The organism is Ollibium composti (assembly GCF_004801285.1).
GTDB classification, from domain to species: domain Bacteria; phylum Pseudomonadota; class Alphaproteobacteria; order Rhizobiales; family Rhizobiaceae; genus Mesorhizobium; species Mesorhizobium composti.
Genome location: NZ_SSNY01000001.1, coordinates 227,689 through 451,385, shown reverse-complemented (window position 1 = coordinate 451,385; position 223,697 = coordinate 227,689). Strand labels below are relative to the sequence as shown.

Genomic DNA, 223,697 nt, shown 5'->3' with positions numbered 1-223,697 from the left:
ATCGCGTGGTCTTCCATGCGCCCATGCCCGCAAGGCAGGCCTTCACGCTGGCAAGGCTGGTGGTCGTGCCGTCCCGCGCCGAGGCCATGCCCTACATCGTGCTCGAGACGTTGGCTGCCGGCACACCGATGATCGCCACCGCCGTCGGCGGCATTCCGGAGATATTCGGCGTCGACTCCCCTGCCCTGGTGAAACCCGATCCAGCCGAACTGGCGCACAAGATGACCTTCGCCCTCTCCGACCCAGCTGCCTATCGGGCGCTGATGCCCGGCATCGCCATGCTCAAAGCGCGCTTTGGCGCCGACGTCATGGCCAGCACCATCGAGCAGGCCTATTTCACCGCCCTCGCCAAGTAAGTCGTTTCCAAAGCGACCGGTCCCTTCAAGGGATTCTTAGCTCTCTTTTGCTACGCAGACGGGAGACTTGCGGGCAGTATCCATGAACGAGATCGATCCCGCGCGCCGCTTCACGGCCACCGCGGTGCGCAAACTGGAGGCTTCGGCCACCAAGGAAACACCGGCCGGCATCAACGAGGTGGCACGCCAGGTCGCCTCGCAGTACCGGCGCGACACGATGTCTCCCGTCATGGTGAGCGGCGTCGTGCGGCTGATCGAACTGGCGCTGATGTTCGCCTCCGGCCTCGCAGCCTATTTCTGGTATGTCGGCGTCTTCGAATACCTGCCGTGGCAGTATCCGCTGGCGATCGCCAGCATCTCGCTGCTCGCTGTCATCCTGCTTGACGTCGCCGATTGCTACCAGATCGCGGCGCTGATGCGGCCGTTCAACCATGTCGGCCGGATCGTGCTGTGCTGGTCGGCGGCCTTCGCGCTGATGGCCGTCGCCGCCTTCTTCATGAAGATGTCGCAGGATTATTCCCGCGTCCTCTTCGCCATCTGGTTCGCCACCGGTCTCGCCCTGCTGCTGGTCTTCAGACTCGTTCTCTCGCGGCTGATCCGGCGCTGGGCACGCGACGGGCGCATGGAGCGCCGCGCCGTCATCGTCGGCGGCGGCAAGGCGGCCGAAACGCTGATTCGCTCCGTCGAGAAGCAGCCCTACAACGATATTCGCATCTGCGGCATCTTCGACGACCGCGACGATAGCCGCTCGCCGCCCATTGTCGCCGGCTATCCCAAGCTCGGCACCATCTCCGAGCTCATCGCCTTCGCCCGCATCGCCCGCATCGACATGCTGATCGTGTCGCTGCCGATCACCGCCGAAACGCGCGTGCTGCAACTGTTGAAGAAGCTGTGGGTGCTGCCGGTCGACATCCGCCTGTCGGCGCATTCGAACGCGCTGCAGTTCCGGCCGCGCTCCTATTCCTACATCGGCGCCGTGCCGATGCTGGATATCTTCGACAAGCCGATCAACGGCTGGGATTCGGTCGCCAAGCGCGCCTTCGACATCGTCTTCTCGATCATCGGCATCGTGCTGTTCTCGCCGGTAATGCTGGCGACCGCCATCGCCATCAAGCTCGACTCCAAGGGGCCGGTGCTGTTCAAGCAGAAGCGCCACGGCTTCAACAATGAAGTCGTCGAAGTCTACAAGTTCCGTTCGATGTATGCCGAACAGTCGGATCCGACCGCCAGGAAGACCGTGACCAAGAACGATCCGCGCGTCACCCGCGTCGGCCGCTTCATCCGCAAGACCTCCATCGACGAACTGCCGCAGTTCTTCAATTCGCTGTTCGGTTCCCTCTCCCTCGTCGGTCCCCGCCCGCACGCGGTCGCCGCCCAGTCGCACAATCTGCTCTACAACGAAGTGGTCGACGGCTACTTCGCCCGTCACAAGGTGAAACCCGGCGTCACCGGCTGGGCGCAGATCAACGGCTGGCGCGGCGAGATGGACACCAACGAGAAGATCCGCATGCGCACCGAATACGACCTGTTCTATATCGAGAACTGGTCGATGCTGTTCGACCTCAAGATCCTGCTGCTCACGCCGGTCAGGCTGCTCAATACGGAAAACGCCTATTGAGAGCCCTCGCCCATGACCTGCCCCCTGCAGCGGTCAACGCCAAGCTCATCGCGCTGATCGCCTCGGGCGCGGTCTTTCTTGGCGTCTTTTTGTCCGGCTTCGTCATCGACGAGCCGGCCCCGTACGACCTCTATATGACCGGGCTCATCGCCGTGTGGGCACTGTTCGGCCTGCGGATTTCGCGCGCGGCCATGCCGCTCCTGACGCTGCTCGTAGTCATGAACATCGGCGGCCTGATCGCCATGACGCAGATGAGCGACCTGATGGAGACGCCGCTCTATCTGTCCGTGTCGTTGTTTTTGGCCTTCACCTCGGTCTTCTTCGCTGCCGTCACCGAGGCGCGCCCCGACGTCTACAGGCTGATCTTCATCGCCTATGTGGCCTCGGCCGTGCTGACCTCGCTGGCCGGCATCGCCGGTTATTTCAATCTCGTGCCCGGCGGCGAGATCTTCACCAAATACGGCCGCGCCGCCGGCGTCTTCCAGGACCCTAACGTCTTCGGCCCGTTCTTGGCCCTGCCCGGCATCTACCTGCTCTATCTGCTTTTGACCGGTCCGGTGTCGCGCATGCCGCTGCTGGCGGTGCCGCTGCTGATCGTCGTCGGCGGCATCTTCCTGTCCTTCTCACGCGGCGCATGGGGCCTGTTCGCCGTCGCCGCCGTCCTGCTCACAGGCATTCTGTTCCTGCAAAGCCGTAGCGGCCTGTTCCGGTTGCGCGTCGTCGTCATGACGATCCTGGCCATCGCCCTGCTCGTTGTCGGCATACTGGTGCTGCTGCAGATTCCGGGCGTCTCCGACATGCTGTCCAATCGTGCGCAGCTCGCCCAGGACTACGATTCAGCTCGTCTCGGCCGCTTCGACCGCTATGCTATCGGCTTCCAGCTGGCGCTGGAGAAGCCGCTCGGCATCGGCCCGCTCGTCTTCGGCAAGATCTACGGCGAGGACACGCACGACATCTGGCTGAAGATGCTGATGGACTATGGCTGGCTCGGCTTCGTCTGCTACCTGGTGTTGACGCTATGGACCGTCGCGGCGGGTTTTCGCCTGTTGCTTCGCGACCGCCCCTGGCAGCCCTACGTGCTGTGCGCCTATGTCGTCTATATCGGCCATATCGGGCTCGGCACCTTCATCGATACAGACCACTGGCGCCATCTCTACATGCTGTTCGGATTGATCTGGGGCGGCATCGCGCTCGAATACCGATATCAGCGGCAATTCCAGACAAGAGCAGTCGGCCATACCGACCCCGCAGGGCCATCGCGCCATTGCGATGATCCCGCTCTGCCGAGCGTAGTGCGGCCGTAGCCGCCACTGGTTCCTACTGTGGAAACCCGTTGGCGCGCACGACGCTCCAGATTTCCCTGTTCACCCTGGCGACGTCCTCGATGCATTCGGAAATCCTGCCGACTTCCGCATCGTCCATGGCCTCGACCTTCCCGTATTTTATCGTGTCCTTGCCATCGAAAATGCGCATGAGATGGGTGTGGGAGATGTCTCCCTTGTCGTCGAACGAATAGATGCAGTGATTGTATTTGTTGCGCAGGCTTGATTTCTGGTTGAGCTTTTCAAGCAGCGACAGGATGTCCTTCCGGCATTTTTCGGGGGTCTTCGCCATCTTCGCCAGCCGCTCGACGAGATCGATCCTGGCGCGCGTGGTGTTGAGCGTCAGGAATACGACGACCGCCGTTTCCTTGTCCACTTTCGCGAGGCCAGCGATCAGGTGGATGAGCAGGCTCTCGGTGTTGGTCCAGGTGTAGTTCAGACGTCCGATCAGAAGCAGGATCTCGTCAAAGCGCTGCATCGTCGCCTCTATCCGTAGACTTCGCCCTAAAGTGGCGAATTCATCGCCCACATTCAATCGCGCCGGCCTACCTCGGCCGACTGATCCGGCCGATCCGAGCCTCCGCCTTTCGGCGTAGCGGATTGGCCCATGAGCCATCTATCAAGCCCGTTTTGCGCAGCCATGTGGCCGATGACCCTAGGCCGATGCGCTGCCGTCTAGCCCCATCGGGCAGCTAGGCCCCGCCCTTCCCCCGCGCCACACTGCCACCATCTCGAAAATCCGGGATGCGGCATAATCCTGATTTCGACGACTTCACCCGGCGCGTGCAGTTGCTGGCCGGGAAAGGTGTCACCGGATGGCGGATGAAGCCGCCTTCATGCCAGGGGCATGGCGGTCGGATCATGTCCGCCCGTTCGTATTGAGTATCGCGGTGCTCCTGCTTCGCAACCGCCGGCGTGGTCAAGGCCCTCTGTGAGATGAATGGGGCATGCCAAACCGGCCTCCAACATGAGGTAGCGACATGTCTCCGAGAAATTCGACTTACAACACGAGCCTATTCCCGCTCGATCCGAGCCAGGATCAAAGCCAGGACCAGGATCAAGGCCAGGGACAAGGCCAGGCCGAGGCGCAGCTTCAGGCCGAGTTGCAGGGCCAGGGACAAGGGCAAGGCCAGGGTCAATACCAGTCGAGCGAGTCCAGCAACGAGAACGGCAATGGTAATGGCAACGGCAATCTCAACCTGAACGGCAACGGGAACGTCAGCCTGAACGGCAATCTGAACGCCAATCTCAACAGGGCGATCAACGAGAGCACCAACACCAATACGAGTACCAACACGAACCACAACACCAACACCAGCGACACCCATGTCAATGTCGATGTCGGCCTCGACCTCTCCGGCTATGCGCCGAGCAATCGCGACGTCACCGACGTCAAGCTCGACAACGGCTCGCGCATCGACCAGATGCTGGTCAATCACGACGGCCAGATCTTCTACAATCCGGGTGACGGCGCTTCGTTCAACGACTTCCTGAACGGCTCGCTCAACGGCGAAGGCAACGACACCGCCGTTTCGCTGGCCCAGATCAACAACCTGAGCGACAACGATTCGATCGACAGCGTATCGCTGTCGAACGACGGCGGCTTCTGGCAGAACGGCAATGCTACTGGCGGTGCCGCGAGCTCCGGAACCGGTATCGATGCCGGCGGCAAGGGCGGAAGCGGTGGCGGAGCCGGTACGGCCAATGGCGGCGGCGGCGGTGACGGCCATAACTTCGGTGGCATCGGCATCGGCGGCTCGGCGATCGGCGCGGGCCAGGGCGGCAGCACGACCGGCGGCAATGGCGCGGCTGGTGGCGCCGGAACGGGCCTCGGCGTCGGTCTCGGCCTCGGTGTCGGTCTCGGCCAGGGCGGTGCGCAGGGCGCTGACGGCGGCAACGCCAATGGCGGCGACGGCAACGGAAACGGCGGCGCAGGCTCCGGCTCCGGTGCATCGACGGCGACCGGCGGTGACAGCGGCAATGCAAATTCCGGCGATGGCGGCGACGCAGCCGGCCTCGGCCTCGGTGCCAGCGGCAGCGGTGACGGCGGTGGCGCAGGCAGTGGCGACGGTGGTGCCGGTACGGGCACAGGCACAGGCGCCGGCAGCGGCACAGGCGGCAATGGCGGTGACGCCGATGGTGGCGGCGGCAACGCGCTCGGCGTCGGCCTCGGCCTGATTGGCGTCGGCGTCGGCGTTGCCGGGGATGCCGCGCAGGCGACCGGCGGCAACGGCGGCAACGGTGCCGGTTCGGGCGCCGGAAGCGGCACGGGCACCGGCGGTGACAGCGGCAACGCTTCGGGCGGCGACAGCGGCGATGCGGCTGGTCTAGGCCTCGGCCTTGGCCAGGGCGGCGACAGCGGCAATGCCAACACCGGCGACGGCGGCGAGGCTCACTCGTTCGGCCTTGGTGCCGGCTTCGGCGGTGACGGCCCGCTCGGCGGTGCCGGCGGCACGGGCGGCGACGGTGGCGATGCGCTCGGCCTCGGCCTCGGCGCCGGAACCGGCACGGGTGCCGGCACAGGCGCTGGCGTCGGCGGCGACGGCGGCTTCGGCGGTTTCGCCTTCGGCGGCGACACGATCGTGGTTCCCGTGGCCGGCGACGGCACCGGCGGCGCTGCGACCGGCGGCAATGGCGGCTTCGGCGGCATGGGCGGCATCGTGACCAATGGTGACGGCGGCGCAGGCGGCGACGGCGGCACGTGGGGATCCAACAACGGCCACGACAGCTACGTCAACGGCCTGTCGCAAGCCCACGCGGATGCAACCATCGATACCAGCGCCTTCAACCAGAGCATCGTGATGGGCGCCAACATGATGGAAAACCTGCTCAGCCAGACGGTTGTCGGAGGAAACTACGACCAGATGGTCGACGGCGACCACACCGGCTGATCGTGGCTTGTGAACGGACGGCTGCGCGGGCAACCCGCGCAGCCGTCATTCCGCTCTTTCGGCGGAAGACGGCGAAGCCTCTACACCGAAGAAGGAGGATAGTTCCGTGCATCTGGATCGGATCAGCGAGGCCATCGCTCATTTCATCGGGTTGTTCCAGATAGCCACAGAACAGGCGCGAATGCGCGACGATTACCTGGAGTTCAAGGCGCTGCAAGCGACGTCCGAGCCGACGCAAGCCGACGACCACGCCCAATTGTCCTTCCAATCCCCCTACGATTTCGACGATCCGGATCCCGGTATCCACTATGTTCCGGCAGGCCCGACGATCGAAACGATGACTGTACCGGGCGGCGTGGCCTTCACCCCGATGGAGATTCCGGTTGTTCCGGCGGCAAACCCGGCACTCTACGTGCCGTCGGAGTCCTATCCGGACTTTATCTCCCGGCATTTTACTTTCGCGCATTCGAGCGGGTCGATCCAACTCCAGCCGCCCGGTTCGGTCGCCACGCATGTGGTGCAGATCAACACGCTTTCGGACAATGACTTCGTCAATGTCGGCGCCGGCAACGTCACCTTCCACGCCATCGGCACGCCCAACCTCGACCTCGACGCCCTGTATCAGGATGCTTTGCAGTTCCTTCCCATTCCACCCGCCTCTTTCAGTTCAGCGGAAGACATCGGTTCCTTCGTCAACGACGCAGCGGCTTCGCTGAAAGCGTTCGTCGCCGGTGTAGAGGCTGCCGGACAAGGCACGCCGGACGGCGGCGCCGAAATGTCCGTTCTGACGGTTGACGGCGGCGTTTCCGTGCAGACGCACGTCTCCGCCTTCGATGCGCCGATGGCAGACGCGATCTACGTTGGCGGCCGCATTGCAGCAGAAGCGCCGAAGCTGGACGACGTGCTTCCGGCAGCGTCGCCGCTCGTCAAGGATCCTGTGCAGGTTCCTTCCATCACCGATCCCGCCGGCGGCAACCATTTGATCGACGGCAGCGGTTCCACCGCCGCCGGCATCGTCATCCACGGAACGGGCAATCTTGCCGGCGAGACGTCGGTCAGTCTCAACACCGGAAGCAATGCCTTGGTCAATTCCGCGGCCATAATCAACGACACGCTCGAAGGTGGCGTCTTTGCCGTGGCAGGCGACCACTACGCGTTGAACGCCATCGTCCAGATCAACGCCTGGAGCGATTCCGACTCGATCGGCGGCAACCTGAGCGGCTGGAGCACGCAACAACAACCCGACACGGCCGCCTTCAACATCGCGCAGATGCTGAACATCGACACCAGCGAGAACGCCGGATCGGGCAATTCCGGACAACCGAGTTTCCCCAAGGCCTGGGCGGTCACGGAGATCAACGGCGACTTCATCAGCCTGAACTGGACCCATCAGGTCAATTTCCTGCTCGACAACGACACCGCCGTCGTTTCCTCCACCTCCGGGGTGACGACGACGGTCGGCACCGGCGCAAACCAGCAGACCAACGCGCTCTCGATCGCCGATCTCGGCAAATATTACGATCTCGTCCTGATCGGCGGCAGCTATTACGACGCGAACATCATCACGCAGACCAACGTGCTTCTCGACAACGACGTCGTGGGCGCACTGGCCAACTTCCAGACTCAGGGCCAGGGCTCGGTGTCGAACGGCGACAATCTGCTGTGGAACAATGCCAAGATCACATCCATAGGCAGCAGCGCGAACGCTGCATTGCCGATCGGCTTTGCGAAGACGCTGGACGATTTCGCCCACGGCAACCATACGCTATCCAGCGATGTGCTGAACGACGAAGCATTCCAGGGTCTTGGCGGCCTCAAGGTGCTCTACATCTCGGGCAGCGTCTACGATCTGCAATACATCTCCCAGACCAATGTGCTCGGCGACTCCGATGACGTCGCATTGGCGCTGAACGCCGCCCATGCGAACACCGACGCCAACTGGTCGATCGTGACCGGCTCCAATGCGCTGATCAATTCGGCGCAGATCGTCGATGTCGATCCGGCAGCCAAGACCTATGTCGGCGGTGATCACTACTCGGACGAGTTGCTGGTCCAGACCGACATCATCAGCACCGACCATCTCTTGCAAACGCAGAACGCCGATCATCTGGTCAACGAGGCCGTGGCGTTCCTCAGCGACGACATGACCGGCCCGGCTCACGAGAACCCTGCCTCGCAGCTCCAGGCCCCTCTCGACGTCCACCCTGCGCACAGCGACGTCATGCAATCGGTAATTTCCTGAAATCGGGATCTCGAAACGGCGATGAACGAGCGCGTGAACGGCTTGTCTGAAACTGCGGTGAAATTGGACCGTGCCGATCTCGACGGCATGGACAGGGCGCCGCCCCAGTTGGACAGGCTCGAGCAGGAATTCCAGACGTTCATGCGGGAAGTGGATGAGGCTGCCGCGCAATTGCGCCTGAAGGCGAAGCCGATCTGGTTCGGTCCGGTCAAGGCCGATATCGATGCCGAATCCGCTCTCGCCAAGGGCCGGCAAGGCGAGGGCCCGCCGCAACAGGAGGCCGCTGCAAAGATCATCCAACCCGAACGCCCGGAGCCGCCGCAGGAGAACGGGAAGTTTGCCGCGGGCAGCCTCAAGTCCATGGATGCCGACACCGGGCCGGTCAGGGCGCAACCACCCGGCGCGCCAAAAATGCGCGAGGCCGAAAAGGCGGAAGGCGGCTCGAGCGACGTGTTCCATCGCCGTCTCGGCCCGATCAATCTCGCCGACAATTTGCAGGCGGGAATACGCGCCGTCCGCCGCAACCTGCTTGTGGTGATGGGTTTCACCCTGGCCACCAACGTGCTGGTTCTGGCCATCCCCGTCTATCTCTTCCAGATATCCGATCGCGTGCTGACGAGCCGCTCGACCGACACGCTGGTGATGCTGACGATCCTGATCGCCGGCGCCGTCATCCTCAACGCGGTGCTCGACGCCATCCGCCGCTTTATCCTGATGCGCACGGCCGTCGAGGTCGCGGCCCAGCTCGGCGCGCCGATCCTGGGTGCCGCGGCACGCGCTTCGCTGCACAGCAACGGCCGCGAATACCAGACGTTGGGCGACCTGCAGCAGTTGCGCTCGTTCCTGGTGTCGGGAACGCTGCTGTCGTTTCTCGACGCACCGCTGACACCGCTCTTCATGCTGGCCGTATTTCTGGTCCATCCCGACCTCGGCTACATCGCCGTCGTCGCGGCACTGCTTCTGCTGGTGATCGCCTTCATCAACCAGAAGATGACGGCGAGCGCCTTCCACGAGGCCGGCAACTTCCAGAGCCGGGCCAACCTGCATCTCGATTCCATGTCGCGCAATTCGCAGATCATCAACGCGCTGGCGATGATTCCGGAAGCTGTGAAGATCTGGGGGCAGGACACGGCAGGATCATTGAAGGCGCAGGTTCTCGCGCAGGACCGGAACGTCATTTCGGCTTCGGTTTCCAAGGCGGTGCGCATGCTGGCGCAGGTCGCCATGCTGGGCTGGGGCGCCTACCTCTCCCTCGAGGGCCAGTTGACGGGCGGCATGGTCATCGCCGCCTCCATCATCGCCGGCCGCGCGCTCGCCCCCGTCGAAGGCGCCATCGAAGGCTGGCACCAGTTCATCCATACCCGCTCCGCCTACGAACGCATCTCGGTCCTGCTCAAATCGTCCCCGCTGAATTTCGAGCGGCTGAAATTGCCGCGACCGCAAGGGCGGCTCGACGTGGAGCGGCTGCTTTTCGTGCCGCAGGGAACCAAGCGGGTGGTGCTCAACGGCGTGTCCTTCACGCTCGCAGCGGGTGAATCGCTTGCCGTCATCGGCGATTCCGGCGCCGGCAAGACGACGCTCGGAAAAATGCTCGTCGGCTCGCTGCTGCCGACGTCCGGCAACGTCCGGCTCGACCTGATGGACCTGCGCAACTGGGACCAAAGGCAGTTCGGCGAGAACATCGGCTACCTGCCGCAGGATGTGCAGCTCTTTCCCGGCACCATCAAGGCCAATATCGGCCGCATGCGCGACGACGCCAGCGATGAGGACATCTACAAGGCCGCCAGGCTGGCCGATGTCCACGAACTGATCTCGACCTTCGCGCAGGGCTATGAAACGATGGTGGCGGCCGACGGCTCGCCGCTCTCCGGTGGCCAGAAGCAGCGCATCGCCCTGGCGCGCGCCTTCTTCGGCAATCCGCGCCTGGTGGTCCTGGACGAACCGAACTCCAATCTCGACGGCTCCGGCGACGCCGCACTCCTCAGGGCGCTTTCGCACGCCAAGCGGGAGAAGATCACCGTCATCACCATCACCCAGCGCCCGTCGCTGCTCAACTGCGTGGACAAGATCCTGCTCCTTTCGAACGGCACCGTGGCGATGTTCGGGGTTCGCGAAGAGGTCCTCAAGGCGCTCGCTCCGCTGAACGCCACCAACGGGCGCCCAGCGGTCGCCAGCCAGACCCCGCAGGTGGCATGATGACCACGAGTGTCGCACACGTTCACGATATCGAATGGTACGGCCAGGTTCCGCGCTCGATCCACAAGCATGCGCTGGTCGGACTGGTGCTGGTCCTGCTGGCGTTCGGTGGGTTCGGCACATGGGCGTCGACGGCGCCGCTCGCGGCCGCCGTCATTTCCGCCGGCAGCTTCGTCGCGACCGGCGAGAACAAGGTGGTCCAGCACCTGGAAGGCGGGATCATCCAGGAAATCCTGGTCAGCGAGGGCGACCACGTCACCGCCGGCCAGCCCTTGATCCGGCTCGACGGAATCGCAGCACAAGTGAAGCAGCGGCAGCTTTTCCTGCGTCAGGCGCGGCTGGAGGCGAATGTCGCGCGGCTCGAATCGCAGGTCGCCAACAAGCCCGACATCGCCTTTCCCCATATCATCGCCGACAACAAGAACGACGACGACATCGCCTCGATCATCGATGGCCAGGTCGCCAGCTTCCGATCCGCGCAAAGCCGCATGGAAAGCGAGATCGGCCTGCTCAAGCAGAACATCGAATCGTTGAAATTCCGCGCCGAAGGCTTCCAGAAGCAGAGCGCGTCGATGGCCGAACAGCTTGTCTTCCTGAAAGAGGAATATTCGGGCAAGCTGAAGCTCCTCCAGCAAGGCCTCATTCGCAAGCCGGAGATCAACGCCATCCAGCGCGCGATGGCCGACGCCGAAGGCCAGATCGGACGACTGGATGCCGAGGTCTCCGAGACGGACGCCCAGATCGAGAAATACCGCCAGCAGATCAACCAGACCGTCACCGAACTGAACCAGAAGGCGCTCGACGAGTTGCAGAGCAGCCAGGGTGATCTCGACGCCGTGCGCGAGGAAGCCCGCCAGGCGAAGAACGTCATGCGGCGCTCGACGATAAACGCGCCCGTCTCCGGCACCGTCGTGCGGATGTACTACCACACCTCCGGCGGCGTCATCGAAAGCGGCAAGAAGATCCTCGAGATCCTGCCCGCCAACGTCCCGCTCATCATCGAGACACAGGTCCAGCGCAAGGATATCGATGCCGTGAAACCCGGCCAGAAAGCGACGATCCGGCTGGTCGCGCTCAACCGGCGCACCACGCCGGTGCTCTACGGCGACGTCTACTATGTCTCCGCCGACGCCCTGTCGGACGCCGCCATCCCCGGCACGGAAGTCTACCTCGCCCGTGTCCGGCTGCCCGCGAGCGAGCTTGCCCGGATCCCCGGTTTCACCGCGACGCCCGGCATGCCGGTCGAGGTGATGATAGAGACGGCAGAGCGCACCTTCCTCGACTATCTGACCAAGCCGATCCGCGAGAGCATGTCGCGGGCATTCACGGAACGCTAGAGCATTTCCAGCAAAAGCATGAATGATTGCGCGCTCGGAAATCCAACCAGATCAAAGAGATAGAACGGCTCTAACGATTCCGTTCAAACAAGAACCGCTCTGGAGGAATCGATCGCCGGTTCGGCGAAGGGCAATTCGGCATTGTTTGGCGGAGGGAGTGTCCGCCATACTGCCGTGCCAGACTATCCCATAGCGCTTCATATAGTCGTTTAATTGCAGTGTTTTAGCGGATCACCCGTATCGACATGTGTCATCCTGTTTCATAGAATAGCAGTCACCAGTTAGGGTGATTGTTGGGGTGAATATGGCTCTCGCATTGAACAAGTTGAGCGCGCGAGGCGTGACCGCGATCACAAAGCCCGGTCGGCACGGTGACGGCGGCGGTCTTTATCTCGTGGTGGACAAGAGCGGCGCAAAGCGCTGGGTCTTCCTGTACCGGCGCAATGGCTCGCTTCGCGAGATGGGCCTGGGCGGCCTGAAGTCCGTCACGCTTGCCCGTGCGCGTGAGCTTGCCGGCGAGGCAAGGGTGAGCCTTCAGGCAGGCGTCGATCCGATCGCCGCCAAAAACAACGCGCCCGTTTCCGTTCCAAAATTCGGCGATGCTGCCGACGATTTTATCGAGGCAATGAAACCGCAGTTCAGGAACGCAAAGCACATTGCGCAATGGGAAATGACCCTGCGCGAATATGCAGCCCCGTTGCGGCCGAAGCGTGTCGACCAGATCACGACGGCGGACGTGCTGGAAGTGCTGAAACCGTATTGGCTCACAAAGCCCGAAACTGCCTCGCGTCTGCGCGGACGCATCGAACGGGTTTTGGACGCTGCCAAGGCACAAGGACATCGTTCGGGCGAGAACCCCGCCCTATGGCGCGGGCATCTGGACAAGCTATTGCCGAAACGCCGGAAGCTCTCACGCGGCCATCATGCCGCCATGCCTTATGAAGACGTTCCCGCGTTCATTGCCGCTCTCCGGCAGCGTGAGGCGATGGCGGCAAGGGCGCTGGAGTTCACGATCCTGACGGCAGCGCGTTCCGGGGAGACATTTGGCGCGATCTGGAAGGAATTCGATCTGGAGGCTGCGCTTTGGGTCGTTCCCGCGGAAAGGATGAAAGCCGGCCGGGAGCACCGCGTTCCACTGACGCCCCGTGCCGTCGAGATCCTGACGGAGCTTGCCGAACTCGGTGCAGGCCCTGACGCTTACGTCTTTCCAGGCCAGAAGGAAGGGCGGCCCTTGTCTGTCATGGCGATGGAAATGATCCTGCGGCGGATGAAAGTCGACGCCACCGTTCACGGCTTCCGATCGTCCTTCCGCGATTGGGCGGGGGAAGAGACTGTCTTTTCTCGTGAGGTTGCGGAGGCAGCGCTGGCGCATGTCGTGGGGGATGAGACAGAGCGGGCCTATCGGCGCGGCGACGCGCTGGAGAAGCGGCGGAAGCTCATGGCCGCTTGGGCCAGCTACTGCGAGCCGAAGAAGCCCGGCAACGTGCTGGAGATGAAGCAGGCAAGGCGGGCGTCCTGACGGAGTGGGTGATCGCAGGCAAATATGCTTGCCCGATTAGCCGACTTCCGCCACTCTACAGACTGGGGGGCTTTGATGCACAGAGAGCGTTTTGCCGCTATCGTCCGGCGCGGAACAGAGCTTGCCGTGCTGACGGTATCTTTGTCGCTGACGGCGGGGGTTCCCGAAATCAGGGCACAACAATTGAACTTCAGCCCCCTCTGCGGAATTTTTACCATACCGGCAGAACTTTCGCCCTTTCTGAAAAGGCCTATCCAGAACTTTCACGCGATAGGCGCCGGTTCGAAAGCCCTCGCTGATTTCGACGACGACGAAACAGAGCAGATCAAAGCGCTCTACAAGCTTTTCTCCATATGCTGGTGGTATCGCGTCCCAAACCCGTCTCGCGAGTGCGCTGACGCAGAACATGATGCCGCTGGAAAAGCTCAACAAGCAGCCTGGATGGCGCAAAGCGTGGCGGCGTGCGTCCAGCGGGGGGATTTGAGGGACGACTGCGATGCCGAAACGCAAGAACTAGAGAGTGCCCAACGTGACTATTCGTCAGCGACCCGCCGTTTTCGCCAGGAATGTCACTAACGGAATTACTGCGCGATTTCGCGCTCGAAGAATTCCTGCCACGATCCCGAACCCTGCGGCGGTCGCGTGATCCGCTCGCCGGCGTCGTTGATCTGCGAAACGCCTTCGTTCAGCCATTCGAGCGCGGCTTGAACGTCTGCGTTCTCCGAAATCGCGCCGTTCGCCAGCCCGAGCGCCTGCGGCGAAAGCGCGGTCAGTCTCGCCTGCCCCCGCGCCGTCATCTGATGGCGCCGCGTGTTTGTCGCCCATCGGCGGAAGCCCGGACGGGTGATGATTTCCGCCAGGCCTCGCGCAACGATCGCACCGCGAACCGCGCTGCCGGGCGATGACAGAATGTTGGTGATCGCAGCGCCAGCGGCAAGGCCACCGATTGCCGAAGTCGTTGCATCGCGTTCCTGACGGCGCGCGGTGATAAGGGCAAGATCGCGCAACGCCTGCCGGTTCTCGGGCGAAACGAGCGCGTTGATCCGATCGGCTTGCTGGCGGCTCTCGCTGTCACGCCCCGCGCCGAGAACTTCGGCGATGCCCTGGCTGTCGGCTGGATTGGCTTCACCGGTCACAAGCCGCCGGACAGCGGACATATCGCCACCGCCCCGCCAGATCGCGTTCTCGATGATGTCGGCAACGACGCCTTTCTCAACCCGCGCCTTCATCGGCGCCGGCAGCTTGGACATGACCTGCTGCGCTTCCTGCGGCAAGGCCCGGTGATATAGCCATGGGATAAGCTCTTCGGGCTGCAACTTCGCCGCTGCCCCGTCTTCGCCCCGCAGAAACGGCGCGATGGCGCTGTTGCGGTATTCGCGGGCGATCTGGTCATCGGCCACGGCGGCGGCGCGAAGCTGGTTCATGATGTTGGGCGTGCCGTTCTGCGACAATGCCGATGCATCGAGGTATTTCGAGCGATTGGATATGTCGACGGCAAGGTTTCGAAGTTGCTGTGCATCGGCCACTCCGAATAGCCCGCTGATTGCTTCATCATCGAGACGGTTCAGCTTGCTTACCAGGCCGTCGACATTGACGACCTTGCGGCCGTTGCGGGTCTGATCGCGCCCGGCGTCGAGGATCTGCTCGATGGCGTTGCGCCGCGTGGCCGCCCATTCCGGGCTGTTCGCGCCCATCAGGTCGCGCGTTTCTCGCACCACGCCGGGTTGGCCCCGGCCGGAAAGCAGACGATCGACGAGCTTATTATCCTCGATGTAGCCCGGCTGGATCGGCTCGCGGTAGGTCTCGGCGATGCCCTTGCGGCTGAAGCGATGGACATTCTGCGCATAGAAGCGGTTCGCGTCGGAAAGCGCCCGGCGAAGCTCCGGCGTGCCGGCACGCGCCACACTGTCGTCGATCGAGCGCGAGATCGCGGACTGAAGCTGCGACAGATAGCGCTCGGGAACGCCGGGCATCAGCGACTTGTCGTCTATAGCATCCTGGACAAGCCCTCTCATCTGCCGAGCCTGATCGAGACTGATGTTCGGCGCGATGTCGTCAACGCCAAGCAGGAAACGGGAAAGACCCTGCGGCGTGAAACGGTCGCTCGGCGCGCCGTCCGCAGTCGGCGGCAACGCCTCGCGGATACGGGCGACCTGTTCGCGAACCGGGCCGACATCGACAATTGCATCCCGGCCGCCTGGGGCCGCTCGGGCGATGTCATACAGGCGTTTCGCTTCGTCCTTAAACTCCTGCCGCGCACGCTCCAATCCGGCGCGGGTCTGGCGGCCGGCGCCTTCCGCCGACATTTGCGGTCCCTGCCGAGCCGTCAAATCGGTCTGGTTTCGGCCGATCATGTCGTCGGCGCGTTCCAACGCCTGCTCGCGGTCGATCGTCAGGTTCTTGCGCTGCGCCGAAAGCTCGCCGACAGTCTCGCGGCTGACCTGGTTCGGGTCGACGTCGCCCGCGATGTTCTGTTGAAACCGGGCAACCGCCTGATCGCCGCGCTCGCGGTATTGGCGCATCTTCTCGGCAGATCCCGGAAGCTTTTCAAGCAGCCCTTCAGCGCGAGACGTAAAGCCGCCGGCCCCGCCTTCGGACGCGAGCGGAGAGATGTCGTAACCCTGCCCATGCAGCCGCTCGGCGGCCTGCCGATACTCGGTTGCCACCGGATCGGACGCGCTCTTGGCAAACGGCGCTCGCGCCTTGTTGATCACGGCATTCCCAAAGCGGCCGGCCCCGCCGGTGATCGCCCCGATCAAGGCATCGGTTCCAGCTTCGCCCGCAGCGCGCGGAAGAACGTCGCTCATGACGCTCGGCTCGGCCTCCCGGTTCTCGGGGAACAAGCGCCCGACTGTTTCACCGACAAGCTGCGCGCCGCCGGCGGACAGCGCCGCCGATGCGGGAATACCCGCAGCGGGGCCAAACGCATACGCGGGAACGGAAGCGCTCCCGCCCATAATCGCCCCGATCAGGTCGGGCACGCCGCCCGCAATGCCAGCGACGTCGCCCATATCGACGCCGGGCGGATTGAAGAGGTTTTCCGATCCGTCCGAGTTGCGCACGACACGACGATCGGTCGGATTGCCGAAGCGGTCGGCAAGTACGTACCAACCTTCGTTCTCGGGGCCGTACGTGTTCGTCAGGTACTGGTCGCGGGCCTTGTCGGTGTTCAGGAACGACGAATAGAGACGCTGGCCGATCGGCGCGCCGCCTGCCTGAATGCCGGATGTATCGCCCAATTCGGCCTGTTCTCTAGAGCCGGACAGTCCGTGCAGAATGCTGCCCATGAACTTCGAGCCGCCGAATGGGGCTTCGCTCGTCGGCAGTCCGATCGCTCCCATCAGATCGGACATGGCATCGACCGGAGCGCCAAGCACGCCGGCCGACACGTCGAGGGCGCGCTGCCCGAATGTCGATGGCGCGGCCGGCGTGATGTCGGGGCCGCCCGGAATGCCCGTGCTATCGCGGCGATCTTCCGGCGGCTGCGAGGCTGACAATGCAGTGCCCGCATCAGGGAACGCGGCCCACGGATCGTCAGCCGGCTTCGCGGCCGGAGCGTCGGGGAAAGCTGCCCACGGGTCCATTATGGCCTCACTTTCAGTCGTCCGTCCGGTGTGCGGAACTGCGTGCCGGACGGCAGCGCGTTCGCCTCTTCCGGCGTCCGTACGGTCGGAATATCGCCCGCCGGGGCGCCTATGCCGGTTTCCGGATTGGCGACGCCGGGGATCAGGCTGTCGCCGGCCTGGGGCGCATGGCGTAGGACATTCTTCGCATAGACTTCAGCGACCTGCGGGGAGATTGTCCCTTCGTCGACCAGACGGCCAAGCATCGCGCCGTCGAGCGGCGGCAGCGTGCCGCCGGAACGCACTGTGCTGGCATAGGCTTTGCGATAGGCCGACAGCGCAACGAGCGACGCCAGCTTGGCCCGTGCTCCCGGCAGGCTCTCGCCGAGCCCGCCGCTGATCATGACATCGTTGGCGGCGCGGCGATCGCCGTCTGACAGACGCTCGTCGCCAACCAGCGACTTCGCAAGGCCCAAGGTGGTCGCCTTCAACTGCGCCCGCGTGGCAGAGACGTCAGGACGTGCCAGCGACGGGAATGCCTGCGCGCCGTAGTCGGTCAAGAGTTCGTTGATGTTACCCGCAGCGCCGAGATCGTCGGGCCGCAGCGTGTCGAACAGGGATGTAAGCTCATTGACCGCGCGCCCGGCTTCCGTTTCCTGGCGCTGAAGATCAGTCACACGCGGCGTCGTCAGTCCTGCGGCGTTCCCAGTCGAAAGCTTGATGCCGCCCTGGCCATCGGTCTCGAATGACATGCCGCCGCCCGTGCTCTCCTTGCGAACGACATTCGGCACCGGCTGATGAGTGTCGACGTCGAAGATGCGGCCATCCGATCCGACGTAGCCAACAAAGCGCTTCTCTTCGCCATTCGGCCCAACGGCGAGATAGTTGTCGACGCGCTCGGCGCTGGCCGCTTCATAAGGCTGCGCACCTTGCCGCACGGCGGCGCCGGGCGACATGAATGCAGGCTGGTGAGTGTTCGGATCGATCGCCTTCACCGGCGTCTTGTCGCCCGCTATGGCGTCCAGCAGATCTTGATCGGTCAACTGACCGCTGTCGATAAGGCGCTGGTTCTGGCCCGCCTTCCATTCGGTTTCCGAAAGCGGCTTCGGCGCACCGGCGACGGCGGGAGCGGCCGGCAGTTGAAGCGCGTCCATGAACTCGGGCGTGACCTCCGGGCGAACCTGGCCGGGGTCCAGCGGCTTGAATAGATCGGTGATCGCGGAACGCTGATTGTCGAGCCGGTTCGTGGCAAGAGCGCGCGCATTGTCGGCGGCGTTGTTCGCTCGCAACGTTGCCGCCTGCGTGTCGAAACCGTAGCGCTTCGTGGCGTCGTCCTTGTCGACCGCGTAATAGCCTTGGCTCGGCGTCCAGAGGCCCGCCCCGGTGCCCATACGGTCGAAGCGCTGCTGGTCGAAGTTCGGGTCCGTCGCGTAGTCGAAGACCTGACCGCGCCGGTTCGTGTCCGCCTGTTTGGCGCTTGCGGTGGCCCAGCCGGCGGCCTCTGCACCGGAGGGCGGCGCGAACCATTTTGTGAGATTGGCGGCGGCCTGCGCAAACGCCGGATTGTTGTAGAAGGTCATGTCGCTACCTCAATGAACGGTCGCCGGGTCGGTCGAATAGGGCGCGGCGATGACGGGGTTTCGGGACAGTGCATCCGCCAAATCGGCCTGACCGCCGGCGGCGATCATGTCGCGCAGAAAGAGCGCGCGGATTTCGGCCTCCAGGATGGCCGCGAAAGCCATTAGGCCACGGAGGCGCTCGGCATCCACATTTCCCATTGCGGCTGAAGCACAGCCGAGGGCCACAAAAACATATTCCGGCGCCAGCCGGCCCGCCGCGACTTCGGCAATACGCGGGGCCGCTGCGAACAGAAGCCGGGAAACCTCGCCCGCAAGCTGCGGATCAAGGGGCTGGCCCGACGCCAGCGAATTGAACAGCGAGCGCAGCCCCAACGCCCCGTCCAACAGCGGCTTTTCGCCTTCTGCGGCGGCGCGCAGATAATCGGCGGCCTGCGCGAGATGCTGATCGTGGGCTACGGCGGTCATCCGAACAACTCGCCTTCTGTAGCCTTCGCTGGCGCCAGTATCTTCTCGACGGTGGCGCGCTCGCGCGCCAGACGTCTTTCCTCGATCATTTCCTCGCGCCCGAGAATGCGCGCGCGATAAATCAAAATTCGAACCCGCGAAACGTCGTCGAGGTGTTTGTCGGTGTCCAATGTGCCGGCGTGCAGGTCTTCTACGACCGATGCGGCGGCGAGCATTCCGCTCTGAAGATGTTCGGCGGTGATGCGGCCGCTCATGCGCATGATGGCGGCGCCCAGGCCGTAGAACAAGGCCGCCAGCAGTCGCCGGCGATCATCTTCATGGAGCGGTTCCCATTCGGGGTCGGTGACGACCTGATGCCGGGCCAGCCCCAACAGATACCCCAGCCCGGTCTCCAGGGCAAAAGACAGGCACTCTTCTTCGCCCTCTCCGAGACGACGGAGTTCCGAGATTGCCATCTCTACGTTGATGCCGTGATCGTCCACTATATCCGCTCCGACTTTCCCTTTGTCGAAGTTTGGTGCGCGTTGGCCGACTGATCTACTCCTCCGATTGCGGAGGAATAGTGCGAAGAGTTCGGACGGATCGGTGCGAGGCATGGCGCTGCTGGATCACGAACCGGGGTCGCGGAACAGGTGTCGGCGATGATGCGGTTCGGTTGACGTTGCCCCGTGGGGCGGCTTGTGCGACGCGCTCGCCTCGTCGCGGTTTGACCAGCCCGAAAATTATACCCGAGAACGGCCGTTGAAGCCAGCGCGAAAAGTCCGGCGACGGGTGGTATGGAAAGACCAAAAGTTCCAGTGAGCGGCATTTTTCTTCGGCCGTCGACCCACCCCGGCGAGACTGCGTTTTGACTACCCGCCAGGGGTCGGGGCGGGGCGGCGATGTGGCGAGCGAGCGGGCGAAGCCGCACAACGGCTGGTCTGGATAGCGTACACCTTTCGCGCACCACCAAAGCGGCGCGGCAATCGCGGTCTGTTATACCATGTTGACCATATTAAACAGACTGATATCATGCAGACCACCTTTAACAGACCGAAAGGAGTTTCTGTCATGTTCGTTCGTGCTTATCTTCGCGCTTCCACCAAGGAACAGGACGCCAGCCGGGCGCGTGCTGACCTGGAAGCTTTTGCCCACGATCGCGGCCTGGTTATCGCGGCCACCTATCTGGAAAACGAAAGCGGCGCTTCGCTGAACCGCACGGAATTGTTCAAACTGCTGGCGGATTGCAAGCCGGGCGACGTTCTGCTGGTCGAGCAGGTCGACCGACTAAGCCGCCTTAACGGCGCTGATTGGGAACGGTTAAAGCGTGAAATAGCCGCCCGCGACGTTCGCGTCGTCGCGCTCGACCTGCCCACGTCCTATGCTTTGTTGAATGCCGGCGGCGACGAGTTCACGGCCCGCATGGCGCAAGCGCTCAACAGCATGATGCTGGACATGCTCGCGGCGTTCGCGAGGAAGGATTACACCGATCGCCGCCGGCGCCAGGCGCAAGGCATCGCCAAGGCGAAAGCGGACGGGAGATATCGGGGCCGCCCGGAAGACAGCAAACGGATCGAGCAAATCGGCCGGCTGCTGGCGGAAGGGAAATCGTGGAATGTGGTTATGCGCCTCACTGGCGCCAGCCGGGCGACGGTCGCCAAGGCGGCAAGGCGGCTCAAGGAAGCGGCGTAAGCCGGCCGCCGGGGCAGTTGACCGCAGCAAAGCAAAACCGCCCCGGCGAGGCCTGGGGCGGTTTATCGCGGTGTCGATCGATCAATGCTGCGTCAGCTTCGCGTTGTAGTCCTTGCAAAGCGCCCGCAGCCGTAGCGCCATTTCAAGCGACATAATCCCGTCGATCATGACGCGGTGCGCGTCGCGCGGCGTGGTAGCCATAATCGGATCATCCCAATCGAGAATTTCGAGCTTTCCTCCCGAAGCCTCGACTTCGGTCTGCATCCGCACCGCCAGTTCGGGTGCGACGAGGCCGTCAACCAGATCACGGCCGCGCTTGATAGCGTCGAAGCGGAATTCGGGATAGGGACTGTCGAACCCGAGGATAGTGATAATGGCTTCCGGCTGGTTGAGCGTCCTACCTGTGACAAAATCGATGACCATTTGCATGTACTCCCGTTGGCTTCAATTGCGACAATCCAAACGTAGTACAATTCGCAGTTAAGTCAATGTTTTTCTTTTGTAATTCTTGTCACTACTTCAAGAATACAAAGGTGACAGAAAGTACAGATAAATCAATCGAACGCTGTATCTTCGCTTTGTCCCAAGTCACGCAGCATTTGCTGCCGATCGCGCTCTAGTTGGGCGGTTAGCGCCTTCAGCTCGGCGGCCGTCATTTCGCTCATCTCTTTGGTCTGCTCTCCCGTCTGCGGGGTAAAGGCGCCGTTCGCCCGCATGATCGAGTTAATGGCCGATGCTCGTGCGGCTGCGGGCGCGTCCTCGTCCTCGCAGAGATTAATCGCCGCCCTCACGGATGCCTCAAATCCTCGCGTCTGCAACAGGTGAATGGCGCGCGCCCGCGCGGCGTCGATTTCTGTCTGGCGGCTCATCCGAACACCCCTTCCGCTAGCCCGTTCTCGATTGACCACAACAGCGCCTCACGTTCAATCCGGCGCCGTTCGGCTTCAAGGGCCGCAAGCTCCGGCGATAGCGGGCGAGCGTCGGCGCGTTCCGAGATGGCGCGGAGATCGGCGGCCGCTTTGAGATTGGCGCGGCGGCGCGCCCGTTCGGCGGCCGGGCCAGGCTGATGGCTTTTCACCCATGCGTCGTAGCGTCGGCGTTCCTCTGGCGACATCGCCGCCAACCGCTGCGCGCGCCGGCGCTTGTCACGCTCGATCTGGGCGAACTTGCGCGCAAGCCTCGCTTCCCACTGTGCGGCGTCTTTAGGCGGCAGGCGGTGCTTGCCCCAATTCGCGCCCTTACCTGTACAGCCACCATGATAACGGCATTTGCCGTTCGACATGGCAAGGTTCCGACACGGCTCGCCGTCGCGTTTGCGCTTCGCCCCACATTTCGGCATCGCCGCGCGCCGCGCGTTCCATCTGCGAATGGCCGCGCGGCTGATTTCCCGCCACTGTGCGGACCGTTGCCATGAGTTCGGTTGGCCCTTCCTCACCGCATATTCTCCCCAAGCGCCGTTAAGGTATCGCGGATTGAGCGCGTGGAACCGACCGCCCCGACAAGGAACATTTTTTGTGCTCGCCGGCGCTGGGAGGCGGCCGTCCTAGCAGTCCTAGTGCCATTTTCAACTAGGACGGACATAAACTGTTGAAATAATAGGCTAATTTTCCATCGTCCTAGTAGTCCTAGTGAAACGGGCCAATTTACTATACGGGACTTCCCTACGGAGAGTGGGAAAAGACATTCTGTCTCCCCTACGGAGAATGGGGAAAGACATTCTGTCGCTCTGGAAATCATATCTCTCTACCTTTTTATGCACTAGGACTACTGGGACTACTAGGACTACTAGGACTACCCTTGTAATTACTGGATTTTTTCCGACCGTCTACGTCCTAGCGGTCCCAGCAACGAAGGAAATCAATCGCTCCAAGGGACATCTTGCCCTATCCACTTACTAAAGCTGGCTCGACAGACATCTAAACTTGGTATGGCGTAGACCCACGGACGCGGCCCCGAATTACTCGGCCTGACCCTTTCGAGAAGTGGAATGATTTCGCGCAGCAGTTTGCCGAAGTATTCCTGCGAGATTTCGCGCGCGTAACGGTCGCGTGCCGTCGCGTGCCGGTATGCCTCGTAGAACTGTTTCGTCGCGATCTGTTCCGGCCATTCGCCCGACGTATCGACGGCACCCTCCCGTAAGCAGGCGTGAAGCCATTTCGGCATAGACGGCAACGAATTCAGCTTCTGGTCGAGTAGGGCCGCAGTCTCTGGCGCCAAGCGGATATTGACACCGCCAAGGTCGAACTCCTGAAGGTAGGCAAGCAACGCCCCAGCGCCGCCGTGTGCGAGTTCGTCTGCGATCGCGGCGAAGTAGACATGATCCTGTTTATGCCCGTCGCCGACGTCGAACACCGCCCAGCGTCTCTCATCGTTTCCAGCCGGCACGACGAGAGCCTCGTTGGACGTGATGAGCACACGAGCGCAGTCGCGAACCGGAAAGGCGTCTACGCCCTTGGGCTCGACCATCCGCACGTCGCTAGTGACCAAGTTCTTCAGGGGGCCGTCAATTTTTGGGTCTCCGGCGTAGAATGCTTCCTCGACCTGGATGAGCAGGGCTTGCTTCAGGTGCGCGTTGAAGTTCCCCACCAACTGCTTGGGCTGCGTGATCTGGACGTAGTTCCGGCGATACATCATCGCGCCAACGTACTCGCCGACGATGGTCTTTCCGACACCGCGGCCGCCGCGCAGCACCACCGCCACGCCGGGCTTCTCGCTTGGCTGCTGCACCATCTGTGCCAGCCATCCCACGAGCCAATTGAAATTGTGCTCGTCGCCGCGACAGACGTTTTCCCGCAGATGATCGAGAAACCGATCGCAACTCGATCGCGGGTCGGGCTCGACAGCGAAACCCCGCCATAGGTTGTAACTATCGGGGCGTGCGCCTCCCGGCTCGAACACCACTGCGGAATACTGCCGCCGCTTCGGGGAGTTGAGCCAGATGTCGAAAACGGGAACTTGTTTGTCGTCGATCATCACGCGATCGGGCGCGTGCCAATTGCGGCGATCAGGAACCTGGGCGAACTCCACGTCGGTCTGGCCGTCTCGATCCAGGTCTTCGATCAATATACGGGTTTTCCCGCCAATGACCACGACGGCTTCGCTGGCGTTCAGACGCTCTATGGCGACTTCAACCGGGTCCGGTTCCGGCAGCAAATAGCGCGGGTCTTTGAGATCCTCGACTTCAAGCCAGCCATCTTCGAGCATCTGGCTAACATACGCTGCTCGATCTCGCCCGTTGCAATGCGCATGCCGGCAATGAATGACGAAGCCCCCAGTCGCGCCCTCGCCGGCGTTGGCGACGAACGTCGCGCTGTCCATACCCGGTTCCGAATGCTCGCCCTCGAACGGACAAAGGACATGGTGGCGCGCGTCTGAAACCTTGTTTGCGAATACATCCGGCCGGCGCGCGCGTAGAGCGTCGACAATCAAAAAGCGCCGTCCGAACTCCCGCAGCCACGCCGTGAGGTCGAAAACTTCGCCGGTACTCGCGTCTACGTGCTCGACCTTTTTAGAACGTGTCCGGCGCGACGGGAGTGCGGTCTTTCCTGCTCCAGAAGAGGATCGCGGGGCCACAAGTGAAAAAGCGTCACAGGGCGCACCATGCAGAACACGGGACACGGGAAGCACGTTGGCCGGATGCCGGGGCATATAGAAAAGACGACTGGCGTCGGTGCAGCTTTCGTCAAACGGGATGCCCAAGGCATCGGCAACCGCTTCGTAGGCTTCCGCCCATGCCCTCACCGCTTCGACCGGGGAGGCGTAATCAGCAGCGCGCCAGGGCTTCGCCAGGCGAAGCGCAACGCGGAACTTCGGGCAGGGCGGGTGCCGTATGAAGACGTAGCCGTCAACCTCGCGGTCCACTTTCGCCCCGTCGCAAACGCTAGGGACGTACCCCTTTTGTGCGAGAAGTTCGGCGGCTGATGGCGCAGCGCTCTGTTCCAGATACTTCCGCCAGTGCACATCCTTGACTTTCGTCTCGGTGGTCAGGTGCGAGTGAGTGGACGCGATCGCGGCAGTCCAGCCCTTCCCCTCTATGGCGTTCACCAGCGTGGCAAGGTCGTTGCCCTGATCGTAGTCCAGCACCAGGACGTGGATTTCCTTGGCCTCCAGCTTTAAGCGGCGCGTCCCGTTCAAGATGGCGGGCACAATGCAAGGCCCGGCCTTCTGGCCCACCTGGTGCCTTGTCATCACTCGACAGAATTCCGCCCACGTCATCCGCTCGGCGGGAGGAAACTCCGTATCTTCCTGGCTGCTTCCGAACGTGACGGCTATTTCTACGTCGCCGCCGGCTGGCGCATCGGGCAGGACATCGAAAAACTGCAAATTGGAGACTAGCCAATTGGCGACCGTGCCGACGGCGCCCGCTTTACCCTCGACAACCGCTTTAATCTCCGAATGCCCTGCGCCGATCGCCCACAATATACTAGCCTCGGCGGCATCGTCAGACAGTCCAGAAGCGATCAGTGCCGTCTTTGCCTGACGTATGATTTTCTGCGCGTCCTGAACCGCCGAGGCGTCTAGCGGTTCGTCGGCGTTCTTCGGTCTGGGGAGCGTGATCACCGTTGCCGCGGCGTCAGTCATCTGCAACTGCGCGAGCGCTACCGGCGTGGGCGGCTCCGGCGCTTTGGTGATGGCCTTCGCGGCCTCCCACGCCAATTCTCGCTTTTCAATGGTGGTGCTCTGCTGTATGTTCATTCTAGATGCTTTCAATTGACGCCACTCGCCCTTGCCGGGGCGGTGGCGTTGTTATTTTCGATCATGCGTTATCGATCACAAGCCGGAGGCGTGGGCGGCGCCGACGGGCCGCGCGTGCCCGAAGCAGGATTGCCAGGCATTCGGCGTCGATCAGGATCGCGCCGCTGCTGCGATCACTGTCGAGCTTCCCGCATTGGGCCAGACTTCTGATGTAGCCAGCGCTCCAGCTGGAGCGTCTGACCGCCTCCTGGACGGCGATCAATTCGATGGACGGTGTTGTGCTGACAGCGCGCATTGGTCGTCTCCCTGTTGTCGCGAACGATCAGGTTCAACCAGCTGCGTTCGCAGTTTTAGTCCTGCTACGGGCGACACCAGGAGTTAATGCGTCCATGTCCTTCAACACCCAGGCACGCAGTCCAATGGCGGCGTCGATCGCCCGCGCAAGGTCAGCGCCCAGCAAACCGGCAAAACGCTTCCCGGCTCTCGCCTGGATGTAAAGGCGTTCAAATGATCGGGTCGGCCGGGCTATAAGGTTCTCGTACAGAGCGGGCGCCATATGCTCGTCTTCGTAACCGCGAAGAGTGGCCACCCTTCTGCCGACGATGATCCAGTCATAGAAGCCGCAGTCCCAAGCGTGCGGCAGCCCTTTCGCCCGTACGCGCTTCGTTTCACGCTGGTCTCGGGCCATCATCGTTTCGACGTCGTCAAAGATCCCATGGCTTTCGCAGGCATCGCGCACGTTCTTGATGGTCATCTTGCCACCGGCGTCGGCCCTCGAAAGGCCATCGGCCAGGTATTCTGCCGTCTGCGCATAGATGGCATTCTTGGAAGCAGTTGGGTTCCGCGCCTTGAACTCCGCGGCCACAAACGCGATGATTGCACGGCTCTGTCGCAGCGGCAGGTGCGCCGGCACTTCCCGACGCCTGTTACCCTTTCCGGGGCGCGGCTTCGCCATTTCGTCGAGCTGGTCGGCGAAATAGCGGGCTGTACGCCAGCTTTGGAATGCCGCGAATTCAACGCCGGTGAAGTAGTCGATAACGTCGGGATCGGCCGATCCTAGCCGGGCCTCCACACTGGCGCGCATCTGCGCTTTTAGCGCGGCCAGAAAGTCGGGGTCGTCGGAACTGGGCGACTTGTCGGCGTCGACCTCGCACCAGATCAGGACGCACTCGTCCAGGAACGCTTGGCGGCTCTTTGGGTGCGGGCGGAAGTAACTACCGCCGCTTCTCCGTGCGCCGGCCATCACTGCCATTCCTCAATCGTTTCGAGATAGGCAAGCAGGGAAGGTGTTCTTACGACAGATTTGCCGCCGACACGGGCGAAGGTCAGTTTGCCGCCGGCCTGAAGGCGGTAAAGGCTGGACCTGCTGATGCCGAGGAGATCAGCGGCAACGCGCAGGGGCAAAACCGGTTTTTGAGGCCATGGAATTTGAGATGCGGACTTCGCCGCCGTCAGATTTGCGTTCGTCATCGAGACGCCCTCTTTTTCAGAAGCGGGCGTAGCGGCCCGCTAGCGGTGGAAATTCGCCATTGCGGTTCGTCCTGTTCTGCTGGTTCTGCCGGTTCTACAAATCTTCAATGCAACGGTTTGCGCAATCTGGATCAATTTAGGACGGCTGGCAAGAACTAAAATTCCAGCCAAGTGTCTGAAATGTATGACATTTTGCCCCGTTGTTCGTGCTAAGTCGCTGGCCTGATTGCGGTTATTGACCTCCGCCGGGAACCTAAAAATTCTTCTTCCCAGCCTGGAGAATGTGCCGCCGGCGCTCGACGCAGATGCGCGCCGGCCGTTTCCCGCTAACGGCAGTCATAAGTTAGGGTGATTGTTGGGGCGGTGCCCCGATCAAGCCAAAATATTCAATGATTTCAACAGTAGGTGGCGGAGGGAGTGGGATTCGAACCCACGGAGACATTGCTGCCTCGCCGGTTTTCAAGACCGGTGCCTTAAACCGCTCGGCCATCCCTCCATGGTGATTTTTCAATCACCTCGGTATCCGCGACCGGACGAAATGGACCGCCCGGCGCCGGTTGACGCCGGAAATTCTCACAGCCGGGTCGCGGCCCATTGCTGTAGGCAGCGGCAGCGGCCGCGTCAACCGTCGCCGTCGCCCTCTGCGCTGCTCTGGAGCAAATGCAGATTGTCGGGATTCATCGCCGGATCGATGGCCGGAGCTGGCGAGCGCCGCCGCACCGTCCTTTTCGGTGAAGGCGCCGGTATGCAGGCCGACACAGGCGAAGAGCCGGAAAGGCTCAAGGAAAGTCAAATGGAAAGCGAAGGTTGGGCATCAAAGCGTTGATCGGTATGGGGTTTGCCACCACAATCACGAAGTCCGTTGTTTCGCCGACATGGCGACAATAGACGCTTTCCAGGCCGGCAGGATTGATCTCCGGCTCGAAATCTGGTGATTCTCCGTTCCATGAAAACGATCTGCGTCGCAGCGCTTGTCGGCCTCATGACTGTCGGTCCGGCAAGCGCGATGAGCAACACCTTGCGCACCGGCCTTCTAAAGCTCGATCCCGAAACCAGGCTCGAGCAGCGTTGCGACGCCGAAGTGCTCGACCGCATCACCCACGACGACCCGCAGTTCGAAGCCGACCGGGTGGTGGCCTACGCCTTCGCCACGCCTGAAATGCACAAGGATTCGATCCGCAGTCCCGGAGCCGCCTTCCGCAGCAAGGGCGAGTGGTACAGGCTGAAGTTTAAGTGCCGGACCGCGCCGGACCACATGACCGTGCTCGATTTCCGCTACCGCGTCGGCGAGCCGATTCCCAAGGACGAGTGGTCGAAATACAATCTCTACGATTGAGGCAACCGCCCGACCGCCGTCCTTATCGCAACGCTGGCTCTCGTGCCGTCGCGCTCAGGCTGCCGCCTGGACGATCTCGTTGTAGGCGTCGAGATCGACATAGAAGACGCGCGTGATCTCGCGGATCAGTTCGTCGTCGTCCAGACCGCGCGATTTCAGGATGTTGACGGCGGTCATGATGTCGAAGCGCTCCGTCAGCCTTTGCTTCTGGTAGTCCTCGAGAAAACGCTCCATCGGTGCCCTCCCCTGCGTCGAACCAACGCGGCTCTCGAAGGATGCTAGGAACGGGCGCTTGCGTGGAGCTTGCCGCCGCCGCTTCCTTCTCGATCTGCCCCAAACCGAACTCGGAAAAAGCGGCCGACTCACCATGACCAAGGAAAGAATAACGCAACCGGACCGGTTATGCAGGAGGCGCCGGCGGGCGAATCCTCTTGCGAAACCCTGCTTTTCAGTCCTCGATGGCGGGCGTGCCGGCTGGCGAGCCGGAAGACAGAGGAAGGCCATGCTCCGATACGGTCCCGCAACCTTGAAAGCCGCCTGCCGATTGGCTGGGACCGGCGGCGCAGCCATCCTTTTGCTGTTAGCGCAACAAGGCGGCGTCCGGGCAGGCATCGCCGACGGCACGCTACCGGACGGTTCCTACCATTGCGAGGCCTACCTGCTCGGCCTGTTCCTCGACCTTGGCACCATAACCATCAAGGGCAGGGTCTATAGCGGGCCGACCTATAGCGGCAGGGCCGCGCAGGGCTATAACTACCAGATCGACCGCAACGGAGAACTGGCCTGGCTGGGGCCGCTCGGCGGCTTCACCTCCGGCGGCAACAGCGTCTCGCTGACACAGGTGACGGCCGACGGAGACAAGGACGCCTCCTTCGATATCGTCATGCGACAGCCCGACGGCGCCTTTACCGCGGCGACCTGCACGATCCGGCCGGCCGCCGGCTGAAGCTTTTTGCCACGGAGGTTGCCGCGGACGCCGGATGCCGGCTCATGTCCGCTGCTTGCCGTTCTTCACCCGCACGCGCCGGAACACCGCCACGATCTCCTCACGGCTGCATTCGACGGCGCCCAGCCTGACGGCCCGGTCGCGCTCGAAGCCGGTGATGTCGTAGTGCGGCGCCGACGTCTTGGGCGGCCCCTGATAGGACGAGCTTTTGATCCCGAGCTGTGCGGCGAAGCGATGCAACTCATCCATGTCGTCGGCCAGCAGATGGCACCAGCGGCGGCCGGCATGATTCCAGATCGCGGCATCGACATAGACCGCCATGGCGGCTGGCGGGGCTACTGGTTGCAGGTCTTCTGCGGCGCCGGATCGAACAGCGAAAGGTTGACCAGCTTGCCCGCCATGGAAAAGTCGCCGTAGTCCATCACCATGTCGCGGGTGATGCCGTTCTCGTGCAGCTTGAAGGATATGCGGTATTCCGGCGTTTCCTCGCCGCTGTCCTTCTTGCTTTCATCGAAATAGGCGATGTCGACGGGCCAGACCTTGTCCTTGGAAAGTTTGGCCAGAACCGGAAGCTCCGGATCGTCCTTGGCGGCAGCGGCCGGCTTGCCGACCACGACGGTTGTGGTCATCACCTTGTCGGCGTCGTCCGAGCCGTCGAACAGGCTGGTCTGGTAGAAGTTCTCGCCCTTCTCCGCCTTGCCGATCATCTCGACCAGTTGCTGCGTGGGAAATTGCGTCGCCGCCAGGTCGAGGCTGGTTTTCTGCGGCTTTTCGAGCTGGACCTTGAGGCCGTTCGGCTCCTTGGTGGCCGTTCCCTTGACCTCCTTGTCGAGCGCCTGGTCGACGAAGGATTTGGTCAGGAACGAGAAGGTCTTGCCCTTCGCATCCTCGAAGGTCGTCGTCTGCTGGTCCGTCATCCGGGACGTGTCGGTCGTCGCGATCTCGGTCACCATGCGGAACTTGACGGTGTAGCCTTCGCAGGGCGAACCGTTGAATTCGTAGACCATGCGCCCGGTGATCCCGGTGATGCCGGAGCGGTCGGAAGCCTTGTCAAGCGAAAGATCGTAGACGGCGCGATGCGGCTGCAGCGGCACGACCGCCCAGGCCGACGCCGTCGGCGCGACGGCAAAGGCAACGGCGGAGAGAAAGGCAAGGCGCGGTGCGCGCATGGAGAACTCCGGTCTTGCGACTGATGGCAGCCGCCGAGGAAAGGTGGTCCAGCTTAAAAAAAGTCGTGGCGGAAGCGAGGCAAAAATAGCAATTTCAGCCCAGCCGACGCAGGCGTCATCAAGCAATAGGGAATTCACATGGGCGAAACAATCGAAAAGCGGCTGAGCGATCTGGGCATCGTCCTCCCCGCAGCAGCGGCCCCGGCCGCCAACTATGTACCGTTCGTGCGCAGCGGCAACCTTTTGTTTCCGTCCGGGCAACTGCCCATCAAGGACGGCAAGCTCGCCGTGACCGGCCTGCTCGGCCGCGACGTCGATACCGCCGGCGGGCAGGAAGCGGCGCGGCTGTGCGCCATCAATGTGCTGGCGCAGGCGAAGGCCGCGCTCGGCGACCTCGAAAAGATCCGCCGGCTGGTCAAGATCAACATCTATGTCGCCTCGACGCCGAACTTCACCGAACAGCACCTCGTCGGCAACGGCGCCTCGGACCTGTTCGCCAATGTGCTCGGCGAGCGTGGCAAGCATGCGCGCGTCGCCGTCGGCATGGCGGCCCTGCCCCTGAACGCCGCAGTCGAGGTCGAAGCCGTCCTCGAGGTCGAGTAGACAAGATGGACGACCTTTCCTGGCTGACCGCCAAGCCGGTGGCGCATCGCGGCTATCACGACCTCAACGACAGGCGCTGGGAAAACACGCTGTCAGCCTTCGCCGCCGCCGCCGAACGCGGCTACGCCATCGAATGCGACGTGCATCTGTCGGCTGACAACGTGCCGGTGGTCATCCACGACGACGATCTAAAGCGCCTGACCGGCGCCGACGGCTTCGTCTGGCAGCGCACGGTGGCCGAACTCGCCACCCTGCGCGTTGGCGGCACCGCCGACCACGTGCCGACGCTGGCAGAGGTTCTGGCGCTGGTGGCGGGGCGCGTGCCGCTGGTAGTCGAACTGAAAGGGACGCCCGGTCACGACACCGGGCTGGTGGCGAGCGTCGGGGCGCTGCTCAAGACCTACAAGGGCAAGGTTGCCATCATGTCGTTCGATCATTGGCTGATCCGCGACTTTGCCAGGGATGCGCCCGGCATTCCCGGCGGGCTGACCGCCTACGGCCGCGAAAACAAGCTGATCGAGGCGCATTTCTCCATGCTGGCGCACGATCTCGCCTTCACCTCCTATGCCGCAGGCGACCTGCCGAACCCGTTCGTGACGTTCGTGCGCGACAGGCTGAAGATGCCGGTCATCACCTGGACCATCCGCGACCAGCCGGCGATCGACATCACCTTCCGCTATGCCGACCAGATGACGTTCGAGGGCTTCGAGCCGGAGACGATGCGGCTGGCCTGATGAACGCCTCGTCTCTTGCATGGCTGCGCGGCAGGCTTAAGTAAGGCGCATGGATCAGGGCGAGGAGTCTGCGGAAGCGGGTGCGACGGGCTATGCCGTGCGTGCTGCCGCCGGCATAGGCGCCTTCACCCGCAACGAGTGGGACAATCTCGGCGGCACGACGAGAACGTCGGCGGCCGGCTACAACCCGTTCCTTTCCTTTGACTTTCTGAGTGCGTTGGAGGAGTCCGGCTGCGCCGTGCAGCGCACCGGCTGGCAAGCGCACCATCTTCGCCTGGAGAGCGGCGACGGCGGGCTGCTTGGCGCCCTGCCCTGCTACGCCAAGTCGCACAGCCAGGGTGAGTATGTCTTCGACCACGGCTGGGCCGATGCCTTCGAGCGGGCCGGCGGCAGCTACTATCCCAAGCTGCAATGCTCTGTGCCGTTCACCCCCGTCACCGGCCCGCGCCTGCTGGTCACCCGCGGTGAGGACGAGGCTTCGGTCAAGGCCGGGCTGGCGGCGGCGTTGAAGGCGGTGACGGACCGGCTCGGCGTCTCCTCCGCCCACATCACTTTCCTGCCGCAAGCCGACATGCCGGCGCTGGAACAGGCAGGCTTCCTGCATCGCACCGACAAGCAGTTCCACTTCTTCAACGAGGGTTTTACCAGCTACGACGATTTTCTCGCCACGCTCGCTTCCCGCAAGCGCAAGGCACTGAAGAAGGAGCGGCGCGAGGCGCTTGCGGGCGGCATCGCCATCGAGCGGCTGACCGGCAAGGCCATCACCGAGCGCGCCTGGGACGATTTCTTCGCCTTCTACATGGACACAGGGGGCCGCAAGTGGGGCCGCCCTTACCTCAACCGAAAATTCTTCTCACTGATCGGCGAGCGCATGGCCGACGACATCCTTCTGGTGATGGCCAAGCGCGACGGCCGCTACATCGCCGGCGCCATCAACTTCATCGGCTCGGATGCGCTCTACGGCCGCAACTGGGGCTGCATCGAGGATCATCCCTTCCTGCATTTCGAGGTCTGCTACCATCAGGCCATCGACTTCGCCATCGAGCGTGGGCTCAAGGTGGTCGAGGCGGGCGCTCAAGGAGAACACAAGCTGGCGCGCGGCTATCGCCCGGTGACCATGCATTCGGCGCATTACATCGCCCATCCCGGCCTGCGCCGCGCCGTCGCCGACTATCTCAGGCGCGAGCGTTCCGAAGTGGCCGCCATGAGCGACTATCTCGACGAGCACACGCCGTTCCGAAAGGGCGAGGCGCCCGGCATCGCCTGATGCGTCAGTGCACGACAGTCTTGGAGAACAGGTTGATGACCACGACGCCCGCCATGATCAGCCCCATGCCGACAAGCGCCGGCAGGTCGAGCTGCTGGCGGAACCACACCCAGCCGATGGCCGTAATCATGATGATGCCGGCGCCGCACCACAGCGCGTAGACGATGCCGACAGGCATCGTGCGCAGCGGCAGCGACAGGAAATAGAACGCGAGCCCGTAGCCAGCCACGGTCACCAACGATGGCGCAAGGCGCGTGAACCCCTGCGTTTCCTTCAGCGCCGTGGTCGCCAGCACCTCGAAGAAAATGGCGACCAGCAGATAAAGATAATTCCACGCCATTCGGCCTTGCCCCTCAGGTCCTGCGCACAGACGGTTTGATGCCGCGTGCCGGACGGCTATAACTCACCCATAGGACAGCGGAGCCGCAACGGCGAGAGGCAGAGAATGGCTTACGACGATACCAATATCTTCGCGAAGATCCTGCGCGGCGAGCTTCCCTCGCATCGCGTCTACGAGGACGAGGCGACGATCGCCTTCATGGACGTGATGCCGCAGGGCATCGGCCATACGCTGGTGGTGCCGAAAGCACCGTCACGCAACCTGCTCGACGCCGATCCGGCGATCTTCGGACCGCTGTTCGCGACAGTCCAGAAACTGGCCAGGGCGGTGAAGACCGCCTTCGACGCGGACGGCGTCGTCGTCATGCAGTTCAACGAAGCGGCTTCGGGCCAATCGGTCTATCACCTGCACGTCCATGTTATCCCCCGCTTCGAAGGCGTCCCGTTGAAGCCGCACACCGGCGCCATGGAAAAGCCGGAGGTGCTGGCCGCGAATGCGGAGAAGATCAGGGCCGCGTTGGCCGGGTAGCGTCCGGCGACCCGGCAACAAAAAAGCCCCGTTGCCGGGGCTTTTTCTTTGGTCGGCCTGCCTCAGTTTTTACGCGGCAGTTGCGGCACGAGGCTGCGCTTGCCGCCGTCCTTGCCCTTCGGCTCCGGCTTCTTGGCGACAGCCTTCGTGGCCGGAGCCTTCTTCGCGGAAGCCTTGCGCGCGGTCTTCGGTCGGTCGGCCGGCTCTTCCTTCTTCGGCTTCACCGGCGTCTCGTCGGCCAGCGATTCGAGCTTCAGGCCGGTCTCACCGGTTTCCTTCTTCTCGACGCCGATGCGCACCGTGCCGCCCTTCTTCAGCTTGCCGAACAGCACCTCGTCGGCCAGCGGCTTCTTGATGTGCTCCTGGATGACGCGGCCGAGCGGACGCGCGCCCATGCGCTCGTCGTAGCCCTTGTCGGCCAGCCAGGCGATCGCCTCCGGCGCCAGCTCGAAGGTCACGCCACGGTCGGCGAGCTGCGCCTCGAGCTGCATGACGAACTTCTGAACGACCTGATGCACCACCGGAACCGGCAGCGATCCGAACGGGATGATGGCGTCGAGACGGTTGCGGAACTCCGGCGTGAACAGCCGGTTGATCGCCTCGACATCGTCGCCTTCACGCTTGGTCGAGCCGAAGCCGATGGCCGCGCGCTGGGCGTCGGACGCGCCCGCATTGGTGGTCATGATGAGGATCACGTTGCGGAAATCGATCGACTTGCCGTTGTGGTCGGTCAGCTTGCCGTGGTCCATGACCTGCAACAGGATGTTGAACAGGTCCGGATGCGCCTTCTCCACCTCGTCGAGCAGCAGCACGCAATGCGGATGCTGGTCGACGCCGTCGGTCAACAGGCCGCCCTGGTCGAAGCCGACATAACCGGGAGGCGCGCCGATCAGCCGCGAGACGGTGTGGCGTTCCATGTATTCCGACATGTCAAAGCGCAACAGCTCGACGCCGAGCGAGGCGGCCAACTGCTTGGCGACCTCGGTCTTGCCGACGCCGGTCGGGCCGGAGAACAGGTAGCAGCCGATCGGCTTTTCCGGTTCGCGCAGGCCCGCCCGCGCCAGCTTGATCGCCGACGTCAGCGCGGTGATCGCCGTATCCTGGCCATAGACGACGCGCTTCAGCTCGACGTCGAGACCGGCCAGAACCTTCTCGTCATCGGCCGACACGGTCTTCGGCGGAATGCGGGCGATGGTGGCGATGGTCGCCTCGATCTCCTTGATGCCGATGGTCTTCTTGCGCTTCGGCTCGGGCAACAGCATCTGAGAGGCGCCGGTCTCGTCGATCACGTCGATCGCCTTGTCCGGCAGCTTGCGGTCGCTGATGTAGCGGGCCGACAGCTCCACCGCACCCTTGATGGCGTCGTTGGTGTACTTGACCTTGTGGAACTCCTCGAAATAGGGCTTCAGCCCCTTCATGATCTCGATGGCGTCCTCGACCGACGGCTCATTGACGTCGATCTTTTGGAAACGGCGCACGAGAGCGCGGTCCTTCTCGAAGAACTGCCGGAACTCCTTGTAGGTGGTCGAGCCGATGCAGCGGATGGCGCCCGAAGACAGGGCCGGCTTCAACAGGTTGGAGGCATCCATGGCGCCGCCGGAGGTGGCCCCTGCCCCGATCACCGTATGGATCTCGTCGATGAACAGGACGGCGCCCGGATAGTCCTCCAGTTCCTTGACGACCTGCTTCAGCCGCTCCTCGAAATCGCCGCGATAGCGCGTGCCAGCGAGCAGCGTGCCCATGTCGAGCGCGAAGATGGTGGCGTCCTGAAGCACTTCGGGAACGTCGCCCTCGACGATGCGCTTGGCCAGCCCCTCGGCGATGGCCGTCTTGCCGACGCCGGGATCGCCGACATAGAGCGGATTGTTCTTGGAGCGCCGGCACAGCACCTGGATGGTGCGGTTGATCTCCGGCCCGCGCCCGATCAGCGGGTCGATCTTGCCGGACCGCGCCTTCTGGTTGAGGTTGACGCAGTAGGCCGTCAGCGCGTCCTGCTGCTTCTTCTTGCCGCCGTCCTCTGACTGTTCGGCACCGGTTGCGCCGCCCTGCTCGTCTTCCGCGCCGCGGGGTGTGCGGTTGTCGGACGAGCCGGGCCGCTTGGCGATGCCGTGCGAGATGTAGTTGACCGCGTCGTAGCGGGTCATCTGCTGCTCTTGCAGGAAATAGGCGGCGTGGCTCTCGCGTTCGGCGAAGATGGCGACAAGCACGTTGGCGCCCGACACTTCCTCGCGGCCGGAAGACTGGACGTGGATCACGGCGCGCTGGATGACGCGCTGGAAGCCGGCGGTCGGCTTGGAATCCTCGTCATAGCCGGTGACGAGATTGTCCAGTTCGGTATCGATATAGGTCAGCACGGTCTGCTTCAGGTCGTCGAGATCGACGTTGCAGGCGCGCATGACGGCGGCCGCCTCGGTGTCGTCGATCAGCGCCAGCAGCAGGTGCTCCAGCGTTGCGTATTCATGGTGCCGTTCGTTGGCGAGCGTCAGCGCCTGGTGCAGCGCCTTCTCCAGCCCTTGCGAAAATGCAGGCATCAAATCCTCACTTCTTTTCCATCACGCATTGCAGCGGATGCTGGTTCTGTCGGGCGAAATCCATGACCTGGGACACCTTCGTCTCGGCCACTTCGTAGGTATAAACCCCGCACTCGCCCACTCCATGATTGTGGACATGGAGCATGATGCGCGTGGCAGCTTCGCGGTCCTTCTGGAAAAAACGTTCCAGCACGTGAACCACGAACTCCATCGGAGTGTAGTCGTCGTTGAGGATAAGAACCCGGTAGAGGCTGGGCTTCTTCGTCTTGGTCTTGGTGCGCGTGATGACGGCTGTTCCGCGCCCGGTACCATTACCGTCGCCGCCGTTTTGCATGCGCGATGCACTGCCCGTGACTGCCTGACCGATGCTCACGTCACCTGTTCCGATCGAATCCCCATGCGAACCCGACAACATGTAGGTGTTCGATGCTGGATTTTAAGCCCTTCTGTTTGGCTGACAATATGGCGGGTATGCCAATCCGCGTCGATTTTCGCGATCGTGATTTAAGCGGCTGCATAAACGCGAAAACCCGGCCGCGTTGCCGCCGGCCGGGTCTTCGGGCGGGCCGAAAAGGCCCGCGATCACACAGGATACTGCTTACTTCGCCTTGGCGACGAGCGACTCGAAGGGCTTGTAGGCATCGCGGGCGAGGTCGGCGTAAAGCTCGCCGAACCTGGTCGCCTCGGCGACGAAGGACTCGTAGGACTGCTTGACGTAGTCGGTCTGGATCTCGATGGCGTTCTCGAACGACTTGGCCGAGAGCAGCTTCTCGACAAAGGTCGAACCGTTCTCGAAGCTCTTCTTGGTGTAGTCGGACGCCTCGACGGCGAGCGCCTGCGCACCCTTGGAGAAGGAAGCCAGGCTGGTCAGGCCGGTGTCGGCGAATTCCTTGCCGAATTTGCTGAAGTCTTCGTAATTCTGGGTCATGTCCGTTCCTTTCGAGGTCCAGGAGACCTGTCTTGTGCAATGCCAGAAAAAATATGTTGCATTGCACAAAAAGTCAAGATGCGATCCGAAAACCCGTGGCTGCGCCGTCAATCGCTAAGATTCACATAAAGATTGGCTCGAACCCGGCAAAAATGGTGAACGCGTCGGTTACCATAAACGGATTGGTAACGTCGCCCGCGCTAGCCTGCGGCGAAAGGGAGGCAGGACCTTTGCCGCCTCCAGGGCAACGAAAATCCAAAGGAAGTAACAGTGAGTCAGGCGTTGTCGGGTATCGTTTCGAGGTCAAAGCTTTCCTTCAAGGCGTTCGTCGTCCTGGCGCTTGCGGTTACGGTCGTCGTTGCCGACGCGAGTGCCTCCATGGCTGCGAAATCCGCGGCGATCGTGGTCGACGCCAGGACCGGCAAGACACTCTACTCGAAAGATGCCAACGCCCGCCGCTATCCGGCTTCGCTGACCAAGATGATGACGCTCTACCTCACCTTCGAGGCCTTGGCGAAGGGGCGCATCAGCAAGGACACGCCGGTCGTCTTTTCGGCGAATGCTGCGGCCGAACCCCCGACCAAGCTCGGTGTCCGCAAGGGCGGCGCGGTCACCGTCGAGACGGCGATCCTGTCCATGGTGACCAAGTCGGCCAACGATTCCTCGACGGCGCTGGGCGAGATGCTCGGCGGCTCGGAGCAGAATTTTGCCCGCATGATGACGGCGAAGGCCCGCAAGCTCGGCATGAACGGCACGGTGTTCCGCAACGCCAACGGCCTGCCCGATCCGGGCCAGTTCACCACCGCGCGCGACATGGCGGTCCTCGGCATCGCGCTGCGCGAGCATTTCCCGCAGTATTACGGCTATTTCTCGCAGCGCTCGTTCCGATACGGCAAGCGCGTCATCAACGGGCATAATCGCCTGCTCGGCCGCATCAAGGGCGTGGACGGCATCAAGACCGGCTACACCCGCGCCTCCGGCTACAACCTGGTCAGTTCCGTCGCAATCGACGGGCGTCGCCTGGTCGCCGTCGTCATGGGCGGCAAGAGCGGCCGTTCACGCGACGATCAGATGGCAAGCCTGATCCACACCTACCTGCCGAAGGCCAGCAAGCGCGGCGGTGGCGAACTGATCGCAAGGAACGACTCGGCCGAACCGATGGCGGTGGCCGAGGCGACCGGGGAAGAGACAATCGAGGCTCCGGCCAAGCCGATGGTGGCTGCCCTCCTGCCCAAGCGCCATGCGCCGACGCCCGATCCCAAGCCGGTCGCCGCGACCGAGGCCGTGAATGCCGTGGCCGAAACCACGGTCACCGCGCCGGAAGCCAAGACCGCCACGATGACCGCTTACGCCGAGGCAACCCAGGTCGATCCACTGGCGACGTCCTCCGTCGCCGCCGGCAGCTGGGTCGTGCAGGTCGCGTCCGCTCCCACGCAGGACGGTGCGAAGGCTTTCCTCGACAAGGCGACGAAGCAGGCGCCACGCGCGCTGGCGGATGCCTCCGGCTTCACCGTCGCTTTCGAGAAGGGCGGCGTGACCTATTACCGTGCGCGCTTCGGCGGCTTCGGCTCCAAGAACGCCGCCCGCAACGCCTGTGGCGCGCTGAAGAAGAAAAACATCGACTGCTATGCCGTGCAGCAATAGCCGGCGGTCGATGCCGTCTCCAGGAACTGTATCTGCGTCGAAGGAGAATTAGCCGTGATCGGAGAGAAGAACGTCCTTGGCTTCGTCGATGCGCGCCGCCAGGAAAGACGAACGTTCGACGTCGGGGTTCAGGCGCTGCATCAGGCGGCGGTGCGCCTTGCGGATATCCGCCGCGGCGGCTCCCGCCTGAAGACCAAGGACCTTGTAGGCCTCCTCCTTAGTCATGGTGCGCGTACGTGGCGCAACGCCCAGCCCTTCGCCGTCGTCCGCATGCGCGTCGTGGCGCCAGACGGGAAACCGGCCGTCAAGATACGTCTCTAGAAGGCGTACGCTGTCGGGGTCCGGGGCCAGTTCGCGATAGACCACGCGCAACTCCTCCAGCCCCATCGATCCCAGCGTCTTGCCTTCCGCGCTGCCGGCCAGAACCAGCCCTTCCAGCGCTCCGGTATCGTGATCGAGTTCCATTTCGAGTGCCGCCGTACGCACCATGGAACGGCGGCTGGAAAGCGGCGTCGCGCGGCGGCGGTGTCGCGACAGGGTCCACCAGGCAAGCGCGGCCAGAAGAGCGGGTGCAGCGAGCGCGACACGCCCGCTGAATGCGGTCGCCGCGCCGGCCAAGGCAAGGATCGCAGGTCCCACAGCCCTGAAACTGTCCGCCAGTCGTTGCGGATCGGCCCGCAAAAACAGCGCGAGCCCACCCAGGAGCACGCCAAGCAGGGCGACGATTGCCATCAACAGGGTCATTTCTCTCCCGTTGTCCTCCAACGACCGACAAGGATAGAACCACTTCACCGGCGTCGGCAATGCGGACGACCGACGCAGGGTCCTGCTATCGCTGTCGACCGGCTCTCAGCGCGGTCGCTCCGATATCTAGTCCACAATCTTGACCGGGAAAGGGCACCTCCGAGGCCGGTAAAGGCGCTCAGAGCAGGCCGAGTTCTGCCAGTTCATGCCTGAGCTTCGGAGGCATGGCGACCAGCCCCGCCTTGCCCTGGCCGAGATCGCGCGGCGCGTCGGCCGGCTTCAGGTAACGCCAACCCTGGAAAGCGCGACGCGGTTGCCATTCGGTGCGTACCACTTCTGGGTCGAGCATGAGACGGCAGCGACCGATGCCCTGCGCATCGGTGAACGGCCTGATTTCGGTGATGCGCTGGCGGCACTGCACCGAACCCTTGATTACCCAGTAGAGCGAACCGCCGTCGACGATCTCGGCACCGCGCGTCGGCACCATGCGCGTGGTGTGCCAGTGCTCGACCGGCTCGCCCGCCCTGCGCCGCTCGTCGAGCTTGAGGGCGATCCATTCCTCGAGGTCCTCGACGCTGTCGCTGCCGACGCACAATTTCAGGAGATTGAGTGCCATACCCGGAATTTAGCGGCTGGCCTGCCCGCATTCAACGATGCCGAAAGTTTTGCACAGGCGCAGAGCATCAAGATGCTTCGGCTGCCGCCTCTATCGCCTCTGTCACCCACTCGTTCAAACTTTTATTCTCCGACGCGGCGGCAACGACCGCCGCTTCATGCATCTTTGGAGGTAGCCGAATGTTGAACCGTCCTGAGAACTCTCGAAATGGAGCAAGACCCTTTTCCTTGCACATTTCGAGGAAAACGTTCAGCGAGGTCTTACCCTCCTGATAAAGACGATCCACATCACGAGCATAGAAATCCGCGCCGCCGGTCAACCCGACGAATTCCCCACGCAACATGCCGATTTCGGGGTCGAACGAAACGATAGCCTTGTGCCCGTCGATTTCGATGATGTTTTTCATGGTTGTATTCCGTGATTTTCCAGCCATTTCCGGATGCTGGCAACAGCACCTTTGTCCGTATTGGGACTGGGATGAGGACGATGGAAAACACGAACCTCGCCGAACAAAAAGACACCTACACGCGAGCCTTCCCGCTCACTGATTTCCGCACCGAGCGCGACGAAGAGCGCTTCGATATCCGACCATCGGACCGTACCGCTGACCGGCCGGTGGAAAATCTGCTCTAGCGTGGCTTCATGCTTTCGCTTCATATGCTATGGTACCGATATTTGGCACCAAACGCAACGAACATCAACACTCCACGACATTGACCGCCAGACCCCCCAGACTGGTTTCCTTGTACTTCTCGCTCATGTCCATGCCGGTCTGGCGCATGGTTTCCACCGCCGCGTCGAGCGGCACGAAATGCTTGCCGTCGCCCTTGATGGCGAGCGAGGCGGCGGTGACGGCTTTCACGGCGCCGAGCGCGTTACGCTCGATGCAGGGCACCTGGACAAGGCCGCCGACCGGATCGCAGGTCATGCCGAGATGATGCTCCAGCGCGATTTCGGCGGCGTTCTCCACCTGCTCGGGCATGCCGCCCATGACCGCGCACAGACCGGCCGCCGCCATGGCCGAGGCCGAGCCGACCTCGCCCTGGCAGCCGACCTCGGCACCGGAAATGGAAGCGTTGGTCTTGATGATGCCGCCGATAGCGGCGGCCGTCAGCAGGAAGTCGCGGATCGACGCCTGATCGGCCTCCGGGTGGAAGTGCAGCCAGTAGCGCAGCACCGCCGGCACGACGCCGGCCGCGCCGTTGGTCGGCGCCGTGACGACGCGACCGCCGGCGGCATTCTCCTCGTTGACGGCCATGGCGTAGATCGACAGCCAGTCGTTGGCGAGCAGCGGATTGGGCCGGTTCTGCTGCCATTGCTCCTGCAAGCGGTCGTGAAGCTGGCGGGCGCGGCGACGCACCTTCAGACCGCCCGGCATGATGCCTTCCTGCGACAGGCCGCGGTCGATGCAGCCCGTCATTGCGGTCCAGATGGCGTCCAGCCCCGCGTCCAGTTCCTCACGTGTCTGCTGCGTCTCCTCGTTGACGCGCTTCATGTCGGCGATAGACAGGCCGCTTTTTGCTGCCATGGCCAGCATGTCGGCGGCGGTCCTGAAAGGATAGGGAACCTTCTTGCCTTCCGTCGTCACCGAGCCGCGCGCCTTCATGCGCTGTAGTTCTTCTTCCGAAACGACGAAGCCGCCACCGATGGAATAATAGATGCGCTTGAGCAGCAGCCGTCCGCCCGCGTCGTAGGCGTAGAAAGTCATGCCGTTGGCGTGACCGGTCAGCGGCGTCTTCTTGTCCAGAACGAGATCGGTCCTCGGATCGAAGCGGTAGGACGGGTGCCCCGGCGGCGAGATCCGCTTCTCGGCGGTGATCCGCGCCACGATGGCTTCCGTCCGGTCGGGATCGACCGTCTGCGGCGTCTCGCCGGCTAGGCCGAGCACGACGGCGCGGTCGGAACCGTGCCCGATGCCCGTATAGGCCAGCGAACCGTGCAGACTGGCGCCGAGCCGATCCACCACAGCGCCGGCCGGGCGCGGCCAGTCGTTGCCGGCCACTTCATCGAGAAAGCGCCGCGCCGCCGTCATCGGCCCCATCGTGTGCGAACTCGACGGGCCTATGCCGATCTTGAACAGGTCGAAAACCGAGAGGAACACGCTGGCAAATCTCCCTGCCGAAATCCTGTCTTCATACAGGAGATATGGCGATCTTTCTGACGTTTTTCATGCCCCGCGAGCAGCGCCGACCGACCTTGCCTGCTCAGCGCGCGACATGCCCGTCGCCGCGCTATCGATCAGGCCCGGGAAACGGTGCATCGATCTTGCCGGTCAGCCAATAAGCAACGAGGCCGATCCATTCGCGGACAGCGATGGTGGTGGTCTGAACGGAATCGATCGGGTTGTCGGCAAACAGCGAAACGCCCTCCTTGCCGGAGGTGCGGTAGTCGACCGGCCATGGCACCGTCGGAAAGCCCGCCTTGTCGAACAGCGCCTTGGAGCGCGGCATATGGAAGGCGGATGTGACGAGCAGCCATGTCTCGCCGGGCTTCGGCGTCACCAGCGCCTTGGTGAAGACGGCATTCTCGTAGGTGTTGCGTGACTGGCTTTCCAGGACAAGGCGTTCGGGCGCGACGCCCAGCGCCGTCAAAAGGCGCGGTGCGCTCACCCCGTCGCCCTCGCCTTCCAGCACCAGCGTACCGACGCCACCGGTCACCACGACCTTGGCATCCGGATAGCGCCGCGCCAGGATCGCCGTTTCGACGAAGCGGTCGCCGCTGGAGTTCAGCTCGTAGCCGCCGCGGGCAAGATTGATCGCACCTTCGAAGCCGCCGCCCAGCACGACGATGCCGGCGACACGTTCGGGTGGAACCGCAGGCCGGGGATAACGATCCTCCAGCGGCCCGATGAGCAGCGCGCCCAGCGATGTCCAGGTAGAAAAAGCGAGGATCAGGAATGCGACGACCGGCCCGGCAATGCCCAACCGGCGCCATCCGAACACCGCCGCGATACCTCCGGCCAAGAGCAGGAAGATCGCCAGATTGAGCGGCTGCGCGAAGAACCAGAAGACTTTCGACAGGAGGAAGAACATCGAATCCGTGCGTCCTTCGAGGCTCGCTTCGCTCGCACCTCAGGATGAGGGCCGTATGGTGCGGACCTCTGCGAATGGCGTTTGTGTACAACCTCCCTCATCCTGAGGTGCGAGCGAAGCGAGCCTCGAAGGACGCATTACCACCACTTCTGCGGTTGGAACCGACCCGCCGCCTGTTCGATGACATGAGCGGTCTGGAACAGCGTCTCCTCATCGAACGGACGGCCGATCAGCTGCAAGCCGAGCGGCAGGCCGCTGGCATCCAGCCCCGCCGGCACCGCGATGCCAGGCAGGCCGGCCATGTTCACCGTCACCGTGAAGATGTCGTTCAGGTACATCTTCACCGGGTCGGCGTTCATGTCCTGATCGGCGATGCCGAAGGCGGCCGAGGGCGTCGCCGGAGTCAGGATGACGTCGACACCAGCGTGGAAGGCATCCTCGAAGTCCTTCTTGATCAGCGTGCGCACCTTCTGCGCCTGCAGGTAGTAGGCGTCGTAGTAGCCGGCCGACAGCACGTAGGTGCCGATCATGATGCGCCGCTTGACCTCGCGGCCGAAACCGGCGGCGCGGGTGTTCTCGTACATCTCCACGATATCCTTGCCCGGCACGCGCAGGCCATAGCGCACGCCGTCGTAGCGGGCGAGGTTCGAGGAGGCTTCCGCTGGCGCCACGATATAGTAGGCCGGCAGGGCATATTTCGTATGCGGCAGCGAGATATCGACGATCTCGGCACCGGCCTCCTTCAGCCAGGCGATACCCTTCTGCCACAGTGCCTCGATCTCCTCAGGCATGCCGTCCATGCGGTATTCCTTCGGGATGCCGACCTTCATGCCCTTGATCGGGCGACCGATCGCCGCCTCGTAGTCGGGAATCGGGCGGTCGACCGAGGTGGTGTCCTTGGCGTCGACCGAAGCCATCGACTTCAACAGGATCGCGGCGTCGCGGACGTCGCGGGCGATGGGGCCTGCCTGGTCGAGCGACGAGGCGAAGGCGACCGTACCCCAGCGCGAGCAGCGCCCGTAGGTCGGCTTGATGCCGACGGTGCCGGTGAACGCTGCCGGCTGTCGGATCGAGCCGCCCGTATCGGTTGCCGTCGCGCCGGCGCACAGGAAGCCGGAAACGGCGGCCGCCGAGCCGCCGGAGGAGCCGCCCGGCACGAGCTGTTTGTTGGAGCCGTTCGCCCGCCACGGATTGACGACCGGGCCGTAATAGGACGTCTCGTTGGACGAGCCCATGGCGAACTCGTCCATGTTGAGCTTGCCCAGCATGACGGCGCCGTCCGCCCACAGATTGGCCGTCACGGTCGATTCATAACGCGGCTTGAAGCCGTCGAGGATATGGCTGGCCGCCTGTGTGTGCACGCCTTCGGTGGCGAACAGGTCCTTGATGCCGAGCGGAATGCCTTCCAGCGCGCCCGCTTCGCCTTTCGTGAGTTTCGCGTCGGAGGTCTTGGCCATGGCGCGTGCCTTGTCGTGGGTCACGGCGACATAAGCGTTGAGCGAGGGATTGGCCGCATCGATGGCCGCCAGATATGCGTCGGTCAGCTCGGTGGCCGTAAACTCCTTGTCGCGCAGCTTGGTCCGCGCTTCGGCAATCGTCAGTCTCGTCAGGTCGGTCATCAGGAAAGCTTCTTTTCGTAAAACCGGGAAAAACCGGAATCGGGATAATCGAGCACGGCGCCGCAGCGGGTGAAGCCGCCGCGCTCATAGACGCGCCAGGCCGGCTCGAAGCCTTCCGCTTCGCCCGTCTCCAGCACCAGCCGCGACATGGCCTTTTCACGCGCCAGCGTCTCGATGTGCTGGAGGATGCGCGCGCCGATACGCTTGCCGCGCACCTCCGGCAGCGTGAACATGCGCTTGACCTCGCCCACCCCGGCACCGTGGTTCTTCAACGCTCCCATGCCGACGGGATGCCCATCGGCCTCGCGGGCGACGAACAGGGTCACAGTCGGCTCCGCCATCTGCTCGACCGTCAGCTGGAACTGGAATTCGCGCGGCGTGAGCGGCATCATGGTGGCATTGAGCGCCGCGACCATGGTCCGCACGTCGTCCTGCAACGGGGTTTCGATGGCGATTTCGGCCGCCATGGTCGCTATTCAACCACCTTGGGCACGAGGAAGAAGCCCTCTTCGGTCGCCGGCGCGTTGGCGACGATGTCGGCCGCCTTGTTGCCGTCGGTGACGACGTCCTGGCGCTTCTTCATCGCCATCGGCGTCACCGAGGTCATCGGCTCGACGCCCAACACATTCACTTCGTTCAGCTGCTCGACGAAGCCGAGGATGGCGTTCAGTTCCCCGGTCATGCGCTGGGCATCGTCCTCGCTCACCGCAATGCGGGCAAGGCGTGCGACGCGTTTCACCGTCTGGACATCGACTGACATGGCTGTGGTCCGGATATGGAAAGAAAACCTGCCCGGGCTATAGCGGCGGCGCGCCCGCCGCGCAACCGGGCGCGCGCTTCGGCCGGTTCTCGCCCGGCCCTTACCGGCGGTTCGTCAGACCGTGATCGTCTCGCCGATTTTGGGCAGCGCCACCTTGACGCCCGAGCCTTCCATTCCGGCGACGAACTTGTCGGCGTTCTGGTCGATGATCGGGAAGGTGCCGAAATGGCAGGGCACCACCGTTTCGAACTTGAAGAAGCGCCGGCAGGCAAGTGCGGCCACCGCGCCGCCCATGGTGAAGCGGTCGCCGACAGGCACGATGCCGACCGTCGGCTCGTGCAGTTCATGGATGAGAGCCATGTCGGAGAAGATGTCGGTGTCGCCCATGTGGTAGAGCGTCTCGCCGTCGCTGAAATGCAGCACAAGCCCGCCCGGATTGCCGAGATAGGTGTTGCCGCCACCGCCGGATTGCGTCGAGGACGAATGCAGCGCCTGCACGAACGTCGTGGTGAAGCCGCCGCAATCGACCGTGCCGCCGATGTTGCCGGGGTTGATCTTCTTGTCGCTGACGCCCTTGCCGACGAGGAACATGCAGATCTCGAAATTAGCCACCAGCACGGCGCCGGACTTCTTCAGCACCTCGACTGCGCCGCTGATATGGTCGTCATGGCCATGGGTCAAAAGGACGTGCGTGACGCCTTCGGCCGGTCCTTCCCAGCCGCCCTGCCAGGACGGGTTGCCGATAAGATACGGATCGATGAGGATATTGGCTCCGCCCGCCTCGATGCGGAAGGCGGAATGGCCGTACCAGGTAAGCTTCATGGACGTCTCCTCGATTTCTGTCGCCTTGAAGGATAGAACGCCGGCAGGCCAAGTCAAAGGAAAGCCCCGCCCATGACCGTCATCGCCGTCGAGGACATCGCGGGGAGCCTCGCTCCCGGCAAGACGCTTGCCGGGCTGGACCTCGGCGACAAGACGATCGGCATTGCCGTTTCCGACGCGCGCCTTTCCTTCGCCCATCCGCGCCCAGTGATCCTCCGGAAGAAATTCACGCTAGACGTGACGGCGCTCCTGGCTCAGCTGGAGAAAGACGACGTCGGCGCCGTGGTGATCGGCCTGCCCGTCAACATGGACGGCTCGGAAGGGCCGCGCGCGCAGAAATCGCGCGCCTTTGTGCGCAACATGGCGCCGCTCAGCCCCCTGCCCTTCGCCTTCTGGGACGAGCGGTTGTCGACGGTCGCGGCCGAGCGAACGCTGATCGAGATGGATTTTTCCCGCAGCAAGCGCGCCGGCAAGATCGATTCGGCCGCCGCCGCCTTTATTCTGCAGGGAGTTCTGGACCGGCTTCGTGCGCTGAACGGCCCGCCCAGCGGGCATGCGCGGCCCTGATCCAGCCGGCTATGACGCGCCGGCGGCGGAAGGCCAGGATCGCCAGCACGATCAGCGAATCGAACACGCAGGCCCTGGCGACCATGCCCGGAATGAGCGCCGGATCGACGCCCAGAATCTCGCCATAGATCTGGAAAACGAGATCGTGCAACTGCCGGCTGAACATGATGTAGCCGAAACTGAGATCGTTGAGCGACAGGAAATACCAGCCCCAGAACAGGCCGAGCGGCAAGGCCCAGAGCAAAAACAGCGCGCGCATCAGGAGTGTGCTCCAGAATCGGGTCGACCGGAGATGCGGGACAGAAGGGACGCGTGGGCCGCCCCCCTTGCCATCGCGTGAATGGTCGTTCGGCTTGCTGGAACCGGTACGGCCTTCGGCTGGGGAGCGGTCAGGCGTTCTCCCACGACAGCTAGATAGGACGCCGCAAGTGCCGCCAGATGCGCCGCCGAAGGCAGGAAAAGGCCCTCTATGCCCCGCGCGGTGCCGCAGACCAGCACCAGCAGCGATACGCCACCGGCGGCAACGAAGCCGATCTTGAAGATGGTTTCGGTGCTTCCTGCATCCTTGCCCAGGAAGGTTTCGATCAGGGCCCAGCAGAACACCGCCGCGACCACGAGGAAAGCCGCCGCCAGCGGCGCCGCCATCAGCATGCCGTCCAGATTGAGGCTCTGCGGATCGGCATGCGTCGCACCGAACGATGCCAGCGCATTTTCCAGCGCGCCGGCGCCGGTCGTGCAGACAAAGGCCAGCAGGGCAAACAACGCTGCCCAGTGCAAGGCCAGAAAGGAACTTAGAAGGTGGCGCATGACGGTCCCGCTCGGTGACCGTAAACTGATCCTCGGAGCCGCCGACGGCAACGGAAACCATTTGTTAAGGTTAACGGCCATCCACAGGCGGAACGCCTGCCCTCCCGGACTCGGTGCGCAACGCGGTCAGCTTGCCGGATAGAGCGTGTCGAGGATCATGCGCGCATCGTGGCGCGCGTCGATCATGCCGTATGTGGTGCGCCACTGGCCGGCCAGCCGCGTTTCGACGAAGGCGTCGGCGATCCGCCCTGCCCCCAGCCGGCGCAGCTCCGCCGCGGCCGCGGCCAGCGCGAGCTGTTCCGTCAAAAGCCGCGCCGACCCCTCGTCGGTCGCCGCCACCTGCATGGCCGCCTTCAACACACCGATGGTGCCGCGTCCGCTGGCGCCGAGATCGCGATCGATACCGGCCAGCACGTCCTCGAACAGCGCGGGCGCACGCGACAGGACGCGCAGCACGTCAAGCGCCATGACGTTGCCCGACCCTTCCCAGATGGCGTTGACCGGCGCCTCGCGATAGTAGCGCGCCAGCGGCGCCTCCTCGACGTAGCCGTTGCCGCCCAGGCACTCCATGGCCTCATAGAGCAGCGCCGGCGCGATCTTGCACACCCAGTATTTGACCACCGGCGTCATGGCCCGGGCGAAGGCCGCCTCGCCGCGGTCGCCGGCGGCGTCGTCGAAGGAACGCGCCAACCGGAACGAAAGCGCAGTGGCGGCGGCGACGTCCAGCGCCATGTCGGCCAGCACGCGCTGCATCAGCGGCTGGTCGACAAGATTGGAACCGAAGACCTTGCGCTGGCGCGTGTGGTTGACCGCCTCGGCGAGCCCCGCCCGCATGATGGCGGCGGAAGCCACCGCGCAGTCGAGCCGCGTCAAGGTCACCATGTCCATGATCGTCTTCAGGCCGGCGCCCGGTTCACCGACCATCTCGCCGATGGCACCGTCGAACTCGACCTCCGACGAGGCGTTGGAGCGGTTGCCGAGCTTGTCCTTCAGGCGCTGGAAGCGGAAGCCGTTGCCCGAACCGTCGCCGAGGATGCGCGGCACCAGGAAGCACGAAAGGCCTTCCGCCGCCTGTGCCAACACCAGGAAGGCGTCCGACATCGGCGCCGACATGAACCATTTGTGGCCGCTGATGCGGTAGAAGCCACTGGAGCCGGCACGCTCGGCCTTCGTTGTATTGATGCGGACGTCGGTGCCGCCCTGCTTTTCGGTCATGCCCATGCCGAGCGTCAGCCCGGCCTTCTCGACCGGTGGCTTCTGGCTCTGGTCGTATTTGCGCGTCGTCACGCGCGGCGCCCATTCGCGGAAAATCTTGGGGTTGGCCATCAGCGCTGCCAGCGAGGCGCTGGTCATGGTGATGGGGCACAGATGCCCCGTCTCCAGCTGTGCCGTCAGGTAGAAGCGCGCCGCGCGCACCTGGTGACGGCGGCCGATCTCGGCCTCGCCGTTCTCCCACACGGAGGAATGCAGGCCGATCGCCACCGAGCGCCGCAACAGCGCGTGATAGGCCGGGTGGTATTCGACCAGGTCGATGCGGCGGCCCTGCCGGTCGTGCGTGCGCAGCACCGGCGTATCGGTGTTGGCGAGCCGCGCCAAGTCCTGCGCCTCCTGTGTCAGCACGAAGCGGCCGAGCCCGTCGAGATCCTTGCGCACCGGCTCGGAAAAACGCTCGGCAAGCTGGATCAGCAGCGGATCGCTGCGCCAGGCATTGCCGCCGGTCAACGGCTGGGACTGGTTCGATACCTCGTCTGTCACGCCTCATCCTTTACCTGGCTGCAAGATATATACGAATCCGCCGCCGTCGCGGGGTTATAGCGGAGGGTGGCCGCGGGCGCGATGAAAATACCGGTGGAAAGCCGCTCTATCCAAAGCGCGTGCTTGCAGCGCCCTGCCCCGCGCAATATAGCAGCGCCTTGAGATGACCGACGCTTCGCCTCTGCCGCTCTTTCCGCACCGCCATCTGCTTGGCATCGCGCCGCTTTCCCCCGCCGATATAGAACTTTTGCTGGAACGCGCCGATCGCGCGGTGGCGATCTCGCGCCAGCCGGAGAAGAAGACGACGACGCTGCGCGGGCGAACGCAGATCAACCTGTTCTACGAAGCCTCGACGCGCACGCAGTCGTCCTTCGAGCTCGCCGGCAAGCGCCTCGGCGCCGACGTCATGAACATGTCGGTGGCGAGTTCCTCGGTGAAGAAGGGCGAGACGCTGGTCGATACGGCCATGACGCTGAACGCCATGCGGCCGGATATCCTCATCATCCGCCACCAGTCGGCCGGCGCCGCCGCCCTCCTGGCGCAAAAGGTCGGCTGCTCGGTCGTCAATGCCGGCGACGGCACGCACGAACATCCGACGCAGGCCTTGCTCGATGCGCTCACCATCCGCCGCGCCAAGGGGCCGCTGTCGAAGCTGATCGTGGCGATCTGCGGCGACATCCTGCATTCGCGCGTGGCGCGCTCCAACATCATCCTGTTGAATGCGCTTGGCGCGCAGGTGCGCGTGGTGGCGCCTTCCACGCTGCTGCCGTCCGGTATCGAGAAGATGGGCGTCATCGTCCATCGCAGCATGGCCGACGGCCTGAAGGACGCGGATGTGGTGATGATGCTGCGCCTGCAGCGCGAACGCATGGAAGGCGCCTTCGTGCCTTCGGTGCGCGAATATTTCCGCTATTTTGGCCTCGACGCCGAGAAACTGAAGGCGGCCAAGCCCGACGCGCTGGTGATGCATCCCGGCCCGATGAACCGTGGCGTCGAGATCGCCTCCGAGATCGCTGACGGTCCGCAGAGCGTCATCCAGGAGCAGGTCGAGATGGGGGTGGCCGTGCGCATGGCTGTCATGGAAGCCCTGCTCGATCCGCGCCGCAACGAGGGACGGCCGGCATGAGCTTCACCGTCTTCCAGAACGCCCGCGTCGTCGATCCCTCGCGTGGCATCGACGAGGTCGGCACCGTCGTCGTCGACGGGGAAAAAATCGCGGCGGCGGGCAAGGCGGCACTCAACCAGGGTGCGCCGGAAGGCGCCACGGTGATCGATTGCGCCGGCAAGGCGATCCTGCCGGGCTTGGTGGACACGCGCGTCTTCATCGGCGAGCCGGGCGCCGAGCACCGCGAGACGATCGCTTCGGCGAGCATCGCGGCCGCTGCCGGCGGCGTCACCTCCCTCGTCATGATGCCGGACACCGATCCGGTGATCGACGACGTGGCGCTGGTCGAGTTCGTGCTGCGCACCGCGCGCGACACAGCCGCCGTCAACGTCTTTCCGGCCGCTGCCATCACCCGCCGCCTGGCCGGCCGCGAAATGACCGAGTTCGGCCTGCTGCGCGAGGCAGGCGCCGTGGCCTTCACCGACGGCCGCCACACCATCGCCAATTCGCTGGTGATGCGCCGGGCGCTGACCTATGCACGCGACTTCGGCGCCGTCATTGCCCACGAGACGCAGGACGCCGACCTCGGCGGCGCCGGTGTCATGAACGAAGGGCTCTATGCGAGCTGGCTCGGCCTGCCCGGCATCCCGCGCGAGGCCGAGACCATCCCGCTGGAGCGCGACTTTGCGCTGGCGCGGCTGACGCGCGGCGCCTACCACGCCGCCAAGATATCCACGGAAGCGGCGGCCGATGCCGTGCGCCGCGCCAAGAACGACGGGGCCAGCGTGACGGCCGGCGTCGCCATCCACAATCTGGCGCTCAACGAGAACGACGTCGGCGAATACCGCACCTTCTTCCGGCTGATGCCACCGCTGCGCGCCGAGGAGGATCGGTTGGCGATGATCGAAGCCTTGCGCGACGGCACGGTGGACGTGGTCGTCTCCTCGCACGATCCGCAGGACGTCGACACCAAGCGCCTGCCCTTCGCCGACGCCGCCGCCGGTGCGATCGGGCTGGAGACGCTGCTTTCGGTGGCGCTGCGACTCTATCACAACGGCGACCTGCCGCTTCTGCGGCTGGTCGAGACGCTGTCGACGGCGCCGGCAAAACTGTTCGGCCTTCCGGGTGGCCGGCTCGCGCCCGGTGCGCCAGCCGATCTGGTCGTCGTCGATCTCGACGAGCCGTGGATCGTCAGCGAGTCCGCAATCCGCTCGCGCTCGAAAAACACCTGTTTCGAAGGGGCGCGGCTGCAGGGCAAGGTCTTGCAAACACTGGTTGCGGGTCGCACAGTGTTTGCAGCCTGACCGCGGCCAAGCGCGGCCGGCAACGGGGGAGAAATGACGCTGTTTCCTGTTCTCGTGCTGATCGTCGGCTATCTGTGCGGCTCCGTTCCCTTCGGCCTGCTGCTCACGCGCGCCGCCGGGCTGGGCGACGTGCGCTCCATCGGCTCGGGCAATATCGGCGCCACCAATGTGCTGAGGACCGGCAACAAGGGGCTTGCCGCCGCCACCCTCGTCCTCGATGCGCTCAAGGGCACACTGCCCGCTGCGGTCGCCCTGCGCTACGGGCCGGAAGCCGGGGCGATTGCCGGCTTCGGCGCCTTCATCGGCCATCTCTTCCCCGTATGGCTCGGCTTCAAGGGCGGCAAGGGCGTCGCCACCTATCTCGGCGTTCTGATCGGCCTCGCCTGGAAGATCGCGCTGGTGTTCGCGGTCGTGTGGCTCATCATGGCGGCGATCTTCCGCTATTCCTCGCTCGCAGCCCTCGCCGCCTGCGTCATCGTGCCGGTGGCGCTCTACCTGACGGGCCAGGGCACGTTCGCGATCGCCTTCCTCGTCATGAGCGCGCTGGTCTTCTGGCGCCACCGGGCCAACATCGAGCGCCTGATGGCCGGCACCGAAGGCAGGATCGGGGCCAAGGGGTGAGCGAGTCCGTTTCCGGTCCGCGCCTCAGCGACCGGCAGCGGCTTGCCTGGCTTCGCCTGATCCGCACGCCCAATGTCGGGCCGATGACGTTCCGCCAGCTCGTCAACCGCTACGGATCGGCGGAAAGCGCTCTCGCCATGCTGCCCGAACTGACGCTGAACGGCGGCGCGACGCGGGCCGTGCGCATCCCCTCGCCCGACGAGGCCGAAGCCGAGATGGAAGCGGCGCGCCGCCTCGGCGCCCGCTTCGTCGCCGTCGGCGAGCCCGGCTATCCGGCGCTATTGAGGAACATGGACCATCCGCCGCCGCTGCTGGCGATCAAGGGCGATGAAGGCGTCTTCAGCCTGCCCGCCGTCGCCATCGTCGGCGCCCGCAACGCCTCGCTCGCCGGCATCAAGATGGCGCGCATGCTGGCGGCGGAACTCGGCGCGGCGGGCTACGCCATCGTCTCCGGCCTGGCGCGCGGCATAGACACCGCCGCCCATCAGGCAAGCCTGCCGACCGGCACCGTGGCGGCGCTGGCCGGCGGGCTGGACCGGCCCTACCCGCCGGAAAACGCCGCATTGTGCGAGGCGATCGGCGACCAAGGCGGCGCCATCGTGTCAGAAATGCCGTTCGGCTGGCAGCCGCGCGCGCAGGATTTTCCACGCCGCAACCGCATCATTGCCGGCATGGCGCTCGGCCTCGTGGTCGTCGAGGCGGCGAATCGCTCGGGGTCCCTCATCAGCGCGCGGCTCGCCGGCGAACAGGGACGGCTGGTCTTTTCCGTGCCCGGTTCGCCGCTCGATCCGCGCGCGGCCGGTACCAACGGCCTTTTGAAAGACGGCGCCATTCTCGTCACCGAAACCGCCGACGTCCTTGCCGCGCTGGCGCCGCTTGCCGGAGCGCCGACGCCATCACCCGATTCGCTGGCCGAGCCGGAAGACTTCTCGAGCATTCCACCGCCCGGCGATGACGACCGCACCCGCGTGGTCGAGGCGCTGGGGCCGACGCCCGTCGCCGTCGACGAGATCATCCGCCACACCGGCCTGCACGCGGCGCAGGTCCTTACCATTCTCCTGGAACTCGACCTCGCCGGACGGCTGGAGCGCCATGCAGGTGGCAGCGTTTCGCTGGTGTAGATGCGGCGGACGCTGTCGCCGAAAGGTTCGCAATGAGCGAGGCGAACAGATTTCCATCACGACCAAAGATGATTTGCGATCCGCCACCTCGTGAGAACGCTCAGTAGCGCCGAAGCCAACCCTATTCCTTTTCTCGATTTCGTCCGATTGGGCCTTGCGCCGGAAGCGTCGAGAATATAGGGCTTCACGCGGTTCGGAGTGTAGCGCAGCCCGGTAGCGCACTTGACTGGGGGTCAAGGGGTCGTGGGTTCGAATCCCGCCACTCCGACCATTCTTTTCTCGCCCATCCGGGCAACCCCATCCTCACTATGATGGATATCGAAAGAGGCGGCCTGCAATGCCGCCTCCCCCGTTTGAGCATTCGCCAGCGCCCATTCAGCCTAGCGGCAATCGCTTCTCTAGTTCTGCTTGTGCATCGGCTTGTGGTGCTGGCCGTGCTTGCCGTGCCGGTCATGCTTCTTGCCGTGATGGCCGGCGCGCAGTTCCTTGCGGTCAAGCTTGCCGTCGTCGTTGCGATCGAGCGCGGCAAACTCCTTTTCCTTCTGCTTCTGGATCTCGTCCAGCGTCACCTTGCCGTCGCCATTGACGTCCAGCCGGCGTTCCGCGCGGTTGGCCATCCGCTCGACCATGCGCTTCATGACCATGTTCTCGATTTCGTCGCGCGACAGCGTGCCGTCGCCGTTCGCGTCGGCGGCCTTCAGTTCGTCCATCTTCGAGAACTGGGCGAGATCGACCGGACCACGCTTGAAGACCTTGGCGTCTTTCGACGTTTCGGCCTTTTCCTGCACAACGTCGGACTGGTCTTCGCCCTGTGCGTATGTATATCCGACAGAACTGATTGCAGTCAGGATGATAACAGATGCTGCGAGACGCTTCATTACTTCAACTCCACTTGTTTCCTCGTTCACGTCATGGGAGGACGCACACGCAATTTCGAAAAAACCGCATGAACCGGGGATGAATGCCGGGATTAAAGCTTTGTAATGTTAGAGATTTCGGAAATACGGCACGGCTGAGGAACTCGCCGGGGACGATCTCTGCGATCGACGCTGCACCGTTCAATCCCGACGCCGGCTGAGAACGACGGTCGCTAACAATCCTAGAACCACAAGCCCGACGGCGGCGGCGGTCGCCGGATGGTCGCGGGCGGTGGATTCGAGCGCATAGGCGCGGCGGCGCAGACCGGGCAGCCGCTCGCCGATCATGTCCTTGAAGTCGGAAAGATAATCCATCGCGGCATCCCTGCCGTCGTCGTAATAGGCGCCGCCCCGCTTGGCGACGTCCCGCTTCAGCGCGGAAAGTTCGCGCGAAAGGGCCGCGACCTGCCTTTCCAGATCGAGGTCGGTCAAATTGGAAAGCGAAGCCATGAGCATGTCCTTGTTACGAGAGGACATGAAACGCCACGCCATGGGGAAGGTTCCTGCCGCCCGGCGGATGTGGCGGCATCTTGAATCGACGGATACTGCGAAGAGCCGTCAGCGAACCTGATCGAGCAGGCGCTTGCACTCGAGCAGGTCGAAGAGTGCCTCCTGCAGCAGCGCGCGGTTGTCGCGCGACAGCCGCCCGCTGTCGGGCGCCACCGGCCCTTCTTCCTCAGCCTTGCCGAGGCCGAAGAAACGCCGGCTGGGCTTGACCTTGGGCTGGCCCACCAGCATCTCGTCGTCGCTGCCGCGCGGCTGCGCGGCCGGCGTCAGCGGCACGGCATCGGCCTGCTTGCGCTGCGCGATCGCCTCGACCGCCGCCATGTCGCCGTTGCCGATGGCGACGAGGAACTGGTTGCCGTTCTCGCGCAGCAGCTTCTGCACGCCCTTGATGGTGTAGCCCTGGTCGTAGAGCATATGGCGGATGCCCTTGATGAGATCGACATCCTGCGGGCGGTAGTAGCGGCGCCCGCCACCACGCTTCATCGGCTTGATCTGCGAAAAGCGCGTTTCCCAGAAGCGCAGGACATGCTGCGGCAGGTCGAGGTCCTCTGCGACCTCGCTGATGGTACGGAAGGCGTCGGGGCTCTTGTCCATGGGATGAATCCTCGGGCTGGACGTAGATACGGCATCATAGCGCCGAATCGAGCCTTATTTCAGCGGTTTGTTGACCGATATTCAAGCCTGGCGTCAAACGCCGGCCGACTTGTCAACCGCCATCTGCCGTTGCGCGGATGGCTACTTGCCGCCCTTGGCCTTGTTCTGGTGCGCCTTGAGGATGCGATTCTTCAAGACGTTCGACGCCTTGAAGGTCATCACCCGGCGCGGCAGGATCGGCACTTCCTCGCCGGTCTTGGGATTGCGGCCGATGCGCTCGTTCTTGGAGCGGACGTGAAACGTTGCGAAGGACGAAAGCTTGACCGTTTCGCCGCGCACGATGGCCGTGCAGATCTCGTCCAGCACCGCTTCGACCAATTCGGCGGATTCCGTGCGCGACAGGCCGACCTTACGATAGACGGCTTCGGCAAGGTCAGCACGCGTAAGTGTCTTTCCCCCCATGCGACCGTCCCATCAGCTTAAATCGACAAATATACAAGGCGCGGCGGAGCGTAAGTAATTGAACCGCCTAGGTCAAGGACCGAACCGTTCGGTTCTCTCCTACCAGCGAATCAGCACCGCGCCCCAGGTGAAACCACCGCCCATCGCCTCCAGCAACACCAGGTCGCCGCGCTTGATGCGACCGTCCGCCACCGCGATCGACAGTGCCAGCGGCACCGACGCCGCCGATGTATTACCGTGCAGATCGACGGTGACCACCACCTTCTCCTCGGCTATCCCGAGCTTCTTGGCGGAAGCGTCAATAATCCGTTTATTCGCCTGGTGCGGCACGAACCAGGCGAGATCGTCGGCGGTGATGCCGGCCTGGTCGAACGTCGCCTCGATCACGTCAGTGATCATGCCGACCGCGTGCTTGAACACCTCGCGGCCTTCCATCCTCAAATGCCCGACCGTGCCGGTGGTGGACGGGCCGCCGTCGACATAGAGCTTTTCGCGATGCGTGCCGTCGGAACGCAGGCTGGCGGCCAGCACGCCATGGTCAGCGATTGTGCCCTCGCCCTCGCCCGCTTCCAGCACCAGCGCGCCGGCGCCGTCGCCGAACAGGACGCAGGTCGAGCGATCGGTCCAGTCGAGCAGGCGCGAGAACGTCTCCGAGCCGATCACCAGCACGCGTTTGGCCAGGCCGCCGCGGATATAGAGGTCGGCCGTCGTCATGGCGTAGACGAAGCCGGAGCAGACCGCCTGCATGTCGAAGGCAAAGCCATGGCGCATGCCGAGTCGCTGCTGGATTTCCACCGCCGTCGCCGGGAATGTGTTGTTCGGCGTCGAGGTGGCGAGCACGATCAGGTCGATGTCGTCGGGCGTGAGCCCGGCATTCTTCAGCGCCTCGCGCGCCGCCGCCTCCCCGAGCGACGCCGTCGTCTCGTCCTCGGCGGCGATGTGGCGCTGGCGGATGCCGGTGCGCTGGACGATCCACTCGTCGGAGGTTTCGACCATGCCTTCGAAGTCGGCGTTCTTCATGATGCGGCGGGGCAGCGCGGCACCGGTGCCGCGCACGATGGATCTTATCAAGGTCTTGTCCTACCTGTCCTCGCCGTCGTCGGCGACGGCGGGCTTTCTCGTTAGCTGAGATTGCGGGTTGCGGGCATGAAACAGATCGAGATCCGCCTCGATGCGATCGAAAAGCCGGTTGCGCGCCATGTCGTAGGCAAGTTCCACCGCCGCCGCAAACCCTTCCGAATCGGCCCCGCCATGGCTTTTGACCACGATGCCGTTGAGGCCGAGGAAAACGCCGCCGTTGGCGCGGCTGACGTCCATCTTCTCGCGCAGCGTGTTGAAGGCGCTTCTGGCGAACAGGTAGCCGATGCGCGCCATCAGCGTGCGCCCCATGGCGGCACGCAGGTAGCCGGCGATCTGGCGGGCCGTGCCCTCGGCGGTCTTCAGCGCGATATTGCCGGAAAACCCTTCCGTCACCACCACGTCGACCGTTCCCTTGCCGATGTCGTCGCCCTCGACGAAGCCGTGATAGGTCATCGAGGCCATGTCGGCCTCACGCAGCATGCGTCCGGCCTCCTTGACCTCCTCCTGGCCCTTGATCTCCTCCACGCCGACATTGAGCAGGCCGACCGTCGGGCGCTCGATGCCGAAAACGGAACGCGCCATGCCGGTGCCCAGGATGGCGAAATCGATGAGTTGCTGGGCGTCTGCCCCGATGGTGGCGCCGACGTCCAGCACCACGCTCTCGCCGCGCAGCGTCGGCCAGATGGCGGCGATCGCCGGACGGTCGATGCTGGCCATGGTGCGCAGGCAGAATTTCGACATAGCCATCAGCGCGCCGGTGTTGCCGGCCGACACGCAGGCATCCGCCGTTTCCGCCTTCACCGCCTCGATGGCCTTCCACATCGAGGACTTCCAGCGGCCGTGCCGCAGCGCCTGGCTCGGCTTGTCGTCCATCTTGACCGCGACGTCGCAATGAAAGAACTCGGATTTCTCCTGCAGCGCGGGGAATTTGGCGAGCTCGGGGCGAACCGCCTCTTCCCGCCCGTAGACGATGAAGCGGATGTCTGGGCGACGGACCGCGACCTGCGCAAGCGCAGGCACGACCACGCCCGGCCCGTGGTCGCCGCCCATGGCATCGATGGAAATCCTGATCAAGCTGCGGTCATCTCACGGTTGGCTTCGGGCGGCGCTCGCGTCGGCGAAAATAGCGTTTTTGCGCCGCCGCACAACGAATTTTCGAGTGCCTTGCCGACTTTCAGGATTTTCCCAGCAAGGATTTGAGCTTGCGCTGGAATTCGCTCTCGGCGGCCTCCTCGCCACCGTTGTCCAAGACGGCACCCGGCTTGTGCGGATAGGGGTCGATCGCCAGGCCGAAGAACTGCTCGGCCAGCGCACCGACATCGATCGAGTCGCCATCGAACGTCTCGGGAGCGTCCGGCCCCTCGGCGTCCAAGAGGATTTCGCCGCCACCCTCGAAGCCCAATCGGCCGAGCTTCAAGTCGCGCGGCAGGAACAGGCCCTCGACCGGCTCGTCGATATGGGCCTGGACGGGATCGAGGCTCACCACGCAGGCCTGCGTGATATCGGCTTCGACCTTGCCGGCGACCTTCACCCCGTGACGCTTCCATGGGCTTACCAGAAGGTCCGCCCGGTAGTTCTCGACCGACAACAGGCCATGTTCGCTTGCGAGCGCCTCGCGCTGCGCCGCATCCGCTTCGATCGTCACCGGCAGGCCGCTGTGCGGCAGCCGCGCCACATGGGCCAGGAACGACACCGGGCTTTTCGGCTCCTCATGCTGCATCGCCACCTCCTTGGCTCGCTGCCGGAAACGCCATCCGTCCGGCACAGATATCGGCGACCGGCTGCGCCGCCAGTTCCTTCTCCACACGGAATGCGTAGGCGGCGAGATCGGTTGCCTGCGCCCACTCCGCCGTATCCGGCCGCACGTTGCGGGCAAGGGCGGCGGCGAGTGCCCCGGCATCGGCCTGGTCGAGCGCATCGGAATAGGCGGCGGTGCGCCCGTAGAACATCTTGGCGAGCCGCTTCATGCGCTTGGGCACGCCCGGATCGCTGATGCCCAGTTCCCTCAGCGAATGCTCGACGTCGGTGAAGAACTCGTCGATCAGCACCTGCGCCACTTCGCGCGCCGGACCGCCCTCGCCGCGCAGCCGGTGCTGGAACAACAGCATGACGAGCGACAGCATCTCGAATCGGCCGAGCGGCGTGTCCGGCACCTGCCAGTCGGAATAAAACGTCTCCTGCCGCGCCGCCGCCACGATTTGACCGTAGAGCGCGTCGGTGATGGCGCGGTTGGCTCGGCGTTCGCGGCCGAACAGGCGCTGGAACATGGAGAGCGGTCCCCCGGTGACCTGTTTGTTGGGCTGGCGTTGTTGCATCGGTGGCTAAGCTGGTTTACCGGTTTTGCCGTCTCGTGCAAGCCAGAGCCGACGATCGACTTCGGACGCGGGCTCTAGAGAGACGGAATGGAGTTGTTGTTGCGCGCGCTGAATTTCAAGTCGAGGTTTTCGTCCGCCCCGGCCGGCATCGCTTCGATGCTCGTCATCGTCTCGGCGCTGTCGGCCTGCAATTCGTCCAAGATGTTCGGTGACGTCACCCCCGGCGAGACGCTGAACCAGGGCTACATCATGGACCAGCAGGCGATCGACTCCGTGCCTGTCGGCTCCAGCCGCGAGCAGGTGCTTCTGGCGCTCGGCTCGCCCTCGACCACCGCCACCTTCGACAACGAGGTGTTCTATTACATCTCACAGACCCGCAGGCGCGCGGTCGCCTTCGCCAACCCGTCGCTTGTCGACCAGAAGGTGCTGGCCGTCTATTTTGGCAAGGATGGCCGCGTCACCCAGATCGCCAATTACGGCCTGAAGGATGGCAAGATCTTCGACTTCGTTTCGCGCACCACGCCGACAGGCGGCAAGGACCAGAGCTTCCTGGCGCAGATCATCAAGGGCGCCGGCAAGCTCACGCCCGGCGCCGCCGGCAGCATGATCGGCGGCGGCTGACCGCTCTTCCCTTCGCAAACCGGGCATCCAAAAGCAAAACCCGCGGACTTCGATGAAGTCCGCGGGTTTTTCATTGGTCCGCGCGGCCATCGACCGCGCGGGATTTATCGAACTCAGCCGTGCGCCAGCACTGCCAAGAGAAGCAGGGCGACGATGTTGGTGATCTTGATGGCCGGGTTGACGGCCGGACCGGCGGTGTCCTTGTAGGGATCGCCGACGGTATCGCCGGTCACCGAAGCCTTGTGGGCGTCGGAACCCTTCAGGTGCTTGACGCCGTCCTTGTCGGTGAAGCCGTCCTCGAACGACTTCTTGGCGTTGTCCCAGGCGCCGCCGCCGGAGGTCATCGAGATGGCCACGAACAGGCCATTGACGATGACGCCGAGCAGCGAGGCGCCGAGCGCGGCGAAGGCCGAAGCCTTGGAGCCCGAGATCAGAAGCACGCCGAAGTAGACGACCAGCGGCGCAAGCACCGGCAGCAGCGAGGGGATGATCATCTCCTTGATCGCCGCCCGGGTCAGCAGGTCGACCGCCTTGGCGTAGTCAGGCTTGGCGGTGCCCTTCATGATGCCGGGGTTCTCGCGGAACTGGCGCCGTACTTCCTCCACGATGGAGCCCGCCGCACGGCCAACGGCCGTCATGGCGATGCCGCCGAACAGGTACGGGATCAGGCCGCCGAAGATCAGGCCGGCGACGACGTACGGGTTCGACAGGTCGAAGGAGACGGTGCCCATGCCCTGGAAGTAGGGATACTTGTCGCCGTTGGCGGCGAAGAATTCCAGGTCGTTGGAATAGGCCGCGAACAGCACCAGCGCGCCGAGGCCGGCCGAGCCGATGGCATAGCCCTTGGTCACCGCCTTGGTGGTGTTGCCGACCGCGTCGAGCGCGTCGGTGGAGTGACGCACTTCGCTGGGCAGGCCCGCCATCTCGGCGATGCCGCCGGCGTTGTCCGTCACCGGGCCGAAGGCGTCGAGCGCCACGATCATGCCGGCGAGGCCGAGCATGGTCGTCACCGCGATCGCCGTGCCGAACAGGCCGCCGAGCTGGTAGGTGGCGATGATGCCGCCGACGATGACGATGGCCGGCAGCGCCGTCGATTCCAGCGAGACCGCAAGGCCCTGGATGACGTTGGTGCCGTGGCCGGTCACCGATGCCTGGGCGATGGAGTTCACCGGGCGCTTGTCGGTGCCGGTGTAGTATTCGGTGATGACGACAATCAACCCGGTCACCAGGAGACCGATCAGGCCGCAGATGAACAGGTTGGTGCCGGTCACGGCCATGCCGTTGGCGGTGCCAACCTCGTTCCAGCCGACCGTCATCGACGTGGCAGCGCCGAGGCCGACGACCGACAGGATGCCGGTGACGATCAGGCCCTTGTAGAGCGCGCCCATGATCGAGCCGTTGGAGCCGAGCTTGACGAAGAAGGTGCCGATGATCGAGGTGATGATGCAGGCGCCGCAGATGGCGAGCGGATAGACCATCACCTGTTGGAGGTTGGCTGCACCGGCGAAGAAGATCGCCGCCAGAACCATGGTGGCGACGACCGTCACCGCATAGGTCTCGAAGAGGTCGGCGGCCATGCCGGCGCAGTCGCCGACATTGTCGCCGACATTGTCGGCGATGGTCGCCGGGTTGCGCGGATCGTCCTCGGGGATGCCGGCTTCCACCTTGCCCACGAGGTCGCCGCCGACGTCCGCACCCTTGGTGAAGATGCCGCCTCCGAGACGCGCGAAGATCGAGATCAGGGAAGCGCCGAAGCCGAGCGCGACCAGCGCGTCGACGACCTCACGCTCGCCCGGCTGATGGCCGAGCGGCCCGGTCAGCACCAGATAGTATACGGAGACGCCGAGCAGGGCGAGGCCCGCCACCAGCAGGCCGGTGATGGCGCCCGACTTGAAGGCGATGTCGAGGCCGGCCGACAGGCTGTTCGAGGCCGCCTGCGCGGTGCGAACGTTGGCGCGGACCGAAACGTGCATGCCGATGAAGCCGGCGGCACCCGACAGCACCGCGCCGATCAGGAAGCCGATCGCGGCCGTGCCGGACAGGAGCCACCAGGCCAGCAGGAAGACGACGACGCCGACGATGGCGATGGTGGTGTACTGACGAGTGAGATAGGCCTGCGCGCCTTCGCGGATCGCAGCCGAGATTTCCTGCATGCGTGCATTGCCCTGATCCGACGCGAGTACGGACTGCGTCGCCCAGATGGCGTAGAGAATTGAAAGCACGCCGCAGAGAATGACGACATAAAGCATGGTCATTTGCGGATTTTCCCCGATGATGCCGGCGGCGGACGCCCCGACGTTGAAATCGGGGCCGGATCCGCGAGCGAGCGGAAACCCGGCCCTCCGCAGGAGGCTTAGCGAAACAGGTTCGCGAACGTCAAGATATTGTTCGGTTTTTGCCCCGTTTTCGCCCGAAAGTTCAAGTCGCCGCCAAGATCGCGGCTCGAAGCAATGTTTATATCGATTGAAAGATCGGTGAGGCCGATCCGCCGGGCGGCATTGCTATTCGCGTCAGCCGGGCAGGCGTCGGCTCAAGAGTCGTTGCACGAACAGAAGTGCAAGGCAAAGCCCCGTCACCGGCAGGACGATGGTGGCCAGCATTTCCCATCCCCAGGCGTTGTAGACCGCGCCGGACATCAGCGAGGCGAAGGCGACGGAGGAAAACAGCACGAAGTCGTGGAAACCCTGCGCCTTGCCCTTCTCTTCGGGGTGGTAGCAGGCAGCCACGATCGCGGTCGAGCCGATGAAGGCGAAGTTCCAGCCGAGACCGAGCAGGATCAATGCCGTCCAGAACTGCCACAGTTCGATCCCCGACAGCGCCACCAGCGAACAGGCGATCAAAAGGGCGAAGCCACAGGTCACGATGGTGATCGCGCCGAACCGGTGAATGAGCCGGCCGGTGAAGAAGCTCGGCGCGAACATCGCCATCACATGCCAGGAGATGCCGAGCGTCGCATCGTCCGAGGAAAAGCCGCAGCCGACCATGGCGAGCGGAGCACCGGTCATGACGAAGGTCATCATCGAATAGGAGCCGACGGCGCACAGCAACGCCACGGCGTAGCGCGGCTGGGAGATGATCTCGAGCAGCGGCCGGCCCGTATCGGCCTGCGTCCGCTGGGTTTCGACGGCTTTGCGGGTCGGCAGGAAAAAAAGGATGGCAGCACCGATCGCCGACAGTCCGATGATCGCCACGAAAGAGCCGGCGAACGGCACGGGCGCCAGCAGCTCATGCGTGAAGATGACGGTCTGCGGTCCCAGCACCGCCGTCACGATGCCGCCGGCAAGCACCAGCGAAATGGCGCGCGCCTTGAATTCCGGCGGCGCGTTATCGGCGGCGGCGAAGCGGAACTGCTGCACGAAGGCGTTGCCCATGCCAACGACGGCAAGACCGAAGGCGAACAGCCAGAAACTGGACTGGAAAAGCGCTATCGCCGCCACCAACCCGCCGAGCGCGGCGACGCCGGAACCGGTGACGAAGCCGTCGCGGTGGCCAAGCTTGCGGATGATCGCCGCCGCCGGCAAGGCGCCGACCGCAAGGCCGACGCTGTAGCCGGTCAGCGGCGCCGTCGCCAGCGACTTGTCGGCGCCAAGCATGAAATGACCGGCAAGCGCGCCCAGCGCGAAGCAGATCGGCCCCGCCGAACCCAGCACAGCCTGCGCTGCCGAAAGGATGATGGCTGTGCGGCGCGCTTCCGCGGCGACGTCGCTCGCAGTCGTAGCAGTCATGCGTCCTTGCCCCGCCCCTCGCCGCGCACCCGGCGCGCCACGCGGTCGAGCACGGCGTTCACCAGCTTCGGCTCGTCCTCTTCGTAGAATGCCTTGGCGATGTCGACATATTCGGAAACGATGACGGCCACCGGCACGTCCTCGCGCTTCATCAACTCGTAGACGCCGGCGCGCAGGATGGCGCGCAGCGTCGAATCCAGCCTGGACAGCGGCCAGTCTTCGGTCAGCGCCTGGCGGATGATCGGATCGACCGTCTTCTGGTTTTCCACCACGCCGGCAAGGATGGCGCGGAACCACTGGGCGTCGGCCTCGCGGTAGAGCGCGCCGTCCACTTCCTTGCCCAGCCGGAACGCCTCGTATTCCGCGGTGATCTCCAGCAGTCCGCTGCCGGCGACATCCATCTGGTAAAGCGCCTGCACGGCCGCGAGCCGCGCGGCGCCGCGCTTGTTGGCCGGGCGAAACGGTTGGCCCGGTGCCGCAGGTCCACTCACGACGAGGCTCCCAGGCGTTCCTTGAGCGCGATCATGGTGAGTGCCGCGCGCGCGGCGAAACCGCCCTTGTCGCCCTCGCTGCGGCGGGCACGCACCCAGGCCTGCTCGTCGTTCTCGGTGGTGAGGATGCCGTTGCCGATACAGAGTGCTTCCTGCACCGCAAGGTCCATGAGCGCGCGTGAGGATTCGTTGGCGACGATGTCGAAATGATAGGTGTCGCCGCGAACAACGGTGCCAAGCGCCACGAAGCCGTCATAGGCCGTGCCGCCCTCGGCCGCGCCATCCAGAGCAAAGGAAATGACGGCCGGTATCTCCAGCGAGCCGGGAACGGTGACGACATCATATGTCGCCCCGGCCTCTTCCAGCGCCTTGGTGGCGCCGTCGAGCAGCGCGTCGGCGAGGTCGTCGTGGAAACGCGCCTCGATGACGAGCAGATGCGCCTTGCGTTTCGGACGGATGAACGCCTTGCCGTGTTCAGATATGCCAGCCATGAAGCTCTCCGAAGGAAGCGCGTCACTTAGGCCGAAGCGCACCATACCGCAAGCGCCGCGAAGCAGGCGGGACGGAGAAATTCGGCCGCTGGCCTCAAAGCCCTTCTCTCGCCGCCTCGGCCAGACGCGCGGCGTAGCGCGCCATCGTGTCGACTTCGAGATTGACTCGGTCGCCCGCCTTGCGTTCGCCCCAGGTCGTCACCGACAGCGAGTGGTGGATCAAAAGCACGTCGAAGCGCGTGCCGGAAACCTTGTTGACGGTCAGCGAGGTGCCGTCCAGCGCCACCGACCCCTTCGGCGCGATGAATTTCGCGAGTTCGCGCGGCGCTTCCAGCGTGAAGCGGACCGCATCGCCCTCGTCCTCGCGCGCCACGATCTCGGCCATGCCGTCGACATGGCCGGAAACGATATGGCCACCCAGTTCGTCGCCGATCTTCAACGCCCGCTCGAGGTTGATACGCGTTCCCACCTTCCAGTCCGAGGCGGTAGTCAACCGCAGCGCCTCCTCCCAGGCCTCGACCTCGAACCAGCGTGCATTGGACCCGCCCTCGGGCAGCGCCGTCACCGTCAGGCACACGCCGCCGCACGAGATCGATGCGCCGATGTCGATGGAAGCGGGATCGTAGGCCGTGTCGATGCGCAGGCCCACGCCCTCCTTGAGCGGCTTGACGCCTGCGACCGTGCCGATGTCGGTGACGATACCCGTGAACATCACATACCCCTTATCCACTCGCCGTAGAGGTCGTCGCCGAAGCGCATGTCCCGCACCCGCCGGAAGCCCGTCGGGATATGGTCCTCATCCAGCGGGGCGGCAATACCGCCCTCGCCCACCTCGACCGCACCGCGAAACAGCACGATGCGGTCGACCAGGTCGTCGGCGAGAAACGCCTTCGCGACTTCCGCGCCGCCTTCCACCAGCACGCTCGCCATGCCGAGCGCGGCAAGGTCTTCCATCAGTTCGGGCAGCGCGACGCGACTGTCCACGGTTTCCGTGCCGATGAAGCGCACGCCAAGGCGCTCCAATGCGGCCTTTCGCTGCGGATCGGCATGCTCGCAGGCGGCCACATAAACCGGCACGCGGTCAATGCCGGCCACCAGCTTCGACGCCTCGGGGAGTCGGGCATGCCGGTCGAGCACCACGCGGATCGGCGAACGGCTTTCCAGTCCCGGCAGCCGTACCGTCAATGCCGGGTCGTCTTCAAGCACGGTGCCGATGCCGACCAGGATCGCATCGGCCTCGGCGCGCATCAGATGCACCTCGCGTCGTGCGCTCTCGCCGGTGATCGACACCTGTCCGGCGCCGCGCCGGCCGATCTTACCGTCGACCGAAAGCGCAAGTTTCAGGATCACTTCCGGCCGCTTCCTCAACGAACGGCTCATATAGCCGACCATTTGCTCGGCCGCCTCGCGTGCCAGCACGCCCTCCGTCACCTCGACGCCGGCGGCGCGCAGGATCGCATAGCCCTTGCCCGAGACGCGCGGATCGGGGTCGCTGGCGGCGCCGACGACGCGCGCCACGCCGGCATTGACCAGCGCGTTGGCGCAAGGCGGCGTGCGACCGTGATGGGCGCAGGGCTCCAGCGTGACATAGGCGGTAGCGCCGCGTGCCAGCTCGACGGCTTCCGCCAGGGCTTCCGTCTCTGCATGGGGGCGGCCGCCGACGGCGGTGACGCCCGTGCCGACGATGAAAGGCCCTGCCCCGTCGTCGCGCACGATCACCGTCCCGACCGAGGGATTGGTCGCCGTCCGCCCGGCGTTGCGGCGCGACAGCCTGAGTGCCGCCGCCATGAAGCGGCGATCGATCGCATCCTGTCCTGCTGCGGCCTTGCCGGCCATTATTCCGCCGCTTCCTCGTCGCCCTTCAACTCGCCGAGCAATTCGTGGAAATCCTTGGCCTCGCGGAAATTGCGGTAGACCGAAGCGAAGCGCACATAGGCGACGTCGTCCAGCGACTTCAGCGCCTCCATGACCAGCCGGCCGATCTCCGCCGACGGGATTTCCGTCTCGCCGGAGCTTTCGAGCTGCCGCACGATGCCGGTGACGGCGCGGTCGATACGGTCTGGCTCGACGTTGCGCTTGCGCAGCGCGATCTCGACCGAACGCAACAGCTTGTCGCGGTCGAACGGCACCTTGCGGCCCGACTTCTTGACGACGACGAGATCGCGCAATTGCACGCGCTCGAAAGTGGTGAAGCGACCGCCGCAATCGGGACAGACGCGCCGCCTGCGGATCGCCGCGCCGTCTTCGGCGGGGCGCGAATCCTTCACCTGCGTGTCTTCGGACTGGCAATAGGGGCAACGCATGGGAACAACGCTCTCGAATCTGGTGAAGGACAGGCTTAGAGCCTTTTGCCGTTGCGGCAAAGGGCGGCCCGTCCTCCTACAGATAGCGAGCGGCCCGCGCCACCGCCAGAGGCCTCGCCCTCACCCCAGATATGGGTACAGCGGGAAGCGGTCGGTCAGCGCCGTCACCTTGGCTTTAACCGCCGCTTCCACGGCGGCGTTGCCTTCGTCGGAATTGGCCACCTTCAGCCCGTCCAGCACCTCGGCGATCAGCTTGCCGATCTCGCGGAACTCGGCCTGGCCGAAGCCGCGCGTCGTGCCGGCCGGCGTGCCGAGCCGCACGCCAGAGGTGACGAACGGCTTTTCCGGATCGAACGGGATGCCGTTCTTGTTGCAGGTGATGTTGGCGCGCCCGAGGGCCGCTTCCGCCCGCTTGCCGGTGGCGTTCTTCGGGCGAAGGTCGACCAGCATCAGGTGGTTGTCGGTGCCGCCGGAGACGATGTCGAGGCCGGTCTCCTGCAACGAGGAGGCCAGGGCCTTGGAATTGGCGACGATGTTGGCCGCGTAGGTCTTGAAGCTCGGCTTCAGCGCCTCGCCGAAGGCCACCGCCTTGGCGGCGATGACGTGCATCAGCGGTCCGCCCTGCAGGCCGGGGAACACCGCCGAGTTGATCTTCTTGGCGATGTCCTCGTCATTGGTCAGAACCATGCCGCCGCGCGGCCCGCGCAGGCTCTTATGCGTGGTGGTGGTGACGACATGCGCATAGGGCAGCGGCGACGGGTGCTGGCCGCCGGCGACGAGGCCGGCGATGTGCGCCATGTCGACCATCAGATAGGCGCCGATGGAATCGGCGATCTCGCGGAAGCGCTTCCAGTCCCAGATGCGCGAATAGGCGGTGCCGCCGGCCAGGATCAGCTTCGGCTTGTGCTCTTGGGCCTGTCTCTCGATCTCGTCCATGTCGAGCAGGTGATCGTCCCGCCGCACGCCATAGGAGACGACCTTGAACCACTTGCCGCTCATGTTGACCGGCGAGCCGTGCGTCAGGTGACCGCCGGAATTGAGGTCGAGGCCCATGAAGGTGTCGCCAGGCTGCAGCAGCGCCAGGAACACGGCCTGGTTCATCTGGCTGCCGGAGTTCGGCTGCACGTTGGCGAAATTGCAGTCGAACAGCTTCTTGGCGCGCTCGATGGCCAGCGTCTCGGCCACGTCGACGAACTGGCAGCCGCCGTAGTAGCGCTTGCCGGGATAACCCTCGGCATATTTGTTGGTCATGATCGAGCCCTGCGCCTCCAGCACGGCGCGGGAAACGATGTTTTCCGAGGCGATCAGCTCGATTTCGTGACGCTGGCGGCCGAGTTCGTCGCGGATGGCGCCGAAGATTTCGGGATCGGCCTCCGCGAGCGGCGTTTCAAAAAAGGACTCGAGATGATTCGAGGCGGCCGGTGCTGTTGCCATGGCTGGAACCCTTGCTGTCGGAGGAACTGCGCGCCCTTAACACAGTTGTCCGCGCCTCGCCATGTGGACCACGAATTTTGCTGGCCGGTTTGCGCCAATACGTCGTCGCGCAAAGAAAAAGGCCGCCCGAAGGCAGCCTTCTCAAAGAAAAACGCTGAAGTGCTTACAGCGAAGACGTGATCTGCAACTCGTCGACGCCGTCGCGGCCGTAGATGTCGTCACGGAACTGCACCACACCCGGCCCGGTCGACCAGGCGGAAATGTAGGTGAAGTAGACCGGCACCGGATTGGTGACCTTAACCGGGGTGCTCTCGCCGGTCTTGATCGCCGCCTCGAAGTGCTGGCGGTCCCAGCCGGGCGTGTCGCGCAGGATCCAGGTCACCAGGTCGCGCACGTTCTGGACGCGCACGCAGCCCGAGGAATCGAAACGCATCAGCTTGCCGAACAGGCTCTGCTGCGGCGTGTCGTGCATGTAGACGCCGTCGGGGCTGGGGAAATTGATCTTCACCGAGGCCATGGCGTTGTTGGCGCCGGGATCCTGACGGAAACGGTACTTCACCGCATCCTCGGTCGACCAGTCGACCGTCATCGGATCGACCTCGCTGCCGTCCGGCGCCAGAAGGCGGATATGGCTGTCCTTGAGGTAGTTCGGATCCTTCCGCATCAGCGGAATGATGTCCTTGCGCACGATCGAGACCGGCGCGTTCCAGTACGGATTGACGATGATCTCGTTGATCTTGGAATTCACGATCGGCGTCTGGCGGTCGACCTTGCCGACGATGGCCGCATGGCGCAGCACGACGCGGCCGTTCTCCACGGCTTCGACCTGCTGGGCCGGAATGTTGACCATGACGTAGCGTTCGCCGAGGAAGCCGCCCATGGAGCGCAGCCGCACCAGATTCGTCTCAAGCTGACCGAGACGCACCTGCGCCGAGACGTTCATCGCCGAATAGGTGTACTTGCCGGTCACGCCGTCGTCCGGCAGGCCATGGCGGATCTGGAAGCGCTTGAGCGCCGAATCGACATAGGAATCGAAAGCGTCCGACAGGCCGGCATTCTGCGGCAGGTCGCCTGAGACCATCAGCCGCCTGCGCAGCGGCACCACGTCGGGGTCGACGACGCCGAGCTTGAGCTTCTTGGTCGCCGGAACCGGCTGCCAGCCTCCCTGCGCGGTGATGCCGCGATAGAGTTCGATGGCCTGCTCGGTAAAGGAGATCGTCTGCGGGCTGAAAATAGGCAGCGTCGAGGCGACCTTGCCGTTGTCGCTGACGCGGGCGTCGAACGTGTCGTCCCAGCTACCCGTGGATTTCAGGATGTCGCCGATCACGTCCTGCGCCCTGGCACCGCCCGAAAACGCGGCGGCGGCGAGCGCAGTGGCTCCGGAAAGGAAAAAACGGCGACTGGTCATCATGGGCGGTCCAGACTTTTCTCGGCTGTTCGGCACTGGGCGGCTTGCGCCGCCGGGCATCGTGCGGATCGCCCGCATACTAGGGTGGGCACTGTTAACAATGTGCCAACCACGAAGGCATCTCGCCTCCTCCGCTATCACTGCGAATATGGCGGCAGCGTGGCGCGTTCGCAAATCAACTGTCCGCGCCGATCGGCAATAAGCGTGAGGCGTGGTTTTTCGGCAACCGTCGCCATCCGCTCGAACCGCAAAGAAAAGGGGCCGCAGCGTTGCGGCTGCGGCCTGACTGGAGGTCACCTTTTCCGGCGGCGCTTCTTTGCGGCGCCACCTGCGTCTCGTTCACATCCGGTAGGCGATGGTATCGTTCCAGAACCGGTCGAGGCGCTGCAAGGCACGGTTCATCTGCGCGAACTCGTCCTGGTTGATACCGCCGACCTGCTCGATCGAACCGACGTGACGCTCGTAGAGGCCGGCGACCACTTCGGCCACCTCCTGACCCGTCTCCGTCAGGCTGATGCGGACGGAACGGCGGTCGATGCGCGAACGCTGGTGGTTGATGAAACCGAGGTCGACCAGCTTCTTGAGGTTGTACGAGACGTTCGAGCCGAGATAGTAGCCTCTGCTGCGCAGCTCGCCGGCGGTCAGTTCGGCATTACCGATGTTGAACAGCAGCAGCGCCTGGATGGCGTTGATGTCAGAACGGCCCTGGCGGTCGAATTCGTCCTTGATGACGTCCAGCAGGCGGCGGTGCAGACGCTCGACCAGCTGAAGCGATTCCATGTACAGCGAACGGATCGCCTCGCGGCGATCGTCGGATCCGGTAGCGGGCTTGGCAGCCTGGCGCGAATTGATCATTGTCTTTGCCTCTCGTTTGTCGCCCGGTGATTTCTTGTTTTTCTCACCTTGGTCGCGACCCTATCGAATACCCATAAAATTCGACTTAAACGCCAAGGCTAACAAGAGCTTACCGGTAAGAGGTTTGCAGACAGGCTTAACGAAATCCCATGCGGGGACGGACAATTAACCTCAATATTTACTGAACGTCCGGAAGGGAATCTGCCTGATGCGGACGATTGGGCCGGGCCTATTGCAACGCCTGCCGCTTCCGCCAGTGGAGGACGATCCGGAAGGCGATATAGAGGAGCGCCACCACGGCATGTGCGGCGACGATCGGCAGTCGCTCGCCGAAGAGCGGGGAGAACCCGCCATACATCGCCGTTTCCGTCGCCGCGCAGATGAACCAGATGACCGGCCCCCAGGACGCCAGCATCCACAGGCCGGCCGCGGCGATGGGAAACAGCACCGCCAGCGTCACCGCCGCCACCTGCCAATGGATCGGCATCAGGTCGAAACGCCACAGCGGCCCCGGATAGAAGCCGACCAGCCGCACCCAATAGAGCACGCCGAACAGCAGGCAATAGACGGCGACGATGCGCTGGAACCAGGAAAAGGCGACTTCCACGCCGGAAGGGCCGAGCACGCGCCGTGAGGTGGCGACGTCGCTCAAAACGTCAGTTCCCGCTTGCCGAGCGGCGCGAAATAGGCGTCGATGTCCGCCGTGGAGACGTCCTCGATCCGCGACGGCTGCCATTTCGGCTGCCGATCCTTGTCGACGATGGCGGCCCGGATGCCTTCGTAAAAATCATGACCGGCGAGCATGCGTACCAGGATGCGGAACTCCATGCGCATGCAGTCCGCCATCGACAGGCCGCGGCCGGCCTCGATCTCGCGCCATGCGACCAGCAGGCTGGTCGGCGAGCGTCCTTCGATCGTCGACAGCGTCCTGGCCGCGAAAGGATCGGCTGCGACCTCGGCCTTCAGGCCCTCAATGATTTCCGGCAGCGACGGCCGCGCGAAATGGCGGCCGATGGCCTCCAGCACCGCCGCCTCCGTTTCACGGGCGGGCGATACCGTCAGTCCCTCCAGCGCGGCATCGGCATCACCGCTGTCGCACAAGCGCTCGGCAAAACGCTCCTGGTCGGCCGCATTGATGGCATGGGTGGCGAGACCGCACCCCAGCACGTCGCCCCAGCCGATCCGGTTGCCGGTCAAGGCGAGGTAGCGGCCGAAATGTCCGCCGAGCTTGGGCAGCAGATGGCTGGCACCGACATCGGGAAAGAAGCCGATGCCGACTTCCGGCATGGCAAACTGGGCGTTTTCGGTCACGACGCGGTGCGAGCCGTGAAAGGAAACGCCGACGCCGCCGCCCATGACGATGCCGTCGATCAGCGCCACATAGGGCTTCCGGTAGCGCTCGATATGGGCGTTCAGCCGGTATTCGTCGGCGAAAAACGCGGCCGGCGGCTCCTCGCCGGCTCGGTGCGCCGCGTAGACCTGCATGATGTCGCCACCGGAGCAGAAGGCCCTGCCCTCGCCCCGGATCAGCACGGCAGCGATCGTCGGATCGTCTTCCCAGGCTGCCAGTGCCTTCGCCAACGCCCGCACCATGCCATGGCTCAGGGCGTTGAGCGCCTTCGGCCGCGTCAGCGTGACGACACCTGCCCGCCCCTTCCGCTCGAAACGGATTTCGTCACCACCGCCAAAATCCATCGACAGATTCTCTCTCCTTGCCCCGGCCTGAAAGTGCTAAGGGGCCAGTCCGCCGACGTCAATTGTCCGGCTACCCCGCGCGCCGAACGCTGGCACAACCATGCCGCATTGGTCTGGCCGCCGGCATCGTGATAAAAGCCCGCCTCGTCTGGAGAACCGGCCATGAACAAATTCAGCGCGGCGAAGGCCGCCGGCACCCGCACCGTCGACGAAATCACCGGCTCGCGCCGCCTCAGGCGCATGCGCAAGGCTGGCTGGTCGCGTCGCCTCGTGCAGGAGAACCGGCTGACGGTGGACGACCTGATCTGGCCGATCTTCGTCGTCGAGGGCACGAACGTGCGCCAGCCGATCGAGGCCATGCCGGGCGTCTTCCGCCTTTCGGTCGATCTGGCGGCGGAGGAAGCCGAGCGTGCGGCAAGGCTCGGCATTCCCGCCATCGCCACCTTCCCGAATGTCGAGCGGTCGCTGCGCGACCAGACCGGCTCGGCCATCCTCGATCCTGACAACCTTATCAACCGCGCTACCCGCGCCATCAAGGCGGCCGCGCCGGACATCGGCGTCATCACCGACGCGGCCCTCGATCCCTTCACCAGCCACGGCCATGACGGCATCGTGCGCGACGGCGTCATCGTCAACGACGAGACCGTCGGGCAGGTGACGGCGGCCGCCGTGCTTCAGGCCGCCGCCGGTGCCGACATCATCGCGCCCTCCGACATGATGGACGGCCGCATCGGCGCCATCCGCGACGCGCTCGACGCCAACGGCTTCCAGGACGTGGCGATCATGTCCTATGCGACCAAGTTCCACTCGGCCTTCTACGGTCCCTACCGCGAGGCGATCGGCACTGCCGGCCTGCTGCAGGGCGACAAGAAGACCTATTACCTCGACCACGCCAATTCCGATGAGGCGGTGCGCGAGGCCGAGCAGGATCTGGCCGAGGGCGCCGACATGATCATGGTCAAGCCCGGCCTGCCCTATCTCGACATCATCCGCCGGCTGAAGGACGAGTTCGCCATGCCGACCTTCGCCTACCAAGTGTCGGGCGAATATGCGATGATCGAGGCGGCCGCCGCCAACGGCTGGATCGATGGCGAGCGCGCCATGCTGGAATCGCTCCTCGCCTTCAAGCGCGCCGGTTGCGACGGCATCCTCACCTACTTCGCGCCGAGAGTGGCTGAACTGCTCAAGGGCTGAGCGACATCGGCCATGGCGCAATCGGAAACGACGGGGCAATCCGCCTACAACGTCCACTGGCGGCGCAATCTCGTCGTTTGCCTGCTGGGGTCCTTCACCACCATCGTGGCGATGACGCTGCTGTTGCCATTCCTGCCGCTTTATGTGGAGGAACTGGGAGCAACGGGCCACGCCGCCATCGTCCAGTGGTCGGGCATCGCCTACGGCGCCACCTTCCTTGCCGCCGCGCTCGTCGCGCCGCTGTGGGGCAAGCTCGGCGACCGCTACGGCCGCAAGCTGATTCTGGTGCGCGCCTCGCTCGGCATGGCTATCTGCATGTCGCTGACCGGCATGGTGCAGAGCGTGTGGCAACTCGTGCTCTTGCGCCTGCTGATCGGCTTTGCCGGCGGCTATTCCTCCGGCTCGACCATCCTCGTCGCCATGCAGACGCCGAAGGACCGCTCCGGCTGGGCGCTGGGCACGCTGTCCGCCGGCATCATGGCCGGCAACCTCGTCGGCCCGCTGGTCGGCGGCGCGCTGCCGCCGTTGATCGGCATCCGCGCCACCTTCCTGCTCGCCGGCGGCGTCATCTTCCTCGCCTTCCTCGCCACCAGTTTTCTCATCAAGGAGGACGCGCACCCGGCGGCCACCAAGGCGCCGGGCGGCAAGGCGAAAAGCGGCTGGTCGCAGATACCCGACAAGCGGCCCGTCACGGCCATGCTGGCGACGGGCATGCTTCTGATGTTCGCCACCATGTCCATCGAGCCGATCATCACGGTCTATGTCGGCCAATTCGTCGAGGACCAGAGCCACGTCACCCTGGTGTCGGGCGTCGTCATGTCGGCCGCCGCACTCGGCGCCATCCTGTCGGCGTCATACCTCGGCAGGCTGGCAGACCGGATCGGCCACTGGACGGTGATCGCCGGCGCGCTGGCGGCGGCCGCGTTGCTGCTCATCCCGCAGGCTTTCGTGACAGCCGGCTGGCAGTTGGTGGCGCTGCGCTTCCTGATGGGACTGGCGCTCGGTGGCCTGCTGCCCAGCGTCACCAGCGTCATCCGCCACAACGTGCCGGACGGCGTCGGCGGCAACGTGCTCGGCCTGTCGGTTTCGGCGCAATATGTCGGCCAGGTCGCCGGCCCGCTGCTCGGCGGCTTCGTCGGCGGCCATTTCGGCATGCGGGCGGTCTTCCTGATGACGGCGGTGCTGATGGCGGCCGGCGCCGTCTACAACTGGCTGGCAAGGGCGTCGCAAGAGAGGCGATCGACACCCGATCGATAGCGAGCGATGGCGATCAGGGACGGTTTGAAGAGCTGGGCGCGGTCGGTCAAACGCGACGTCCATGCGATCTATCTCGCCGCCAGGGATCCGCGAACGCCGTGGTATGCAAAGGCACTGGCGCTTTTCGTAGCCGGCTACGCGCTGTCGCCCATCGACCTTATCCCCGATTTCATACCCGTCCTGGGCTATCTCGACGACGCGATCATCGTGCCGCTGGGGGTTCTGCTCGTCATCAGAATGATCCCGCCGGACGTCATGGCGGAGAAACGGGTCGAGGCCGCCGTAGCCCTCGACCGTCCGGTAAGCCGGACTGCCGCGACCGTTATCGTCGCGCTTTGGATCGCAGCCGTCGCCTTGGCGGCTTGGGGCGGCTATCGCTACCCTTCAGCGCGCTGATTGATACTCCAGGGTCGCTCGCCTGTTCTGCTTCCACTGTCATTTCAATCACGTTTATGAGTCCGCCAACCTCGGATTTGTGTTCGGACTTGAACGGAACGGTTGGCGCGGAGGCGTGTTTTCCATCGGATTCAACGATGGAGCATAAGATGAAAGCCATCCTCGCCGCACTTTTCCTCGCCACCGCCGCCGTACCGGTAACGATGGCGCCTGCCACGGCTGCCAGCGTGACATTTTCCACGAATGGCGGCGATGACGTCGTCATCCGGCGTGATCACCGCCGCCATCACGATCGCGATTCCTGGCGCTACAGCGACCACCGGCGTGACTGGCGCAGGCACCACCGACGCGATTGCCGCACCAAGGTGGTCAAGTCCTGGCATCATCATCGTCGGGTGATCCGCGAAATCACCATCTGCGACTGACAGGCGGGGCCACCGTGGGCGACATCGTGGCCCATGGCGGCCGATCCTGAAATCCCGCATGGTTGAGGCCGCGTTTCACCACGAAGCAAGGCCCTTCATGTCCGACTCGAACCCACCTGGAGCACGGCCCCTCGTTTTTGCCGCCGGTCTCGCCGGCGCGGCCGGCGTCGCCCTGTCGGCAGCCGAGGCCCATACCGGCGGCGCCTTCACCGGCACCGCCGCGACGATGCTGCTCATCCATGCCCCGGCGCTGCTTGCGATCGGGCTCGTCGGCCGCAACGCCCTCCTGTTGCTGGCCGGGCTGGTGCTGGTCGCCGGACTGGTGCTGTTCTGCGGCGATCTCCTGGCACGCGACTTCCTCGGCCACCGCCTGCTTCCGTTCGCCGCCCCAACCGGCGGCACGCTGCTCATCATCGGCTGGCTCGTTGCCGCCGGCTCGTCATTCGTGAGGCCTCGCTCCTGATCCGAAACGCAAGTCTGGCAGACGCAACCGCGCATAGGCTAAGCTGCCGCCGCGACTGGTGAACATCCGCGAGGAGGAACGATGGCACGGCAGGCAGCGGCGACGACCCGTCCGATCCGGCTCGCCGATGTTGCGCGCGCCGCGGGCGTCTCGCACGGAACCGCCTCCAACGTCTTCGGCCGTCCCGAGATCGTGCGCAAGGAGGTACGGGAACGCGTCCACGCGGCCGCCGAGAAGCTCGGCTACGCCGGTCCGGACCCGAAGGGCCGGCTGCTGCGCGCCGGCAAGGTCAACGCCATCGGCGTCGCCACCGCACAGCCGCTGTCCTACTTCTTCGAAGACCCCTTCGCCCGCGTCGTCATGTCCGGCATCAGCCAGGCCTGCGACGCCACCGGCGCCGGCATCTCGCTGGTCTCGGCGGCCAACCAGGAACATCTCGCCTGGAACATCCAGAGCGCGCTGGTCGACGGCTTCATCGTCTTTTGCGTCGAGGGCGGCTCGCGCCTCGTCGAGCTGACGCGCGAGCGCAAGCTGCCTTTCGTGGCGCTCGACTTCGCCTTCGAGGACCAGACCGTAGCGGCCATAGGCGTCGACGACCGTGCCGGCGCGCGACTGGCCGCCCGCCACCTGACAGGGCTCGGCCACCGCCGCTTTGCCGTGCTTTCCCTGCCGTTTGCCGACGACGCAGCGACCGGGCCGGCCTCGCAGGAGAGACGGCGGCGCTCGATCTATGCGGGCACGCGCGACCGCCTGCTGGGCTATTTCGACGTCGTCGCCGAACACGGCATCGATACCGGTTCTGTACCCGTCTACGAGACGCTGAACGACGAGCGCACGGTCCGCGCCGGGCTCAATCACCTCTTTGCGCAACCGGAGCCACCGACCGCGCTGCTCGCCATGTCGGACCGCATCGCGCTCGCCGCGCTGGACTGGCTGCGCGAGCGCCGCCTTTCCGTTCCAAGCCGAATCTCCGTGGTCGGCTTCGACGGCGTGCCGGAGGGCGCGATTTCCATCCCGCCGCTGACCACCGTCGTGCAGCCGATGGCCGAAATGGGCCGCCGTGCCGCCCGCGCCATCCTAGAGCACGACGGCTCGCTGCCGCGCGAGACGATGCCCCTAGAGCTGGTCGTGCGCGGCTCGACCGGCTCCGTCTGATCGTCTGATATCCGGAAACGCTTGAACGGCGCCGCCTGCCGCCCCATGTTTGTGCCGTCACCGCACCACATGCGGCCGAACGGAAAGGAAAGCGGACCACCATGAACGCACGCGTTCTCGACGGTGAGATCATCACGTCCCGGCTGGACGATGCACGGGCCTATGACGGCGTGCGCACGCGGCGCGTAGTGGCCTGCCTGATCGACTATCTGATCGTCGGCCTGCTGACGATCCCGTTCGCCATCCTCGTGCTCATTCTGGGACTGCTGACGCTCGGCCTCGGCTGGATGCTTTTTACCGTTCTGGTTCCCGCCGTCGCCATCCTCTACATCTGGAACACGCTCGGCGGGAAAGACCAGGCCACGGTCGGCATGAAGATGATGGATATCCGCCTCGACCGTCTCGACGGCGCGCCCATCGACGGCATGACGGCGGTGGTGCATTCGGTGCTGTTCTGGGCCGGCAACGTCGTGCTGACGCCGCTGATCCTGCTAGTGACGCTGTTCAGCGACCGCAAGCGCACCCTGCACGATCTGCTGCTCGGCACAGTGGTAAGCCGCGCCGACCGCTGATCCCGCTGGGGTTTCCCGCGATTTTGCCGGTATTCCCCGCTGCAAAAGGCGGGGTCTACACAATATTGTTGAATTTTCCGCCGCTCGCGCCAAAGGTATGACGATTCGTGAGGCCGGCTTGCAGACTCGATGACGCAGCACCCGACACAATCGCCGCAGTTCTTCCTGACAGCGCCCTCGCCCTGCCCCTATCTCGACGGCCAGTTCGAGCGGAAGGTCTTCACTCATCTCGTCGGCGACAAGGCGCCGGAGATGAACGACCTGCTGACGCAAGGCGGCTTCCGCCGCTCGCAGAACATCGCCTACCGTCCCGCCTGCGAAACCTGCCGCGCCTGCGTGTCGGTACGCATCCTGGCCGGCGAGTTCACGCCCAGCCGCAACATGCGCCGCGTCCTCCACGCCAATTCAGACCTGATCGGCGTCATGCACGACGCCGAACCGTCGACGGAGCAATATTCACTGTTCCGCTCCTATCTCGATGCCCGCCACCGCAAGGGCGGCATGTCGGACATGACAGTCCTCGACTACGCCATGATGGTCGAGGACACACACGTGAACACCAAGATTATCGAGTACCGCCGCCGCGGCCCCGATACCTTCATCACCGGCCGCGGCCATGGCGAACTGATCGCGGTGGCGCTGTCGGACCAGATGGCAGACGGCCTTTCGATGGTCTATTCCTATTTCGACCCCGAACTGGCCGACCGCTCCCTCGGCACCTTCATGATCCTCGACCACATCAACCGCGCCAAGGCCATGGGGCTGCCGCACGTCTATCTCGGCTACTGGGTCAACGGCTCGCGCAAGATGAACTACAAGATGCGCTTCATGCCGCAGGAGCATCTCGGTCCCAAAGGCTGGGAACGCTTCGAAGGTTGATCCCCGCCTCTGGCTGACAGAGTTTCAAGCCGTGGCCGCTTTGTTCGGCGTCCCGCTCCTGTAGAAGACGACCTTCCTCCAGCAGCGGGCGGCCCTTCTTGACGACCACTCACGACCATCACGCCAAGGGCCTGCTCATCACCGCCATCGGCGGCATGACGCTGACCGTCGACATTCCGCTGATCCGGCTGGCCGACGGCGAACCGTGGTCGATCCTGATGACCCGCACCGGCATGACCCTGCTGGCCGCGCTGGTCATCTGGGCGGTGTGGCGCCTGTTCTCGCCGAAAGCCCCGCAGCTCATTCCCGGCCGCGCCGGCCTCGTCGTGGCGGCCCTCTACGGCCTCGGCTCGATCACCTTCATCACCGCCGTCTTCAACACCTCGACGGCGAACCTGGTCTTCATCCTCGCTTTCAATCCGATGTTCTCGGCCCTGCTGTCCTGGCTGTTCCTGGGCGAGCGGCCGCGGCCGGCCACCTTCGTCGCCATGGCCGCGATGATTGTCGGCGTCGCCATCATCGTCGGCGACTCGATGGGGTCCGGCCATTTGTTCGGCAACGTTCTGGCGCTGAGCTCGGCGCTGTGCATCGCCGGCGCCATCACCATTTCGCGCGCCAGCGGCAAGGACATGGGCTTCACGTCGCTGATCGGTGTCGTCCTGCCCTTCCTTGTCGCCGCCTTCATGGTCGGCAAGACCGGCTATCAGGTGGCAGAGCCGTGGTGGATCGTCTTCAACGGCGCGGTCATCATGCCGATCTCGTTCTTCTGCCTCGCCGCCGGCCCGCGCTATATCTCAGGCGCGGAAGTTTCCATGTTCTACCTTCTGGAAACGGTGCTGGCGCCCGTCTGGGTGTGGATGATCTTTTCCGAGGTGCCGAGCCGCAACAGCTTGATCGGCGGCACCATCCTGATCGTCGCCCTGATCGCGCATTCGCTATGGCAATTGCATGAAGGGCGACGGCGACGGACAGCGCTCGCCGCCCGTCACCCGGCCTGAGACTTCCGCTCCGCGACGAGCTCGACCGGTGCGGGCTCCTCGTCCTGCGCGATCGCCGGCGGTGCCGTATCCGTCACCTCGCGCAGCCATTCGCGCCATATCGCCACCAGCAGCGCCATCAACACGGGGCCGATGAAGAGCCCGAGGAAGCCCATCGTCTTCACCCCGCCGATAAGGCCGAAGAAGGTCGGCAGGAACGGCAGCTTGATCGGCCCGCCGACCAGCTTGGGGCGGATCGTCTTGTCGACGATGAACAGCTCCACCGCCCCCCACAGGAACAGCGCCAGCCCGGCGAAGGGCGAGCCGCTGGCCGCCAGGTAGATGGAGACCAGCGTGAACGACAGCGGCGCCCCGCCCGGTATCAGCGCCATCACGCCGGTCAGCACTCCCAGCGTCACCGGCGACGGCACGCCCGCCAGCCAGTAGGCGATGCCCAGCACCACCCCCTCGCCGATGGCGATGATGGTCATGCCGGTGACGGTCGACGAGATGGTCGCCGGCACCACGCGCGAAATGCGTTCCCAGCGCATCGGCAGGATGCGCTCGCCCAGCTTGTCGATCTGCGCGGCGAAGCTTTCGCCGTCGCGATAGACGAAGAACAGCGCGATCAGCATGAACAGGATGGTCAGCAGCAGCGAAAACGCGCTGCCGCCGGCGGCCAGCACCGTCTGGTAGATGGAGCGGATGTTGGCGCCGCTGACGATCTGGATCAGTTCGCCGATCCCGCCGCGATGGCCGAACTGTGCCTGCCACTGCTGGTTAAGCCATTCGCCGACCACCGGCAGGCTGGCGATCCAGTGCGGCGTCGGCGCGCCGGAGCGGTTCGCCTCGATTGCCCAGATGCCCCATTCGCGCATCTCATGCACGGCGTACTTGCCTGCAAACGAAATCGGGATGACCAGGAAGGCGAGGATGGACAGGATGGCGATGGTGGCCGCCCAGGTGCGGTTGCCGCCGACCGCGGTGAGCAACCGCCGGTAGAGCGGCCAGCTCGCAAAGGCGATGACCAGCGCCGCCAGCACCGGAAACAGGAAGCCGTGGAAGAAATAGACGCCTGCGGCCACGATCAGCAGCAATAGCCACCGCGCAGCCGACAGCGGCGGCACGACGGCGGCTCTCAGCGGCGCCGATACGCCGAACAGACGCGGCTGCCGTTCGACCTTGCGGATTTCCCGTTCCTGCAAATGCGTTCCCCGATTGGCCGGCTTACGAAGCAACAGCTTTTGTCACAACATAGTGCAGCAATCGTGACCACAATCCAAATACGTTATGGGTCTTGCCCGCAGACCGCAGAGATAGCGGCAAACCGGTGTTGCGTCAGCCTTCGCCCGGCTGGCCAGTGGGGCGCAGAATGCCGATCAGCGTCGCCCGTACCAGCGTTTCCAGCTTCTCCAGCGGCACGCCGCGCGCCGGCAGGTCGTTCAGCGCCATGCCGTTTATGATGGCCAGCAGCGTCGGCACCACAACGTCGAGCTCGACGGCGGGGTCGATCTCGCCGCGATCCATAGCTTCGCCGAGATAGGCGCGGAACATGGCCTGCACCTGCTCGACATGGCACCGGCATGTCGATTCGACGGCGTTGTTGCGGGCGGCCTCCGCGCAGATCTCGGCAAACAGCGGCGCGGCGCGGCTCTCGTGCATGTGGCGGATATGGGTCATCGCGCCGAGCACCATGCCCTCGATGACGTCCGCCTTGGCCGTCACCGCCTTGAACAGCGTCGCATCCTCGCGCCGATCCGCCTCGCAGATCGCCGCGATGATCGCCTCCTTGGAAGCGAAATAGCGATAGAGCGCGCCTGGGCTCATGCCGGCCTCAGTGCAGATGTCGTGCATCGACGCGCCCTGGAAGCCGGCGCGAACGAAACAGGCCTTGGCCGCTTCGAGGATGCGTTGAACCTGGCGCTCGCGCCGTTCAGGGCGTGTGCACGGCAACATGGCAGCAGCCTCGCCGTCGATCGCCTTTTGCAGGTTGCCAAGCAGGGTTTCCATTGCTATCCATTCGCGCGAATGATCGTTCGCTCTTTACGCGAATGATTATTCTCGTGCAAGATGACGCGACGGAATCAGAGAAGACACGATGGAGAGGCGCCGCTTGGGCTGGGGTAAAGCGGCGTGTCGACGCGACCATCAAGGTGGTAAGCGATGAACGGACCTGCAAGCATCCCCAACGATCATACTGACACCTGCCGCCGCCCGGGCGAGCCGCCGTACATGACCTTCATCGAGGCGATGCGGCCGCTGACGGGCAAGTGGAAGATCGAAATCCTGTGGGTGCTGGCGCAGCGCACCCGCCGCTTCGGCGAGCTGCGGCGCGCGCTGCCCGGCATCACCCAGCACATGCTGTCGCTCAGGTTGCGCGAACTGGAGGCCGACGGGCTGGTGACGCGCACCGTCTATCCGGAGAATGTGTTGAGGGTGGAATACGAGATCAGCGAAGCCGTGCATGGCCTGAAGCCGGTCTTCCGCGCCGTCATCGGCTGGTCGCAGGAATACGGCCCCCTCGCCCGCAGGCTCCGGCAGGAAAACGACGCCGGCCCGGAGAGTGGCGACGACCTCGCCGCCTGAAGCTGTCAGTCGGCCGGGCTGTAACCGGCGATATGGCCGAAGGCGTAGCCCCGGGCGCGCAGGCCGGCAATCAGCGCCGTCAGGTTGACGACGCCGTCGAATTTGTCCTGAAACATCTGGTCGTGCATGAGCAGGATCAGCTTGTCCTTTTCCAGCATATGGCCGTAGGCGAACAGGCGCGCGATCTCGTCCACCAGCCGTTCGGCCTTCTGCACCGGCTTGCCGGTGCCATCGTGAAACCACTCGAAATCCCAGCCGTAGACGTCGAAGTCCGACGCCGCGACGAACTCGAAGTCGACCTGCTCGCTGGCCGCCTGCACTTCACCGACGCTGAGGTCGTTGCGCGAGACGTAGCGCAGCCGGAACACGTCGCGCCCCGGCAGGCGCGCCGGCACCGGCTTCACCGTCAGGCCGAGCACAGCATTGGCCTTCAGCATATCGGCCACCACGCCTTCGGTATCGGCATAGAAGGCCTTGTAGCGGTTGTTGGCATGCGAAAAAGAGTGGTTGCCGATCGTCACCAGCGGCATCGCCTTAGCTCTTGCCAGCAGCGCCTTGCGCTCGGACGACGCCAGCACATGCTGACCGACCATGAACAGCGTCGCCGGAACCTGCTCCTGCTCCAGCACGGAAAGCACATTTGACGTGCCGTCGAGCGGCCCGTCGTCGAAAGTGAGATAGACCGTGCGCTGCGCGGCCTGCGCCGGCGCGGCAATCATGAAAACCACAAGCAAGACCGTCAGCGCCGCGCCTGCCGCAATCGGTAAGCGCGGGGCCGGCCTTGCCGTCATCCGAACCGGCCCGTCTTCGGGAAGCCCTTCGGCACCATGCGGCCGGCCGAGGCGCGCACGCCGATCCATTCGGCAAGCTCCGCCTGGCTGCGGGTGAAGGTGCGGTCGGCCGAATCCTGCCACGACAGGCCGTCGGCCATGGCGAAGGTCTTCAGGTCGAGCATGCCGCCGTCCTTGTACTTCTGCAGCCGCACGCCTTTGCCGCGCGTCATTTCCGGCACTTCGGCAAGCGGGAACACCAGCATCTTGCGGTTCTCGCCGACGATTGCGGCATGGTCGCCCGCCACCGGCACGCAGCGCTTGGCTTCGTCCGGCGCCTTGACGTTCATCACCTGCCTGCCCTTGCGGGTATTGGCCACCACCTCGGTTTCTGGCACGACGAAGCCGTTGCCCTGATGCGAAACGAGCAGCAGCTTGCGGCCGGCATCGTGCACGAAGGCGGTGACGATGTCCTGATCGTTCTCCATGTCGACGATGATGCGGATCGGCTCGCCATGGCCGCGCCCGCCGGGCAGCCGGTCGGCGCCGATGGTGTAGAACTTGCCGCCGGTGGTGAAGATCAAAATCTTGTCGGTGGTCTGCGCCGGGAAAGCGAATTTCAGCGAATCGCCTTCCTTGAAGGTGAATTGCGAATGGTCGGACAGATGGCCCTTCATCGCCCGCAGCCAGCCCTTTTCGGAGACGATGACCGTCACCGGCTCCTTCTCGATCATCGCATTATGGATCTCCGACAGGTCATGCTCCGGCGCTTCCGCGAAAGTCGTACGGCGCTTGCCGATCTCGGTCTCCGGTCCGAACCGCTCGCGCAGTTCGCCGATCTGCCACTTGATCGTCTTCCACTGCATCGCCTCGGAGGCAAGCAGAGCCTCGATCTGCTTCTTTTCTTCCGTGAGCCCGTCGAACTCCTTGCGGATCTCGAACTCTTCCAGCTTGCGCAGGGCGCGCAGGCGCATGTTGAGGATCGCTTCGGCCTGGGTGTCGGTCAGGTCCCAGCGCTTCATCATGACGGGCTTGGGCTCGTCCTCCTCGCGGATGATGCGGATCACCTCGTCGATGTTGAGATAGGCGATCAGATAGCCGGCGAGGATTTCCAGCCGGCGCTCGATCTCGCCCAGCCGGTGCTTGGAGCGGCGGATCAGCACCTCGCGGCGATGGTCGAGCCATTCCTGCAAGGCGCTCTTCAGGGAGAGCACGTTCGGCACCTTGCCGCGCGACAGCACGTTCATGTTGAGCGGGAAGCGGCTTTCCAGTTCCGTCAGCTTGAACAGCGATTCCATCAGAAGGCCGGGATCGACCGTGCGGCTCTTCGGCACCAGCACGACGCGGATGTCCTCCGCGCTTTCGTCGCGGATGTCTTCCAGGAGAGGCAGCTTGCGCGCGATGAGCAGTTCGGCCGCCTTCTCGATCAGCCGCGACTTCTGCACGCCATAGGGGATTTCGGTGACGACGATGACCCAGGTGCCCCGGCCCTGGTCTTCCTGATGCCATTTCGCCCTGACGCGAAAACCGCCGCGGCCGGTCTCGTAGGCGTCGAGGATCGACTTGCGGTCGTCGACGATGATGCCGCCGGTCGGGAAATCCGGCCCCTGCACGAACTGCACGAGGTCGGCGACCGAAGCGGCCGGATTGTCGATCAGCAGAAGCGCGGCATCCAGCAATTCGGCCGCATTATGCGGCGGGATCGAGGTCGCCATGCCAACCGCGATGCCGGACGAGCCGTTGGCAAGCAGGTTCGGGAAGGCGCCGGGCAGGACCGACGGCTCCTCGTCCTCCTCGTTATAGGTCGGGCGGAAATCGACCGCGTCCTCGGTGATGCCGGCAAGCAGCTCGGTCGCCACCTCGGTCATGCGCGCCTCGGTGTAGCGCATGGCGGCGGCGTTATCGCCGTCGATGTTGCCGAAATTGCCCTGCCCGTCGACCAGCGGGTAGCGCATGGAGAAATCCTGCGCCAGACGCACCAGCGCGTCGTAGATCGACTGGTCGCCGTGCGGATGGAACTTGCCCATCACCTCGCCGACGATGCGCGCGCACTTGGCGAAGCCCTGGTCGGGGTTGAGGCGCAGAAGGCGCATGGCGTGCATGATGCGCCGATGCACCGGCTTCATGCCGTCGCGAACGTCCGGCAGGGCGCGGTGCATGATGGTCGACAGCGCATAGGCGAGATAGCGCTCCTCGAGCGCCTTCTTCAGGTCGACCGGTTCGATATTGTCGTCGTCGCCGCCCCCCGGCGGTACAAGGCTCTTTCCCATGGCTTCGGACTAACCGAGCCGGTGATTCGCGGCAAGGGTCGATGGTGGCGCAGAGGCGTCAAGCACAATCGGGAATGGCAGCGACTCCCACTCCGTCGCGCGAAGCGCGCCAGAGTGGGGGTGATTTGCTTCGAGCCTATCGCCTACGCCGCCGCCAGCAAACTCGCATTGCCACCAGCAGCGGTCGTGTCCACGCAGACCGCCCGCTCGTGCACATAGGCCGCCGGATAATAAACCTCACCGACCAGCGGCACGATCGGCCCGTCGCGTTCGGCGATAACCTGCCGCACGACACGCATCGCCTCCGCCGTTCCCGAAAACGCCACCACGTCGACCTTGAGCGCCCGCGCCTCGACCGGATCGGGGCGGCCGTCGATGGCCGCCAGCGGCAGGCCTTTGCCGGTCAGCGCCGAAAGTGCTGCCGGCGCTCCTGGCGCGACCGCCAGCACGGCATTGCCGGCGGCGAGCGCCTGGATGGTCTGGGCAAGGAGCGTGTCGGCATCCGGCCCGAGCACCAGCACCCGGCCGCGCGGCGCCAGCGAAAGCGTGTTCGCCTCACCGGTCGGTCCCGGCAGGTCGATCTGGCCGTATTCCAGGCTGGATGCGGCGGCGATGGCCGCGGCGCCCTTGCCGCGCAGGTGCTTGCGCAGGATGGCGATGCGGTCGGCGCGCGTCGACCAGCCGCCGAGCGCCGGATCGGGCAGGTTGTCGGCAAGCTCGCTCGCCGTCACCTTGCGGCCCTCGGCCACGTGCGTGCCGGCTTCCGCACCTTTGCGGAAACGGCGCAGGTAGTGCGGCCCGCCCGCCTTCGGCCCGGTGCCCGACAACCCCTCGCCGCCGAAGGGCTGCGAACCGACCACAGCGCCGATCTGGTTGCGGTTGACGTAGATGTTGCCGGCGTGGATGCCGTCGACGAAATGCTGCACCCGGCCCTCGATGCGCGTATGCAGGCCGAAGGTCAGGCCGTAGCCCTTGCGGTTGATTGCCGAAATCACGCGATCGATGTTCTCGGCCTCGAAAGTGGCGACGTGCAGCACCGGGCCGAACACCTCGCGTTCCATCTCTTCGATGCCCTTCACCCGGAACACCGAGGGCGCGACGAAGCGGCCCTCGCCCGGCACATCGAGCTTTGCCAGCGTCCGTCCCTCTCCGTCCATCGCCTCGACATAGGCGCCGATGGCGGCCCTAGCCTCGTCGTCGATGACCGGCCCGACATCGGTGGCGACCTGCCACGGATCGCCGACCTTCAGCGCCGCAAGCGCGCCTTTCAGCATCTCCAGCACCTTCTTTTCCACATCCTTCTGCACATAGAGCACGCGCAGCGCCGAGCAGCGCTGGCCGGCGCTCTGGAAAGCCGAGGCCAGCACGTCGCGCACCGCCTGTTCGGGGAGCGCGGTGGAATCGACGATCATGGCGTTCAGCCCGCCCGTCTCGGCGATCAGCATGGCGTCGGGTGCGGCTGTCTTGGCCAGTTGCTTCTCGATCAGCTTGGCGACCTCAGTCGAACCGGTGAAGCAGACGCCGGCGATACGCGGATCGGCCGTCAGCGGCGCGCCGACGCTGGGCCCGTCGCCCGGCAGAAGCTGGATAACGTCTTGCGGCACGCCCGCCTCGCGCAGCAGTTCGACGGCGCGGAAGGCGATCAGCGGCGTCTGCTCCGCCGGCTTGGCGATCACCGCATTGCCGGTGACGAGCGCGGCGGCGATCTGCCCGGTGAAGATGGCGAGCGGGAAATTCCACGGCGAGATGCACACGATAGCGCCGCGCGCCTCGGTGCCCGTCTCAGCCTCCGCCGCCTGCTGCGCATAATAGCGCAGGAAATCCACCGCCTCGCGCACTTCCGCCACGCCGTCGGCCAACACCTTGCCGGCCTCGCGGGTGCATAGCGCGAAGAACTCCACCGCGTGTTTTTCATAGAGATCGGCGGCGCGGCGCAGGATCGCGGCGCGCTCGGCGACCGACGTCTTCGCCCAGCCCGGCTGCGCCTCGACAGCGAGAGCGACTGCCTTGGCCGCCTGCTCCGCCGTCGCCTCGGTGACCATACCCACCACCTCCGACGGCTTGGCAGGGTTGTTGACCGGCCGCGCCTTGCCCTTGCCGGCGGCACGGGTGAGCGGCTTTGCATGCCAGTGGTCGGCGCCGGCGAACTTTTCGCGTTCCTTCTCGATCGCCGCCAGCGTCACCGGGTCGGTGATGTCGAAGCCTTTGGCGTTGCTGCGGTTGCCGCCGAAGATGGCCGCCGGCGTCGGGATATTGGGATTAGCCGCAGGCCCCTGCGCTTCGACCACCGAGAGCGGATCGCGCGCGATGTCCTCGGGCGCCACATCCTCGTCGGTGATCTGATGGACGAAGGAGGAATTGGCGCCGTTTTCCAACAGGCGCCGCACCAGATAGGCCAGAAGATCCGAATGCGCGCCCACCGGCGCATAGATCCGGCAGCGCGTGCCCTCGGCCTTGCGCACCGTCTCGTGCAGGGATTCGCCCATGCCGTGCAGGCGCTGGAACTCGAAACTGTCGCGGTCCGTCGCCATCGACAGGATGGCGGCGACGGTGTGCGCGTTGTGGGTGGCGAACTGCGGATAGATGCGGTCCGTCATGGAGAGCAATTTGCGCGCGCAGGCGAGATAGGACACGTCCGTGTTGGGCTTGCGGGTGAACACCGGGTAGCCCGGCAGGCCGAGCACCTGCGCCCGCTTGATCTCGGTGTCCCAATAGGCGCCCTTGACGAGGCGCACCATGATGCGCCGGTCCAGCTTTTTGGCCAGCGCGTGCAGCCAGTCGATGGCGTAGAAGGCACGCGGGCCATAGGCCTGCACGACGACGCCGAAGCCATCCCAGTCGGCCAGCCGGGGATCGGCCAGCACGCGCTCGATGACGTCGAGCGACAGGTCGAGCCGGTCGGCCTCCTCCGCGTCGACGTTGAGGCCCATGCGGGCGTGCCGCGCCTGCAGGGCGAGCGACAGGAGCCGCTCCGCCATCATCGGCAGCATCGTCTCCCTGTGCAGGATCTCATAGCGCGGATGCAACGCCGAAAGCTTGACCGAAATGCCGTGGTTCAGGCGGATATCGGGGCCGTTCGAGCCGGCGTCGAGCGAGGAGATCGCGTCGGAATAGGCCTTCAGGTAGCGCAGCGCGTCCGCTTCGGTGCGGGCCGCCTCGCCCAGCATGTCGAAGGAATAGAGATAGCCCTTGCGCGTCATGCCGCTGCCGCGCTTCATCGCTTCGGCGATGGTGCGGCCGAGCACGAACTGCTCGCCCATCTCGCGCATCGCCGCCGCCACCGCCTTGCGGATGACCGGCTCGCCAAGCCGGCGCACCATGCCGCGCAGCGTCCGTTCGATCGAGCCTTCGCCCTCCTCCAGCACCCGCCCGGTCAGCATCAGCGCCCAGGTCGAGGCATTAACGAAGATGGAGCTGGATTCGCCCGAATGCGCCGACCAGTCGTGCGGCGCGATCTTGTCGGCGATCAGGTCGTCCATCGTCTCGGCGTCCGGCACGCGCAGCAGCGCCTCGGCCAGGCACATCAGCGCCACGCCCTCCTTGGTGGAGAGTCCGTAGGCCGAGAGGAACACCTCCATAAGTCGCGGATCGGTCGAACCGCGCACCGCGCGCACCAGATCGGCCGCGCGCTTCGAGATCGCCGCACGATCCTCCTGCGTCAATCCTGTCGCCGCCGCCAGCCGTTGCACGGCCTCGTCCTCGTTCGGCAGATAGGTGGCGCGGATCTGTTGGCGGATCGTGTCGAGCGCGGGCATGGCGGTCCTGTCGAAATGCGCGTTGATAGGTGCGCGCGAGGCTAGCACAGCCCTTGGCAACAAACCGATCCAAAGAAATCGACAGGAAAGGCCAATCAGTCTAATACAGAACGGAAAAGTAATCGATTTGGATCGCATTCAGGATCATGGAAGACCATCTGGATCGCATAGACCGCAATATCCTTGTCGTGCTCGCGCGCAGCGGCCGGCTGTCCATGGCCGAGCTCGCCGAACGCGTCGGCCTGTCGAAGACGCCGGTGCAGGCGCGCGTGAAGCGGCTGGAGAAGGACGGTTTCATCCGCGGCTATGCGGCCATCGTCGACCGCGAGAAGATGGGCGAAGGCCATGTCGCCTTCGTGCAGGTGAAGCTCTCGGACACGCGCTCGGCCGCGCTCGACGCCTTCAACCGCGCCGTGACGGGCGTTCCGGAAATCGAGCAGTGCCACATGATGGCGGCCAGCTTCGACTATCTCCTGAAAGTGCGCACGCGCGACATTGCCGCCTACCGCCGCGTGCTGGGCGAACGCATCTCCGCCCTGCCGCATGTGGCGCAGACCTCGACCTTCGTGGCGATGGAGACGGTCAAGGACCGGTAGAGCCTCACAACACGAAGTTGAAGACGACCGAATCCGAGCCCTGCGCGGCCGATACGGTCAACCGAAGCTGCCACCAGCCGCGCATCGAGAATTTCACACCGTCGATGCGGTAGCGTCCCTGCCCGAGATAATCCGCCACTTGCGGACTGGTCGGCAAAAGGTTGCTGTTGCGCGGCATGCCGCCTGAAATATCGACGGCTGCATACTCGACCGGCGCGCCCGCCTTCGTCGTCAGCGTCAGTTGCCAGCTTTGCAGTTCGCCGACCCGCACGGCACCGCTTTGCGGCCTGATGGCGACGACGAACAGGCCGTTCGCGGTCGCCCTGGTGCGCGACAGGTCCGGCCCCTGCCCGCTGCCGTGCAGGTAAGCGACAAGCACGACGCCCGTCAGCACAACCGCCAGCCCGAGCACGGCAAGGCCATATCGCCAGATCGAGTTCAAACCGTCTCCCGTTCATGCTGTACGCACGCAACCGTAGCAGGCCGCATCTCACGGCGCGGGGCGACAGTCAAACGCGTTCCGAAGCATGGCGTTGCCGTGACAAAAAGGCTACAGGGTCCGCAATCACGCAGGAGGAATCGATGGCAACAGACAGCGCCCGGCCCGGCATCGTCACGATCGGCGAATGCATGATCGAACTGTCGGGCCAGGGCGACGGCTGGAAGATGGGCTTTGCCGGCGACACCCTCAACACGCTGTGGGCGCTGCATGCGCTTTGTCCGGACCGTTCGGCCACCTATGTCTCCGCTTTCGGCGACGACCCGTTCTCGCGCGACCAGATCGCCTTCTTCGGCCGGCACGGCATCGGCATCGGCGCCAGTCCCGTCATCGCCGGCGCGCGGCCGGGCCTCTACGCCATCACGCTGACCGGCGCCGAGCGCGCCTTCACCTACTGGCGTGCCGACGCCGCAGCCAAGCAGCTCGCCTCCGATCCTACCGCGCTGGCGAAGAATCTTGAAAATCAATCGCTTGTCTACTTTTCCGGAATCACTTTGGCAATCCTGGAGGGAGCCGCGCGCGATGGCTTGCTCGCCGCCGTCGCAGCCGCCAGATCGGCTGGCAGCCTGATCGCCTTCGATCCCAACTACCGGCCGCGCCTGTGGCAGAGCAAAGACGAGGCGCAGGCCGCGATCGCCCGCGCGCTGGAACTGACCGACATCGCCCTGCCGACCTTTCCGGACGAACAGGCGCTCTATGGCGACGCCACTCCCGAAACGACGGCGAGGAGGATTGGCGAGCAGGTCAAGGAAGTGGTGGTCAAGAACGGCGAGCAGCCGGCGCTGGTCCATGCCGGCGGGCAGGCGCAGTCCGTCGCCGCAATCCATGTCGCCGAACCCGTCGACACCACCGGCGCCGGCGATTCCTTCAATGGCGGTTACCTTGCGGCTCGCCTTGCGGGGCATACGCCGGGCGAAGCGGCACGCCGCGCCCACAAGGTCGCCGCTGCCGTGGTCCAGGTGCGCGGCGCGCTTGCTCCATTCGAGGTGCTTCGGGAGGCGTTCAGGGCTTGAATTCCGTCAATCCATCCGGAAGCGGTATTCGGTGACGTGATGGTAGGTGTCGCCCGGCAGCAGCGTCGCTTGCGGAAAATACGGGCGGTTCGGCGCATCGGGCCACACCTGCGGCTCCAGGCACAGGCCCGAGAAAGCCTCGTAGCGCAGGCCGCCGAGGCCGGGCCGGCCGGGCGTGACGTGCTGGCCGGTATAGAACTGCAGGCCCGGCTCCGTCGTCCACACTTCCATCTCCACGCCCGAAGTGGCGCCCTGCACCCATGCCGCCTGTTTCAGCGGCCCACGTGCCGATGCAAGGCAAAGGTTGACGTCGTATGGAAGCGGCTGGCCGCCGGCCTCGGCCTGCAGCGAGCGGGCCTGGCGGAAATCGAAGGGCGTGCCTTCCACCGGCTCCACCGCGCCGGTCGGGATCATGTCCGCGTCGACCGGCAGGTAGGCCGATCCCTGCAGCATCAGGCGATGTCCGAGGATATCGCCGGCACCGCCGTCGTCGAGATTGAAATAGGAGTGCTGCGTCAGGTTGCAGACGGTCGGCTGGTCGGTCGTCGCGGTCAGTTCCACCGACAGCGTTCCGGGAATCTTCAGCCGATAGGTGCAGGTCGCTTCCAGCGCGCCGGGAAAGCCCATTGTGCCGTCCGGATCGTGCAACGTGAACGTGACGAAATCGCGCCCATGCAGCGAAACCGACCACGGCCGACGGGAAAATCCGTCGATGCCCCCATGCAGCAGGTGCTTGCCGAGGAAATTTCGGTCGGTCTGGTAGCGGCTGCCGAACAGGGTGAAGCGTCCGTCGCGGATGCGGTTGGCGTAGCGGCCGACGACGGCGCCAAAGAAGGCGGTGTCGTTCTCGTAGTCGTCGAGGCGCTCGTAGCCGAGCACCAGCGGCGCGTCGTGCCCGGCCAGCCTCAGGTCCTGGATGACGGCGCCCCAGCCGATGATGCTGGCGGTCAACCCGCCGCCGCGAATGGTAAAGCGGGGGATATCCTCCCCCGCTCGCGTCTTGCCGAAAATCTCGCCGTCCTTCATCAGGGTCGGGACCTGTCGTTGGGCCGAAATACTATCCGGACGGCGGGCAGGATCAAAGACCCAGGCCGCCGATGCAGACGTATTTCGTGTCGAGATAGTCGTCGAGGCCCTGATGGCCGCCCTCGCGACCGAGTCCAGACTCCTTCACGCCGCCGAACGGCGCCTCCGGCGTGGTGATGATGCCCTCGTTGACGCCGACCATGCCGTATTTCAGCCCTTCCATCACACGGAAGGCGCGGCCGAGATCGCCGGTGTAGAAATAGCAGGCCAGCCCGAATTCGGTGTCGTTGGCGAGCGCCACCGCCTCTTCCTCGGTCTCGAACTTGAACACCGGGGCGAGCGGCCCGAAGATCTCTTCCTTCATGAACATCATGTTCGGCGTCGCGCCCGAAATCACCGTCGGCTCGAAGAACGAACCGCCCAGCGCGTGGCGTTTGCCGCCCGACACCACCTTGCCGCCCTTGGCCTTGGCGTCCGCGATGAATTCCTCGACCTTCTCGACCGCCTTGATGTCGATCAGCGGGCCCTGCTGCACACCGTCGTCGAGACCCGAGCCGACCTTCAGCCCCTTCGAGGCCTCGGCAAGCTTCTCGACGAACTTGTCGTGGATGCCGGCCTGCACGAAGAAGCGGTTGGTGCACACGCAGGTCTGGCCCGAATTGCGATACTTGGCGGCGATGGCGCCCTGCACGGCGCGGTCTAGATCGGCGTCGTCGAACACCAGAAACGGCGCATTGCCGCCGAGTTCCATCGACACCTTCTTCACCGTCGAAGCCGACTTCTGGATCAGCATCTTGCCGACTTCCGTCGAGCCGGTGAAGGTGATCTTCTTGACCAGCGGGTTGGCGCAAATCTCGTCGCCGATCTCGCCGGCCGAACCGGTGACGATGTTGACGACACCCTTCGGAATGCCGACCTCCTCGCACAGCGCGCCCCAGGCAAGGCCGGAATACGGCGTCTGCGAGGCCGGCTTGACCACCGCCGTGCAGCCGGCTGCCAGCGCCGGGCCGATCTTGCGCGACAGCATGGAGGACGGGAAGTTCCACGGCGTGATGGCGGCGATGACGCCGACCGGCTCGCGCGTTACCAGAACGCGGCGGTCGGCCCACGGCGACGGCACCACGTCGCCATAGGCGCGGCGTGCTTCCTCGGCGAACCACAGCACGTAGGCGGCCGACGAGCCGACCTCGCCCTTCGATTCGGTGAGCGACTTGCCCTGCTCGAGGGTCAGCAGCTCCGCCAGCGCGTCCTGGTTGTCCATGATGGCATCGTGCAGCTTGCGCAAAAGCTTCGAGCGCTCCAGCGCGGACGTCTTGCGGAACGACAGGAACGCCTGCTGTGCCGCCTCGATGGCGCGCCGGGTCTCGGCCTTGCCCGATTTCGGCACGGTGCCGATCTTCAGGCCGGTCGCCGGATTGGTAACGTCGATGGTCTGGCCGGAATCGGCCTGCACCCATTCGCCGTTGATCAGGTTCGCCTGTTTCATGAACTGGCTGGTCTTCTGGAGCATGATCTTGCCTCCGCTGGGGGCGCGCCGAGGGCGCGGGGCTGGAAATTCATCGCTGCACGCGCGCCCGGCCGACGGCCTGCGCACTGGACCACCGCTCTTACTCCACGGCAGGGGCCGCAATCAATCGATATAGGGCGGCCCAAGCAGTGGGCCAAGGCAGGCTACAAGCAGAAAATAGCTTTTGTCAGACAAATAGGAAGTTGACGATAGCGAGCCAGAACGAGGTCGTGACCACGGCCAGAGCCGTCGTCAGCGTCATCTGGTTGGAGGCCAGCGCCTGACCGGTGCCGAACTGCGAAGCGATCAGGTAGGAATTGACGCCGGCTGGCAGCGCTGCGGCCAGCACCGCGACCTACGCCGTCAGCGGCGGCAGGCCGAACAGCCATGCCGTCGCCAACGCTGTGGCCGGCATCAGGAACAGCTTCAGAACCGACAGCGCCATCGCCGGACGGATCGTGCCCGATATGCCGAAGCGGCACAGGCCGAGCCCCATGGCGAACAGCGCCACCGGCCCCGCGACACCGGCCAGGGCCTCGACGAGCCGATCGGCGAGCACCGGCAGAGGCAGGCCGGCCGTACGCCATATCCAACCGGCAAGGATGCCGATTACCAGCGGATTGGAGAAGACGCGGCGCGCGAACACGCGCAGGACCCGCGAAAAGTGAACGCGGCCGTCGCTTTTCGGACCGAAAAGCTCGAACAGCACGACCGAGGCCAGGATCATCGTCGGCAGATGCACCGACACCAGCAGCGACAGCACCTCGAAGCCCGGCGTGCCGAACACGCCGAGAACGAAGGGAATGCCGAGCAGAACGAGATTGGAGAAGGCCGAGGACACGCCGCCGACGACGCCGACACGCGCATCCCGCCCGAAGACCCGCGTCACGAGCATATGGCCGACGACCCAGGTAACCGCCGCGGCGGAAAAATAAGCGCCCCAGAAGGCCCAGGGCGCCGCACCGTGGAAATCGGCCTTGAGCATGGTGCGGAACAGAAGCAGCGGCATCGCCACGTTGACGGCGAATTCCGCCACCCCCTCACCCGTCTCGGCCTTCAGGTATCCGGTGCGGCCGGAAAGATAGCCGAGCGCGACGAGGCCGAAGACGAACAGGACGGTAGCGGTAAGCGGGGACATGCCGGCTCCGGTTTGCGGGGCGCCCCCTGATAGGCGAGAGCCGGAAGCCGCGCAACAAGGACCGGCCTGTCGCCCGCCCGCATTTCAGCCATGCTGCCGGCAGCGGCATCGTTTCGATACAAAGCTCGGCCAAGAGCCGGTGCCATCAAAGGACGGCTTGCGGCAAATGCCCAATTTTCCTCACGGTTGGCTGACAGCGTCGCTAAGGGTTGATGGGTCGAACGGCAGGCGGGATCGGCACATGAAGGGCGGCATCGCCACGTTCTGGCGACACACGGGTGCACCGGCGAGGATCGGCCTGCTGGCGGCCTTGCTGTGCTGCTTCCTGGCGACTTTCGCCAGCGCCGAGGAAAAAAGCCTGAAGGGCGTCGCGCTCATCATCGGCGAATCGAAATACCAGCATGTCCCTGCCCTGCCCAACCCGGCCAACGACGCCCGTGACGTCGCCAAAATGCTCACCGATCTCGGTTTCGACGCCCGCAGCGTCAGCGACCGCGATGCATCCAAGCTGAAACGCGACCTCGAGCGTTTCATCGAGGACGCCGAGGACGCGGACGTCGCTTTCCTCTACTATTCCGGCCATGGGATCGAAGCCAGCGGCGAGAATTACCTCGTGCCGGTCGATGCCGATGTCGGCTCGCTCACCAATGCCGACGAGGCGCTGGTGCCGATTTCGGCCGTTCTGGACGAGCTGAAATCGACGGTTCCGGTGACAATCCTGCTGCTCGACGCCTGCCGCACCAATCCGTTTCCGCCGGATGCCAAGCTGCGCCGCAAGCCGACCGCCTCGGCCTCGCCGCTCAGCGCCGGCGGGCTGGAACCGGTGCGCGGCGCCAGGGCGCTCGCCTCCGCTCCCGATGCCGCCGACAATCTCGGCACGGTCATCGGCTTCGCCGCCGAGCCCGGCCAGCCGGCACTTGACGGAGCGGCAGGAGAAAACAGTCCCTATGCGGCGGCGATCCTGAGGCATCTGTCGGCCATGCAGGGCACGGAATTCGGCTCGGTCATGCGCATGGTGACCGAGGAGGTCTATCTCGACACCAAGGCCAGGCAGCGGCCATGGACCAACGAAAGCCTGCGCCGGCAGCTCTATTTCGGCGCCTCGGTGACTGAGCCGACCGGCGACGACGGTCTCATCACCGGCGAGCGCCGGCAACTGCTGCTCACCATCGCCGACCTGCCGGACCCGAAGCGCGCCCAGATCGAACTCGCCTCGGCCAAGGACGGCGTGCCCCTCGACGCGCTCTACGGCGTCCTCAGGGCCATGGGCACGGACAGGATTCCGGAAGATCCGGGCGAACTCGAAAAGGTCCTCGCCCAGCAGGCCGAACGCCTGAAGAAGATGTTCGCCGAGCGTGACGCGCTGCGCACCGACGATCCCGAGATCAAGCGACTGGTCGCCTCGGCCGACTCCGCCGTCCAGCAGGGCGCCATCGTTGCGGCCCGCACCTTCCTGGATCAGGCCGTCGCCCGCGTCGAGGAAAACAGCAGTGTCGTCGACGACGCCGAGGAGATGATCAGGCAGAAGCGCATTGCCGACGCGGCGATATACGCCAAGCGCGCCGACGCCTCCGCGCTCGTCTTCGACTACAAGGCCGCCGCCGGCGACTACGGCAAGGCCTTCGACCTTGTCGAGAAATGGGACGAGAAGCTGCGCTGGAACTACAAGAACCAGCAGGCGGAAGCGCTCAACGCCTACGGCACCGCCACCGGCGACGCCGAAGCCATGCAGCAGGCCATCGACGCCTACAAGGCGATCCTGAACTTCATTCCCAACGGCGAGGAGAATCGCGACTGGGCGATCACCCGCAACAACATGGCCGTCGTCATCGAGACGGTGGGCGAGCACGACAAGGACACCGCCCGCCTCAAGCAGGCCGCCGAGATTTTTCGCGCCTCCCTCGCCGTCTTCGAGCGCGAGAAGGACGACATCAACTGGGCGGCGTCGCAAAACAACATCGGCAACGTGCTGATGAAGGTCGGCGAGCGTGACAGCGACCCGGGTCAACTCCGGCAGGCGATCGACGCCTTCCATGCGGCGCTGGAGAAGCGGCCGCGCGACAAGGTGCCGCTCGACTGGGCATCGACCCAGAACAATCTCGGCATCGCCCTCTTCGGCCTTTCCGAGCGCGAGGCCACCCCCGAGCGCCTGAAGGAGGCGGAGGCCGCCTATCGGCAGGCGCTCGAGGTCTACACGCGCGAAAAAGAGCCCGTGCAGTGGGCGCTGGTGCAGAACAACCTCGGCAACACGCTGAACGCGCTCGGCGTCCAGGCCAACGACCCGGCCAGGTTCAAGGAAGCCGCGGACGTCTTCCGGGCCGCGCTCGAAGTCCGCACGCGCGAAACCTTCCCGCTGTCCTGGGCCGCCACGCAACTCAACCTCGGCAACGCGCTCTATCATTCCACCCGCTTCGACACCGATACCGGCACGCTGGAGGATGTGGTCACCGCCTATGACGCGGCGCTGACCGTCTACACCCGCGAAAAATTCCCGATGGAATGGGCCTCGGTGCGCAACAATTCCGGCTCCATTCACCAGGCGCTCGGCCAGCGCACCCGCGACACCGCCGAGTTCGAGAAGTCGGCGGCGGCCTTCCGCGACGCGGCGAGCGTCTATACGCGGCAGGATTTCCCGCTCGACTGGGCCATGACCAGCTACAATCTCGGCAACACGCTGCAACTGCTCGGCAATCTCAGCGAACAGCCGGCGCATCTCGAAGAGGCGATCGCCGCCTATCGCGATGCACTGGGCGAATACAAGCGCGAGACGGCGCCAAGACCCTGGGCGCTGGCGCAGTCGGGCCTCGGCGCGACCCTTCAGCAACTCGCCATGGCCAAGGGCGACATGCATACGCTGCATGATTCGATCGCGGCTCGTCGTTCCTCGCTGGAAGTACTGACGAAGGAGAGCGCGCCGACCGACTGGGCCTCGACCCAGAACGGCATCGGCATGAGCCTCATCAACCTCTCAAGCCTGGAACGAACGCCGAAATATCTCGATGAGGCCGAGGCAGCGTTCAAGGCATCGCTGGAGGTCTATACGCGAGAGACGGCCCCCATCCAGTGGGCCTTCGGCCTCAGCAACCTCGGTGACGTTTACTGGAACAAGGCCAGCTTCGGCGGCGGCGGCAAGCCGAGCTACCGGAAGGCGCTCGAGCTGTTCGACCAGGCCAGGCAGGGCTTTGCCGATTCCGGCTACACGCTGCCGATCCAGTTGATGGACAACAAGATCGAGCTGGTGAAGAAGCAACTGGCTCAGAAATAGCGGCGGCGGCGGCGGCAGGCGCCTTGCTTTCGCGCCTGCCTTGCCCTCCCTATATCCGTTCGGCCATGCCGGCTGAAGGGATTCTCATGCTGCGTATCGTCCTGATGTTGTTGCTGCTCGCGGCACCCGCGACCGCCTGTGCCACGGAAGCCGGCTGGGCTCTGCTGCGCGAAGGTGGCCGGGTGGTGCTGGTGCGCCACGCCTATGCCAACGGCAGCAGCGACCCGGCCAATGTCGATCCCGAAAACTGCGCCACCCAGCGCAACCTGTCGGAACGCGGCAAGCAGCAGGCGCGCAAGATCGGCTCGCTGTTCGCCGCCCGCGCAGCACCCGTCGAGACGGTGCTGACGAGCCGCTATTGCCGCTGCGGCGACACGGCGCGCATAGCCTTCGAGGTCGAGCCCGAACCGTTCGCCGCGCTCGATCCGCCAAGCGCGGACCCGCAGGAGAAGGCCGAACAGATGGCTGCCATTGCCGCGAAAGTACGCTCCTACACCGGCTCCGACACGATGGTCATGGTCACCCATCTGGAAGATATCCAGGCGCTCACCGGCGTGTCGCCGCGCGAGGGCGAGGCCGTCATCGTCACCCCCGACGGCGAGAACCTGCGCGTCCTCGGCCGCATCGTCTTTTAAGCAACGGTCGCCAGCCGGTTCGGCTGTCCCGACATTTCGGCCTTTTCCTGCCTCGAAAAACCGATTAGACAGCGCCCAACCGCACAAGTACGCATCAATCGAGGGAAAAACCTTGGCCACCACGTTCGAAAAAGTCGCCAAGATCATCGCCGACACCAGCGAGATCGACATCGACACCATCACGCCCGAGAGCCACACCATCGACGACCTGGGCATCGACAGCCTCGACTTCCTCGATATCGTCTTCGCCATCGACAAGGAATTCGGCATCAAGGTGCCGCTCGAGAAGTGGACGCAGGAAGTCAACGACGGCAAGGCTTCCACCGACGAATATTTCGTCATGAAGAACCTGTGCGCCAAGATCGACGGACTGGTCGCCGCCAAGAACGCCTGACTTCGCTCCCTTGACGCACGGCGCCGGCTAACCCACAAGACCGTCATGAGCCTTAACGACGTCGTCATCACCGGTATCGGCCTTGTTTCCTGCCTGGGCGAAGGCCCGGATGCGCATTGGCGCGCGCTGTCGGCGCCGGGCGCCGCGCCGGTGCTGGATGCGGAGCGCTTTGCGCCCTACACCGTCCACCCGCTGCCCGAGATCGACTGGAACCTGCAGATCGCCAAGCGCGGCGACCAGCGGCAGATGGAGACCTGGCAGCGGCTCGGCACCTATGCGGCCGGCCTCGCGCTGGACGATGCCGGCATCAAGGGCGACGAGGCTCTATGCGCCACCATGGACATGGTGGTGGCCGCCGGCGGCGGCGAGCGCGACGTCGCCGTGGATTCGGCCATCCTCGAAGCCTCGACGGGCCGGCCGGACTTCGACGTCCTGCTCAACGAGAAACTGACGACCGAGCTGCGCCCCACCCTGTTCCTCGCCCAGTTGTCCAATCTCCTGGCCGGCAACATCTCCATCGTCCATAAGGTCACCGGCTCCTCGCGCACCTTCATGGGTGAGGAAGGCGCCGGCGTCGCGGCAGTCGACATCGCGGCCGCCCGTATCCGCTCCGGCCAGTCCACGCACATGCTGGTCGGCGGTGCTTTCCAGACCGAGCACCCCGACATGCTGCTCGGCTACGAACTGGCAGGCTACCTGCATCGCGGCCCGTGGAAGCCGGTCTGGCAGCGCCAGGGCGCGGAAGGCGGCGGCGTCGTCTCCGGCTCCGGCGGCGCCTTCCTAGTGCTGGAGAGCCGCGAACATGCCGAAAAACGCGGCCACAAGGCCTACGCCGAACTCGGCCCGGTGGTTTCTGGCCGCGCGCGCCGCACACGCGGCGAACTTGCGTCTGCCATCGATACCCTGTTCGAGGCGGCGAAACTGCCCGACGGCAAATTGCTGACGCTTTCGGCCGCTTCCGGCGGCCATGCCGCCACCAGGGCCGAGAAAGCCGCGCTCGACGCACGGCCTGACCTCGCGGCGCGTGCTTTCGGCACGCTGACCGGCCACATGAAGGAAGCGCAGTTTCCCTTCGCCGTGGCGCTGGCGGCACTCGCCGTTTCCAACGGCGCGCCCTATCCGCCGTTCGATCCCGCCAACGAGACGGCAATGGACGAAAAACCGCGCGAGGCTCTGGCAACGGCGATCGGCTATCACCAATTCGAGGGCATGGCGCTCGTCCGCGCTGCCTGAACAGGAACGGAACAATGGCGAAGCTGAAGGATCATCTGGGCAGGCCGGTGGTCGCCGTCACCGGCATCGGTGTCGTCACCTCGCTGGGCATCGGCAAGGCCGACAACTGGGCAGCGCTGACCGCCGGCAAGTCCGGCATCCATCCCATCACCCGCTTTCCGGTCGACCAGCTGAACACCCGCATTTCCGGCATGGTGGATTTCCTGCCCTCCAGCACCAAGGGTGCCTCCGCCCTCACCTACGAGCTGGCCGAGACGGCCGGTCGCGAGGCGCTGGATGAATCCGGGCTGGACGCGGAGAATTTCGGCGGGCCGCTGTTCCTCGCCTCGCCGCCGGTCGAACTCGACTGGCACGACCGCCTCGCCCTCTACAAGAGCGGCGACAACCTCGACGCCGCCGAGCGCGTGCTGGAAGCGGCCCGCACGCTGAACTCCTGCGATATGTTCGACAGCGCGCAGTTCGGCTTCATCGCCGACCGGCTAGCCGACACCTTCGGCGCCACCGGCCTGCCGATCACGCTTTCGACCGCTTGCGCTTCCGGCGCCACCGCCATCCAGCTCGGTGTGGAAGCCATCCGTCGCGGCGAATGCGACCGCGCGCTCGCCATCGGTGCCGACGGCTCGGCCACCGCCGAGGCGCTGATCCGCTTCTCGCTGCTGTCGGCGCTCTCGACCAGCAACGACGCGCCGGAAAAAGCCTCGAAACCGTTCTCCAAGGATCGCGACGGTTTTGTGCTGGCCGAAGGCTCGGCTGCCCTCGTCCTCGAATCGCTGGAAGCAGCCCTTGCGCGCGGCGCCACGGTGCTGGGCATCCTGCGCGGCTGCGGCGAGAAGGCCGACGACTTCCACCGCACCCGCTCCAAGCCGGACGCTTCGCCCGCCATCGCCGCGGTCAAGGCCGCCCTTGCCGACGCCGGGCTCGGCGAAGACGAGATCGACTACATAAATGCGCACGGCACCTCGACGCCGGAAAACGACAAGATGGAGCACCTGTCGCTGTCCACCGTGTTCGGCGAGCGCATCGGCCGCATTCCCGTCTCGTCCAACAAGTCGATGATCGGCCACACCCTGTCGGCCGCCGGCGCCATCGAGGCCGCCTTCTCGCTGATGACCATGCGCGAGGGCGTCATTCCGCCGACCATCAACTACGACAATGCCGATCCGGCGATCCCGCTCGACGTCGTGCCGAACGTCAAGCGCGAGGCCAAGGTCGGCACGGTCCTGTCCAACTCCTTCGGCTTCGGCGGCCAGAACACCTGCCTTGTCATGGCGCGGGAACCGGTCTAAGCGACGCCTGCGATTGTTATGATTTGAGTGCGTCCTTCGAGGCTCGCTCCGCTCGCACCTCAGGATGAGGGAGGTTGGTGCCTCCGTTCCTGAGAAGAGGCGACACAAACGGTCCTCATCCTGAGGTGCGAGCGGAGCGAGCCTCGAAGGACGCACCATTCAATTCGACCCGACGAGATCCCATGCGCGCATTGCAACTCATCGAAGACCGCCGGCTCGAAACGGTGGACCTGCCCCCGCCTCCCGCGCCCGGCCAGGGCGAGGTGACGCTGCGCATCAAGGCCGTGGCGCTCAACCACATCGATGTCTGGGGCTGGCGCGGCATGGCCTTCGCCAAGCGCAAGCTGCCGCTGGTGGTGGGCGCCGAAGCCTCCGGCGAGGTCGAGACGGTCGGCCCCGGCGTGTCGAACCTGCTGCCCGGCCAGCTCGTCTCCATCTACGGCGCACGCACCTGCGGGCTTTGCCGCGCCTGCCGCGAAGGCCGCGACAATCTGTGCGAGCACGTCTCGGGCGTGCACGGCTTCCACCTCGACGGCTTCGCGCAGGAAAAGATCAACCTGCCGGCGCGCCTCCTGGTGCCGGCTCCGCCCGGCGTCGACGCCATAGGGGCTGCCGTCGCGCCCGTCACCTTCGGCACGGTCGAGCACATGCTGTTCGACAACGCCAAGCTGGAGCCCGGCGAGACGATCCTCGTCCATGCCGGCGGCTCGGGCATCGGCTCTGCCGCCATCCAGCTGGCGAAGAAGATGGGCTGCACCGTCATCACCACCGTCGGCTCCGACGCCAAGATCGAGAAGGCCAAGGTGCTGGGCGCCGACCACGTCATCAACTACCGCGAGGACCGCTTCGAGGGCGTCGTGCGCAAGCTGACGAAGAAGAAGGGCGTCGACGTGGTGTTCGAGCATGTCGGCAAGGACACGTGGGCCGGTTCCATGTTCAGCCTCAAGCGCGGCGGCCGGCTGGTCACCTGCGGCTCCACCTCGGGCGTTTCGACGGACGTGAACTTGATGATGCTTTTCCAGCAGCAGTTGAAGCTGCTCGGCTCCTTCGGCTGCCGCATGGAGAACATGGCGAACTCCATGCAGAAGATGGCAGCCGGGTTGGTCCATCCCGTGATCGACACCGAAGTCGGCTTCGACGGCATCGACACGGCGCTCAAGCGCATGGAAGGCCGCGACGTGTTCGGCAAGATCATCCTGCGGATCGATTGAGGCGCCGGGCTTGGCGATCCGCAAAACCAGCGGTCTGCGCTTCAGCCTGGCGCTCAAGCTGCGCAAGCTGAACTACTGGCTGATCGCCCGCGTGGCGATGGCGGCGATGGCGGTGTTGCGTCTCCTGCCGATGGACAGCGCCCTGAACTTCATCGACCGCGCCGCGCGCCGCGTCGGCCCGTTGGTCGGCCGCAACCGCGTCGCGCTCGACAATCTGCGCAAGGCCTACCCGGACAAGGGCGAAGACGACATCCGCGCCATCGCCTCGGACATGTGGGGCAACATGGCCCGGCTTGCCGCCGAATACATCTTCCTCGACAGGATCTTCGACTTCGATCCGGCCAATCCTGGCCACGGCCGCATCGAGGTGCCGCCCGACAGCGTCGCCCGCTTCGAGCGCATCGCCGGTGAAGATCGGCCGCATATCCTGTTCACCGCCCATCTCGGCAATTTCGAGCTGCTGCCGGTGGCTGCGGCCGCCTTCGGCATGAAGGTGACGGCGCTGTTCCGGCCGCCGAACAATCCCTACCTCGCCGACTACATCCTTTCCACGCGCCGCTCCAACATGGGCGACCTGCAAGCCTCCTCCACCGGCGCTTCCTTCGCGCTGGCTTCAGTGCTGGAAAGCGGCGGCAATGTCGGCGTGCTGGTCGACCAGAAGTTCACGCGCGGCGTCGAGACGACGTTCTTCGGCCGCACCTGCCAGAGCAACCCGGTGCTCGGCATGCTCGCCCGCCAGTTCGATTGCGACGTCTATCCGGCCCGCTGCATCCGCCTGCCCGGCAACCGCTACCGGCTGGAGATCGAGGAGCCGCTGGTGCTGCCGCGCGACCGCAAGGGCGCGGTCGATGTCGCCGCTGTCACGCAGATCCTTGCCGACGTGACGGAGCGCTGGGTGCGCGAGGACCCCGGCCAGTGGATGTGGTTCCACAAGCGTTGGCGCATCACCGGCCCGAGCCGCACCATGCGCAAGGCCGTCTGACCGGAGCATTTCCAGCAAAAGTGTGAAGCGGTTTTGCGTTCGGAAATGCGGCTGAACATTGAGTTCAGCCGCCGTAGTAGTTCATCACCGCATGGCGCGCTTCAGCGAAGAACAGCCAGCGCTCGGCCAGAATACCGATGACATGGCTCGCCAGCGCCAGGCCGGCGACGAGCGCTGCACCGGGACCAGCCTGCGCGCCCGCCGCCAGCAACAGCGCAAACAGCACGAACGGCACCACGCCGCCGAGCGCCATGGCGATGATCCACAGCTTCGCCGCGTGCTTGCGCGCGATGCGAAAACCCATCTCGCGCGTCAGGTAGTTTTCCGTCATGTGCGGCCGCTCGAACAGCCGCACATGGCCAATGGCGCCGAGGCCGGTGGCGCTTTCCGGCGTGGAGAGCGGTGCCGTCGCCTGGAGGTGCTGCCGCCATGCCCGTTTCACCACCCACGCGCCAACAAGCGCCACAATAGCGACGAGCGGCAGCCATAGCGCATTCCCACCGCCGCAGAAGGCGAAGAAACTCGCCGCGACGGCACCCCCGCCCAGCGAAAACAGCAGGTAGCAAGCCGGCGTCAGCCTTGTGTGCCACGCATCGACCGATTTCAGCGAGGCATAGATCATCGCCGTGCAGAACACAGTGCAAAGGCTGAGCACCGCACCGACCAGCCCCGGCACCACGGCCTGCCGCCCCTCGATCACGCAGGCCCATGCCGTCATAAGCAGCGGCACGAAGGTGACGACAGCCATCACCCCTTCTCGCGACAGCCAACTCGACCGCCATTGCGAAAAGGCCCGCCAGGCACGTTGTGGATTGCCGAGATGCAGCGTCGAGGACAACAACCCGCCACCGATCGCTGCCAGTGCCGCAATCCATGCGATCTTGGTGGCGACGGCCGCCGGATCGAGCAGGCCGAGGCCGAGCATAACCGCCAGCCCGTAGCCGAGGCCGGACAGCGTGGTGAAGGCGATGATGGAAAGGGCCGGATGCATGGGTCAGATTCGATCCAGCATCCGGTCCAGCCAGGCGAACAGGCCGGTTGCGCCGTCTGTATCCTCGCGCGGCATGGCATTGGCGCTGGCCGCAAGCGGCTTTCTGGCGCGCGGCGGCAGGTATTTGTTGACCGGCCGCGTACCCTGCTCCGGCATCAGGTCGATGCCGCCGCGCTCGGCCACCATGACCGAGACGGCAGATTGCGGATCGGCAAGATCGCCGAAATGGCGGGCGTTTGCCGGGCAGGTGCGCACGCAGGCCGGCTGGCGGTCAGCTTCCTCGAAGGTCTCATTGTAGATGCGGTCGATGCAGAGCGTGCATTTCTTCATCACACCGGCGGCCAGATCCATCTCGCGCGCGCCGTAGGGACAGGCCCAGGCGCACAGGCCGCAGCCGATGCACATGTCCTCGTCGACCAGCACAATGCCGTCGTCCGCGCGCTTGTAGGAAGCGCCGGTCGGGCAGACGGTGACGCAGGGCGCATCCTCGCAATGCAGGCAGGATTTCGGGAAATGCACGATGCGCGCCTCGCCCGCCTCGCCGACCACCTCGCCGCCGTCCGGCACCACCTCGAAGGAATGCACGCGATTGAGCCAGGCACCGGACGCCTCCGCACCATAGGGATCCTGATCCGACAGCGCGGAGCCGTAGCCGCCGGTATTCCATTCCTTGCAGTTGACCACGCAGGCATGGCAGCCGACGCACACGTCCAGGTCGATGACGAGGCCAAGCTTCTTCGGCGTGGGAAGGGATGGAAGGGAAGTCATGGCGCGGCCTGCCTTTGATGGCGTATACCCCCACCCCTAACCCCTTCCCTCAAGGGGGAGGGGGACTTGGATTTCGGCAACTCTGCCGGTGGGGCGAGCCGGGATGTGGCGTGCGGCAGCTTCCCCTCCCCCTTGAGGGGAGGGGTTAGGGGTGGGGGTACAACGCCTACGCCCCTCATCTCGCCCACTCCTGCCCGTAGCGCAGTTCCATCGGGTGCGGCTCCGGTTCCGGCTGCACGAGGGGCGAAAATTGCGGCTCGCTGACCGCCTCGCCCGCCCCGGCCTTTTCGATCCGCACCCTGAGGTCGTACCACGCCGCCTGCCCGGTCACCGGATCGGAGTTCGACCAGCGCATGCCGTCTTCGCGTGGCGGCAGAAGCTCGGCGATCAGGTGATTCATCAGGAAGCCTTTTTTCGCTTCCGGCGCGTCCTTGTCGAGCGCCCACGCGCCTGCCCGCTTGCCGACGGCGTTCCACGTCCACAGCGTCGAGGTATTGACCGCTTCCATGCGCGCCACCTCGACCTTGATGCGGCCGTGGTGCGAGATCACCCACGCCCAGTCGCCATCCTTCAGACCGAGTTCGTCGCAGATCGGCCCCGGCACATAGAGCGGATTCTTCGTGTGGATTTGCCTGAGCCAGGCATTCATCGAACCCCACGAATGGTACATCGCCATCGGCCGCTGGGTGATGGCGTGATGGGGATAGTCCGAACGATCCACCAGCGCCTCGCCAAACGGCCGATACCAGTCGGGCAGCGGATCGAATGCTTCCAGGATACGCTGCCGATGCGTATCGGGCGCCACCGGATCGCGCAGTCCTTGCGCCGACAGGCGGAATTTCTGTAGCACTTCCTGATAGAGCTGGAACGTCACCGGCTGCGGCATATCGAAGAACCCCATGCGCACGGCGAAGTCCTGGTAGGCCTGGTTGGCATGCTTGAAGAACTGCGCCTCCAGCGGGATATGCGCAGAAAAGAAGGAGCCGTTGTCGATATAGCGCTGCAATTGCTCGGCATTGGCCGCGCCCCGCCCTGCCCGGTCGCCTTGCGAGCCGCGGAAACCGGCCAGCGGCCCGATGCCCGGCCTACGCTCATGGCGAACGAGGTAGTCGGCGTAGTCCTTGTAGAGCGGCTCGCCCATGCCGTCGGCAAAGCCCGGCAGCTTGAGCCGTCCGCCGAGGTCGATGAGCACGCTCTGGAAGGCGCGCACGTCGCGGTCCGGCTCCAGAACCGGCCAGCGGATGGCGTCCTGAACCGCGTCCGGCTCAGTGATCGGCCGGTCGAGCAGCGAAATGCAGTCGTAGCGCTCCAGATAGGTCGTGTCCGGCAGCACGAGATCGGCATAGGCGACCATCTCGGAGGCATAGGCGTCCGAGTAGATGATCTTCGGGATGCGGTATTCGCCGGTGGCCGGGTCCTTGTCCTCCAGCATTTTGATCGTGCCGGCGGTGTTCATGGACGAATTCCACGCCATGTTGGCCATGTACATGAACAGCACGTCGATGGGGTACGGATCGCCGGCATGGGCGTTGGCGATCACCATGTGCATCATGCCGTGAGCGGCGATCGGCGCATCCCACGAGAACGCCTTGTCGATGCGTGCCGGTTGCCCGGCTTCGCCCACCAACAGGTCCTCCGGCCCGCGCGGGAAGCCGAGATGGGGCCCGGCCAGCGGCTTGTCGGAACCGAAATGCTCGGCGCGGCCATGCGGCGTCGGGTGCGCCGTCAGCGGCTTCGGATAGGGCGGTTCGAAACGGAAACCGCCGGGGCAGTCGATGGCGCCGATCAGCACCTGCAGCATGTGCAGCGCGCGCGTCGTCTGGAAACCGTTGGAATGGGCCGACAGGCCGCGCATGGCATGGAAGGAGACGGGCCGCCCGACATAGCCTTGGTGGCGCTGACCGTTCACGTCTGTCCAAGGCTGGTCGACGAAAATTTCTTCCTCGAAGGCGACGCGGGCGATCTCTGCGGCCAGCCCCCGGATCGTCTCCGCCGCCACGCCGCTCTCGACGGCGACAGCCTCAGGCGCATATTTCGGGTCGAGATATTTTTCGGCCAGCAACTGAAAGGACGGCACGGCGAAGCGCCCGTCCGGCAGCTCGAACCGACCCGAAAGTGCTGCCCGAGCGCCCCTGGTTCCGGTCGGCACGGCGCGTTCCGTCACCGTTTCCCACACCAGTGGCCTGCCCTCGCCATCGCGGGCGAACAGGCCGTGCTCGGGCGTGCCCGGCGCGTCAATCACCAGCCACGGCGCATTGGAGTAGCGCACCAGGTAGTCGACGTCGATTTTCCGTGCCTTCAGAAGTTCATGCACCACCGACAGGATCAGCAGTCCGTCCGTGCCCGGTCGAATGCCGATCCAGTTGTCGGCCACCGCCGAATAGCCGGTGCGGATCGGATTGACCGAGACGAAGCGCGCGCCGCGCTGCTTCAGTTTGGAAATGCCGATCTTGATGGGGTTGGAATCGTGGTCTTCGGCCACGCCGAACATGACGAACAGCTTTGTCCGGTCCCAGTCGGGCGCACCGAATTCCCAGAAGGCGCCGCCGATGGTCATGATGCCGGCGGCCGCCATGTTGACCGAGCAGAAGCCGCCATGCGCGGCATAGTTCGGCGTGCCGTATTGCTGCGCCCAGAATCCGGTCAGCGACTGCGACTGGTCGCGCCCGGTGAAGAAGGCAAGCTTCTTCGGGTCGCGGTGGCGCACTTCGCCAAGCCATTCGGTGGCGATGCCGAGCGCCTCATCCCACGAGATTTCCTGAAATTCGCCCGACCCGCGCGGCCCGACCCGCTTCAGCGGCGCCCGCAGCCTCGCCGGCGCGTAATGCTGCATGATGCCGGCCGAGCCCTTGGCGCACAGCACGCCCTTGTTGACCGGATGGTCGCGGTTGCCCTCGATGTAGCGGATCTTGCCGTCCTTGATGTGGACATTGATGCCGCATCGGCAGGCGCACATGTAGCATGTGGTCTTGCACACCTCGTCGCCGACCGGTTCGGATAGCGCAACGCGCTCGCGTGGACTCAAAGCTCGACCTCCCTTGTCGGGAGTCCTAGCGGGGCGTGAGCGGAAAGGAAATGCGCCTATGCGGCGTCACGCGGCGATTTTCTTCTCCGCGTGAGCCGTACGGCGAAACAGCCGTTCTGTACAAAAAGGCGTCGAGACAAACTTGCGCAGTCAGTTCGTCACGACGATGCGCGTGTTGCCCATGCCGGCCTGCTTCACCAGCGCATAGAAGGTCGCCGCATTCGCCGTATGCAGGCGCACGCAGCCATGCGAGGCCGGCCGGCCGAGCGACTTCACCGCGCCGGTGCCGTGGATGGCGTAGCCGCCGTGGTAGAAGACCGAATACGGCATCGGCGACATCTCGTATTTGCGCGAATACCACATGCGATGCAGCCGCTGCGGCCGATAGGTGCCGCGCGGCGTGACGTAGCCCCTGCGCGCCGTGGAAACCTTCCAGCGGTAGAGGACGTGGCCGTTCTGGCTCACCGTCATGGTCTGCGTACCAACATTAACCTTGGCGACGAGGCTCGCCGCTTTTGCCCCGACCGAGCCGCACAAAAGTATCGCCGCGGCAGCGGCGGCTGCAAGAACAGTCATCCTCATTGGTCCAAACCCCTGTTGTTGCCCGTTATTGCCCCTTGCCTTGTCATTCTCACGGTATTTTTCACCTTTTTGAAGACAGGTGAGCGATCGTAGCGCAGACTTCTTGCCCAATTGGCCAACCCGGAAGAGAAAATTTGAACTTTTTCTCTCCTTAGTTGCAGCGATACCACGCCGGTCGCGCCCTGGCGCAATTCACCACGTCCACGACCCCCTTGCCTTACCACGCCAATGGCTGCTCAATCCGGCGATGCATGACCAGCTCCTGAACGCCATAGACGCCCGCACCGACGATCTCGTCGCGCTCACCGCCGACCTGATCCGCTTCCCGACCGTCAATCCGCCGGGTGAGGCCTATCGACCTTGCGCGGAGTATGTCGGCGAACGGTTGAAGAAACGCGGCTTCGGTATCGAATACGTGCGCGGCGAAGGAAGCCCCGGCGACACCGACCGCTATCCGCGCATCAACGTCGTCGCCCGTTTCGATGGGCGCTCGCCCGGTCCGTGCGTGCACTTCAACTCGCATATCGACGTGGTCGAGGCCGGTGAAGGCTGGAGCCTCGATCCCTTCGCCGGCATCGTCAAAGACGGGCGGGTCTACGGCCGCGGCGCCTGCGACATGAAAGGCGGGCTGGCCGCCTCCATCGTCGCCGTCGAGGCCTTCATGGCGACTTATCCGGACTTTCCGGGCTCCATCGAAATTTCCGGCACGGTGGACGAGGAATCCGGCGGCTTCGGCGGCGTCGCCCATCTGGCGAAGCTCGGCTATTTCTCGAAGCCGAAGGTCGATCACGTCATCATCCCCGAACCGCTCAACAAGGAGCGTATCTGCCTCGGCCATCGCGGCGTCTGGTGGGCGGAGATCGAGACCAAGGGCGAGATCGCGCACGGCTCCATGCCCTTCCTCGGCGACAACGCCGTGCGCCACATGGGCGCCGTGCTGGCGGCCTTCGAGGAAGAACTGTTTCCCGCGCTGGACCGCAAACAGACGAAGATGCCGGTGGTGCCGGAAGGCGCGCGGCGCTCGACCATGAACATCAACTCCATCCATGGCGGCCAGACCGAGGACTTCCGTCCCGGCCTGCCCTCTCCCAACGTTCCCGACTGGTGCCGGCTCACCATCGACCGCCGCTTCCTGCTGGAAGAAAAGATCGGCGACGTGAAATCCGAAGTGACCTCCATCCTCGACCGGCTGAAACGCGAGCGGCCGAAGTTCGACTACCAGATCCGCGACCTGATGGAGGTGCAGCCGACGATGACCGAGCGCGACGCGCCGGTGGTCAAGGCCGTGGCGCAAGGCATCATGGAAATCTTCGACCGCGAGCCGGATTACGTCATCTCGCCCGGCACCTACGACCAGAAGCACGTCGCCCGCATCGGCCATCTCTACGACTGTATCGCCTACGGCCCCGGCATCCTCGATCTCGCCCACCGGCCGGACGAATGGGTCGGCATCGAGGACATGGTGCAATCCGCCAAGGTCATGGCTGTCGGCCTCGACGTGCTTCTGCGTGGCGGGCGCGGCGGCTGAGTGCGGAGGTTGCACCGCAACATTGCAGTTTACTCCCGCACAAATTCACGCTTCTATCCGCGCCGGTTCGGGATTTTGGGAGTAGACCGATGACATTGTGGAAATCCGTTCTCGCCGCCGCCGTATTGGCGCTCGCCTCTGGAAGCGCGGCGCTGGCCGCACGCACCGATCTCGTCCTCGGCATCCCGCTTGAACCACCGCATCTCGATCCGACCGCCGGTGCCGCCGCGGCAATCGACGAAGTGCTCTACGCCAATGTCTTCGAAGGGCTGACCCGCATCGGCCCGAATGGCGAGGTGCTGCCGGACCTCGCCGAAAGCTGGACCATTTCCGACGACGGAAAGGTCTATACCTTCAAGCTGCACACTGGCGTGAAATTCCACGACGGCACCGATTTCGATGCCAATGATGTGAAATTCTCGCTCGACCGCGCTCGCGCACCGGACTCGGTCAATGCACAGAAGGGCCTGTTCGCGGCCATCGACAGCGTCGATGTGGTCGATCCCGCCACCGTCAAGGTGACGCTGAAGAACCCGCAGGGCTCCTTCCTCTACAATTTGGGCTGGGGCGATGCGGTGATCGTCGCGCCCGAATCGGCGGACACCAACAAGGAAAAGCCGATCGGCACCGGCCCCTTCAAGTTCCAGAACTGGGCGAAGGGCTCCTCGATCACGCTGGTGAAGTCGGACAACTATTGGGGGCAGCCCGCCTACCTCGACAAGGCGGAGTTCCGCATCGTGCCGGACGCGGCCGCCGCTGTGCCGGCCCTGCTTTCCGGCGACGTCCAGGCCTTCCCCTTCTTCCAACCGGACGGCGTGGCGCAGATCGAGGGCGACCCGCGCTTCAAGGTGGTGGTCGGCTCGACCGAGGGCGAGACGCTCCTGTCCATCAACAACAAGAAGCCGCCCTTCGACCAGCTCAAGGTGAGGCAGGCGATTTCCTACGCGCTCGACCGCAAGGCGATCATCGACGGCGCCTCGAACGGGCTCGGCGTGCCGATCGGCTCGCACCAGTCGCCCGCCAGCAAGGCCTATATCGACCTGACCGGCGAATATCCGCACGATGTCGCCAAGGCCAAGGAACTGTTGAAGGAAGCCGGGCTGGAAAATGGCTTCAAGGCTACGCTGAAGCTGCCGCCGCCGTCCTATGCTCGCCTCGGCGGCGAGATCATCGCTTCCGAACTGCGCGAAGTCGGCATCGACCTCGAGATCATTCCGGTCGAATGGGCGCAGTGGCTGGATCAGGTCTTCACCAAGAAGGACTACGACCTCACCATCGTCTCGCACACCGAACCGAACGACATCGCCATCTATTCGCGCCCGGACTACTACTTCAACTATCAGAACCCCAAGTTCAACGAGGTCATCAAGGAACTGGACGTCACTTCGGACGAGGCCAAGCGCATCGAGCTGCTGAAGCAGGCGCAGAAGATCCTCGCCGACGACGCCGTGGTCGGCTTCCTGTTCGAACTGCCCAAGGTCGGCGTCTGGGACGCCAAGCTCTCCGGCCTGTGGGAAAACGCGCCGATCCAGGCCAACGACATCACCAAGGTGAAGTGGAACGATTGATGAGTGCTTTCTTCTCCTCGTTTACGGGGAGAAGATGCCGGCAGGCAGATGAGGGGCGGCGCCAGATCTTGCAAAACACAGCTCTGCCCCTCATCCGGCCCTTCGGGCCACCTTCTCCCCGTGAACGGGGCGAAGGAAAGGTGCGACGTCCATGACCGCCTATCTCCTCAAGCGCCTCGTCATCGCGGCCATCACGCTGGTGCTGGCCTCTATGGTGGTGTTCGCCGTTCTGGAGATCGTGCCCGGAGATCCGGCGCGGCTGATGCTGGGCATGAACGCCAGCGCCGAGCAGGTCGAGCTGCTGCGCAGCCAACTCGGCCTCAACGACCCGCTCGCCCTGCGCTACCTGCACTGGGCCGGCGGCCTGCTGCATCTGGATTTCGGCCGTTCCTACACCTATTCCGTGCCGGTGCTCGACCTCGTGCGCGAGCGCGGCGTCGTCTCCCTGCCGCTGGCGCTGATCGCGCTGGCGCTTTCCACCGTCATCGCCATTCCGGTCGGCCTCTATTCCGCCAGCCGCCGCGGCCACGCCGGTGACGCCGTCGCCATGGGCGCGGCCCAGGTCGGCGTCGCGGTGCCGAACTTCTGGTTCGCGCTGCTCTTGATCTACTGCTTCGCCGTCTGGCTGCGGTGGGTGCCGGCCGGCGGCTTCGCCGGCTGGGGCGCCGGCATCTGGCCGGCGCTGAAATCGCTGATCCTCCCCGCGATCGCACTCGCTCTGCCGCAGGCCGCCATCCTCGCCCGCGTCACCCGGCAGGCACTGCTCGAAGTGTTGTCGGAAGACTATATCCGCACCGCTCGTGCCAAGGGCATGCCCTACCGCGCCGTGCTGTGGCGGCACGCGCTGCGCAACGCCCTGATCCCGGTGCTGACCATCATGGGCCTGCAATTCGCCTTCCTGCTCGCCGGCACCGTCATCATCGAGAACGTCTTCTACCTGCCGGGGCTCGGCCGGCTGGTCATCCAGGCGATCGCCCAGCGCGACCTGATCGTGGTGGAAAGCGTCGTCATGCTTTTGGTCGCCGCCGTCATCGCCATCAACCTCATCGTCGATCTCTCCTATGCCGTCGTCGATCCGCGCCTCAGGAGCCGCGAATGACGCTGCATACGGACGTGCCCGAGGAACGGCTGACCGACCTGATCGGCAAGGCGCTCGCCAACCGCTCCTTCTTCGTCGGTCTCCTCATCGCGCTCGCCGTGGCGGGCGCGGCCCTGCTGTCCTTCGTCTGGACGCCCTACGATGTCGCCAGGCTGGTCATATCCGACAAGCAGCAGGCGCCGTCATGGGCGCACTGGTTCGGCACCGACCATTTCGGCCGCGATATCCTGTCGATGATCATGCTCGGCGCCCGCAATTCCATCGCGGTCGCCCTGGTTGCGGTCGGCATCGGCATGGGCATCGGCGTGCCGCTCGGCTGCCTGGCGGCGGCGCGCGGCGGCCTTCTCGACGAGGCGCTGATGCGGCTGAACGACCTCGTCTTCGCCTTCCCCGCGCTGTTGTCGGCGATCATGATCACCGCCATCTTCGGACCGGGCGCCGTCAACGCCATCATCGCCATCGGCATCTTCAACGTGCCGGTGTTCGCGCGCGTCGCCCGCGCCGGCGCGCTCTCCATCTGGCCGCGCGAGTTCATCCTCGCCGCCCGCGCCGCCGGCAAAGGCCAGACGGCGATCACGCTGGAGCACATCCTGCCCAACATCGCCACGCTCCTGATGGTACAGGGCACCATTCAGTTCGCGCTCGGTATCCTCGCCGAAGCCGGCCTCTCCTACATCGGCCTAGGCGCCCAGCCGCCGATGCCGAGCTGGGGCCGCATGCTGTTCGAGGCGCAGACACGCATGGCTGTCGCGCCATGGATGGCGATCTTCCCCGGCATGGCCATCGTCGTTACGGTGCTTGGCCTCAACCTGCTCGGCGACGGCATCGCCGACATCATCGATCCCAAGGCGCGGCGGCAGCGATGACGGCAAGCCTGCTCGACATCCGCGACCTGTCGCTGAACATCGGCGATCATCCGATCCTGAAAGGCGTGGACCTGTCGATCGCGCCCGGCGAAGTGATGGGTCTGGTCGGCGAGTCCGGCTCCGGCAAGTCGATGACGGCGCTCACCGTTATGCGCCTGCTGCCCTTCGCGGCACAGGCCTCGGGCAATGTGCGTTTCGACGGCATCGACCTCATCGCCGCCACCGAGGACCAGATGTGCGCCTTGCGCGGCGACGACATCGGTATGGTTTTCCAGGAGCCAATGACCGCTCTCAACCCGGTGAAAACCATCGGCGAGCAGGTCGCCGAGGGCATTCGCGTGCACACGGGCGCCGCCCGCGCCGAGGCCGAGGAGCGCGCGCGAAAAATGCTTGATCGCGTCGGCCTGCCGGCGGAAAAATTCCCGCTGTCGCGCTATCCGCACGAACTGTCCGGCGGCCAGCGCCAGCGCGTCGTCATCGCGATTGCCTGCGCGTTGAAGCCGAAGCTGCTGATCGCCGACGAGCCGACCACGGCGCTCGACGTGGTGCTGCAAAAGCAGATCCTGGAGCTGCTGAAGGACCTCGTGCGGGAAAACCGCATGGGCCTGCTGCTCATCTCGCACGACCTCGCTGTTGTCACCGAGATGGCCGACCGCATCACCATCCTGCGCCACGGCGAGGTGATGGAGGAAGGCGAGACGGCGCGTGTGCTGTCGGAACAGGTTCATCCCTACACGCGGCAGCTGGCGCAGGCCTCGATGCACGTGCCGAAGCGCGGCGTCTTACCCTCCCCCTTGTGGGGAGGGTCGGCGAACGATCGGAGCGCAGCGGAGATCGTGAGACGGGGTGAGGGTGGAGGCGACATCCACCCTTCCTCAAAAACCGAACCTTCTTCACCACCCCCACCCCGTCTCGATCACTTTGCTTCGCAAAGCGCCCTCGCCGACCCTCCCCACAAGGGGGAAGGTAAGGACGGCCCCCTCCTCGCCGTCAAATCCGTCTCCCGCCTCTATCCCGGCAGACGGCTTTCGCTTTTCCGCCGCGATACACCGGTCCATGCCGTCGACGACGTCTCCCTGTCCATCGCGCCCGGCCGCTCGGTCGCGCTGGTCGGCCGTTCCGGCTGCGGCAAGTCAACGCTGGCGCGCATGATCCTGGCCCTCGACAGGCCGACCTCCGGCGAAATCCGCTTTCGTGGCGAGACGGTCACCGGCAAGGGCGAAGCGGAACTGAAAGCCGCGCGGCGCGACATGCAGGTGGTGTTCCAGGACCCCTACGGCTCCTTCGATCCGCGCCAGAAGGTCGAGCGGCTGGTGACCGAGCCGCTGCATCTCATGGAGAAGAAGCCCTCGCGCGCCGAGCGCCGCGAAATGGCGACCCATGCGCTGACCGAGGTTGGTCTGTCCGCCTCCGACCTCGACAAATATCCGCACGAATTCTCCGGCGGCCAGCGCCAGCGCCTGTCCATCGCCCGCGCCATCATCACGCGGCCGAAGCTGGTGGTAGCGGACGAACCCGTCTCGGCGCTCGACGTGTCGATCCGCGCCCAGATCCTCGACCTGTTCGCCGACCTGAACGGCCGGCTGGGCGTCGCCTATCTGTTCATCACCCATGACCTCACCGTCGCCCGCGCCATCACGGACGACGTGCTTGTCATGCACGAAGGCCGGATTGTCGAGCGCGGCGCGACGAAGGAGGTGCTCGACCGTCCGCAATCGCAAGCCGCGCGAGCGCTCGTCGAAGCCGCGCCCGATCTTCACCGGGCGATTGCAAGGAAGATGCAGGAACAGGGGTAGTGCGTCCTTCGAGGCTCGCTGCGCTCGCACCTCAGGATGAGGACCGTTTGCGCAAACCTGAAGGACACGTCATCGAAGAAACAGTCAGTTTCAGCGATGCGCATCCACCGTTTCAGATAGAGACCGGAAGGCGCCCGACGGCCCTCATCCTGAGGTGCGAGCGCAGCGAGCCTCGAAGGACGCACCCAGGTCCGCGTACGGTGGGCGCCGTTCAGATATTACCCCCTACTCCCGCACCAGATCGACCGGGCTGATGCCGAGCAGGTCGAGCGTGCGACGCAAGAGCCGCACCTCGTTCTCGGCAAGGTGCTCGTCGGCCTTGGCGATCTCGGCCATGTGCCAGGCCAGCAGCCGACGCCGTTCCACGTCGAGGTCGCGGAACATGGCGATCGCCTGCGAGCCGTTTGTCTCGTAGCCGAAATCGTTGAGATACTCGATGACGCCGTCGATGCTGGTCTCAGCGATACCGAAGGACTCGCGGCAGATGCGGCGGAATGCCTGCATCTCGCTTTCGGCAACCTCGCCGTCGGCAAGGATCATGCGAAACAAGAGCAGCAGTTCGGCCGACAGCACCGGATCGTCGGCCACCTTGCGCACGCCGGGGTCGCCGTCGAACAGGGCAAGGAACTGATCCAGCAGGGCAACCACCATCGGCCTTTCCCTCCTTGGTGCAGCTTACGTTAGCGCGGAATCGGCCTTGCGCAAACGGTTCGGCTATGATCGAACGGCCCAACCCATCCCTCCGGCTTTCGCCGTCTCCATGTTCGATCTCGCAACCCAGACCCTCGCCATGCTCGCCGTCGCCGCCTTCGCGGCCGGCTTTGTCGATTCCATCGCCGGCGGCGGCGGCCTGATTACCGTTCCGGCGCTGCTCCTGGCCGGCCTGTCGCCGGTCGACTCGCTTGGCACGAACAAGCTGCAAGGCCTGTTCGGTTCCGGTTCGGCCACGCTCGCCTATGCCGCCAAGGGCCAGGTTGATCCGAGAAAGCAGCTTCCCTCGGCACTGATGGCCTTCGCCGGCAGCGCCTGCGGCGCGCTGGCCGCGACCGTTGTGCCCGCATACATCCTGAGCGCCGCGCTGCCTGTCGTGCTGGTGGCGATCGCGCTCTATTTCGCGCTGAAGCCCAACATGAACGACGTCGACCGCGCCGAGCGCGTCACCCCTTTCCTGTTCGGCCTCACGCTGGTGCCGCTGGTCGGCTTCTACGACGGCCTGTTCGGCCCGGGCGCCGGTTCCTTCTACATGCTCGCCTTCGTCGCGCTTGCCGGCTACGGCGTGCTCAAGGCGACGGCGCACACAAAACTGCTCAACTTCGCCTCCAACCTCGGCGGCTTCGCCGTGTTCGCCGCCGTCGGCGTCATTCACTGGAAGATCGGCCTGATGATGGGCGCCTGCCAGTTCCTCGGCGCCCGCGTCGGCGCCCTTCTGGCGGTGCGCATCGGCGCCCGCCTCATCAAGCCGCTGCTGGTTCTGGTGTGCCTGGCGCTGGCCGCCAAGCTGCTGTCCGACCCGACGAACCCGCTGCGGATGATGCTGGGTTTCTGAAGCCTACCTCGCCAGCGAAAACAGCGCCTCGCAATCGAGATGCCGCTCCAGTTCCTCGGCGATCTCGTCCAGGGCGGCTTCCACGGCAGCGCGATGATCGCTGCCGGCGCCGCTGACGCCGAGGCCGGCAAGAAAACGGGCGCGAAACGCATCGGCCCCGAACAACCCGTGCAGATAGGTGCCGAACACCTTGCCGTCGGCGGAAACGGCACCGTCGGCGACCCCGTCGACGATCGCGGCCGGCCGCGCGCAATCCGGGCCGGTGGTGCGGCCCATATGGATTTCGTAACCCGACAACGGAGTTTGGAAGATCGTCGAATGCGCCGTGACGTTGCGCACCGTCTTTTCCGGTTCCATCACGGTCTCGACATCGAGCAGGCCAAGCCCCTTGGCCTCGCGCACCCTGCCTTCGATGCCATCCGGATCGCGCACGGTCCTGCCCAGCATCTGGAAGCCGCCGCAGATGCCGACGACGGCGCCACCGCGCGCGCGGTGGGCTTCAAGGTCGCGCTCCCAACCGTATTCGCGGAACGCCAGCAGGTCGCCGATTGTCGATTTCGAGCCGGGGATGACGACCAGCCCGGCATCGGCCGGCAGCGGCTTGCCGGGTGGCACGAACACCACCTCGACCGCCGGTTCGGCCTTCAGCGGGTCGAGGTCGTCGAAATTGGCGATGCGCGGCAGCATCGGCACGGCAACCTTCAGCGCCCGGCGTTCGCCATCGGCAAGCCGCTCCAGCGTCACCGAATCCTCGGCGGGCAGGCGCGCCGCCGCCTTCAGCCACGGCACGACACCGAAGGAGCGCCAGCCGGTGAAGCGAGTGATGGCGGTAAGACCGTCGTCGAACAGCGAAACGTCGCCGCGGAACTTGTTGACGATATAACCGGCGATCATCGCACGGTCCTCGTCGGGCAAGATCGCATGCGTGCCGACGATGGAGGCGATCACGCCGCCGCGGTCGATGTCACCGACCAGAACCACCGGCACGTCGACGCGCGTGGCGAAGCCCATATTGGCGATGTCGTTGGCGCGCAGGTTGATCTCGGCCGGCGAGCCGGCGCCCTCGACGACGACGAGGTCCGCCCCCTCCCCGATCTTGGTCCAGGAATCCATCACGGCGGCCATGAGCTTCGCCTTGAGCGCCTGATAGTCGCGGGCGCGTGCCTCGCCGAACACCTTGCCCTGTACGATGACCTGTGAACCGATATCGGTCTGCGGCTTGAGCAGGACCGGGTTCATGTGCACAGAGGCCGGCACGCCGCAGGCCAGCGCCTGCAGCCACTGGCCACGGCCGATCTCGCCGCCGCCCGCTTCGCCCGGCAAATCGGCGACGGCGGCGTTGTTCGACATGTTCTGTGGCTTGAACGGCCTAACCTTCAGCCCGCGCCGGAGCGCCGCGCGGCACAGCCCCGCCACCACCACCGTCTTGCCGACATCCGAGCCTGTACCTTGCAGCATGATCGCGCGCGCCATGGCTAACGTCCCAGTTCATCGAAAATTGTCGGCACGTTGCATCTCGCGCATGAATTCACGCACAGCCGCTGCGCATAAAGCGTAGGTTGCGCGACCGCATCATTGGTCTAGATTGACCCCAGCGCATAGCCGAAAACGGCTGGCCAAGCTAGGCGTGCGCAGGCCGGGAGGATGCCATGGACAGCGCCGTTCAAGCCGCAGGCAGTCAATTCGAACTCAACGAGGACCAGCGCGCCATTCAGGAAATGGCCGAGGCCTTCGCCGCCGAGCGCGTCGCGCCCAACGCTCTGGAATGGGACCGCGAAAGGCACTTTCCCGCCGATGTGATCCGCGAAACCGGCCCGCTCGGGCTGGGCGGTATTTATATACGCGACGATGTCGGCGGCTCGGCGTTGGGGCGGCTCGATGCCGTATTGATCTTCGAGGCACTGTCGCGCGCCTGCCCGGCCTTCTCCTCCTTCATCTCGATCCACAACATGGCGGCCTCGATGATCGACCGCTTCGGCTCGGACGAACAGCGCCAGCGCATCCTGCCGAAGCTCACCTCGATGGAGTGGCTGGCAAGCTACTGCCTGACCGAGCCGGGCTCGGGCTCGGATGCAGCAGCGCTGAAGACCAAGGCAGAGCGCAGCGGCGGCAACGGCTCGGACTATGTGCTGAACGGCGCCAAGCAGTTCATTTCCGGCGCCGGCGATTCGGACGTCTACGTCGTCATGGCGCGCACCGGCGCAGAGGGCCCGAAAGGCATCTCGACCTTCGTTGTGCCGAAGGATGCGCCCGGCCTCTCCTTCGGCGCCAACGAGAAGAAGATGGGCTGGCACATGCAGTCCACCCGGCAGGTGATCTTCGAGGATTGCAAGGTGCCGGCCGAGAACCTGCTTTCCAGTGAAGGCGCCGGCTTCGGCATCGCCATGGCAGGCCTCGACGGCGGCCGCCTCAACATCGCCGCCTGCTCGCTCGGTGGCGCACAGTCGGCGCTCGACAAGGCACTGGCCTACGCGTCCGAGCGCAAGGCCTTCGGCAAGACGATCGACCAATTCCAGGCGCTGCAATTCAAGCTAGCCGACATGGAGACGGAACTGCAGGCCTCGCGGATCTTCCTCTATGCCGCCGCCTCGAAGCTGGACGCCAAGGCGCACGACGCTTCAAAGTGGTCGGCCATGGCCAAACGCTTCGTCACCGACACCGGTTTCCGCATCGCCAACGACGCCCTGCAGCTGTTCGGCGGCTACGGCTACCTGCACGACTACGGCGTCGAGAAGCTGGTGCGCGACCTGCGCGTCCATCAGATCCTCGAAGGCACCAACGAGATCATGCGGGTGATCGTCGCGAGGCATATGATTGGAAGGCAGTAGGACAATAGGGCAGTAAGGCGATAGGTAAACAAACCAGCTCCTACTGCCCTAATGCCTTATCGCCTTACTGCCCTCTAGTCCGGCACAGCAGAAGGAAATTCGAATCATGGCCACCCCAACCATCGCCTTCATCGGTCTCGGCAACATGGGCAACCCGATGGCTGCCAACCTCGTCAAGGCGGGCCATGCCGTGCTCGGCTTCGATCTCGTGCCGGAGAACCTGACGATGGCGAAGGATCACGGCGTCACCGTCATGGCGAATGCGGCCGCCGCCGTGAAGGATGCCGATGTCGTCATCACCATGCTGCCCGCCGGCAAGCATGTGCTTGCGGTCTACGACGACATCGCGCCGAAGGCCAAGGCAGGCAGCCTGTTCATCGATTCCTCCACCATCGACGTCGAATCGGCGCGCAAGGCGCACGCCATCGCCCAGAAGAACGGCCATGCCTCCGTCGATGCGCCTGTCTCCGGCGGCACCGGCGGCGCTTCGGCCGGCACCCTGACCTTCATGGCCGGCGGCGCCGAGGATGCCTTCGCCCGCGCCGAACCGGTACTCAAACCGATGGCCGGGCGCATCGTCCATTGCGGCGGCGACGGCGCCGGCCAGGCCGCCAAGATCTGCAACAACATGCTGCTCGGCATTTCCATGATCGGCGTGGCGGAAGCCTTCGTGCTGGCCGAAAAGCTCGGCCTCTCGCATCAGGCGCTGTTCGACGTCGCTTCCACCTCGTCGGGCCAGTGCTGGTCGCTCACCACCTACTGCCCGGTTCCCGGCCCCGTGCCGGCCTCCCCCGCCAACAAGGACTACAAGCCGGGCTTTGCCGCAGCCCTCATGCTGAAGGACCTGAAACTGTCGCAGGAAGCTGCCCAGGCGTCCGGCGCCGTGACGCCGCTGGGCGCCGAGGCCGCGCAGCTCTATGCGCTTTTCAACGCGCAGGGAGGCGCCGGCACCGATTTCTCCGGCATCATCAATTTCCTGCGCGGTGACGCCGCGTAAACCTCGAAGCTCATTCCGCTTTTTCTAAAATTCGCGGCGATAAAAGTTACAAATTTAGGTTTGCTTAAGCTCTCGCTAACCACGCGGTAACGATGTGCCTGTAGAACGGATTGCGAGGCGGACATCACGCACCGCCCGCGCTCCGGATCAGGTCTCGCGTACCGGAGCCGATGCCTTCGCAGCGTTTGTAAGCGTCGGCCATGCGTATCTGGCAAAGCCGCGTTCCTCGGGAGCGCGGTTTTTGCGTTCAGCCCGACGCTTTCGCCGACAGGCGCCTGTAGTTCGCCCGTACGCGCCGGCCTGCCGGGCGCAACGCCGCATCGACCGAACGCTGGAGCGCGACGCCGTTCCAGATCGACGGCACCTGTCCAGATAGCAGCTCCGGCCAGAAAGAGGCCACCGACACGGCCATCGAAATCTGCGCGGCGACAAGGCCTTCCGTTGCCGCTGCCGCCTTCTCCGCCACGGCGCGGAACGATTCGCGCGGCCAGTGATCGGGGTGGCTTGCCTCGCCCATCAGGGCCGGCAGCCTGAGCCAGACCACCATCGGCGCCAGCAGGAGATCGCCGCCGGCAAGGCCGACGCCGAAGCCCGTCCGTTTCTGCATGTTCGTCCCCGCCCCTCGATGCCCACCCGTCAATGAATGTGTGAAAGGCGCCACCGGGCGGATCGTTCCGTCCGGTGGCGCGGATCGTTCAGCGCCGCAGATCGGCTTCCGCGAGGTCAAGCGCCTTGCGGATGCGCCGGCAGGCCATGTCGATGGTGTCGCGCGTCCAGATCAGCGGCGGCGACAGGATCATCGTGTCGCCGGTGGCGCGCATCATCATGCCGTTGTCGATGGCGTGGTCGCGCACGACGACGGCCGCACTTCCCGACGGGCTGAAACGCTCCTTCGTCGCCTTGTCCTTGACGATCTCGATGGCTCCCATCAGGCCGAAGGAGCGCACTTCGCCGACCAGCGGATGATCGGCGATGCGTTCCCCAAGCGCCTGCGCGAAATAGGGACCGGTATCGTTCTTCACCCGCTCCACCAGCCCTTCGCGCGCGATGATGTCGATGTTGGCAAGCGCCACCGCGCAGGCCACCGGGTGGCCCGAATAGGTGTAGCCGTGGGCGAACTCGCCGCCTTTCTCGACCAGCGTGGAGGCGATGCGGTCGCCGACAAGCAGCGCCGACAGCGGCTGATAGCCGGAGGTCAGCGCCTTGGCGGTGGTGATCGTGTCCGGCCTGACGCCGAACGACTGCGCCGCGAACCACTCGCCGGTGCGGCCATAGCCGGTGATGACTTCGTCCAGCATCAAAAGCACGTCGTATTTGCGGCAGATGCGCTCGACCTCCGGCCAGTAGCTCATCGGCGGGATCTTGACGCCGCCGGCTCCCATGATCGGCTCGCCGATGAAGGCGGCCACCTTGTCGGCCCCCGCCTCCAGGATGGCGTCCTCGACGGCCTTCGCCGCGCGCAGGCCGAAATCGTGGTCGCTCTCGCCGGGCAGCGCAAGCTCGTAGGCGTAGGGCATCATCACATGCACGATGTTCGGCACCGCACCGCCGAGCTGCTTGTGCATGGCCTCCATGCCGCCGAGCGACGTGCCGGCGACGGTCGAGCCGTGATAGGCGTTCTTGCGCGAAATGATGCAGTTCTTCTCCGGCTTGCCTTCGAGCGCCCAGTAATGACGCACCAGCCTCACCGCCGTGTCGTTGGCCTCCGAGCCGGACGAGCCGTAGAAGACCTGGCTGATGCCTTCCGGTGCGATCTCGACCAGCTTCTGCGAAAGCAGCACCGGCGTCGGCGTCGAGCATTTGAAGAAGGAATTGTAGTAGGGCAGCTCCTTCATCTGCTTGTAGGCGGCGTCCGCCAGTTCGTCGCGGCCATAGCCGACCGCCACGCACCACAGGCCGGCCATGCCGTCGAGCAACTCGTTGCCTTCCGAATCGTAGATGTAAGGCCCGTCTGCGCGAGTGATGATGCGCGAGCCGGCCTCGCGCAGTTCCTTGTGGTCGGTGAAGGGATGCAGGTGATGCGAGGCGTCGATCTGCTGAAGCTGCTTCAGCGAATAGTTCTGGTAGCTCATGATTGGCTCCTTCCTGTTGAATCGATCCGGCGGCGTGCCGGCATGGATGTCAGGAAAGCGCGGGCGGCGAATAGCCGATGCGCGCGCACAGCCTGAGCAGCTCGGCATGGCGCGTGCGCCGCGAGCAGGTGAGCAGCGTGATACCGGCGATGATCCCCTTCATTCGCATGGCGAAATCATGCCTTACCGCCCTTGCGGCGGCAAGAGGGACGAAGTGGACGCACCGCGCCACGGCAATGTCGTTTCCCTTGCCCAATGGGTCGCCACCTCCGCAATCGCGTCCTCGGCGGAGGTCCATTATCGCCGCCGCAATCGCCTATCGTGAGCCATCGTCATGACCGCAGCCCTGCCCGCCACCGAACCGACCGCACACGCCGAACGCGCCCGCCGCGGCGGCCGGGCGGGCAAGCGCGCCGGCGGCGCGGCCGCTTTCGACCAGCCGGTGTTCCGGCAGCTTCGGAACCCGCTGAAGCCGACGCCCTTCATCTCCGAGGATGAACTGGAGCACATCCATCTGGCGTCGCTCAGGGTGCTGAAGGAGATCGGCGTCGACGTGCTGCACGAGGAGGCGCGCCGCATCATGAAGGCGCACGGCGCCGATGTGCGCGACGGCACCGAACGGGTGCGCTTCGACGCCGACATGATCCTGGAGCTGATCGCCCACGCGCCGTCCGAATTCACGCTTCATGCCCGCAATCCCGCGCACAACGTGCAACTCGGTGGCGACAACATCATATTCTCGCAGATGGCGTCGGCGCCGAACTGCTCCGACACCGATCGCGGCCGCCGCGCCGGCAACCAGGCGGACTTCCGCAATCTGGTCAGGCTCGGCCAGATGCACAACATCCTGCACGTCACCGGCGGCTATCCCGTAGAGCCGGTCGATATCCACCCGGCGGTCCGGCATCTGGAATGCCTGCGCGATTTCGTGCTTCTGACCGACAAGGCCTTCCATGCCTATTCGCTCGGCCGCGAGCGCAACCTGGACGGCATCGAGATCGCCCGCATCGGCCGTGGCGTGCCGATGGAGCAGTTCGTCCGGGAGCCGTCGCTGCTCACCATCATCAACACCAACTCGCCCTTGAAGCTCGATATCCCGATGATGGAAGGCATCATCCAGATGGCCTCGCACGGCCAGGTGGTGATCGTCACGCCCTTCACGCTGGCCGGCGCCATGGCGCCGGTGACGGTGGCCGGCGCGCTGGTGCAGCAGAACGCCGAGGCGTTGGCCGGCATCGCCTTCGCCCAGATGGTGAAACAAGGCGCGCCGGTCGGCTATGGCGGCTTCACCTCCAATGTCGACATGAAATCCGGCGCCCCGGCCTTCGGCACGCCCGAATACATGAAGGCGCAGCTCGTCGGCGGGCAACTGGCGCGGCGCTACAAAATCCCCTACCGCACCTCCAACGTCTGCGCCGCCAATTCGGTCGATGCGCAGGCGGCCTATGAAAGCGTCTTTTCGCTGTGGGGCTGCATGCAGGGGGGCGGCAACTTCATCAAGCATGCCGCCGGCTGGCTGGAAGGCGGCCTCACCTGTTCCTACGAGAAGACCATCCTCGATATCGACCTGTTGCAGATGGTGGCCGAGTTCCTCACGCCGCTCGATCTGTCCGAGGCGGCGCTGGCGGTCGACGCCATCCGCGACGTCGGCCCCGGCGGCCACTTCTTCGGCACGCAGCACACGCAGGACCGCTACAAGACCGCCTTCTACCAGCCCGTCATCTCCGACTGGCGCAACTACGAGACATGGGCCGAGCACGGCGCGCCGACGGCCGTCGAGAAAGCCAACCGCATCTGGAAGGACCGGCTGGCGAGCTACGAAGAGCCCTACATCGACCCCGCCACCCGCGACGAACTGAACGCCTTCGTCGAGCGCCGCATCGCCGAAGGCGGCGCGCCGACGGATTTTTGAGGGGTTTGGCTTTGACCAACAAAGCCCCCCCTCCGTCACGGGCTGACGCCCGCGACACCTCCCCCCCGCTTCGCGAGGTGGAGGATAAGCCGGCAGCAACACCTAGCGCCCATCCTCTCCCCTCACGAAGTGGGGGAGAGGTGGCATACCCGAAGGGTATGACGGAGAGGGGGAACGACCTACCGAAATCGCGCACGCGCAGAAAGGCCGGCACGACGGAAAGAGCCCGTGCCCTCAGATGGCTCGACAACAGCGCCGAAGGGGCTCTCTGGAAAGAATTGAAGGGGCGCCGACTCTGCGGCCATCATTTCACCCGTCAATTCCCGATCGGTCCCTACTTCGTCGATTTCTGCTGCCGAAAGAAAAAGCTAATCGTCGAAATCGACGGCTCCCAGCACGCCGACAGTTCTTATGACCGCCGCCGCGACGACTCCATTCGCTCACATGGTTATTCCATCCTGCGCTTCTGGAACCATGATGTCCTGAAGCACCGGACATCCGTCTGCGAAACGATCCTGGCCGCGCTTGATGGGCGACTCGCCGAAAACGTCGGGGCGAACGACATCCGCTTTGCCCTCGCGAAGCCTGTCGACAGCCCCGAGTTAGAGCACATGACTTTTAATCATGTGGCCGAGCACCAACCCAATTTCGACTCAAATCCTGAAAACATGAGACCAACCACATGAAATCCCACGCAAAAGCGGTTGTCATCGGCGGCGGTGTCGTCGGCTGTTCGGTGCTTTATCACCTTGCCCGCGCCGGCTGGACCGACGTCATGCTGATCGAACGGTCGGAACTGACTTCCGGCTCGTCCTGGCACGCGGCCGGCGGCTTCCACACGCTGAACGGCGACCCCAACGTCGCCAAGCTGCAGGCCTATACCGTCCAGCTCTACAAGGAACTGGAAGAGCTTTCCGGCCAGTCCTGCTCGCTGCACCTGACTGGCGGCGTCATGCTGGCCGACAGCCCGGAGCGCATGGATTTCCTGCGCCTCGCCCACGCCAAGGGCCGCTATCTCGGCATGGACACCGAACTCATCACGCCGTCGGAAGCCAAGGCAATGTTCCCGCTGATGGACGAAAAGCATTTCGTCGGCGCCATGTGGGACCCGGTGGAAGGCCATCTCGATCCGTCCGGAACCACGCATGCCTACGCCAAGGCGGCGCGCAAGCTGGGCGCCGAGATCGTGCTGCGCAACCGCGTGGTCGAGCTGACGCAGGAGCCGGACGGCACTTGGAACGTCGTCACCGAGCAGGGCACGGTGAAAGCCGAGCATGTGGTGAACTGCGGCGGCCTGTGGGCACGCGAGGTCGGCCGCATGGTCGGCGTCGAACTGCCGCTGCTGGCCATGGAGCATATGTACCTGCTCACCGAGCCGATGCCGGAAGTGGAAGCCTTCAACAAGGAAACCGGCCGCGAGATGGTCGGCGTGCTCGACTTCAAAGGCGAGATCTACACCCGCCAGGAGCGCAACGGCGTGCTGCTCGGCACCTACGAGAAGGCGTGCAAGCCGTGGTCGCCGGTCAACACGCCGTGGGATTTCGGCCACGAACTCTTGATCCCCGACCTCGACCGCATCGCGCCTTCGCTGGAAGTCGGCTTCCGCCACTTTCCCGGCATCGCCAATGCCGGCATCAAGCAGGTCATCAACGGCCCCTTCACCTTCGCGCCGGACGGCAACCCGCTGGTCGGGCCGGTGCAGGGCCTGACCAATTTCTGGTGCGCCTGCGCCGTCATGGCCGGTTTTTCGCAGGGCGGCGGCGTGGGGTTAGCACTCTCCAACTGGATGGTGAACGGCGATCCGGGCTTCGACGTCTGGGGTATGGACGTCGCCCGCTGGGGCGAATGGGCGGGCCTGCGCTACACCAACGCCAAGGTGCGCGAAAACTATTCGCGCCGCTTCTCCATCCGCTTCCCCAACGAGGAACTGCCGGCCGCCCGCCCGGCGCAGACGACGCCGCTCTACGACACGATGGTGGCGCAGAATGCGGTGATGGGCGACAGTTGGGGGCTCGAAACGCCGCTGTGGTTCGCGCCGAAGGGCTCGGAGCCGAAGGACATTGTCTCCTTCCACCGTTCCAACGACTTTGGCCCGATCGGCGAGGAAGTGCGCGCCGTGCGGACAAGCGTCGGCGTCACCGAGATCGCCAACTTCGCCAAGTACGAATTCAGCGGACCGGGTGCGGAAGCCTTCCTCAACCGCATCCTCACCAACCGCATGCCGAAGAAGGGCCGCATCGTGCTGTCGCCGATGCTCAACGAATTCGGCAAGCTGATCGGCGACTTCACCATCGCGCATGCGGGCCCAAGGGGTGGAGAAGACCGATTCATGGTCTGGGGCTCCTCGGCCGCCGCGAAGTACCACATGCGCTGGTTCGAAAAGCACCTGCCGAAGGACGGATCGGTGCGCATCCATCGCTTCGACCAGACGCTGGTCGGCCTTTCCATCGCTGGGCCCAAAAGCCAGGAGCTCCTGCAGAAGCTTGTAGACGTGGACGTATCGTCCAAGGCCTTCCGCTTCATGGACTTCCGCGAGATGGCGGTCGGCGGCGCGCCCTGCATGGTCAACCGCATCACCTATACCGGCGATCTCGGCTACGAGATCTGGATGCAGCCGGCCTACCAGCGCCTCGTCTACAAGGCGATCAAGGAGGCGGGAAAAGAACTCGGCCTCGTCGATTTCGGCATGCGCGCGCTGCTGTCCATGCGGCTGGAGAAGAATTTCCCGACATGGTTCCGCGAGCTTCGGCCGATCTACGGGCCGTTCGAGGGCGGCATGGAGCGCTTCATCAAGATGGAGAAGAACGACTTCATCGGCCGCGACGCCGCCGCGAAGGAACTGGAAGCAGGCCCGAAGCTGAAGCGCGTCTCCTTCGTCGTCGATGCGCTAGACGCCGACGTGATGGGCGACGAGCCGATCTGGGCGAAGGTCTGGACCGACTACGGCACGGTGGACAAGCCGCACGGTTACGGCGCCCCGCGCTTCGACGCCAAGGGCAAGGAAGTACGCGTCTCGGCGGCGGACGAAGGCGCCTCCTCCATCCGCGGCATCGTCGACGGCGACTGGCGCGTCGTCGGCTGGGTGACGTCTGGCGGCTACGCCCACCACGTCGAAAAATCCATGGCGCAAGGCTACGTGCCGGCCGCCCTTGCCGACAAGGAAGACGCCGGCCTGTTCGAGATCGAGATCCTCGGCAAGCGCCGCCCCGCCCGCATCAATATCGAACCGCTGTTCGATCCGAGCGGCGAGAAGATGCGCGGTTAGGAGGCAACAAGCATACCGGCTTCGGTTGCCGCCTCGAGCAAGGCGTCAACCGTTTCCCGCGGCAGGCCTTGCGCGCATATGTAAGGCAGGCCCTTGCGCCTGCCGGTCCAGCCGACGACGGCAAGCTCCTTCACTGCCGGCTCGAAGCGCTGCGCCATCGCCCAGCTACGGCAGTCGATGGCCGCGACATCGGCTCTGCCCTTGGCGACGGCGACGATCGATGCGCGATGACCGCCACTGACGATGCGCTCCGAAAAGATGCCGATGCCCTCGCCCATCGCTTCCAGATCGCTGGTCAGGGCCAGGATGCCAGACATGGAATCGGTGCCGTTGAACGCAAAGCGTTTGCCGCGCAGGAGATCGACGGGAATGGGAGGACCAGCCCGGTCGCCGCTACCCCCGCCCCTAACCCCTCCCCGCAAGGGGGAGGGAGAACTGCCGCTTGCCAAGTGCCCCTCCCCCTTGCGGGGAGGGGTTAGGGGTGGGGGTGAACCGACGCCGACATCTCCATCGGCAGCACCCCGCCGCATCACCACGGCACTCGAATAAAACTCCCCCTGTCCGCCTTCGAAATCCGAGTAGTCCGGCTGGCCGATCACCTGCACATGGTCTGCCAACCCCAGCCCCATAGGCCCCCAGCAGGTCTGTGCGAACAGCAGCGCCGGATCGCGCCACAGCGCGGCAGGCTCCAAGCTGCCATCCGGCATGTTGGTCCGCGTCAACGCATCCGGCGCATCCACGCCGCGCCGGCGCAGGGCGTCCCGCAGCCGCACCCATTGGGCATCCGTCTCGGTACGGACTTCCGGCCAGTCGTACATCGGCAAGGCGGCAATGAATCGGCTCATCGCATCATCTGCCGGGAGCGCGAGCCCGAATGCAAGCCGGCAACCAGCTCACTCTTTCGGCGGCTCGGCTGGCACGGGAGCGGTGCCGGCGCCGGTGACGGAGCGCGCTCGCACCCGCGGCTTGAACGCCCGGCCATGTTCCGGCTGACGCCGCAGAACGGGATGCACCACCGGTTCCTTCGCCTTGAAGGCATAGGCTTTCAACAGGGCGAAATAGTTCGCGTAGGCATAGCCGTTGTTGGCCTTCAGCCATGCCTCGCGGTCGTCGCGGAACAGCTTCGGCAGGCTGTACCATGCCACGGTCGGCTTCTTGTGATGAACGAAATGCAGGTTGTTGTTGAGGAACAGCAGCGACAGCGGCGAGCGCTCGACGATGATGGTGCGCCCCTCCGGATGCTCCGACCACTGATGCTCGGCGAAGGTGCGGATGGCGATCAGCGATTGGCCGAACCACATCGGCACCAGCACGTAGAGCCACAGCGGCATGCCGAAGCCGTAGGCGACGAGCGGCAGCACTATTGCCAGGCCAATGCCGTGCAGCAGCCAGGCCTTGCGGATCGCCTTGTCGCCGGCCGCGGCCTGGCGGAAGTCGTCGATGAAAAAGCCGATCATCGATAGCCAAGGCCCGAGGAAAAAGCGCCCTGCCATGGTGTTGTTGACCTTGAGCAGCGTCTGCATCCAGCCCGGCAGGGCTTCGTGCATCCACAGCGCCTTGTAGTAGCTTTCGGGGTCGTCCAGCGGATCGGTCAGCCGTTCGTCGGCGTGATGGCGCAGATGCAGCGTCTTGAAGCGACGGTAGGGCCACACAAGCCCGATGGGCAGGCAGACGAAAGCCTCGTTGACCAGCGCGTTGCGCGTCGGATGGCCGTGCAGCACCTCATGCGTCAACGACGATTGCAACGCGACGGTGAAGGTCAGCAGGACCAGCGCGAGCACCGGATAGGACGGCCAAAGCAGCAGGCCGGCCGCCAGCCAGGCACCGTAGCAGACGGCGGCCAGCAGGACGGTCGGCCATTCGACCGCCGCCGCCCTTCCAGTCCTGCCTCGTCTGCGTGCCATGCCTTCACCGCTTGCCGGAACCATGATTCGACTCCTGACAGTATTGTGTCAGCAGACACGGAGTAGCCGCAACGCGACAATGCGCACAAACTGTTGCGATTGCGCCGCTTGAGCATCAGATGTTACACTTAGTAAACAAATGGAAGGATTCATTTACCCGCAGCCAGGGAATACGCCCTGCACTGGGCAAATTTTTCCTCTAGCAGTGAGTCCGGCCCGATGGACAAGCGCGATCTCTCCACCCTTTTCCGCGAGCGCCTTAAGCTGCTCCTGACACGATCCGACCTGAACCGGTCGGCCTTTGCCGCCACCGTCGGCATTGACCGTTCGGCGCTGTCGCAACTCCTGTCGGGCGCCTCCACCCGTCTGCCCCGCGCCGAAACGTTGCTTGCCATCGCCGCCGAGTTCAAGGTGTCGCTCGACTGGCTGCTCGGCCTGTCGCACGACGAAGGCGTCACCGGCGAGATCCGCGAAAGCCTGGAGATCGAGGAGGCCTCGGGCGGCTTCGACCGGACCCTGCTGGCGAAGTGGCACGCCGAGGCCGTCGGCACCAAGATCCGCTACGTGCCGGCCGGCATCCCCGACCTTTTGCGCACGGAAGCGCTGGTTGACTACGAGGCCGGCATCACCAACCGCAACCGCGAGGCGCAGGCCGACGAGACGCAGTACCGCATCGACTACAGCCGCCGGCCGGAAACGGACATGGAGGTGTGCATGCCGCGCCACACGCTGGAGATCTTCGCGCGCGGGCTCGGCATCTGGAACGGTTTCCCGCCGCAAGAGCGGCGTGCCCAGCTCCTGCACATGGCAGCACTCCTGGACGATCTCTACCCGACCTTCCGCCTGTTCCTCTATGACGGCCGCATGCGCTATTCGATCCCCTACACCATATTCGGGCCGTATCGCGCGGCTATCTATGTCGGTGATATGTATCTGGTGTTGAACGCTCCGGCCCCGATCCGCACGCTGACCGGCCATTTCGACCAGCTCATCCGCGCTGCGGAGATCAACGCCCACGAGGCCGCCGCCTTCACCCAAAGCCTTGCCGACGAGACATTCACCGGCGTCGGCTGAGCATCGCTTTCGCGCAGCAAGGGAGACTTGCCATGCAGGAGACCGAACGAACCGTCATCCCCCCGCAGTCCGGCCACGCATTCCGTCTCGCCAAAGGCCAGCAGTTGCGCATCACCGACCCGAAGGGCGCGCAGGTGGCCGACCTGTGGGCGTTCTCCACCGACGGCAATCTCGACTGGCTGAGCGCATCGCAGACGCGCGACATCATCGAGCGGCTGTTCCCGACCGTCGGAGAGAGTTTTTACGGCATGTCCGGCGAAAAGCTACTCACCCTGGTCGAGGACGCCTCGCCCGGCCCGCACGACATGCTCTTTCCGGCCTGCAATCCAGCACTCTACCGGCGCGCCGGCTTCGAGGACCACCCCAGCTGCGCCGCCAACCTGCACAAGGCGCTGACCGAGGCAGGCGTCTCGTTCCCCTTCACGCCCGACCCGGTCGACTTCTTCCAGAATTCGCTGCCCGCAGCGGACGGCACGCTGGTCGTCGCCGCATCCATCAACCCGCCCGGCGCCTATGTCCGGTTGCGGGCGGAGCGCGACCTGCTGGTCATCGTCACCGCCTGCAGCGTCGACCATCACCCGACGAACGGCGACGCCTGCACGGAGATCGAGGTGGAGGTGCTTGCCGCGGAAGACTGAGCGGCGACGAGCATTTCCGAAAGGGATACCGTTGACCACATATAAAGAATTCTTTATATCCTTATTCAACTCCCCGATCCGGAAAGCACTCGCATGACGAACCCCATCGACGCCCTCATCGCAGAGAAAGGCGTGCTTCTGGCCGACGGCGCCACGGGCACCAACCTGTTCGCCATGGGGCTGGCCGCCGGCGAAGCGCCGGAACTACTGAACGAGACGGCGCCCGAAACCATCGTCAAGCTGCACCAGGGCTTCGTCGATGCCGGCGCCGACATCATCCTTACCAATTCCTTCGGCGGCACCCGCCACCGCCTGAAGCTGCACCACGCACAGGGGCGCGTGTTCGAGCTGAACAAGCGCGCCGCCGAGATCGCCCGCTCGGTCGCCGACAAGGCCGGCCGCAAGGTCATCGTCGCCGGCTCGGTCGGGCCGACCGGCGAACTCTTGGTCCCGCTCGGCGCCATGACCTACGAGGACGCGGTGGACGCCTTCGCCGAGCAGATCGAGGGGCTGAAGGCCGGCGGCGCCGAAGTCGCCTGGATCGAGACCATGTCGGCGCCCGACGAAATCCGCGCCGCCGCCGAAGCCGCCATTCGCGTCGGCCTGCCCTACACCTATACCGGCTCCTTCGACACCGCCGGCCGCACCATGATGGGCCTGCTGCCGAAGGACATCCATGCCGTCGCCGACGGCCTGGCGCAAGCGCCGCTCGGCGTCGGAGCCAATTGCGGCGTCGGCGCCTCCGATATCCTGGCCTCCCTGCTTGACATGACGGCGGCGAAGCCGGAGGCGACGGTCATTGTCAAGGGCAACTGCGGCATCCCCGAATTCCGCGGCTCGGAAATCCACTATTCCGGCACGCCCGAGCTGATGTCCGACTATGTGCGGCTGGCGGTGGACGCCGGCGCCAAGATCGTCGGCGGCTGCTGCGGCACTTCGTTCGCCCATCTGGCCGCCATGCGCAAGGCGCTCGACGCGCACGCCAAGGAACAGCGCCCGACGCTGGAGACCATTGTCGAGCGCATCGGCCCCCTGCGCAACAAGGCGGCCAGCGAGAACGGCGGCAATGACGGCGAAGGCCGTCGCGAGCGGCGGCGCCAACGGGCCTGACGGGCAGGCTCAGCCAGCCTTTTCTACCTTGCTGGAAAACGCTCAGAGATCTTCTGAAAAGCCGTCAGGCCGAGTCGGAAACGGTGGCTGGCGAGCACCGGAGCGGAGCGTACATCAGGTACGTGAGCACCGGAGCGCACTCAGACGCCGTTTTCGATTCGGCCTCACGGAATTTTCAAAAGATCATTCAGGACGCGGTGGTAGAACTCTTCCTGCTCCTCCAGCCAGGCATAGGCCTGCGGCCAGCTTCCCGGATCGGTCACCGGCAGCGGCAGGTTCATGAGATAGCAGCAGCCCACATAGCCGCTCAGGCTGGCGCCGAGCGCTTCGCCGAGTTGCGGTTCATGGCCGGACAGGCGATTGAGCGTCGTGCGATAGCGCTCGCCGCGCTGCCCCCTGACGAACAGGCCGACGCTGCGGTTCGTCAGGTAGAGCGAAATCACGAGGTCGTCCGACACCCGTCGCCAGCGCGAATAGAGGCTGCCGCGCTCGATCGGGACCGGGCGGCGGTGGGCGATGTAGCCGTCCCAGAAGGACTTGATCTCCGGCGAAGAGATCGAGCGCAGCCCGCGTCGCGCGATGTCCCATTCGTCCAGACCGCCGTTCGGCATGCCTTGCCCTTTGTCGTCCCATTAATCGGCGAGACCAGTTTCGCCGCGCCGACTGTATCTGGAACTTGCGCGTGCAACCACGCCTGGAGCATTTCCAGCAAAAGTGTGAAGCGGTTTTGCGTCCGGAAATGCGCCCAAATCAAAAAGATGGAGCGATTCCAACGATTCCGTTTAAACAGGAACCGCTCCAGGTCCGGCCTGACGGGATTTTCAGTCGTTTTCGCTGTAGGCCGCGAACACCGAAGCCTGATCCGCGCTGGCGCCGTTGTCGCCGCGCATCTGCATCAGCGCATCGGATGCGCGCGGATCGCTGACCTTCGATGTCGAGCCGAAACCTTCGCGGCGCAGCGCCGGAATGGCGGCGCTCCGGCCCGGCTCACCCGCGACATCGCGCCTGAGAAGAGCGGCATCGGCGGGATGCGAGCCGACCTTGTTGGCGCTCTCATAGGTGGAACCCGTCCCCCAATGCGACCGGTCGATCACCCTGGGCGCTGAACCGAAGATCTGCACGAACCGCTCCCTCAACGTCTTGCACGGGACCGATAGCGACAGCCGCTTTCAAAGCCGTACCGGAAATCCACGGCATTTTATCCAACCGTCGGTTCAGGCAAAAAAAGGCCGGCAAGGTTTCCCCTGCCGGCCTGCCTCACCCGCCCGTAGGCCCATTCCCCGTATCAGAACGATCCCATCTGAAGGGAACGGGCCGTCATCGCCACTACCGCTTTCCGCTCAGCGCCGAGGCAAGGCGCACGAGAGAGAGGAACTCGGACCTGTACCCAAACGGGTCGGTTCCTCGGGCGGCGGTGGCAATCTCGGCAATCCGATCGAAGCTGAACTTCGCCGTGGCATCTTCGTCGCGCAGCTTCTGGCCGAAGGCGGCGACCGCGACGGAAAAGCGCTGGTCGGTGCCGGCGGCATCGAAGGACGACACCTCGTTGGCGGCCGTCACCGGCGTGGTGATGAGCCTGGAGGTATCCTCGTTCGGCAGCTTGTAGCGGATCTTGACGAAAGCATATTCTTGCGGGTTCGCCACGCCGCCATTGTTTGTCGAGGCATCGCCGTAGCGCAGGTCGTCGATCTGCTGCGCAGTACCCTTCGGCGTGATCTCGTAGATCGCGGTGACCGAATGGCCGGAGCCGATGTCGCCGGCATCGACGCGGTCGTTGTTGAAGTCCTCGCGGTTCAGCGCGCGCGTCTCGTAGCCGATCAGCCGGTATTCCGCGACCTTGGCCGGGTTGAACTCGACCTGGATTTTCACGTCTTTGGCGATCGGGAACAGCGTCGAGGAAGAATCCTCCACCAGCACCTTCTCGGCTTCCGCCAGCGTGTCGATATAGGCCGCCGTGCCGTTGCCGTTCTGCGCGATGGTCTGCATCATCCGGTCGTTCAGGTTGCCCCGTCCGAAGCCGAATACCGAGAGGTACACGCCGGTCTTGCGTTCTTCCTCGATCAGCCGTTTCAGGTCGTCGTCGTCGGTCTGGCCGACATTGAAGTCGCCGTCGGTGGCCAGCATCACACGGTTCACGCCGTCCTTGACGAAGCTTTTTTCGGCCAACCGGTAAGCCTCGCGGATGCCTGCTTCGCCGGCCGTCGTGCCGCCGGGCTGGAGGTTGTCGATCGCGTGAAGGATCTTGTCCTTCTCCGCCACCCTGGTTGGCTCCAGCACCGTGCCGGCGTCCCCCGCATAGGTGACGATGGAGATGGTGTCGTCGGCCTTGAGCTTGCTCACCAAGAGCCGGAATGCCGATTTCAGCAGCGGCAGCTTGTCCGGTTCGTTCATCGAGCCCGACACGTCGATCAGGAAAACGAGGTTCGCCTTCGGCTGCGTCGCCGGTTGCACGTCGTAGCCCTTGATGGCGACGTGCATCAGCTTATGCCCGGCGTTCCACGGCGCCGGCATGACGGTGACGGTCGAGTTGAACGGCGTATCGGCCTTGTCCGGCCCCTTCCAGTCATAGGGGAAGTAGTTGACCATCTCCTCGACGCGCACCGTATCGGCCTGCGGCAGGAAACCCTGCTTCAGCGAACGGCGCACGAAGGAATAGGACGCCGTATCGACGTCGATCGAGAAGGTGGAAACCGGGTTCTCCAGCGCCGAGCGCACGGGATTCGACTTGAAGTCCTCGAAGCGGTCGCGGTTCTCCGCCTGCGGCGCTGGCATATCGGCAGGCGCCGGCATCACCTCGGCCGAAGGCGCATAGACCTTGGGCTGGGCCATGTCGCGGGTGCGGCTTTCGGCCTTCGCCATAGGCTCCGCCAAGCCGCGCATCAGAACCTGGTTCTGCGCATTGCCGGAGGCAATCGCGCTCTCCTGCGCCGGCGCGGGGGGCGGCGCCATCAGCGTCTCGTCGAGGTCGCGGCTTTCCGTATCGGCCTGCTTGTCCTTGTCGGCAGCGCTCGTCGCCACCGGCTTGGTGCCGGCCGGCTTCCCGGCATTCGTTTCGGTGATGGCGCTTTCCCCGCCGCCGAAATCGAACGACCGGTGGTCGAGTAGGTAGAGCGCCGTATAGCCGGCAATTGGCAGGGCGAGAAGGCCGGCGGCGGCCGGCGCGGCGATGAGCTTCTTCTGCATGATCTCCCTCCAGAGTTTTGCGGCCCAGAATGTGGGGGCTCGTGAGGTGAGACGGTGCGGCTCGGCACTTCCTTGGGTCGCCGTCGAAATTTTTTCCTGCGGCTCGTCGAAAGCGGTCAGCGCGGCATGCAACGCGCCGATCTTCGCCTCGGGGTCCGGGGCGGGAATGCGCAAGCCGCGCAGCTTTGCCAGTTCCTTGTCGTCGACCATCGGTCAATCTTCCCCGGCTGAACGCATCAGCACTTTCAGCCGCTTCTTCGCTTCATGGATGTGCCAGGACACCGTGGCTTCCGAGATCGCCATCGCTTCGGCGGCGGCGGCGTGGCTAAGGCCCTCGCCGTAGACGAGCAGCACGGCGTCGCGCTGCTTGTCCGGCAGTCGCCGCACGGCGGCCCATAGTCCGTCGGCACGCTCGTCCGCTTCTTCCGGCGCTTCGCCTGAAATCAGCGCGTGCACGCCGTAGGCCTGCACCTTGGCGCCCTCGCGCGCCGACTTGCGCGCATAATCGCGCGCGGCGTTCAGCGTCAGCGCATAGAGCCAGGTGGTGAAGGCCCCGCCGCCGCGATAGTCGCGGATGGCGCGGCCGATGCGCACGCACACCTCCTGGGCGATGTCCTCGGCATCGGCCTTGCGGCCGCACCAGCGGTAGGCAACGCGATAGACGAAGTCGTAGTGCCTTTCGACCAGCCTGCCGAAAGCCCCTCGATCCCCGTCCTTCGCCAGCCCGATCAGCTCGCTGTCGGAGGCTTCGCCTTCATCCAGCATCGTCGCCATCATTTGCCTGTTGGACGAAGCCTATCGGCGATTCCTTGGGGCAAAGGAAAGATTTTTTGCTGAAAGCAGGAAGGTGCCCGTTCTTGACGCCAGGACGGCGCCCGTCTGATCAGAGCCGTTCCAGTGTCGCCGGGTCCTTCCGGCCATCGAAGAAACGGTCCAGAGCCCGCGCAAACAACGGCTCATCCGGCGCCGCCGTAGCGAAGAGCGTGAGGCTGGAGCACAGCTTCACGTCGTCGGGGCTGCCGAAGATTTCATGCGCCGAACGGCCGGAAACGTCGAGCAGCGCCACCACGCACGCCTTGAGACGCTGTCCAAGCACGGGATGGCCGAGATAGCCGCGCGCCTCATCGAGCGAGCCGATCGCGTAGCGCTGCGCCATCGGGCTGGCGCCCAGCCCGGCGATCTGGGGAAAGACGAACCACATCCAGTGGCTCGCCTTGCGGCCGTCACGCAGCTCCCGCAGCACCGTCTCGAACACCGGTGACTGAACATCCACGAACCGTTGCAGGTCGAATGGATCGGGCGGCTCGGTCATGGTTTCTCAGCCGCCCAGCGCTTCGCCGAAGAATGTCTCAAGCCGCTTCCAGTGCCGCTCGGCACCCTTTTCATCATAGACGGAATGGTCCGGCACGCACCAGCCATGGCCCATGCCGACATAATTCTCGATCACATGATCCACTTCCGCCGCGCGCAGCGCTTCGGCGAGCCGCGCCGACTGTTCCGGCGGAAAGCTGCGATCGACGCCCGCCGTACCGACATAGACACTGGCCCTGATCTCGGCCGCGCGGCGGTGCGGACTGTCGGCGTTATCGCCGGCGAGGTTGCCGCCGTGAAAGGAGGCCGCCGCCTTGATGCGATCGGGATAGGCGGCCGCGGCGTTGAGCGCCCGCGCCCCGCCCATGCAATAACCGACCGCGCCGACCGGCCCGGTTGCGCCATGTTTCGCCAGCGCATCGAGGAAGGCTTCGCCATCGCGAATGGTCGTGGCCTGTGTCGTCCCGCTCAGCAGGCCCATCAGTTTCGGCCTGGTCTTCTCATCGCTGAAGGCGGTCTTGGCATCGAACGGCCCGTAAGGGGCCTTGCGATAGAACAGATCCGGCACCAAGACGGTGTAGCCCAGCGCGGCGAGCCGTTCGGCCATCCCGTCCAGCGCCGGGCGTGGCCCGAAGGCGTCCATGTAGAGGATGATGCCCGCCGTGACGCCGTTGGGCGCGCGGAAAAGCCCGGCGCGAGCCGTTCCGTCGGCGGTCGTGATTTCGATGTCCTGCTTGGCCATGGTCCGCTCCCAGCCCCGGTCCATTCCGATAGCCCGGTCATGATCCCGCGTCGAGCTTCCGGCAAGCGCCACCCCGATGTCGGCCTTCAACATTTCGTGCGGGGAAGACAGCATCGCGTTTCCCGCTCCGTCTTGCTACCGGTGCGGATATCTGAAAGATCGCGCCATCACGCGAGACAGAGAATGAAATACCGATTGCTGGCTGCTCTCATGGGCATGGCGCTCGCCGGCTGCACGTCGCAACAGCAGCAGCCGAACCTTTCCTATTCGACCGCTGCCGAACCGCTGCCGCCGCCTGCCATGGCGGCGACCCCGCCTGTCTCGCCGCAACCCGTTCAGGCCATGGCGTTGCCGGCGCCCGCCAGCCCGGCGGTCCCGGCCCAGACGGTCACCGCCGCCGGCTTTCCGGCCCCGCCGGCCTGCAATGTAGGTTCGCTCGAACCCTCATGCGCGCCCGCCATGCAGGAGAAGACATGCCGCACGGTCGGCAACGTCACCACCTGCGACGTGCCGGCGGACCCGGATGCCGACAACCGGCTCTACACCAACTGACGCCTAAAGTTTCGCAAAAGCCTTCATGTGAAAGGCGTGCACCTCTGCCGGATAGCGATAGGCGGCTCCGTAGGGGCAGGCATTGCGGTCGAGGCAGCCGACGGTCCGGCAGGGTTTTCCCTCCGCTCCGCGCACATGGGCAAGGCAATCCTCATAGGCGAAGCCCGCCGGCGTATAGGCGTCGACTGGACAGGCTTTCAGGCAGGGTTTTCCGACACATGCGTCGCAAAGGTGAATCGGCTCGTGAACCGATTCCACCGCGAGTTCGACATCGAACAGCAGCGCGCCGCGATAGGCGTGCCATAGCCCGTATTCGGGGTGCATGAGGATGCCGAGCGGTGACGATTTCAGCCCTTCCGACCGCATCGCCCATTGCTGGAAGGGCAGGAACGGCCGGTCGGAAGGCGAAACGGCTCGCGCCCCGAAATCCTGCGCTATCCCGCCGATCACCTCACGGCACCAGGTATCGAGCGGATTTTCCAGATCGGCAGGCCGACCTTCACGCCAACGCCGGAAATGCGGCCAATACGAAGCGCCGGCATTGCCGATCAGGATCACCGATCTCGCCAGCCGGCCTGAAAGGGCAAGAGGGGCGGCCTCGCCCTTGTCGAAGACGAAGCCGCCCCGCAGGACAAGCCCGTGGCGACCGATTGCCTCCGCCAGCCCGTTGCCTGTCATCGGTCCGTTCTTCCCCTTCCTATGCGGCGGCTTCCGTCTTGCCGATCCGGATCATCTCGGCGCCGTCGAAAGCGGTAGCCTCGCCGCGGACACGCCATTCGTCAAACTCCTTGTGGCGTGCCGAGATCAGCCGGTCGTACAGGTCGAAGGCGTCCTTGCCCATCATCAGGCGTGCCGGCGGATTGGCGCTGTCCACGGCCTCGATCATAAGGGCCGCCGCCTTGGCGGGATCGCCTGCCTGCGTCCCCGCCTGTCCATAAAGAAATTCCTCGATCGGCGCGATCAGCGGCCGATAGACGTCGAGATGCCGCTCCGGCCGCATGTTCACGTCGCCGGCGAATTCGGTGCGAAAATTGCCCGGCTCCACGATCGTCACCCGGATTCCCAGCGGCGCGACCTCGTCGCGAAGGGCATCGCTCCATGCCTCCAGCGCAAACTTGCCGGCGCAATAGGCGCCGAACCCACCAAGGGAGACGGCTCCCCCGACGCTGGTCAGGTTGAGCACATGGCCACTGCCCTGCCGGCGCATTTGCGGCAGCACCAGACGGGTGAGTTCGGCGGCGGCGAAGAAGTTGAGCTCCAGCTGGGCGCGAAGCTGCTCGGGCTCGAACTCTTCCACCGCACCCACGGAACCGCGGCCGGCAATGTTGGCGAGGATATCGATGCGGCCGAACTGCGCGATTGCCGCTTCGATGGCCCTGCCACGCTGGCCGGCATCGGTCACGTCGAGCGCAAGCGCCAGCGCCCGCCCCTGATGATTGCGCGCCACCGCCTCCAGCCGGTCGATGCGGCGAGCCGTAAGGACGGCGCGTTCGCCGCGCGCAAGGACGGCCTCGGCAAGCGATTTTCCAAATCCGGAAGAGGCGCCGGTGATGAACCAGACACGATCGTTAGCAGTCATTCTTCGTAACTCCTTGGGTTGGATGTCACGAAAAATGGCCCGCCTCGATTGATGAAACAATCTAGATCAAATCGAATGCGTTATGCTATCTTTTTCAGGAATGGATCGCCTCCTGCTCGCTCAGCTCCCGGTCGTCCTGGCCGTCGCCCAGGCAAAAAGCTTCGCCAAGGCTGGCGCCGAACTCGGCATCGGCGCCTCTGCGGTAAGCCACGCCATCCGCAGCGCGGAACTGCGCCTTGGCGTGCCGCTTTTCCTGCGCACGACGCGCAGCGTCTCGCTCACCGAAGCCGGCGAGACGTTCATTTCCGCCGCCGCCCACGCCTTCGACGCCATCGATGCCGCGGCCGATCGGGTCCGCGCCGCGCAAGGCGATATTTCCGGCCTGCTGCGCATCAACGCGCCGCGCGTCGCGCTTCACATGGGGCTTACGCCGATCCTCGCCGAGATGGCGCGGCGCCACCCCGGTCTGACCGTCGAGGTCATCGCCGACGACAAATTGTCCGACGTCGTGGCGGAAGGTTTCGACGCCGGCATCCGCCTGGGCGAGATGATCGCACAGGACATGGTCGCCGTCCGCATGAGCCCGCCATGCCGCGCGATGATGGTCGCCTCGCCGCGCTATATCGAGGAGCACGGCACGCCCGGCACCATATCGGACCTCGTCGCCCACAACTGCATCGGCTACCGGCTGCTGCGGTCCGGCGCGGTCTACGACTGGGACCTGCGGGAGGGCGATCGCGACATCAAGGTGCCGGTAAGCGGGACGGCGCGCGTTTCGGATTCGGCCTATGCGCACCAGCTCGCGCTCTCCGGCGTCGGCATCGCCTACGTCTTCGACGCCCAGGTGAGCGACGATCTTGAGCGAGGCGACCTCGTCGAGATACTGCCCCAGGCGTCGATCATGGAGCCCGGCCTGTTCCTGTATTTCCCGCGCCGCGCCTCGGATGCAAGCAAGCTGCGCGCCTTCGTGGAGGTGGTTCGAGCCAACCTGGCCGGGAAAAAATAGTCGATATCACTCCTCGCCCGGCTGCTTGAACGCGCTGCGCCAGACTTCCTTGTGAATGATGTTGGCCACTTTAGCCCGGCCTGAATCGGGCTCCTTTCAAGTGAAGGCGTCGGGCATCGACACCTTCTTCCTGGCGATGAAGTCCTTCAGGCCTTCGTCGATGCCCGGATCGAGATATGGCGCCTCGTAGCTTTCCAGCCAGCTCCGCGCCAGCGCATTGGCGCGCTGGTCGGCGGTCTTCTCGCCTTCGGCCAGCCACTGCTCGTAGGAATTGTTGTCGGCGATCGAGGAGCGGTAGAAGGCGGTCTGGAAGTTGGCCTGCGTGTGGTCGCAGCCAAGGTAGTGGCTGCCCGGCCCGACCTGGCGGATGGCGTCCATCGCCTGCCCATTCTCGGACAGGTCGACGCCCTCGCAGAACTTCTGCTGCATGCCGAGCTGGTCGATGTCCATCATGAACTTGTCGTAGCCGGAGGAAAGGCCGCCCTCCAGCCAGCCGGCCGCGTGCAGCACGAAATTGGTGCCGGCCAGGATGGTCGAGTTCAGGGTGTTGGCGCTCTCATAGGCCGCCTGCGCGTCAGAGATCTTGGAGGCGCAGAGCGAGCCGCCGGTACGGAACGGTAGGCCGAGCCGGCGCGCGAGCTGTGCTGCGCCGTAGGACACCAGCGACGGTTCCGGCGTGCCGAAGGTCGGCGCGCCCGACTGCATGGAAATCGACGAGGCGAATGTGCCGAACAGCACCGGCGCGCCGGGGCGGATCAACTGCGTGAAGGAAGCGCCGGCCAAGACTTCGGCCAGAACCTGCGTCAGCGTGCCGGCCACCGTCACCGGGCTCATCGCGCCGGCCAGAATGAACGGCGTGACGATGCAGGCCTGGCTGTGGCGCGAATAGACCTTCAGCGCGCCCAGCATCGTCTCGTCGAAGACCATCGGCGAGTTGGCGTTGATGAGCGAGGTCAGCACCGTGTTGTTCTCGACGAAGTCGTCGCCGAACACCAGCTTGGCCATCGCGATCGTGTCCTCGGCCCGCTCCGGCGCGGTGACGGAACCCATGAACGGCTTGTCCGAATAGCGGATGTGGGCGTAGATCATGTCGAGGTGGCGCTTGTTCACCGGCACGTCGACCGGCTCGCACACCGTGCCGCCGGAATGGTGGATCGACGGCGCCATGTAGGCGAGCTTCACGAAATTCTGGAAATCCTCGATGGTGGCGTAGCGGCGGTTGCCGTCGAGGTCGCGCACGAAGGGCGGGCCGTAGACCGGCGCGAAGACCGTGGCGTTGCCGCCGATCTGCACCGAGCGCTCGCGATTGCGCGCGTGTTGGATATATTGCTGCGGCGCGGTCTTGAGAAGCGAACGGCACAGCCCCTTGGGAAAGTGCACCCGCTCGCCCTGCACGTCGGCGCCGGCTTCTTTCCAGAGCTTCAGCGCTTCCTCGTCGTCGCGGAAGATGATGCCGACTTCTTCCAGCACCGTGTCGGCGTTCTTCTCGATCAGCGCCAGGCCTTCCTCGTCCAGCACCTCGTAGAGGTTGATCTTGCGCTTGATGTAGGTGAGCTGCGTGCCCGGCCCGCCGCCGGCGCGCGCCGCGCGCCGTGCCGCGGCGCCGCCGCTTGCTCCGCGCCCCCGCCTGCCGCCTGATGCCTCGTGGTCGACCGCCGCCGTTTCGCTCATAGCCGTTCTTCCCTGGAAAAGCATGTCGCCGCCCTGCAAGGCGGCCCTGCCCCGGATCGTAGTCATGCACCCTAGCCGAAACGGCCAGACAGCGCCAAGGCCTGTCCCAAAATCGACAAGAAAACCAATAGATTTGCAGTCGCTTTCCTTTTGCAGTAAGTCGCAAATCGGCTATGGAGGAGCGCCCGCCTCGCGATAGGTATTGAGGCGCATTCGCACTGCCCTGAAGCGCCAAGGAGCTGGGTTCATGTCCGACGACGAGATCATCCTGTCCGAGCTTGCCGACGACGAACTCGTGCAACAGATGCACGACGACCTCTATGACGGCTTGAAGGAAGAGATCGAGGAAGGGACAAACATCCTTCTCGAGCGCGGCTGGGCGCCCTACAAGGTGCTGACCGAGGCGCTGGTCGAGGGCATGCGCATCGTCGGCGAGGATTTCCGCGACGGCATCCTGTTCGTTCCCGAAGTGCTTCTGTCCGCCAACGCGATGAAGGCTGGCATGGCCATCCTGCGTCCGCTGCTGGCCGCCACCGGCGCGCCCAAGCAGGGCAAGATGATCATCGGCACGGTCAAGGGCGACATCCACGACATCGGCAAGAACCTCGTCGGCATGATGATGGAGGGCGCCGGCTTCGACGTCATCGACCTCGGCATCAACAACGCCGTGGAAAAGTATCTGGCGGCGATCGAGGAGCACCAGCCCGACATCGTCGGCATGTCGGCACTGCTTACCACCACCATGCCCTACATGAAGGTCGTCATCGACACGATGAAGGAAAAGGGCATTCGCGACGACTATGTCGTGCTGGTCGGCGGCGCTCCGCTCAACGAGGAATTCGGCAAGGCGGTCGGTGCCGACGCCTATTGCCGCGACGCCGCCGTGGCGGTCGAGACGGCCAAGGACTTCATGAAGCGCAAGCACAACCTACGCGCCACCGCCTGAGGCCTGCGGACCTCAGGCGCGTATCAGCTGTTCGTCTGGCTGAATTGGCCGCCGTCAGTTGTTGACCGTATCCTCGACGGCGTTCGCCGTGTTCTTGACGTCCTTGCCGACGCCGCGGACGGTGTTGGCACAGCCGGCCAGCATGAGCGCTGCGGCGATGACGGCAAGCGGGGCGATGCGGATGAGTTTCATGGACACTGTTCCCTCTCACGATAAGATCGCACCGCCGAAACGAGGAACGGCCGGACTGGTTCCATGACCAAGGTGCAAAAAGCGACGAACACCCCGGCGGACAAGCCCGCCGACCGGCTGCTGGTCATCGCCTGCGGCATGCTCGCGCGCGAGATTCTGGCGGTGAAGGAAGAGCTCGGCCTCGATCACCTCGACCTGACCTGCCTGCCGGCCGAATTCCATTTCTATCCCGACCGCATCGCGCCGGCCATGGACAAGGCGATTTCCGAGGCCAAGGCCAGGGGTTATCGCGACATCTTCGTCGGCTACGCCGATTGCGGCACCGGCGGCATGCTCGACGCCGTCATTGAGAAACACGGCGTCGAACGCATGGCCGGCCCGCATTGCTTCGCCTTCTACCAGGGCATGGAAGCCTACCGGAAGGTGGCGGACGACGATATGATGTCGTTCTACATGACGGACTTCCTGTGCCGGCAGTTCGACGCCTTCTTCATGAAGCCGCTCGGCCTCGACAAGCATCCCGAACTGATCGCGGACTATTTCGGCAACTACGAGAAGCTGATCTATCTCGCCCAGACCGACGATCCCGAACTCGACAAGGTGGCCGAGGACGCGGCGAAGCTGCTCGGCCTCACCTACGAGCGCCGCCCGACCGGCTATGGCGACCTCGTCGGCGGGCTTGCGCGCGCCGCCGGCTCCGTGGCCTAATCGGCGCGCACGGCACTGGGCCGTGCGTTTTCGACGGGGAAATCCATGAAACCGCGCATCGCCGTCCTCGCCGCTCTTGTCGGGTCGCTGGCCGTATCGCTGGCGGCCCCGGCCCTCGCAGACGGCGTCGTGCAAAAGCTGATGACGCCATCCGACAAGGCCAAGCTGGAAAAATACGGCGAAACCCGCAAGGCGGCCATCGCGGCGGCACAGAAGGGCGAACCCGCCGAGGTGAAGGAGTTCAATGCCGTCCTGGCACGGCCGCCGGTCGCCTTCTCCGACAAGGACCTCACCGGCAACTGGAAATGCCGCACCATCAAGGCCGGCGGCGATTTCGGCGTGCTGGTCATCTATGGCTGGTTCAAATGCAAGGTCAGCGACGACGGGTCCGGCTGGGTGCTGGAGAAACTGACCGGCTCGCAGCGCACCAAGGGCCGTTTCTACGACGACAACGCCAAGCGCGCGATCTACCTCGGCAGCTTCTTCGTCGAAGGCGATCCGGTCCTGCCCTATGGCAGCGGGCCGAAGTCGGACCAGGTCGGCTATGCCTTCCGGACCGGGCCGAATACCTGGCGCCTCGAACTGCCCGCGCCCTACTACGAATCGAACCTCGATATCCTCGAATTCAAGCGCTGAGCCATGAGCGAGATCGACCATCGCGCCGTCATAGCGGGGCTGTCGCCCGATACCAGGAGGGGCCTGACCGAGAAAAGCGACGCCCCCGGCCTCGTGCGACTGGCGGTGTATCTCTCCCTGATGGCGGCCCTGGCAATTCTGATCGCCGTCAGGGTGCCGTTCTGGCCGCTGCTGATGGTGCCGCAAGGCATCCTGATCGTCTTCCTGTTCACGCTGGTCCATGAGACCATTCACGGCACGGCGTTCCGCACCGATCGGCTGAACACCGTTCTGGCCAACGTCGCCGGTTTTCTGATCCTGTTACCGCCGACATGGTTCCGCTATTTCCACTTCGCCCATCATCGCTACACGCACGATCCCGAAAACGATCCGGAGCTGATGAGCCCGAAGCCCCAGACGCTGGCGCAATATCTCCTCTACCTTTCCGGCTGGGCATACTGGAGCGGCATGATCAGGACGATCGTCGTCAACGCGACCGGCAGAAACCATGATGTCTATGTTCCGGAAAAAGGACGCCCCAAGGTGGCGGCCGAAGCCCGCCGGTATCTGGCCGGCTATGCGCTTGCGGTCGCCCTATCCCTCCTCCTCGGCACGCCGCTCCTGGTCTGGATATGGATCGTGCCGGCGCTGCTCGGCCAGCCTTTCCTGCGCGCTTACCTGCTTGCCGAACACACGCGCTGCCCGCACGTCGCCAACATGCTGGAGAACACGCGCACCACCTTTACGACCTCGCTGGTGCGCTTCGTGGCGTGGAACATGCCCTACCATGCCGAGCATCATTCCTACCCGGCGGTGCCTTTCCACCAATTGCCCCGCTTCCACGAGGTCGTGGCGGAACATCTGAGAACGACCGAACGCGGCTATATCCGTTTCCACGGCAAGCTCGTCCGCGATCTGGGCCAATCGGACGCAGCCGGCGACGCCGCGAAATCTTAACCCTTGGCGCTCGATACTCCGCGCGGGCCACGGGGGAAGAAATGAGCGAAGCGAAAACGGCCGGCCACCGCGTTGCCGTCGTCACGGCGGGGGGAACCCATGTCTGGGCCCTCGTCAATGCGCTGAGCGACCGCATCGGGCCGGTGACCGTCATTCTAGAGGCGCCCGAATCCAAGGGCGCCCTGCTGCGCGCCCGCGCCCGCCGCTTCGGCAGGATCGCCGTCGCCGGACAGCTGGGCACGATGGTGCTCACGCGGCTTTTCCGCCCCCTCTCCAGTCGCCGCCGGCAACGGACGGTCGAGGAATGCCGCCTGCGCATCGAGCCGGCGCCGGACCAGCGCATCGTGCATGTCGCATCGGCCGATTCGCCCGAATGCGCCGACGCCATCGCCGCCATGGGCGCCGACGTGGTGCTGCTCAACGGCTGCCGCCTCGTATCGCGCGCCACGCTGGCACGCATCGCCTGTCCCGTTCTCAACTTCCACGCCGGCATCACGCCGAAATATCGCGGCATGAACGGCGGCTACTGGGCTTTGGCGACCGGCGATGCCGAAAACTTCGGCGCGACCGTGCATCTGGTCGATGCCGGGGTCGATACCGGCGGCATCGTCCGGCAGGTCCGGTCGAAGCCGAAGCCCGGCGATTCCATCCCCAGCTACGCCATGACGATGGCCTCCTTTTCGGCCGACGCCTGCGCCGAGGCCATCGAGGCCGCGGCCTCGGGACGCATCGAGATCTTGAAGACCGATCTGCCTTCGCGGCAATGGTATCACCCGACGATCTGGTTCTATCTGTGGACCGGTTTGACGAAACGCGTCTGGTAATATTCCCTCGCCGCAAATCCGCCCGTTTGCGACGCCCGCCTGCGTCGCTTTTGAAGGCCCATGCGTCGTCCCATGAGAAGCGGGCCGAACCTGCATGCGGCAATGCTCGAAACCAAGAGGAGTTACCAATCATGGCCGATCTGATCGTCGTCTACTGGCGCGACATTCCCGCTCAGGTCACCGTCAAGCGCGGGCGGCTGAACGCCAAGCGCGAACTGTCGCTGCGCTTCACCGAGGCCATCGACATGGCTGCGATGAAGTCAGGGGCGGCCGCGACGGACGCCTACCTCGCCGAATGGCGGCGCGCCGACCCCGTGCCTGTCGGCGACGACCTCGAAGCCGAGGCTGACAAGGCCGTGAACGACCTCGAAGCGGCATATCCGCGGGAGCGGCTGGTCGCTCTCGCCAAATCAGGCGGCAAGGAAAATGGATAGCACCCAGCCGAAGACGACCCCGCTGGAATCGACAACCGCGGCCGGTCCGGCGAGCGCTGCGGGCGAGGCCATACCGCCCGCAGCGGCGGGCGGCGTGACGCAGGCCACCATGGTCAAGAAGACCGCGCCGAAGAGCGACTACAAGCCCGCCGACGTGTCGCCGCAGCGGCGCGTGCAGCGCTCCTTCGCCGTCCGGCTGTGGTCGATCCGCCATTCGCGGCTGCTGGAATGGTTCTACGCCCGCTTCGCCGACGCCTTCCTGATGCTGCATCCGCTGTGGAAAGGCATCGGCTACGGCCGCGTCGAGGCACCGGTGAAATTCGTCGAGAAGCGCGTCAAGGGCTTCATGTTCGACTGCCGCATGTGCGGCCAATGCATCCTGTCTTCCACCGGCATGTCATGCCCGATGAACTGCCCCAAGCAATTGCGCAACGGGCCCTGCGGCGGCGTGCGCGCCAACGGCCACTGCGAAGTGGAACCCGACATGCCCTGCGTCTGGGTGAAGGCGTGGGAAGGCTCCAGGCAAATGGTCAAGGGCGACGCCATCTTCAACGTGCAGAAGCCGGTCGACCAGTCGCTGCGCGAAACGTCCGCCTGGCTGCGCGTGACCGCGCAGGCGGCCGCCGCGCGTGAAGCCGCCAAATCCGGAAACGCAGCATGACCTCCGCCCGCCCTCCACAGCGCGACGAGAACCCGGCCGGCATCCACCTGCCGCTGGAGCCCCTGCCCGGCCACACCTCGCGCGGCCGCCTCGAGCGCGTACTGCGCCGCGGCGAGTTCGCCGTCACCACCGAACTGAACCCGCCCGACAGCGCCGACCCCGAAGACGTCTACAACCGCGCGAAAATCTTCGACGGCTGGGTGGACGCCATCAACGCCGTCGACGCCTCCGGCGCCAACTGCCATATGTCGTCGGTCGGCATCTGCGCGCTTTTGACCCGCATGGGCTACGCGCCGATCATGCAGATCGCCTGCCGCGACAAGAACCGCATCGCCATCCAGGGCGACGTGCTGGGCGGTGCCGCCATGGGCGTCGCCAACATGCTGTGCCTGACCGGTGACGGCGTGCAGGCCGGCGACCAGCCCGGCGCCAAGCCGGTGTTCGATCTCGACTGCATGTCGTTGCTGGAGACCGTACGCGTCATGCGCGACAACGGCAAGTTCCTCTCCGGCCGCAAGCTGACGACGCCACCGCAAGTGTTCCTCGGCGCCGCCATCAACCCGTTCGCGCCGCCTTACGATTTCCGCCCGCACCGGCTTGGCAAGAAGATCGCCGCCGGCGCGCAGTTCGTGCAGAGCCAGTATTGCTTCGACGTGCCGATGTTTCGCACCTACATGCAGCGCGTGCGCGACCTCGGCTATACCGAAAAGGTCTTCATCCTGTGCGGCGTCGGTCCCCTCGCCTCGGCCAAGACGGCGAAATGGATCCGCTCCAACGTGCCGGGCATCCACATCCCCGACGCCGTCATCAAGCGGCTGGAGGGCGCTGAGGACCAGAAGAAGGAAGGCAAGCAGCTCTGCATCGACATCATCAACGAGGTGAAGGAAATCCCCGGCGTGTCGGGCGTCCATGTGATGGCCTACCGGCAGGAGGAATACGTCGCCGAGATCGTCGATGAATCGGGCGTGCTGAAGGGCCGCCGGCCGTGGATACGCGAAGTGCGCGCCGATGACGCGCTGGTCGCCGAGCGCCTCGGCCGCCTGCTTCACGACGACATAACCGAAACGCAGGTGGACATGGTCAAGTCCGCGCATTGACCGACGCCATCCCGAACCTGTGCTTGAATGCAATCAGATAACGATATAAAGAAATCTTTATATCACGACGGAGACAATCATGACCCGCACCATCGTCGCATCCGCGACCCGCGAAATCGTCATCGGTTTCGACCAGCCGTTCTGCGTGATCGGCGAGCGCATCAACCCGACCGGTCGCAAGAAGCTGGCCGCCGAGATGATCGAGGGCAATTTCGAGACGGTGAAGAAGGACGCGCTGGAACAGGCCGCCTGCGGCGCCACCATGCTCGACGTCAATGCCGGCGTCACCTCCGTCAACCCGAACGAAACGGAACCGGGCCTGCTGGTCCAGACGCTTGAGATCGTCCAGAACCTGGTCGACCTGCCGCTGTCCATCGACTCGTCCGTTTCCGGCGCCATCGAAGCGGCACTCAAGGTCGCCAAGGGCCGTCCGCTGGTCAATTCCGTCACCGGCGAGGAGGAGAAGCTGGAAGCGATCCTGCCGCTGGTGAAGAAATACAACGTGCCGGTGGTCGCCATCTCCAACGACGAGACCGGCATCTCGATGGATCCGGACGTCCGTTTCGCCGTTGCCAAGAAGATCGTCGAGCGCTGCGCCGATTTCGGCATCCCGGCGCACGACGTGGTGGTCGACCCGCTGGTCATGCCGATCGGCGCGCTGGGCGATGCCGGCCGCCAGGTCTTCGCGCTGCTGCGGCGGCTCCGCGAGGAACTCAAGGTCAACACCACCTGCGGCCTCTCCAACATCTCCTTCGGCCTGCCGCACCGGCACGGCATCAACGCCGCCTTCATCCCGATGGTGATTGGCGCGGGCATGACCTCGGCCATCATGAACCCGGTCCGCCCGCAGGAGATGGAAGCCGTGCGCGGCGCCAACGTTCTGGCCGGCACCGACAAGGACTGCATGACCTGGATCAAGACCTACAAGGACTTCAAGCCGGGCGAGCACGCCGCCCCGCCGCCGGTGGCGGTCACCACGCCCAGCGCGGAAGGCGCTGCGGCTGCCGGCGGAAGACGTCGCGGTGGCCGTGAGGCGAGGATGGCGAGGGGATGAGGAATGGTCGTGCGTCCTTCGAGGCTCGCTTCGCTCGCACCTCAGGATGAGGACCGTTTGTGCCGAACCTGCGCAAGCAAAACCGGGCAAACCACCTCCCTCATCCTGAGGTGCGAGCGAAGCGAGCCTCGAAGGACGCACTTACTCTCTATCAACAAGATGACCTCGCCGCGACAGCGCCGGCAGACTCTCATAGGCAAGCGCGACCAACGCTTCTTTCTTACGCCGAGACCAACCTTTGATTTGTCGCTCTCGCGCGATGGCATCGGTGATGCGGTCGTAACCTTCGGCGAAGACAAGTTCCACCGGCCGACGGCGCGCCGTGTAGCTGTCGATGGGAAGGTTGTTATGCTCCCAGAGCCTTGCCTCGACCTCTTGCTTGGTCGAGCCTACATAGTAGGAACCATCGGCGCATCTGAGCATATAGACCGTCATCTCGAATTGCATTCAATGCGTCCTTCGAGGCTCGCTGCGCTCGCACCTCAGGATGAGGGGCGTTCACACCCTTCATCCCAAGCCTTGAAGCGTCATCATCAACATATCACAGTTCCCCTGCCTCTCAGAACTTGGCAACGGAGAAACCGCACCCACCTCCCTCATCCTGAGGTGCGAGCGCAGCGAGCCTCGAAGGACGCACCAGTACAATGAACGCTCCCGTAAACTCCACCGATCCTCTCGTCCTGTTCATGCCGTCCGGTAAGCGTGGGCGCTTCCCCGTCGGTACGCCGGTTCTCGATGCGGCGCGCTCGCTCGGCGTCTATGTGGAATCGGTGTGCGGCGGCCGCGCCACCTGCGGGCGCTGCCAGATCGAGGTGCAGGAAGGCAATTTCGCCAAGCACAAGATCGTCTCCTCGCTCGATCATATCTCGCCCAAGGGGCCAAAGGAGGAACGCTACGAGCGCGTGCGCGGCCTGCCCGAGGGGCGCCGCCTGTCCTGCTCGGCCACCGTCCAGGGCGACCTCGTCGTCGACGTGCCGCAGGACACCGTCATCAATGCGCAGACCATCCGCAAGGCCGCCACCGACCGCGTGATCGAGCGCAACGCCGCCGTGCAGATGTGCTACGTCGAGGTCGACGAGCCCGACATGCACAAGCCGCTCGGCGATCTGGACCGCCTGAAGGCCGTGCTCGCCAAGGACTGGGGCTGGAAGGACCTTCTGGTCGCCCCGCACCTCATCCCGGAAGTCCAGAAGATCCTGCGCAAGGAGAACTGGGCCGTCACCGCCGCGATCCATCGCGACATGGAATCCTCGCGCCCCTTCATCATCGCGCTCTATCCCGGCCTGAAGAACGAGGCCTACGGCATCGCCTGCGACATTGGCTCGACCACCATCGCCATGCATCTGGTGTCGCTGCTGTCGGGCCGCATCGTGGCATCGGCCGGCGCGCCGAACCCGCAGATCCGCTTCGGCGAAGACGTCATGAGCCGCGTCTCCTACGTCATGATGAACCCGGATGGCCAGGGGGCGATGACCGCTGCGGTGCGCCAGGCCGTCAACGACCTCATCGGCAAGGTGTGCGCCGAGAGCGGCGTCGACCGGCACGACATCTTCGATTGCGTGTTCGTCGCCAACCCGATCATGCACCACCTGTTCCTCGGCATCGACCCGACCGAGCTCGGCCAGGCGCCGTTCGCGCTCGCCGTTTCCGGCGCGCTGCAATTCTGGGCGCACGAGATCGGCATCGAGGTGAGCCGCGGCGCGCGGCTCTATACGCTCCCCTGCATTGCCGGCCATGTCGGCGCCGACGCCGCCGGCGCCACGCTGTCGGAAGGCCCTTACCGGCAGGACCGCATGATGCTTCTGGTCGATGTCGGCACCAATGCCGAAATCGTGCTGGGCAATGACAAGCACGTCGTCGCCGCCTCCTCGCCCACCGGCCCCGCCTTCGAGGGTGCGGAAATCTCGTCCGGCCAGCGCGCCGCCCCCGGTGCCATCGAGCGCGTGCGCATCGATCCCGAGACGTTCGAGCCGAAATACAGGGTCATCGGCGTCGACAAATGGTCCGACGAGGAAGGCTTCGAGGAAGCCGCCAAGGCGACCGGCGTCACCGGCATCTGCGGCTCGGCCATCATCGAGGTGGTGGCGGAGATGTACCTGTCCGGCCTGATCTCGGAGGACGGCGTCATCGACGGTGCGCTTGCCGCGCGCACGCCGCGCATCATCGAGAACGGCCGCACCTTCTCCTACCTGCTGCGCGACGGCCAGCCGCGCATCACCGTCACCCAGAACGACATCCGCGCCATCCAGCTCGCCAAGGCGGCCCTTTATGCCGGCACCAAGCTGTTGATGGAAAAGCAGGGTATCGAACAGGTGGACACCATCCGCTTCGCCGGCGCTTTCGGCTCCTTCATCGATCCGAAATACGCCATGGTGCTCGGCCTCATCCCCGACTGCGACCTCGCGGAAGTCAAGGCGGTCGGCAACGCCTCCGGCACCGGCGCGCTGATGGCGCTGCTCAACCGCGACCATCGCCGTGAGATCGAACATGAGGTTTCGAAGATCGAGAAGATCGAGACGGCGCTGGAGCCGGACTTCCAGCGCCTGTTCATCAACGCCATGGCGCTGCCCAACAAGGTGGACGCCTTCCCCAAGCTGTCCGAGCAGGTGAAGCTGCCGCCGCGCAAGGTCATGGAAGCCGGCGCGGACGGGGACGGCGGATCGCGGCGGCGTGGTCGCGAGGGCCGGCGGCGCGGCTAGGGCATCTTTGCAGCCAGTCGGAATCGCCCGGCATCGCGCCCGGTTCGGCCAGGGAAACCGGATCGGAGCAACGGGATCGCGTTCGCCGGAACGCACGCTGATCCGACACGCCGACAGCTCATCGCCACCTCACACAAGCGTGAACAGGTCCGGCCGCACCGTGATCGTGCCATAGTGGAAGTCTAAGGCTTTTTCTGCGACGAGCCTCACCAAAAGACATCAACAAAAGCGAAGTCCATGCCCACCTCCCTTACGCGCCGCGGCTTTGTCATTGCGGTTCCCCTGCTTCTCGGCGGTTGTGTGTCCGCCGGCCGGTCCGCAACCGCTCCGAAAGCCAAGCGGGAAATCCCGCAATACTATCGCGACATGTACGCGGCTATCGACGACGAGCCGTTTCCGATTCCGGCACCTGACCTGACCAAGATCGATCCGAAATATTACCGGCAGGAAGTCGCCTACAACGGCCCGGAGACGCCCGGCAGCGTCGTCGTCGATACGCCGAACCGCTTCCTCTATCTGCTTCTGGGCGAAGGTCGCGCCATGCGCTACGGCGTCGGCGTCGGCAAGGCCGGCCTTGAGTTCGAAGGCACCGGCGTCATCCAGTACAAGCGCGAATGGCCGCGCTGGACGCCGACGCAGGACATGATCGCGCGCGAGCCGGAACGCTACGGACCGCTGGCGCAAGGGATGGAACCCGGCCCGACCAACCCGCTCGGCGCGCGCGCGCTCTACCTGTTCAAGAACGGCGTCGACACGCTCTACCGCATCCACGGCACCAACGAGGACTGGTCCATCGGCCGCTCGATTTCCAGCGGTTGCATCCGCATGCTGAACCAGGACGTCATGGACCTCTACCGGCGCGTGCGCCCCGGCTCCCGCGTCATCGTCCTGCAGCAGGATACACCCTTGGCGGCCTGAGGCGACACGCATACGCAACATGGCGTAGCGTGCCGATCCTTGACAGATCGGGCCTTCAAAACCAATTTTGATGGCGAAGGGAGGCGTTCATAGAGCCGGCGTGACGCGCCGGACGAGTGCCTGCCCATGCCAAGCTTGACCAGCCACGCCGTCGCCTTCATCCTGCGCCATAGTCGCAAGAAGGCTTTTGCCTCACCGGAAAACATGCAGCGCTGGATCGCCCACGCCCGCAAGAGGCAGAGCCACCTGCCCCCGGCCTGGATGACGCAGCGCCTCGATATCCGCACGACGGACGTCGAAGGCTACCCCGTCTACGAGATCGCGCCCCGCGCCGGCGCCGCGAAGCGGATTCTCTACATGCACGGCGGCGCCTATGTCTTTGAAATCACGTCCTATCATTGGGCGCTGATTGCCGAGTTGGCCGAGCGCACAGGCTACGGTGTCACCGTCCCCATCTATCCGATCGCACCCGAGCACGACTTCCACGCCATGTTCGGCATGGTCGGCGCCGTCTATCGCCGCATGCTGGAGGAGAACGAGGCCGCCGACATCGTCTTCATGGGCGATTCCGCCGGCGGCAACATGGCGGTCGTGCTGACCATGATGGCGGCGCGCGAAGGCCTGCCCGCACCGGCCAGCCACGTGCTGATCTCGCCCGGCCTCGACATGTCGCTGGCCAATCCGGCCATTTTCGAACTGGCCGAGCACGACCCGTGGCTGGACATTCCCGGCGGGCTGGAGGCGATCCGCCTCTACGGCGCCGGCATGGACCGCGCCGACTGGCGCATCAGCCCGCTCTATGGCGACCTTTCGGTGCTGCCGCACACGCTTCTGTTCACCGGTTCGCGCGACCTGCTCTCGCCCGACAACCTGATCTTCGCGGAAAAGGCCCGCGCTGCCGGCGTGGACGTCGAGGTCGTCTATGGCGAAGGCATGTTCCATGTCTGGCCGCTGATCCGCATGCCGGAAGCGCGGCTGGCCCGCGACCGCATGGTGGACTTCCTTACCGCCGATGCGGCAAGGACGGCCCCGCGACACGAGCGGGAAGCGGCCGAAGGCCCCGATGCTTCCAATCCGGTCCGGGATGCCGCCGAATAGGCCTCTCAGAACTTGCCGGTGTTGCGGAACACCTCGAACGTCGCGCGGATATGATCGGCCACGGCCTTGACCGGCGCGCTGGCGTCCGGCGTCACCACCATGGCGAGGCTGTAGTTGCCGATCTCCGGCATGCCGTCAGCCGGGCCTAGGGCCACCATGTCGCTGCCGAGGAACGAGCCCGGCAGCGGCGCCACGGCAAGGTCGGCCATGATCGCGGCGCGCTGGCCGGCGGTGTGGGCGCTCATATAGGCGACGCGGTAGTTGATGCCCTGCCGGCCGAGCGCTTCCAGCGCCCCTGCCCGCCACACGCAGCCTTCCTCCCACACCGACACCGGCAGCGGGTCGCGCAGATGCGCGCAACCACCCTTGGCGGCCGCCCACACGATCGGTTCGGTTAAAAGCACCTCGGCACCGATGGCACTGGCCTTGTAGGAGTTGGTAAGCAGCGTGAGGTCCAGCGCCCGGTCGTCCATGCGCCGGCGCAGGTTGATCGACTGGTCGATGGTGACGTCGACGGCGATGGACGGATGTGACTGCGCGAAGCGCTTGAGCACATGCGGCAACACCCGCTCGCCGTAGTCGTCCGGCGCGCCGAGCCGCACCACGCCGACGATGTCGGGCACGATGAACTTCGACACCGCTTCGCGGTTGATGGCCAGCAGCCGCCGCGCATAGCCGAGCAGCATTTCGCCGTCCGTCGTCAGCGATACCGAACGCGCGTCGCGCGCGAACACCGAGCGGCCGAGGATGTCCTCCAGCTTCTTGATCTGCATGGAGACCGCCGACGGCGTGCGGTAGACGGCCGTGGCGGCGGTGGTGAAGCTGCCGGTTTCGGCGATCGCCACGAAAGTGCGCAGGACATCGAGATCGAGCAACGGCAGGGGATGATTGAGCGGCGCGTTCATGGTGTCGCTTTCAATTTTTCTGATGAAAAACATCATTCCATTTCGTTTGATTGAATATCAATCCGGCCTCATAGTCAATCCTGTCGGAAGGTGACGAGCGGCACCCCGATCCGGCCATGAAAGGCCCGCGATCCGCCGCCCAGCCCGGAACGCCAAGGAGAAGGCCATGACATCGATACTGTCGACGATCGGTCGTATCGCGACCGAGTTCAACGCCGCCCGCACCCGCTACCAGACCGAGCGCGCTATCCTCTCGCTGCCGCAGGAATTGCAGAAGGATATCGGCTGGCCGGAAGCCAGCGAGGCGCCTGCCGCATCGCGCGAGAAAGTTCTGCACTGACGCGACGGCCGACGCACCCTACCCGCCCTCGGATAGGGTCGCCGGCCAGTCATGACGGCGCTGCATGGCGCATATGAACAAATCGCATGGCGCTCGCGGTCGATGATTAAGCGACTGTAAATACATTCGATTTCGAGCGCCATGCCGGAAAACGACAGCATTGCGATGTCGCTTTTCATGCTAAGCGCTTCGCATTTGCGATTTCATCATGCACTGCACAAGACTATATCGCAGTCAAACGAGCCGGCCCCACTCCATCACGCGAAGGCGACCCGTCTGAGCAACCGAATGGAGTTCGTCATGAAATTCTTCAGCCGCCTCTTCGCCCGCCGCGAAGGCAACCTGACGACGGCGCTTGAGCGCCAGCGCCTCGGCCGCACCATGCCCGGCCAGACCGGCGCCGTCGCGGCCGCCCGCCTCGGCTTCGTCGCCTGAATTTCCGCGTTGCGTTCCATAGCGACGCGCGTTTCCTGAATCGCAGCCGCCCCGGTCTCGCCGCCGGGGCGGTTTCGTGCATTCCCACGCCCGGATATCCGGCGATGCAACCGCAGCGGGCAGCGTCTGGCGCCGCCCTCTCATGGATTGCCCGTTTGCGACCCATGTCGCAAATTTAATTCTTGCAAAGCGGTCTAGCCGATTGACAGGAAAGGTTTTTCCTGATGACGCTATGCTGATCGCGACATTCTGATCGCGTCATCCGGGCCTCGGGAGGGTGCCGTGAACGCCAGCCAGCATTCCAGCAAGCGGTCGTTTGTCTTTTTTCTCATCCCCGACTTCACCATGGTCGCCTTCGCGACCGCGCTGGACCCGTTGCGGCTGGCCAATCGCATGCTGGGCTACGAAGCCTACAAGTGGCGGCTGGCCAGCATCGATGGCAAGCCGGTGCGCGCGTCCAGCGGCGTCGAATGCGCCGTCGACACCTCGCTCGACGACGAGCGGCGCAAGATGGCCGGGCCGGACCGGCCGTCCATGGCCATCGTGTGCAGCGGCATCAATGTCGAGAAATACCACAACAAGTCGGTCTTCGCCTGGCTGCGCGAGGAACACAATCGCGGCGTCGCCGTCGGTGGCCTGTGCACCGGCGCCCATGTCCTAGCCAATGCCGGCCTGTTGTCCAACAGGCGCTGCGCCATCCACTGGGAAAACCTGCCCGGCTTCCAGGAGGCGTTCCCCAAGGCCAACGTCTTCGCCGACCTCTACGAAGTCGACCAGAACATCTATACCTGCGCCGGCGGCACGGCGGCCCTCGACATGATGCTGAAGCTGATCGGCGACGATTTCGACGAGAACCTCGTCAACCGCGTCTGCGAGCAGGTGCTGACCGACCGCGTCAGGAGCCCGACCGACCGCCAGCGCCTGCCTTTGCGCGCACGGCTCGGCGTGCAGAATTCCAAGGTGCTCACCATCATCGAACTGATGGAGGCCAACCTGTCGGAGCCGCTGTCGCTGATCGAGATCGCCGACCATGTCGACCTGTCGCGCCGGCAGATCGAGCGGCTGTTCCGCTCCGAGATGGGCCGTTCCCCGGCTCGCTACTATCTCGAGATCCGGCTGGACCGCGCCCGCCACCTGCTCATCCAGTCGTCCATGCCGGTGGTGGAAGTGGCGGTGGCCTGCGGCTTCGTCTCGGCCTCGCACTTCTCAAAATGCTACCGCGAACTCTACGCCCGCTCGCCGCAGCAGGAGCGCGTCGACCGCAAGCATCTGCTGGCGGCGTAGACCGCTCAGCGGTCGTTGTCGTATAGCCAGCGGCGGTCGCGCCACATTTTCTCGCCGACCATGCAGTCGACGCTCGGCTCCGCGGCGGCAAGCACGACGGGTGGCGCCCTTGCCGCTTCGGCGGCACGACGCGGCTCTCCCGCCAGTTCCATCACCAGCTTGCGCCGCACGGCCTCCGGGAACTGCGTCCAGTCGTTGACCGGCACCATGAAGGCGCCCGGTCCGCCGATGACGCAATCGCCATAGTAGCGGTCGAGATCGGTGACATCGTAGATCGAGGAGAAGCCACCGCGCGTCATCAGCGGCAGGCCGTTGATGGTGATGCCCTGCCCGACCAGTTCGTCGCGGATGCCGGCCACCGGGGCGCCCTGGTTGTTCGGTCCGTCACCGGAAATATCGATGACGCGCCTGGCGCTCTGAAAGCCGCTCTCGGCGAACAGGTCGCCGCCGAATGCGAGCGCCGCCGAGATAGAAGTGCGCCGCGCGCTGCTGGGTGGCCTGGCGCTCATCTGCGCGACGACGCGCTCGGCATCCTCACGAGTTGCGATCGTCGTCCACGGCACGACCACGCGCTGCATGGTGGTGCCGGCCCATTCGACATAGGTGACGGCGATCCTGCCGTTGGCGCCGTCGGCGATGGCCTGCAGCACGGTCTCGTGGGTCAAGGCAGCGGCATAGCCGTGCCGCTGGATTTCCAGTTCCGCCGCCGACATCGACAGCGATACGTCGACCGCCAGCACAAGCTGCACGTCGACGGGCTCCGCGGCGTCGGCGCGCAGGGCCGTGAGGGCGATCCACACGCCGCTCTGGGCAACCCGCCATGGGCGAAGCCGACGAGACATGCCCAAGGATACGCCAAATTATCGCACGGGGAAACGCAGGTCGCCCGCCGCCCGGTCACGATCAGGAAAGCATTCCCGCTTCGATCGGTCGTGCGTCCTTCGAGGCTCGCTCCGCTCGCACCTCAGGATGAGGCAGGTCGGGTGCCAACGCTATTCCATTGAAGTTCGCACAACCGGCCCTCATCCTGAGGTGCGAGCGGAGCGAGCCTCGAAGGACGCACCGGCTATCAGCTTCGCGGCTTCAGGTTCTCCGGGTCGTAGAGCGGCTTGTAGCCGACGCCCGCCACCTCGACCGGGAAGGTGTCGCCGAAATACTCGACCTGGAGCTTGCGGCCCGCCTCGCAGTAGCTCCACGGCAGGTAGGCCAGCGCGATGTTCTTGCCGATGGTCGGGCCGTAGGCGACCGACGTCGTGAAGGAACGGCGGCCGAGTTCGTCCACCAGCGTCTCGCCCGTCGCCGGATCCATCACCGGCATGATGCCGACCGGATAGCGGGCGACGCCCTTGGAATCGATGTTGTCGGTCATCACCAGCGTGCACAGCATCGCCGGCTGGTGCTCGCGCGCCTTGTATTCAAGGTGCTTGGCCTTGCCGCGGAAATCCGCTTCCTTGACCTTCGGGCGGGCGAGATCGGCCTCGATCAGGTTGTATTCGGTCAAAAGGTCGGCGTTCTGCAGGCGCAGGCTCTTTTCCATGCGGCGCGAATTCGCATAGGTCTCGACGCCGAAGGCCATGACGCCGGTGGAGCGCAGCGCGTCCCATACCGCCAGCCCGTCCTCGTAGCGCATGTGCAGTTCCCAGCCCTGCTCGCCGACATAGGAGAGGCGGAAAGCCATCACGTCCTTGCCGGCGATCTTGATCGTCTTGATCGCGGCGAAGGGGAAGTTTTCCAGCGAAAGGCCATCCGGGTCCTCCACCACCTTCTGCAAGGTGGCGCGCGCATTCGGCCCCCAGATGCCGACGGTGACGTATTTCTCCGTCACGTCGGTGACGGTGACGTCGAAGCCCTTGTCCTCGGCCACGCGCTTCACATAGTGGAAGTCGCGCGGGCCGGCATCGGCGCCGTCGACGACGCGGCAGCGGTCGGCCATGCGGATGACGGTCAGGTCCGCGCGCACCATGCCCTCGTCGTCGAGGAAGTGGGTGTAGATGCCCTTGCCGATGTTGTTGTCGCCGCCGATCTTTGCCGCGCACAGCCATTCCATCAGCGCCACATGGTCGGGGCCGGACACTTCGAACATGTAGAAATGCGACAGATTGACGATGCCGCAATCCTCGCTCATGGCGAGATGCTCTGCGTTGGAGACGCGCCAGAAATGGCGATTATCCCACTCGTTCTCGCGCACCGGCACGCGGTTGCCGTACTTTTCCAGGAGGTGCTCGTTGGCAGCGTAGCCGTGCGCGCGCTCCCAGCCACCCAGTTCCATGAAGTAGCCGCCCAGTTCCTTCTCGCGTTCATAGAAGGGCGAACGCTTGACGTTGCGGCCGGTGGCGTAGGGCTCGCGCGGGTGCACGGCCGGATTGTAGATTTTCTGCGCCGCCTCGCCGCAGCGGCCGGCGATGAAGTCTTCGGTGAGCTGGTGCGGATAGAAACGCGAATAATCGATCGAATTGTGGTCGATATGGGTGCGGCCGTCCGTCATCCAGTCGGCCACCAACTTGCCGTAGCCCGGCCCGTCCTTGACCCAGATGGCGACGGCGTACCAGAGCCCCCTCACCTTCTGGCTCTCGCCGATGGAGGCGCCGCCGGCGGCCGAGACCTGCAGCAGCCCGTTGAAGGAGCGTCGCTCGTCGTAGCCGAGTTCGCCGAGGATCGGGGTGAGTTCGATGGCGCGCTCCAGCGGCTCCAGGATCTGCTCCATATCGAGGTCGCGCTGCGACGGCGACAGCCGCGCCTGATCCTTTTCGAGCAGGTCGCGCGGATGGACGAGGCGCGGATTGGTCTCTTCGTAGTAGCCCCACTCGATCATGCCGCCTTCCGAGGTCTTCGGGTCGCCGGTGTCGCGCATGTAGGCGGAGTTGCCCTGGTCGCGCATCAGCGGGTAGCCGATCTCCTTGCCCGTGCCGGCGAATTCCGTGTACGGGCCGAAGAAGGTCAGCGGGTGGTCTACGGGCATCACCGGCAGGTCTTCGCCAGCCATCTCCGCGATCAGCCGGCCCCACAGGCCGGCGCAGACCACCACGTAGTCGGCATGGATGGTGCCGCGACTGGTGACGACGCCCTTGATGCGGCCGTTCTCGATGATGAGCGACTTGGCCGGCGTGTTGGCGAAGGCCTTCAGCTTGCCGGCCTTCTCGGCCTGGTCGACCAGCTTGCCGGCGACCGTCTGCGAACGAGGGATGACGAGGCCGGCGTCGGGGTCCCACAGGCCGCCCTGCACCACCGATTCCTCGATCAGCGGGAACTTTTCCTTGATCTCGGCGGGACCGACCAGCCGGGCGCGCGTGCCGAAAGCCTTGGCCGACGCCACCTTGCGCTTGATCTCGTCCATGCGCGCATCGTCGCCGACGCGGGCCACCTCAAGGCCGCCGATACGCTCGTAGTGGCCCATCTTCTCGTAGAAATCGATGGAATAGAGCGAGGTCCAGCACGACAGGAAGTCGTGGCTGGTCATGTAGCAGAAGTCGGACGCATGGGCGGTCGAGCCGATGTCGGTCGGGATGCCCGACTTGTCGATACCGACGATATCGTCCCAGCCGCGCTCGATCAGGTGATGCGCGACCGAGGCACCGACGATGCCGCCCAGCCCGACGATGACGACCTTCGCCTTGTTCGGAAACTCTGCCATTGCGCTCACTCCGAAGGGGATTCCGGGAAGTGGAATTTCGGGCACACTATAGAGCGGTGCGGCGCGATTGCAGCCTGTTTGCGACATCGCCCGAACGCCGCGCGACCAGCCTCGGCGTGGCCGGTGTCGGACATGTCAAGGCCGGGCGTCAGCCCGGCCTTTTCGTCACGCGTTCAGGTGCCTGAAGCCTATTTGATCTTGGCGACACCACCCGAAATCTCGATGGTCTCGGCGCCGGTCAGCGCCTGAAGGTCGCCGTTCGGAAAGGTGACGAAGCAGCCGTTGGGGCAGAACTGCGCCGTCTCGCCGGCGGCGAGCGTCAGTTCCGTCTTGCTGCCGCCCTCGGTAACGACCAGCGTGCGGGCCTCGTTGTCCCTGTTGACGGCGCTGGCGGCAAACGCCTGGCCGGCAGTGGCCGCAAGCACGGTCGCGGCAAGGAGCGATCTCCACATTGCAATCCCGGTGTCGCCACCGCCTCTGTTGTCCCAAGCAAGGCATCCAGCCGTTGCGCGCACTGTATACGGGGATGAAGCTGAACCGCAACTGAATGCCGCATTCATGCCACAATCGGTTTCGCGGCGGCTGAAAACGGATCAGTTCGGGTCTGGCTTGCGGCCCTTGCGGCGGCTCTTGGCCTGCTGGCGCGCGGCCTCGGCTTTCGCCTCTTCCTGCTCGGCGGCCTCGACCTCGATGCGGTCGTCGTCGGTCGGCCACGGCTCCAGCGCCGGCTTCTTCTCCATGACCGCGCGCACGGTCGAGGGAATGGCGATGCCCTCGCGATCGAACGCATCGAGAATGGCGAAGCGGATGTCGTTCTGCACGGTTCCGCTGTTGGTGATGTCGGCAAGGAAGACGCGCATCTCGAATTCCAGCGCCGCCGGACCGAAATTGGTGAACTGGACGAAGGGTTCGGGATTCTTCAGCACCATCGGATGGCCGCGTGCGATCTCGGACAGCACCGCATGCGCCTTGTGCGCATCGCTGTCATAGGCGACGCCCACCTTGATCTCCATGCGGCCGAGCTTGTTGCGATGCGTCCAGTTGCCGACCGCATTGTTGATGAGGTTGGAGTTGGGCAGGATGACCGACTGGCGCTGGAACGTCTCGATCTCGGTCGCGCGCACGCTGATCTTCTTGACGGTTCCGGACACGTCGCCGGCGACAATCCAGTCGCCCACCTTGAACGGCCGTTCCGCCAGAAGGATCAGGCCGGAGACGAAGTTGGAAACGACGTTCTGGAGACCGAAGCCGATACCCAGCGAAAGCGCGCCGGCAACCAGTGCGAGATTGGAAAGGTCTATGCCCGCCGCCGAGACGCCGACGAGCCCTGCCAGCGCCACGCCGGCATAGCCGACCGCAAGGCGGATCGAGTTGCGCACGCCGGTATCGACCTTGCCGCGTGCCATCACCGAGCCGTCGAGCCAGCCCTGGAACCAGCGCGTCAGGAAATAGCCGACGATGAAGACGACGATGCCCGACAGGATGCCGGTGAAGGAGATTGTCACGGAACCGATGGTGAGGCCGGTCGCCAGCCTGTAGCCCCAGGACTGGATGTCGCCCGGCTGGAACCCCCACATCATCAGGATCAGTGGCAGGAAGACCAGCACGATCAAGACGTTGAGCGCGATCGAGGCGACCAGGCCGAGCTGGTCGAGCGTGTTGTCCTCCAGCGAGGAATTCTCCGCAAGCCAGCGGCCGACGAAGGAGTTTCCAAACCCGCCCTCGGCGCCGATGGCGCGGGCCGACAACAGCCCGATATAGGCCGTCACCAGGATGGTGCCGGTGACGACCACCTGCAGCGACACGAAGGTGGCAAGGCCGATATAACCCAGAAGAGCGGCACCGATCGTGAAGGCGCCGAGACCGTAGGCACTGTAGCGCAGCCATACCGGCCAGCGCCGCCATTCGCCTTCCTTGGTGCGGAACGGCTTCAGCAATCCCATGAGAATGAGCAGCACGCCGACGATGACGGCTGCCAGGAAGCTGCGCGCCACCGTCAGCGACAGCGGCGAGCCCATCTGGTTGTTGACGATGGCGAGGAAGCTGCTGACGCCGATGACGAGCGCCATCGCCGTGGTCAGCCGCACCAGCCAGCGCGCGGCTTCCGGCTCGACCGGGATCAGCCGCCATGCGGGGCGCGCCGGCGACAGCGCCGCATTGGTCAGCCGGTTGACGCAGAAGACGAGGCCGATGACCGTCATGGCTGCGGCCAGGAAGGTGCCGATGTCGCCGCGCAACACGCCGTAGTAATCGTAGAAGAAGTAGGTCGCGGCGAAGAACACGCCCAGCGCCACCGTCGGCAGCAGCGTCGACCAGAAGGTGCGCGACAGCCGGCTGAGATAGGACGGGCTTTCACCGCCGTTCGGGTCGATCAGGCGGCCGAAGACGCGGCGTCCGCCGAACATCAGCACGAAGGCGGCGATCAGCGCCATCATCGTGGCCACAAGCATCGGCTGCGCCTTGTATTTGAGCGCGAAGCCCAGCCAGGAGGAAATCGAATTGTAGAAGGACGTCACGCCGGCATGCGCGTCGGACAGCACCTTGCTGCTGAAAGCGTCCGTCAGCGCGTAGCGTCGCGTCAACAGGTTGCGGAACAGGTCGCTGCGTGTCGTGGCGACCGTGTTGATGAGATTGCTGATGCGCACCGACAGTGTCTGGGCCGAAGCGATCACCGCGTTGATCTCGGCCTTTTCGGCAGCCAGCGCCTGGCGCTCGTTGGTGACGATGTCCGGCTCGGCGGGCTGCCCCTCTGCCGGGGGCGGCCCCAGCTGCTCCAGCCGCTTGTTGATCTCGGCGATGCGCGGCCGGAAGGCCAGCGCGCTTTGCAGGGCCTGCGGCGCCAGTTCCTCCAGTTGCAGCCGGATATCGACCAGCTTGTCGTCGTCTTCCTTGTTTTGCCCGATCTGCTTTTCGAGCCGGTCGACCTTGGCGGTGAGGTCCAGCAGCACCTTCTGCTGCGCGGCGACGATGCCCGCCGGCGCCTGGACGGGTGCGGGGTCGGCCGTCGTCTGCGCACCGGCCGGCACGACGCAGGCCAGCGCCAGCAGGAAGACCAGCAGGCGCAGCAGCGAAGGAAAGGTCGGGAAACGGCTCAACGGCGACGACTCGGGGACAGCATGGCGTTTCGGCGACCGCCATAGATAGAGACAGCACCGGCGGCGGGCAAGCGCGGGCTGGATCGCGGCCGATCAATCCGGCCGGCCAAACTGGTCGGCCAATCTGGTCGGTCTGTCGAAAAGCGATGGCGAAATATTGGCTTTGGCCGTCCCGCCTGCTCTATAGTCTGCCCACGCCCCGCAACGGAAACCCACGATCATGGCGGAATATTCGGCCTTCGCGCTGCTCCGGAACGCGCTGTCGGGAAACAAGGACTGGAAACCGGCTTGGCGCAAGCCCGAGCCGAAGGCATCGTACGACGTCATCGTCATCGGCGGCGGCGGGCATGGTCTTTCCACCGCCTATTACCTCGCCAAGGAGCATGGCATCACCAATGTCGCGGTGCTGGAGAAGGGCTGGCTCGGTTCCGGCAATGTCGGGCGCAACACCACGGCCGTGCGCTCCAACTACCTGTTGCCGCCCAACACCCGCTTCTACGAGCATTCGATGAAGCTGTGGGAGAACCTGTCGCACGATCTCAACTACAACGTCATGTTCTCGCAGCGCGGCTGCCTCAATCTCGCGCATTCGCCGGCGCAGCTCGACGATTATGCGCGGCGCGGCAACTCCATGCGCCATCAGGGCGTCGACGCCGAGCTGATGACGCCGGCCGAGATCAAACGCCTGATGCCGATGATCGACGTGTCCGACACGGCCCGTTTCCCCGTCTATGGCGGCCTGATGCAGCCGCGCGCCGGCACCGCCCGCCACGACGCCGTCGCCTGGGGCTATGCACGCGGCGCCGATAGGCGGGGCGTCGATATCGTCGAGAACTGCGAGGTGACGGGTTTCATCAGGGACGGCGACAAGATCGTCGGCGTTTCCACCTCGCGCGGCGAGATTCGCGCCAAAAAGGTGGCCGTCGCGGTCGCCGGTTCGACCGGCCGCGTTATGCAACTGGCCGGCATCGACCGGCTGCCGATCGAAAGCCATGTGTTGCAGGCCTTCGTCTCCGAATCGCTGAAACCGGTGCTCGACACCGTCGTCACCTTCGGCATGGGGCACTTCTACATCTCCCAGTCCGACAAGGGCGGACTGGTCTACGGCGGCGACATCGACGGCTACAATTCCTATGCCCAGCGCGGCAACCTGCCGATCGTCGAGGACGTCATGGCCGAGATGCTGGCATTGTTCCCCTCGCTGGCAAGCGTGCGCATGCTGCGCTCGTGGGGCGGCGTGTGCGACATGTCGATGGACGGCTCGCCGATCATCACCAAGGGGCCGCTGCCGGGCATGTATCTCAACTGCGGCTGGTGCTACGGCGGCTTCAAGGCGACGCCCGCCTCCGGCTTCTGCTTCGCCCACACCATCGCCCGCGACGAGCCGCACGACCTCAACGCCGCCTTCACGCTCGACCGCTTCCATCGCGGCATCCTGATCGACGAGAAGGGCCAGGGCGCGACACCACGGCTGCACTAGGCCATAACCATGGCCAAACAAAAAGACACAAACATATGCTGATCACCTGCCCCTATTGCGGCCCGCGCGACGTGTCCGAGTTCACCTATCAGGGCGATGGCAACCGCCAGCGCCCTGCCCCGAACTCGCAGAACCTCGATGCCTGGAACGAGTATGTCTATGACCGGCTGAACCCGGCCGGCGACCACAACGAGATATGGCAGCATTCCGGCGGCTGCCGCATCCATCTGCGCGTCGTGCGCAACACGCTGACCCATGCGGTTTCCAGCGCGGTCGCGGTCCGGGGTCACCATGGAGGCAAGCCGTGAGCGCGCGCCGCACCGAAGGCGGCGGCCGTATCGACCGCGCCCGCACCATCCGCTTCACCTTCGACGGCGCTACCTACAGCGGCCATCCGGGCGACACGCTGGCCTCGGCCCTGCTCGCCAACGGCGTTTCCCTGTTCGGCCGCTCCTTCAAATACCACCGCCCGCGCGGCGTACTAAGCGCCGGTGTAGACGAGCCGAACGCGCTGGTGACCGTCCTGCGCGGGCAGGCGCGCGAGCCCAACATCCCCGCGACGATAGTCGAGATCCACGACGGGCTGGTGGCCGAGAGCCAGAACCGCTTTCCCTCGCTGGCCTGGGACGTCAGCGCCGTCAACCAGCTTGCCGGCCCGCTGATCTCCGCCGGCTTCTATTACAAGACCTTCATGGGGCCGGTGATCGGGCCGCTGAAAGGCACCCGCTTCTGGATGGTGTGCGAGCGCTTCATCCGCCGCGCCGCCGGCCTCGGCCGTGCCGGAGCCGTTCCCGACAAGGCGCGCTACGAGCGCATGAACGCCTTCTGCGACGTGCTCGTCGTCGGAGCCGGCCCGGCGGGACTGACGGCGGCGAAGGCGGCTGCCGAGAAAGGTGCGCGCGTCGTCCTCGCGGACATCGAGCCGCGCCTCGGCGGCTCCGCCAACTGGTCGGGCGAGGTCATCGACGGCAAGCCGGCGGCGGACTGGGCCGCCGCCGCCGTCAACGACCTGCGCGCGGCGGACAATGTGCGTCTCCTGCCGCGCACCACCGTCTGGGGCTACTACGACGGCAACACGCTGGCGGCCCTCGAGCGCGTCAGCGACCACAAGCAGCACCCCGCCAAGGGCGAGCCGCGCCATCGCACTTGGACGATCCGCGCGAAATCCGTCGTGCTGGCGACCGGCGCGCTGGAGCGGCCGCTGGTGTTTCCCGGCAACGACCGGCCGGGCGTCATGCTGGCGGGTGCTGCCGAGCGCTACGCCAACGAGTTCGGCGTGCTGCCCGGCCAGAAGGTCGCCGTCTTCACCAACAACGACAGCGCCTATCGCGCCGCGCATGCGCTGAGGCAGGCAGGCGCCGCCATCGCGGCAATCGTCGACGTGCGCACCGACATCTCCGCCGACATGCTCGACTTCGCCGGTAAGGCAGAAACCGAGATGCTGACCGGCCACGCCGTCGTCGCCACCGAAGGCGGCAAGGCGCTGACCGGCATCAAGGTGCAGCGCTTCGATGCCGCGTCCGGCGCATTGTCCGGCGAGCCGCGCTCCATCCACGCCGACTGCCTGCTGATGTCCGGCGGCTGGTCGCCTGCCATCCACCTCGCCAGCCAGGCCGGCGCCAGGGCCGAATGGAACGAGGCGCTGCAGGCCTTCCTGCCGCCGAAGCCGAACCAGAAATGGACCGGCGCGGGCGCCTTCACCGGCGCGTTCTCGACCACCGAGGCGATCGAACAGGGCCATGCCGCCGGGCTGACGGCATCCGGCGCCCGGTCGAAGCATTTCGATGCGCCTGCCGTCGAGGCGGCTCCCGGTGCGCCGGGCTCCGAGCCCGTCTTCGAGATCACGGCACCGGGCAAGAGCTTCGTCGATTTCCAGCACGACGTGACCGCCGACGACGTACGGCTTGCCCATCGCGAGGGTTTCGTCTCGGTCGAGCACCTGAAGCGCTACACCACGCTCGGCATGGCGACCGACCAGGGCAAGACCTCCAACGTGCCTGGCCTTGCCATCATGGCCGCCGCGCTCGGCAAGGAGATCCCGCAGGTCGGCACCACCCGCTTCCGCCCGCCCTATGCGGCCGTTTCGTTGGGCTCGCTGGCCGGCGAGCGCTACGGCGACCTGAAGCCGGAACGGCTCACCCCGATGCACGACTGGCACCTTGCCAACGGCGCGAGCATGTATTCCGCCGGCCTGTGGTGGCGGCCGCAAATCTACGGCCATGCCGGCGAAACCGTCGAGCAGGCCTACGTGCGCGAGACGAAGGCGACGCGCGGCTCGGCTGGCATCGTCGATGTCTCGACGCTCGGCAAGATCGCCGTGCAGGGACCGGACGCTGCCGAACTGCTCGACCGCGTCTATACCAACATGTTCTCCACCCTCGCCGTCGGCAAGGCGCGCTACGGGCTGATGCTGCGCGAGGACGGGCTGGCCTTCGACGACGGCACGACATGGCGACTCGGCGAGCAGGATTTCCTGATGACCACCACGACGGCCAATGCCGGCAAGGTCATGCAGCATCTGGAATATTTCCTCGAGGTGATCTGGCCCGATCTGAAAGTGACCGTCACCTCCGTCACCGACCAGTGGGCGGGCGCCGCCATCGGCGGGCCGAAGGCACGGGAAATCCTGGCAAGCTGCGTCGAGGGCACGGCGGTGGACAACGCCACCCTCCCCTTCATGGGCATCGTCCACGGCGAGATCGCCGGCGTGCCGGTGATGATCTGCCGCCTCTCCTTCTCCGGCGAAATGGCCTTCGAGGTCTATTGCGGCGCCGACTGGGGCACGCATGTCTGGGAAGCGCTCATCGAAGCCGGCAAGCCGTTCGACCTTGTGCCCTACGGGCTGGAGGCGCTGGGCACCATGCGCATCGAGAAGGGCCACGTCACCGGCGCCGAGATCGACGGCCGCACCACGGCGCGCGACCTGCATCTCGACTGGATGCTGTCGAAGAAGAAGCCGTTCATCGGCTCGGCCATGATGGACCGCGAAGGCCTGATCGCCGCCGACCGCCTGCAACTCGTCGGCGTCGTCTCGCTCGACAACCGGCCGCTCAACGGCGGCGCCCATATCGTCGAGCAACTGGACGAGAAGAACCCGCACGGCTCCATCGGCCATATCACCGCCTGCTGCTATTCGCCTTCGCTCGGCAAATACATCGCGCTGGCGCTGGTCGAGGGCGGCAAGGCACGCCACGGCAGCCGTGCCTTCACCTCCGATCCGCTGCGCGGCCGTTTCGGCCCGGTCGAGATCGTCAGCCACCATTTCTTCGACCCCGAAGGGAGCCGCATGCATGGCTAGGTCAACCGAGGTCGAGCGTCTGTCGCCGCTGGCGCCGGTCTACCGCGCCGGCCCGCACGGCAATTTCGAGGACGGCGTCGGCGTGGCGCTGTCGGAGCCGCGTCCGGGTTCGATCGTCCAGCTTGCAGCATGGCCGGGCGAGGAACGCCGGATGATCGACGCGATCCGCACCGTCGCCGGCCTTGCCCTGCCCGACGGCGCCGGCGGTGGCGTCACCGAAAACGGCAGAGCCGCCTTCGGCTTCGCGCCGGGAAAATTCACCGTCATCGACGAAAAGGACGGGCTGGCGGCCGCTTTCGCCAAGGCGGTCACGCCGGCTATCGGTACGGTGACCGACCTTTCGCATGGCCGCACGGTCATCCGCATCGAAGGCCCGGAGGCCGAATGGGTGCTGGCGAAGTTCTTCGCCATCGATCTTTCGCCCCCTGCCTTCCCGCTCGGCGCCGGCCGCTCGACCACGCATCATGACATCTTCGCCCAGATCCAGCGCAGCGGCCCGGATCGCTTCGATATCCACGTCTTCCGTTCCTTCGCGCGCTCCTTCTGGACGGCGCTGTGCCACGGCTGCGAGGAAGTCGGCTACGAGGTGGCGTAGGGAGGAATTGCCATGGAGTTCATCAACTCGCCGGCGGCCAAAGCGGTGAAGCTGCCCTTCAGCCAGGCGGTGCGCGTCGGCGACATCCTCTATCTGTCCGGCGCGCTCGGCAACGTGCCGGGCAAGCTTGAACTGGTGCCCGGAGGCATCGAAGCCGAAGCACGCCAGACGATGGACAATATCGGCGCAGTGCTGAAGGAAAACGGCCTGACCTTCGCCGACGTCTTCAAATGCACGGTGATGCTCGCCGACATGGCCGACTGGCCGACGTTCAACCGCATCTATCTCGACTATTTCGATCCCGACCGCCTGCCGGCCCGCTCGGCCTTCGGCGCCAACGGCCTGGCGCTCGGCGCCCGGCTCGAGCTCGAATGCATGGCCTACATGCCTCGCAGTTAGCTGGCCTTACGACATGCCGCTCCTGTTGCTTGAGGGCGGCTGAAACCGGCTCGATAGTCGCCTCGGGAATCGGCGGTTGCGACGACCGCCGACAGACCTGAAAGCGGCTCAATGCGTCGATCCTAGCCGTCCCGCATGGATGCACCCCGTTCCACGACTGTGACCGACCCTGCCGACCTGCCATCGGAAACGGTGTCGCTGCTGGTGCCGGTGACGGTGGCCTGCGGCGTCCTCATGACCAGCCTCGACCAGAACGTCGTCGTCACCGCCCTGCCGGGCATCGGCGAGACGCTCGGCCGCGCGCCGAGTGAGCTCGGCCTGCTGATCACCGCCTACGTCGCCTCCCTCATCATCACCATGCCGATCGGCGGCTGGGCGGCGGAGCGCTTCGGCCTGCGCAATTCCTACTGCTTCGCCGTGCTCGTCTTCGGCGTCGCGTCGGCGCTGTGCGGCATGGCGAGCGACCTGTGGTCTCTGGTGGCCGCGCGCGCCCTGCAGGGCTTCGGCGGCGCGCTGATGGGCACGCTGGGCCAGGTCACGGTGCTGCAAAGCTTCCCGCGCAACCGCACGCTGAAGATCAACATGTATATCTCGCTGGCGGGACAGTCCGGCCCGCTGATCGGGCCGCTGCTCGGCGGCGCGCTGACGACATATGTTTCCTGGCGGTGGATCTTCTTCGTCAACATTCCGCTGGCCTTCGCCGCCGTCGTCGCCTCGTTCCTGCTGTTTCCGACCGGCACCAAGCCGGTGCGCCGGCCCTTCGATTTTCCGGGCTTCATGCTGGTCGGCGCCGGCATGGTGCTTCTGGTGCTCGGCATGGATTCGCTCGCCGCCAAGGATACCGCCGGCCTGACGACAACCGCGCAAATCATCCTCGCCGTGGCGGTTCTCACGATCGCCTCGCTCTACTGCCTGCGCAGTCCCAACCCGATCCTCGACCTCAACCTTTTGCGCATCCGCACCTTCCGCATCTCCTTCCTGACCGGCGGGGGGCTGGACACGATCGGCATGAGCTCGGTGATCTTCCTGTTGCCGCTGATGTTCCAGCTCGGCTTCGGCATGAGCGCGGTGGCGGCGGGCTCGCTCACCTTCATGGCGGCGGTCGGATCGATCATCGTGCGCTTCTTCATGCCGGCGGTGCTGCGCCGCCTCGGCTTCCGCCGCCTGCTGGTGATCAACACGCCGATCTGCGCGGCGCTCGTCGCCGGCTTCGCGCTGATGCAGGCGACGACGCCGGTGTGGATCGTGCTTGCCTACATCTTCGTCTTCGGCGTCTTCCGCTCGGCGCAATGGGCCTCGACTGGCACCTCGCCTATTCGGACATCGCCTCCGAGCAGCTCGCCCGCTTCAGCGCGCTCTATTACATCCTGTGGCAGCTCGGCGTCGCCATCAGCGTCGGCACCGCCGCGGCGGCCCTGTCGCTGCTGGCGGGCGGCGGCCCGGCGCAAGCCGGTGAATTCCGCATCCTGTTCGTCATCGAGGGGCTGGTGACGCTCGCCGCCCTGCTCGCCTATCTGAAGCTGACGCCGCAGGACGGCGCACAGGTGAGCGGGAATGAAGTGAGGGGAATAGGGGAATAGGGCAGTAGGGCAGTAGGGCAGTAGGGCAGTAGGGCAGTAGGAAAGACTAACCTCAGAACCCAGCTTTCATATTGCCTTATTGCCTTATTGCCCTACTCCCCTATTCCCCTTCCCCCACAAACGTCACCCACTCCTCTAGCGGCGCACGATCCGTCCGGAACTCGTTCTCGGGCTTGGACGTATCCTCGTAGCCGAGCGCCATGCCGCACACCACGACCTCCTCGTCGGTGATCGAAAGCACAGGCCTGATCTGCCGGTGGTAGGGCGCGAAGGCGGCCTGCGGGCAGGTGTGCAGCCCCCTCGCCCGCGCGGCGATCATGATGTTCTGGAGGAACATGCCGTAGTCGATCCACGAGCCCTGGTTGAGCCGCCGGTCGATGGTGAAGATCATGCCGACGGGCGCATCGAAGAAGACGAAGTTGCGGTCGTGCTGGGCGCGCATCCTGTCCACCTCGCGCCGGCCGATACCGAGCACGCCGTAGAGGCCGAAGCCGTTGGCGCGGCGCCGCGTCAGGTACGGCTCGAAGAACTGGTCGGGATAGTATTTGTACTCGTCCCATTCCGCCTTCTCGGCACGAATGCCGGAATTGAGGATCGCGTCGGTGATGCGCTGCTTCACCGCGCCCTTGGTTACGTAGACCCGCCACGGCTGCATGTTGGTGCCGGAAGGCGCGCGCGCCGCCACGTTGAGGATATCGCGGATCGTCGCGTCGTCGACGGCATCGGGCAGGAAGGCGCGCACCGACCGGCGCGAGGCGATCGCCTCGTCGACCACGCTCGTTTCGTCCAACGAAGATACTTGATTTTCCGGCGCCAGCATCGGCCATTCCCTGCACCGGCCGACGGGCCAACAGCCAGCGAACCGGTAGATTGTAAAGCGGTCGTCCCCCTCGCCGTCCGCGCTGGCTTTGCCTCAACCGCCTCTGCACAGCAAGCGAATCTTGTGATGTCGTGAAATTCTTCTTGATTTTTTCACGAAACGGCGATCACATGAAAATCGCGTAGGACTTTTCATGGATCGCATCATGCCCCGCCCTGCCGCAAAGCCGCAGACGGAACCCGGCGAACACCTGCTCGCCGGCGACATCCGCGCATTGCGCAAGGCGCGCGGGCTGACTTTGTCCGAAATCGCGCTGAAGCTCGGCCGCTCGGTCGGCTGGGTCAGCCAGGTCGAGCGCGGCCTGTCGATGCCCTCGCTGGCCGACATGCGCGCCTTCGCCGCCCTGTTCGACGTGCCGATCAGCCTGTTCTTCGGCCATGACGTGGAGGACGAGCGCGAACGCGGCGTCGTTGTCCGCGCCGGTCGCCGCCGCGCTCTCGGCACCAGCGAGACAGGCCTCGTGGAAGAGCTTCTGTCGCCGGACCTCGGCGGCTCCTTCGAGATGGTTCGCTCCGAATTCGCCGCCGGCGCGGAGCTTGCGGCGCCCAACCTGCGCCAGACGGAGGAAGCCGGCTATGTCGTGTCCGGCATCTTCGAGATCGAGATCGACGGTACATGGCACCGGCTCACAGCCGGCGACAGCTTCCGTTTCGAGAAGAAACTCCACCGTTGGCGCAACCCCGGCACGGAACCCGCCGTGGTGATCTGGGTCGTGTCGCCGCCGGTTTATTGAATGGCCGTTTGTTGAATGGAACGGGGAGGAAAAAATGGCTGATCTTCCGGCACGCGCCCGCGTGGTCATCATCGGCGGCGGCGCCGTCGGCTGCTCCTCGCTCTATCATCTGGCCAAGGCCGGCTGGACCGACTGCGTGCTTCTGGAGAAGAACGAACTGACCTCCGGTTCGACCTGGCACGCAGCCGGCAACGTGCCGACCTTTTCCACCTCCTGGTCGCTGATGAACATGCAGCGCTATTCGACCGAGCTTTATCGCGGACTGGCGAAGGCGGTGGACTACCCGATGAACTACCATGTCACCGGCTCGCTGCGCCTCGCGCACACCGACGAGCGGATGCGCGAATTCCAGCGCGCCAAGGGCATGGGCCGCTATCAGGGCATGGACATCGAGGTGATCGGCGCCGACGAGATCGTCAAGCGCTATCCCTTCATCGACACGCACGACCTGAAGGGTGCGCTCTACGATCCCAACGACGGCGACATCGACCCCGCCCAGTTGACGCAGGCGCTGGCCAAGGGAGCGCGCGACATGGGGGCGAAGATCGTGCGCTTCTGCCCGGTCACCGGCGTGCGGCGCGAAAACGACGAATGGGTCGTCGAGACCGAACAGGGCGAAATCCGCTGCGAGATCGTCGTCAACGCCGCCGGCTACCGCGCCGCCGAAGTCGGAAAAATGTTCGGCCGCGACATCCCGATGATGGTGATGAGCCACCAGTACATCCTGTTCGAGGAAATCCCGGAGCTCGCCGCATGGTCGAAGGAAGCCGGCCACAAGCTGCCGCTGCTGCGCGACGTCGACACCTCCTGGTATCTCCGGCAGGAAAAGAACGGCATGAACCTCGGCCCCTACGAGCGCAACTGCCGCGCCCATTGGGCGAGCGCCGACGACCCGATGCCGGCGGATTTCTCCTTCCAGCTTTTCCCCGACGACCTGGAGCGGCTGGAATGGTATCTCAATGACGCCGTCGAGCGCGTGCCGATCCTCGGCACGGCCGGCCTGTCGAAGGTCATCAACGGCCCGATCCCCTACGCGCCGGACGGCAACCCGCTGATCGGCCCGATGCCCGGCGTGCCGAACGCCTTCGAGGCCTGCGTCTTCACCTTCGGCATCGCGCAGGCCGGCGGTGCCGGCAAGGTGCTGGCCGAATGGGTCACGAAGGGCGCCACCGAATGGGATATGTGGAGTTGCGACCCGCGCCGCTTCACCGCCTTCGCTTCCGCGCCCGATTATGCGGTGGCCAAGGGCATGGAGATCTACGGCCACGAATACGCCATCTCCTTCCCGCGCCACGCATGGCCGGCCGCACGCGGCCGCAAGCTGTCGCCGCTCCATGACCGGCTGAAGGCGCTGGGCGCCCAGTTCGGCGCGGCCAACGGCTGGGAGCGCGCCAACTGGTACGCCCATCCGGGCGACGACACCTCCGAGGAAGCGACGCAGACCTTCCGCCGCGAAGGCCCCTGGCAAAAGCGCATCCGCGAGGAATGCTATGCCGTGCGCGACGCCGCCGGCATCCTCGATCTGCCCGGCTTCTCGCGCTTCCGCCTGGCCGGCGACGGCGCGCGCGAGTGGCTGGCAACCCAGATCACCGGCATCGTGCCGAAGCCCGGCCGTATCGGCCTCGGCTACTTCGCCGACGATCACGGTCGCATCGTCACCGAAATGTCGATCATGGCGCTGGAGGAGAACCTGTTCTTCCTCATCACCGCCGCGGTCGCCGAACTGCACGACTTCGAGTGGCTTCGCAGCCATCTGCCGCAAGGCACGGCAATTTCGCTCGAAAACGCCACCGAGCGTTTCACCTGCCAGATCCTCTCCGGGCCGAACTCTCGCGCCATTTTAGCCGAGGTGAGCGATGCCGATCTTTCGCTGCCCTGGCTGACGCACCAGTCCTGCCGGATCGCCGGGCGCTGGCTGCAACTGGTGCGCGTCTCCTTCGCCGGCGAACTCGGCTGGGAACTGCACACCAAGGTGGAGGACACCGCCGCCGTTTTCGACGCGGTGTGGGAAGCCGGCCGCAAGCACGGCCTGAAGCCGTTCGGCATGTTCGCGCTGGATTCGCTCAGGCTCGAGAAAAGCTATCGCGCCTGGAAGCAGGACCTTTCGACCGATTACACGGTGCTGCAGGGCGGGCTCGAGCGCTTCGTGAAGTGGGACAAGCCTGACTTCCGCGGCAAGGCGGCACTCGCCGGCGAAAAGCAGCAGGGCGTGAAAAAGCGCTTCGTCACGCTGGTGGTCGAGAACCCCGGCGAGTGCGACGTGCCCTACATGGCGACCCTGTGGCACGACGGCAAGATTGTTGGCGAAACGCTGTCAGGAGGCTGGGGCCACCGGGTGGACAAGTCGATAGCGCTGGGCATGATCCGGGCCGACCTCGCCGAGCCCGGTTCCACCGTCGAGGTCGAGATCTTCGGCGATCGTTTCAGCGCGGTCGTGCAGAAGGACGAGCCGCTGTGGGACCCGAAGAACGAGCGACTGAGAAGCTAGGATGCCCAAGCCTTCATCCCGCATTTCCAACATCATTCCTTCCGGCAAGGACGGCTGGGAGGTGCATTTCGCCGCCTGGCAGCGCAAGGAGGCCGGCGAGCCGGTCATCATGCTGTCGGTCGGCGACCACGATTTCGATACGCCCGTCGAGACGGTGGAAGCCTGCGTGGCGGCGGTGCGTGGAGGCCATCACCATTATACGCCGCTGCCCGGCATACCGGCGCTGCGCGATGCCATGGCACGCATTTCAACGCAGTGCACCGGCGTCGAAACCACCGCCGACGAGGTGATCGTCACGCCGGGCGGCCAGGCCGCGCTCTACGCCGCCGTGCAGGGTGTGCTCGACCGGGGCGACCATGCCATCGTCGTGGCGCCCTACTACGCCACCTATCCCGGCACCTTCCGCGCGGCGGAAGCCGACTTCACCGTGGTCGAGACGCGCGCCGCGAACGGCTTCCAACCGGATGCCGCGGCCATCGAAAAGGCGGTGCGGAAAAACACCCGCGCCATCCTCATCAACACGCCGAACAACCCGACCGGCGCCGTCTATACGCGCGCGGCCCTTGAAGGCCTGGCCGACGTCTGCCGCCGGCACGATCTCTGGCTGCTCTCCGACGAGGTCTACTGGACGCTCGGCGGCGGCGAGCATGTCTCGCCGCGCGCCCTGCCCGGCATGGCCGAGCGCACGCTGGTCATCAACTCCATGTCGAAAAGCCACGGCATGACCGGCTGGCGGCTCGGCTGGCTGACCGGGCCGGCGGACTTCATCGCGCTGACCGTCAACCTCAATCTGGTCACCACCTACGGCCTGACCGATTTCGTCAGTCATGCGGCGATCGAGGCGCTGAACAACGGCTACGGCGTCAGGGAGATCGCCGAACGCTATGCCGGCCGCCGTACCGTGTTCCTCGACGCCGTGCGCGGCATGAACGACGTCACCGTGCGCGGCTCGGAAGGCGGCATGTACGCCATGCTCGACATCTCGGCGATAGAGCCGGACGACGAGAAATTCGCCTGGGCCTTCCTCGATGCCGAGAAGGTCGCCGTCATGCCCGGTTCCTCCTTCGGCGAGGCCGCTGCCGGCCATATCCGCATCAGCCTGTGCCAGCCGGAGGACGTGCTGCGCGAGGCAGCACAACGCCTGCGCCGCTTCGCCTCCAGCTATCGGAGCAAAGCGGCGTGACAGTCAATCTCCCCCTCACCGTCTCGGCTTCGCCGAGCCACCTCTCCCCCGGGCAGGGGGAGAGGTGGCACGCGCAGCGTGACGGTGAGGGGGCGTTTTCCCTCGAAGCGAGTTGTTCAGCATGACCTCCCTTCCTTCCAAAGCTCGTGTCGTCATCATCGGCGGCGGCGTTGCCGGCTGCTCGGTCGCCTACCACCTCGCCAAGCTCGGCTGGACCGACATCCTGCTGCTTGAGCGCAAGCAGCTCACCAGCGGCACCACCTGGCACGCCGCCGGCCTGATCGGCCAGTTGCGCGCCACCGCCAACATGACGCGGCTCGCCAAATACACGGCCGACCTCTACGTCAAGCTGGAGGAGGAAACCGGCGTCGCCACCGGCATGCGCCAGTGCGGCTCGATCTCGGTCGCGCTGACGGAGGCGCGCAAGGAGGAACTCTACCGCGGCGCCTCCATGGCCCGCGCCCGCGGCGTCGAGGTCGAGGAAATCTCGCCGGCCGAGGCCAAGGAAAAATACCCGCACCTGGAAATCTCCGACGTGGTCGGTGCCGTCTTCATCCCCAAGGACGGTCAGGGCGATCCCGCCAACATCACCCAGGCGCTGGCCAAGGGCGCGCGCATGAACGGCGCCCGCATCGTCGAGCAGGCCAAGGTTCTCGAAATCCACAAGGACAAGGGCCGCGTCACCGGCGTCACCGTCGAGCATGAAGGCGAGACGACCCACATCGCCTGCGACCACATCGTCAACTGCGCCGGCATGTGGGCGCATGGCGTCGGCCGCATGGCCGGCGTGACGGTGCCGCTGCATGCCTGCGAACATTTCTACATCGTCACCGAGGCGATCCCCGGTCTCGGCCGCCTGCCGGTGTTGCGCGTGCAGGACGAGTGCGCCTACTACAAAGAGGATGCCGGCAAGATCCTGCTCGGCGCCTTCGAGCCGGTGGCGAAGCCCTGGGGCATGAACGGCATCCCGGAAGACTTCTGCTTCGACCAGTTGCCTGAGGATTTCGACCACTTCGAGCCGATTCTTGAGAAAGCGGTTAAGCGCATGCCGCTACTCGCCACCGCCGGCATCCACACTTTCTTCAACGGCCCGGAAAGCTTTACCCCGGACGACCGCTATTATCTCGGCGAGGCGCCCAACCTGAAAAACTTCTGGGTCTGCTGCGGCTTCAACTCCATCGGCATCCAGTCGTCCGGCGGCGCCGGCATGGCGCTGGCTGAGTGGATGCAGGACGGCGAAGCCCCCTTCGATCTGTGGGACGTCGATATCCGTCGCGTCCAGCCGTTCCAGGGCAACAAGACCTATCTCTACAACCGCTCGGTCGAGACGCTCGGCCTGCTCTATGCCGACCACTTCCCCTACCGCCAGCCGGCCACCGCGCGCGGCGTGCGCCGCTCGCCGCTGCACGAGCACCTGAAGGCGCGCGGCGCCGTCTTCGGCGAGACGGCCGGCTGGGAGCGCGCCAACTGGTTCGCCCGCGAAGGCCAGGAGCGCGAATACCGCTACAGCTGGAAGCGGCAGAACTGGTTCGACAATGCCCGCGACGAGCACATGGCCGTGCGTACCGGCGTCGGCGTGTTCGACATGACCTCCTTCGGCAAGATCCGGGTCGAGGGCCGCGACGCGCTTTCCTTCCTGCAAAGACTGTGCGCCAACGACATGGACGTGGCGCCCGGCAAGATCGTCTATACGCAGATGCTGAACGCGCGCGGCGGCATCGAAAGCGACCTGACGGTCACGCGGCTTTCCGAAACCGCCTTCTTCCTCGTCGTGCCGGGTGCAACCCTGCAGCGCGACCTCGCCTGGCTGCGCCGGCATCTCGGCGACGAATTCGCCGTCATCACCGATGTCACCGCTTCCGAAAGCGTGCTGCCGGTGATGGGGCCGAAGGCGCGCGACCTGATGCAAAAGATCAGCCCGAACGATTTTTCCAACGAGGCTTTTCCGTTCGGCACCGCGCAGGAGATCGAAGTCGGCATGGGCCTCGCCCGCGCCCACCGCGTCACCTATGTCGGCGAACTCGGCTGGGAGCTTTACGTGCCGACGGACCAGACCGCGCACGTCTTCGAGACGCTGGAAGAAGCCGGCGCTGACCTCGGCCTCAAACTCTGCGGCCTGCACACGCTGGATTCCTGCCGCATCGAAAAGGCCTTCCGCCATTTCGGCCACGACATCACCGACGAGGACCATGTGCTGGAAGCCGGCCTCGGCTTCGCGGTGAAGACCGCGAAGGGCGATTTTCTCGGCCGCGACGCGGTGTTGAAGAAGAAGGAGGCCGGGCTGGAGCGGCGCATGGTGCAGTTCCGGCTGAAGGACCCCGAACCGCTGGTCTTCCACAATGAGGCGATCCTGCGCGACGGTGAAATCGTCGGCACCGTCACTTCCGGAAATTACGGCCACTTCCTCGGCGGCGCGATCGCCATGGGCTACGTGCCGTGCGCGGGCGAGAGCGAGGCGGACGTGCTTTCCTCGACCTACGAGATCGAGATTGCGGGTGAAAGGTTCGCGGCGGAGGCTTCGCTGAAGCCGTTGTATGATCCGAAAAGCGAACGAGTGCGGATGTAGCTCTCGTCGCCCCGTTTACGGGGAGAAGATGCCGGCAGGCAGATGAGGGGCCGCGCCAAAGCTTGCAGAACACAGATCTGCCCCTCATCCGGCCCTTCGGGCCACCTTCTCCCCGTAAACGGGGAGAAGAAAAGACGCTAAAACCGCTCCAGCCTGCGCCTCACCGTCTCCAGGAACCGTTTGCGGCTCTCCGGCGTCGACGAATCCATCAGGTAATGCGCCAGATAGAGCGTGCGGCAGCGCCAGCCGCAGAGCGCGCGGATGCCGCGCACGATCGTCTTGCGTCCCGGCTGACCGACGATGACGCTCCACCACCAGGGCGCGCCGCAGGTCGTCACCACGGCGATCTTGCGGATATGCCCCATCAGCGGCGCGATCGACTGGCGCGTGCCGGCGAAGGTGAAGACGACGTCCTTCGCCCACACCCGGTCGAGCCAGCCTTTCAGCATGGCCGGCAGGCCGTACCACCAGGTCGGATAGATGAACACCAGCGCCTCGGCCCAGCGCAGGGCCTCGATATGGACTTGCAGGGCCGGGTCTTCCGGCGCGCTATGGTTATAGGCACGCCGCTCCTCCGGCCGCATCACCGGATCGAAATTCTCGGCGTAGAGGTCGAGCACACGCGCCTCGCAGCCCTTGGCGCGGATCGCCGCAACCGCCGTGTCGCGCACCCCCGCGCAGAAGGAATCCTCCACCGGATGGCAATAGACGACGAGGACCCTCATGCTATCCCCATAAATCCAACCTGAAAACTGCCATGCACGGCATCAGACCGCCCCCACTCATCCAGCCCTCTCCAGCCCCTTGAACAGGAAGGTGCGGCCGCTGCGGTAATCGTAGTCGGGGTTTTCCCAGGCGATCATCTTGCCGGGGTTGAGCAGGCCTTGCGGGTCGGCCTCGCGCTTGAAGGCAAGCTGCACGGCATCCGTCTGCTTCATGCCGCCTTCTTCCAGCGTGTAGCGATGCGGGTTGAAGATCGGGCAGCCGTTCTCCTCGAAGGTGCGGATGATCTCGTCCAGCCGCTCCTCCGTGGTGAATTTTACGAGGTTGAGCCCGAAGCAGGTGATGTTACCGTCCAGCCGCACGAACTCCAGATGCGAGAACACCTCGCCCGGAAACAGGCCGTCCATTGTCTCCACCAGCGCCAGCTGGTTCGGGAACGGATAGAGCGACTGCAGGTAGGTGATCGACGGATCGACCCTGAGCGCCCGCAGCGTCGTATGGTTCCAGGCCAATTCGTAGGTTGGCGGCAGGCCCTTCTTCTCCTCGGGCGGCAGGTCGGCTGCATTGTAGGCGATCGTCCCGCCGGCGCGTCGGGTGAAGGCCAGGAAAGCATCGAGCGACTGCGGCGCCACCATGACGAGGCAGATGCTCATGCCCTCGGCGAAGAATTTTGCGTGGCGCTTGAAATAGAGCTGCGGCACGGGTGCGGCGATCGGCGTGATCAATTTCGTCAGCAACCCGTCCTGACAGGCGAGCGCGTTGCCATAGCGTGCCGCGCCCATGAAACTGTCGAAGCCGACGATCACGTCCACCCAGTCGTAGGCCGCCGTCAGCGGCATCTCGACCTCCGTGATGATGCCGTTGGTGCCGTAGGCGTGGGTGACCTTGTGCAGGTCCTCGCCGGTCAGGTCGATCAGCCGGGGCTCGGCCTCCATCGTGGCGACGCGCAGCCGCATGACGTTGCCGAAATCGCGCAGGCCGCCGAAATTGATCGAGCCGACGCCGCCGGACCCTCCCGCGATGAAGCCGCCGACGGAGGCAGTATTGTAGGTGGAAGGAAACAGGCGAAGCTCCTGATTGGAATGAGCCCGCGTCGCCCGGTCGATGTCGGCCAGGATCGCGCCCGGCCCGCAGACCACCCGCCCCGGAGCGATCTCGGTGATCGCGTTCATCTCGGCAAGGTTCAGCACCACGCCGCCCGAGAGCGGCATCGCCTGCCCATAGTTGCCGGTGCCGGAGCCGCGCGGCGTCACCGGCACGCCGTGCCGGTGACAGGCGGCCAGCACCCGCACAACCTCGGCCTCCGACTGCGGCGTGACGACCAGATCGGCGGTGACGGCGTCGAGCTGGCGCTTCAGCACCGGGCTGTACCAGTAGAAATCCCGGCTCTTCTGCTGAACCAGCTTGGCGTTGTCCTCGATCTTCAGTCCGTCGAGGTCGCGCTTGAGCGCCGCAAGGTCCCCAGTGGTAGTCATGTCACACCATCAGATCGTCGAGTTCGGCATAGTCGGGCAAGGAACAATCGATGGCGCGCCCTTCGCGCACCACGATGCGATCCTGTTCGGGCCGCGACAGCAATTCCGTCCAGTTCCGCCCCCTGAAAACGACGAAGTCGGCCGATCCGCCTGCCCTCAGGCTTCCGGGGTTTTGTAACCGCATGATGCTGGCCGGTGTCGTGGTCATTGCCATGGGCCAGTCGGCAACCGGATGGTCGAGATGCAGGATGCGGGTCGCCGCGCGATAGACCTCCAGCATGTCGAGGTCGCCATAGGCATAGAAAGGATCGCGCGTGTTGTCGGAGGCGACGCAGACCGGGATGCCCCGCGCCTCCATCTCGTGCAGCAGGGTCACGCCGCGCCAGCGCGGCGTCGTGCCGTCGCTCCGGCGATCCTGGAGATAGAGATTGCACAGCGGCAGCGACACGACCGAAAGCCCCGCCTCAGCCACTGTGTCCAGCGTGGCCTTGACCTCGTCGTCCGGCTGACGCGCCAGCGAGCAGCAATGGGCGACGAGGATTTTTCCCTGAAAACGATGGCGCAGCGCCGCCTCGGCGATCCTGCGCAGCGAGACCGCCTCCAGCGCGTCCGTCTCGTCGGCATGGAAATCGAGGTCGAGGCCGTGCTTAGTCGCCGCCGCAAACATGCTATCGAGCAGCGCGTCGAGGTCCGGCGCCATGTAGGTCACGGCGCCGAGCACGCCGCCGGCCGCCGCCACCCGCCGGACCAAACCGTCGAACCAATCCTTTTGGCCGACGCGCTCGATGCCGAACAGGCAGGACGCCTGCAACTCGATGCGCCCCCGCCATTTCTCCCGCATCGCCTCGAACACCGGCCAGGAGATATCCTCCTGCGGCGGGATGCTGTCGATATGCGTGCGCAGCGCGGCGGTGCCGTGGGCGTAGGCACACCGCAGCGAGAAATCCATGCGCCGGGTAAGATCCTCCGCACTCCAATGCGCCTCGCGGTCGGCGTCGGCGGCCTCGAGCGCGCCGAGAAAAGTGCCGTCCGGGTTCGGCTTGCGCGGCCAGATATGGCCCTTGTCGATATGGGTGTGGCAATCGACGAAACACGGCAGCACGATGCGCCCGCCAAGATCGACGGTGCTTTCCGACGCTACCGCCCGCTGCGCCGCTTCGATGCGCGCGATCCTGCCGTCCACGACATCGATATCGGCAAGGATAAAGCCCTCGGCATCGGCAGGTGCTTGCAATCCCGGCGTCAGCGAAGAATGTAGCCGGGCATTGGCGAGCGTGAAGAACCCGGCTTCCGGGATGACTGCGCCGGCACTCACCTCACCCCTCCTGCTTCAGCGCGCTTTCGTGCCAGCGGCGCAGGACGAGGTGCGAGATCAGCGACAGCACCAGGAAGATGACGATGCCGGTCAGCGAGATCAGGATGAGCGCGGCGAACAGGCGCGGCGCGTTGAGCCGGTAGCCGGCCTCGATGATGCGCGAGGCAAGGCCCGAGGCTTGTCCCGACGCGCCGGCGACGAATTCGGCCACCACCGCGCCGATCAGCGACAGGCCGCCGGCGATCTTCAAGCCGCCGAGGAAATAGGGCATCGCGGCCGGCAGCCGCAGGTGCCAAAGCTCCTGCCAGCGGCTCGCGCCGTTCAGCCGGAACAGGTCGCGCAGGTTGCGGTCGACCGAATTCAGGCCGAGCGTCGTGTTGGACAGGATCGGGAAGAAGGCGACGATCCACGCGCACAGAAGCAGCTTCGCCGTCTGGTTGTTCACATAGATGTTGATGAGCGGAAAGATCGCCACGATCGGCGTCACCTGCAGGACGATGGCGAAGGGGAAGAACGACATCTCCACCCATTTCGACTGCGCGAACAGCACCGACAACCCCACCCCGCCGACGACGGCGAGCAGCAGCGAAAGGAAGGTGATCTTCAGCGTGAAAAGCAGCGAGGTGAACAAGAGCCCGGCGTCGTCGTGCAGCGTCTGCAGCACCTCGAGCGGCCGGGGCAGGATATATTTCGGGATCTCGTTCCACACGCAGATGCGGTCCCAGAACCAGATGGCGGCGATCATGATCGCCAGCGGCAGCAGCCAACGGCCGATCCGCTCCACGCGCTGCTGGCGCAGGCGCCGCGCCTCCTCGGCGTCGAGCCGCACGGCGCGGCTCTCAGTGCCCGTCATGATTGGGGCCGTCATGACCGGAGCCTCCGTTCGCGTTCATCGCCGCCGACAGCACGTCCGATGCCTCACGGCAGAGCGCCGCATAGGCGGGCGAGGTGCGGAAGGCCTCGTCGCGCGGATAGGGCGCATCCACGGGCATGTCCTTGAACACCCGCCCCGGCCGCGCCGCCATGACGACGATGCGGCTGGACAGGAACACGCTCTCGAACACCGAATGGGTGACGAAGATCGCCGTGAAGCGCTCGTCCTGCCACAGTTCCAGAAGGTCGTTGTTGAGCTTGAAGCGGGTGATCTCGTCGAGTGCGGCGAACGGCTCGTCCATAAGGAGCACGCGCGGCTTCGTCACCATGGCCCGGGCGATGGAGACGCGCATCTTCATGCCGCCGGAAAGCTCGCGCGGCACCGCCTGCGCGAAGCCGTCGAGATGGACGCGCGCCAGCATCTCCATGACAGCCGGCGCGGCCTTCGCCTTCGAGACGCCGCGCAGCCGAAGCGGCAGCCAGACATTGTCGAAGACGCTGGCCCACGGCAGCAGCGTCGGCTCCTGGAAGACGAAACCGATGCCGGAGCGGTCCAGTGCGCCGCCGCGCCAGTCGAGTCCGCCGGAGGTCGGCGTCGACAGGCCCGCGATGATGCGCAGCGCCGTCGACTTGCCGCAGCCCGACGGGCCGAGCAGCGAGAGGAAATCGCCCTCGTTGATCGTCAGGTCGATAGTGTCGAGCGCGGCCACCCCGTTGGAGAATGTCTTGCCGACGCCATGCAAAGCAAGCAGCGGCGCACCGCTGCCCTGACTGCCGGCAAGGGTCGTTGGCACCGCCGCCGTCATCCTCGGGCTCGTCCCGAGGCTCTGCCAGCATCAACCAGGCAACTGAAACCGTTCACGCAATTCACTTCTTCGATGTACGCAACTGCCCGGGACAAGCCCGGGCATGACGGGAGGGCGATGTGGCCCGGCCTACTTCTTCAAGTCCAGCCCGACGCCCTTGTTGACGAACTGGAGCGTGTAGGCCTTGGAGATGTCGATGCCTTCCGGCTCGACCTTGGCCTTGACCATCTTGTCGTAGAAATCCTTCATGCGCGCGTCCGTCATGGCGCCGATACCGAGCTTTTCCGCGTCGCCGGAATCGACGATGCCGTATTTCTTCAGCTGCGCGATGGTGAAGGCGATCTGCTCGTCGGTGATGTCGGGATTGTCCTTCTTGATCATCTCGTTGGCGGCCTTGTTGTCGCCGTAGAGATACTTGTACCAGCCCTTCGCCGAGGCATCGACGAAGCACTGAACCACCTCCGGCCGCTTGTCGATGGTGTCCTGCATCGCCTCGACCGTGGTCGAATAGGTGCTGTAGCCGTAGTCCGCCAGCAGGAAGACGTTCGGCATGAAGCCGCCCGCCTTCTCCACCGCGAAGGGCTCCGAGGTCACGTAACCCTGCTGGATCGACTTCTTGTTGGCGATGAAGGGAGCGGGATTGAAGGTATAGGGCACGCGCTTGCCGACATCGAAGCCGTATTCTTCCGCCATCCAGAGCAGGAAGCTCTGCGCGCCCTCGTCGCCGACGATGTACTGCTCGGCCTTCGGCAGGTCCTCCCACTTGTCCAGGCCCTCGCCCGGATGGGACATCATCACCTGCGGTTCCTTCTGGAAATGCGCGGCCACGACGCGCAGCGGAATCCCTTGCGCCACCGCGTCGAAGGCCTGCTGCATGTTGCCGCCCATGTAGAAGTCGATCTTGCCGGCCAGAAGCAGCGGCCGGCCGGCGACCTGCGGTCCGCCCTGCTGGATCGTCAGGTCGACGCCGCAGGCGGCGTAGTCGCCGTCGGCCAGCGCCTGATAGTAGCCGCCATGCTCGGCCTGGGCCAGCCAGTTGGTGCCGAAGATGACCTTCTCATTGGCGAAAGCGCCGGTCGTGCCGAGCGCGAGCGCCGCGCACGCAGCCGCCATCTTCAGCTTTCCGTTCATCGACTTGGACCCCCTGTTTGGCCGTCCGCAGCCGGACCGGCATCGGTATGGAAGAAATGGCGCAAAAACCTGCCGCCTCGCGCTCGGGCGCGGGCCGTCTCGGCTTCTGTCGTCGCGCGGCATCGTGCCCATTTTTCGGCACCCTGTCCACAATCGCCGCGCAGCACGCGCATCGATCTTGTGGACCACGGCCCCGCCGCCTAGTCTGGCGCAAAAACCGGCTCGCCTTCCATGCTGAAACCTCTCGCTCCCGCCTCCATCCGCCCGCCTTTCGCCCGCTACAGCCACGGCATCGAGGTGCCAGCCGGCAAAAGGCTGGTTCTGTGCTCGGGCCAGCTCAGCATCGGCTCCGATGATTCGGTGCCGGAAGACGTCGGCGCGCAGGCGGAATTCTGCTTCGCCAACATCGCCGCGATTCTCGGCGAGGCCGGCATGGGGTTGAACGACGTGGTGCGAATCAATGCCTATGTCACCGACCGCGCCCACATGCAGGGCTACATGGCCGTGCGCGACAGGCTCTTCACCGGCACGCCGCCGGCCTCGACGCTGATGATCGTGTCCGGCTTCACGCGGCCGGAATTCAAGGTCGAGATCGAAGTGATCGCCGCCGGCTGACGGCGGCATCGGAATCAGGAGTTGGAAATCGTGACCAGACACGTTTGGTGGGGCGACTACCGCACCACGGAATATGCCTCGATCGACCCGGAGGCGACGATCGCCGTGCTGCCGGTGGCGGCGATCGAGCAGCACGGGCCGCACCTGCCCGTCTCCACCGACACGACCATCATGAACGGCATGCTGGAGACGGTGATTTCCCGCCTGCCCGCCGATCTCGACATCCGCATCCTGCCGGTGCAGTCGGTCGGCAAGTCGAACGAGCATGTGCATGCGCCGGGCACGCTGACACTGACGCCGCTCGCCGCCATCCAGTCCTGGGCCGACCTCGGCGCATCGGTGGCACGGGCGGGCGTTAAAAAGATCGTGTTCGTCAATTCGCACGGCGGCAACGAAGAGATCATGGGCATCGTCGCGCGCGAGTTGCGCGTGGCCTTCAAGATGCTGGCGGTGAAGACGAGCTGGTCGCGCTTCGGCCGCCCGGCCGGCCTCTACAGCGACATCGAGGACCGCTACGGCATCCATGGCGGCGACTTCGAGACGTCGGTCATGCTGCACTTCCGGCCCGACCTCGTGGACATGGACAAGGCCGAGAATTTCGTCTCCAGCGTCCAGCGCGCCGAGCAGGAATTCGAACTCCTGAAACCGACCGGCGCCCACGCCTTCGCCTGGATCGCCACCGACCTCAACCCGAACGGCGTCGTCGGCGAAGCAAGGCTTGCCACGGCCGAAAAGGGCCGGCTGACCGCCGAATACCAGGCCGACGGCTTCATCCGGCTCCTGCGCGACGTGAGGAAGGCGAAGCTGGGGGAATGGGTGGCGTGACATAGCAAACGGCGGCACTCCCCACCCCTGTCCCCTCCCAACAAGGGGGAGGGAGACGCCGGCATTGCCGTTTCATCCAGAATAGCCAGGATTGGTGGATTGCAATATCGTCGCAAGATTCCCCTCCCCCTTGCGGGGAGGGGTTAGGGGTGGGGGTACGGCGCCATCCGCTAGTGCTCAACCTTCAACTCGAACGGCACGCCCTCGAATGCATCCGCGCCGCGGCCGATGGCCTTGATCGCCTTGACCATGCGGCCATCGCGTTCGAGCAGCATGTCGGCGACGGCCACCAGCCGGGGATTGGGTGTCGCCGAAGGCGAGAGCGCACGCAGCGTCCGCGCCAGTTCCTCCTCGTCCCGCTCGGGCGCAAGTGCCGCGGCGATGATGTAGGCCGATGCCGTCGAACGGCTGATGCCGGCAAAACAATGCACCACCAGTGGCCGCGCCCGGTCCCAGGAGCGGGCAAAATCCAGCAGGTTGCGCACATGCGCCTCGCCCGGCATCGTCATGCCGTCCTGTGCCTCGACGATATCGTGCATGACCAGATGCAGGTGGTTCTGCGGCGGGATCGATGCCGGTCGCAGGACCTCGGTGCCCATCGACAAGAGCGACAAGAGATGCCCTGCCCCGGTTCGCGCCACCACCTCGTCCACCTTGGACAAGGGACAGACATGAATTGCCGAAAGGGTCACGAGCGGGCCTCCTCGGCCTGATCGTGACGCGAATGCGCCCAGCCGGCAAGCGCCGTTTCCAGCCGCAGCCATTCGTCCTGACAGGCCGGCAGGCCGGCGCGAAGAACGGTCGGCCGCTCGGTGAAGTGACGCAACAGGACGCCGCTTTCGCCCAGCGCCCGAAAAAGGCCGGGCGCTCCGGCAAAATCGATGAAACGGAACAACGGCGTGCCTCCGGCGACCGGAACGCTGAACCGGGAAAGCAAGGCGTCCAGCCGCGCCGCCTCGCCGGCCAGCCTTTCGCGCATGGCCTCCTGCCAGCCGTGATCGGCAAGGGCGGCGATGCCGTATTCCAGCGCCGGCCCGGACACCGCCCACGGGCCGAAATCGCCGGTCAGCCGCGCGGCGGTCGCCGTATCGGTCAGGGCAAAGCCCAGCCGCACGCCAGCCAGCCCGAAGAACTTGCCGAACGAGCGCAGCACCACCACGCCGCCCTGCCCCGCGTCGCCGGCAAGGCTTTCGGCGCGCGGGCCGACATCCATGAAGGCCTCGTCCACCACCAGCAGGCCGCCCTTGGCGTTGAGCCGCCCGGCGAGATCGAGCAGCCGCCCGCGCGGCACGACCCGCCCGTCCGGATTGTTCGGGTTGACGACGATGGCGAGGTCGAAATCGGCCAGCGCGTCGAAGTCGGCGACCTCGGCAACGCCGTGGCCGGCCAGCTTTGCCGCCCGCGCGTGCTCGGCATAGGTCGGCCCCAGCACCGCTGCCCGGCCCGGCTTCACCATGGCCGCGACGCGCGGCAAGAGGATCTGCGTGCCGGGGGCTGCGACGACATACGCCGCCGACGGGGCGTCGTAGGCGGCGGCCGCGATCCCGGTCAGTTCTGCGAGCCGGGCCGCCTCCGGCAGGCGTGTCAGCGCGGTGGCGGGCAGCTGAAAAAACGGATAGGAGTGCGGGTTGATCCCGGTCGAGAGATCGACGAACGGTTCGGGCGCGAAGGGAAACAGCGCGCGCGCCCGGCCGAGGCTTCCGCCGTGATCCACCGCCGCCACTGCCTTGTCCGGAAGCCCCATGTCCGTGCTGACTGCCCTTCTGTCGCTGGCTGCTGAAGCCCTGTTCGGCTACCCTGACCGGCTCTATCGCGCGATCGGCCATCCGGTGACGTGGCTCGGCCGCCTGATAGCCTGTCTCGACCGGCGGCTCAACCGCGCCTCCGATACCGACAACCGCCGTCGCTTCGCCGGCATCGAGGCCCTGCTCGTCATCGTCCTTCTGCCTGCCGCCCTCGCTTTCCTGTTGCAGCACGTCGTCGAAGGACTGCCGCTCGGCTTCCTGCTCACCGCGCTGCTGGCGACCATGCTGCTCGCCCAGAAGAGCCTCGGCCAGCACGTGCAGGCGGTGGCCGACGCGCTGGATTCCGGTGGGCTGGAGACCGGGCGCAAGGCCGTCTCGATGATCGTCGGCCGCGATCCCGACCGGCTGGACGAACCGGCCGTCTGCCGCGCGGCGATCGAGAGCCTGGCCGAGAACTTCTCCGACGGCGTGGTGGCGCCGGCCTTCTGGCTGGGCCTCGGCGGGCTCGCCGGCGGCGTCGCCTACAAGGCCGCCAACACCGCCGATTCGATGATCGGACACAGGACGCCGCGCCATGAAGCCTTCGGCTGGGCCGCCGCCCGCTTCGACGACCTCGTCAACCTGCCCGCCTCGCGGCTGACCGGACTGCTGATCGTGGCGGCGGCTTATCTCATGCGCGACACCGACGCCGCCGCCGCGTGGGCCGCCCTGCGGCGCGACGCGAGAAAGCACCGCTCGCCCAACGCCGGCTGGCCGGAGGCGGCGATGGCCGGCGCGCTCGGCCTGGCGCTGGCCGGCCCGCGCACCTATGGCGGCGTGACGGTGGACGACGCCTTCATGGGCGAAGGCGGCCGCCGCGAGGCCGACAGCACCGACATCCGCCGCGCGCTCAGGCTCTATCGCATCGCCGACGCGCTGCTGATGGCGCTGTTCGCCGTGGCATGGATGGTCGTGGCCGTGGTTTGACCCGCACTCGAGACCGCCGTGCAAAGAAATTTATCCCCCTCTGCCGCACCCGCCCCATACTGCCCGTCATCTCCTGTGCGGGAACGCGGGTCGCGAACCGGGCGCTTGTGGCGGGAGACGGTGCCGGGCTGGTCGTCTGCGGTAGGCGGCTGGGCGATGAACCCCCAAGTCCGGGCCTCGACCGAGCCAGCGGGCCGCAAGGCAGCGCCCCTCGGGGAGGCAAGACACCGGCGGGCGCGGGAAGCCGCGCCATTATTTAACTTAGCAGGCACGGCCCCCGCGCCCGCTTCCCGACCTCAATTCAATGAGGTCCGTTCTTTGACAATAGCCAGGGCCGAAAGGCAGCGTGGCAACGAGGAAATTCACGCTGGAGAACCCCTCTCCGTCTCGGCTTCGCCGAGACGGAGAGGGGCCGCTTCCGCCAAAGCCTGAACCGCTTTAAAATTCGATCCCCTGCTGCGCTTTCACCCCGGCAGAGAAATGATGCTTGGTGACGCCCATCTCGGTGACGAGATCGGCGGCCTCGACCAGCGCCGGCTTGGCGTTGCGGCCGGTGACGACGACATGCAATCCCTCGCGGCGCGCTTTCAAAGCCGCCACCACCTTTTCGAGGTCGAGATAGTCGTAACGCAGCGCGATGTTGAGTTCGTCCAGCACGACGAGGCTGATCGTCGGATCGGCCATCAACTCCTGCGCCTTGCCCCACGCGGCTTGCGCCGCCGCGATGTCGCGCTGCAGGTCCTGCGTTTCCCAGGTGAACCCCTCGCCCATCGTGTGCCAGGCCACTTGATCGCCGAAGGCGGCGAAGGCGTCCTTCTCGCCGGTATGCCACTTGCCCTTGATGAACTGCACGACGCCGACGCGCCGGCCGTAGCCCAGCATGCGCAGCGCCAGTCCGAAGGCGGCCGTCGTCTTGCCTTTGCCGGGGCCGGTGTTGACGATCAGAAGGCCTTTCTCGGCAACCGTCTTGCCGGCCACCTCGGCATCCTGCACCGCCTTGCGCTTGGCCATCTTGGCCTTGTGGCGTTCGGCCTCGGCCGCGTCGATCTCGCTCATGTCATTTCACCTTCAGCGGCAGTCCCGCCACCATCATCAGAACCGTATCGGCCTGCGACGCGACCTGCTGGTTGAGCCGCCCGGCCGCGTCGCGGAAGCGCCGCGCCAGCGCGTTGTCCGGCACGATGCCCAGGCCCACCTCGTTCGATACCACGAACCACGGGCCGCGAGGCCGCGAAAGGACCGCGCCCAGCCTTGCGCATTCGGCCTCGACATCGTGCTCGGCCAGCATGTGGTTCGTCAGCCACAGCGTCAGGCAATCGACCAGCACCGGCCGGCCCGCGGGCAGGGAATCCAGCGCGCCGGCAAGGTCGAGCGGCGCATCGAGGGTCTGCCACCCTTCGCCCCTGCGCGCCCTGTGATGCACTATGCGCTCGCGCATCTCCTCGTCATAGGCTTCGGCCGTCGCGATATAGGTCCACGGCGCCGGCAGCGCCGTCGCCAGCCGCTCGGCATATGCGCTCTTGCCGGAGCGGGCGCCGCCGAGCAGGAAGGTCAGGCTGCCTGTCAAAAGGAAATCCTTTTTCCGTCTCGCCACGATCGAATCCATGGCCTCGCCGGACTATAGGAACGCCGTCCGGCTACGGCAAACGGAGCCACGCGAACGGCCGGGCTCCTCACATCGACTTCGGCAGGTAGCGCCATGAAACGATGCCGCAGGCAGCGGCCAGAAACCCCAGCGTGACGAAGACGGAGCCGAGGCCGAAGAAGGCCAGCACCACCGAATAGACCAGCGGCGGGGTGAGTTCGGAGAAATCGAGATAGGTGCGGTAGACCGCCGCCATCTGCGGCCGCTCGTAGGCATGGACCGCCCGCATGAAGGTGGTGGAGCCGAGTGCATCGAGCGCGATGGTGAACAGCGCCCCGACCAGCAGCAGGCCGGCCGTCACCAGCGGATGGGACGCTCCCACCGCGCCCGCCGCCCACAGCACCACCGCCATGGCCATGAAGGAAAAGGAAATCACCCTGCGCAACCCGTAGCGCCGCCCGATCCGGCCCCAGAAGATGGCACAGAACAACAGCGCGTTGCCGGCCGAGATGAGCAGGCCGCCGGCAAGCTCCCCTTGCCCCGTCACCACCATCAAAAGCGGCCCGTAGACGAAGAAGGTCGTCCAGTAGCAGGAGCGGCCGAAGGCGATCAGCCAGGCGAGCCTCAATCGCGGCTGCGCGATGAAGCGGCCGATATTGGCGAGCGGATTGGAGGCGCGGCTTTTGCCGGCGGCGATCAGCGGGTTGTCGCTCAGCCGGTAGTACCAGAACAGCGCAAGCAGCCCGAGCGCGAAGACCGCCACGGCGCCGTGCGCGGCATAGATGCCGTAATGCGTGTAGAGGAAGATGCCGAGCGTCGGCCCGCACGTCCAGGCGATCATCGACAGCGCCATGCGCAGCGATTCGGAGCGCGTGAAATCGGCCTTGCGGATGTGGTCCATGATGTAGAGGTTGAGCGTGATCGACAGCGCGCTCGCCCCCATGACGCGCGCCAGCATGCCCAGCGCCTGCCCGGCCAGCGTGTGGGTGACGAAGAACAGCGAACCGATGGCGAGCAGCACGGCACCCGCCGTGTAGACCCAGCGCCGGGCGAAGCGGCGGATGAGCAGCGGCATGAACAGCGTCACCGAAAGCCCGGTCAGCGACACGGCGGTATAGAGGATCGAGACCGTCTGCTCGCTTCTCAGGATTTCGTAGGCCTGGATCGGGATGACGCTGGAAACCGTCGCCCGCGCGAAGGATTCGATGGCGTAGAGGGTGGCGAAGGTGCGCGCGTCCGCCGGCCGCACGGCAGGAAGCCAGATCGGGTGACGGACGTGCGAGGCCATGACGACTCGGCAGAATAGGCACCGGGAAAATGCGCCGGCTCGATTCGAACCGGTATCAGGAAACCGACGCCATGCCGCCGAAATACGAAGCCGGCCAAGCCTTTATGGCCTCTGGCCCAACTTTACAGGCGACCGGTTTGGCCCTACCCCTCGGGCCGGGGCGTGAGAGACGAACGATGAGCGCTGAACCCAGTCAACCAGGCCGGAAAGCTTCGGGCCGCATCCTCGCTCTCGACGTGGCGCGCGGCCTCGCTTTGCTCGCCATGGCGAGCTACCATTTCACCTGGGACCTTGAATTCTTCGGTTATGTCTCGCCCGGCCTCACCGCCTTCGGCGGCTGGAAGTTTTATGCGCGCTGCATCGCCTCGACCTTCCTGTTCCTGGTCGGCGTCAGCCTGGTGCTGGCGCATGGACGCGGCATTCGCTGGCCCGGCTTCTGGAAACGGCTCGCCATGGTGGTCGCCGCGGCCGCCGCCATCAGCATCGTCACCCGGTTCGCCACGCCCGACACCTTCATCTTCTTCGGCATATTGCACGAGATCGCGCTGGCGAGCCTGCTCGGCCTCGCCTTCCTGCGCCTGCCGGGACTGCTCACGCTGGTCGTGGCGGCACTGGTCGTCGCCGCCCCGCACTATCTGCGCTCGCCGGCCTTCGACCATCCGGCGCTGTGGTGGCTGGGCCTCTCGACGGTCGATCCGCGCTCCAACGACTACGTGCCGCTGTTTCCCTGGTTCGGCGCCGTGCTTGCCGGCATCGGCGTCACCCGCCTTGCCATATCCTCCGGCCTGATGGAGCGGGCGCGGCAGCTTTCCGTTCATCGCCGCCTGAAGCCGCTGGTGCTCGCCGGCCAGCACAGCCTCGCCTTCTACCTGATCCACCAGCCGGTGCTGATCGCCTGCGTCTGGCTGTTCTCGCAGGTCGTGCCGGCGCCTGTGCTGTCGCCGCAGGAAAGTTTCCTGAGCTCCTGCACCGCATCCTGCCAGCAAAGCCGCGATGCGGCCTTCTGCCCGCGCTATTGCGGCTGTATGTTGGGCGAACTGAAGGACAACGCCATGCTCGAGCGGTTGTTCAAGGGCGACCACGATGCGGCCTTCCGCCAGCGGGTCGCCGATCTCGCCGGCACCTGCACGGTGCGCACCGACGAGGCGATGGAGGAGGAAAAGCCATGAGCGAGACCGTCCGGCATACGGGCTTCGTGCCCCTGCCGCCGCTGATCTATCTGGCGGCGCTCGTCGTCAGCATCGTGCTTGGCGTCTTCGTCCCGCCGCCGTGGATCGGCGGCATATTGGCCGACATCCTGCTCGCCTTCGGCTGGATCGCGATCGTCGCGGCGCTGGCGCTGTGGTTCAGCGCCGTCCGCACGATGCGCCGCGCCGGCACCACGCTCAATCCCAAGGGCACGCCGGAGCATCTCCTGACCGGCGGCCCCTTCGCCGTCTCGCGCAACCCGATCTACCTCGCCGCGACGCTGCTGTTGATCGGCATCGCGCTGGTCACCGCCAACGTCTGGACCTTGCTGATGGCGTTCGTCGCGGCTTTCCTCACCGGCAAGCTGGCGGTGGAATACGAAGAAAAGATCCTCGCCCAGCGCTTCGGCAAGAAGTATCGCGACTACGCCAAGCGCGTGCGCCGGTGGATTTGAACGCGCTTCTGGACAGGCTCAGGTGTTGACGCCGAGTTCCGCCAGCCGCTCGACGCAGGACTCCTCGGCCTGGTCGAGTTCGGCCAACGTCTCTTCGAGATCACGTCGCTTCTGCCGCAATTCCTCGCGCTTCTCCTCGATGCGCCGGATCATCAGCTTGAGTTGCCCGACCTCGCCCGGCGGCTCCTTGTACATCTGGATGATCTCGCGGATTTCGCTGATCGAAAAGCCGAGCCGCTTGCCTCGCAGGATTTGCCGCACCAGGTGACGGTCGGATGGCTTGAAAAGACGCGTACGGCCGCGCCGCACCGGCTGGATCAGCCCCTCGTCCTCATAGAAGCGCAGCGTGCGCGTCGAAATGTCGAACTCGCGCGTCAACTCCGTGATCGAGTAGTATTCCCGCATCGTCATTCCTTGCGCTTGGCGAACCGGCATCGATCCTCCGGGGCGGTCGTTGGTAGCTGGCCGTCGCAGCACGACGGAATAGCCGATTGTGCGGGAGCCGCCAGAGTGGCAGGCCAAATCGCCGGGCGACACTTGGCACCGCCCTTACGTAAAAGTCAATTGCGGGCGCGCTAACCACTTTGGCCGATCGGCGGTGCCCTGCCCGTCCTACGAATAGCGGAACCACCATGTCGCCAGTCCGAGGAAGGCGAAGAACCCGACGCAGTCGGTCACCGTGGTGACGAACACGGCCGACGCCACCGCCGGATCGATGTTGAGCCGGTCGAGCAGAAGCGGGATGAGGATGCCTGCCAGCGCCGCCGCGAACATGTTGATGATCATCGCCGCGGCGATGATGCCGCCGAGGTTCGGATCGCCGAACCAGGTCCCGGCGACAAGGCCGATGAGAACGGCGAAAACCGCGCCGTTGATGAAGCCGACGCCGATCTCGCGGCGGATGACGCGCCAGGCGTTGTAGATGTCGAGGTCCTTGGTCGCCAGCGCGCGCACCGTCACCGTCATGGTCTGCGAGCCGGCATTGCCGCCCATGCCGGCGACGATCGGCATCAGCACGGCCAGCGCCACGATCTGCTGGATCGTCGCATCGAACAGGCCGATGACCGAAGCCGCCAGGAACGCGGTGACAAGATTGACCAGGAGCCACGGCACGCGCGAGCGGGACGTGGAAAGGATCGAGTCCGACAGTTCCTCGTCGCCGACGCCGCCCATGCGCAGAAGGTCTTCTTCCGCTTCCTGTTGGATGACATCGACCACGTCGTCGATGGTGAGCACGCCGACCAGCCGCTCGTTCTCGTCGACGACGGCCGCCGACAAGAGGTCGTATTGCTCGAATTCGCGCGCCGCTTCTTCCTGGTCCATGGTCGCGGGAATGGCGTGGCGCGTCTCGTGCATCACCTCCTCGACCTTCACCGCCCGCTTGGTGCGCATGATCTTGTCCAGATCGACGGCGCCGAGCAGCTTGAAGGTGGGGTCGATGACGAAGATCTGGCTGAAGCGATCAGGCAGGTTGTTGTCTTCGCGCATGTAGTCGATCGTCTGGCCCACCGTCCAGAACGGCGGCACGGCGACGAACTCGGTCTGCATGCGCCGGCCGGCCGTCTCTTCCGGGTAATCGAGGGCGCGCCTCAGCCTGATCCGCTCGGTGAACGGGAGCTGCGACAGGATCTCGTCCTGGTCCTCCTGGTCGAGGTCCTCCAGGATGTAGACGGCGTCATCGGAATCGAGTTCCTGCACCGCCTGCGCGATCTGCGCGTTCGGTAGGTTGTCGACGATGTCGAGGCGGATGGCCTCGTCGACCTCCGTTAGCGCCGAGAAATCGAAATCGGTGCCGAGCAGTTCCACCAGCGCCCGCCGTTGCTCCGGCGCCAGCGCTTCCAGCAGGTCGCCGAGTTCGGACTGGTGCAGGTCACCGACATCGCGCTTCAGCGTCAGCGTGTCGCGGTCGGCAATCGCCGCGCCGACATGAACCAGGAACGACTGGCTGATCACGCCGTCCTCGTCGTAGATGTCGGCGTGCTGGCCTTCGGCAGCCCGGGCGTCGTCGGTCTGTTCGTGCTGGCCTTCCATCGGCGTCTCCGGCTGCCGCGATCCGGGAAAGAGTGGGTGTCAGGTCTAGCGCGCAACGCGCGGGAATATCAAACGAATTAAGCCCCGACGGATGGCGATCCGCTGCATCTGACGGTGCATATCGCCAAGCCGGACCGGCCGGCGCTCAAGATAGAAATGCAAAGCCTGTGACGGGAACATGAATTGCGGCGAATATTGCCGAACTCGCACTTGTTTCGCCTTGGGCGATTTGCTACACGCCGCGGGCCGGCACCTTCCGGCTCCTACCACGTGCGGTCGTGGCGGAATTGGTAGACGCGCAGCGTTGAGGTCGCTGTGGGGCAACCCGTGGAAGTTCGAGTCTTCTCGACCGCACCAACACTTTTCCCAATCCGGCATTTCTACAGCTTTTGAGCCTGCCCGGATTCTGACCGGCGTGGATGTCTTTACACCTTCCACTACCTTTACACCGATTTTCAGCGCTCGATGCGTTTCGCGTCCGGTCGACTATCGCTAGCTCGAATCCGCTCGGATTCGGCCTCGCATTGCAAAAGCACGTCGCCTTGCGCTGGAAGATCCGAAAGCGTTGCCAGTTCGGGCATCCAAGTCGTTCGCAAGCCGCCGAAGCGCCGTCTCAACGACGGTCGATGGAACCGGTCCGCACGGCGTCGATCGCCTGCGGCGGGACATGGGTCGAAAGGTTCGCCAGTACCAGCATGCAAAGCGCGATCGGCACGAAGATCGCGCCAATCTGCAGCAAGGCGGCGCCGATCCCGCGCCAGTCCGATCGTCTGCTGTCGTTCTCTTCGGCCATAACCAGCCCTATGCGCCAGAAGCGTCAACCAGCCGTTAATCGGCCTGTCCGCAAACCCGACGCATCGGCCTGGCGCTCTGGACCTTTGCGCCGATTGCGGCCATATCAAGGGTAAACGAGATCAGCCATGCCAGAACGCAGCCAGCTCGCCACGTCCTTTCTCCCCGTCCCTGGATCGGAGCCGGTCGAATGGCGCATCGAGCCTGGCCTGACGGACTATGCGACGGCGCTGGCCTTCATGGAACAGCGCGCCGAAGCGATCCGCTCGGGCGCGACCGGCGAGATGGTCTGGCTGGTCGAGCACCCGCCGCTCTACACCGCCGGCACCAGCGCCCAGCCCGCCGACCTGATCGATCCGGATCGCTTTCCCGTCTACGCGGCCGGGCGCGGCGGCGAATATACCTATCATGGCCCCGGACAGCGCGTCGCCTATGTCATGCTCGACCTGAAGCGGCGGCGCGAGGATGTGCGCGCCTTCGTGGCGGCGCTGGAAGAATGGATCATCCAGACGCTTGCCGCCTTCACGGTGCGCGGCGAGCGGCGTGAAGACCGCGTCGGCGTCTGGGTGGTGCGGCCCGACCGTCCGCCGATGCCGGACGGCCAGCCTGCCGAAGACAAGATCGCCGCCATCGGCATCCGCCTTCGCAAATGGGTGAGCTTCCACGGCATCGCCATCAACGTCGAACCGGACCTGACGCATTTCGGCGGCATCGTACCCTGCGGCGTCGCCGACCACGGCGTCACCAGCCTCGTCGACCTCGGCCTGCCGGTGACGATGACCGATCTCGACCTGGCACTGAAGGCCGCCTTCGAAACGGTGTTCGGTCCAGCCGCACTCGCCGAGGCTCTACCCGCCCGCAAGGCCGGCTGATCGCCGGCACCCTGCCCGTTTTGTGTTTTTTCCCTTCGACGGCGCCGGCATCATGCAGCGGCGCCACTTCCCGTGCCGGTGCGCCGCACCGGCTCATTCTCACATTGCGCCGATCCACATCGCCATCGAGACGAGGAAGGTGCTCATGCAAACCAGCGAGACGACATCGTGAACCAGATCGGTCATAACTCTCTCCTGTTTTTAATATGTTCGTAATTTGTTCTATTTTTGTTCAAATGTCAAACGAAGAAAGCGGGCAAAGCCGCCGGTCGCGGGCTCGCGCGTCACAGGGTTAAAAAAAGGTTGCGGGACAGGGCCCCGCACCGGCCGGATGAGGTCAGGCAAGCAGCGGATTTGATTCGCGGGAATCCGTTCCGGAAAAGATGGAATTTCGAGAACGGACGCGCGGCGCCCCAGCATTTGAGCGTCGAGAGCCACGCTCGACGCCCGCCGCGGTCAAATCACCAATCAGGCTTCTAAAGCTGGGCGGCCGGCAACGGCACCACCCTGCCCTCGGCCAGCGTCACGCGGCGATCCATGCGCGCGGCGAGCTCGTGGTTGTGGGTGGCGATCAGCGCGGCGAGACCGGACTGGCGCACCAGCGCCTCGAGCGCGTCGAACACGTAGGAAGCCGTGGCCGGGTCGAGGTTGCCCGTCGGCTCGTCGGCGAACAGCACCAGGGGCGCGTTGGCAACGGCGCGCGCGATCGCCACGCGCTGCTGCTCGCCGCCCGACAGTTCTGACGGCCGATGCTGCGCCCGCTTGCCGATCTGCATGTAATCGAGCAGCTGGGCCGCCCGCTCGCCCGCTTCCTTGCGCCCCAGCCCCTTGATGAGCTGCGGCATCATGATGTTTTCCAGAGCCGAGAATTCCGGTAGCAAATGGTGGAACTGGTAGACGAAGCCGACGTCGTTGCGGCGGATAGCCGTGCGCTCCTCGTCCGACAGCCGCCCGCAGGCGCGCCCGGACAGGATGACGTCGCCGGCGTCCGGCCGCTCCAGCAGCCCGGCTGTGTGCAGCAGCGTCGACTTGCCGGTGCCGGACGGCGCTACCAGCGCCACCATCTCGCCGCGGTTCAGCGAAAAGTCGGCGCCGTTGAGGATCGTCAGCCGGCGCGGCCCCTGTACGTAGTGCCGCTCGACGCCGCGCAGTTCGATGATCGGCGCCGCCATCATTCGTACCTCAGGGCTTCGACCGGATCGAGCCGCGCCGCCCGCCATGCCGGAAAGAGCGTTGCCAGGAACGACAACACCAGCGCCATGGCGATGACCGACAGCGTTTCGCGCAGGTCCATGCGCGCCGGAAGCTGCGACAGGAAATAGAGCTCCGGATTGAACAGCACCGTGCCCGACAGCCACGAGAAGAACTCGCGGATGCGCTCGATGTTGAGGCACACGATCATGCCGAGGACCACGCCGGCTATGGTTCCAACGACGCCGATGGCGGCACCCGTCATCAGGAAGATGCGCAGGATCGCGCCGCGCGTCGCCCCCATGGTGCGCAGGATGGCGATGTCGTGCCCCTTGTCCTTCACCAGCATGACCAGGCCCGAAATGATGTTGAGCGCCGCCACCAGCACGATCAGCGTCAGGATCATGAACATGACATTGCGCTCGACCTCGAGCGCCGAGAAGAAGGTCTGGTTGCGCTGGCGCCAGTCGGTCATGTAGATCTGCCGCTGCGCCGCCGCCTCCACCTTCGGCTTGAGCGCATCGACATTGTCGGGATTGTCGACATAGATCTCGATGCTCTGCGCCTTGCCTTCCATGTTGAAATAGAGCTGCGCCTCGGAGAACGGCATGTAGATGATGGCGCTGTCGTATTCCGACATGCCCACCTCGAAGATGGCGGCCACCTTATAGCCTTTGAGCCGCGGCGTGGTACCGAGCGGCGTCACGTCGCCGTCTGGCGAGATCAGCGTGATGGTGTCGCCGACGACGAGGCCGAGCGCCTCGGCCATGCGCGTGCCGATCGCGACGCCCTCGCCGCCGTCGAAACCCTCCAGCGTGCCCTGCTTGATGTTGTCGGCCACCAGCGTCATCTTGCCGAGGTCGTCGCCGCGGATGCCGCGCACCAGCGCGCCGGTTCCCGAACCGACATTGCCCTGCGCCAGCACCTGTCCGTCGATCAGCGGAATGGCGTATTTGACCCCTTGCACCTTGTTGATGCGCTCCGCCACCGCCGCATAGTCCTCCAGCGGCATGTCCACCGGCGTGACGATCAGGTGGCCGTTGATGCCGAGGATGCGGGTCAGCAGCTCGGCGCGAAAACCGTTCATCACCGCCATGACGACGATGAGCGTGGCGACGCCCAGCATGATGCCGAGGAAGGAGATCGAGGCGATGACCGAGATCACCGTCTCCTTGCGCCGCGAGCGCAGGTAGCGCCACGCCACCATGCGCTCGAAACCGGAAAACGCGCCAGCACCGGCCTTGCCCTGCTTCGCCGGCACGGCGGCTGCGGCGGTGCTGCTCACGCGGCCTTCTCCACCGAGGCCAGCAGGTCCTCGACCTTGCGGACGTCGCGCTCGCCGGTCCTGCGGTTCTTCACCTCGACCGTGCCGTCGCCGACGCCGCGCGGCCCGACGATGACCTGCCAGGGCAGGCCGATAAGGTCGGCGGTGGCGAACTTGGCGCCCGGGCGCTGGTCGGTGTCGTCGTAGAGCACATCTTTGCCAGCCTTCTCGTAGGCGGCATAGAGCTTCTCGCAAAGCGCGTCGCAGCCGGCGTCGCCCGGCTTCATGTTGATCAGCCCGACGTCGAACGGCGCCACCGCCTCCGGCCAGATGATGCCGTTGTCGTCGTGGCTGGCCTCGATGATGGCCGCCACCAACCGGCTGGGGCCGATGCCGTAGGAGCCGCCCGAAACGAAATGGTCCTTGCCGTCCGGCCCGGTCACCTTGGCGCCCATCGGCTTGGAATACTTCTCGCCGAAGTGGAAGATGTGGCCGACCTCGATGCCGCGCGCTGACAGCTTGTGCGTCTCCGGCACCTTGGTCCAGGCCGCTTCGTCGTGCATCTCGTCGGTCGCCGCGTAGGGCGTGGTCCATTCCTTGACGATGCCGTCGATCTCGGCGTCGTTGGTGAAATCGGTATTCTCGCCGGGCACAGGCAGCGAAAGGTAGTCGCGGTCGCAGAACACTTGGCTCTCCCCGGTCTCGGCCAGGATGATGAATTCGTGGCTGAGGTCGCCGCCGATCGGGCCGGTGTCGGCGCGCATCGGGATCGCCTGCAGGCCCATGCGCGTGAAGGTGCGCAGGTAGGACACGAACATGCGGTTGTAAGCCGCCCGCGCCCCTTCGAAATCGATGTCGAACGTATAGGCGTCCTTCATCAGGAATTCGCGTGAGCGCATGACGCCGAAGCGCGGCCGCACCTCGTCGCGGAACTTCCACTGGATATGATAGAGGTTGAGCGGCAGGTCCTTGTAGGAGCGGACGTAGGAGCGGAAGATTTCCGTCACCATCTCCTCGTTGGTCGGACCGAAGAGCATATCGCGCTCGTGCCGGTCCTTGATGCGCAGCATCTCCTTGCCGTAATCGTCATAGCGGCCGCTCTCGCGCCACAGGTCGGCCGACTGGATGGTCGGCATCAGGATTTCCAGCGCGCCGGCCCGGTTCTGCTCCTCGCGGATGATCTTGCAGACCTTGTCCAGCACCTTCTTGCCGAGCGGCAGCCAGGAGAAGGAGCCGGCGGCCTGCTGGCGGATCATGCCGGCGCGCAGCATGAGGCGATGCGAGACGATCTCGGCCTCACGGGGATTTTCTTTGAGAATAGGCAGGAAGTAGCGCGACAGACGCATGAAAGGTTCCGTGAGAGAGGTGGCGCGCGCCAGAATCGGCGCGAAGCAGGCTGTTTGCCTGGGCTTCATAGCCATTTCATGGCGGAATGGAAACCCAAGCCACGCGCTTGAAGCACCTCGTCTTGACTGTTCAACAAGCAGTTCGAGCCTATTCATTGTGCAATGCAGCACATGAATGCTTGTTTCAAAGCAAAATTTTCCGTGACATCGCCATGAAGCTTGGTCTAGTGTGCCCCGATAACCGAGAGGGCAGAGAACAATCTGCCTTCCTACGCGGTCAAAGTCTTGGGAGGATGCGATCTAGGCGCGGTCACTCGCTGCCGCCGGAATTCCGGAAACGGATCGGACGCGTTCAATTGCAAGGCTTCGTGCCTTGCATTTTTTTTTGGAAAATCGACACTTGCGGCAAACAGTTCAGGCACAGCTTGAAGATTTAAGCTTGCGCCTCGCTAGGCTCGATAGCAGGGCATTCCCAGTAAAAGCGTGAAACGGTTTTGGGTGCGGAAATGCGACCCAAAAAAAGCGGTTGCGACAATGCCCGCAAGGCGAACTACCGGCCGTAGGTGGGCAGGATTTGCGGAAGGTCGTCGACGCCGAAGCCGAGCCCGGCCGTCACGCCATAATAGGCGCCGAACACGATCAGCGACCAGACGGTCGTCCACAGGACGATATAGAAGAAGCGCAACTTCTTGGGCGCACTGGCATGCGTACCCAGCACCACCTCTTCTTCATCCTGTGCGCGAAAGCTGAAGGGCAGGATCGCGAACAGGGTGATCCACCAGACCACGAAATAGACCGCGATCAGGGAGATCCAATCCCAGGCGGTGAAGCTTCCTCCGGTCATGACTGCTCCAGTTCAACCAGCGTACCAGAAAAGTCCTTCGGATGCAGGAACAGCACCGGCTTGCCGTGTGCCCCTAATTTCGGCTCGCCATCACCGAGCACGCGCGCACCGGCGGCCTTGAGCCTGTCGCGGGCGGCGAGGATATCGTCCACCTCGTAGCAGACATGGTGCATGCCGCCGGACGGGTTCTTGGCCAGGAATGCCGCGATCGGCGAGCCCTCGCCCAGCGGCTCCAGCAGCTCCACCTTGGTGTTGCCGACATCGACGAACACCACCGTCACGCCGTGCTCCGGCAATGCCTGCGGCGCGCTGACTGGGGCGCCCAGCGTATCGCGATAGGTCGCCGTCGCCGCGGCAAGGTCGGGCACGGCAATGGCGACATGGTTCAGGCGGCCGAGCATGAGTAGCTCCGTGAGCAAGGCAGTAGGGCAGTACGGCGGTATGGCAGCAGGGAACCGGAAAAGCGGAAAGCTTCCTCCAAAACATACTGCCTTACTGCCCTATTCTCCTACTGCCCTAATTTCATCTCGTCACGAACACCGTCACCAGCGGCTTCTTGCCCCAGGCCTCGTTGGCTGCGGCGCGCACCGCGCGGCGCACGGATTCCTGCACGAGATCGAGGTCTTTTCGGCGCTGGCGGGGGATGGAGTCCACCGCACCGATTGCCGCATCGAGCATCAGCTCCTCCAGCGCCTCGCCGGAACCGTCCGTTTCCGCCACGCCGATGGCGACCAGGTCCGGATCGCCAGCCAGTTCGTATTTCTCGTCCAGCACGACGTTGACCGCCACATGCCCGGCGAAGGACAGCTTGCGCCGGTCCTTCACCCCCATCGCCTCGTCGGTGCCGACCAGCCTGCCGTCCTTGTAGACGCGGCCGAACGGCACCTGGTCGATGATGGTGGCCGCACCCGGCGCCAGCCTCAGCATGTCGCCGTCGCGGATCTGCGCCACCTGGCCGATGCCGGCCATCGCCATCAGCGAGCCCTGCGCCACCAGATGCGCCGCCTCGCCATGCACCGGCACGCCGATCTTCGGCCGCACCCACTCATACATCTGCCTCAACTCGCTGCGGCGCGGATGGCCCGAGACATGCACCAGCGCATCACCGTCCTCGATGATCTTCATGCCGAGGTCGATCAGCCGGTTCTTGACCTCCAGGATCGCCTTTTCGTTGCCGGGAATGGTGCGCGAGGAGAAGATGACGGTGTCACCGGCCGTCAGCGCCACGGACTTCATCTCGTCGCGCGACAGTTTTGCCAATGCCGCCAGCGGCTCGCCCTGGCTACCGGTACAGATAACGACGAGATTGTCGCGCGGAATGAAGCCGTAGTCCTCTTCGGCGATGAATTCCGGCAGCCCGTCCAGATAGCCGAGCTCACCTGCGACATCGACAACGCGCTTCAGCGAGCGGCCAAGCAGCAGGCATTGCCGGCCGGCGTCGCGCGCTGCTTCCGCGATAGAGCGGATGCGCCCGACATTGGAAGAGAAGGTGGTGACCGCCACCCTGCCCTCTGCCTTGCTGATGATCTCCTTGAGACTCGCGCCCACCGCCTGCTCGGTCGGAGACTCCCCTTCCCTGAGCGCATTCGTGGAATCGCAGACCAGCGCCAGCACGCCCTTGTCGCCATAGGCGCGGAAGCGCGCCTCATCGGTCTTCGGTCCGATGGCCGGCGCGAGGTCGATCTTCCAGTCGCCGGTGTGGATGACGGTGCCGGCCGGCGTGGTGATCGCCAGCGAGAACGGCTCGGGGATCGAATGCGCCACCGGGATCGCCTCGATTTCGAACGGCCCGAGCGTGAATTTCTCGCCGGCCCGGTAGACGGTCACCGGTATTTTCGGCGCGCCCTGCTCGCCCTGGCGCTTGGCCTCCAGCATGCCGGCGGTGAACGGACTTGCCCACACCGGCACCTTCAGCTTCGGCCAGATGTCGTGCAGCGCACCGTAATGGTCCTCATGCGCGTGGGTGATGACGATGCCGCGCAGGTTCGCCAGCCGCTCCTCGATGAAGCGGGTGTCGGGCAGGATGAGATCGACGCCGGGATGCGCGGGGTCGGGAAAGGTGACGCCGACATCGACGACGATCCATTCGCGATCGTCCGCCGGGCCGTAGCCGTAAAGGGCGAAGTTCATGCCGATCTCGCCAACGCCGCCGAGCGGCACGAAGACGAGTTCGGCATTGTCTGATTTCGCCATGAGGGTTCCTTCCGTTCAGATTGCGCCGGCACTCGCGACCGCACCGAAATGCACGTCGCCGGCGGCGATGGTCCGCCGCGCGCCGCTTTCATCGCGGATCACGAAACGGCAGTCCTCGTCAATGGTCTCGAACGTTCCCCGCACCACATTGCCGTCAATCCTGACAGCAACCTCGCCGCCAAGCCCCGCCGCGCGCTCGAGCCAGCGGCGCCGGATCGCCGACAAACCATGCCCGCTGTCCCATAGCCGGGCGTTCACGCTCCAGGCATCCGACAGCGCCAGGAACAGCGTTTCGGCGTCGCAGGATGAGCCGAGTGCGGCGAGCGACGTCGCGGGATAAGGCAGGTCATCAGGATGCGCCACGACATTGACGCCGATGCCGACGGCAACCGCGAAGCGGCCTTCCCCGAGAAGCGCGGATTCCAGCAGGATGCCCGCGAGCTTGGCGCCGGAAGCGAGCACGTCGTTCGGCCATTTCAACTCGAAGCGGTTACGGCCGGAACCGGCACCATCCAGACCGACTGCTATACGGCCTCCCGGCACGACCGCGTCCAACGCATCGGCCAGCGCCAGCCCGGCGACGAAACCGAGCGTAGCCGCACTCTTGAGGTCGCCGTCGATGACGACGAGAAGCGTCGCGGCGAGATTGCCCTGCGGCGTCGCCCAGACACGGCCGCGCCGGCCGCGCCCGCTTTCCTGGCGTTTCGACACGATCCACAGCCGGCCAGGGTCACCGGCCCGCGCATGGTCCAGTGCCAGCGCGTTGGTCGAGCCGACCACCTCATGGGCTTCGAGGCGAAAGCCCTCGGCGGCAGCCGTGGGCGCGAGCGTGAAGCCGGCCATCCGCTCTAGAAGAACGTCTTCGCCGCAGCCTCGGCATAGCCGGCGATGGGGCCGCCGATCAGCACGTAGAACAGCACGAATGCGCCGGACAGGCCGAGGATCACGCGCAGTTCACCCGCCATCGGCTGGAAGCCGCCGGCCGGCTCGTCGAACCACATGATCTTGATGATGCGCAGATAGTAGAACGCCGCCACAACAGAGGTCAGCACGCCGATGATGGCGAGCGGATAGAGCCCGGCATTGATGGCGGCAAGGAAGACGTACCACTTCGCCCAGAAGCCGGCGAGCGGCGGAATGCCGGCCAGTGAGAACAGAAGGATGGTCAGGATCGTCGCCATCACCGGATTGGTGCCGGCGATGCCGGAAAGGTCGTCGATGCTCTCGACCTGCTGGTCGTTGCGGCGCATGGCGAGGATGAAGGCGAAGGTGCCCAGCGTCATGGCGACGTAGATCAGCATGTAGATGGCGACGCCGCGCACGCCCTCCTGGCTGTTGGCCGCCAGCCCGACGAGGCAGAAGCCCATATGGCCGATGGAGGAATAGGCCATCAGCCGTTTGAAGTTGCGCTGGCCGATCGCCGCGAAGGAACCAAGCGCCATCGAGGCGATGGAGATGAAGACGATGACCTGCTGCCAGTCGGCGGCGGCCGGATGGAACGCGTCCATCGTCACGCGCAGGATCAGCGCCATCGTCGCCACCTTCGGCGCCACGGCGAAGAAGGCCGTCACCGGCGTCGGCGCGCCCTCATAGACGTCCGGCGTCCACATATGGAACGGCACGGCCGAGATCTTGAAGGTCAGGCCGGCGAGGATGAAGACCAGCCCGAACAGCACGCCGAGCTGACGCTCGGAGCCGCTGACGGCGGCCGCGATCTTGCTGAAGTCGACGCTGCCCGTATAGCCGTAGGTGAGCGAGATGCCGTAGAGCATCATGCCGGTGCCGAGCGCGCCGAGCACGAAGTACTTCAGGCCCGCCTCGCTGGAGCGGGCGCTCTCGCGATTGATCGCGGCCACGACATAGAGCGCCAACGATTGCAACTCGAAACCGAGATAGAGCGAGATCGTGCTGTTGGCCGAGATCATCAGCATCATGCCGAGCGTCGACAGCGTCACCAGCACCGGATACTCGAAACTGGCGTAGCGCTGCGCCTTGGCGTAGCCCGCCGACATGACCAGCGTCACCGCCGAGCCGAGCAGCGTCACCGTCTTCATGAACAGGGCGAAGTCGTCCTGCACGTAGGCGCCGCCATAGGCGCTGCCGCGCGCGCCCGACAGAAGCATCCAGCCGCCGGCGATGGCGAGCACGACCACGGCGAGGCCGGTGACGAGTGTGCTGGCACCCTCGCGCGAATAGGCGCCGATCATCAAGAGCACCATGGCGCCGACCGCGAGGATCAGTTCCGGCGTGGAGAGCGAAAGGCTGGAATAAAGGTCCGGCGTCATGGTTCTCTCGATCAGTTCGCCGCCGCGGTCTGCGCGGAGCCGATGGAAGCGGTGACGTCGGTGACGAGTGCCTTGACCGACTGGGCGGTCGCATCGAACACCGGTGCGGGATAGACGCCGAAGAAGATGATCAGAACGACCAGCGGATAGAGGATCGCCTTCTCGCGCGTCGACAGGTCGAGCATGGCCTTCAGGCTGTCCTTGACCAGCGCGCCGAAGATGATCTTGCGGTAGAGCCACAGAGCATAGGCGGCCGACAGGATGACGCCGGTGGCGGCGAAGACGGCCACCCAGGTGTTGGCCCGGAAGGCGCCGAGCATCGTCAGGAATTCGCCGACGAAGCCGGAGGTGCCCGGCAGGCCGACATTGGCCATGGTGAAGATCAGGAAGACGACGGCGTATTTCGGCATGTTGTTGACCAGCCCGCCATAGGCATCGATCTCGCGCGTGTGCAGCCGGTCGTAAATGACGCCGACGCACAGGAACAGCGCGCCCGAGACGAGGCCGTGCGACAGCATCTGGAACAGCGAACCCTGGATGCCCTCCTGGTTCATGGCGAAGATGCCCATCGTCACGAAGCCCATATGGGCGACGGAGGAATAGGCGATCAGCTTCTTCATGTCCTCCTGCATCAGCGCCACCAGCGAGGTGTAGATGATGGCGACGACCGACAGCGTGAAGACGAAGGGGGCGAAATAGGCGGAGGCGTCCGGGAACATCGGCAGCGAGAAGCGCAGGAAGCCGTAGCCGCCCATCTTCAACAGGATGCCGGCCAGGATGACCGAGCCCGCCGTCGGCGCCTCGACGTGCGCGTCCGGCAGCCAGGTATGCACCGGCCACATCGGCATCTTGACCGCGAATGAGGCGAAGAAGGCCAGCCACAGCCATGTCTGCATCGAGGCCGGGAAATCGTGCGCCAGCAACGTCGGGATGTCGGTCGTGCCGGACTGGAAGAACATCGCCATGATGGCGAGCAGCATCAGCACCGAGCCGAGCAGCGTGTAGAGGAAGAACTTGAACGAGGCGTAGACACGCCGCTTGCCGCCCCACACGCCGATGATGATGAACATCGGGATCAGGCCGGCCTCGAAGAAGACGTAGAACAAAACGATGTCGAGCGCGCAGAACACGCCGATCATCAGCGTCTCGAGGACGAGGAAGGCGATCATGTAGGCCTTCACCCGCTTCTGGATCGATTCCCACGAGGCGAGGATGCACAGCGGCATCAGGAAGGTGGTGAGGATGACGAACAGCATCGAGATGCCGTCGACGCCCATGTGGTAGGAAATGCCCGAATCCAGCCAGCCGTGCTTCTCGACGAACTGGAAGCCGGCCTGCGAATTGTCGAAACCGGTCCAGATGAAGATCGAGATGACGAAGGTGATGATCGTCGTCCACAGCGCGATCATGCGGATGTTTCTGCGCGCATTCTCGCTCTCGTCCCGCACGAACAGGATGAGCAGCACGCCGACCAGCGGCAGGAACGTGACCGTTGAAAGGATTGGCCAGTCGGTCATCAGAGCATCATCCAGGTGACGAGAGCGGCAACGCCGATCAGCATGGCGAAGGCGTAGTGGTAGAGATAGCCGGTCTGCAGCTTGACCACGCGGTTGGTGACGTCGATGACACGCGCCGACACGCCGTCGGGGCCGAGGCCGTCAATCACTGCGCCGTCGCCCTTCTTCCACAGCGTGTAGCCGAGCCACTTGGCGAAGCGCACGAACAGGAAGTCGTAGACCTCGTCGAAATACCATTTGTTGAGCAGGAAGGCGTAGAGGCCGCGATGACGCCCCGCCACTTCGGCAGGCAGCGCCGGCTTGCGGATGTAGAACTGCCAGGCGACCAGGAAACCGAGAACGGTGACGACGATCGGGGCCAGCTTCACCCACAGCGGCACGCCGTGCATCTCGTGCAGCACATGGTTGTCAGGCCCCGTGAACAGCGCCGCCTTCCAGAAGTGCTCGTAGCCCTCGCCGACGAAATAGGTGGAGAACAGCACGCCCGCGAAGATCGCGCCGGCGGCCAGCACGTAGAGCGGCACCAGCATCACCGGCGGCGATTCATGCACATGGTGCATCACCTCGTGGCTGGCGCGCGGCTCGCCATGGAAGGTCATGAAGATCAGGCGCCAGGAATAGAAGGAGGTGAAGGCGGCGCCGATGACCAGCAGCACGAAGGCGAAGGTCGCAACGGCGTTCTCGCCGACGAACGAGGCCTCGATGATCGCGTCCTTGGAGAAGAAGCCGGCGAAGCCCACCAGCGTCATCGGGATGCCGACGCCGGTCAGCGCCAGCGTGCCGATCACCATCATCCAGTAGGTGTTGGGGATCAGCTTGCGGATGCCGCCCATCTTGCGCATGTCCTGCTCGTCCGACATGGCGTGGATGACCGAGCCGGAGCCGAGGAACAAGAGCGCCTTGAAGAAGGCGTGCGTGAACAGGTGGAAGATCGCCGCGCCATAGGCGCCGACGCCGAGCGCCACGAACATGTAGCCCAGCTGCGAGCAGGTCGAATAGGCGATGACACGCTTGATGTCGTTCTGCACCAGGCCGACGGTGGCGGCGAAGAAGGCGGTGATGGCGCCGATGAAGGTGACGACCGTCAGCGCCGTATGCGACAGCTCGAACAGCGGCGACAGGCGCGCCAGCATGAACACGCCGGCCGTCACCATGGTGGCGGCGTGGATCAGCGCCGAAACAGGCGTCGGGCCTTCCATGGCGTCCGGCAGCCAGGTGTGCAGCGGCACCTGCGCCGACTTGCCCATGGCGCCCATGAACAGGAGCAGGCACACGACCGTCATCGCCGCACCCTTGTCCAGCGCATAGCCTAGGAAGGTCAGCACCGCCGCCCCTTCCGGAGCGCCCTCGGCCGGGAGATAGCTCGCGGCATTGGCGAAGATGGTGGTGAGGTTGACCGAGCCGAACAGCACGAACACGCCGAAGATGCCGAGGATGAAGCCGAAGTCGCCGACGCGGTTGACGACGAAGGCCTTGATCGCGGCGGCGTTGGCCGACGGCTTCTTGTACCAGAAGCCGATCAGCAGGTAGGACGCCAGGCCGACGCCCTCCCAGCCGAAGAACATCTGGATCAGGTTGTCGGCCGTCACCAGCATCAGCATGGCGAAGGTGAACAGCGAAAGGTAGGCGAAGAAGCGCGGCCGGTTCGGATCGTGGTGCATGTAGCCGATGGAATAGATGTGCACCAGCGACGACACGGTGTTGACCACCACCAGCATCACCGCCGTCAGCGTGTCGATGCGCAGCGCCCACGACGTGTCGATGCCGCCGGACTGGATCCAGCGCAGCACCGGCACGGTGAAGACCTCGCCGTCACCGAAAGCCACGGTGAAGAAGGCGACCCACGACAGCACCGCCGATATGACCAGCAGGCCGGAGGTTATGAACTCCGACGCCTTGGCACCCAGCGAATTGCCGAACAGCCCGACGACCAGGAAGCCGATGAGGGGAAGGAAGACGATGGCCTGATACATGAAACGTCCCTCAGCCCTTCATCATGTTCACGTCTTCGACCGCGATGGTGCCGCGGTTGCGGAAGAACACCACCAGGATGGCGAGCCCGATCGCCGCTTCCGCCGCCGCCACCGTCAGCACGAACAGCGTGAAGACCTGGCCGACGAGATCGCCGAGCGCCGCCGAGAAGGCGACGAAGTTGATGTTGACCGACAGCAGGATCAGCTCGATCGACATCAGCATGACGATGACGTTCTTGCGGTTCAGGAAGATGCCGAACACGCCGAGCGTGAACAGGATCGCCGAGACGGTGAGGAAATGCGCGATGCCGACAACCATCTTCAGATCCCCTCGCCCGTCTTGACCTTGCGGATTTCGATTGCCGTGGCCGGCGTGCGGGAAACCTGTTCCGCGATCGACTGCCGCTTGACGTTCGGCTTGTGACGCAGCGTCAGCACGATGGCCCCGATCATCGCCACCAGCAGCACCATGCCGCAAATCTGGAAGTAATAGAGATAGTCCGTGTAGATGATGTCGCCGAGGGCCGCCGTGTTGGAGCGCGCCAGAAGGTCCGGGATCGGATGCGCCGCCGTCGCTGCCAATTCCGGCGCGAAGGTGTAGCCGCCGACGACCACCAGCAGTTCACCGACCAGGATCAGCCCGACCAGCGCGCCGATCGGCGCATATTGCAGCGCGCCGCTTTTCAGTTCGGCGAAGTCGACGTCGAGCATCATGACGACGAACAGGAACAGCACCATCACCGCGCCGACGTAGACGACCAGCAGGATCATCGCCAGGAACTCGGCGCCGGTGAGCAGGAACAGCCCCGCGGCGTTGAAGAAGGTGAGGATGAGGAACAGCACCGAATGCACAGGATTGCGCGAGGAGATGACCATGAAGGCCGCCGCCACCGCGATGAAGGCAAAGAGGTAGAAGAAGGCTGCCTCTAGTCCGTTCAACATGGGTCTGTCCCCGGTTCCTTTTGTGACGGACCAGGCGCTTCGGCATCCGGTCCCGTCCGACTCCGTCCCGCCTCCGGGCGAAATCGCGTGTTCCTTAGACGAGCCGTTGCGACACGTCCATGTTTCCATTGCACTTCTCCCCGCCTATGGGCGAGGAGAACCGATCACCTGTACGGCGCGTCCAGTTCCATGTTGCGCGCGATCTCGCGCTCCCACCGGTCGCCGTTGGCGAGCAGCTTGTCCTTGTCGTAATAGAGTTCCTCGCGCGTTTCCGTCGCGAACTCGAAATTCGGGCCTTCGACGATGGCGTCCACCGGGCAGGCTTCCTGGCAGAAGCCGCAATAGATGCACTTCACCATGTCGATGTCGTAGCGCACGGTGCGGCGCGTGCCGTCGTTGCGGCGCGGGCCGGCCTCGATGGTGATGGCCTGCGCCGGGCAGATCGCCTCGCACAGCTTGCAGGCGATGCAGCGTTCCTCGCCGTTGGGATAGCGGCGCAGCGCATGCTCGCCACGGAAGCGCGGGCTGATCGGCCCCTTCTCGTGCGGATAGTTGATCGTCTCCTTCGGCGCCAGGAACTGGCGCACGCCCAGCACGTAGCCGATGACGATGTCCTTGAGCAGGAGCGACTTGGCGGCTTGTGACAGAACACCCATCAGGCAAGTCCCGTAAGCTTGAGGAAGGCGGCGGTGGCCACGACCATGAACAGCGAGATCGGCAGGAAGACCTTCCAGCCCAGCCGCATCAGCTGGTCGTAGCGGTAGCGCGGCAGCACCGCCTTCGCCATCGAGAAGATGAAGAAGACGAAGCACAGCTTGAGCACGAACCAGATCACCCCCGGCACCCAGGTGAAGGGCGCCACATCCACCGGCGGCAGCCAGCCGCCGAGGAACAGGATGGTGGTCAGCGCGCACATCAGCACCACCGCGACGTATTCGCCGAGGAAGAACAGCAGGAACGGCGTCGAGGAATATTCGACCATGTGGCCGGCGACGAGTTCCGATTCGGCCTCGACCAGGTCGAAGGGCGGGCGGTTGGTCTCCGCCATGCCCGAGATCATGAAGATGATGAACATCGGGAACAGGCCGAGCCAGTGCCAGTCGAGCAGCGTGTTGACCGGCAGGCCGAGATGCGTGCCCAGCCCGTCCTTCTGCGACAGCACGATGTCGGACAGGTTGAGCGAGCCGACGCACAAAAGCACGGTGACGATGACGAAGCCGATCGAGACTTCGTAGGAGACCATCTGCGCCGCCGAGCGCAGCGCGCCGAGGAACGGATATTTCGAGTTCGACGCCCAGCCGCCCATGATGACGCCGTAGACCTCGAGCGAGGAGATGGCGAATACGTAGAGGATGCCGACATTGATGTTGGCGATCGCCCAGTTCTCGCTGACGGGAATGACCGCCCAGGCCGAGATCGCCAGCACCGCCGACACCAGCGGCGCCAGCAGGAACACGCCCTTGTTGGCGCCCGACGGGATGACCGGCTCCTTGAAGACGAACTTGAACAGGTCGGCGAAAGCCTGGAACGCGCCCCACGGCCCGACCACGTTGGGGCCGCGGCGCAACTGCACCGCCGCCCAGATCTTGCGGTCGGCGTAGAGGATGTAGGCGACGCCGATCAGGAGGATGACGATCAGCGCGACGGACTTGATCAGGATGATCAGCGCCGGCAGCACGTAAGTTGCGAAGAAATCTTCCATCTTATTCCGCCGCCTGCCCTATTCCGCCGCCTGTTTGAAGCCGCCCCTGGCGAGAGCCGAGCACTCCGCCATCACCGCGGATGCCCGCGCGATCGGGTTGGTGAGGTAGAAGTCGCGCACCGGCGACACGAATGGGCCCTTGGCCAACCGCCCGCCGAGCTTCGCAGCCTTCGCCACGTCGTCGGCGCTTCCGGCCTCGATCCGGTCGATGCGGGCCAGATGCGGAACCTCGCCGTAGAGCTTGGCGCGCAACTGCGCCAGCGAATCGAACGGCAGCTTCTTGCCCAGCACGTCCGACAGCGCGCGGATGATCGCCCAGTCCTCGCGCGCCTCGCCCGGCGCGAAGCCGGCGCGGTTGGTCATCTGCACGCGCCCTTCCGTGTTGACGTAGGTGCCCGACTTCTCGGTATAGGCCGAGGCCGGCAGGATGACGTCGGCGCGATGCGCGCCGGCATCGCCATGCGTGCCGATATAGACGACGCAGCCGGCAGAGACCTTGCTCATGTCCAGTTCGTCGGCGCCGAGCAGGAACAGCACGTCGCTGTCGGCCGTCATGCCGGCTACATCCTTGCCGCCCTCGCCCGGCACGAAGCCGATGTCGAGGCCGCCGACGCGCGCCGCCGCGTTATGCAGCACGGCAAAACCGTTCCAGCCGTCCTTGATCGCGCCGACCGCAGAGGCAAGCTTCGCCGCCAGCCCGAGAACGGCCGCGCCGTCCGACCGCCCGAGTGCCCCTTGCCCGACGATGACGAGCGGCCTTTCGGCCTTCTTCAGCTTATCGAAGAACTTGCCATTGCCGCCGGCGAGATCCTTCAGCGTCTCCGGTCCGGCGCCCAGCGCCTCGTAATCGTAGCGCAGGTCGCCCATCTCGCCGATCACGCCGATCGGCAGCGGGCCGGCGCGGAAGCGTTTGCGGATGCGCGCGTTCAGCACCGAGGCCTCGAAACGCGGATTTGCGCCGACGATGAGGATGGCGTCCGCCTGCTCGATGCCCTCGATGGTGGAATTGAAGATGTAGCTGCCACGACCCAGCGCCGGATCCAGCGCCGCACCATCCTGCCGGCAGTCGACGTTGGCCGAACCCAGCGAGGAAACCAGCAGCTTCAGCGCATACATTTCCTCGACGGCCGCGAGGTCGCCGGCGATGGCGCCGATCTTCTCAGGCGCGGCCTTGCCGACCGCATCCTTGATCGCGGCGAAGGCTTCGCTCCAGCTTGCCGGCGCGAGCTTGCCGCCCTTGCGCACATAGGGCCGGTCGAGGCGCTGCGTGCGCAAGCCGTCCCAGATGAAGCGCGTCTTGTCCGAGATCCACTCCTCGTTCACCTGGTCGTTGTTGCGCGGCATGACGCGCATGACCTCGCGGCCACGTGTATCGACGCGGATGGCCGAGCCGACCGCGTCCATCACGTCGATGGATTCGGTCTTGTTCAGCTCCCACGGCCGCGCCGTGAAGGCGAACGGCTTCGACGTCAGCGCGCCGACCGGGCAGAGGTCGATGACGTTGCCCTGGAGCTCCGACGTCATCGCCTGTTCGAGATAGGTGGTGATCTCGGCATCCTCGCCGCGGCCGATCAGGCCAAGCTCGGAAATGCCGGCGACTTCCGTGGTAAAGCGGACGCAGCGCGTGCAGTGGATGCAGCGCGTCATGATCGTCTTGACCAGCGGGCCGATATACTTGTCCTCGACGGCGCGCTTGTTCTCGTGGAAGCGCGAGGAATCGACGCCGAAGGCCATCGCCTGGTCCTGCAGGTCGCATTCGCCGCCCTGGTCACAGATCGGGCAATCGAGCGGATGGTTGATGAGCAGGAACTCCATCACCCCTTCGCGCGCCTTCTTCACCATCGGCGAGTTGGTGAACATCTCCGGCGGCTCGCCGTTCGGGCCAGGGCGCAGGTCGCGCACGCCCATGGCACACGATGCCTGCGGCTTCGGCGGGCCGCCCTTCACCTCGACCAGGCACATGCGGCAGTTGCCGGCGATCGACAGCCGCTCGTGGAAGCAGAAGCGCGGCACTTCCGCGCCGGCTGCCTCCGCCGCCTGCAACAGCGTGTAGTGATCGGGGACTTCGATCTCTTTCCCGTCGACCTTTAGCTTTGCCATTCGCCTAAACCCCTGCGGAAAACCGCAACTCTTGTCCGAAAGCGGCCGAAACCGCCCGTATCTCGTTCATCATCCCGTGGCGCGGCCCGCCAGATCGGCGGCCTGCCCCGTCCAGTCGTCACGCCCGATCCGGCCGTTGAAGCCCAGGTGCTCGTCCACCCAGGCGATCTCCTGCCCGGACCATGCCGCGACCTGCCGATAGGTCCAGATACCCAGCCCGTTCAGCACCTGCTCCAGCTTCGGGCCGATGCCGGAAATCGCCTTCAGGTCGTCCGGTATCTCAGGCTTCGCGATCGCCTTCGGCTGCTTGCGCTTCGCCGGCACAACCGCCTGCGGTGCGGCAACGGAAACCGGCTTCGGCGCCACGGCGACCGGCTTTGCCGCGCTGTCGACGGTAGCCTGTTCGACCACCGTGCGAGTGGCCACCTGGTTGACCTCGCGGGCGACGGTCTGCGCCTGTTCCATCACGCTTTTCGCACGCGCCCTGACTTTGGCCGCGGCCACCGACCGCTCCGCCTTCGCATTGTCCTCGAAGGCCGCCTGCAACAGTCGCCCGGACGCTTCGGTGGCGCCGGCAACCGCACCGACCCACATGCCGAGCGCCTGGCTGGCGACGCCGAAACCGATGGCCGACAGCGCCGCCGCACCCGCCAGCGGATGCGCCATCAGGTTGACGGCGCTGGCCATCTCCTGCGGCATCTCCTTCCTGTTGGGCTTGCTCATGGCTCTCTCACTCCGCCGCCGCCAGCACGGGCTGGACGTTGTGGGCGTTGCGCGTGAACTCGTCGATACGCCGCTCGATCTCCGGGCGGAAATTCCGGATCAGGCCCTGGATCGGCCACGCCGCCGCGTCGCCCAGCGCGCAGATGGTGTGGCCCTCGATCTGCTTGGTGACGTCAAGCAGCATGTCGATCTCGCGCTTCTGCGCCTCGCCGCGCACCAGCCGCTCCATGACGCGCCACATCCAGCCGGTGCCCTCGCGGCACGGCGTGCACTGGCCGCAGCTTTCGTGCTTGAAGAAATAGGACAGCCGCGCGATCGCCTTCACGATGTCGGTCGACTTGTCCATGATGATCATCGCCGCCGTGCCGAAGGAAGACTTCAGCTCGCGCATGCCGTCGAAATCCATCGGAGCGTCCAGGATATCAGGACCTTTCACGACCGGGCAGGAGGCGCCGCCGGGAATGACGGCGAGCAGGTTGTCCCAGCCGCCGCGAACGCCGCCGCCGTGCTTCTCCACCAGCTCGCGGAAGGTCGTGCCCATCGCCTCTTCCACCACGCAGGGCGTGTTGACGTGGCCGACCAGCATGAACAGTTTTGTCCCCACATTGTTCGGTCGTCCGATGGAGGAGAACCAGGCCGCGCCCCGGCGCAGGATGGTCGGGGCGACGGCGATGGACTCGACGTTGTTGACCGTCGTCGGGCAGCCGTAGAGGCCGACATTGGCCGGGAACGGCGGCTTCAGCCGCGGCTGGCCCTTCTTGCCTTCAAGGCTTTCCAGCAGCGCGGTTTCCTCGCCGCAGATATAGGCGCCGGCGCCATGATGGACGTAGATCTCGAAATCGTAGCCGTTGACGTTGTTCTTGCCGATCAGGCGGGCGTCATAGGCCTCGTCGATGGCGCGCTGCAAAGCCTCGCGCTCGCGGATAAACTCGCCGCGCACATAGATGTAGGCCGCCACCGCGCCCATGGCGAAACCGGCCAGCAGGCAGCCTTCGACCAGCGTGTGAGGATCGTGACGCATGATGTCGCGATCCTTGCAGGTTCCGGGCTCCGACTCGTCGGCGTTGACGACCAGGTAGCTCGGGCGTCCGTCGCTCTGCTTGGGCATGAACGACCATTTCAGCCCGGTCGGGAAACCGGCGCCGCCGCGCCCGCGCAAGCCGGACGCCTTCATCTCGTTGATGATCCAGTCGCGGCCCTTGTCGATGATGCCCTTGGTGCCGTCCCAGCAGCCGCGCGCTATCGCGCCCTGCAACGACTTGTCGAAGCGGCCATAGATGTTGGTGAAGATGCGATCCTTGTCTGCAAGCATCGTTTCTCGCTCCTCAGACCGGCTTCTTGCCGAAGACGCGGATGTATTCGGCCACGCCGCCCTTGGCGAGCGCCTTGGCCTGCTTGGTCCAATCCTCGCGCTCAATGCGGCCGTGGAAATTCAGGTATGCGTCGACCCACTCACGCTCGGCCTTCTTCCACGCAGCCACCTGCGCGAAGGTGAAGATGCCGAGATCGTGCAGGATCTTCTCGTTCTTCGGCCCGACGCCGGAGATCAGCTGGAGATCATCGACGGCCACCGGCTTTTCGATGCCCTTGGGACGGTTCTTGTCCTCCAGCGACGGCTTCGCCGGCTTGGCGACGACCTTGCCGGCCACACCGATCGGCTCGCCCTTCAGCATTTCCGGCGCCTTGTAGGCACTCGCCGCGCCTTGCGGCGGGATCGGCCGCGTGCGCTGCTTGCCCTTCACCGCTTCCACCGCCGGCTCGGCCTGGTCCGCCTTCTTCTTGTCGAAGGCCGGTGCCGGCGAAATCGCCTCGGCGGCGGGTTTCGGCTTCGGCTTGGCGGGCGCCTTTAGCGAAGGGTTCGTCTCGGCCTTGTCGGTAGAGGGCTTGGCCGCGTTCGACGGTGGCACTTCGGCAGCTTTCGCAGCCGCCTTGGCCTGCTTGTCGCGCGTCGCCTTCAGCACCGCCTTCTCGTCCTTCAGCGCGATGAAGCCGCCGGCCGGCGCGGAATAGAAGCGGTCGACCTGCGGGCCGGGCTTGACGGACGCGCCCTTGCCCGCCTCGAAGGCGTCGATGATCTCGGCCAGGCGCTCGGGCGTCAAATCCTCGTAGGTGTCCTTGAACACCATGACCATCGGCGCGTTCACGCAGGCGCCGAGGCATTCGACCTCCTCCCACGACAGCGTGCCGGCGGCATTGGTGTGGAACTGCTCGTGATGGATCTTGGACCTGCACACGTCCATCAACTCGCCGGCACCGCGCAGCATGCAGGGCGTCGTGCCGCAGACCTGGATATGCGCGCGCGTGCCGACCGGCTTCAACTGATACTGCGTATAGAAGGTCGCAACCTCGAGCCCGCGGATATAGGGCATGTCGAGCATGTCGCAGACGGACTCGATCGCAGCCTTCGTGACCCAGCCTTCCTGCTCCTGCGCCAGCATCAGGAGCGGGATGATCGCCGACTGCTGCCGGCCCTTCGGATACTTGGCGATCCACTTCTTCGCCGCCGCCGTGTTCGCCTTGTTGAAGGCGAAGCTGGCGGGCTGGACGCTGGCTTCTGCGAGACGACGTACGGACATTTAGCGGTCAACCTCACCGAAAACGATATCGAGGGAGCCGAGCACGGCGGTAACGTCGGCCAGCATGTGGCCGCGGCACAGGAAATCCATCGCCTGCAGATGGGCGAAGCCCGGCGCCCGCAGCTTCACGCGGTACGGCTTGTTGGTGCCGTCGGCCACCAGATAGACGCCGAACTCGCCCTTCGGCGCCTCGACGGCGGCATAGACCTCGCCCGCCGGCACGCGGTAGCCCTCGGTATAGAGCTTGAAGTGATGGATCAGCGATTCCATCGACCGCTTCATCGCCGCGCGCTTGGGCGGCACGACCTTGCCGTCGATGTTGGACACCGGCCCGGTGGATTCCTTGCCGAGCAGCAGGTCGAGGCACTGGCGCATGATCTTCGCCGACTGCCGCATCTCTTCCATGCGGATCAGATAGCGGTCGTAGCAGTCGCCGTTCTTGCCGATCGGAACGTCGAAATCCATCTCGGCATAGCATTCGTAGGGTTGCGACTTCCGCAGGTCCCAGGCCGCGCCCGAGCCGCGCACCATCACGCCCGAGAACCCCCAGGCCCAGGCATCCGCCAGCGACACCACGCCGATGTCGGCGTTGCGCTGCTTGAAAATGCGGTTTTCCGTCAGAAGCTCGTCTAGGTCGTCGATCGATTTCAGGAACGGGTCGATCCAGCGGCCGATATCCTCCAGAAGCTGCTTCGGCAGGTCCTGGTGCACGCCACCCGGCCGGAAATAGGCCGCATGCATGCGCGAACCCGAGGCGCGCTCATAGAACACCATCAGCTTCTCGCGCTCGACGAAGCCCCACAGCGGCGGCGTCAGCGCACCGACGTCCATGGCCTGCGTCGTCACGTTGAGGATATGGCTCATGATGCGGCCGATCTCGGAGTAGAGCACCCGGATCAGCTGCCCGCGCTTCGGCACCTCGATGCCGAGAAGCCGCTCGACGGCCAGGCAGTAGGCGTGCTCCTGGTTCATCGGCGCGCAATAGTCGAGCCGGTCGAGATAGGGCACCGCCTGCAGATAGGTCTTGGCCTCCATCAGCTTCTCGGTGCCGCGGTGCAACAGCCCGATATGCGGATCGACGCGGTCGACAACCTCGCCGTCGAGCTCCAGCACGAGGCGCAAAACACCATGCGCCGCAGGGTGCTGAGGTCCAAAATTGATGTTGAAGTTGCGTACCGATGTTTCGGCCATGCCGCGCCTCAGTTCGTCTTGGCCTTCTCGTCACCCGGCAGCACGTAGTCGGTGCCTTCCCACGGGGACAAAAAGTCGAAGTTGCGGAATTCCTGCTTCAGTTCCACCGGCTCGTAGATCACCCGCTTGGCCTCGTCGTCGTAGCGCACCTCGACAAAGCCGGTGAGCGGGAAATCCTTGCGCAGCGGATGCCCCTCGAAGCCGTAGTCGGTGAGGATGCGGCGCAGGTCCGGATGGCCGGAGAACAGCACGCCGTAGAGGTCGTAGGTCTCGCGCTCGAACCAGTCGGCGCCCGGCCATACGCCGGTGACCGACGGCACCACCGTCTCCTCGTCGGCATGCACCTTGAGGCGGATGCGCAGGTTCTTGGTCGGCGACAAAAGGTGGTAGACCACGTCGAAGCGCTGATCGCGGTAAGGATAGTCGGCGCCCGAAACGTCGATGATCGACACGAAGCGGCACTTCGCGTCGTCGCGCAGGAAGGTCGCCGCCTTGACGATGTCCGCCGGCGCGACCTGCACGGTCAACTCGCCATAGGCGACCACGCTGTCGAGCACGGCTTCGCCGAGCTTTTCGCGCAGGTGGGCGGCCAGGCCGCTGAGAGCTTCGCTCATGGGTCTCACCGCTCGATCGTGCCGGTACGGCGGATCTTCTTCTGTAGAAGAAGAAGGCCATAGAGCAGCGCTTCCGCACTCGGCGGGCAGCCGGGCACGTAAATATCCACCGGCACGATGCGGTCGCAGCCGCGCACCACCGAATAGGAATAGTGATAGTAGCCGCCGCCGTTGGCGCACGAGCCCATCGAGATGACGTAGCGCGGCTCCGGCATCTGGTCGTAGACCTTGCGCAGCGCCGGCGCCATCTTGTTGGTCAGGGTGCCGGCGACGATCATCACGTCGGACTGGCGCGGTGAGGCGCGCGGCGCGATGCCGAAGCGCTCGGAATCGTAACGCGGCATCGCCTTGTGGATCATCTCCACCGCGCAGCAGGCCAAGCCGAACGTCATGTACATCAGCGAGCCGGTGCGCGCCCAGGTGATCAGCGCATCGAGCGAGGTGACGAGGAAGCCCTTGTCGGCCAACTCGTTGTTGACCTCGACGAAGAACGGATCGGTCGAGCCGACCGGCTTGCCGGTGGCAGGATCAAGAATGCCCTTCGGCTGCGGGGCGACGAGCGTGCCGGGGTTCGGGTTCAATCCCATTCCAGCGCTCCCTTCTTCCACTCATAGACGAAGCCGATGGTCAGCACCGCCAAAAATACCATCATCGACCAGAAGCCGAGCATGCCGATCTCGCCGAAGGACACGGCCCACGGAAACAGGAAAGCGACCTCGAGGTCGAAGATGATGAACAGGATCGACACCAGATAGAAGCGGATGTCGAATTTCATGCGGGCGTCGTCGAAGGAATTGAAGCCGCACTCGTAGGCCGACAGCTTCTCCGGGTCGGGATTGCGGTAGGCGATCAGGAACGGCGCCACGATCAGTGCCAGACCGACGACCATCGCCACCGCTATGAAGATGACGACGGGCAGATAAGAGCCGATGAGTGCGTTCATGCTCCGACTTTCCTTGCGCGGTTACTCCGCTGCAAAAACCTACAGCACGAAACGATGGTCCGGAAGCGCGGCGTTTCACCGCTAAACCGCTTTAAAAAGTCCATGCTGCAACGCGGCGAGGGTTAGCGCAGCGATCCCCCCGAAGCAAGTCAAACATTGGCCAAATTTACGTGCCGTCGCGGCAGATCACGCAAAACCGCGCCGAACCGCTCCCGTTTGATTTCCTTCGTATTTTACTCCACTTTTTCTCCTGACACGAATACTGCCGCCGGCCTGCTAGGATGATGGGAATCAATGGACGACCGGGCTGCCGGCCAGGCCGGAAAACGGAACGCATGAAGGAAAAAATCTCGCTCGCGGCGGCTCGCCGCATCGCGCTTGCCGCACAGGGTTTCGCCGACGCCGGGCCGGGCATCACACCGGACCGCCGGCACCTCAAACGCGTGCTGGCGCGCACCGGCCTGTTCCAGATCGATTCCGTCGCCGCCGTGGTGCGCGCGCATTACATGCCGCTCTATTCGCGGCTCGGCCCCTACCCCGTTTCGCTGCTGGACGATGCGTCGGTCGGCCGAAATCGGCTGCTGTTCGAATACTGGGCGCATGAAGCGTCGCTGTTGCCGGTGGAAACCTGGCCGCTGCTGCAATGGCGCATGGAACGGGCGCGCGCCAACGATCCTGCCGAAATCTACAAGGGG

215 protein-coding genes, 3 tRNA genes and 1 pseudogene (2 of these 219 only partly in view) are annotated in these 223,697 nt (G+C 65.0%); 94 read left to right on the top strand and 125 right to left on the bottom strand.

From position 1 onward, the window contains the following. The 3 genes from E6C48_RS02160 to E6C48_RS02150 all read left to right on the top strand — a co-directional run. Window positions 1-356, top strand: partial view of a glycosyltransferase family 4 protein gene (locus tag E6C48_RS02160; RefSeq protein WP_407940937.1) — the 3' portion only. Its footprint begins 772 nt before the window's first position; the window shows 356 of its 1,128 coding nt (coding positions 773-1,128); the start codon falls outside the window, past its left edge; the stop codon is at window positions 354-356. Between the two features lie 82 nt (window positions 357-438). After that, window positions 439-1,974: an undecaprenyl-phosphate glucose phosphotransferase gene (locus E6C48_RS02155; RefSeq protein WP_136353500.1), complete on the top strand. Its 1,536-nt coding sequence runs from the start codon at window positions 439-441 to the stop codon at window positions 1,972-1,974. Next, the gene (locus tag E6C48_RS02150; RefSeq protein ID WP_136353498.1) at window positions 1,971-3,278 is read left to right on the top strand and encodes an O-antigen ligase family protein; all 1,308 of its coding nucleotides are present in this window, start codon (window positions 1,971-1,973) and stop codon (window positions 3,276-3,278) included. Before E6C48_RS02155 ends, E6C48_RS02150 begins: the two co-directional genes overlap by 4 nt. Window positions 3,279-3,291: 13 nt before the next feature. Here E6C48_RS02150 and E6C48_RS02145 read toward each other — a convergent pair whose 3' ends face one another. After that, the gene (locus E6C48_RS02145) at window positions 3,292-3,774 is read right to left on the bottom strand and encodes a hypothetical protein (RefSeq protein WP_136353496.1); all 483 of its coding nucleotides are present in this window, start codon (window positions 3,772-3,774) and stop codon (window positions 3,292-3,294) included. Between the two features lie 502 nt (window positions 3,775-4,276). Between E6C48_RS02145 and E6C48_RS22995 the strand changes: the two genes are divergently transcribed. From E6C48_RS22995 to E6C48_RS02115, 6 genes are all read left to right on the top strand, one after another. Next, complete coding sequence (locus E6C48_RS22995; protein ID WP_136353494.1) at window positions 4,277-6,187, top strand: hypothetical protein; 1,911 nt, start codon at window positions 4,277-4,279, stop codon at window positions 6,185-6,187. 181 nt (window positions 6,188-6,368) lie between these two features. After that, complete coding sequence (locus tag E6C48_RS02135; RefSeq protein WP_136353492.1) at window positions 6,369-8,429, top strand: hypothetical protein; 2,061 nt, start codon at window positions 6,369-6,371, stop codon at window positions 8,427-8,429. Window positions 8,430-8,450: 21 nt separating this feature from the next. Further along, on the top strand, window positions 8,451-10,625 hold the full coding sequence (locus tag E6C48_RS02130) for a type I secretion system permease/ATPase (protein WP_136353490.1): 2,175 nt from the start codon (window positions 8,451-8,453) through the stop codon (window positions 10,623-10,625). Further along, window positions 10,625-11,962: an HlyD family type I secretion periplasmic adaptor subunit gene (locus tag E6C48_RS02125; RefSeq protein WP_136353488.1), complete on the top strand. Its 1,338-nt coding sequence runs from the start codon at window positions 10,625-10,627 to the stop codon at window positions 11,960-11,962. Before E6C48_RS02130 ends, E6C48_RS02125 begins: the two co-directional genes overlap by 1 nt. A gap of 304 nt (window positions 11,963-12,266) precedes the next feature. Beyond that, the gene (locus E6C48_RS02120; protein ID WP_136353486.1) at window positions 12,267-13,481 is read left to right on the top strand and encodes a tyrosine-type recombinase/integrase; all 1,215 of its coding nucleotides are present in this window, start codon (window positions 12,267-12,269) and stop codon (window positions 13,479-13,481) included. Between the two features lie 75 nt (window positions 13,482-13,556). After that, window positions 13,557-14,057 (top strand): hypothetical protein, encoded by a 501-nt coding sequence (locus E6C48_RS02115; RefSeq protein ID WP_136353484.1) that lies wholly within the window; start codon window positions 13,557-13,559, stop codon window positions 14,055-14,057. 5 nt (window positions 14,058-14,062) lie between these two features. Here E6C48_RS02115 and E6C48_RS02110 read toward each other — a convergent pair whose 3' ends face one another. Genes E6C48_RS02110 through E6C48_RS02095 form a run of 4 tightly spaced genes read right to left on the bottom strand, consistent with a single transcriptional unit; the run spans window position 14,063 to window position 19,571 of the window. Next, window positions 14,063-17,065 (bottom strand): hypothetical protein, encoded by a 3,003-nt coding sequence (locus E6C48_RS02110; RefSeq protein ID WP_136353482.1) that lies wholly within the window; start codon window positions 17,063-17,065, stop codon window positions 14,063-14,065. Continuing rightward, on the bottom strand, window positions 17,065-18,624 hold the full coding sequence (locus tag E6C48_RS02105) for a hypothetical protein (protein WP_136353480.1): 1,560 nt from the start codon (window positions 18,622-18,624) through the stop codon (window positions 17,065-17,067). Before E6C48_RS02105 ends, E6C48_RS02110 begins: the two co-directional genes overlap by 1 nt. A 9-nt stretch (window positions 18,625-18,633) precedes the next feature. Then, complete coding sequence (locus E6C48_RS02100) at window positions 18,634-19,089, bottom strand: hypothetical protein (protein WP_136353478.1); 456 nt, start codon at window positions 19,087-19,089, stop codon at window positions 18,634-18,636. Next, entirely contained in the window at window positions 19,086-19,571 is a 486-nt protein-coding gene (locus E6C48_RS02095) for a hypothetical protein (RefSeq protein ID WP_136353476.1), read from the bottom strand. Before E6C48_RS02095 ends, E6C48_RS02100 begins: the two co-directional genes overlap by 4 nt. A 568-nt stretch (window positions 19,572-20,139) precedes the next feature. Between E6C48_RS02095 and E6C48_RS02090 the strand changes: the two genes are divergently transcribed. Then, the gene (locus tag E6C48_RS02090; protein WP_136353474.1) at window positions 20,140-20,760 is read left to right on the top strand and encodes a recombinase family protein; all 621 of its coding nucleotides are present in this window, start codon (window positions 20,140-20,142) and stop codon (window positions 20,758-20,760) included. A gap of 81 nt (window positions 20,761-20,841) precedes the next feature. Here the strand turns inward: E6C48_RS02090 and E6C48_RS02085 are convergent, their stop codons facing one another. The 8 genes from E6C48_RS02085 to E6C48_RS02050 all read right to left on the bottom strand — a co-directional run bounded on the left by E6C48_RS02085 (window position 20,842) and on the right by E6C48_RS02050 (window position 27,421). After that, window positions 20,842-21,183 carry a hypothetical protein gene (locus tag E6C48_RS02085; protein ID WP_136353472.1) on the bottom strand — a complete coding sequence of 114 codons (342 nt, stop codon included), beginning with the start codon at window positions 21,181-21,183 and terminating at the stop codon, window positions 20,842-20,844. 131 nt (window positions 21,184-21,314) lie between these two features. Next, window positions 21,315-21,629, bottom strand: a complete 315-nt coding sequence (locus E6C48_RS02080) for a hypothetical protein (RefSeq protein ID WP_136353470.1) — start codon at window positions 21,627-21,629, stop codon at window positions 21,315-21,317. Further along, entirely contained in the window at window positions 21,626-22,099 is a 474-nt protein-coding gene (locus tag E6C48_RS02075) for an HGGxSTG domain-containing protein (protein WP_330998553.1), read from the bottom strand. Before E6C48_RS02075 ends, E6C48_RS02080 begins: the two co-directional genes overlap by 4 nt. Window positions 22,100-22,617: 518 nt before the next feature. After that, complete coding sequence (locus E6C48_RS02070) at window positions 22,618-25,455, bottom strand: primase-helicase family protein (RefSeq protein ID WP_136353466.1); 2,838 nt, start codon at window positions 25,453-25,455, stop codon at window positions 22,618-22,620. Between the two features lie 61 nt (window positions 25,456-25,516). Continuing rightward, the gene (locus E6C48_RS02065) at window positions 25,517-25,750 is read right to left on the bottom strand and encodes a hypothetical protein (RefSeq protein ID WP_136353464.1); all 234 of its coding nucleotides are present in this window, start codon (window positions 25,748-25,750) and stop codon (window positions 25,517-25,519) included. Between the two features lie 33 nt (window positions 25,751-25,783). Beyond that, on the bottom strand, window positions 25,784-26,707 hold the full coding sequence (locus E6C48_RS02060; protein WP_136353462.1) for a hypothetical protein: 924 nt from the start codon (window positions 26,705-26,707) through the stop codon (window positions 25,784-25,786). After that, a complete protein-coding gene (locus tag E6C48_RS02055) occupies window positions 26,698-26,925 on the bottom strand; it encodes a helix-turn-helix domain-containing protein (protein ID WP_136353460.1) in 228 nt (75 codons plus the stop codon). Before E6C48_RS02055 ends, E6C48_RS02060 begins: the two co-directional genes overlap by 10 nt. Before the next feature lie 406 nt (window positions 26,926-27,331). Then, window positions 27,332-27,421 (bottom strand) — tRNA-Ser (locus E6C48_RS02050). A gap of 171 nt (window positions 27,422-27,592) precedes the next feature. Here E6C48_RS02050 and E6C48_RS22470 point away from each other — a divergent pair. Both E6C48_RS22470 and E6C48_RS02045 read left to right on the top strand, forming a co-directional pair. After that, window positions 27,593-27,751, top strand: coding sequence for a hypothetical protein (locus E6C48_RS22470; protein ID WP_168734422.1), 159 nt, complete (start codon window positions 27,593-27,595; stop codon window positions 27,749-27,751). Window positions 27,752-27,871: 120 nt separating this feature from the next. Then, a complete protein-coding gene (locus tag E6C48_RS02045; protein WP_136353458.1) occupies window positions 27,872-28,261 on the top strand; it encodes a DUF930 domain-containing protein in 390 nt (129 codons plus the stop codon). Window positions 28,262-28,315: 54 nt separating this feature from the next. Here the strand turns inward: E6C48_RS02045 and E6C48_RS02040 are convergent, their stop codons facing one another. Continuing rightward, the gene (locus E6C48_RS02040; protein WP_136353456.1) at window positions 28,316-28,495 is read right to left on the bottom strand and encodes a hypothetical protein; all 180 of its coding nucleotides are present in this window, start codon (window positions 28,493-28,495) and stop codon (window positions 28,316-28,318) included. 268 nt (window positions 28,496-28,763) lie between these two features. Here E6C48_RS02040 and E6C48_RS02035 point away from each other — a divergent pair, with 268 nt between their 5' ends. Then, window positions 28,764-29,207, top strand: coding sequence for a hypothetical protein (locus E6C48_RS02035; protein ID WP_230978638.1), 444 nt, complete (start codon window positions 28,764-28,766; stop codon window positions 29,205-29,207). Window positions 29,208-29,249: 42 nt separating this feature from the next. On the opposite strand, the gene E6C48_RS02030 is transcribed toward E6C48_RS02035, so the two are convergent. Then, window positions 29,250-29,528, bottom strand: a complete 279-nt coding sequence (locus E6C48_RS02030; protein ID WP_136353454.1) for a DUF4031 domain-containing protein — start codon at window positions 29,526-29,528, stop codon at window positions 29,250-29,252. A 14-nt stretch (window positions 29,529-29,542) separates the two neighbouring features. Then, on the bottom strand, window positions 29,543-30,376 hold the full coding sequence (locus E6C48_RS02025; protein WP_136353452.1) for a cell envelope integrity EipB family protein: 834 nt from the start codon (window positions 30,374-30,376) through the stop codon (window positions 29,543-29,545). Window positions 30,377-30,514: 138 nt separating this feature from the next. On the opposite strand from E6C48_RS02025, the gene E6C48_RS02020 reads away from it, so the two are divergent. From E6C48_RS02020 to E6C48_RS02010, 3 genes are read left to right on the top strand one after another with little or no spacing between them, the layout of a single operon-like run. Beyond that, window positions 30,515-30,979 (top strand): RidA family protein, encoded by a 465-nt coding sequence (locus tag E6C48_RS02020; RefSeq protein WP_136353450.1) that lies wholly within the window; start codon window positions 30,515-30,517, stop codon window positions 30,977-30,979. Window positions 30,980-30,984: 5 nt separating this feature from the next. Continuing rightward, window positions 30,985-31,713, top strand: a complete 729-nt coding sequence (locus E6C48_RS02015) for a glycerophosphodiester phosphodiesterase (protein WP_136353448.1) — start codon at window positions 30,985-30,987, stop codon at window positions 31,711-31,713. Between the two features lie 49 nt (window positions 31,714-31,762). Further along, window positions 31,763-32,980 carry a GNAT family N-acetyltransferase gene (locus E6C48_RS02010; protein ID WP_136353446.1) on the top strand — a complete coding sequence of 406 codons (1,218 nt, stop codon included), beginning with the start codon at window positions 31,763-31,765 and terminating at the stop codon, window positions 32,978-32,980. 4 nt (window positions 32,981-32,984) lie between these two features. On the opposite strand, the gene E6C48_RS02005 is transcribed toward E6C48_RS02010, so the two are convergent. Beyond that, window positions 32,985-33,320 (bottom strand): DMT family transporter, encoded by a 336-nt coding sequence (locus E6C48_RS02005; protein ID WP_136353444.1) that lies wholly within the window; start codon window positions 33,318-33,320, stop codon window positions 32,985-32,987. Between the two features lie 105 nt (window positions 33,321-33,425). On the opposite strand from E6C48_RS02005, the gene E6C48_RS02000 reads away from it, so the two are divergent. Then, window positions 33,426-33,848, top strand: coding sequence for an HIT family protein (locus tag E6C48_RS02000; protein ID WP_136353442.1), 423 nt, complete (start codon window positions 33,426-33,428; stop codon window positions 33,846-33,848). 62 nt (window positions 33,849-33,910) lie between these two features. Here the strand turns inward: E6C48_RS02000 and clpA are convergent, their stop codons facing one another. The 3 genes from clpA to E6C48_RS01985 all read right to left on the bottom strand — a co-directional run bounded on the left by clpA (window position 33,911) and on the right by E6C48_RS01985 (window position 37,307). Continuing rightward, window positions 33,911-36,379, bottom strand: coding sequence for an ATP-dependent Clp protease ATP-binding subunit ClpA (clpA, locus tag E6C48_RS01995; RefSeq protein ID WP_136353440.1), 2,469 nt, complete (start codon window positions 36,377-36,379; stop codon window positions 33,911-33,913). 7 nt (window positions 36,380-36,386) lie between these two features. Beyond that, on the bottom strand, window positions 36,387-36,713 hold the full coding sequence (gene clpS / locus E6C48_RS01990) for an ATP-dependent Clp protease adapter ClpS (RefSeq protein WP_054310906.1): 327 nt from the start codon (window positions 36,711-36,713) through the stop codon (window positions 36,387-36,389). Window positions 36,714-36,977: 264 nt separating this feature from the next. Further along, a complete protein-coding gene (locus E6C48_RS01985) occupies window positions 36,978-37,307 on the bottom strand; it encodes a phasin family protein (RefSeq protein WP_136353438.1) in 330 nt (109 codons plus the stop codon). 270 nt (window positions 37,308-37,577) lie between these two features. Between E6C48_RS01985 and E6C48_RS01980 the strand changes: the two genes are divergently transcribed. Further along, on the top strand, window positions 37,578-38,951 hold the full coding sequence (locus tag E6C48_RS01980) for a D-alanyl-D-alanine carboxypeptidase family protein (RefSeq protein WP_136353436.1): 1,374 nt from the start codon (window positions 37,578-37,580) through the stop codon (window positions 38,949-38,951). A 48-nt stretch (window positions 38,952-38,999) separates the two neighbouring features. On the opposite strand, the gene E6C48_RS01975 is transcribed toward E6C48_RS01980, so the two are convergent. From E6C48_RS01975 to E6C48_RS23100, 4 genes are all read right to left on the bottom strand, one after another. Beyond that, window positions 39,000-39,695 carry a J domain-containing protein gene (locus E6C48_RS01975; protein ID WP_136353434.1) on the bottom strand — a complete coding sequence of 232 codons (696 nt, stop codon included), beginning with the start codon at window positions 39,693-39,695 and terminating at the stop codon, window positions 39,000-39,002. A gap of 178 nt (window positions 39,696-39,873) precedes the next feature. Next, window positions 39,874-40,311: a DUF1489 family protein gene (locus E6C48_RS01970; protein ID WP_136353432.1), complete on the bottom strand. Its 438-nt coding sequence runs from the start codon at window positions 40,309-40,311 to the stop codon at window positions 39,874-39,876. A 67-nt stretch (window positions 40,312-40,378) separates the two neighbouring features. Next, a complete protein-coding gene (locus E6C48_RS22775; RefSeq protein ID WP_136353430.1) occupies window positions 40,379-40,717 on the bottom strand; it encodes a type II toxin-antitoxin system HicB family antitoxin in 339 nt (112 codons plus the stop codon). Next, entirely contained in the window at window positions 40,714-40,860 is a 147-nt protein-coding gene (locus E6C48_RS23100) for a hypothetical protein (protein ID WP_330998552.1), read from the bottom strand. Before E6C48_RS23100 ends, E6C48_RS22775 begins: the two co-directional genes overlap by 4 nt. On the opposite strand from E6C48_RS23100, the gene E6C48_RS23095 reads away from it, so the two are divergent. Next, window positions 40,798-40,944 (top strand): hypothetical protein, encoded by a 147-nt coding sequence (locus E6C48_RS23095; protein ID WP_330998554.1) that lies wholly within the window; start codon window positions 40,798-40,800, stop codon window positions 40,942-40,944. The two genes, E6C48_RS23100 and E6C48_RS23095, sit on opposite strands and share 63 nt — an antisense overlap. Window positions 40,945-41,008: 64 nt before the next feature. Here E6C48_RS23095 and E6C48_RS01955 read toward each other — a convergent pair whose 3' ends face one another. From E6C48_RS01955 to E6C48_RS01930, 6 genes are all read right to left on the bottom strand, one after another. Continuing rightward, the gene (locus E6C48_RS01955; protein WP_136353426.1) at window positions 41,009-42,412 is read right to left on the bottom strand and encodes an L-serine ammonia-lyase; all 1,404 of its coding nucleotides are present in this window, start codon (window positions 42,410-42,412) and stop codon (window positions 41,009-41,011) included. A gap of 130 nt (window positions 42,413-42,542) precedes the next feature. Further along, window positions 42,543-43,343: a YdcF family protein gene (locus E6C48_RS01950; RefSeq protein WP_136353424.1), complete on the bottom strand. Its 801-nt coding sequence runs from the start codon at window positions 43,341-43,343 to the stop codon at window positions 42,543-42,545. Between the two features lie 137 nt (window positions 43,344-43,480). Continuing rightward, window positions 43,481-44,962: an Asp-tRNA(Asn)/Glu-tRNA(Gln) amidotransferase subunit GatA gene (gene gatA, locus E6C48_RS01945; protein WP_136353422.1), complete on the bottom strand. Its 1,482-nt coding sequence runs from the start codon at window positions 44,960-44,962 to the stop codon at window positions 43,481-43,483. After that, a complete protein-coding gene (locus E6C48_RS01940; RefSeq protein ID WP_136353420.1) occupies window positions 44,962-45,429 on the bottom strand; it encodes a GNAT family N-acetyltransferase in 468 nt (155 codons plus the stop codon). The genes gatA and E6C48_RS01940 overlap by 1 nt, the downstream gene beginning before the upstream one ends. A 5-nt stretch (window positions 45,430-45,434) precedes the next feature. Then, window positions 45,435-45,722, bottom strand: a complete 288-nt coding sequence (gene gatC / locus E6C48_RS01935) for an Asp-tRNA(Asn)/Glu-tRNA(Gln) amidotransferase subunit GatC (RefSeq protein ID WP_136353418.1) — start codon at window positions 45,720-45,722, stop codon at window positions 45,435-45,437. Between the two features lie 114 nt (window positions 45,723-45,836). Continuing rightward, on the bottom strand, window positions 45,837-46,544 hold the full coding sequence (locus tag E6C48_RS01930) for a metal-dependent hydrolase (protein WP_136353416.1): 708 nt from the start codon (window positions 46,542-46,544) through the stop codon (window positions 45,837-45,839). A gap of 72 nt (window positions 46,545-46,616) precedes the next feature. Between E6C48_RS01930 and ruvX the strand changes: the two genes are divergently transcribed. Beyond that, window positions 46,617-47,111: a Holliday junction resolvase RuvX gene (ruvX, locus tag E6C48_RS01925; protein ID WP_136353414.1), complete on the top strand. Its 495-nt coding sequence runs from the start codon at window positions 46,617-46,619 to the stop codon at window positions 47,109-47,111. Here the strand turns inward: ruvX and E6C48_RS01920 are convergent. From E6C48_RS01920 to E6C48_RS01910, 3 genes are read right to left on the bottom strand one after another with little or no spacing between them, the layout of a single operon-like run. Then, a complete protein-coding gene (locus E6C48_RS01920) occupies window positions 47,041-47,370 on the bottom strand; it encodes a DUF6105 family protein (protein WP_136353412.1) in 330 nt (109 codons plus the stop codon). The genes ruvX and E6C48_RS01920 overlap by 71 nt on opposite strands. Then, entirely contained in the window at window positions 47,370-47,999 is a 630-nt protein-coding gene (locus tag E6C48_RS01915; protein ID WP_136353410.1) for a hypothetical protein, read from the bottom strand. The genes E6C48_RS01920 and E6C48_RS01915 overlap by 1 nt, the downstream gene beginning before the upstream one ends. 45 nt (window positions 48,000-48,044) lie before the next feature. After that, window positions 48,045-49,673, bottom strand: a complete 1,629-nt coding sequence (locus E6C48_RS01910) for an acyl-CoA dehydrogenase family protein (RefSeq protein WP_136353408.1) — start codon at window positions 49,671-49,673, stop codon at window positions 48,045-48,047. A gap of 163 nt (window positions 49,674-49,836) precedes the next feature. Here E6C48_RS01910 and E6C48_RS01905 point away from each other — a divergent pair, with 163 nt between their 5' ends. From E6C48_RS01905 to E6C48_RS01885, 5 genes are all read left to right on the top strand, one after another. Beyond that, window positions 49,837-50,799 (top strand): aspartate carbamoyltransferase catalytic subunit, encoded by a 963-nt coding sequence (locus tag E6C48_RS01905; RefSeq protein WP_136353406.1) that lies wholly within the window; start codon window positions 49,837-49,839, stop codon window positions 50,797-50,799. Then, window positions 50,796-52,082 carry a dihydroorotase gene (locus tag E6C48_RS01900; protein ID WP_136353404.1) on the top strand — a complete coding sequence of 429 codons (1,287 nt, stop codon included), beginning with the start codon at window positions 50,796-50,798 and terminating at the stop codon, window positions 52,080-52,082. The genes E6C48_RS01905 and E6C48_RS01900 overlap by 4 nt, the downstream gene beginning before the upstream one ends. 33 nt (window positions 52,083-52,115) lie before the next feature. Continuing rightward, a complete protein-coding gene (gene plsY, locus E6C48_RS01895) occupies window positions 52,116-52,703 on the top strand; it encodes a glycerol-3-phosphate 1-O-acyltransferase PlsY (RefSeq protein ID WP_136353402.1) in 588 nt (195 codons plus the stop codon). Beyond that, window positions 52,700-53,824: a DNA-processing protein DprA gene (dprA, locus tag E6C48_RS01890; RefSeq protein ID WP_136353400.1), complete on the top strand. Its 1,125-nt coding sequence runs from the start codon at window positions 52,700-52,702 to the stop codon at window positions 53,822-53,824. Before plsY ends, dprA begins: the two co-directional genes overlap by 4 nt. A gap of 194 nt (window positions 53,825-54,018) precedes the next feature. Beyond that, window positions 54,019-54,095 (top strand) — tRNA-Pro (locus tag E6C48_RS01885). 127 nt (window positions 54,096-54,222) lie between these two features. On the opposite strand, the gene E6C48_RS23090 is transcribed toward E6C48_RS01885, so the two are convergent. The 8 genes from E6C48_RS23090 to E6C48_RS01845 form a co-directional block, all read right to left on the bottom strand. Continuing rightward, window positions 54,223-54,702, bottom strand: a complete 480-nt coding sequence (locus E6C48_RS23090; RefSeq protein ID WP_136353398.1) for an EF-hand domain-containing protein — start codon at window positions 54,700-54,702, stop codon at window positions 54,223-54,225. Between the two features lie 180 nt (window positions 54,703-54,882). Further along, the gene (locus tag E6C48_RS01875) at window positions 54,883-55,191 is read right to left on the bottom strand and encodes a hypothetical protein (RefSeq protein ID WP_136353396.1); all 309 of its coding nucleotides are present in this window, start codon (window positions 55,189-55,191) and stop codon (window positions 54,883-54,885) included. Window positions 55,192-55,299: 108 nt separating this feature from the next. Further along, entirely contained in the window at window positions 55,300-55,842 is a 543-nt protein-coding gene (locus E6C48_RS01870; protein ID WP_136353394.1) for a MerR family transcriptional regulator, read from the bottom strand. 141 nt (window positions 55,843-55,983) lie between these two features. After that, window positions 55,984-56,304 (bottom strand): integration host factor subunit alpha, encoded by a 321-nt coding sequence (locus E6C48_RS01865; protein ID WP_136353392.1) that lies wholly within the window; start codon window positions 56,302-56,304, stop codon window positions 55,984-55,986. Between the two features lie 99 nt (window positions 56,305-56,403). Continuing rightward, entirely contained in the window at window positions 56,404-57,375 is a 972-nt protein-coding gene (locus E6C48_RS01860; protein ID WP_136353390.1) for a beta-ketoacyl-ACP synthase III, read from the bottom strand. A 9-nt stretch (window positions 57,376-57,384) separates the two neighbouring features. Continuing rightward, window positions 57,385-58,458: a phosphate acyltransferase PlsX gene (gene plsX, locus E6C48_RS01855; RefSeq protein ID WP_136353388.1), complete on the bottom strand. Its 1,074-nt coding sequence runs from the start codon at window positions 58,456-58,458 to the stop codon at window positions 57,385-57,387. A gap of 100 nt (window positions 58,459-58,558) precedes the next feature. After that, a complete protein-coding gene (locus tag E6C48_RS01850) occupies window positions 58,559-59,104 on the bottom strand; it encodes a YceD family protein (RefSeq protein WP_136353386.1) in 546 nt (181 codons plus the stop codon). After that, on the bottom strand, window positions 59,094-59,651 hold the full coding sequence (locus E6C48_RS01845) for a ubiquinol-cytochrome C chaperone family protein (protein WP_136353384.1): 558 nt from the start codon (window positions 59,649-59,651) through the stop codon (window positions 59,094-59,096). The genes E6C48_RS01850 and E6C48_RS01845 overlap by 11 nt, the downstream gene beginning before the upstream one ends. 135 nt (window positions 59,652-59,786) lie before the next feature. On the opposite strand from E6C48_RS01845, the gene E6C48_RS01840 reads away from it, so the two are divergent. After that, entirely contained in the window at window positions 59,787-60,320 is a 534-nt protein-coding gene (locus E6C48_RS01840) for an outer membrane protein assembly factor BamE (RefSeq protein ID WP_407940936.1), read from the top strand. A 113-nt stretch (window positions 60,321-60,433) separates the two neighbouring features. On the opposite strand, the gene E6C48_RS01835 is transcribed toward E6C48_RS01840, so the two are convergent. From E6C48_RS01835 to E6C48_RS01780, 12 genes are all read right to left on the bottom strand, one after another. After that, window positions 60,434-62,575, bottom strand: coding sequence for a sodium-translocating pyrophosphatase (locus tag E6C48_RS01835; protein WP_136353382.1), 2,142 nt, complete (start codon window positions 62,573-62,575; stop codon window positions 60,434-60,436). A 255-nt stretch (window positions 62,576-62,830) separates the two neighbouring features. Continuing rightward, complete coding sequence (locus E6C48_RS01830; protein WP_136353379.1) at window positions 62,831-64,045, bottom strand: MFS transporter; 1,215 nt, start codon at window positions 64,043-64,045, stop codon at window positions 62,831-62,833. After that, window positions 64,042-64,536, bottom strand: a complete 495-nt coding sequence (nusB, locus tag E6C48_RS01825) for a transcription antitermination factor NusB (protein WP_136353377.1) — start codon at window positions 64,534-64,536, stop codon at window positions 64,042-64,044. The genes E6C48_RS01830 and nusB overlap by 4 nt, the downstream gene beginning before the upstream one ends. Further along, window positions 64,533-65,027: a 6,7-dimethyl-8-ribityllumazine synthase gene (ribH, locus tag E6C48_RS01820; protein WP_136353375.1), complete on the bottom strand. Its 495-nt coding sequence runs from the start codon at window positions 65,025-65,027 to the stop codon at window positions 64,533-64,535. The genes nusB and ribH overlap by 4 nt, the downstream gene beginning before the upstream one ends. A gap of 94 nt (window positions 65,028-65,121) precedes the next feature. Continuing rightward, a complete protein-coding gene (locus E6C48_RS01815; RefSeq protein WP_136353373.1) occupies window positions 65,122-65,739 on the bottom strand; it encodes a riboflavin synthase in 618 nt (205 codons plus the stop codon). Beyond that, window positions 65,739-66,863, bottom strand: a complete 1,125-nt coding sequence (gene ribD / locus E6C48_RS01810; RefSeq protein ID WP_136353370.1) for a bifunctional diaminohydroxyphosphoribosylaminopyrimidine deaminase/5-amino-6-(5-phosphoribosylamino)uracil reductase RibD — start codon at window positions 66,861-66,863, stop codon at window positions 65,739-65,741. Before ribD ends, E6C48_RS01815 begins: the two co-directional genes overlap by 1 nt. Next, on the bottom strand, window positions 66,863-67,330 hold the full coding sequence (gene nrdR, locus E6C48_RS01805; RefSeq protein WP_136353368.1) for a transcriptional regulator NrdR: 468 nt from the start codon (window positions 67,328-67,330) through the stop codon (window positions 66,863-66,865). Before nrdR ends, ribD begins: the two co-directional genes overlap by 1 nt. A gap of 120 nt (window positions 67,331-67,450) precedes the next feature. After that, window positions 67,451-68,764, bottom strand: a complete 1,314-nt coding sequence (gene glyA / locus E6C48_RS01800) for a serine hydroxymethyltransferase (protein ID WP_136353366.1) — start codon at window positions 68,762-68,764, stop codon at window positions 67,451-67,453. A 163-nt stretch (window positions 68,765-68,927) separates the two neighbouring features. Then, complete coding sequence (locus tag E6C48_RS01795) at window positions 68,928-70,175, bottom strand: L,D-transpeptidase family protein (RefSeq protein ID WP_136353364.1); 1,248 nt, start codon at window positions 70,173-70,175, stop codon at window positions 68,928-68,930. A gap of 336 nt (window positions 70,176-70,511) precedes the next feature. Further along, a complete protein-coding gene (gene ldtR / locus E6C48_RS01790) occupies window positions 70,512-71,027 on the bottom strand; it encodes a transcriptional regulator LdtR (protein ID WP_136353362.1) in 516 nt (171 codons plus the stop codon). Window positions 71,028-71,256: 229 nt separating this feature from the next. Beyond that, entirely contained in the window at window positions 71,257-71,679 is a 423-nt protein-coding gene (locus tag E6C48_RS01785) for a DUF6163 family protein (RefSeq protein ID WP_136353348.1), read from the bottom strand. Beyond that, a complete protein-coding gene (locus tag E6C48_RS01780; RefSeq protein WP_136353346.1) occupies window positions 71,676-72,722 on the bottom strand; it encodes an enoyl-CoA hydratase/isomerase family protein in 1,047 nt (348 codons plus the stop codon). The genes E6C48_RS01785 and E6C48_RS01780 overlap by 4 nt, the downstream gene beginning before the upstream one ends. A 162-nt stretch (window positions 72,723-72,884) precedes the next feature. Between E6C48_RS01780 and hemB the strand changes: the two genes are divergently transcribed. From hemB to E6C48_RS01735, 9 genes are all read left to right on the top strand, one after another. Further along, the gene (hemB, locus tag E6C48_RS01775; RefSeq protein ID WP_136353344.1) at window positions 72,885-73,916 is read left to right on the top strand and encodes a porphobilinogen synthase; all 1,032 of its coding nucleotides are present in this window, start codon (window positions 72,885-72,887) and stop codon (window positions 73,914-73,916) included. 12 nt (window positions 73,917-73,928) lie between these two features. After that, complete coding sequence (locus tag E6C48_RS01770; protein WP_136353342.1) at window positions 73,929-75,173, top strand: multidrug efflux MFS transporter; 1,245 nt, start codon at window positions 73,929-73,931, stop codon at window positions 75,171-75,173. A 6-nt stretch (window positions 75,174-75,179) separates the two neighbouring features. Continuing rightward, window positions 75,180-75,569: a YkvA family protein gene (locus tag E6C48_RS01765; protein ID WP_168734421.1), complete on the top strand. Its 390-nt coding sequence runs from the start codon at window positions 75,180-75,182 to the stop codon at window positions 75,567-75,569. Between the two features lie 149 nt (window positions 75,570-75,718). Next, a complete protein-coding gene (locus E6C48_RS01760; RefSeq protein ID WP_136353340.1) occupies window positions 75,719-75,994 on the top strand; it encodes a hypothetical protein in 276 nt (91 codons plus the stop codon). A 97-nt stretch (window positions 75,995-76,091) separates the two neighbouring features. After that, window positions 76,092-76,457, top strand: coding sequence for a DUF423 domain-containing protein (locus tag E6C48_RS01755; RefSeq protein WP_136353338.1), 366 nt, complete (start codon window positions 76,092-76,094; stop codon window positions 76,455-76,457). A gap of 81 nt (window positions 76,458-76,538) precedes the next feature. Then, the gene (locus E6C48_RS01750; RefSeq protein WP_136353336.1) at window positions 76,539-77,612 is read left to right on the top strand and encodes a LacI family DNA-binding transcriptional regulator; all 1,074 of its coding nucleotides are present in this window, start codon (window positions 76,539-76,541) and stop codon (window positions 77,610-77,612) included. A gap of 101 nt (window positions 77,613-77,713) precedes the next feature. Beyond that, complete coding sequence (locus E6C48_RS01745; protein WP_136353334.1) at window positions 77,714-78,184, top strand: RDD family protein; 471 nt, start codon at window positions 77,714-77,716, stop codon at window positions 78,182-78,184. Window positions 78,185-78,313: 129 nt separating this feature from the next. Next, a complete protein-coding gene (locus E6C48_RS01740) occupies window positions 78,314-79,063 on the top strand; it encodes an arginyltransferase (RefSeq protein ID WP_136353332.1) in 750 nt (249 codons plus the stop codon). A gap of 98 nt (window positions 79,064-79,161) precedes the next feature. Next, complete coding sequence (locus tag E6C48_RS01735; protein WP_456238539.1) at window positions 79,162-80,061, top strand: DMT family transporter; 900 nt, start codon at window positions 79,162-79,164, stop codon at window positions 80,059-80,061. On the opposite strand, the gene E6C48_RS01730 is transcribed toward E6C48_RS01735, so the two are convergent. Together E6C48_RS01730 and E6C48_RS01725 are read right to left on the bottom strand one after the other, a co-directional pair. Then, entirely contained in the window at window positions 80,049-81,245 is a 1,197-nt protein-coding gene (locus E6C48_RS01730) for an AI-2E family transporter (RefSeq protein WP_136353330.1), read from the bottom strand. The genes E6C48_RS01735 and E6C48_RS01730 overlap by 13 nt on opposite strands. Window positions 81,246-81,378: 133 nt before the next feature. Then, window positions 81,379-82,050 (bottom strand): TetR/AcrR family transcriptional regulator, encoded by a 672-nt coding sequence (locus tag E6C48_RS01725; RefSeq protein WP_136353328.1) that lies wholly within the window; start codon window positions 82,048-82,050, stop codon window positions 81,379-81,381. 222 nt (window positions 82,051-82,272) lie between these two features. Between E6C48_RS01725 and E6C48_RS01720 the strand changes: the two genes are divergently transcribed. Then, a complete protein-coding gene (locus E6C48_RS01720) occupies window positions 82,273-82,626 on the top strand; it encodes a winged helix-turn-helix transcriptional regulator (RefSeq protein ID WP_136353983.1) in 354 nt (117 codons plus the stop codon). A 5-nt stretch (window positions 82,627-82,631) separates the two neighbouring features. On the opposite strand, the gene E6C48_RS01715 is transcribed toward E6C48_RS01720, so the two are convergent. The 3 genes from E6C48_RS01715 to putA form a co-directional block, all read right to left on the bottom strand. Next, entirely contained in the window at window positions 82,632-83,354 is a 723-nt protein-coding gene (locus E6C48_RS01715) for a polysaccharide deacetylase family protein (protein WP_230978651.1), read from the bottom strand. Window positions 83,355-83,413: 59 nt separating this feature from the next. After that, entirely contained in the window at window positions 83,414-85,666 is a 2,253-nt protein-coding gene (gene parC, locus E6C48_RS01710) for a DNA topoisomerase IV subunit A (RefSeq protein ID WP_136353326.1), read from the bottom strand. 143 nt (window positions 85,667-85,809) lie between these two features. Then, window positions 85,810-89,421 (bottom strand): bifunctional proline dehydrogenase/L-glutamate gamma-semialdehyde dehydrogenase PutA, encoded by a 3,612-nt coding sequence (putA, locus tag E6C48_RS01705; protein ID WP_136353324.1) that lies wholly within the window; start codon window positions 89,419-89,421, stop codon window positions 85,810-85,812. Between the two features lie 146 nt (window positions 89,422-89,567). Between putA and E6C48_RS01700 the strand changes: the two genes are divergently transcribed. Continuing rightward, window positions 89,568-90,017: an Lrp/AsnC ligand binding domain-containing protein gene (locus E6C48_RS01700; protein ID WP_407940935.1), complete on the top strand. Its 450-nt coding sequence runs from the start codon at window positions 89,568-89,570 to the stop codon at window positions 90,015-90,017. Window positions 90,018-90,021: 4 nt separating this feature from the next. Here the strand turns inward: E6C48_RS01700 and E6C48_RS01695 are convergent, their stop codons facing one another. Then, window positions 90,022-90,459 (bottom strand): FixH family protein, encoded by a 438-nt coding sequence (locus E6C48_RS01695; protein WP_136353320.1) that lies wholly within the window; start codon window positions 90,457-90,459, stop codon window positions 90,022-90,024. A 140-nt stretch (window positions 90,460-90,599) separates the two neighbouring features. On the opposite strand from E6C48_RS01695, the gene E6C48_RS01690 reads away from it, so the two are divergent. Beyond that, a complete protein-coding gene (locus tag E6C48_RS01690; RefSeq protein ID WP_136353318.1) occupies window positions 90,600-91,529 on the top strand; it encodes a sugar kinase in 930 nt (309 codons plus the stop codon). 6 nt (window positions 91,530-91,535) lie between these two features. On the opposite strand, the gene E6C48_RS01685 is transcribed toward E6C48_RS01690, so the two are convergent. The 3 genes and pseudogenes from E6C48_RS01685 to E6C48_RS01675 form a co-directional block, all read right to left on the bottom strand. Continuing rightward, window positions 91,536-92,555, bottom strand: a complete 1,020-nt coding sequence (locus E6C48_RS01685; RefSeq protein ID WP_136353316.1) for an aldose epimerase family protein — start codon at window positions 92,553-92,555, stop codon at window positions 91,536-91,538. Between the two features lie 52 nt (window positions 92,556-92,607). Continuing rightward, complete coding sequence (locus tag E6C48_RS01680; RefSeq protein WP_136353309.1) at window positions 92,608-94,065, bottom strand: NAD-dependent succinate-semialdehyde dehydrogenase; 1,458 nt, start codon at window positions 94,063-94,065, stop codon at window positions 92,608-92,610. Between the two features lie 184 nt (window positions 94,066-94,249). Next, window positions 94,250-95,200 (bottom strand): annotated as a pseudogene (locus E6C48_RS01675) (AEC family transporter). A gap of 241 nt (window positions 95,201-95,441) precedes the next feature. Here E6C48_RS01675 and E6C48_RS01670 point away from each other — a divergent pair. From E6C48_RS01670 to E6C48_RS01640, 7 genes are all read left to right on the top strand, one after another. Then, window positions 95,442-98,465 (top strand): caspase family protein, encoded by a 3,024-nt coding sequence (locus E6C48_RS01670; protein ID WP_136353307.1) that lies wholly within the window; start codon window positions 95,442-95,444, stop codon window positions 98,463-98,465. Window positions 98,466-98,551: 86 nt separating this feature from the next. Next, window positions 98,552-99,100: a histidine phosphatase family protein gene (locus E6C48_RS01665; RefSeq protein WP_136353305.1), complete on the top strand. Its 549-nt coding sequence runs from the start codon at window positions 98,552-98,554 to the stop codon at window positions 99,098-99,100. 112 nt (window positions 99,101-99,212) lie between these two features. Further along, entirely contained in the window at window positions 99,213-99,494 is a 282-nt protein-coding gene (locus E6C48_RS01660) for an acyl carrier protein (RefSeq protein WP_136353303.1), read from the top strand. Between the two features lie 45 nt (window positions 99,495-99,539). After that, window positions 99,540-100,727 (top strand): beta-ketoacyl-ACP synthase, encoded by a 1,188-nt coding sequence (locus E6C48_RS01655; RefSeq protein WP_136353301.1) that lies wholly within the window; start codon window positions 99,540-99,542, stop codon window positions 100,725-100,727. 14 nt (window positions 100,728-100,741) lie between these two features. Then, entirely contained in the window at window positions 100,742-102,013 is a 1,272-nt protein-coding gene (locus E6C48_RS01650) for a beta-ketoacyl-ACP synthase (protein WP_136353299.1), read from the top strand. A 182-nt stretch (window positions 102,014-102,195) separates the two neighbouring features. Continuing rightward, a complete protein-coding gene (locus tag E6C48_RS01645) occupies window positions 102,196-103,224 on the top strand; it encodes a zinc-binding dehydrogenase (protein WP_136353297.1) in 1,029 nt (342 codons plus the stop codon). Window positions 103,225-103,234: 10 nt separating this feature from the next. Continuing rightward, a complete protein-coding gene (locus tag E6C48_RS01640; RefSeq protein WP_136353295.1) occupies window positions 103,235-104,206 on the top strand; it encodes a lipid A biosynthesis lauroyl acyltransferase in 972 nt (323 codons plus the stop codon). Between the two features lie 64 nt (window positions 104,207-104,270). Here the strand turns inward: E6C48_RS01640 and E6C48_RS01635 are convergent, their stop codons facing one another. The 4 genes from E6C48_RS01635 to E6C48_RS01620 all read right to left on the bottom strand — a co-directional run bounded on the left by E6C48_RS01635 (window position 104,271) and on the right by E6C48_RS01620 (window position 109,572). Next, window positions 104,271-105,197 (bottom strand): dimethyl sulfoxide reductase anchor subunit family protein, encoded by a 927-nt coding sequence (locus E6C48_RS01635; RefSeq protein WP_136353293.1) that lies wholly within the window; start codon window positions 105,195-105,197, stop codon window positions 104,271-104,273. Between the two features lie 3 nt (window positions 105,198-105,200). Then, a complete protein-coding gene (locus E6C48_RS01630; protein ID WP_136353291.1) occupies window positions 105,201-105,965 on the bottom strand; it encodes a 4Fe-4S dicluster domain-containing protein in 765 nt (254 codons plus the stop codon). Window positions 105,966-106,140: 175 nt separating this feature from the next. Next, window positions 106,141-108,921: a molybdopterin oxidoreductase family protein gene (locus E6C48_RS01625; protein WP_407940940.1), complete on the bottom strand. Its 2,781-nt coding sequence runs from the start codon at window positions 108,919-108,921 to the stop codon at window positions 106,141-106,143. A gap of 219 nt (window positions 108,922-109,140) precedes the next feature. After that, on the bottom strand, window positions 109,141-109,572 hold the full coding sequence (locus E6C48_RS01620) for a L,D-transpeptidase (protein WP_136353287.1): 432 nt from the start codon (window positions 109,570-109,572) through the stop codon (window positions 109,141-109,143). 247 nt (window positions 109,573-109,819) lie between these two features. On the opposite strand from E6C48_RS01620, the gene E6C48_RS01615 reads away from it, so the two are divergent. From E6C48_RS01615 to E6C48_RS22765, 5 genes are all read left to right on the top strand, one after another. Continuing rightward, window positions 109,820-111,100: an acetylornithine deacetylase/succinyl-diaminopimelate desuccinylase family protein gene (locus E6C48_RS01615; RefSeq protein ID WP_136353285.1), complete on the top strand. Its 1,281-nt coding sequence runs from the start codon at window positions 109,820-109,822 to the stop codon at window positions 111,098-111,100. 89 nt (window positions 111,101-111,189) lie between these two features. Continuing rightward, window positions 111,190-112,668 (top strand): ABC transporter substrate-binding protein, encoded by a 1,479-nt coding sequence (locus E6C48_RS01610; RefSeq protein ID WP_136353283.1) that lies wholly within the window; start codon window positions 111,190-111,192, stop codon window positions 112,666-112,668. A 151-nt stretch (window positions 112,669-112,819) separates the two neighbouring features. Continuing rightward, window positions 112,820-113,767 carry an ABC transporter permease gene (locus tag E6C48_RS01600; RefSeq protein ID WP_136353282.1) on the top strand — a complete coding sequence of 316 codons (948 nt, stop codon included), beginning with the start codon at window positions 112,820-112,822 and terminating at the stop codon, window positions 113,765-113,767. Then, window positions 113,764-114,633, top strand: coding sequence for an ABC transporter permease (locus tag E6C48_RS01595; RefSeq protein ID WP_136353280.1), 870 nt, complete (start codon window positions 113,764-113,766; stop codon window positions 114,631-114,633). Before E6C48_RS01600 ends, E6C48_RS01595 begins: the two co-directional genes overlap by 4 nt. Then, window positions 114,630-116,429 (top strand): ABC transporter ATP-binding protein, encoded by a 1,800-nt coding sequence (locus E6C48_RS22765; protein WP_230978637.1) that lies wholly within the window; start codon window positions 114,630-114,632, stop codon window positions 116,427-116,429. Before E6C48_RS01595 ends, E6C48_RS22765 begins: the two co-directional genes overlap by 4 nt. Window positions 116,430-116,654: 225 nt before the next feature. Here E6C48_RS22765 and E6C48_RS01580 read toward each other — a convergent pair whose 3' ends face one another. Then, entirely contained in the window at window positions 116,655-117,080 is a 426-nt protein-coding gene (locus E6C48_RS01580) for a TerB family tellurite resistance protein (RefSeq protein ID WP_136353278.1), read from the bottom strand. A gap of 109 nt (window positions 117,081-117,189) precedes the next feature. Between E6C48_RS01580 and E6C48_RS01575 the strand changes: the two genes are divergently transcribed. Beyond that, window positions 117,190-117,975 carry a TSUP family transporter gene (locus E6C48_RS01575; protein WP_136353979.1) on the top strand — a complete coding sequence of 262 codons (786 nt, stop codon included), beginning with the start codon at window positions 117,190-117,192 and terminating at the stop codon, window positions 117,973-117,975. Between the two features lie 3 nt (window positions 117,976-117,978). On the opposite strand, the gene E6C48_RS01570 is transcribed toward E6C48_RS01575, so the two are convergent. After that, on the bottom strand, window positions 117,979-119,448 hold the full coding sequence (locus tag E6C48_RS01570; RefSeq protein ID WP_136353276.1) for a cobyric acid synthase: 1,470 nt from the start codon (window positions 119,446-119,448) through the stop codon (window positions 117,979-117,981). A 176-nt stretch (window positions 119,449-119,624) separates the two neighbouring features. Here E6C48_RS01570 and E6C48_RS01565 point away from each other — a divergent pair, with 176 nt between their 5' ends. Together E6C48_RS01565 and mmsB are read left to right on the top strand one after the other, a co-directional pair. Beyond that, complete coding sequence (locus tag E6C48_RS01565) at window positions 119,625-120,803, top strand: isobutyryl-CoA dehydrogenase (RefSeq protein ID WP_136353274.1); 1,179 nt, start codon at window positions 119,625-119,627, stop codon at window positions 120,801-120,803. 106 nt (window positions 120,804-120,909) lie between these two features. Further along, a complete protein-coding gene (mmsB, locus tag E6C48_RS01560) occupies window positions 120,910-121,800 on the top strand; it encodes a 3-hydroxyisobutyrate dehydrogenase (RefSeq protein WP_136353272.1) in 891 nt (296 codons plus the stop codon). Window positions 121,801-122,047: 247 nt separating this feature from the next. Here mmsB and E6C48_RS01550 read toward each other — a convergent pair whose 3' ends face one another. Together E6C48_RS01550 and E6C48_RS01545 are read right to left on the bottom strand one after the other, a co-directional pair. Then, window positions 122,048-122,407 (bottom strand): hypothetical protein, encoded by a 360-nt coding sequence (locus E6C48_RS01550; protein WP_136353269.1) that lies wholly within the window; start codon window positions 122,405-122,407, stop codon window positions 122,048-122,050. An 88-nt stretch (window positions 122,408-122,495) separates the two neighbouring features. Continuing rightward, a complete protein-coding gene (locus E6C48_RS01545; RefSeq protein WP_136353267.1) occupies window positions 122,496-123,872 on the bottom strand; it encodes an aspartate aminotransferase family protein in 1,377 nt (458 codons plus the stop codon). Between the two features lie 334 nt (window positions 123,873-124,206). Here E6C48_RS01545 and E6C48_RS01540 point away from each other — a divergent pair, with 334 nt between their 5' ends. The 3 genes from E6C48_RS01540 to E6C48_RS01530 all read left to right on the top strand — a co-directional run bounded on the left by E6C48_RS01540 (window position 124,207) and on the right by E6C48_RS01530 (window position 129,049). Beyond that, window positions 124,207-125,784 (top strand): trimethylamine methyltransferase family protein, encoded by a 1,578-nt coding sequence (locus E6C48_RS01540; protein WP_136353265.1) that lies wholly within the window; start codon window positions 124,207-124,209, stop codon window positions 125,782-125,784. Window positions 125,785-125,924: 140 nt separating this feature from the next. Then, window positions 125,925-126,470 (top strand): endonuclease domain-containing protein, encoded by a 546-nt coding sequence (locus E6C48_RS01535; RefSeq protein WP_330998543.1) that lies wholly within the window; start codon window positions 125,925-125,927, stop codon window positions 126,468-126,470. Continuing rightward, a complete protein-coding gene (locus E6C48_RS01530) occupies window positions 126,467-129,049 on the top strand; it encodes a GcvT family protein (protein ID WP_136353263.1) in 2,583 nt (860 codons plus the stop codon). The genes E6C48_RS01535 and E6C48_RS01530 overlap by 4 nt, the downstream gene beginning before the upstream one ends. Here E6C48_RS01530 and E6C48_RS01525 read toward each other — a convergent pair. Together E6C48_RS01525 and E6C48_RS01520 are read right to left on the bottom strand one after the other, a co-directional pair. Further along, window positions 129,046-129,894: a phosphate/phosphite/phosphonate ABC transporter substrate-binding protein gene (locus E6C48_RS01525; protein ID WP_136353261.1), complete on the bottom strand. Its 849-nt coding sequence runs from the start codon at window positions 129,892-129,894 to the stop codon at window positions 129,046-129,048. The two genes, E6C48_RS01530 and E6C48_RS01525, sit on opposite strands and share 4 nt — an antisense overlap. A gap of 48 nt (window positions 129,895-129,942) precedes the next feature. Continuing rightward, window positions 129,943-130,953, bottom strand: a complete 1,011-nt coding sequence (locus E6C48_RS01520) for a fatty acid desaturase (protein ID WP_230978636.1) — start codon at window positions 130,951-130,953, stop codon at window positions 129,943-129,945. 219 nt (window positions 130,954-131,172) lie between these two features. Between E6C48_RS01520 and E6C48_RS01515 the strand changes: the two genes are divergently transcribed. The 3 genes from E6C48_RS01515 (at window position 131,173) to bmt (ending at window position 133,775) form a co-directional block, all read left to right on the top strand. Next, on the top strand, window positions 131,173-132,027 hold the full coding sequence (locus E6C48_RS01515; RefSeq protein WP_136353257.1) for a helix-turn-helix domain-containing protein: 855 nt from the start codon (window positions 131,173-131,175) through the stop codon (window positions 132,025-132,027). Window positions 132,028-132,059: 32 nt separating this feature from the next. Continuing rightward, window positions 132,060-132,665, top strand: a complete 606-nt coding sequence (locus E6C48_RS01510; RefSeq protein WP_136353255.1) for a DUF1989 domain-containing protein — start codon at window positions 132,060-132,062, stop codon at window positions 132,663-132,665. 93 nt (window positions 132,666-132,758) lie between these two features. Next, a complete protein-coding gene (gene bmt / locus E6C48_RS01505; RefSeq protein WP_136353252.1) occupies window positions 132,759-133,775 on the top strand; it encodes a betaine--homocysteine S-methyltransferase in 1,017 nt (338 codons plus the stop codon). A gap of 164 nt (window positions 133,776-133,939) precedes the next feature. On the opposite strand, the gene E6C48_RS01500 is transcribed toward bmt, so the two are convergent. The 6 genes from E6C48_RS01500 to E6C48_RS01475 all read right to left on the bottom strand — a co-directional run bounded on the left by E6C48_RS01500 (window position 133,940) and on the right by E6C48_RS01475 (window position 139,011). Continuing rightward, complete coding sequence (locus E6C48_RS01500; protein WP_136353250.1) at window positions 133,940-134,386, bottom strand: hypothetical protein; 447 nt, start codon at window positions 134,384-134,386, stop codon at window positions 133,940-133,942. A gap of 210 nt (window positions 134,387-134,596) precedes the next feature. Next, window positions 134,597-134,896, bottom strand: coding sequence for a hypothetical protein (locus E6C48_RS01495; RefSeq protein WP_136353248.1), 300 nt, complete (start codon window positions 134,894-134,896; stop codon window positions 134,597-134,599). Between the two features lie 205 nt (window positions 134,897-135,101). Beyond that, the gene (locus tag E6C48_RS01490; protein WP_136353246.1) at window positions 135,102-137,168 is read right to left on the bottom strand and encodes a vWA domain-containing protein; all 2,067 of its coding nucleotides are present in this window, start codon (window positions 137,166-137,168) and stop codon (window positions 135,102-135,104) included. A gap of 3 nt (window positions 137,169-137,171) precedes the next feature. Then, window positions 137,172-137,732: an RNA polymerase sigma factor gene (locus E6C48_RS01485; RefSeq protein ID WP_136353244.1), complete on the bottom strand. Its 561-nt coding sequence runs from the start codon at window positions 137,730-137,732 to the stop codon at window positions 137,172-137,174. A 109-nt stretch (window positions 137,733-137,841) separates the two neighbouring features. Continuing rightward, the gene (locus E6C48_RS01480; RefSeq protein WP_136353242.1) at window positions 137,842-138,270 is read right to left on the bottom strand and encodes a DUF1810 domain-containing protein; all 429 of its coding nucleotides are present in this window, start codon (window positions 138,268-138,270) and stop codon (window positions 137,842-137,844) included. 6 nt (window positions 138,271-138,276) lie between these two features. Then, window positions 138,277-139,011: a dienelactone hydrolase family protein gene (locus E6C48_RS01475; protein ID WP_136353240.1), complete on the bottom strand. Its 735-nt coding sequence runs from the start codon at window positions 139,009-139,011 to the stop codon at window positions 138,277-138,279. 183 nt (window positions 139,012-139,194) lie between these two features. Here E6C48_RS01475 and E6C48_RS01470 point away from each other — a divergent pair, with 183 nt between their 5' ends. Next, a complete protein-coding gene (locus E6C48_RS01470; RefSeq protein WP_136353238.1) occupies window positions 139,195-139,563 on the top strand; it encodes a hypothetical protein in 369 nt (122 codons plus the stop codon). 3 nt (window positions 139,564-139,566) lie between these two features. Here the strand turns inward: E6C48_RS01470 and E6C48_RS01465 are convergent, their stop codons facing one another. Then, on the bottom strand, window positions 139,567-140,241 hold the full coding sequence (locus tag E6C48_RS01465) for a 4Fe-4S dicluster domain-containing protein (RefSeq protein WP_136353236.1): 675 nt from the start codon (window positions 140,239-140,241) through the stop codon (window positions 139,567-139,569). Window positions 140,242-140,260: 19 nt separating this feature from the next. Beyond that, the gene (locus E6C48_RS01460; RefSeq protein WP_136353235.1) at window positions 140,261-141,142 is read right to left on the bottom strand and encodes an oxidoreductase; all 882 of its coding nucleotides are present in this window, start codon (window positions 141,140-141,142) and stop codon (window positions 140,261-140,263) included. Window positions 141,143-141,242: 100 nt separating this feature from the next. On the opposite strand from E6C48_RS01460, the gene E6C48_RS01455 reads away from it, so the two are divergent. Continuing rightward, window positions 141,243-142,148, top strand: coding sequence for a LysR family transcriptional regulator (locus E6C48_RS01455; RefSeq protein ID WP_136353233.1), 906 nt, complete (start codon window positions 141,243-141,245; stop codon window positions 142,146-142,148). Window positions 142,149-142,244: 96 nt separating this feature from the next. Here the strand turns inward: E6C48_RS01455 and E6C48_RS01450 are convergent, their stop codons facing one another. After that, the gene (locus E6C48_RS01450) at window positions 142,245-143,819 is read right to left on the bottom strand and encodes a trimethylamine methyltransferase family protein (protein ID WP_136353975.1); all 1,575 of its coding nucleotides are present in this window, start codon (window positions 143,817-143,819) and stop codon (window positions 142,245-142,247) included. A gap of 247 nt (window positions 143,820-144,066) precedes the next feature. Between E6C48_RS01450 and E6C48_RS01445 the strand changes: the two genes are divergently transcribed. Then, window positions 144,067-144,765, top strand: coding sequence for a corrinoid protein (locus tag E6C48_RS01445; RefSeq protein WP_136353231.1), 699 nt, complete (start codon window positions 144,067-144,069; stop codon window positions 144,763-144,765). Window positions 144,766-144,819: 54 nt separating this feature from the next. Here E6C48_RS01445 and E6C48_RS01440 read toward each other — a convergent pair whose 3' ends face one another. Beyond that, window positions 144,820-144,957 carry an entericidin A/B family lipoprotein gene (locus E6C48_RS01440; protein ID WP_136353229.1) on the bottom strand — a complete coding sequence of 46 codons (138 nt, stop codon included), beginning with the start codon at window positions 144,955-144,957 and terminating at the stop codon, window positions 144,820-144,822. 63 nt (window positions 144,958-145,020) lie between these two features. Here E6C48_RS01440 and E6C48_RS01435 point away from each other — a divergent pair, with 63 nt between their 5' ends. The 8 genes from E6C48_RS01435 to E6C48_RS01400 all read left to right on the top strand — a co-directional run bounded on the left by E6C48_RS01435 (window position 145,021) and on the right by E6C48_RS01400 (window position 151,307). Then, a complete protein-coding gene (locus tag E6C48_RS01435; RefSeq protein ID WP_136353227.1) occupies window positions 145,021-145,665 on the top strand; it encodes a DUF1638 domain-containing protein in 645 nt (214 codons plus the stop codon). A gap of 45 nt (window positions 145,666-145,710) precedes the next feature. Then, the gene (locus E6C48_RS01430) at window positions 145,711-146,301 is read left to right on the top strand and encodes a DUF4893 domain-containing protein (RefSeq protein ID WP_136353224.1); all 591 of its coding nucleotides are present in this window, start codon (window positions 145,711-145,713) and stop codon (window positions 146,299-146,301) included. 3 nt (window positions 146,302-146,304) lie between these two features. Next, the gene (locus tag E6C48_RS01425; protein ID WP_230978635.1) at window positions 146,305-147,237 is read left to right on the top strand and encodes a fatty acid desaturase family protein; all 933 of its coding nucleotides are present in this window, start codon (window positions 146,305-146,307) and stop codon (window positions 147,235-147,237) included. A 41-nt stretch (window positions 147,238-147,278) separates the two neighbouring features. Then, window positions 147,279-148,061 carry a formyl transferase gene (locus E6C48_RS01420; RefSeq protein ID WP_136353222.1) on the top strand — a complete coding sequence of 261 codons (783 nt, stop codon included), beginning with the start codon at window positions 147,279-147,281 and terminating at the stop codon, window positions 148,059-148,061. Between the two features lie 131 nt (window positions 148,062-148,192). Next, window positions 148,193-148,495, top strand: a complete 303-nt coding sequence (locus E6C48_RS01415) for a virulence factor (RefSeq protein ID WP_136353220.1) — start codon at window positions 148,193-148,195, stop codon at window positions 148,493-148,495. A gap of 109 nt (window positions 148,496-148,604) precedes the next feature. Then, complete coding sequence (locus E6C48_RS01410; RefSeq protein ID WP_136353971.1) at window positions 148,605-149,156, top strand: methylenetetrahydrofolate reductase C-terminal domain-containing protein; 552 nt, start codon at window positions 148,605-148,607, stop codon at window positions 149,154-149,156. Further along, window positions 149,153-150,253, top strand: coding sequence for a methylenetetrahydrofolate reductase (locus E6C48_RS01405; protein WP_136353218.1), 1,101 nt, complete (start codon window positions 149,153-149,155; stop codon window positions 150,251-150,253). Before E6C48_RS01410 ends, E6C48_RS01405 begins: the two co-directional genes overlap by 4 nt. 79 nt (window positions 150,254-150,332) lie before the next feature. Beyond that, complete coding sequence (locus E6C48_RS01400) at window positions 150,333-151,307, top strand: methyltetrahydrofolate cobalamin methyltransferase (protein WP_136353216.1); 975 nt, start codon at window positions 150,333-150,335, stop codon at window positions 151,305-151,307. Between the two features lie 141 nt (window positions 151,308-151,448). Here the strand turns inward: E6C48_RS01400 and E6C48_RS01395 are convergent, their stop codons facing one another. Beyond that, window positions 151,449-151,754 carry a GIY-YIG nuclease family protein gene (locus tag E6C48_RS01395; RefSeq protein WP_136353213.1) on the bottom strand — a complete coding sequence of 102 codons (306 nt, stop codon included), beginning with the start codon at window positions 151,752-151,754 and terminating at the stop codon, window positions 151,449-151,451. Between the two features lie 197 nt (window positions 151,755-151,951). On the opposite strand from E6C48_RS01395, the gene E6C48_RS01390 reads away from it, so the two are divergent. From E6C48_RS01390 to E6C48_RS01380, 3 genes are all read left to right on the top strand, one after another. Then, window positions 151,952-154,006 (top strand): ASKHA domain-containing protein, encoded by a 2,055-nt coding sequence (locus E6C48_RS01390; RefSeq protein WP_136353211.1) that lies wholly within the window; start codon window positions 151,952-151,954, stop codon window positions 154,004-154,006. A 237-nt stretch (window positions 154,007-154,243) separates the two neighbouring features. After that, the gene (locus tag E6C48_RS01385; protein WP_136353209.1) at window positions 154,244-154,924 is read left to right on the top strand and encodes a L,D-transpeptidase; all 681 of its coding nucleotides are present in this window, start codon (window positions 154,244-154,246) and stop codon (window positions 154,922-154,924) included. 126 nt (window positions 154,925-155,050) lie between these two features. Then, complete coding sequence (locus E6C48_RS01380) at window positions 155,051-156,022, top strand: alpha/beta hydrolase (RefSeq protein WP_136353207.1); 972 nt, start codon at window positions 155,051-155,053, stop codon at window positions 156,020-156,022. Between the two features lie 5 nt (window positions 156,023-156,027). On the opposite strand, the gene E6C48_RS01375 is transcribed toward E6C48_RS01380, so the two are convergent. Then, window positions 156,028-156,927 carry a LysR substrate-binding domain-containing protein gene (locus tag E6C48_RS01375; RefSeq protein WP_136353969.1) on the bottom strand — a complete coding sequence of 300 codons (900 nt, stop codon included), beginning with the start codon at window positions 156,925-156,927 and terminating at the stop codon, window positions 156,028-156,030. A 166-nt stretch (window positions 156,928-157,093) separates the two neighbouring features. On the opposite strand from E6C48_RS01375, the gene E6C48_RS22465 reads away from it, so the two are divergent. The 3 genes from E6C48_RS22465 (at window position 157,094) to E6C48_RS01365 (ending at window position 158,986) form a co-directional block, all read left to right on the top strand. Further along, window positions 157,094-157,267 carry a hypothetical protein gene (locus E6C48_RS22465; RefSeq protein WP_168734420.1) on the top strand — a complete coding sequence of 58 codons (174 nt, stop codon included), beginning with the start codon at window positions 157,094-157,096 and terminating at the stop codon, window positions 157,265-157,267. Window positions 157,268-157,567: 300 nt separating this feature from the next. Then, entirely contained in the window at window positions 157,568-157,702 is a 135-nt protein-coding gene (locus tag E6C48_RS22990; RefSeq protein ID WP_136353205.1) for a hypothetical protein, read from the top strand. Window positions 157,703-158,047: 345 nt separating this feature from the next. Further along, entirely contained in the window at window positions 158,048-158,986 is a 939-nt protein-coding gene (locus E6C48_RS01365) for a GlxA family transcriptional regulator (protein ID WP_348639794.1), read from the top strand. A 5-nt stretch (window positions 158,987-158,991) separates the two neighbouring features. Here E6C48_RS01365 and E6C48_RS01360 read toward each other — a convergent pair whose 3' ends face one another. From E6C48_RS01360 to E6C48_RS01345, 4 genes are all read right to left on the bottom strand, one after another. Continuing rightward, window positions 158,992-159,828: a DUF1194 domain-containing protein gene (locus E6C48_RS01360; protein ID WP_136353201.1), complete on the bottom strand. Its 837-nt coding sequence runs from the start codon at window positions 159,826-159,828 to the stop codon at window positions 158,992-158,994. A 227-nt stretch (window positions 159,829-160,055) separates the two neighbouring features. Next, a complete protein-coding gene (locus E6C48_RS01355; RefSeq protein ID WP_136353199.1) occupies window positions 160,056-162,617 on the bottom strand; it encodes a GcvT family protein in 2,562 nt (853 codons plus the stop codon). 188 nt (window positions 162,618-162,805) lie between these two features. Continuing rightward, complete coding sequence (locus E6C48_RS01350; protein ID WP_136353197.1) at window positions 162,806-163,069, bottom strand: hypothetical protein; 264 nt, start codon at window positions 163,067-163,069, stop codon at window positions 162,806-162,808. A 141-nt stretch (window positions 163,070-163,210) separates the two neighbouring features. Next, window positions 163,211-165,712 carry a mechanosensitive ion channel domain-containing protein gene (locus E6C48_RS01345; RefSeq protein WP_407940934.1) on the bottom strand — a complete coding sequence of 834 codons (2,502 nt, stop codon included), beginning with the start codon at window positions 165,710-165,712 and terminating at the stop codon, window positions 163,211-163,213. Window positions 165,713-165,932: 220 nt separating this feature from the next. On the opposite strand from E6C48_RS01345, the gene E6C48_RS01340 reads away from it, so the two are divergent. From E6C48_RS01340 to E6C48_RS01315, 6 genes are all read left to right on the top strand, one after another. Next, on the top strand, window positions 165,933-167,192 hold the full coding sequence (locus tag E6C48_RS01340) for a sarcosine oxidase subunit beta (RefSeq protein ID WP_136353195.1): 1,260 nt from the start codon (window positions 165,933-165,935) through the stop codon (window positions 167,190-167,192). A 35-nt stretch (window positions 167,193-167,227) separates the two neighbouring features. Next, window positions 167,228-167,500 carry a sarcosine oxidase subunit delta family protein gene (locus tag E6C48_RS01335; RefSeq protein WP_136353193.1) on the top strand — a complete coding sequence of 91 codons (273 nt, stop codon included), beginning with the start codon at window positions 167,228-167,230 and terminating at the stop codon, window positions 167,498-167,500. Then, window positions 167,497-170,490 carry a sarcosine oxidase subunit alpha gene (locus E6C48_RS01330; RefSeq protein ID WP_136353191.1) on the top strand — a complete coding sequence of 998 codons (2,994 nt, stop codon included), beginning with the start codon at window positions 167,497-167,499 and terminating at the stop codon, window positions 170,488-170,490. The genes E6C48_RS01335 and E6C48_RS01330 overlap by 4 nt, the downstream gene beginning before the upstream one ends. Then, a complete protein-coding gene (gene soxG / locus E6C48_RS01325; RefSeq protein ID WP_136353189.1) occupies window positions 170,483-171,085 on the top strand; it encodes a sarcosine oxidase subunit gamma family protein in 603 nt (200 codons plus the stop codon). The genes E6C48_RS01330 and soxG overlap by 8 nt, the downstream gene beginning before the upstream one ends. Window positions 171,086-171,097: 12 nt before the next feature. Continuing rightward, a complete protein-coding gene (locus E6C48_RS01320) occupies window positions 171,098-171,484 on the top strand; it encodes a RidA family protein (protein ID WP_136353187.1) in 387 nt (128 codons plus the stop codon). A gap of 135 nt (window positions 171,485-171,619) precedes the next feature. Next, the gene (locus E6C48_RS01315; protein WP_230978634.1) at window positions 171,620-172,975 is read left to right on the top strand and encodes an MFS transporter; all 1,356 of its coding nucleotides are present in this window, start codon (window positions 171,620-171,622) and stop codon (window positions 172,973-172,975) included. 189 nt (window positions 172,976-173,164) lie between these two features. On the opposite strand, the gene E6C48_RS01310 is transcribed toward E6C48_RS01315, so the two are convergent. Further along, window positions 173,165-173,884: a nitroreductase gene (locus tag E6C48_RS01310; protein WP_136353185.1), complete on the bottom strand. Its 720-nt coding sequence runs from the start codon at window positions 173,882-173,884 to the stop codon at window positions 173,165-173,167. Between the two features lie 193 nt (window positions 173,885-174,077). On the opposite strand from E6C48_RS01310, the gene E6C48_RS01305 reads away from it, so the two are divergent. The 4 genes from E6C48_RS01305 (at window position 174,078) to E6C48_RS01290 (ending at window position 180,914) form a co-directional block, all read left to right on the top strand. Further along, window positions 174,078-174,677: a helix-turn-helix domain-containing protein gene (locus E6C48_RS01305; protein WP_230978633.1), complete on the top strand. Its 600-nt coding sequence runs from the start codon at window positions 174,078-174,080 to the stop codon at window positions 174,675-174,677. Between the two features lie 34 nt (window positions 174,678-174,711). Then, window positions 174,712-177,165, top strand: coding sequence for a GcvT family protein (locus tag E6C48_RS01300; protein ID WP_136353183.1), 2,454 nt, complete (start codon window positions 174,712-174,714; stop codon window positions 177,163-177,165). Window position 177,166: 1 nt separating this feature from the next. After that, window positions 177,167-178,348 (top strand): pyridoxal phosphate-dependent aminotransferase, encoded by a 1,182-nt coding sequence (locus tag E6C48_RS01295; RefSeq protein ID WP_136353181.1) that lies wholly within the window; start codon window positions 177,167-177,169, stop codon window positions 178,346-178,348. A 121-nt stretch (window positions 178,349-178,469) separates the two neighbouring features. Next, window positions 178,470-180,914 carry a GcvT family protein gene (locus E6C48_RS01290; RefSeq protein WP_136353179.1) on the top strand — a complete coding sequence of 815 codons (2,445 nt, stop codon included), beginning with the start codon at window positions 178,470-178,472 and terminating at the stop codon, window positions 180,912-180,914. A 137-nt stretch (window positions 180,915-181,051) separates the two neighbouring features. On the opposite strand, the gene E6C48_RS01285 is transcribed toward E6C48_RS01290, so the two are convergent. From E6C48_RS01285 to E6C48_RS01260, 6 genes are all read right to left on the bottom strand, one after another. Next, on the bottom strand, window positions 181,052-181,639 hold the full coding sequence (locus E6C48_RS01285) for an NAD(P)H-dependent oxidoreductase (protein WP_136353177.1): 588 nt from the start codon (window positions 181,637-181,639) through the stop codon (window positions 181,052-181,054). A gap of 57 nt (window positions 181,640-181,696) precedes the next feature. Beyond that, on the bottom strand, window positions 181,697-183,112 hold the full coding sequence (locus E6C48_RS01280; RefSeq protein WP_136353175.1) for an FAD-binding oxidoreductase: 1,416 nt from the start codon (window positions 183,110-183,112) through the stop codon (window positions 181,697-181,699). 1 nt (window position 183,113) lies between these two features. Beyond that, complete coding sequence (locus E6C48_RS01275) at window positions 183,114-184,427, bottom strand: cytosine deaminase (RefSeq protein WP_136353173.1); 1,314 nt, start codon at window positions 184,425-184,427, stop codon at window positions 183,114-183,116. 1 nt (window position 184,428) lies between these two features. Further along, window positions 184,429-185,295 (bottom strand): ABC transporter permease, encoded by an 867-nt coding sequence (locus E6C48_RS01270; RefSeq protein ID WP_407940933.1) that lies wholly within the window; start codon window positions 185,293-185,295, stop codon window positions 184,429-184,431. Then, entirely contained in the window at window positions 185,267-186,094 is an 828-nt protein-coding gene (locus E6C48_RS01265; protein WP_230978632.1) for an ABC transporter ATP-binding protein, read from the bottom strand. Before E6C48_RS01265 ends, E6C48_RS01270 begins: the two co-directional genes overlap by 29 nt. 141 nt (window positions 186,095-186,235) lie before the next feature. Further along, complete coding sequence (locus E6C48_RS01260; protein WP_136353169.1) at window positions 186,236-187,237, bottom strand: ABC transporter substrate-binding protein; 1,002 nt, start codon at window positions 187,235-187,237, stop codon at window positions 186,236-186,238. 231 nt (window positions 187,238-187,468) lie between these two features. On the opposite strand from E6C48_RS01260, the gene E6C48_RS01255 reads away from it, so the two are divergent. Together E6C48_RS01255 and E6C48_RS01250 are read left to right on the top strand one after the other, a co-directional pair. Continuing rightward, window positions 187,469-187,852 (top strand): RidA family protein, encoded by a 384-nt coding sequence (locus tag E6C48_RS01255; protein WP_136353167.1) that lies wholly within the window; start codon window positions 187,469-187,471, stop codon window positions 187,850-187,852. A gap of 30 nt (window positions 187,853-187,882) precedes the next feature. After that, window positions 187,883-188,677: a creatininase family protein gene (locus E6C48_RS01250; protein ID WP_168734419.1), complete on the top strand. Its 795-nt coding sequence runs from the start codon at window positions 187,883-187,885 to the stop codon at window positions 188,675-188,677. A 170-nt stretch (window positions 188,678-188,847) separates the two neighbouring features. Here E6C48_RS01250 and E6C48_RS01245 read toward each other — a convergent pair whose 3' ends face one another. Both E6C48_RS01245 and cobD read right to left on the bottom strand, forming a co-directional pair. After that, complete coding sequence (locus E6C48_RS01245) at window positions 188,848-189,369, bottom strand: tyrosine phosphatase family protein (protein ID WP_230978631.1); 522 nt, start codon at window positions 189,367-189,369, stop codon at window positions 188,848-188,850. After that, window positions 189,366-190,421, bottom strand: a complete 1,056-nt coding sequence (gene cobD / locus E6C48_RS01240) for a threonine-phosphate decarboxylase CobD (RefSeq protein ID WP_206086423.1) — start codon at window positions 190,419-190,421, stop codon at window positions 189,366-189,368. Before cobD ends, E6C48_RS01245 begins: the two co-directional genes overlap by 4 nt. On the opposite strand from cobD, the gene cbiB reads away from it, so the two are divergent. Then, window positions 190,420-191,388: an adenosylcobinamide-phosphate synthase CbiB gene (gene cbiB, locus E6C48_RS01235; RefSeq protein WP_136353163.1), complete on the top strand. Its 969-nt coding sequence runs from the start codon at window positions 190,420-190,422 to the stop codon at window positions 191,386-191,388. The genes cobD and cbiB overlap by 2 nt on opposite strands. 438 nt (window positions 191,389-191,826) lie before the next feature. On the opposite strand, the gene cobO is transcribed toward cbiB, so the two are convergent. From cobO to E6C48_RS01220, 3 genes are all read right to left on the bottom strand, one after another. Continuing rightward, the gene (cobO, locus tag E6C48_RS01230; protein WP_136353161.1) at window positions 191,827-192,444 is read right to left on the bottom strand and encodes a cob(I)yrinic acid a,c-diamide adenosyltransferase; all 618 of its coding nucleotides are present in this window, start codon (window positions 192,442-192,444) and stop codon (window positions 191,827-191,829) included. A 1-nt stretch (window position 192,445) separates the two neighbouring features. Continuing rightward, window positions 192,446-192,943, bottom strand: coding sequence for a bifunctional adenosylcobinamide kinase/adenosylcobinamide-phosphate guanylyltransferase (gene cobU / locus E6C48_RS01225; RefSeq protein WP_230978649.1), 498 nt, complete (start codon window positions 192,941-192,943; stop codon window positions 192,446-192,448). A 118-nt stretch (window positions 192,944-193,061) separates the two neighbouring features. Next, on the bottom strand, window positions 193,062-194,261 hold the full coding sequence (locus tag E6C48_RS01220) for an MFS transporter (RefSeq protein WP_136353157.1): 1,200 nt from the start codon (window positions 194,259-194,261) through the stop codon (window positions 193,062-193,064). Window positions 194,262-194,437: 176 nt separating this feature from the next. On the opposite strand from E6C48_RS01220, the gene E6C48_RS01215 reads away from it, so the two are divergent. Then, window positions 194,438-195,430: a heparan-alpha-glucosaminide N-acetyltransferase gene (locus E6C48_RS01215; protein ID WP_136353155.1), complete on the top strand. Its 993-nt coding sequence runs from the start codon at window positions 194,438-194,440 to the stop codon at window positions 195,428-195,430. Next, window positions 195,427-195,903, top strand: a complete 477-nt coding sequence (locus E6C48_RS01210) for a methyltransferase family protein (RefSeq protein WP_136353153.1) — start codon at window positions 195,427-195,429, stop codon at window positions 195,901-195,903. Before E6C48_RS01215 ends, E6C48_RS01210 begins: the two co-directional genes overlap by 4 nt. An 18-nt stretch (window positions 195,904-195,921) precedes the next feature. On the opposite strand, the gene E6C48_RS01205 is transcribed toward E6C48_RS01210, so the two are convergent. Further along, the gene (locus tag E6C48_RS01205) at window positions 195,922-196,308 is read right to left on the bottom strand and encodes a MerR family transcriptional regulator (RefSeq protein ID WP_136353151.1); all 387 of its coding nucleotides are present in this window, start codon (window positions 196,306-196,308) and stop codon (window positions 195,922-195,924) included. Window positions 196,309-196,515: 207 nt separating this feature from the next. Further along, window positions 196,516-197,934: a magnesium transporter gene (gene mgtE, locus E6C48_RS01200; RefSeq protein ID WP_136353149.1), complete on the bottom strand. Its 1,419-nt coding sequence runs from the start codon at window positions 197,932-197,934 to the stop codon at window positions 196,516-196,518. 272 nt (window positions 197,935-198,206) lie between these two features. On the opposite strand from mgtE, the gene E6C48_RS01195 reads away from it, so the two are divergent. After that, window positions 198,207-198,291 (top strand) — tRNA-Leu (locus E6C48_RS01195). Between the two features lie 256 nt (window positions 198,292-198,547). Here the strand turns inward: E6C48_RS01195 and E6C48_RS01190 are convergent. Continuing rightward, window positions 198,548-198,727, bottom strand: coding sequence for a hypothetical protein (locus E6C48_RS01190; protein ID WP_136353147.1), 180 nt, complete (start codon window positions 198,725-198,727; stop codon window positions 198,548-198,550). A gap of 127 nt (window positions 198,728-198,854) precedes the next feature. Between E6C48_RS01190 and lipB the strand changes: the two genes are divergently transcribed. Beyond that, a complete protein-coding gene (gene lipB / locus E6C48_RS01185; protein ID WP_136353145.1) occupies window positions 198,855-199,598 on the top strand; it encodes a lipoyl(octanoyl) transferase LipB in 744 nt (247 codons plus the stop codon). 476 nt (window positions 199,599-200,074) lie between these two features. Here lipB and E6C48_RS01180 read toward each other — a convergent pair whose 3' ends face one another. The 22 genes from E6C48_RS01180 to E6C48_RS01075 form a co-directional block, all read right to left on the bottom strand. Continuing rightward, the gene (locus E6C48_RS01180) at window positions 200,075-200,770 is read right to left on the bottom strand and encodes an ABC transporter ATP-binding protein (protein WP_136353957.1); all 696 of its coding nucleotides are present in this window, start codon (window positions 200,768-200,770) and stop codon (window positions 200,075-200,077) included. After that, window positions 200,770-202,074 carry a lipoprotein-releasing ABC transporter permease subunit gene (locus E6C48_RS01175; protein ID WP_407940932.1) on the bottom strand — a complete coding sequence of 435 codons (1,305 nt, stop codon included), beginning with the start codon at window positions 202,072-202,074 and terminating at the stop codon, window positions 200,770-200,772. The genes E6C48_RS01180 and E6C48_RS01175 overlap by 1 nt, the downstream gene beginning before the upstream one ends. After that, window positions 202,071-203,399, bottom strand: coding sequence for a proline--tRNA ligase (gene proS / locus E6C48_RS01170; RefSeq protein ID WP_136353143.1), 1,329 nt, complete (start codon window positions 203,397-203,399; stop codon window positions 202,071-202,073). The genes E6C48_RS01175 and proS overlap by 4 nt, the downstream gene beginning before the upstream one ends. Window positions 203,400-203,949: 550 nt before the next feature. Continuing rightward, window positions 203,950-204,243, bottom strand: a complete 294-nt coding sequence (locus E6C48_RS01165; RefSeq protein ID WP_136353141.1) for a DUF1467 family protein — start codon at window positions 204,241-204,243, stop codon at window positions 203,950-203,952. Next, complete coding sequence (gene mce, locus E6C48_RS01160; protein WP_136353139.1) at window positions 204,240-204,644, bottom strand: methylmalonyl-CoA epimerase; 405 nt, start codon at window positions 204,642-204,644, stop codon at window positions 204,240-204,242. Before mce ends, E6C48_RS01165 begins: the two co-directional genes overlap by 4 nt. Window positions 204,645-204,765: 121 nt before the next feature. After that, window positions 204,766-206,436, bottom strand: coding sequence for a ribonuclease J (locus E6C48_RS01155; protein WP_136353137.1), 1,671 nt, complete (start codon window positions 206,434-206,436; stop codon window positions 204,766-204,768). A 15-nt stretch (window positions 206,437-206,451) separates the two neighbouring features. Beyond that, window positions 206,452-207,279 (bottom strand): biotin--[acetyl-CoA-carboxylase] ligase, encoded by an 828-nt coding sequence (locus E6C48_RS01150; RefSeq protein ID WP_136353135.1) that lies wholly within the window; start codon window positions 207,277-207,279, stop codon window positions 206,452-206,454. A 5-nt stretch (window positions 207,280-207,284) separates the two neighbouring features. Further along, the gene (nuoN, locus tag E6C48_RS01145) at window positions 207,285-208,721 is read right to left on the bottom strand and encodes an NADH-quinone oxidoreductase subunit NuoN (RefSeq protein WP_136353133.1); all 1,437 of its coding nucleotides are present in this window, start codon (window positions 208,719-208,721) and stop codon (window positions 207,285-207,287) included. An 11-nt stretch (window positions 208,722-208,732) separates the two neighbouring features. Continuing rightward, window positions 208,733-210,238 (bottom strand): NADH-quinone oxidoreductase subunit M, encoded by a 1,506-nt coding sequence (locus E6C48_RS01140; protein WP_136353131.1) that lies wholly within the window; start codon window positions 210,236-210,238, stop codon window positions 208,733-208,735. After that, a complete protein-coding gene (gene nuoL, locus E6C48_RS01135) occupies window positions 210,238-212,211 on the bottom strand; it encodes an NADH-quinone oxidoreductase subunit L (protein WP_136353129.1) in 1,974 nt (657 codons plus the stop codon). The genes E6C48_RS01140 and nuoL overlap by 1 nt, the downstream gene beginning before the upstream one ends. A 10-nt stretch (window positions 212,212-212,221) precedes the next feature. Further along, window positions 212,222-212,530 (bottom strand): NADH-quinone oxidoreductase subunit NuoK, encoded by a 309-nt coding sequence (nuoK, locus tag E6C48_RS01130; RefSeq protein WP_136353127.1) that lies wholly within the window; start codon window positions 212,528-212,530, stop codon window positions 212,222-212,224. A 2-nt stretch (window positions 212,531-212,532) separates the two neighbouring features. Continuing rightward, complete coding sequence (locus E6C48_RS01125) at window positions 212,533-213,153, bottom strand: NADH-quinone oxidoreductase subunit J (protein ID WP_136353126.1); 621 nt, start codon at window positions 213,151-213,153, stop codon at window positions 212,533-212,535. A 164-nt stretch (window positions 213,154-213,317) separates the two neighbouring features. Then, complete coding sequence (gene nuoI, locus E6C48_RS01120) at window positions 213,318-213,809, bottom strand: NADH-quinone oxidoreductase subunit NuoI (RefSeq protein WP_136353124.1); 492 nt, start codon at window positions 213,807-213,809, stop codon at window positions 213,318-213,320. Then, the gene (gene nuoH, locus E6C48_RS01115) at window positions 213,809-214,855 is read right to left on the bottom strand and encodes an NADH-quinone oxidoreductase subunit NuoH (protein WP_136353121.1); all 1,047 of its coding nucleotides are present in this window, start codon (window positions 214,853-214,855) and stop codon (window positions 213,809-213,811) included. The genes nuoI and nuoH overlap by 1 nt, the downstream gene beginning before the upstream one ends. A gap of 18 nt (window positions 214,856-214,873) precedes the next feature. Then, entirely contained in the window at window positions 214,874-216,955 is a 2,082-nt protein-coding gene (gene nuoG / locus E6C48_RS01110) for an NADH-quinone oxidoreductase subunit NuoG (RefSeq protein WP_136353119.1), read from the bottom strand. Between the two features lie 69 nt (window positions 216,956-217,024). Further along, a complete protein-coding gene (locus E6C48_RS01105) occupies window positions 217,025-217,678 on the bottom strand; it encodes an NADH-ubiquinone dehydrogenase (protein WP_136353117.1) in 654 nt (217 codons plus the stop codon). Between the two features lie 7 nt (window positions 217,679-217,685). Further along, window positions 217,686-218,990, bottom strand: a complete 1,305-nt coding sequence (gene nuoF / locus E6C48_RS01100; RefSeq protein ID WP_136353115.1) for an NADH-quinone oxidoreductase subunit NuoF — start codon at window positions 218,988-218,990, stop codon at window positions 217,686-217,688. 13 nt (window positions 218,991-219,003) lie between these two features. Further along, the gene (locus tag E6C48_RS01095; protein ID WP_136353113.1) at window positions 219,004-220,254 is read right to left on the bottom strand and encodes an NADH-quinone oxidoreductase subunit E; all 1,251 of its coding nucleotides are present in this window, start codon (window positions 220,252-220,254) and stop codon (window positions 219,004-219,006) included. After that, window positions 220,255-221,445, bottom strand: coding sequence for an NADH-quinone oxidoreductase subunit D (locus E6C48_RS01090; RefSeq protein ID WP_136353111.1), 1,191 nt, complete (start codon window positions 221,443-221,445; stop codon window positions 220,255-220,257). Between the two features lie 8 nt (window positions 221,446-221,453). Then, a complete protein-coding gene (locus E6C48_RS01085) occupies window positions 221,454-222,059 on the bottom strand; it encodes an NADH-quinone oxidoreductase subunit C (RefSeq protein WP_136353109.1) in 606 nt (201 codons plus the stop codon). 5 nt (window positions 222,060-222,064) lie between these two features. Next, window positions 222,065-222,646, bottom strand: a complete 582-nt coding sequence (locus E6C48_RS01080) for a NuoB/complex I 20 kDa subunit family protein (RefSeq protein WP_136353107.1) — start codon at window positions 222,644-222,646, stop codon at window positions 222,065-222,067. Beyond that, on the bottom strand, window positions 222,637-223,002 hold the full coding sequence (locus E6C48_RS01075; RefSeq protein ID WP_136353105.1) for an NADH-quinone oxidoreductase subunit A: 366 nt from the start codon (window positions 223,000-223,002) through the stop codon (window positions 222,637-222,639). The genes E6C48_RS01080 and E6C48_RS01075 overlap by 10 nt, the downstream gene beginning before the upstream one ends. Before the next feature lie 335 nt (window positions 223,003-223,337). Here E6C48_RS01075 and E6C48_RS01070 point away from each other — a divergent pair, with 335 nt between their 5' ends. Further along, window positions 223,338-223,697, top strand: the 5' portion of a protein-coding gene (locus tag E6C48_RS01070; RefSeq protein ID WP_136353103.1) for a winged helix-turn-helix domain-containing protein. The gene runs 864 nt beyond the window's last position; 360 of the gene's 1,224 nt are visible here — the first part of the coding sequence; its start codon is at window positions 223,338-223,340; its stop codon lies beyond the right edge, outside the window.

What these genes read in the sequence shown, in the direction of transcription:
- E6C48_RS02155 (WP_136353500.1), top strand. Translation starts at nt 439, where the DNA reads ATGAACGAGATCGATCCCGCGCGCCGCTTCACGGCCACCGCGGTGCGC.
- E6C48_RS02145 (WP_136353496.1), bottom strand. Translation starts at nt 3,774, where the DNA reads ATGCAGCGCTTTGACGAGATCCTGCTTCTGATCGGACGTCTGAACTAC.
- E6C48_RS22995 (WP_136353494.1), top strand. Translation starts at nt 4,277, where the DNA reads ATGTCTCCGAGAAATTCGACTTACAACACGAGCCTATTCCCGCTCGAT.
- E6C48_RS02135 (WP_136353492.1), top strand. Translation starts at nt 6,369, where the DNA reads ATGCGCGACGATTACCTGGAGTTCAAGGCGCTGCAAGCGACGTCCGAG.
- E6C48_RS02130 (WP_136353490.1), top strand. Translation starts at nt 8,451, where the DNA reads ATGAACGAGCGCGTGAACGGCTTGTCTGAAACTGCGGTGAAATTGGAC.
- E6C48_RS02125 (WP_136353488.1), top strand. Translation starts at nt 10,625, where the DNA reads ATGACCACGAGTGTCGCACACGTTCACGATATCGAATGGTACGGCCAG.
- E6C48_RS02120 (WP_136353486.1), top strand. Translation starts at nt 12,267, where the DNA reads ATGGCTCTCGCATTGAACAAGTTGAGCGCGCGAGGCGTGACCGCGATC.
- E6C48_RS02115 (WP_136353484.1), top strand. Translation starts at nt 13,557, where the DNA reads ATGCACAGAGAGCGTTTTGCCGCTATCGTCCGGCGCGGAACAGAGCTT.
- E6C48_RS02110 (WP_136353482.1), bottom strand. Translation starts at nt 17,065, where the DNA reads ATGGACCCGTGGGCAGCTTTCCCCGACGCTCCGGCCGCGAAGCCGGCT.
- E6C48_RS02105 (WP_136353480.1), bottom strand. Translation starts at nt 18,624, where the DNA reads ATGACCTTCTACAACAATCCGGCGTTTGCGCAGGCCGCCGCCAATCTC.
- E6C48_RS02100 (WP_136353478.1), bottom strand. Translation starts at nt 19,089, where the DNA reads ATGACCGCCGTAGCCCACGATCAGCATCTCGCGCAGGCCGCCGATTAT.
- E6C48_RS02090 (WP_136353474.1), top strand. Translation starts at nt 20,140, where the DNA reads ATGTTCGTTCGTGCTTATCTTCGCGCTTCCACCAAGGAACAGGACGCC.
- E6C48_RS02085 (WP_136353472.1), bottom strand. Translation starts at nt 21,183, where the DNA reads ATGGTCATCGATTTTGTCACAGGTAGGACGCTCAACCAGCCGGAAGCC.
- E6C48_RS02080 (WP_136353470.1), bottom strand. Translation starts at nt 21,629, where the DNA reads ATGAGCCGCCAGACAGAAATCGACGCCGCGCGGGCGCGCGCCATTCAC.
- E6C48_RS02075 (WP_330998553.1), bottom strand. Translation starts at nt 22,099, where the DNA reads ATGCCGAAATGTGGGGCGAAGCGCAAACGCGACGGCGAGCCGTGTCGG.
- E6C48_RS02070 (WP_136353466.1), bottom strand. Translation starts at nt 25,455, where the DNA reads ATGAACATACAGCAGAGCACCACCATTGAAAAGCGAGAATTGGCGTGG.
- E6C48_RS02065 (WP_136353464.1), bottom strand. Translation starts at nt 25,750, where the DNA reads ATGCGCGCTGTCAGCACAACACCGTCCATCGAATTGATCGCCGTCCAG.
- E6C48_RS02060 (WP_136353462.1), bottom strand. Translation starts at nt 26,707, where the DNA reads ATGGCAGTGATGGCCGGCGCACGGAGAAGCGGCGGTAGTTACTTCCGC.
- E6C48_RS02055 (WP_136353460.1), bottom strand. Translation starts at nt 26,925, where the DNA reads ATGACGAACGCAAATCTGACGGCGGCGAAGTCCGCATCTCAAATTCCA.
- E6C48_RS02045 (WP_136353458.1), top strand. Translation starts at nt 27,872, where the DNA reads ATGAAAACGATCTGCGTCGCAGCGCTTGTCGGCCTCATGACTGTCGGT.
- E6C48_RS02040 (WP_136353456.1), bottom strand. Translation starts at nt 28,495, where the DNA reads ATGGAGCGTTTTCTCGAGGACTACCAGAAGCAAAGGCTGACGGAGCGC.
- E6C48_RS02035 (WP_230978638.1), top strand. Translation starts at nt 28,764, where the DNA reads ATGCTCCGATACGGTCCCGCAACCTTGAAAGCCGCCTGCCGATTGGCT.
- E6C48_RS02030 (WP_136353454.1), bottom strand. Translation starts at nt 29,528, where the DNA reads ATGGCGGTCTATGTCGATGCCGCGATCTGGAATCATGCCGGCCGCCGC.
- E6C48_RS02025 (WP_136353452.1), bottom strand. Translation starts at nt 30,376, where the DNA reads ATGCGCGCACCGCGCCTTGCCTTTCTCTCCGCCGTTGCCTTTGCCGTC.
- E6C48_RS02020 (WP_136353450.1), top strand. Translation starts at nt 30,515, where the DNA reads ATGGGCGAAACAATCGAAAAGCGGCTGAGCGATCTGGGCATCGTCCTC.
- E6C48_RS02015 (WP_136353448.1), top strand. Translation starts at nt 30,985, where the DNA reads ATGGACGACCTTTCCTGGCTGACCGCCAAGCCGGTGGCGCATCGCGGC.
- E6C48_RS02010 (WP_136353446.1), top strand. Translation starts at nt 31,763, where the DNA reads ATGGATCAGGGCGAGGAGTCTGCGGAAGCGGGTGCGACGGGCTATGCC.
- E6C48_RS02005 (WP_136353444.1), bottom strand. Translation starts at nt 33,320, where the DNA reads ATGGCGTGGAATTATCTTTATCTGCTGGTCGCCATTTTCTTCGAGGTG.
- E6C48_RS02000 (WP_136353442.1), top strand. Translation starts at nt 33,426, where the DNA reads ATGGCTTACGACGATACCAATATCTTCGCGAAGATCCTGCGCGGCGAG.
- clpA (WP_136353440.1), bottom strand. Translation starts at nt 36,379, where the DNA reads ATGCCTGCATTTTCGCAAGGGCTGGAGAAGGCGCTGCACCAGGCGCTG.
- clpS (WP_054310906.1), bottom strand. Translation starts at nt 36,713, where the DNA reads ATGCAAAACGGCGGCGACGGTAATGGTACCGGGCGCGGAACAGCCGTC.
- E6C48_RS01985 (WP_136353438.1), bottom strand. Translation starts at nt 37,307, where the DNA reads ATGACCCAGAATTACGAAGACTTCAGCAAATTCGGCAAGGAATTCGCC.
- E6C48_RS01975 (WP_136353434.1), bottom strand. Translation starts at nt 39,695, where the DNA reads ATGACCCTGTTGATGGCAATCGTCGCCCTGCTTGGCGTGCTCCTGGGT.
- E6C48_RS01970 (WP_136353432.1), bottom strand. Translation starts at nt 40,311, where the DNA reads ATGGCACTCAATCTCCTGAAATTGTGCGTCGGCAGCGACAGCGTCGAG.
- E6C48_RS22775 (WP_136353430.1), bottom strand. Translation starts at nt 40,717, where the DNA reads ATGAAAAACATCATCGAAATCGACGGGCACAAGGCTATCGTTTCGTTC.
- E6C48_RS23095 (WP_330998554.1), top strand. Translation starts at nt 40,798, where the DNA reads ATGGAAAACACGAACCTCGCCGAACAAAAAGACACCTACACGCGAGCC.
- E6C48_RS01950 (WP_136353424.1), bottom strand. Translation starts at nt 43,343, where the DNA reads ATGTTCTTCCTCCTGTCGAAAGTCTTCTGGTTCTTCGCGCAGCCGCTC.
- gatA (WP_136353422.1), bottom strand. Translation starts at nt 44,962, where the DNA reads ATGACCGACCTGACGAGACTGACGATTGCCGAAGCGCGGACCAAGCTG.
- E6C48_RS01940 (WP_136353420.1), bottom strand. Translation starts at nt 45,429, where the DNA reads ATGGCGGCCGAAATCGCCATCGAAACCCCGTTGCAGGACGACGTGCGG.
- gatC (WP_136353418.1), bottom strand. Translation starts at nt 45,722, where the DNA reads ATGTCAGTCGATGTCCAGACGGTGAAACGCGTCGCACGCCTTGCCCGC.
- E6C48_RS01930 (WP_136353416.1), bottom strand. Translation starts at nt 46,544, where the DNA reads ATGAAGCTTACCTGGTACGGCCATTCCGCCTTCCGCATCGAGGCGGGC.
- ruvX (WP_136353414.1), top strand. Translation starts at nt 46,617, where the DNA reads ATGACCGTCATCGCCGTCGAGGACATCGCGGGGAGCCTCGCTCCCGGC.
- E6C48_RS01920 (WP_136353412.1), bottom strand. Translation starts at nt 47,370, where the DNA reads ATGCGCGCGCTGTTTTTGCTCTGGGCCTTGCCGCTCGGCCTGTTCTGG.
- E6C48_RS01915 (WP_136353410.1), bottom strand. Translation starts at nt 47,999, where the DNA reads ATGGCCGTTAACCTTAACAAATGGTTTCCGTTGCCGTCGGCGGCTCCG.
- E6C48_RS01905 (WP_136353406.1), top strand. Translation starts at nt 49,837, where the DNA reads ATGACCGACGCTTCGCCTCTGCCGCTCTTTCCGCACCGCCATCTGCTT.
- E6C48_RS01900 (WP_136353404.1), top strand. Translation starts at nt 50,796, where the DNA reads ATGAGCTTCACCGTCTTCCAGAACGCCCGCGTCGTCGATCCCTCGCGT.
- plsY (WP_136353402.1), top strand. Translation starts at nt 52,116, where the DNA reads ATGACGCTGTTTCCTGTTCTCGTGCTGATCGTCGGCTATCTGTGCGGC.
- E6C48_RS23090 (WP_136353398.1), bottom strand. Translation starts at nt 54,702, where the DNA reads ATGAAGCGTCTCGCAGCATCTGTTATCATCCTGACTGCAATCAGTTCT.
- E6C48_RS01875 (WP_136353396.1), bottom strand. Translation starts at nt 55,191, where the DNA reads ATGGCTTCGCTTTCCAATTTGACCGACCTCGATCTGGAAAGGCAGGTC.
- E6C48_RS01870 (WP_136353394.1), bottom strand. Translation starts at nt 55,842, where the DNA reads ATGGACAAGAGCCCCGACGCCTTCCGTACCATCAGCGAGGTCGCAGAG.
- E6C48_RS01865 (WP_136353392.1), bottom strand. Translation starts at nt 56,304, where the DNA reads ATGGGGGGAAAGACACTTACGCGTGCTGACCTTGCCGAAGCCGTCTAT.
- E6C48_RS01850 (WP_136353386.1), bottom strand. Translation starts at nt 59,104, where the DNA reads ATGCAGCATGAGGAGCCGAAAAGCCCGGTGTCGTTCCTGGCCCATGTG.
- E6C48_RS01845 (WP_136353384.1), bottom strand. Translation starts at nt 59,651, where the DNA reads ATGTTCCAGCGCCTGTTCGGCCGCGAACGCCGAGCCAACCGCGCCATC.
- E6C48_RS01840 (WP_407940936.1), top strand. Translation starts at nt 59,787, where the DNA reads ATGGAGTTGTTGTTGCGCGCGCTGAATTTCAAGTCGAGGTTTTCGTCC.
- E6C48_RS01835 (WP_136353382.1), bottom strand. Translation starts at nt 62,575, where the DNA reads ATGACCATGCTTTATGTCGTCATTCTCTGCGGCGTGCTTTCAATTCTC.
- E6C48_RS01830 (WP_136353379.1), bottom strand. Translation starts at nt 64,045, where the DNA reads ATGACTGCTACGACTGCGAGCGACGTCGCCGCGGAAGCGCGCCGCACA.
- ribH (WP_136353375.1), bottom strand. Translation starts at nt 65,027, where the DNA reads ATGGCTGGCATATCTGAACACGGCAAGGCGTTCATCCGTCCGAAACGC.
- E6C48_RS01815 (WP_136353373.1), bottom strand. Translation starts at nt 65,739, where the DNA reads ATGTTCACGGGTATCGTCACCGACATCGGCACGGTCGCAGGCGTCAAG.
- ribD (WP_136353370.1), bottom strand. Translation starts at nt 66,863, where the DNA reads ATGGCCGGCAAGGCCGCAGCAGGACAGGATGCGATCGATCGCCGCTTC.
- nrdR (WP_136353368.1), bottom strand. Translation starts at nt 67,330, where the DNA reads ATGCGTTGCCCCTATTGCCAGTCCGAAGACACGCAGGTGAAGGATTCG.
- glyA (WP_136353366.1), bottom strand. Translation starts at nt 68,764, where the DNA reads ATGGCAACAGCACCGGCCGCCTCGAATCATCTCGAGTCCTTTTTTGAA.
- E6C48_RS01795 (WP_136353364.1), bottom strand. Translation starts at nt 70,175, where the DNA reads ATGATGACCAGTCGCCGTTTTTTCCTTTCCGGAGCCACTGCGCTCGCC.
- ldtR (WP_136353362.1), bottom strand. Translation starts at nt 71,027, where the DNA reads ATGATCAATTCGCGCCAGGCTGCCAAGCCCGCTACCGGATCCGACGAT.
- E6C48_RS01780 (WP_136353346.1), bottom strand. Translation starts at nt 72,722, where the DNA reads ATGGATTTTGGCGGTGGTGACGAAATCCGTTTCGAGCGGAAGGGGCGG.
- hemB (WP_136353344.1), top strand. Translation starts at nt 72,885, where the DNA reads ATGAACAAATTCAGCGCGGCGAAGGCCGCCGGCACCCGCACCGTCGAC.
- E6C48_RS01770 (WP_136353342.1), top strand. Translation starts at nt 73,929, where the DNA reads ATGGCGCAATCGGAAACGACGGGGCAATCCGCCTACAACGTCCACTGG.
- E6C48_RS01765 (WP_168734421.1), top strand. Translation starts at nt 75,180, where the DNA reads ATGGCGATCAGGGACGGTTTGAAGAGCTGGGCGCGGTCGGTCAAACGC.
- E6C48_RS01760 (WP_136353340.1), top strand. Translation starts at nt 75,719, where the DNA reads ATGAAAGCCATCCTCGCCGCACTTTTCCTCGCCACCGCCGCCGTACCG.
- E6C48_RS01755 (WP_136353338.1), top strand. Translation starts at nt 76,092, where the DNA reads ATGTCCGACTCGAACCCACCTGGAGCACGGCCCCTCGTTTTTGCCGCC.
- E6C48_RS01750 (WP_136353336.1), top strand. Translation starts at nt 76,539, where the DNA reads ATGGCACGGCAGGCAGCGGCGACGACCCGTCCGATCCGGCTCGCCGAT.
- E6C48_RS01745 (WP_136353334.1), top strand. Translation starts at nt 77,714, where the DNA reads ATGAACGCACGCGTTCTCGACGGTGAGATCATCACGTCCCGGCTGGAC.
- E6C48_RS01740 (WP_136353332.1), top strand. Translation starts at nt 78,314, where the DNA reads ATGACGCAGCACCCGACACAATCGCCGCAGTTCTTCCTGACAGCGCCC.
- E6C48_RS01725 (WP_136353328.1), bottom strand. Translation starts at nt 82,050, where the DNA reads ATGGAAACCCTGCTTGGCAACCTGCAAAAGGCGATCGACGGCGAGGCT.
- E6C48_RS01720 (WP_136353983.1), top strand. Translation starts at nt 82,273, where the DNA reads ATGACCTTCATCGAGGCGATGCGGCCGCTGACGGGCAAGTGGAAGATC.
- parC (WP_136353326.1), bottom strand. Translation starts at nt 85,666, where the DNA reads ATGGGAAAGAGCCTTGTACCGCCGGGGGGCGGCGACGACGACAATATC.
- putA (WP_136353324.1), bottom strand. Translation starts at nt 89,421, where the DNA reads ATGCCCGCGCTCGACACGATCCGCCAACAGATCCGCGCCACCTATCTG.
- E6C48_RS01700 (WP_407940935.1), top strand. Translation starts at nt 89,568, where the DNA reads ATGGAAGACCATCTGGATCGCATAGACCGCAATATCCTTGTCGTGCTC.
- E6C48_RS01690 (WP_136353318.1), top strand. Translation starts at nt 90,600, where the DNA reads ATGGCAACAGACAGCGCCCGGCCCGGCATCGTCACGATCGGCGAATGC.
- E6C48_RS01685 (WP_136353316.1), bottom strand. Translation starts at nt 92,555, where the DNA reads ATGAAGGACGGCGAGATTTTCGGCAAGACGCGAGCGGGGGAGGATATC.
- E6C48_RS01680 (WP_136353309.1), bottom strand. Translation starts at nt 94,065, where the DNA reads ATGCTCCAGAAGACCAGCCAGTTCATGAAACAGGCGAACCTGATCAAC.
- E6C48_RS01670 (WP_136353307.1), top strand. Translation starts at nt 95,442, where the DNA reads ATGAAGGGCGGCATCGCCACGTTCTGGCGACACACGGGTGCACCGGCG.
- E6C48_RS01665 (WP_136353305.1), top strand. Translation starts at nt 98,552, where the DNA reads ATGCTGCGTATCGTCCTGATGTTGTTGCTGCTCGCGGCACCCGCGACC.
- E6C48_RS01655 (WP_136353301.1), top strand. Translation starts at nt 99,540, where the DNA reads ATGAGCCTTAACGACGTCGTCATCACCGGTATCGGCCTTGTTTCCTGC.
- E6C48_RS01650 (WP_136353299.1), top strand. Translation starts at nt 100,742, where the DNA reads ATGGCGAAGCTGAAGGATCATCTGGGCAGGCCGGTGGTCGCCGTCACC.
- E6C48_RS01645 (WP_136353297.1), top strand. Translation starts at nt 102,196, where the DNA reads ATGCGCGCATTGCAACTCATCGAAGACCGCCGGCTCGAAACGGTGGAC.
- E6C48_RS01635 (WP_136353293.1), bottom strand. Translation starts at nt 105,197, where the DNA reads ATGCATCCGGCCCTTTCCATCATCGCCTTCACCACGCTGTCCGGCCTC.
- E6C48_RS01630 (WP_136353291.1), bottom strand. Translation starts at nt 105,965, where the DNA reads ATGACTTCCCTTCCATCCCTTCCCACGCCGAAGAAGCTTGGCCTCGTC.
- E6C48_RS01625 (WP_407940940.1), bottom strand. Translation starts at nt 108,921, where the DNA reads ATGTGCGCCTGCCGATGCGGCATCAATGTCCACATCAAGGACGGCAAG.
- E6C48_RS01620 (WP_136353287.1), bottom strand. Translation starts at nt 109,572, where the DNA reads ATGAGGATGACTGTTCTTGCAGCCGCCGCTGCCGCGGCGATACTTTTG.
- E6C48_RS01615 (WP_136353285.1), top strand. Translation starts at nt 109,820, where the DNA reads ATGCATGACCAGCTCCTGAACGCCATAGACGCCCGCACCGACGATCTC.
- E6C48_RS01610 (WP_136353283.1), top strand. Translation starts at nt 111,190, where the DNA reads ATGACATTGTGGAAATCCGTTCTCGCCGCCGCCGTATTGGCGCTCGCC.
- E6C48_RS01600 (WP_136353282.1), top strand. Translation starts at nt 112,820, where the DNA reads ATGACCGCCTATCTCCTCAAGCGCCTCGTCATCGCGGCCATCACGCTG.
- E6C48_RS01595 (WP_136353280.1), top strand. Translation starts at nt 113,764, where the DNA reads ATGACGCTGCATACGGACGTGCCCGAGGAACGGCTGACCGACCTGATC.
- E6C48_RS22765 (WP_230978637.1), top strand. Translation starts at nt 114,630, where the DNA reads ATGACGGCAAGCCTGCTCGACATCCGCGACCTGTCGCTGAACATCGGC.
- E6C48_RS01580 (WP_136353278.1), bottom strand. Translation starts at nt 117,080, where the DNA reads ATGGTGGTTGCCCTGCTGGATCAGTTCCTTGCCCTGTTCGACGGCGAC.
- E6C48_RS01575 (WP_136353979.1), top strand. Translation starts at nt 117,190, where the DNA reads ATGTTCGATCTCGCAACCCAGACCCTCGCCATGCTCGCCGTCGCCGCC.
- E6C48_RS01570 (WP_136353276.1), bottom strand. Translation starts at nt 119,448, where the DNA reads ATGGCGCGCGCGATCATGCTGCAAGGTACAGGCTCGGATGTCGGCAAG.
- E6C48_RS01565 (WP_136353274.1), top strand. Translation starts at nt 119,625, where the DNA reads ATGGACAGCGCCGTTCAAGCCGCAGGCAGTCAATTCGAACTCAACGAG.
- mmsB (WP_136353272.1), top strand. Translation starts at nt 120,910, where the DNA reads ATGGCCACCCCAACCATCGCCTTCATCGGTCTCGGCAACATGGGCAAC.
- E6C48_RS01550 (WP_136353269.1), bottom strand. Translation starts at nt 122,407, where the DNA reads ATGCAGAAACGGACGGGCTTCGGCGTCGGCCTTGCCGGCGGCGATCTC.
- E6C48_RS01545 (WP_136353267.1), bottom strand. Translation starts at nt 123,872, where the DNA reads ATGAGCTACCAGAACTATTCGCTGAAGCAGCTTCAGCAGATCGACGCC.
- E6C48_RS01540 (WP_136353265.1), top strand. Translation starts at nt 124,207, where the DNA reads ATGACCGCAGCCCTGCCCGCCACCGAACCGACCGCACACGCCGAACGC.
- E6C48_RS01530 (WP_136353263.1), top strand. Translation starts at nt 126,467, where the DNA reads ATGAAATCCCACGCAAAAGCGGTTGTCATCGGCGGCGGTGTCGTCGGC.
- E6C48_RS01525 (WP_136353261.1), bottom strand. Translation starts at nt 129,894, where the DNA reads ATGAGCCGATTCATTGCCGCCTTGCCGATGTACGACTGGCCGGAAGTC.
- E6C48_RS01520 (WP_230978636.1), bottom strand. Translation starts at nt 130,953, where the DNA reads ATGGCACGCAGACGAGGCAGGACTGGAAGGGCGGCGGCGGTCGAATGG.
- E6C48_RS01515 (WP_136353257.1), top strand. Translation starts at nt 131,173, where the DNA reads ATGGACAAGCGCGATCTCTCCACCCTTTTCCGCGAGCGCCTTAAGCTG.
- E6C48_RS01510 (WP_136353255.1), top strand. Translation starts at nt 132,060, where the DNA reads ATGCAGGAGACCGAACGAACCGTCATCCCCCCGCAGTCCGGCCACGCA.
- bmt (WP_136353252.1), top strand. Translation starts at nt 132,759, where the DNA reads ATGACGAACCCCATCGACGCCCTCATCGCAGAGAAAGGCGTGCTTCTG.
- E6C48_RS01500 (WP_136353250.1), bottom strand. Translation starts at nt 134,386, where the DNA reads ATGCCGAACGGCGGTCTGGACGAATGGGACATCGCGCGACGCGGGCTG.
- E6C48_RS01490 (WP_136353246.1), bottom strand. Translation starts at nt 137,168, where the DNA reads ATGGTCGACGACAAGGAACTGGCAAAGCTGCGCGGCTTGCGCATTCCC.
- E6C48_RS01485 (WP_136353244.1), bottom strand. Translation starts at nt 137,732, where the DNA reads ATGGCGACGATGCTGGATGAAGGCGAAGCCTCCGACAGCGAGCTGATC.
- E6C48_RS01480 (WP_136353242.1), bottom strand. Translation starts at nt 138,270, where the DNA reads ATGACCGAGCCGCCCGATCCATTCGACCTGCAACGGTTCGTGGATGTT.
- E6C48_RS01475 (WP_136353240.1), bottom strand. Translation starts at nt 139,011, where the DNA reads ATGGCCAAGCAGGACATCGAAATCACGACCGCCGACGGAACGGCTCGC.
- E6C48_RS01470 (WP_136353238.1), top strand. Translation starts at nt 139,195, where the DNA reads ATGAAATACCGATTGCTGGCTGCTCTCATGGGCATGGCGCTCGCCGGC.
- E6C48_RS01465 (WP_136353236.1), bottom strand. Translation starts at nt 140,241, where the DNA reads ATGACAGGCAACGGGCTGGCGGAGGCAATCGGTCGCCACGGGCTTGTC.
- E6C48_RS01460 (WP_136353235.1), bottom strand. Translation starts at nt 141,142, where the DNA reads ATGACTGCTAACGATCGTGTCTGGTTCATCACCGGCGCCTCTTCCGGA.
- E6C48_RS01455 (WP_136353233.1), top strand. Translation starts at nt 141,243, where the DNA reads ATGGATCGCCTCCTGCTCGCTCAGCTCCCGGTCGTCCTGGCCGTCGCC.
- E6C48_RS01450 (WP_136353975.1), bottom strand. Translation starts at nt 143,819, where the DNA reads ATGAGCGAAACGGCGGCGGTCGACCACGAGGCATCAGGCGGCAGGCGG.
- E6C48_RS01445 (WP_136353231.1), top strand. Translation starts at nt 144,067, where the DNA reads ATGTCCGACGACGAGATCATCCTGTCCGAGCTTGCCGACGACGAACTC.
- E6C48_RS01440 (WP_136353229.1), bottom strand. Translation starts at nt 144,957, where the DNA reads ATGAAACTCATCCGCATCGCCCCGCTTGCCGTCATCGCCGCAGCGCTC.
- E6C48_RS01435 (WP_136353227.1), top strand. Translation starts at nt 145,021, where the DNA reads ATGACCAAGGTGCAAAAAGCGACGAACACCCCGGCGGACAAGCCCGCC.
- E6C48_RS01430 (WP_136353224.1), top strand. Translation starts at nt 145,711, where the DNA reads ATGAAACCGCGCATCGCCGTCCTCGCCGCTCTTGTCGGGTCGCTGGCC.
- E6C48_RS01425 (WP_230978635.1), top strand. Translation starts at nt 146,305, where the DNA reads ATGAGCGAGATCGACCATCGCGCCGTCATAGCGGGGCTGTCGCCCGAT.
- E6C48_RS01420 (WP_136353222.1), top strand. Translation starts at nt 147,279, where the DNA reads ATGAGCGAAGCGAAAACGGCCGGCCACCGCGTTGCCGTCGTCACGGCG.
- E6C48_RS01415 (WP_136353220.1), top strand. Translation starts at nt 148,193, where the DNA reads ATGGCCGATCTGATCGTCGTCTACTGGCGCGACATTCCCGCTCAGGTC.
- E6C48_RS01410 (WP_136353971.1), top strand. Translation starts at nt 148,605, where the DNA reads ATGGTCAAGAAGACCGCGCCGAAGAGCGACTACAAGCCCGCCGACGTG.
- E6C48_RS01405 (WP_136353218.1), top strand. Translation starts at nt 149,153, where the DNA reads ATGACCTCCGCCCGCCCTCCACAGCGCGACGAGAACCCGGCCGGCATC.
- E6C48_RS01400 (WP_136353216.1), top strand. Translation starts at nt 150,333, where the DNA reads ATGACCCGCACCATCGTCGCATCCGCGACCCGCGAAATCGTCATCGGT.
- E6C48_RS01395 (WP_136353213.1), bottom strand. Translation starts at nt 151,754, where the DNA reads ATGCAATTCGAGATGACGGTCTATATGCTCAGATGCGCCGATGGTTCC.
- E6C48_RS01390 (WP_136353211.1), top strand. Translation starts at nt 151,952, where the DNA reads ATGAACGCTCCCGTAAACTCCACCGATCCTCTCGTCCTGTTCATGCCG.
- E6C48_RS01385 (WP_136353209.1), top strand. Translation starts at nt 154,244, where the DNA reads ATGCCCACCTCCCTTACGCGCCGCGGCTTTGTCATTGCGGTTCCCCTG.
- E6C48_RS01380 (WP_136353207.1), top strand. Translation starts at nt 155,051, where the DNA reads ATGCCAAGCTTGACCAGCCACGCCGTCGCCTTCATCCTGCGCCATAGT.
- E6C48_RS01375 (WP_136353969.1), bottom strand. Translation starts at nt 156,927, where the DNA reads ATGAACGCGCCGCTCAATCATCCCCTGCCGTTGCTCGATCTCGATGTC.
- E6C48_RS22465 (WP_168734420.1), top strand. Translation starts at nt 157,094, where the DNA reads ATGACATCGATACTGTCGACGATCGGTCGTATCGCGACCGAGTTCAAC.
- E6C48_RS22990 (WP_136353205.1), top strand. Translation starts at nt 157,568, where the DNA reads ATGAAATTCTTCAGCCGCCTCTTCGCCCGCCGCGAAGGCAACCTGACG.
- E6C48_RS01365 (WP_348639794.1), top strand. Translation starts at nt 158,048, where the DNA reads ATGGTCGCCTTCGCGACCGCGCTGGACCCGTTGCGGCTGGCCAATCGC.
- E6C48_RS01360 (WP_136353201.1), bottom strand. Translation starts at nt 159,828, where the DNA reads ATGTCTCGTCGGCTTCGCCCATGGCGGGTTGCCCAGAGCGGCGTGTGG.
- E6C48_RS01355 (WP_136353199.1), bottom strand. Translation starts at nt 162,617, where the DNA reads ATGGCAGAGTTTCCGAACAAGGCGAAGGTCGTCATCGTCGGGCTGGGC.
- E6C48_RS01350 (WP_136353197.1), bottom strand. Translation starts at nt 163,069, where the DNA reads ATGTGGAGATCGCTCCTTGCCGCGACCGTGCTTGCGGCCACTGCCGGC.
- E6C48_RS01340 (WP_136353195.1), top strand. Translation starts at nt 165,933, where the DNA reads ATGGCGGAATATTCGGCCTTCGCGCTGCTCCGGAACGCGCTGTCGGGA.
- E6C48_RS01335 (WP_136353193.1), top strand. Translation starts at nt 167,228, where the DNA reads ATGCTGATCACCTGCCCCTATTGCGGCCCGCGCGACGTGTCCGAGTTC.
- soxG (WP_136353189.1), top strand. Translation starts at nt 170,483, where the DNA reads ATGGCTAGGTCAACCGAGGTCGAGCGTCTGTCGCCGCTGGCGCCGGTC.
- E6C48_RS01320 (WP_136353187.1), top strand. Translation starts at nt 171,098, where the DNA reads ATGGAGTTCATCAACTCGCCGGCGGCCAAAGCGGTGAAGCTGCCCTTC.
- E6C48_RS01315 (WP_230978634.1), top strand. Translation starts at nt 171,620, where the DNA reads ATGGATGCACCCCGTTCCACGACTGTGACCGACCCTGCCGACCTGCCA.
- E6C48_RS01310 (WP_136353185.1), bottom strand. Translation starts at nt 173,884, where the DNA reads ATGCTGGCGCCGGAAAATCAAGTATCTTCGTTGGACGAAACGAGCGTG.
- E6C48_RS01305 (WP_230978633.1), top strand. Translation starts at nt 174,078, where the DNA reads ATGGATCGCATCATGCCCCGCCCTGCCGCAAAGCCGCAGACGGAACCC.
- E6C48_RS01300 (WP_136353183.1), top strand. Translation starts at nt 174,712, where the DNA reads ATGGCTGATCTTCCGGCACGCGCCCGCGTGGTCATCATCGGCGGCGGC.
- E6C48_RS01295 (WP_136353181.1), top strand. Translation starts at nt 177,167, where the DNA reads ATGCCCAAGCCTTCATCCCGCATTTCCAACATCATTCCTTCCGGCAAG.
- E6C48_RS01290 (WP_136353179.1), top strand. Translation starts at nt 178,470, where the DNA reads ATGACCTCCCTTCCTTCCAAAGCTCGTGTCGTCATCATCGGCGGCGGC.
- E6C48_RS01285 (WP_136353177.1), bottom strand. Translation starts at nt 181,639, where the DNA reads ATGAGGGTCCTCGTCGTCTATTGCCATCCGGTGGAGGATTCCTTCTGC.
- E6C48_RS01280 (WP_136353175.1), bottom strand. Translation starts at nt 183,112, where the DNA reads ATGACTACCACTGGGGACCTTGCGGCGCTCAAGCGCGACCTCGACGGA.
- E6C48_RS01270 (WP_407940933.1), bottom strand. Translation starts at nt 185,295, where the DNA reads ATGACGGCCCCAATCATGACGGGCACTGAGAGCCGCGCCGTGCGGCTC.
- E6C48_RS01260 (WP_136353169.1), bottom strand. Translation starts at nt 187,237, where the DNA reads ATGAACGGAAAGCTGAAGATGGCGGCTGCGTGCGCGGCGCTCGCGCTC.
- E6C48_RS01255 (WP_136353167.1), top strand. Translation starts at nt 187,469, where the DNA reads ATGCTGAAACCTCTCGCTCCCGCCTCCATCCGCCCGCCTTTCGCCCGC.
- cbiB (WP_136353163.1), top strand. Translation starts at nt 190,420, where the DNA reads ATGTCCGTGCTGACTGCCCTTCTGTCGCTGGCTGCTGAAGCCCTGTTC.
- cobD (WP_206086423.1), bottom strand. Translation starts at nt 190,421, where the DNA reads ATGGGGCTTCCGGACAAGGCAGTGGCGGCGGTGGATCACGGCGGAAGC.
- cobO (WP_136353161.1), bottom strand. Translation starts at nt 192,444, where the DNA reads ATGAGCGAGATCGACGCGGCCGAGGCCGAACGCCACAAGGCCAAGATG.
- E6C48_RS01220 (WP_136353157.1), bottom strand. Translation starts at nt 194,261, where the DNA reads ATGGCCTCGCACGTCCGTCACCCGATCTGGCTTCCTGCCGTGCGGCCG.
- E6C48_RS01215 (WP_136353155.1), top strand. Translation starts at nt 194,438, where the DNA reads ATGAGCGCTGAACCCAGTCAACCAGGCCGGAAAGCTTCGGGCCGCATC.
- E6C48_RS01210 (WP_136353153.1), top strand. Translation starts at nt 195,427, where the DNA reads ATGAGCGAGACCGTCCGGCATACGGGCTTCGTGCCCCTGCCGCCGCTG.
- E6C48_RS01205 (WP_136353151.1), bottom strand. Translation starts at nt 196,308, where the DNA reads ATGCGGGAATACTACTCGATCACGGAGTTGACGCGCGAGTTCGACATT.
- mgtE (WP_136353149.1), bottom strand. Translation starts at nt 197,934, where the DNA reads ATGGAAGGCCAGCACGAACAGACCGACGACGCCCGGGCTGCCGAAGGC.
- E6C48_RS01190 (WP_136353147.1), bottom strand. Translation starts at nt 198,727, where the DNA reads ATGGCCGAAGAGAACGACAGCAGACGATCGGACTGGCGCGGGATCGGC.
- lipB (WP_136353145.1), top strand. Translation starts at nt 198,855, where the DNA reads ATGCCAGAACGCAGCCAGCTCGCCACGTCCTTTCTCCCCGTCCCTGGA.
- E6C48_RS01180 (WP_136353957.1), bottom strand. Translation starts at nt 200,770, where the DNA reads ATGGCGGCGCCGATCATCGAACTGCGCGGCGTCGAGCGGCACTACGTA.
- proS (WP_136353143.1), bottom strand. Translation starts at nt 203,399, where the DNA reads ATGCGTCTGTCGCGCTACTTCCTGCCTATTCTCAAAGAAAATCCCCGT.
- E6C48_RS01165 (WP_136353141.1), bottom strand. Translation starts at nt 204,243, where the DNA reads ATGACCGGAGGAAGCTTCACCGCCTGGGATTGGATCTCCCTGATCGCG.
- mce (WP_136353139.1), bottom strand. Translation starts at nt 204,644, where the DNA reads ATGCTCGGCCGCCTGAACCATGTCGCCATTGCCGTGCCCGACCTTGCC.
- E6C48_RS01155 (WP_136353137.1), bottom strand. Translation starts at nt 206,436, where the DNA reads ATGGCGAAATCAGACAATGCCGAACTCGTCTTCGTGCCGCTCGGCGGC.
- E6C48_RS01150 (WP_136353135.1), bottom strand. Translation starts at nt 207,279, where the DNA reads ATGGCCGGCTTCACGCTCGCGCCCACGGCTGCCGCCGAGGGCTTTCGC.
- nuoN (WP_136353133.1), bottom strand. Translation starts at nt 208,721, where the DNA reads ATGACGCCGGACCTTTATTCCAGCCTTTCGCTCTCCACGCCGGAACTG.
- E6C48_RS01140 (WP_136353131.1), bottom strand. Translation starts at nt 210,238, where the DNA reads ATGACCGACTGGCCAATCCTTTCAACGGTCACGTTCCTGCCGCTGGTC.
- nuoL (WP_136353129.1), bottom strand. Translation starts at nt 212,211, where the DNA reads ATGTATCAGGCCATCGTCTTCCTTCCCCTCATCGGCTTCCTGGTCGTC.
- nuoK (WP_136353127.1), bottom strand. Translation starts at nt 212,530, where the DNA reads ATGGTTGTCGGCATCGCGCATTTCCTCACCGTCTCGGCGATCCTGTTC.
- E6C48_RS01125 (WP_136353126.1), bottom strand. Translation starts at nt 213,153, where the DNA reads ATGTTGAACGGACTAGAGGCAGCCTTCTTCTACCTCTTTGCCTTCATC.
- nuoI (WP_136353124.1), bottom strand. Translation starts at nt 213,809, where the DNA reads ATGGGTGTTCTGTCACAAGCCGCCAAGTCGCTCCTGCTCAAGGACATC.
- nuoH (WP_136353121.1), bottom strand. Translation starts at nt 214,855, where the DNA reads ATGGAAGATTTCTTCGCAACTTACGTGCTGCCGGCGCTGATCATCCTG.
- nuoG (WP_136353119.1), bottom strand. Translation starts at nt 216,955, where the DNA reads ATGGCAAAGCTAAAGGTCGACGGGAAAGAGATCGAAGTCCCCGATCAC.
- E6C48_RS01105 (WP_136353117.1), bottom strand. Translation starts at nt 217,678, where the DNA reads ATGAGCAAGCCCAACAGGAAGGAGATGCCGCAGGAGATGGCCAGCGCC.
- nuoF (WP_136353115.1), bottom strand. Translation starts at nt 218,990, where the DNA reads ATGCTTGCAGACAAGGATCGCATCTTCACCAACATCTATGGCCGCTTC.
- E6C48_RS01095 (WP_136353113.1), bottom strand. Translation starts at nt 220,254, where the DNA reads ATGTCCGTACGTCGTCTCGCAGAAGCCAGCGTCCAGCCCGCCAGCTTC.
- E6C48_RS01090 (WP_136353111.1), bottom strand. Translation starts at nt 221,445, where the DNA reads ATGGCCGAAACATCGGTACGCAACTTCAACATCAATTTTGGACCTCAG.
- E6C48_RS01085 (WP_136353109.1), bottom strand. Translation starts at nt 222,059, where the DNA reads ATGAGCGAAGCTCTCAGCGGCCTGGCCGCCCACCTGCGCGAAAAGCTC.
- E6C48_RS01080 (WP_136353107.1), bottom strand. Translation starts at nt 222,646, where the DNA reads ATGGGATTGAACCCGAACCCCGGCACGCTCGTCGCCCCGCAGCCGAAG.
- E6C48_RS01075 (WP_136353105.1), bottom strand. Translation starts at nt 223,002, where the DNA reads ATGAACGCACTCATCGGCTCTTATCTGCCCGTCGTCATCTTCATAGCG.